A 172,530-nucleotide genomic window follows, 5' to 3' on the forward strand; every position below is an offset into this window, starting at 1 on the left:
CTGGCGGGTGAGTGACCCGTGTCCCTCGACTCGCTGAAGTCCCGCGTCCCGGACTACGCCAAGGACCTCAAGCTCAACCTGGGCTCGGTCATCGGCAACTCCGACCTCCCCGCGCAGCAGCTCTGGGGCACCGTGCTGGCGACCGCGATCGCCTCGCGCTCCCCCATCGTGCTGCGTGAGCTGGAGCCGGACGCGAAGGCCAACCTCTCGCCCGAGGCGTACGACGCGGCCAAGTCCGCCGCCGCGATCATGGCGATGAACAACGTCTTCTACCGCACCCGGCACCTGCTGTCGGACCACGAGTACGGCACCCTGCGCGCCGGGCTGCGGATGAACGTCATCGGCAACCCCGGCGTCGACAAGGTCGACTTCGAGCTGTGGTCCTTCGCGGTCTCCGCGATCAACGGCTGCGGCATGTGCCTCGACTCGCACGAGCAGGTGCTCCGCAAGGCCGGTGTCGAGCGCGAGGTGATCCAGGAGGCGTTCAAGATCGCCTCGGTGATCCAGGCGGTCGGCGTCACCCTTGAGGCCGAGGCCGTCCTGGCCGAGTAGTACCCCCGCCCGAAGGCCCCGCTCACACCTGCTGAGCGGGGCCTTCGGTGGTTTCGCGGGTGTCCTCGGGGGCGGTGCCGACCGGCGCCGTCTCGGCCGGGACGGCGCTCTCGTCCCCGGCCGCCGCGGCCGCCGGGTCCCCGATCTCCGTCGCCGGCCAGTCCTGCTCGGCCGAGTACTTCCGCAGGTACCCCACCACCGTGTTCGTCACCGCCACCAGCGGAACGGCGACCACCGCGCCGCCGATGCCGGCCACCATGCCGCCGGCCGCGACCGTGAGGACCACCGCGAGCGGGTGGACCCGCACCGCCCGGCCCAGGATGAACGGCTGGAGGACATGGCCCTCGATCTGCTGGACCGCGAGCACCACCACCAGCGTCATCAGCGCGGTGAACACACCCTGCGTCACCAGCGCGACCACGATGGCGAGCGCGCCGGAGGCGACCGCGCCGACCAGCGGGATGAACGAGAACAGGAAGATGAAGACCGCCAGCGGCACCGCCATCGGCACATCGAGGAAGTAGATGCCGAGGCCGATGAATATGGCGTCGATCAGCGCGACCAGCACCGTGCCGCGCACATAGGCGGTCAGGGTGTCCCAGGCGCGCGGACCGGCACCGGCCACACCCGGACGGGCGGCGGCGGGCACCAGCTTCAGGAACCACTCCCAGATCCGCCTGCCGTCGTAGAGCAGGAAGAGCGTCGAGAAGAAGACCAGCAGGATGCCGGTCAGCGCCTCGACGACGACCTGGACTCCCTCCAGACCGGCGGACGTTATCTGGTCGGTGTTGGCTCCGACGGCCTCGCGGAGGTTCTTGGCGATCTGGTTGATCTGCTTGTCGGTGACGTGGAACGGGCTCTTCAGCAGCCAGTTGCGCAGATCGTCGATGCCGTTCTGGATCTGGCTGGAGAGGGTGTCGATGTTCTCCATGACCTGCCAGGTCACGAACCAGCCGAGCAGCCCGATGATCACGAAGCCCGATATGGCGGTCAGCGCCGTCGACGGACCGCGCGGCATGCCGTACCGCATCAGCCGGGCCACGGTCGGCTGGAGCAGGGCGGTCACCAGCAGGGCGACCACGAAGGCGAACACCACGAGCTGGACGGCGCTGATGACCCTCATCAGCACCCAGACCGTGCCGGCCAGCACCAGCAGCCGCCAGCCCGCCTCGGCCGCGACCCGCACTCCCCACGGCACGGCGTGCGCGGGGTCGGGGCGCGGGGCGGGCGGGGCCGGACGGGGCGCGGGTACGGACACCGCCTCGGGCGGTCCCTCGGGTCCGGCGTGTTCCTTCTGGACCTCGGCGCGGCGCTCGTCCAGGCGCTCGCTCATCTCGGTCAGTCCGGCACCGAGCCGTCCGAGCCATCCTGGCATTCGCGTCATGTTCCGTACCCTTCCCCCGCGTTACTGGCCCACTCCGGCGCGCTTCGTCACGCGGCGGAGCCGTGCGAGGACGACCGTACATGGCGAAAGCCCCTCACCCCGTGAGGGGGAGGGGCTGCGCGCGGCCGGTGTCAGGACCCGGCTCTAGTACCAGTGGTTGGCCTGCCAGAAGGTCCACGCCTCGCACGGGCTGCCGTAGCGGCTGTCCATGTAGTTGAGGCCCCACTTGATCTGGGTGGCCGGGTTGGTCTGCCAGTCGGCGCCGACCGAGGACATCTTGGAGCCGGGCAGGGCCTGGAAGAGGCCGTAGGCACCGGAGGAGGCGTTCACGGCACGGTAGTTCCAGCTCGACTCGTGGTCGACGATGTTGCTGAAGCACTGGAACTGGCCGGCGCCCACCATCTGACGGGCCATGGCCTGGATCTGGGCGACGGAGTAGCTGCTCTGGGGAGCGAAGCTGGAGGCGTCGCGGACATCGCTGCGGCTGGCGGCGGCGGCCTTGGTCTCGGCACGCTCCTTCGCCAGCTCGGCCGCCTTCTCGGCGTCCTTCTTCTTGGCGATGGCCGTCTCGGCGGCGGCCTTGCGGGCCGCTGCCTCCGCGTCCTTCTTGGCGCTCGCGTCGGCCGCGATGGCCTGCGCGTCCGCCTGCTGCGTCAGGGACGCGGTCTGAACCTGCGCCTGCTGATCCGCGGGGAGCTCAGCGAGGAGCGTGGTGTCGGCAGCCGTCGGCTCGGCGTCATTGTTCTGCGCGACGCTGCCCGAGGCAACTCCGACGACGCTTCCTACGGCGGTGACCGCGGTGGCGGAGGCCACTGCGAATCCCCGGACCGAAATCCGGCTCACACGGTTTCCTTCCAGCATCGCCCGCTTCGGTGACCGTGGCGGACGCAATCGTGCCCCCGACACTGGCCTCCCAACTGAAGGGTCACAGGAGACACGGGCCCGGTGGGAACTCCCGCACGGGGAGCGCCGCGTGATGCTCGGGCGGCATACGACGACGCTATGGAGTTGGCGACTTGCTCCGTGGATCGCGCCTGCCGGGGGGCTGGAACGTGCCTCGGGGTACAGGTGTGTCGTATGCGGGGCCTGACAGGACTGAGACTCTGCCGTAACCCGGCGGCGAGTGGCAATTCCGGGTTGCGTGTGAAAGCTCACACCTCGTTTGGCCCAAGGGAATTCAGGAAATACCCGCGCACGCAGACGCCGCCCGGCTAAGCTCTTCGGCTTCGCCGGGCGGCGCCCGTGGTTGTCCGAGGACGGGTCAGATGTGGCCGTCCTCCAGCATTTCGGTCACCAGCGCCGCGATCTGGGACCTTTCGGACCGGTTCAGCGTGACGTGCGCGAAGAGCGGGTGCCCCTTCAGCTTCTCCACGACGGCCACCACGCCGTCGTAGCGGCCGACACGCAGGTTGTCCCGCTGCGCCACGTCATGGGTGAGCACCACCCGCGAGTTGGCGCCGATCCGGGAGAGCACCGTCAGCAGCACGTTGCGCTCCAGCGACTGCGCCTCGTCCACGATCACGAAGGCGTCGTGCAGCGAACGGCCGCGGATGTGGGTGAGCGGGAGGACCTCCAGCATCCCGCGCGCCGTGATCTCCTCGATGACCTCCCGGCTGGTGACCGCGGAGAGCGTGTCGAAGACCGCCTGGGCCCAGGGGCCCATCTTCTCCGACTCGCTGCCCGGCAGATAGCCGAGTTCCTGCCCGCCGACCGCGTACAGCGGCCGGAAGACCATCACCTTCTGGTGCTGACGGCGCTCCAGGACCGCCTCCAGGCCGGCGCACAGCGCCAGCGCCGATTTGCCGGTGCCCGCGCGGCCGCCCATGGAGAGGATGCCGACGTCCGGATCGAGCAGCAGGTCGAGCGCGATGCGCTGCTCGGCGCTGCGGCCCTTGATGCCGAACGCCTCCCGGTCACCGCGCACCAGCCGGACATTGCCGTCCGGGGTGACCCGGCCGAGTGCCTTGCCGCGCTCGGACTGGATGGTCAGTCCGGTGTGCACGGGCATCCCGGACGCCTCCGGGACGAACACATGGCCCTCTTCGAAGAGGATGTCCACCTGTTCACCGGGGAGCGTCAGCTCGGACATGCCGGTCCAGCCGGAGGAGTCCGTGATGGCGAGTTCGGCGCGGTACTCCTCGGCCAGCAGGCCGACCGAGGACGCCTTGATCCTGAGCGGCAGGTCCTTCGACACGACGGTGACGTCGAACCCCTCGGCCTGGAGATTCCGGGCCACCGCGAGGATGCGGGAGTCGTTGTCCCCCAGGCGGTAGCCGCTGGGCAGCACGCTGGGGTCCGAGTGGTTGAGCTCGACACGGACGGTCCCGCCGAGTTCCCCGATCGGGATGGGGGCGTCGAGTCGGCCGTACCTGACCCGGTAGTCGTCCAGCAGGCGCAGGGCCTGGCGGGCGAAGTAGCCGAGTTCGGGATGGTGCCGCTTGGCCTCCAGCTCGGTGACCACGACGATCGGGAGCACTACCTCGTGCTCCTCGAACCGGGTCACGGCGTTGGGGTCGGCCAGCAGGACGCTGGTGTCGAGAACATAGGTGCGCCGGTCGGGCTTGTGGCGCTTTGTGCTGGTCACCACGGAAGGACGTACCCCCTCGGATGAGGTCGGGGAGCGACGAGGTGGAACTGGACCGGTCTGTGGTCCCCGCGCGCGGCGGGCCGCAGACCGGCCCTCCGCCACTGCTGCCGTGCACGCGAGGCACGGTCGGGCTGGTGCAAAGGACCTCCCGGGCGGGCGACCCCGTGCCGCCCGCTGAGTCCGACGCCCGTGGTTCGGGCGTCGGCCTGAGAGCGTTATGCCCTCGAACGCGGGTGACCATGCAGAAGCGGCCACCGGCAGGCCGGTGAACTCCTTGTTACTTCCGGGCGAGGGCGGGTAGACGTGGCCCCCTCGCCCGGGCTCCGCCGGGCTCCGGTGGGGTCAGCCGCCGTAGCGGCGGTGCCGGGCGGCGTAGTCGCGCAGGGCACGCAGGAAGTCGACCTTGCGGAAGGCCGGCCAGAAGACCTCGCAGAAGTAGTACTCCGAGTGGGCGGTCTGCCAGAGCATGAATCCGGAGAGCCGCTGCTCACCGCTGGTGCGGATCACCAGGTCGGGGTCGGGCTGGGCGCCGGTGTAGAGGTGGCGGCCGATCATGTCGACGTCCACGGACTCGGCCAGCTCGGCCATGCTGACGCCCTTGTCCTGGGCGTCGGCCAGCATGGAGCGCACGGCGTCGGCGATCTCCTGGCGGCCGCCGTAGCCGATGGCGACGTTGACCACTATGCCGTCGACGTGGGCGGTGCTCTCCTGGGCCTGCTTGAGGGTTCGCTGCATCCCGGCGGGCAGCAGGTCGGGGGTGCCGACGTGGTGGACGCGCCAGCGGCCGTCCTCGGCGAGGGTGCGCACGACACCGTCGATGATGTCCAGGAGGGGGCCCAGCTCGTCCTGCGGCCGGTCGAAGTTGTCCGTGGAGAGCAGCCAGAGGGTGACGACCTTGACGTCGGTCTCGTCGCACCAGCCGAGGAACTCCTCGATCTTCTCGGCGCCGGCCCGGTGGCCGTGGACCGTGCTGGAACCCGCGGCCTTCGCCCAGCGGCGGTTGCCGTCCATGATGACGCCGATGTGCTCCGGCACCGACGCGTGGTCCAGGTGACCTTCCACCCGGCGTGCGTAGACCCTGACCAGCAGGCCGCGCAGCTTGTCGCGCAGGTTCACGTGAGAGCCCCTCCAAAACGCCGCGGTTGCGGTTCCCGCGGACGCCGAGCCTACCCGCGCGGCGCGCGCCCAAGAAAAACGGGCCGGTCCGTGGGGGGGGAGACGGACCGGCCCGAGGGGGGGTTTCCACCATAACCCTTCGTGAGGGCAGAAGCGTGCCCCGGCGCGCCACAACTACGCTGCGGAGTCACCCGGCGACGCCGTGGTGAGCGCGGAATGCTTGGTTCAGGGGTATCCGGTGGCCGGTTCACACCGGATTCCCAGGCGATCCGTCCTCTCAGCGAACGATCATCAGGTTTTTACGCCACTTCAGCGACCCCCGCGCGTTCGCTCCAGGGTCCCTCCGACGGACGACCCCGCCGACGAACGGTGACTTGACCATTCCGCTAAGCGACGGCCCTGTCGGCGGCCGGCTTCCGGGTCACGAACAGGTGGCGCGTGCTGTGCGCCACGAACGGCCCGCCCTCCGTGATCTCCGCATGCAGGGCCCGCAGCCGGTCCCTGTACGTCTCCACGGTGAAGCCCGGCACCATCCAGACCACCTTGCGCAGGAAGTGCACGACGGCGGCGATGTCATGGAACTCCATGCGCAGCCGCGCCGTCCGCAGCTCCTCGACCGCCAGCCCGGCCGCCTCGGCCCCCGCGCGCTCCCGCCCGGGGTCCCGGCCCCCGCGCACCGCCTCCGGCTGGGGCCCGAGGAAGTACTCGACCAGCTCGAACGCGCTCGCCGGTCCGACGTGCTGGGCGAAGTAGGTGCCGCCCGGCCGGAGCACCCGGGCGATCTCCGGCCAGTCCGGGGCCACGGGGTGGCGGCTCAGGACCAGATCGAAGGCTGCGTCGGCGAAGGGCAGGGGCGCGGTGTCCGGTGCGGCGACGACCACCGCGCCGTGCGGGGCGAGCAGTGCGGTCGCTCCCGCCACGTTCGGGGGCCAGCCCTCGGTGGCCGCGAGCAGGGCGGGGCGGGCCGGGGCGGCCTGCTTCAGCGCGAAGTCGAGCACCTCGCCGCCGCCGGTCTGGATGTCGAGCGCCGCCCGCGCCCGCGCCAGCCGCTCCCCCGCCGAACGGGCGTAGCCCCACTCCGGCCGCTCCTCGGTGGCCCGGCCCGCGAACCAGGAGAAGTCCCAGCCGTCGGTGGGCACGGCGGCACCCTCGGCCACCAGCTCCTCGAAATCCCTGTCCATGGGGGCATGGTTCTGGAGCGGGTGGCCCGGCGTCACGGGGTTTTCGCGGCCGGGGCGTCGAGGACCAGCAGGACGAACCCCTCCTCGTCGGGCTCCCCCCTCCGCACGAACCCGTGCTTCTCCAGCAGGGCGACCGAGGCGGTGTTGCCGGCGAAGGGGTCGCCGTGCAGGGGGCGTACGGGCTCCTCGGTGAGGAAGAGGCCGAGGGCGCGGCTGCCTGTGCCCCGGCGCCAGTAGCGGCGGCCGAGCCAGTAGCCCACGAAGCGTCTGCCGCCTTGCGTCCAGGAGACGACGTTGCCCGCGACCTCGCCGTCCACGGTGACCGTGCGGACCAGGCAGTCGGGGTCGGGGAGGATGCGGGTGCGCCAGTGGGCGAGGAAGGCGTCACGGGGGCGCGGGGTGAAGCGGGATCTGCGGACGGCTTCCGGGTCGTGTTCGAAGGCGAGGAAGATCTCGAGGTCGTCCTCGGTCACGCCGCGCAGGCGTACGTCTTCTGTCTCGGCGGTCATGGTCCGGAGTGTGGCAGGGGGCACTGACAACCGCGTGCGGCCTGTGGAGGGTGGGTACGGTCCCGGCGGAGGTGGGGCCGGATGGCGCGCTGGCGGGACGGACACGGGACTCTGACGGTCCATCGGCAGGGCGGCGAGGTGTGCGTGCCGCTGGAGCGGGCGGTGTCCTACCGGGCGCGGACCCGGGGGCTGCTCGGGCGGGACGCGGTCGAGGGGGCGCTGCTGCTGTCACCGGCGGCGAGTGTGCACACCTTCGGGATGCGGATGGCCATCGACGTGGCATACCTGGACCGTTCGCTGCGCGTGCTGGCGGTACGCACGATGCCACCGGGCCGGCTGGGACTGCCCCGCCTCCGGTCCCGGCACGTTCTGGAGGCCGGGGCCGGGGTGATGGCCGGGTGGGGGCTGGTGGCGGGGGTGTCGGTTTCGGTGGGGTAAGCCGCTACTGGGCGGTGCGGGGGAAGGAGACCTCCACTCGGCGGTTCTTCTTGCGGCCCGCTTCGGTGGAGTTGTCGGCGATGGGGTACTGCTCGCCGTAGCCGCGTACCTCGAAGGTGACGTCGGGGGCGTTGAGGTCCTGGTCGAGTACGGCCTGTACGGCGTTGGCCCGGCGCTTGGAGAGGACGTCGCCGTGGGCGGAGGAGCCGAGGTTGTCGGTGAAGCCGAAGACGCGTACGCGGGTGGCCTTCTGTTTCTCGATCTCCTCGGCGATGGCGGTGATGCGGGCGCGGGCCTCGGGGCTCAGTTTGGCGCTGTCCTTGCCGAAGAGGACTTCCGCCTGGAGGGCGAAGGTGACGTCGGCGTTCGTGTCCTCGCGGCGTTCCTCGCCGCTCTGGTCCTCGACGACCGACTTGATGTCCAGCACCTTCGCTCCCGCGAGCGTGGCGCCCTCCGGCAGCTTCAGGTCCGGGTCGGTGAGGTCCACTTCCACGGGCGCGGCAGCACTCGGCTCCGTACCGGGCGGTTCACTGGGACCGTCCGCGTGCGCGGGCGCCAGCGGAGTGAGCAGGGCCGCGGCCGCGGTGATGGCCAGGAGGCGGGCGAGACGGGGTGGGGTCACGGGGGGCCTCAGTCGGAGATTTTGAAGGTGGCGGTGGGGAAGGTGGGCAGTTGGAAGGTGATCTCGTCCGTGCCCTCGGGCGGCGCCGGGAACTGCAGGAAGACCGGGACGGTGTCTCCGGCCTTGACGCTCTGCACACCGGCGGTGGTCAGCGGCCTTCCGTCCGTGTCGCGCAGGACGTAATAGCGTTTCCTGCCCTTCGGGTCCACCAGCGTGGCGCCTCCGAACGACTGCCCGTTCTTCATGATCTCGGTTTCATTGCCCGTCAGTTGGGAGGACAGGACCGCATCATGGCTGCCGTCGTTCTTGAGTTCGGCGTTGATCGTCAGAAAGCCGCCCGAGTCGCGCGCGGCCGAGGTGATTTTCAGCGTCAGGCCGTCGGGGCCGCGCAGCTCCGCGAGCGGGTCCGCGGACTGGCCCTCCTGCGGGCTGGGTGCTGAACCTCCCCGGGAAGCGGAGGTGCCGGCTGTCGGCTTCTTGTCGCCGTTTCCGTCACCACCGCAGCCGGCGACACCGAGCATCAATGCCACCGTGACGCCGATGGTGGCGATGCCCGTGCGGGCTTTCGCGTTGGACCCGATGTTCATGCCCGCTTCCTCTTTCCGCTCATCGTCCGCTCGTCAATCCGCCAGATGGACATCGAACAAGTCCTCGGGCTTGGGGAGATCGCCAAGTTTCTTCGGGTCCAGCTTCCAGATCTTGCCGTCGCAATGGAGTGCGGGCAGAGGTGCGGCGCCGGCCCCCTCGTCCGGAGAACCCTCGTCCGGAAGATCGAAATCACAGATCGGCTTGATCACGGCGGTGGCGGACCGAGTGGAACGGATGTCGCTCACCCCCGGAACGACGGAATCGCCCACCCGCTTATTGGTCCTCACCTCCACCTGGACCTCCAGCGCCTGCGATTCGTCGCACTGCTGCACCTGGGCGTCGTTCTGAGCGGCGAGCTCATCAGCCCTCCAGCACGAGGGGGCCACATCCGTGAGGCCGTGCAGGATGTCGTCCCAGGCCGTCGGGTCCGTGAGGTCGGTCAGCCACTTGCCCGCGAGCAGGTCCCGGCGGTCCTGTGCCGCCGCCAGAGCGGCCGCGTCCGCCGCCGTCTGCGCACCGCTCCTGTTCACCGCGGCCTGCCCGACGGCAAGGTAGGCGAACGCAAGAAAGAGCAGGCCCGCCGCCACTGTGATGTAGATGGGGAAGGCCTGCCCGCTGTCGCCACGTCGGCGCCGGAAGATCAGGTGATCTCCGTGATCTTCGACTTGATCTTGTCCAGAATCGTCTTGCCGATATCCGTACCCGTGATCGCCAGCACGATCGCCACCACCACGGCGATGATGCCCAGATACTCGACGGCGGTCTGCCCCTTGTCCCCGGCGCGTCGCTGAACCGCCGCGACCGTCGTGTTCTTCCAGCCGTTCACCAGTACTTTTGTCGCCACGGCCGTCTTCAGCAGCAGATCGCTCACGGAACTCTCCTCCACCGTAGTCATCGAAGCGAGAACCGTAGGGGCGTAAGTACCGCCCTGCGGAGGGCCCGTGGGCCCAGTTCCGGACCCATTGCGTGCGGGTGAACGCCATCTCACGCCACCCCTAACCACTTGGCGGTGGCCTGGGATCTGTTCGTGGTGTGGAGTTTGGCGAAGATGTGGTTGATGTGGTTCTTGACGGTCTTCTCGCTGATGAAGCAGGCGGCGGCGATCTGATGGTTCGTCATGCCGGACGCGATGAGGTCCATGATCTCCGCCTCTCTGGTGCTCAGTTGAAAACTCGACCGGAATGACTGTCCCATAGCCGATTGCATGTGCGAAAGGGTTTTTGCAGACATCCCCCGAGCAGTAGCGGGAAGTTCAGGTTCCGCGTGTGCACTCGCACTCACCCCCATGGCCGGAGGCAACAGCGCGCGCACCGCCCCCGGCGTCACATGCGGACGCCCCTCGCGCACATCCCGCACCGCCCGCACCAACTGTTCCGTGTCGAATTCCCCGTGCACCAGATATCCCCCCGCCCCCAGCCGCAAAGCCTCCCGCACGGTCTCGCTCTCATGGCTGTAGGTCAGCATCATGACGGGCGCCAGCCGGACGAGGTGGGGCAATGCCGAGATTCCGTCGACACCCGGCATCCGGACGTCGAGGAGGACGACGTCCGGCCGGTGGAGCAGCGCGGCCTCGTACGCCTCGCGCCCGTCCGCCGCCTCGGCCACGACGGTGGTGTCCTCGCGGCCGGAGAGGAGCGCGGTGAGGCCGGCGCGGACCACGGGGTTGTCGTCGGCGACTACGAGACGCAGGGGGCCGGTGGGGGGTGGGAACCGCATCGGAGTCTCCTTTCGCGGGTTCAGTCGGGCAGGGGGAGTTCGATGCCGATCTCGGTGCCAAGGGCGTGCTCGCCCCGCCCTATACGGATGCGCGCCCCAGCCGACGCGGCCCGCTCCACCATGCCGAGCAGCCCGAAGTGACCCTCGGCTCGCAGGGTTTGGAGGGTGACGCCCGTCGGTAGGCCCTTGCCGTCGTCGTGGATCGAGAGGTGGAGGTGGCCGTCCCGGACGCCCGCCGTCACGACGACCCGGGTCGCGTTCGCGTGGCGGTGGGCGTTGTCGAGGGCCTCTGCGGTGAGGGCGAGGAGGGCGCGGGTGGTGGCCGGGGGGAGGGGCGGCAGCGGGCCGCCGGTGTGGTGGCAGGTGACGGGGAGGCCGGTGCGGGTCGTGAAGTCGGCCGCTTGCAGGTTGAGTTGCGGCCAGAGCGGGGCCTGCGGGGCCTCCTCGCGGAGGTCCGTGAGCAGTTCGCGGGACTCCGCCGCCGCCCGGCGGGCCGAGCGGGCGACCAGCTCCGCCTCCTGGCGCAGCCGGGCGGGGTCGGGGGTGGCGGCGGAGGCGGTGACGGCGAGGGCGTCGGAGGCGAGGGCCACGCCGTGCAGGGTCTTGGCGAGGGAGTCGTGCATCTCGCGGGCGAGACGGGCGCGTTCGGACTGTACGGCCTCCGCCGCGGCCAACCGGGCGCGTACGGCGGTCAGCGCGTGGGTGGCGGTGCCGAGCCGGAGCATCAGGTTGCGCAGGGTGGAGCCCATCGCGCCGGTGACGACGCACAGGCCGGGCAGCAGCAGGGTCTCCGCGAGGCCGGTGTGCCGTCCGGCGTCCAGGGTGGCGTGGACGAGGAGCAGGATCAGCGACTGGAGCGAGGCGAAGAAGGCCGCACCGCGCCAGCCGTAGAGCAGTCCGGCCAGCAGCGGGGTGCAGACGCTGACGTAGGCGAGGGTGGTGTCGGGACCGGCGGACACCAGGAGCAGGGACCCGAAGAGGGTGTCGGCGGCGAGCAGGCTGGGGTGCCGCAGCAGCAGCGGCCCGAACCGCCCCCAGTCGCGGAACAGCACGTACGACACCATGAACGTGACGACCACGGCCGCTCCCACCAGCCGCGCCCCCAGTCCCGGCGCCGCGTTGAGCAACGCGGCGGGCGCGGCCAGCACGATCATCGCCAGCCGGAACCCGAACACCTGCCGCCCGACGGCCTGCAGAGCCCGAACCTGAAGCCCCTCGGGGGGCACGGCGGGGCCACCACCAGGAAGCCCCCCGGACCCGGCCGACGCCCCCTCCCCACCAGCCCCAGGCGAACGCCCCTCGGCGCCGCCCGCCGGAGCCCCGTCGGCACCGGACACGGAGCGCCCCTCCGCACCGCCCCCGCCCGGCCCCAGGCCGCTCCCCTCGCGTCCTGTCCCGCCCACCGGGTGACCATGCGCGTCGAGCGCCGGCCGATCCTCGGAGGTGCTCCGGGCCGGATCAGGCGAATCCCCCCGGCCGATGCCCTCGGCGACGCCCCCGGACCGCTCACGCCAAGCCCCCCGGCCGGCACCCTCCGCACGACCCCCGACCGGATCACGCGAAACCCCCCGGCCGGCACCCTCGGCGGCGCCCCCGGACCGCTCACGCCAGGCCCCCCGGCCGGCACCCTCCGCACGACCCCCGACCGGATCACGCGAAACCCCCCGGCCGGCGCCCTCGGCGACGCCCCCGGCCGCCCCACCCCGGACACCCGCCCCCGGCACCCCCCGCGCACGCCCCTTCCGCGCCATACCCCACCTCCCCCCAGACTCTTTCCCCCTACTCCCCCGCCAACGACCCGAAGTCCACCCCGGACCCCAGCAGCAGGCCCGCGCCCAGCAGGAGCATCGTCGCCGGGACCATGAAGGTCGTGATCATCAGCGTGGCCTTGGGGACCGCGCGAGCGGCCTTTCGGCGGGCGTTCTGGGCGTCGGTGCGGCGCATGTCCTTGGCCAGGGAGACCAACGTGTCGACGATGGGGGCGCCGAGTTCCTCGCCCTGCTGGAGGGCGGTGACGAACATGGCGACCTGTTCGGAGTCGTTGCGGCGGCGGAGTTCGGTGAAGGCTTGGCGCCGGGTCATGCCGAGGTCCATCTGGCGGAGCGTGATGCGGAGTTCGTCGGCCCAGGGACCTTCGTAGCGGGTGGAGACGCGGCCGAGGGCCTGGCGGAAGCCGAGGCCGGCGCTGACGACGACGGCGAGGACGTCGAGGAAGTCCGGCAGGGTGCGTTCGATGACGTCCCGGCGGACCCGGATCGCGGACCAGATGCCGACCTCGGTCCAGAAGGCGCCGAAGGCGAGCAGCAGCAGGGCGACGAACCACTGGCCGCGCAGCAGGAAGACCAGGAAGCCGAGGGTGCCCAGCGCGCCGTACACCGCGCGGCGGGCGGCGTAGCGGTCGATGGTGAGGCCGCCGGGGTTGCCCGCGAGGTCGATGCGGCGGCGGTAGCGGGCGACCAGGCCGGGGCCCATGAGGCGCAGCACGAGGGGCGCGTACCGCATGCCCATGCGGTCGATGACGGAGCCGACCGCGCCGGTGCGGGTGGCGCCGATCTCCAGGGCGACGGCGAGGTCGCCGGGCAGCTTGGTCTCGGCGCGGTACATGCGGACGCCCGCGAAGGCGCCCCAGACGCCGAGGGCCGCCAGCAGGGCGAGCAGGAGTTCCATCCGGTCCGTCATCCCCTCACACGTCGATCCGGCTCATGCGGCGGATGAGGACGAACCCGACCGCGTACAGGGCGAAGGCGATGATCACGCAGCCCTGGCCGACCGGTGAGCCGGTCAGGCGTTCCAGGGCGCCGTCCTTGACGCCGTTCATCAGGAAGAGCGCGCCGATGCCGAGGGCGGGTACGGCGTACGAGGTCATGGTGACCTGGGAGAGCTGGGTGCGGATCTCGCGCCGGGTCTCCTTGCGCTCCTCCAGCGTCTCGGTGAGGTTGCGCAGCGCGGAGACGACCTGGCCGCCCGCCCGGTTGGACAGCACCAACGTCGTGACCAGGACGACGAGTTCGCGGGAGGGCAGCCGGGCGGCCAGTTCGCCGAGCGCGTCCTCCATGGATTGCCCGATCGCCAACTGGTCCGCCACCTGCGAGAGTTCCTCACCGGCGGGGGCCTCCAGCTCCTCGGCGGCCATGCCGATGGCGGTGCGCAGGGCGAGCCCGGCCTGGGTGGCGTTGGCCAGGATGCGGGCCAGTTCCGGGAGTTGGCTGATGAAGCGCTCGATGCGTTTCTGCCGCTGCCAGTTGAGGAACTGCACGGCCGCCCAGATGCCGAGGAGCCCGGCGATGGGTCCAAAGAAGGGCGCGAGGGTGGCCTGGCCGACGAGCCAGAGCGCGGCGACCGCGGCGAGCATCCCGGCGAAGAACTCGCCGGGGGTGAGGTCGAGTCCGGTGGCGGCGAGCCGGAGTTGCAGCGCGCGGCCCAGCGCGGTGCGGCGCAGTCGGCGGTCCAGCCCGCGGAAGTGCCGCTTGCGGCCGCCTTCCGGCACCTGGCCGGCGTGCGTGAGCCGGTCCTCCAGCGCGGCGCGCCGGGCCCGCCCTGAGGCGTAGGTCTGGACGCCCGCGACGGCGAGGAGACAGGTCAGCAGGGTGATCCCGGTGGTGAGCTGGGCGAGGTGGGACAGTTCCATGGGCCTACCTGGCCTCTCGGGTGGCGAGCTGGTCCGCCGTGTGGGCCACGCCGAACGCCTGGGGCACGGGCTGCCCGGCCATGTAGAGGCGGTCGGCGGTGCGGCGGGGCAGCGGGAAGTACTGGAAGGCGCCGTGGACCTGGCCGTCGGCGGTCATCGGGCGGGCGTCGAAGCGGGCCACGGTCGCCAGCCGGTACGGCTCCCCGCCGTGGCTGTCGAGCAGGGCGACCTCGGTGATCCGGCGGGCGCCGTCCGCGAACCGGGTGAGCTGGACCAGTACGTCGACGGCGCTGTTGATCTGGTCGTGCAGCGCGGCGAAGGGCACCTCCACGTCGGACATGGAGGCGAGGGTCTGGAGCCGGGTGAGGGCGTCCTCCGCGCTGTTGGCGTGCACGGTGGCGAGCGAGCCGTCGTGGCCGGTGGACATGGCCTGGAGCATGTCCAGCGACTCCCCGCCGCGCACCTCGCCGACCACGATGCGGTCGGGCCGCATGCGCAGGGAGTTGCGGACGAGGTCGCGGATGGTGACCTGGCCGCTGCCCTCGACGTTGGGCGGGCGGGACTCCAGGCGTACGACGTGGGTCTGCTGGAGCTGGAGTTCGGCGGAGTCCTCGATGGTGATGATGCGCTCGTGCGCCGGGATCAGCCCGGACAGGGCGTTGAGCAGGGTGGTCTTGCCGGTGCCGGTGGCGCCGGAGACGATCACGTTGAACTTGGCCTGCACCAGCCCGGCGAGCAGCAGCAGCATGTGGTCGTCCAGCGAGCCGAAGCCGATCAGCTCCTTCAGGGTGTAGGAGCGCGGGAAGCGGCGGATGGTGAGGACGGGGCCGCTGAGGGAGAGCGGCGGGATGATGACGTTGACGCGCTCGCCGGACGGCAGCCGGGCGTCGACCATCGGATTGGACTCGTCCACCCGGCGGTTGACGGTGGAGACGATGCGTTCGATGGTCTGCATGAGCTGGTCGGCGGAGGCGAAGCGCAGGGGCAGCCGTTCGACCCGGCCACCGCGCTCCACGAAGATCGAGTCGGGGCCGTTGACCATGATCTCGGTGACGGAGGCGTCCTCCAGGAGGGGTTCCAGGATGCCGAGACCGAGCGCCTCGTCCACCACGCGCCGGATGAGTCCGGCGCGTTCGGCGGTGGAGAGCACCGGGCCCTCGCGGCTGATGATGTGGCCGAGGACGCGTTCGAGCCGGGCCCGGCGCTCGGCGGCGGCCAGCGAACTCATCTCCGCGAGGTCGATCTCCTGAAGCAGCTTGGCCCGGTAGGAGGCGACCAGGTGCCCGTCCTCGCCCCGGCTGCCCTGCTCCTCGGGGGAGTTGATGCGTGCCCGCAGGCTCATGAGACGGCCCTCTCAGTGGTCGAGCGGCATGGTGGCGGACTTGACGGCGGTCCCCAGGTCCCAGCCGGGCACCACGTCGGGGATCTGGACGGTCGCGGTCACGGTGACCGAGTCGCCGCCCCCGCCGCCACCCGAGCAGGACACGCTGAGCCCGCCGCTGACCGCGCTCGCGCACGCCCCCTGCGCGTCCTGGCGCAGCGAGGCGGCACGCGCCCCGGCCCGCGCGGCGGTACCGGCCTGCTCGGCGGCGTAGGCGACGGCGCCGATCTGGATGCCGGCCAGGCCGACGATCAGCAGGACGGGGACGAACCCCAGGTATTCGATGGCTACTTGGCCCCGGTCGCGGGGGCGCGTACGGCGGCGGAGCATCTCAGTCCTTCACCTCCTCCACGGCACCGGCGTGGCCGTGCACCGTGACCGGGAAGTCGATGGAGCCGGGGAAGAGGACGGGGACCTTGAGGTCGACGTCGGCGGTGACGAAGCCGGTGCCTCCGCATCGCACGGACGCCCCGTCCCGCCAGGCCCCGGACAGATGCTTGAGCCCCGCCTCCGAGCACGCCCCGTCCCGCGCCCCCCGAGGAGCCGCCGTGCCCGCCCGTACGCCCTCGTCGGCGGCGTTCCCGGCCAGGGTGAAGGCGTACCCGACCAGCACGCACTGCCACATCAGGACCAGGGTGAGCACGATCAGCGGGGTCATGCCGAGCAGCTCGATCGCCACCTGCCCCCGGTCCTCACGTAACCTGCCGCGGCGCCTCATGCCTACTCCTTCCGCCGCCGGAAACCCACGGCTCCCCGGTCGCCGCCGCGCTGCCGGCCGCCCCGGTGGGCGGGGCCGTCGGCGGCTCTGGCCAGGCCCAGTTCCCCGGCCAGCGCCCACAGGGCCTGGCGTACGGTGCTGCGGGCGTCGAGTTCGTGCACGCGTCCGGCGTCCACCACGCCCTGGAGTTCCTTGAAGGCGGCGGGCACGGTGGTGCGGGCCAGGGCGGTGCCGGTGATGCGCTGGATCAGCGCGGGCTGGATCTCGGTGCCGCGGGTGTGGCGGTTGACCACGACGGTGGTCTCCTCGGCCTTGCGGATCTGGAGCCGGTCCCACATCCGCACGGTCCGCTTGGCGGCGCGCACCGAGACCACGTCGGGCGTGGTGAGCAGCAGCGCGGTGTCGGCGCCCTCCACGGCGGCGGCGGTGGCCCCGGTGAGCTGGGCGCCGCAGTCCAGGACGACGACCTCGTAGCGGGCGCGCAGGGCGTGGATGATCTGGCGGACGGCCCGGTCGGTGACCTCCTCGCCGCGCTCCCCCTCGCCGGGCGCCAGCAGCAGGGCGAGCCCGGTGTCGTGGCGGTAGACGGCGTCGGCCAGGACGCGCGGGGAGATGTCGGTGATGGCGGCGAGGTCGGCGACCGAGCGGCGGAACTGGATGTCCAGGAAGGAGGCCACGTCACCGGTCTGGAGGTCGAGGTCGGCCAGCACGGTGGCCCGGCCCGACGCCTGCGCGGCGAGGGCGAGCTGGAGTGCGGCCGTGGTGGCACCGGTGCCGCCCTTGGCCCCGCTGACCGTGATCACCGTGCCGCCGGGGCCGCTGAGCACATCGGCCCCGCCGTGCCCGAGGTGGCGGCGCACCCCGGTGGACCACTGGGCCACGGCCTGCACCCGGTGCGCGAGGTCCTCGTAGGCCAGCGGCAGCCCGACCAGGCCGCGGGCGCCCGCGTCCATCGCGGCGGCGAACAGGGCGGGCCCGGCGTCGGTGGTGACCAGGATGACGCCCACGGCCGGGAAACGCAGCGCTATCTCCCGGATCAGCTCCAGCGCCGGTACGGGGCCGATGCGTTCATGGACGACGACGACCTCGGGGAGTTCGTCGACCGACTCGGCGGCGAGCCTCGCCAGGGTGTCGATCAGCCGGGTGGAGTCGGTGACCGGCGGGACCGGCTCGGCGTCGGGGAGCTGGCTGAGCAGGGTGGTGAGGGACCGTACGGCGTCCGGGTCCGCGCCGGCCGGCAGAATCCTGGTGGGCATGCGGGCCGCCTCTCACTTGTCCGTCGCTAGTTCGTAGGTGCGCTCGCGGTCCGGTATCTGCGACTCGCCGCCGGGGGCGACCAGGGCGAGCCGGACCCGCTGGGCGAAGGACTCGGCGTAGGTGACGCGCTGGGCGTCCAGGGCGGACAGCGCGAAGGTGATGGGGACGGCCTCGGTGGGCTGACGCTGCTGGTCGCGGTCCCGGTCGGGCTCCAGGTCGCGGATCTTCCCGAGGTCGAGGACGCGGGCATTGGTGACGATGATCTTCGACTGGTCGGGGTCGCCCTCCTTCTTCCCCTCGAAGGTGGCGTAGACATTGACCCGCGCCCCGGGCGTGATCTTGCCGGCGACGCCGGTGGCGGCGTCCACCATGATGGCGACCTCCTGCTCGCCCGGCCGGAGTTCGGGCTGGTCGACGACCATGTCGGTCTGGAGCAGGGAGCCCGCGCGCAGAGTGGTGACGGCGATCTTGCCGCGCAGTTGGGCGAGGTCGGTGACGGCGTTGGCGGACAGCCACCGTCTGGGCATCCGCACCTTCTCGAACTGGTCCGCGCCGAGCGCGGTGTACGGCTGGACCGCGGACTTGACCCGGTACGCGGTGACCTCGGGGCCGACCTTGGAGCGCACGTCGCTGATGACGGACAGCACGCCCGCGAAGGCGCCGAGGGCGCACAGGACGGAGAGGATCAGGAGTATGACGCCGCGGCGCTGACGGGAGTTCATGAACCGTGCAACCTCATTGGGGGAATCGGTCGTGCGGGACGGGAGCGGGGTCCGTATCGGTTCAGGCGGGCGTACGCCCCTGAAGGGCGCGCGGCGGCGGCAAGGGGTGCTCGGGCGGCGAGGCGGAGCAGAAGACGCAGCGGTCGCCGATGACATCGAGCCCGCACCAGTGGCAGCTCGACTGCCGTACCGAGGTGACGAGTTGGTAGAGCACGGAGAGGTCGGCGAGGTAGCCGCAGAACTCGATCATCCGGCCGGTGCCCCACCAGGCGGGTGACTCGGCGGGCAGCGGGGTCTCGCGCAGCCCGTGCGTGCCCCAGTCCTTGGCGAAGCCGGTGATCCAGTCGGACTGCAACTGGCCTCGCGCGATCAGCATCCAGGTGCTGAACTCGGGTCCCTTGAGGGTGGCACCCTGCACGGCCTTGACGAGCTGGGGCTCGGGGTGGGCGACGACGGCGAACTGGGCGCCCGGCACCCAGGACTTGGCGTGCGCCTTGAGCCCGACGGGCACGTGGTCGAGCCGGGCGACCGAGCCGAGTACGGCACCGGCGTGGATGTAGTGGGTGAGCAGCCGCCCGGCGGAAGCGAGCACACCGGGGCTCAGGTCACAGGTCGCGAGCTGCCGTAACTGCCGGGCCAGGACCGCGACGCCGAGCGGCGGCAACTCCGGCCGGAACACGGCGATACGGTCGCTCTCCAGCAGGGAGCGCAGGGTGTGCAGCCGGCGCAGCACGGGCTCCGGGGTGGCGCGTGAGCACAGGACCACCAGATAGCCGAACTGGTCGACCATGGCCTGCACTTCGGTGAGGGTCTGGTCCAGCGGGCGGCTGTCGAGGTCGCGCAGCACGACGGCGGGCATGGTCCGCTCGTCCTGCGCCGGCAGTGCCAGGTCGGCACTGGTCACGGCGATGGCAGTTGGCACGCGCAGCTCCCCGCTCTCACACCCTCCGGCCCACCGGCACGGTTCCCCTCGGGCCATGACGACTTCATTGCGTGACTACGTGAGCACTGTATCCACGCCTGGATCACGGGAGAACAGCGTTTGTGTAGCTCGTGGGGAACTCTCCGGTCACAACTTGCTTCAAAACGGGACAGGTTGCACGACCGGGCCGGGGGTGGTCCGTACGCCACCCCTTGACAGCGGAATTGGTCTGGACCAACTTGTAGGCACACTCCCCGCGAACTCCCCCACCGGAGGCTCCAGTTGGACCTCGTATCTGTCATGCCCGCGCGCGGCGGGCGCGGCCGGGCCCGCGCCTGGTCGGTTGCCGCCGCCCTCGCCCTCGCCGTGGCGGGGCTGGCCGCCGCTCCCGCCTCGGCGGCGGACGTCAACAACGCCAGGAACGCCGGCTTCGAGTCGGGCCTGTCCGACTGGACCTGCTCGGCGGGCAGCGGCACGACCGTCTCGTCCCCGGTGCACGGCGGCTCCGCCGCGCTGAAGGCCACCCCGGCCGGGCAGGACAACGCCCGGTGCACCCAGTCGGTGGCGGTCAAGCCCAACTCCACGTACACGCTGAGCGCCTGGGTGCAGGGCGGGTACGCCTACCTCGGGGCGACCGGCACCGGCACCACCGACGTGTCGACCTGGACCCCCGACAGCCCGTCCTGGAAGCAGCTCTCGACCACGTTCACCACGGGCTCCGCCACCACCTCGGTCACCGTGTACACCCACGGCTGGTACGGGCAGGCCGCGTACTACGCCGACGACGTGCAGGTACAGGGGCCGGACGGCGGCGGGGGCGGTGACCCGGCGCCGACCAGGCCGGCCACGCCGGGCGGCCTCGCGGTGTCCGGCACCACCTCGTCCTCGGTCTCGCTGGCCTGGAACACGGTCTCCGGCGCGACCGGCTACAACGTCTACCGCGACGGCACCAAGGTCACCGCGGTGAGCGGCACCTCGGCCACCGTCACCGGACTCGCCGCCTCGACCTCGTACTCCTTCCAGGTCACGGCGACCAACTCGGCCGGTGAGTCGGCGAAGTCGGCCACCGTGAACGCGACCACCACCTCCGGCGGCACCGTCCCCAGGGGCGACCTGCCCAAGCACGCGGTGACCGGGTACTGGCAGAACTTCAACAACGGCGCGGCCGTGCAGAAGATCTCCGACGTGCCCTCGGCCTACGACATCATCGCGGTGGCCTTCGCGGACGCCACCTCCACGCCGGGCGCGGTGAGCTTCAGCCTGGACTCGGCGGGGCTGAACGGTTACACGGTCGACCAGTTCAAGGCCGACATCAAGGCCAAGCAGGCGGCGGGCAAGAAGGTGATCGTCTCCGTCGGCGGCGAGCGCGGCACGGTCGCGGTCAGCGACGCCGCCTCGGCGAACAACTTCGCGAACTCGGTGTACTCGCTGATGCAGACCTACGGCTTCGACGGGGTCGACATCGACCTGGAGAACGGGCTCAACCCGACGTACATGACACAGGCGCTGCGGTCGCTGTCGTCGAAGGCGGGCTCGTCGCTGATCATCACGATGGCACCGCAGACGATCGACATGCAGTCGACGTCCGGTTCCTACTTCCAGACGGCCCTGAACGTCAAGGACATCCTCACGGTCGTCAACATGCAGTACTACAACAGCGGTTCGATGCTGGGCTGCGACGGCAAGGTGTACAGCCAGGGCTCGGTGGACTTCCTGACCGCGCTGGCCTGCATCCAGTTGGAGGGCGGGCTCGCGCCCTCGCAGGTGGGCATCGGTGTGCCGGCCTCCACGCGGGGCGCGGGCAGCGGCTATGTCGCGCCGAGCGTGGTGAACAGCGCGCTGGACTGCCTGGCCAAGGGCACCGGCTGCGGCTCCTTCAAGCCGGCCCGGACCTACCCGGACCTGCGCGGCGCGATGACCTGGTCGACCAACTGGGACGCGACGGCGGGCAACGCCTGGTCCGGCGCGGTCGGTCCGCACGTGCACGGGATGCCGTAGCGGTACCGGAAACGGGCGGTGCCCCGGTCTCCCTCGGAGGGAGGCCGGGGCACCGCCCGTTGTTCACTCGGTCCCGCTCATTCCGACTCGAAGTAGGCGTCCAGTACCGCGTCCATCGAGGCGTCCCACTCCGCGAACTGCGCGCGGGAGGCGGCCTCGATCTCGATCGGGTACCAGCGGCGGTCCGGGGTGTGCACCGTGACGGTGAAGCGCTTGCCGAACCGGGCCGTCTCCGTCTCCACGGCGGCGATCTCCGGCCAGGTGAACTCGCACTCCTCCGCGTCCAGGCCGAGGCGTACGCCCCGCCGGTCCGCGATGATCCGCGCCCGGCGGTCGGCGGCCTCGAAGACGGGTCCGCCCTCCTCGGCGGGCTCCTCCTCGGACACGACCGCCTCGGCCTCCGGAACGGCGTCCGCGGGCTCCGGACTCCCTTCCGGCCCGGCCGAGTCGGCCGCCTCGGCCGTCGGCTCGGCGTCGTCCGCTTTCCCTTGGGCGGCGGAGCCCGTCAGACCGGGGATGAAGGCCGGGTCGAACCCGGCACCCGTGACGGGCTCGCCCTTCAGGGGCTGGCTGCTCGATCCTATGCGCTGCTCCACGGCGGCAGTATGGACGACTTCCCTGTGCCGGAACCACCCGGCGCTCCATTCCCGCCCGTATCCCGCCCGTATCCCGCCGGTACGTACCCCACCGCCGTGGCCGCAGCAGCCGTCAGACGAACAGGCTCACCACCGCCGCGACCGCGAACCCGGCGACGGACAGGACCGATTCGAGCACCGTCCACGTCTTCAGCGTGTCGCGTTCGGTGATGCCGAAGTACTTGGCGACCATCCAGAACCCGCCGTCGTTGACGTGCGAGGCGAAGATGGAGCCGGCCGAGATGGCCATGATGACCAGGGCCACGAAAGCCTGCGAGTGGTGGCCCTCGGTCAGCAGCGGGGCGACGATGCCCGCCGTCGTCACGATGGCGACCGTGGCCGAGCCCTGGGCGACCCGCAGCACCAGCGAGATCAGGTACGCCAGCACGATCACCGGGAGCCCGACGCCGTTGAAGGTGTCCGAGAGCGCCTGGGCGACCCCGCTGGCCTTGAGGACGGCGCCGAAGACCCCGCCCGCGCCGACCACCAGCAGGATGTTGCCGACCGGCTTCAGGGAGGCGGTGGAGACGTTCTCCAGGGACTTGCGGGACCAGCCGCGCCGGATGCCGAGCAGGTAGTAGGCGAGCACCAGGGCGATGGTGAGGGCGACGAAGGGGTGCCCGAAGAACTCGATGACCGAGCGCACGGTGGACGGGTCCAGCGCGACCGAGGAGAAGGTGGCGGCGAGGATCAGGATCAGCGGCGTACCGATGATGGCGAGGACCGTGCCCAGCGGGACCGGCTTCTCGGCCGGCTCCACGCCCGAGGCGCGCTGCTCGGCGAGGACCGCCTCACGGGCCTCCTCCGCCGCCTCGACCATGTCCTGCGGGACGGGGACGAAGATGCGCCGGCCGATCCACGCGGAGAACGCCCACGCGGCCAGCACCGCCGGGATGCCGCAGACCACGCCCATGAGGACGACCCAGCCGAGCTGGACGTGCAGCAGTCCGGCCGCGGCCACCGGGCCGGGGTGCGGGGGCAGGAAGGCGTGCGTCATGGACAGGCCCGCGAGCAGCGGCAGGCAGTACAGCAGGATCGACTTGCCGCCCCGCTTGGCGGCCGCGTAGACCAGCGGCGCGAGGACGAAGATGCCGACGTCGAAGAAGACCGGGATGCCGAAGATCAGGCCGGTCAGGCCCATCGCGAGCGGGGCCCGCTTCTCGCCGAACAGCCGCAGCAGGCGGCTCGCGAGGACCTCGGCGCCCCCGCTGACCTCCAGGATCGCCCCGAGCATGGTGCCCAGGCCGATGATGATGGCGACGTGGCCGAGGATGCCGCCCATGCCGGACTCGATGGTGGAGACGGCGTCGGAGCGCTGGACGGTGCCGAAGAGTTCGGTGACCGAGAGTCCGGCGAGCAGGCCGACGGTTATGGACACCGTGAGCAGCGCGACGAACGGCTGGAGGCGGACCTTGATGATCAGGAAGAGTAGCAGGGCGATGCCGAGACCGGCGACGGTGAGCAGACCGGGGGTGCCGTCCAGCAGGAGGAGCAGTCCTCCGGTGTGGGGTGGCGCGGCGGGGGCGGGTGCGGCGAGCGGAAGGGACATGAGAGGGCGGTCCTCTGCGTGAGTGAGGTAAGTACATCGGGCTTTCGGGCAGGGTGGAGCGCGGCACGGCACCCGAGGGGGATGCCGTGCCGTGTGCGTCGTGCGGGTGGTGCGGTCTGCTGAGCGCCGGTCAGCCGAGGACGGCGAGCGCGTCGATCTCGATCAGGAGCCCGGCGGGCAGCCCGACGTAGACCGTGGTGCGGGCGGCCGGGGGCTGGGTGAGGCCCTGCTCGCCGAAGTAGGTGTTGTAGATGTCGTTCATCTCGGCGAAGTGGTCCGTGTCGGTGAGGTAGACGCGGATCATCATCACGTCGTCCCAGCTCGCGCCGCCCTCTTCGAGGATCGCCTTGACGTTGGCGAGGGTCTGGAGGGTCTGCTCGCGCAGGGTGGGACCGGCGGGGGTGGGGGCCTTGCCCTCCTCGGCGGGCAGGAAGCCGACCTGGCCGGCGACCTGGAGGATGTTGCCCTTCCTGACGCCGTGCGAGAACTTCGCGGGCGGCACCGTGTGGGTCTTCGGGGTGAGGGCGGTCTTGTCCGTCATGCGGTGGGGTCCTTCACTGGGGTTCTTCCGGAGTACTCGCCGCTGATCGCGTCCGCCGTGCGGCGCACCCGCGGGAGCAGGGTGAGGAGTTCGTCGGCGGTGACGACGACGTTCGGCGCGGACACCGACATCGCGGCGACCACCCGGCCGTCGGCGCCCCGGATGGGGGCCGCGACACAGTTGATGGACTCCTCGTGGCCACCGAGGTCGGTGGCCCAGCCCTGTTCGCGGACCTTGTCCAACTCGCGTAGGAAAGCACCGGCGTTGGGGGTGGAACGGGCCGTGTACAGGGGGTATTCGAGCTTCTCCGCCAGCGCCCGCCGCTCGCCCTCGGGCAGGTCGGCCAGCAGCAGCTTGGCGACGGCGGCGACCGTGATGGCGACCGGCTTGCCGACGCGCGAGTACATGCGCACCGGGTAGCGGCTGTCCACCTTGTCGATGTAGAGCACCTCGTTCTCCTCGTGCACGGCGAGGTGCACGGTGTGCCCGCACGCCTCGTTGAGCTTCACGAGGTGGGGGTGGGCGATCTCCCGGATGTCGAGGTTCTCCATCGCCTCCTGGGCGAGGGCGAAGAGGCGGGCGCCGAGCCGGTAGCGCTGGTCGGACTGGCGGTAGACCAGGCCGTGTTCGTGCAGGGTGCGCAGCAGGCGCAGCGCGGTGGACTTGTGCACGCCGAGCCGTTCGGCGACCTGGCCTAGGTCGGCGGGGCCCTCCGCGAGCAGCGGGAGGATGCTCAGGGCGCGGTCGACGGTCTGGCTCATGCGGTGCTCGTTCCTTCGGTGACCTGTTCGGTCCCGGTCCAGCCGGGGCCGAGTCGCAGTCTCCCCCACGCCTCGTCGTCCAGGGCGGCCAGCCGGTCGGCGTGGTCGCGGGCGGGCGGGTCGGCGAGGTCGCCGGGGACGGTGAGCGCGGCGGCGGCCATGAGGTGGCCGTGCCGCAGCCGGTCGCGTACGGGGAGCCCGCGCAGGGTGGCGGAGAGGAACCCGGCGGCGAAGGCGTCGCCCGCGCCGACGGTGGCCACCACGTCGACGGTGAGGGCGGGCACGCGCACGGTGAACTCACCCGTGGACGTGCGCTCGAACACCGTCGCGCCCAGCGGCCCCTCCTTGACGACCAGCACCCGGGGTTCGGGCAGCAGTCGCCGGACCGCCTCCACCCCGCCCCGCGTGCCCCACGCCGCCTCCGCCTCGTCGGTGCCGACGAACACGATGTCGGCCCGCCGGGCCAGGTCCAGCAGCACCAGCGCGTCGTCCGCCGCGCGCCACAGGCCGGGGCGGTGGTTGACGTCGAAGGACACCACCGGGCGCCCCTCGCGCGGCGCGGTCAGGGTGTGCAGCAGTTCCCGGCACCCCGGCGACAGCGCGGCGGTGATCCCGGACAGGTGCAGCACGCGTCCCGCGTCCAGGGCGGCGAGGTCGGTGTTGTCGGCGGCCATCGCGGAGGCGGCCGATCCGGCGCGGTAGTAGGCGACTTCGTGGGCGTCGGTGGCCCGGTCGGCGGCGGTGCGGAAGTAGACGCCGGTGGGCCGGTCCGGGTCCACGCCGACCGCGCCGGTGTCGACGCCGTAGGAGCCGATCCGCTCGACCAGGTGCCGCCCGAAGCCGTCGGCGCCGACCCTGCTGACCCAGCGGGCCGGGTGCCCGGCGGCGGCGAGGGTGCAGACCACGTTGGACTCCGCGCCCCCGATGCCCCGTCGGAAGGCGGGCACGTCGGCGAGGCGGCCGGGGCGGTCGGGGAGGAAGGTGACCATGGACTCGCCCAGGGCGACGACATCCACGACATCGACGACGTCAGGGGCGTCGGGGGTGGCGCTGGACGGTCCGTCGGCGGTCACGGTGGTGTCGGCTCCTCGTCGGTGCTCCGGGGGTGCTCCGGGGTGACGACTTCGTTGACCCCGTGTTGGCCGAGATGTTAGACAGCATGGAGCGACATACGCAATGGACGTTGCAGGGAATGCAACGACGCTGATCAGGAGGCTCGTATGGCCCGTGCGACCGGTTCCGACGCCCTGGCACAGCTCGCCGGGGAACGGGTCGACCACCGTTTCAAGGGCCTTCCGCCGGACGCCGCCGGGCTGACGGTGGGCGAGCTGGCCGCCGAGCGCCGCAACCTGTTCACCGGCGGCTTCGCCACCCCCGTTCTCGCGCTGTCCGCCGAGCGCCTGGCGCACAACCTCGCGCTGATGGAGTCGTACGCGGCCCGGCACGGCCTCGCCTTCGCCCCGCACGGCAAGACCTCGATGGCGCCGCAGCTCTTCGCCCGGCAGATCGAGCACGGCGCCTGGGGCATCACGGTCGCTGCTCCCCACCAGGTGTGGGTGGCAAGGGAGTTCGGCATCGAGCGGATCTTCCTCGCCAACGAGCTGGTGGACGCGGCCGCGCTGCGCCGTATCGCCGCCGAGCTGGCCGCCGACCCGGACTTCCGCCTGATCACCTACGTCGACTCCGTGCGCGGGGTCGAGCTGATGGACGCGGCCCTCACCGGCGCCGCCCGCCCGCTGGACGTGGTGGTGGAGCTGGCGGCCGGCGAGGGCGCCCGCACCGGTGCCCGCACGGAGGCGGAGTGCGCGGAGGTCGCCGCCGCCGTGGCCGCCACCCGCACCCTGCGCCTGGTCGGTGTGGCGGGCTACGAGGGCGAGGTGCCGAAGGCCGACCCCGAGCGCGTCGCCGCCTATCTGCGTCGCCTCACCGCGCTCGCCGCCGCCCTGGACGCCCAGGGGCGGTTCGGCACGGCGGACGAGATCGTGGTGAGCGCGGGCGGCAGCGCCTGGTTCGACACGGTGGCCGAGGTGTTCGCGGAGGTCCCCGAGCTGTCCCGCCCGGTGCTGAAGCTGCTCCGCTCCGGCGCCTACGTCTCCCACGACGACGGCCACTACCGACGCATCACCCCCTTCAACCGGGTCCCCGAAGAAGGCGCGCTGGAGCCCGCGTTCCGGTTGTGGGCGCAGGTGGTCTCCCGCCCCGAACCCGGCCAGGCGTTCGTCAACGCGGGCAAGCGGGACGCCGCCTACGACCTGGACAAGCCCGAGGCACAGGTGGTGCGCCGGGACGGCGCCGAGCACCCCGCGACCGGCGTCACGGTGACCGCCCTGTCGGACCAGCACATGTGGCTGGCCACCACACCCGAGGCCGATGTCATGGTGGGCGACTGGATCGGCTTCGGCCTGTCCCACCCCTGCACCAGCTTCGACAAGTGGCAGCTCATCCCGGTGGCCGAGGCGGACGGCACGGTCGTGCAGTACGTCCGTACGTTCTTCTAGGAGGGCAGGGCCGTGGAAGAACTCGTCATCCGGGACGCCGACGTGGTCGACGGCAGCGGGGCGCCCGCCTACCGCGCCGATGTGGTGGTCGACCGCGGCCGGATCGTCTCCATCGTCAAGGAGGCCGCGGCGGCGGGCTGTCAGCGCCCGCGCGCGCGGCGCGAGCTGGACGCGGAGGGCCTGGTCCTCTCCCCCGGCTTCATCGACATGCACGCCCACTCCGACCTGGCCCTGCTGCGCGACCCCGACCACAGTGCCAAGGCCGCGCAGGGCGTCACCCTCGAAGTCCTGGGCCAGGACGGCCTGTCGTACGCCCCCGTGGACGACCGCACGCTGGAGGAGGTCCGCCGCGCCATCACCGGCTGGAACGGCTACGGCGACGACCTCGACATGGACTGGCGCTCGGTCGGCGAATACCTGGACCGGCTGGACGAGGGCATCGCGGTCAACGCGGCCTATCTGGTCCCGCAGGGCACGGTCCGCGCGCTGGTCGTCGGCTGGGAGGACCGCCCGGCGACGGCGGCCGAGCTGGACCGGATGCGGCACCTGGTCGCGGAGGGCCTGGAACAGGGCGCGGTCGGCCTCTCCTCCGGCCTCACCTACACCCCCGGCATGTACGCGAGCGACGCCGAACTGACCGAGCTGTGCCGGGTGGTGGCCTCCTACGGCGGCTACTACTGCCCCCACCACCGCTCCTACGGCGCGGGCGCCCTCCAGGCGTACGCCGAGATGGTGGCCCTCACCCGCGAGGCGGGCTGCCCGCTGCACCTGGCCCACGCCACCATGAACTTCGGCGTCAACGAGGGCCGCGCCCCCGAGCTGCTCGCCCTGCTCGACGCGGCCCTGGACGCGGGCGCCGACCTCACCCTGGACACCTATCCCTACACCCCCGGCTCCACCACCCTGGCGGCCCTGCTGCCCAGTTGGGCGAGCGAGGGCGGCCCGGCGGAGATCCTGGCCCGGCTCACCGACCCGGCCACCGCCGAGCGCGTCCGGCACCACCTGGAGGTCACCGGCTCCGACGGCTGCCACGGCGTACCGGCGGAGTGGGAGACGATCGAGATCTCCGGCGTGACCGACCCGGCGCTGGCCGCGTACGTGGGCCGCACGGTGAAGGAGGCGGCCGGGCTGCGCGGCGAGGAGCCGTGGGAGACCGTCCGGCACCTGCTGGTCGAGGACCGGCTCGGCACCACGATCCTCCAGCACGTCGGCCACGAGGAGAACGTCCGCGCGATCATGCGGCACCGCGCGCACACCGGCGGCTCGGACGGCATCCTCCAGGGCACCAAGCCCCATCCGCGCGCCTACGGCACCTTCCCGCGCTACCTCGGCACCTACGTCCGCGAGCTGGGCGTGCTCTCGCTGGAGGAGTGCGTGGCCCGGCTGACCTCGCGGCCCGCGGCCCGGCTGCGGCTGCCGGACCGGGGGCTGGTGCGCGAGGGGTACCGCGCCGACCTGGTGCTGTTCGACCCGGCCACCGTCGCCGCCGGCTCCACCTTCGCGGAGCCGAGGACGCTGCCGGCCGGGATTCCGCACGTCCTGGTGGACGGACGGTTCGTCATCGAGGACGGGCGGCGCACCGACGTGCTGGCGGGCCGGTCGGTGCGCCGTACCCCGGTGTGACGGCCGGGGCCGTCAGGGCTTGGGCAGCGTGCAGCCGGCCGCGCTCAGGTCGAGCTTGTTGCCGGTCGTGAAGCAGGCCGGTATCTGGTAGGTCTCCTGGGCGTAGTTGATGCCCTGGCGGACGGTGACGTTGCCGTTCTGGTCGACCTCGCAGGGGTTGTTCTCGGTGCAGGACTGGCCGTCCTCGTTGCCCGTGTTGTTGACGGCGACGACCTTGCCGGTGGCGGTGTCGATCACCGGGGAGCCGGAGGTGCCGCCGATGGTGTTGCAGGCGGCGGTGTAGCGCAGCGAGTCCTTCCAGGTCCAGCCGCCCTCCTTCAGCCGGTACACGAACCCGTCCGCGTTGCAGGAGTAGATCCGCTTCCAGTAGCCGGAGACGACCTTGATGCTGCTCCCGGCCACCGGGTGGGTGTCGCTCAGCGGCAGCGCGTTGATGCCGTAGGAGCTCCGGATCGCCGCGTAGCTGGTGGTCAGCCGGTACAGGGTGACGTCGGTGTCGGTCATCGTCGAGTAGACGACCTGGTTGGCGCGGAGCGTGGCGACCTTGGTGCCGGCCGAGTTCAGCAGGCCGAAGGTGCGGCTGGAGGACTGGCCGGTGATGACCTGGCCGGGCTGCGGGAAGCCCGTCTCCAGGCAGTGCCCGTTGCTCATCACGAGCGCGGGGTCGGTGTCCGCCGAGTTCGGCAGCCGGACGACGGAGCCGGAGCAGTTGCTGAGCGACACGGTCCCGGCGAAGTCGACGGTCACCGCCTTGGTCTGCGGCGCGGCCAGGGCCGGGGTCGCGCCGAACCCGGCGAGCGCCACGGCGGAGAGCGCGGCCAGGAGAGGCTTGTTCATGTGGGGGTCCTCTCTGCGGAAGCGGACGACCGGAGAGCCTCCGGCCGCCCGTATTGTCATGCGCATTGTTATCGGGTTGCCGGGAGAGGACAAGGAGGCGTCACCCGGAGGACGCCGGGTGACGGCGCGTAAGTTCAGCGGTGCCGGCGCCCCTTGCCCCCACGGGTGGGCGTACCGGTCGAGGCCGGGGTGGGGGAGGACACGGGAACGGTGGCCGTCGTCGCGGGGGCGGTGGACGGCGGGGCCTTCTCGACGGCGGAGGCGCCCGCCGGCACGACCGTCGGCGCGGCCGACGGCGCGGCCGGGGAAGCGGACACCCCCGTGGTGGCCCGCGGCGGAGCGGTCGAGGGCCGGCCGTCGGCGGCGCCCGCGCCCACCGGGGACGTGGTGTCCGGCGCGCCGGGGACGGCCGGCACCCTGGACACGCCGGAGGTGGCCTGCCCCGTGCTCGCCGGGCGGTCGCCACCGGACGGCGACGAGGAGGAGGCCACCAGACCCGTGATCACCGCGGCGGCCCCGACCGTGCCGGCGACCGCCCCGGCCACCACCACCCGGCGGCTCCGCCCGGCCGGCCGCCGCCGGCGCCCGGGCCGCCCGCCGGTCGCACGCGCAACTTCCGTATCACCAGGGCCAGTCGGGCCGGCGGGCGCGGAGAGTTCGGTCAGGGCGGGCAGTTCACGGGTCTCGTCGTAGGCGCTCTGCCAGCCGTGGGCGGCGGCGGGGTCGGCGTACCCCTCGTAGGAGGGGGGCGGGGCGGCCGGGGGGCGGAAGACGATCGGCGGGACCGGCGCAGCACCGACCGCCTCGTGCGCGCCGTGCACCTCCGACCCGCACTCGCGTTCGGTAGACATGATCGTCGAATTGTAGGGAGGCGGACGCGCCCGGAACACCCCTCGGCGAAACCCGGTTAAACCGACGCGTCCCACGTGGTGGAGAACACACGCGCCACCGCACCGGGGGCCGTAAGCTCGCGGGCATGCAGGTGATCCAGTCGACCAAGCTCGCCAACGTCTGTTACGAGATCCGGGGCCCGGTGCTCGAGGAGGCGATGCGACTGGAGGCGGCCGGTCACCGCATCCTGAAGCTCAACACCGGCAACCCGGCCGCCTTCGGCTTCGAGTGCCCCCCGGAGATCCTGGAGGACATCCTCCGCAACGTCTCCACGGCCCACGGCTACGGCGACGCCAAGGGCCTGCTGGCCGCCCGCCGCGCGGTGGTCATGCACAACCAGACCCTCGGCATCGAGACCGACGTCGAGCACGTCTTCATCGGCAACGGCGTCTCCGAGCTGATCGTGATGGCCATGCAGGCCCTGCTCGACGACGGCGACGAGGTCCTCGTGCCCGCCCCGGACTACCCGCTGTGGACGGCGGCCGTCTCGCTGTCCGGCGGCACCGCCGTGCACTACCGGTGCGACGAGCAGGCCGACTGGATGCCCGACCTCGCGGACATCGAGCGCAAGATCACCGACCGCACCAAGGCCCTGGTGATCATCAACCCGAACAACCCCACGGGCGCGGTCTACGACGAGGCGATGCTCAAGGGCCTGACCGACATCGCCCGCCGCCACAACCTGCTGGTCTGCTCCGACGAGATCTACGACAAGATCCTCTACGACGGCGCGGTCCACACCCCCACCGCCAAGGTCGCCCCCGACCTGCTCACCCTCACCTTCAACGGCATGTCGAAGGCGTACCGGGTGGCCGGGTACCGGGTCGGCTGGATGGCCGTCTCCGGCCCGCGCGCGCACGCCGACTCCTACCTGGAGGGCCTGACGATCCTGGCCAACATGCGGCTGTGCGCCAACATGCCGGGCCAGCACGGCGTGGTCGCGGCGCTCTCCGGCCGCCAGTCGATCAAGGACCTGGTGCTGCCGGGCGGCCGGCTGAAGGAGCAGATGGACACGGCGTACGAGCTGCTCACCCAGATCCCCGGCGTGAGCTGCGTACGCCCCAAGGGCGCGCTGTACCTCTTCCCGCGCCTGGACCCGAAGGTCTTCAAGGTCAAGGACGACCGGCAGCTCGTCCTCGATCTGCTGCGCCAGGAGAAGATCATGGTGGTCCAGGGCACCGGCTTCAACTGGCCCGAGCCCGACCACTTCCGGGTCGTCACGCTGCCCAACGCCGCCGACCTGACGGACGCGGTGACCAGGATCGGAACGTTCCTGGACGGCTACGGTCAGCCGTAGTACCGACTCGACTCAACTTTAGACTGAATCCAAGCTAGGATGGTTTCCTGTCAGCGCAGAGGAGGCCGTCCCATGTACGAACCGATCCGCACCAAGTCGGTCCACAGCACCCCGGCGGCCTCGGACTTCCCGCACCGCTCGCGTGACGAGGAGCTGGACATCCAGTTGGCCGGACACCTCGGCGCCCTGCTCGCCGTCACCGACGAGCTGCGCGGCCCGGCCGCCGGACCCGAGCTGGACACGGCCGCCGAACGGCTCTCCGCCGAGGTGGCCCGGCTGCGCGGCGGCCGGCCTCCGGTACGGGCGGTGCCGGGAGCGGCCGCCGATCCGGCGCCGCTGCACCGGCGGGCGCACACCCTCGCGAGCCGCGCCCTGGTCGTCGCCGCCTCCCGCGCGGACACCGCCGCCGCGATCCTGGCCGCCCAGCGGATGGACGCGCACGCGGCGGCGCTGGCCGCGCCGAGGGAACTCAGCGCGGCCCGCTGACCGTGCTTCAGCCGAGGCGCTCGACCAGCGCCCGGTACTGGTCCCACAGCTCCCTGGGCGTGTGATCGCCGAAGGTGTTCAGGTGCTCGGGCACCAGGGACGCCTCCTCGCGCCAGACCTCCTTGTCGACGGTGAGCAGGAAGTCCAGCTCGGCCTCGGTGAGGTCCAGCCCCTCGGTGTCCAGGGAGCCCTTGGCCGGCAGCACGCCGATCGGGGTCTCGACACCCTCGGCGCGGCCGTCGAGGCGGTCCACGATCCACTTCAGGACGCGGCTGTTCTCCCCGAAGCCCGGCCAGACGAACTTGCCCTCGCCGTCCTTGCGGAACCAGTTGACGTAGTAGATCCGGGGCAGCTTCTCCGGGTCCTTGTCCTTGGCCACGTCGATCCAGTGGGTCATGTAGTCGCCCATGTTGTAGCCGCAGAACGGCAGCATGGCGAAGGGGTCGCGGCGCAGCTCACCGACCTTGCCCTCGGCGGCGGCGGTCTTCTCGCTGGCCACGTTGGCGCCGAGGAACACGCCGTGGTTCCAGTCGAAGGACTCGGTCACCAGCGGGACCGCGCTGGCCCGGCGGCCGCCGAAGAGGATCGCGGAGATCGGCACCCCGCGCGGGTCCTCCCACTCGGGCGCGATGATCGGGCACTGGTCGGCGGGGACCGTGAAGCGGGCGTTGGGGTGGGCGGCCGGGGTGCCGGACTCCGGCGTCCAGTCGTTGCCCTTCCAGTCGGTCAGGTGGGCGGGCTGCTCCTCGGTCATGCCCTCCCACCACACGTCGCCGTCGTCGGTGAGGGCGACGTTGGTGAAGACCGCGTTGCCCCACAGCGTCTTCATCGCGTTGGCGTTGGTGTGCTCACCGGTGCCGGGCGCGACGCCGAAGAACCCGGCCTCGGGGTTGATCGCGTAGAGCCGGCCGTCCTCGCCGAAGCGCATCCAGGCGATGTCGTCGCCGATGGTCTCCACGCTCCACCCGGAGACGGTGGGCTCCAGCATGGCGAGGTTGGTCTTGCCGCAGGCGGAGGGGAAGGCGGCGGCGACGTACTTGGCCTCGCCGTGCGGCGGGGTGAGCTTGAGGATGAGCATGTGCTCGGCCAGCCAGCCCTCGTCGCGGGCCATGACGGAGGCGATGCGCAGGGCGTAGCACTTCTTGCCGAGCAGCGCGTTGCCGCCGTAGCCGGAGCCGTAGGACCAGATCTCGCGGGACTCAGGGAAGTGCGAGATGTACTTGGTGGAGTTGCAGGGCCACGGCACGTCCTGCTCGCCCGGCGCCAGCGGGGCGCCCAGGGTGTGCACGGCCTTGACGAACTCGCCGTCCGTGCCCAGCTCCTCCAGCACCGCGCTGCCCATGCGGGTCATGGTGCGCATCGAGGCGGCGACGTAGGCGGAGTCGGTGATCTCCACGCCGAGCGCGGAGAGCGGGGAGCCGAGCGGGCCCATGCAGAAGGGCACGACGTACATCGTGCGGCCGCGCATCGAGCCCCGGAACAGGCCGCCCTCGCCGCCCGACCCCTGGAAGATCTCCCGCATCTCGGCGGGGTCCTTCCAGTGGTTGGTCGGGCCCGCGTCGGCCTCCTTCCGCGAGCAGATGAAGGTCCGGTCCTCGACCCGCGCGACGTCGGTCGGGTCGGAGGCCGCGTGGTACGAGTGCGGACGCTTGACGGGGTCGAGGCGGGTGAAGGTGCCCTTGGCGACGAGCTCCTCGCACAGGCGCTCGTACTCGGCCTCGGAGCCGTCACACCAGACCACGTTGTCCGGCTGCGTCAGTTCGGCGATCTCGTCTACCCACGAGATCAGATCCTGATGGGTGGTCGGGATGACGGTGGGAGCCGCGTTGTCGCGCGCCACGATCGCTCCTAAGTGAGGGTTCATTGCCCTGGGTGAGGGATTTTCTCGGCCCCTTGGGGGCTGCGGCCCGGATGCGCCGCGGCAACCCCGATCGGCCCGATCGGGAGTGCCGCTCATCCGGTACCGACCGCACTCATTTGATCATCCGATGTGAGTGCGCATATGTCCAGAGGGCGTCACAGGTGAGCGAGTACCCCCGAAACGGCGTGTCCCGCGTCCTTCCTGCTGACATGCGCACCTCTTTACGCGCACCTGGCGCACACATGGCGAATTCTTTGCGCGCGGAGCCCCTCGCGGACATGAGACGATGGATCTTGGTGTGGGCATGACCTCGGCCACACACCCAGGGGGACTGATCCGTAACCTACGGTTCCGTAGGTACGATGCGGTTCATGACTGCGTCCGTTTCCGCCGCGCTCAACCTGCCGGAACCCGTCAAGCCCCGGCTCCGTGGCTGGCTGCACCTGGGGATGTTCCCGGCCGCACTCATCGCGGGCCTGGTGCTCACCGCCCTCGCCGACTCCACCCGGGGCCGTATCGCCTGCGGCATCTACGCCCTGACGGCGTGTCTGCTCTTCGGTGTCAGCGCCCTGTACCACCGGGGCAACTGGAGCCCCCGGGCCGACCGCATCCTGCGCCGCCTCGACCACTCCAACATCTTCCTGATCATCGCCGGCACCTACACCCCGCTCACCCTGCTGCTCCTGCCGGGCAGCAAGGGGCGGTGGCTGCTGTGGGGCATCTGGGCCGCCGCCCTCGCGGGCATCGCGTTCCGCGTCTTCTGGGTCGGCGCGCCCCGCTGGCTGTACACCCCGTGCTACATCGCCATGGGCTGGGCCGCCGTCTTCTTCCTGCCCGACTTCATGCGCACCGGCGGCGTCGCCGTCCTGGTCCTGGTGGTCGTCGGCGGCCTGCTGTACAGCGCAGGAGGCGTGGTCTACGGCATCAAGAAGCCGAACCCGTCACCCCGCTGGTTCGGCTTCCACGAGGTCTTCCACTCCCTCACCCTGGCCGCGTTCATCGTGCACTACGTCGGCATCTCGCTGGTCGCCTACCAGCACGCCTGAGGCCGCCCGGGCCGGGTCCGTGCGCCCGTGCCATCCTGACCGGGTGAACGGACCCATGATCCACCTCGAAGTCGCCCCGGACCTGCACCTGTTCGTGCCGCACGCGCACCGCGCGGGCCCCGCCGAACTCGGCACCGACGGCGTCTCCTCGCTGGGCCATGTCGTGGAGTCCCTCGGCATCCCGCTGACCGAGGTCGGCACCCTCACCGTGGACGGCCGGGAAGTCCCCCGCGCCCACGTCCCGGCCGGCGGCGAGGTGGTCCACGTCGGCCCGGTCCCCCGCCCCCAGCCCGTACCCGGCGCCCCCTTGCGCTTCCTGCTCGACGTGCACCTGGGCACGCTGGCCCGCCGCATGCGCCTGCTCGGCGTGGACACGGCCTACGAGTCCACCGACATCGGCGACCCGGCGCTCGCCGCGCGCTCGGCCGCCGAACGCCGGGTCCTGCTCAGCCGGGACCGGGGACTGCTGCGCCGCCGCGAGCTGTGGGCCGGGGCCTACGTGTACAGCACCCGGCCCGAGCAGCAGCTCCGGGACGTGCTGGAGCGGTTCGCCCCGGAGCTGGCCCCCTGGTCCCGCTGCACCGCCTGCAACGGCCCGCTGCGCCCCGCCACCAAGTCCGAGGTGGCCGACCGGCTGGAGGCCGGCACGCGGGACACCTATGACGTGTTCGCCGCGTGCGGGGAGTGCGGGCGGGCGTACTGGAAGGGGGCCCACCATGAGCAGTTGGAGGCGATCGTGGCGGAGGCGGTGCGGTTCCGTTCCGGCCTGGGCTAGTTCTTGGTGCCGTCCACGATGACCGGGGCGCCGCCGGAGCCGCCGCCGCAGGGCACGGCGTACACCGGGTGGGCCTTGGCGGCCTCGCGGTAGGCGTCCAGGCACTGGTTGTAGAGGACCTTGTCGCTGAGGGAGCGTTCCAGGATCTTGTTGGCGCGGGCGGTGCCCTCGGCCTCGATCCGCTTGCGCTCGGCCTCCGCCTTGGCGGTCCGCGCGGCCTCGACGGCGCGCTCGGTGGCCTGCTCCTGCTGGATCTTCTTGTCGATCTGGCCCTGCAACTGCTTCGACGGCCGCACATTGCGCAGGTTGACGGTGGTCACGGCGATCCCGCGGGGCGCCAGCCGCTCCTTCACCTGGGTCTCGATCTCGGCGCTGATCCGCTCGCGGGCGGAGGCGTACCCCTCCTCGCTGGTGTGCTGGGCGAACACATTGCGGATGATCTCGCGGCTGTCCGGCAGCACCAGCCGTTCCTGCACCGCGTCCTCGCTGCCCGCCAGCCGGTACAGCTCGACCGCCTGGCGCGGGACGACGGCCCACTTGATGGTGACGTCGGCGTACAGCACCCCGCCCTGCGAGGAGCGGACCTCCACCCGGTCTTCGCCGCCCAGGTCGAGGTCGACCGGCCGGGTGGAGAAGGAGGTGACGTCGGTGAACGGCGACTTCAGATGTGCTCCGGAGGTCAGCGGGGTGCCGACCCGGCCGAATGTCACCGGGACGCCGACCTCATAGGCGCTCACCACATGAAGACAGGCGAAAAGACCGGCCAGGACCCCACCCAGGGCGCCGATCGCGGCCCCGATCTTCCACCCGGCCTCGGCTCTGCCGCGCCCGACGAAGAAGAGCACGACCGCGGCTATGAGCAGCAATATGGACAGCACGAACACGGGCTTCCCCCCACAGGATGCGCCACCCCGTCGGGCGGCGGGCAGCGCATCGTAACGGGCGCGGGTGTACGGGAAGTAGCCGTGCGGCGTGCCGGGTTCGGTCAGTCGCCGGCCAGCGCCGTGCGCAGCGCGTCGGGGTCGGTGACCGGGGCCTCGCAGGTGAAGTTCCGGCACACGTAGGCGGCGGGGTCACCGTCCACCAGGGGGCGGTGGGCGAGGAGGGGGAACTCCTCGCCGTCCGGGGTGCCCGCCGCGACGACCGCGCCGGGGGCGCCGGTGAGGAGGGCCGTGCGGTGCAGGGCGGCGGTGCGCTCGTCGGTGAGGGACGGGCCGACGACCGCGACCTCGCGGGGACCGTCGAGCTGCGCCTCGGCTGCGGCCAGGCCCCAGCCGACGAACCGGGGCACCCGCGGCCCGAGCGTCTTGACCACGCCGAGGGCCTGCTCGGCTGCGGTGCGATGGGCCTCGGAGCCGGTGTGGGCGGCGTAGGACAGCAGGGCGGCGGCCGCGGCGGACCAGCCGGAGGGGGTCGCGTTGTCGGTCGGGTCCTGCGGGCGGCGGATGAGCTGCTCGGCGTCGGAGGCGGTGTCGTACAGCGCGCCGGTCTCCGGGTCGGTGAAGCGGGTCATGACCTGGTCGAGGAGGAGCCCGGCGAAGTCCAGCCAGACACCCTCGCCGGTGACGGAGGCCAGCGCGAGGAAGCCCTCGGCGACGTCTGCGTAGTCCTCCAGCACCCCGGAGTTGGCCCCGGCGCGGCCGTCGCGGCTGGTCCGGGTGAGGTGGCCGTGCTCGTCGAGGTGGACCCGGACCAGGTGGTCGGCGGCGGCGAGGGCGGCCTCGATCAGGTCGGGGCGGCCGAAGTAGGCGCCGGCCTCGGCGAGCGCGGCGACGGCGAGGCCGTTCCAGGCGGCGACGACCTTGTCGTCCCGGCCGGGCGCGGGGCGCCGGGAGCGCTCGGCGAGCATGCGCTCTTTGATGGAGGCGATCCGTTCGGCGTCGAACACCCGCTCCGCCTGCGGCAGTTGGAGCACGGACTGACCGTGCTCGAAGCTGCCCTCGCCGGTCACGCCGAAGTACTCGGCGGCGAGGTCGCCGTCCTCGTCCCCGAGCAGGGCGCGCAGCTTCTCGGGCGTCCAGACGTAGTACGCGCCCTCGACGTGCCTGCCGGTGCCGTCGTCGCTGTCGGCGTCCAGCGCGGAGGCGAACCCGCCCTCCTCGGTGCGGAGTTCACCGACGAGGAAGTCGGCTGTCTCCAGCGCGATACGGCGGGCGAGGTCGGATCCGGTGGTGCGCCAGAGGTGGGCGTAGACCCGGCAGAGCAGCGCGTTGTCGTAGAGCATCTTCTCGAAGTGCGGCACGACCCAGTCGCGGTCCACGGAGTAGCGGGCGAAGCCGCCGCCGAGCTGGTCGTAGATGCCGCCGCGGGCCATGCGCTCGCAGGTGTCGGCGGCCATCTGGAGGGCGCCCTCGGAGCCGGTGCGGGCGTGGTGGCGCAGCAGGAACTCCAGGGCCATGGAGGGCGGGAACTTGGGCGCGCCGCCGAATCCGCCGCGCTGGGGGTCGTACTCGCGGGTGAGGCCGAGAAGGGCCTGCGCCAGCTCCTCCTCACCGGGGACTCCGGCGGCCTGCCGGACGATCTCCCGCTGGGCGAGGTCCCGCGTGATCTTCGCGGCCACCTCGGTGACCTCGTCCCGCCGGCCCTCCCACGCCTGGTGCACGCCTTCCAGCACCTGCCCGAAGGAGGGCATGCCGTGCCCCGGGCGGGGCGGGAAGTAGGTGCCGAAGTAGAAGGGCTCGGCGTCCGGCGTCAGGAACACGGTCATCGGCCACCCGCCCTGCCCGGTCGCCGCCTGCACCGCCTCCATGTACACCGCGTCGACGTCCGGCCGCTCCTCCCGGTCCACCTTCACACTGACGAAGTTCTCGTTCAGGTAGTCGGCGGTGGCCTGGTCCTCGAAGGACTCGTGCGCCATGACGTGACACCAGTGGCACGCGGAGTACCCGACGCTCAGCAGGATCGGCACATCCCGCCGCCTGGCCTCCTCGAACGCCTCCGGCCCCCAGGGGTACCAGTCGACCGGGTTGTCAGCGTGCTGGAGCAGATACGGCGAGGTCACGTCGGCTAGCCGGTTCATGCGATCCAGCCTCTCACAGGGGCCGGGGGCGGGCAGTGAAGCCCGCGGGCCGCGCAAGGGGTCAGGCGGGACGGGCCGTCAGGCCGGTGAGGTGGTCGTCCAGCAGTTCCGTCTGCCGCTCGGGCGGGAACCGGTCCGGGTCGAGCAGGCTCTGGACCACGAGGCCGAGCACGAAGGACTGGGCGCCGGCCGCGATGCGGTCCGGGTCGCCGGGCGGCAGTTCACCGAGGGCCTGGGCGGCGGCGACGCGTTCGGCCAGGCGGGACCGGCTCTCGGCGTACTTGCGGGCATGGTCGGCACCGATGGCCGGGTCGGCCAGGGCGGTGTCCCAGGAGGCGACCCAGACGCGATTGCTGTCGGTGGCCTCGGGGGTCAGCGGCAGGATGTCGAGCAGCGCGTCCCGCAGCGCCGCGAGCCCCGGCCCGCTGGAACGCCGGGGACGGGCGAGGGTGCGCTGCTCCAGCAGGTCGAGGGCGTACTCGACCAGGGCCCGCTTGGTCGGGAAGTAGTGGGTCAGCAGGCCGGTGGTCGCGCCGAGTTCGGCGGCCACGGCACGCAGCGTCAGCCCCGCGAAGCCGCGTGTCGCCATGACCTGCCAGACCGCCGCGGAGACGTCCCGCCGCCGCGCTTCGTGATCTCCCTTGGTACGTGGCATGCCGCCACGGTACATTTCCATAACACCTGTTACGCAAAGGGGAGGCCCTCATGTTCTCGCTGGCACTGCGCGACGGCGCCCGTCTCGCCCCGCTGGAGTCCTGGCACGCCGAGGAGTTCGCCGGGCATCTGGACCGCGCCCGCGAGCACATCCGTCCCTGGGTCGGCGCCGGGTTCGTCACCGTCGACGTGGCGGGCGCCCGGGCCACCCTCGAGCGGTACGCCACCCGCCAGGCCACCGACGGCGCCCGCCTGTACGGCATCTGGCGGGACGACACCCTGGTGGGCGGCGTGATGTTCACCGCCTTCGACACGGCGTCCGGCTCGTGCGAGGTCGGCTGCTGGCTGGAGCCGGCCGCCGAGGGCCACGGCCTGATCACGGCGGCCTGCGCCGCACTGCTGGACTGGGCGTTCGACACACGGGGCCTGCACCGGGCCGAGTGGCACTGCCGGGCCGACAACGACCGCAGCGCGGCGGTCGCCAAGCGGCTCGGCATGACGCTGGAAGGGGTGCGGCGCGAGGCGTGGCCGTACGGCGGCATACGGCACGACAAGCAGGTGTGGGCGGTGCTCGCCCCGGAGTGGCGCGCTCTCGAACGGTGAGCCGTCCTTCCTGATCCACGCCCCCTCGCGCTCCCCCCTCCCCCGAAGCACACTGGTGCGCAACGGAGTTGGTGGCGGGGAGGGGGAGATATGCGGGAGGCGCACCGGGGTGAGGCGGAGCGGCTTGTGGTGCGGGCCGTGGAGGAGGAGGTGCGGCGGTCGGGTGGGCGGACCGACGGGCAACTGCTGCTCACGCGGGCCCGCGCCGCGCTGGACGCGATGGCCGGGGCGGCGGCGGAGGAGTACGCCGCGTACACCCGCGCGCTCGACGCGTCCGAGGCGGACCGGCTCAGCTTCGGCCGGCGCTACGCCCGCGAGGGCGCCGGTACCCCGCTGCTGGTGGCCGCCGTCGCGGCGGTCGCCGCGGCCGTCGCCGACCTGTCCCTCGGCACCGGTACGGGCACCGCGCTCGGCGCGGGCGTCGTCGCTGGGGTCGCCGGAGCCGCCGCGACGGTGGTGAAGGTGGCCGGTACGCATCTGCCCGCCGCCCATCACCGCAAGGGCGCGGCGAGCCAGCCCGGCGGCCCCGAGCAGTTGCGGCTCCAGTGGCTCACCGCGCTGGAGGTGCGCGGCATCCGCCCCTTCCTGGACCAGCAGCGGATGCTCGCCGCCTCCACCGCCCCGAAGAAGAAGACCGGCCCGGCACTGCGCGGCGCGGACAAGAGCGCGGCGGCCCGGCGCCGGACCGTACTGGAACAGTCCTTCGGCCAACTCCCCGAGCCGGGGGACCTGTTCGCGGGCCGTACGGAGGAGCTGGCGCGGATCGGGCAGTGGGCGCGGGCCGCCCGCGCGGAGTCGGAGACCCGGCCGACCGTGGTCGTCCTGCACGGCGAGCCGGGCTCGGGCCGCACCACGCTCGCCGTCCGCGCGGCGCACGAACTGCGCGACCACTTCCGGGGCGCGGTCGTCGTCGACCTGCGCGGCGACGGCCCGGAGACCCGCCCGCTGCCCACCCGCGACGCCCTGCTGCACCTGCTGAACCGGCTCGGCGCACCCCGCGAGCAGTTGCTGTTCCGTGAGCACTCCTCCCCCGAGCAGCAGCTCAAACGGCTCGGCGAGCTGTACCACCAGCATCTGGCCGGCCTCCCGGTGACCATCGTGCTGGACGACGCCTGCGACCCCGCACAGGTGCGCGCGCTGATCCCCGAGCGCTCCGACAGCCTGGTCCTGGTCACCTCCCGCACCCCGCTGGAGCTGGACGCGGACCTGCCCGCCTGGGTGCACCACCTGCCCGTGAACGCGCTGGACGCGGCCGGTGCCGAGGAACTGCTGACCGCCTCCGCGCAGAACTCCCGCCACCCCCACGACGCCGAATCCACCGCGCGGATCGCCCAGTTGTGCGGCGGACTGCCGCTGGCGCTGCGCTGCGCGGGCTCGGCACTCGGCGCCCGTTCGGCGAGCGGGCTGGCGGCGGACCTCGCCGCGTACGGGCCGGTCGAGCCGGTGGAGCGGGCGCTGTGGCTGCGCTACAACGACCAGCCGGAGCCCGCCCGCCGGCTGCTGCGCCGGCTCGCGCTGGCCGGCCGGGCCTCGCTGGGCGTGGCGGCGGCCGCCGCGCTGCTGGGCACCGGCGAGGAGGAGGCGGGCCGGCACCTGGCCGCGCTGGCCCGCGCCGGGCTGCTGGACCATGTGCGCGGCGACCGGTACCGGCTGCACCACCTGGTCCGCGCCTTCGCGGAGGCACGGCTGCTGGACGAGGAGGAGCAGGTCGAGCGCACGGCCGCGCAGGAACGGCTGATCGTGAACTACGCGGAGCTGGCCGACTCGGTGCTGCGCCTGGTCGACGGCAACATGTCGACGCGGTCGGACCGGTTCGGCTCGCACGGCTTCGTCTCGCTGGAGGAGGCGCTGCGCTGGCTGGACGACGAGACCAGCTTCATCACGGCCACCCTGCGCCAGGCCGAGGGCGTGGACCAGGCGGCGGTGCTGAACCTGCTGGGCGCGCTGTGCGACTACTGCCTGCTGCGCGGCGACCTGTACCGGCTCGGGGAGATCAACGAGCTGGCGCAGGCCGTGGACGAGGGGCTGCTGGTGCGCTCGGTGCAGTGGCGTACCGGTATCGCGGCCCGGCAGCTCGGTGAGCTGGACAAGGCGCGCACCACGCTGGCCTCGGTGGTGGACCTGTACCGGGAGGCGCACCACGACGCGGGCGCCGCGCGCGCCCTGTGCTCCCTCGGCATCACCCTGCACCACCAGGGCAACCTGACCGAGGCGGCGGCCAAGCTCCAGGAGGCGCTGGACCTCCAGGCGCCCCCGCAGCTCGCCACCGACCGCGCCTGGACGATGCACGCGCTGGCCGCCGTACAGCGCGACCGGGCCCGGCTGCCGGAGGCGCTGGACCTGCTCAAGCGCTCACTGGTGCTGCACCGGGCGGGCGGCTCGGTGCACGGCGAGGCGTGGGCCCACTACCAGCTCGGCCAGCTCGCCCTGTGCCTGGGCGACGTACCCCGCGCGGAGGACGAGCTGCGGGCCGCGCTGGAGCGGTACGGGCGGACCCGCGACGCCCGCGGCGAGGCGTGGGCGCTGACCCAGCTCGCGCGGGCCCGGCTGGTCGACGGGGACGCGGCGGCGGCCGTGGAGGGGCTGCGGCAGGCGGCCGTGCGGCACCGGGACAACGAGGACGCGCGCGGTGAGGCGTGGACGCTGTACCACCTGGGGCAGGCGCTGGAGGAGACCGGTGACCTGGACCGGGCGGTGCGGGAGCTGGAGCGCTCGCGCACGATGTTCTCCCGGATGCGGGACGTGTACGGGCTGGCCTGCGCCCGGCACCACTCGGCCCGGGTGACCCGCGACCAGCGCGCGGCGCAGACCGGCTCGCTGCGCAACTCCGGGTTCGCCCGCCAGTTGCTGGTCGACGCCCGCGCCGACTTCCAGCGGGTCGGGGTGCCGCACGGCGAGGCGTGGTCCTGCCTGGAGCTGGCGGTGGTGGACGCGGGCAACGGGCGCACCCAGCAGGCGCTGGCCCTGTGCGACGAGGCGCTCACCCTGTTCACCGCCTACGGCGACCGGCGCGGTGAGGACTGGGCGCGGTTCCTGCGCTGCACCCTGCTGCCGTACGCGGCGCCGGGCGGCAGCGAGGTGGGCACGGCGGTCGCCCAGGAGGAGCTGGCCCGCCTGGTCCGCGCCGAGCACCCGGCCCGCGACGAACGGCTCACCGACTGCGCCCCGGCGTACGCCCTGCTGCTGGAGCGGGGCGTGAGCCTGGAGTCGGGCTGGCAGGCGTGGCGGCTGCGGATGACCCCGGCCCGGCACGCCCGCGATGTGCTGGGGGTGCCGGTACCGAACAAGGGGTGACGAGGGGCGCCAAGGGGCGCCAAGGGGTGCCATGGGGTGAGCGAGGCGCCGGCGGGGCGCGGCCGTCGTTCCGGTCGCGCCCGTCGGTGGGTTCCGCCCGTCGGTGGGTCGGCCCCGGGGGGGGTCAGCCCTGGCGGGACTCGGTCTTCGTGGCGGAGGTCTCGCCCTCGGCGGGCGCCTCCTTGAAGTCGACCTTGCCCATGTGCTTGCTCATCGACTTCATCAGCCCCCAGACGGCCAGGGCCATCACCGCGAACACGATGAAGCCGAGGACACCGGGGGTGACCTTGTTCTCGTCGATCTCCTTGGCGAGAGGGACGAGATGCGTCACTGCGAGGCTCACGCTTGCGCTCATGTCAGGCATTGTCCCGGATGCCCGCGAAGAGGTCGTCCTCGGGGAGGGAGGTGTCCACGAGGGACTTCGCCAGCTCGTACTCCTCGGTGGGCCAGACCTTCTTCTGGAGCTCCATCGGGACCTTGAACCAGCCGCCGTCGGGGTCGATCTGGGTGGCGTGCGCGATCAGCGCCTTGTCCCGGATCTCGAAGAAGTCCGCGCAGGGAACGTGCGTGGTCAGCGTGCGCTCGACCCGCTCGAACTCCTTCCAGCGCTTGAGCCAGTCCCCGTACGGCGACTCCAGCCCGCTGTCCAGCATCGCCTGGTGCAGGGCCTCGGTGCGGGGGCGGTTGAAGCCCTGGTTGTAGTACAGCTTCTGCGGCTGGTAGGCGGGGCCGAACTCGGCCTCCGGGTACTTCTCGGTGTCCGCCGCGCCCTCGAACGCCACCATCGAGATCTTGTGGGTCATGATGTGGTCGGGGTGCGGGTAACCGCCGTTCTCGTCGTAGGTGGTGATCACCTGCGGGCGGAACGCGCGGATCTTGCGGACCAGCTCGCCGGCCGCCTTGTCGACGTCCTCCAGCGCGAAGCAGCCCTCGGGCAGCGGGGGCAGCGGGTCGCCCTCGGGCAGGCCGGAGTCGACGAAGCCGAGCCACTCCTGCTTGACCCCGAGGATCTCGCGGGCCTCGTCCATCTCCTTCTTGCGCACCTCGTGGATGTGCTCCTCGATGTACGCGTCGCCCTGGAGCTTGGGGTTGAGGATGGAACCGCGCTCTCCACCGGTGCAGGTCACCACCAGCACGTCCACCCCGTCGGACACGTACTTCGCCATGGTGGCCGCGCCCTTGCTCGACTCGTCGTCGGGGTGCGCGTGGACGGCCATCAGTCGTAGCTGGTCAGTCAAGACATGTTCCTTGTTGGTCGGCGCCCCGTGGTCTCAGGGGCAGTCAACGGGTGCCGTGCCTGGGGCACGTCGTCCATGGGGCGGCGGTCGGAGGGCGGGCGGCAGGCTTCTATAGTGACCGAATCGGGGGGCGAATAATTCCGCGGAGAGGACGATCATGGCTACGGCGAGCACGCGGCTGCCCGAGGGCCGTTACGGCCGCTCCTCGGACGAGCGTGCCGACCACCGGCTCAAGATCCTCGGCGCGGTCCTGGGCGTGGCCCTGCTCGCGCTGGTCGGCTACTTCGCCTACCACTACGTCGCCAGGAACGAGATCAGCGCCCAGGTCATCACCTTCCAGGCCACCGACCACGAGGTCCGGGCACACCTGGAGGTCCACCGGGACGCCGGCGTCGACGGCTACTGCACGCTGCGCTCCCAGTCGGCCGACGGGACCGAGGTCGGCCGGGCCGACTTCCGCTTCTCCGGGCCGGACACGCGGGTCGACAGGGTCGTCACGCTCCGTACGACCGCCAAGGGCGGCACCGCCGAACTGCTGGGCTGCCACGCAGGCTGAGGCATCACCCGGAATGCGTACGGCGTGACCTGCGTCGATGCGATTCTGATGGCTTATGTCCTCCCCCTTTCGCCCTTGAATTGTTAGGCTCGTGGTTTCGCCCATCCAAGAGAGAACATGCTTCTGGGTAGGGCGATGCTTTGTATCCCCAGTACCGACGAGGAGCACCCTGTGACCCAGACCAGCGAGAACGTCACCTGGCTGACCCAGGAGGCGTACAACAAGCTCAAGGACGAGCTTGAGTACCTTACTGGTCCTGCGCGCACGGAGATCGCGGCCAAGATCGCGGCTGCGCGCGAGGAGGGCGACCTGCGCGAGAACGGCGGGTACCACGCGGCCAAGGAGGAGCAGGGCAAGCAGGAGCTGCGCGTGCGCCAGCTCACCCAGCTCCTGGAGAACGCCCAGGTGGGCGAGGCCCCGACCTCCACCGACGGGACCGTCGCGCCGGGCATGGTCGTCACGATCGCCTTCGACGGCGACGAGGACGACACGATGACCTTCCTGCTCGCCTCCCGCGAGTACGCCAGCTCCGATGTCGAGACGTACTCGCCGCAGTCCCCGCTCGGCTCGGGCGTGATCGGCCACAAGGTCGGCGAGGACGCGGAGTACGAGCTGCCGAACGGCAAGAAGGCCACGGTGAAGATCCTCAAGGCCGAGCCGTACTCGAGCTGACCCCGAATCCTTGTCTTCGACCGGCCCCCGGCGCTCTCGCGGCACCGGGGGCTCCGTCGTGTCGGGCCGAGTGTCGGGCGGGAGGGCGGACGGAGGGTCAGGCGGTGGCCGAGCGGTACTTGCGGACCGCCAGGGTGCGGAAGACCACGATGATGAGTATCGAGTAGATCAGCGAGGCCCACACCGGGTGCTGCATGGGCCAGGCGGTGGACGTGGACGCGCCGGGGTTGGCGAACAGCACCCGGGCCGCCTCGACCGTGGCGCTGAACGGGTTCCAGTCCGCGATGTGCCGCAGCCAGGGGGTCATGTTGCCGGTGTCCACGAACGCGTTGGACAGGAAGGTCACCGGGAACAGCCAGACCAGCCCGCCGGAGGTCGCCGCCTCCGGGGTGCGGACGGAGAGCCCGATGAGGGCGCCGATCCAGGTGAACGCGTAGCCGAGCAGGAGCAGCAGGCCGAAGGCGGCGAGCACCCTGAGGGCGTTGGTGTCGCCGTCGGACCCCACCCGCCAGCCGACCAGGAGGGCGACCGCGGCCAGGACCAGCAGAGTGAGCGCGGTCTGCACCAGGTCGGCCAGGGTGCGCCCGGTCAGTACCGCGCCCCGCGCCATGGGCAGCGAGCGGAAGCGGTCCACCAGGCCCTTGTGCATGTCGTCGGCGATGCCCGCGCCGGCGCCCGCGGTGGCGAAGGTGACGGTCTGGGCGAAGATCCCGGCCATCAGGAAGTTGGTGTACGCGGTGGCGCTGGTGCTGCCGCCGATCTTCATCGAGCCGCCGAAGACGTAGGTGAACAGCACCACGAACATGATCGGCTGGATCAGCCCGAAGATGACCACCTCGGGAATCCGGACCATGCGGATGAGGTTCCGCTGCGCCACGATCAGTGAGTCGCGGACGGCTCTGCTGAAGGCGTTGGCGGGCGCCACGGCCCGCGCGCTCTCGCTGACGGCACTCACTTCACGGCCCCCTCGGTGTCGGTGGTGTCCTCGGCGGCGCCCGCCCGGGCCTCGGCGGTGTGTCCGGTCAGGGACAGGAACACGTCGTCGAGGGTGGGGCGGCGCAGCGCGATGTCGTCCATCTCGATGCCCCGGCTGTCCAGCTCCCGGATGACCTCGGCCAGCAGCTTGGCGCCGCCGGTGACGGGGACGGTGAGCTTGCGGGTGTGCTGCTCGATGGTGGTCTCGCCCTTGCCGAGGGCGCGGAGCACCTCGGCGGCGCCCGCGATCCGGTCCCGCTCGTGCACCACGACCTCGACGCGCTCGCCGCCGGTGCGGGCCTTGAGCTGGTCGGAGGTGCCCTGGGCGATGACCCGGCCGTGGTCGACCACGGCGATGTCGTGGGCGAGGTGGTCGGCCTCCTCCAGGTACTGCGTGGTGAGCAGCAGGGTGGTGCCGCCGGAGACGAGCTGCTGGATGACCTCCCAGAGCTGCTGCCGGTTGCGCGGGTCGAGTCCGGTCGTCGGCTCGTCCATGAACATCACCGGCGGCGAGACCACGAGCGCGGCGGCGAGGTCGAGCCTGCGGCGCATACCGCCGGAGTAGGTCTTGGCGGGGCGGTCGGCGGCGTCGGCGAGGTGGAACTGCTCCAGCAGCTCGTCCGCCCGCTCCTTCGCCGCCTTGCCGCGCATCTGGTAGAGCCGGCCGACCATCTGGAGGTTCTCCCGGCCGGTCAGATACTCGTCGACCGCCGCGAACTGGCCGGAGAGGCCGATGGAGCGGCGGACGGTGTCGGGATGCTTGAGCACGTCCACGCCCGCGACGACCGCCCGGCCGCTGTCGGGGCGCAGCAGGGTGGTCAGACAGCGGACGGTCGTCGTCTTGCCCGCGCCGTTCGGCCCGAGCAGGCCCAGGACCGTCCCCTCGGGCACGTCGAGGTCGACGCCGTCCAATGCTCTTACGTCCCCGAAGGTCTTCACCAGACCCTCGGCATGGATCGCGCCCGGCATGATCTCTCCCCGTCGTCGGTGGTGCACGGCAACTGGCACACGGACCCGGCACCCCCGGCGAGCGAGCGGTGGTCAGATCCCCCACGTCACACACCGTAACGCGATGTATCGCGTCTCTCAACGGGTTTCCGGATTCCTTCCCCGAACGAGTGAACGGCCCCTCGGCCGCCCCCGCCCCGGCCCGCCCGGCACCGCTCAGTCGATGATCACGTAGCCCGACTCCCGCAGCGCGGCGGTGACTTCGGTGCGATGGGTGGGGCCCTGGGTCTCCAGGTGGAGTTCGACCTCCGCCTCGCTGAGACCGAGGCGCGGGTCGGTGCGGATGTGGCTGACGTCGAGCACGTTGGCGTCGGCCGCCGAGAGGACGCCGAGCAGGGTGGCGAGGGCACCGGGGCGGTCGGTGAGCCGCAGCCGGACCGCGAGGTAGCGCCCCTGCGCTGCCATGCCGTGCCGCAGCACCCGCTGCATCAGCACCGGGTCGACATTGCCGCCGGACAGCACCGAGACCACCGGCCCGGAGAAGCCGCCGGGGTCGGCCAGCAGCGCGGCGACCGGGCTGGCGCCCGCCGGTTCCACCACCAGCTTGGCCCGCTCCAGGCACAGCAGCAGCGCGGCCGAGAGCTGGTCCTCGCTGACCGTGCGCACCTCGTCGACCAGCTCCTCGACGAGCCCGAACGGCACGGGACCGGGCGTGCCGACCTTGATCCCGTCGGCCATGGTCGCGGGGTCCGCCACGGTCACCGGGTGCCCGGCGGCCAGCGAGGGCGGGTAGGCGGCGGCGCCCTCGGCCTGCACGCCGATGATCCGCACATCGGGCCGTACCGACTTCACCGCCACCGCGATCCCGGCCGCGAGCCCGCCGCCGCCCATGCCGACGACGATCGTGCCGACCTCCGGGCACTGCTCCAGGATCTCCAGCCCGACCGTGCCCTGGCCCGCGATGATGTCGGGGTGGTCGAAGGGGTGGATGAACACCGCGCCCGTCCTGGCCGCGTACTCCTCGGCCGCCGCGAGCGCCTCGTCCACGACCTGGCCGTGCAGGCGCACCTCGGCGCCGTACTCGCGCGTGGCGCTGACCTTGGGGAGCGGGGCACCGTGTGGCATGAACACGGTGGAGTGCACGCCCAGCAGGGAGGAGGCGAGCGCGACGCCCTGGGCGTGGTTGCCGGCGCTCGCGGCGACCACTCCGGCGGCCCGCTCCTCCGGCAGCAGCCCGGCGATGCGCACATAGGCGCCGCGGAGTTTGAACGATCCGGTCCGCTGAAGGTTCTCGCACTTCAGGTGCACCGGCGCGCCCACCGTGCGGGAGAGGTGCCTGCTGCTCTCCAGGGCGGTCGTGCGGGCCACCCCCGAGAGCATCTTCTGTGCTCCGCGCACGTCGTCGAGGGTCACGGAGCGCAAGGGGTGGGCCGTGCGGTAGCTCATGTCCCAAGTCTCGCAGTTCGCGCCCGTGCACGGCGTCGGCGCGGGACCCGAGGACCGGTTTCCCCAGCGCCCGTACGGACCGCCGCCGGGCCGCGTACCCTGTCCCCCAACCCAGCAGCCCCTTCATGAAGCGAGCCTCCGGCCATGCCCACAACACCTGATATGTCGATGGACATGACAACCGTCGGTGACAGCGGTCTGCTCGACACGCTCCAGCACGAGGTGGCGGTGTTCGCGCGCCGCGCCGAACAGACGCGGCTCGGCGGGGTCGGGCAGGTGCGCAACTCCATGGACCGCGCCGCCTATCTGCTGCTCAACCGCCTCGACAACGAGGGCCCGATGGGCGTCAAGGCGCTCGCCGCGAGCATGGGCATCGACTCCTCCACGGTGACCCGGCAGGTGGCCCCGCTGGTGGACGCGGGCCTGGTCAAGCGCACCTCGCACCCCGAGGACGGGCGCGCGGTGGTGCTCCAGCTCTCCCCGCGCGGGGGCACGCGACTGGCGGAAGTACGGGCCTCCAGACGCCAGTTGATGGCCGAGCTGACCGAGGAGTGGACGCCGGCCGAGCGCGAGAGCTTCTGCGATCTGCTCAGCCGTTTCAACACCGCGCTGTCCGCGCGCATGACCGTCCAGCCGCAGCCGCCCGCCGGCTCCTGATGCGGTCCCGTCGCGGCTCTTGACCCCTGGGCCGCTCCGGGCCTCATATGAGACCGGGTCTCGCGTGTCCGGGTCCCACGGGTTCTTCTCGCGCCGCAGGGTGCGCTGGGGGGAGGCGGGGTGCGCGATCGGCGGGGCGTGCGGGACGCCCGCAGGGCACAGGAGTTCGGAGGGTTCGTCGCGGGCGCGGCGGGCCGGCTGCTGCACACGGCCACGCTGCTCACCGCCGAGCCGCCGGACGCCAACCCGCGCGCGCGGCGCCTGCTGATCCGGGCGCTCGCCCACACCTACGCCCACTGGGACCACCCGCCCGGTGAGGACCCCTACGACCGCGCCCGAGGGCACCTGGCGACCCACTACGCGCACACGGCCTGGCACCGCTCCCCCGCGCACGGCCCGCTCGCCGCGCTGAGTCCGCGCGAACGGCTGATCCTGGTGCTGCGCCTGTACGAGGGGCTGGCCGACGAACAGACGGCGGCCTTGCTGGGACTGCCGGTCGACCGGGTGCGCGCTCTCTGCGACCGGGCGACGGCCACGGTGCTGCATCCCCCGCCCGGAGCCCTCCCGCGCGCGGGAGGCACCCTCGTGAGACGGCTCCAGCCGTGATCCGGCCCGAGCGCGAGGCCGCGGTCCGGCGGCTGATGGAGGCGGTGCCGGTGGGCGTGCCGCCCGAGCTGCCCGGCGACGCGGTACGCCGGGGGGCCAGGCTGCTGCGGGTACGGCGGGCCGGGCGGCGGCTGCTGTGGCTGGTGCTGTGCGCGGCGGCGGCCGCCTTCCTCACCTGGGCCGCGCTGACCAGGCCGTGGGCGGAGCCGCCGTCGCTGACGACCCCGCCCGTGTCCGGCTGGTAGGCCGGGCTGTCCTGCCCGCTTCTCGGGCGTGCCTACTTGTCGAGCGCCTGCTTGAGGTCCTCGATCAGGTCGTCCGCGTTCTCGATGCCGACGGAGAGGCGGACCAGGTCGGAGGGGACCTCCAGCAGCGAACCGGCGACGGAGGCGTGCGTCATCCGGCCGGGGTGCTCGATCAGGGACTCGACGCCGCCCAGGGACTCGCCGAGGGTGAAGATCCGGGTGCGGTCGCACACCGCGACGGCCGCCTCCTCGCCGTCGGTGACCCGGAAGGAGATCATGCCGCCGAACGCCCGCATCTGCTTGGCGGCGACCTCGTGGCCGGGGTGCTCGGGCAGGCCCGGGTAGAGCACGCTGCTCACGCGCGGGTGCCGGGACAGCATGTCGGCGACCTTGGTGGCGTTCTCGCTGTGCCGGTCCATACGCACCGCGAGGGTCTTGGTGCCGCGCAGCACCAGCCAGGAGTCGAACGGCCCGGCGACGCCGCCCATCGAGTTCTGGTGGAAGCCGATCTCCTCGCCCAGCTCCTCGTCGGCGACGATCAGCGCACCGCCGACCACGTCGGAGTGGCCGCCCATGTACTTGGTCAGCGAGTGCACGACGACGTCGGCACCGAGCGCCAGCGGCTGCTGGAGGTAGGGGGTGGCGAAGGTGTTGTCGACGACCAGCTTCGCCCCGCCGGCGTGCGCGATCTGGGCCACGGCGGCGATGTCCGTGATGCCGAGCAGCGGGTTGGAGGGGGTCTCCACCCAGACGGCCTTGGTGCGCGGGGTCATCGCGGCGCGCACGGCGGCCGGGTCGCTGGTGTCGGCGACGGACCACTCGACGCCCCAGCGGGCCGCGACCTTGGCGAAGAGCCGGAAGGTGCCGCCGTAGGCGTCGTTCGGGATGACCACGTGGTCGCCGGGGCTGAGCAGCGTACGCAGCAGGGTGTCCTCGGCGGCGAGGCCGGAGGCGAACGCGAAGCCGCGCCGGCCGCCCTCCAGCGCCGCGAGGTTCTCCTCCAGCGCCGTCCTTGTCGGGTTGGCGCTGCGGCTGTACTCGTAGCCGCCGCGCAGTCCGCCCACGCCGTCCTGCTTGTAGGTCGAGACCTGGTAGATGGGCGGGACGACCGCGCCGGTGAGGGGATCGGCGGTGTTGCCCGCGTGGATCGCCACAGTCTCGAAGTGCTCGCTGATGTGCCTGTCGCTCATGTGCACCGAGCGTAGTGCGCTCGCGGGGATGATGGCGGACACCTGGCACAGGCGCGGACCGGGGGCGGGAGCCGACGGCGGGGCCGGCCGGGGTTTTCCACAGGCCGGCGGCGGGGTTGGCCAAGTGTCGGCGGTATCTGGTTCGCTTGACGCATGGCGACTCTCTGGCTGCTCCTGGCGCTGGCCCTGCTGGCCTTCGCGCTGCTCCCGCTGATCCGGCGCGGACGCGGCGGGATCGAGCGTGTCCATCCGGGCCACCCGGACGCCGCCGACCCCGAGCGGTACGGCTTCGTGCGCCAGGAGGAGCTGGACGTGCGGATGCCGGGCCCGGACCAGGATCTGCTGGACGTGCTGGACGTGGTCGCCCGCACCGGTGACTACCGTGCCGCGGCCCAGCTCCTCGCGGGCACGGAGGCGGAGGGCGAGACGCGCTGGCAGCGGGTGCAGGCGTTCGCCGGCGCGGCCTCGCTGGAGTTGCGCGAGCGGCCGGGCGGTATACATCAGACGCCGGGCGGCCAGTGGCTGCGGGTGTGGCGGGCCGAGCAGCCGGGGGACGCGGGCGGCGCGGCGGTGCACGCCGAGTTCCTGGCGCAGCAGGCGTGGCGGACCTCGGTGCCGGGCACGGACGACTTCCGGATCATCATGGAGGAGGCGCGCGACGCCTGTGAGCGGGCCGCGTCGGCCGCCCCCGGCGATCCGGTGCCGCATCTGGTGATGCTGTCCGTGGCGCGCGGACTCGGCTGGTCCCGGCCGGAGTTCGACGAGCTGTGGGCGAAGATCCTCGGCCTCGCCCCGCACCACATGGGCGCCCACCTCGCCGCGCTGCACTACACCTGCGAGAAGTGGCACGGCTCGCGCGAGGAGGCGTACGCCTTCGCCGAGGCCGCCGCCGCCCGCGCGCCCAAGGGGTCGCTGCTGGCCGCGCTGCCGCTGTTCGCGGTCTTCGAGCACCTCCCCGAGGTGAACCTGGTCGCCGGGTTCTACCGCAGCGAGGTCGTGGTCCGGGCGATACACGGCGCGCTGCACGCGGTGCACTCCGCCCGGCCCGACGACCCGATGCTGGCGCATGTGCGGCACCTGCTGGTGTTCTTCCTGGTGCGGGCCGAGCGCTGGGCGGAGGCCATGGACCAACTGGTGCACGTGGACGGCCATGTGGGCGCCCTGCCCTGGAGCCTCTCCGAGGACCCGGCCGAGGAGTTCGCCGTCTACCGGGCCCTGGCGGTCGCGGGCTACGAGGCCAACGGCGGCAACCCGGCGACCCTGCCGGGCTGACCCCCGGACCCGAAGAAGCCGCCCGAGGAACCCGAGGAATCGGTATTGCCCCGCTGACCTGCGGTAGGGCATACTCCGCTTGCCCTGGGCTCTGCCCCTGCTTTGCCCGGGCCCGAGTCCCCCCACACTCAGGCGGCGGCACCGTACGGCGGTGTGCGCCTCGTTCGTCTTGCTCCGGCTCGCCCGGTTTCCTGTGGGGGGATCTTTTCCGATGGGCGCAACTCTGCGCGCGCTGCGCGCCCTCGTCCTGCTGTCCGGCTTCTATCTGATCAGCCTCGTCCTGCTGGCAGCGCTCGCCGGGGTCGACGTCGCCCTGTTCCACTGGGGGCTGCACGGCCTCGCGGCCCTCAAGCTCGTCATCGTCACGGTGCTGCTCGCCGTCCCCGTCGTACGCGGACTGTTCATGCTGCGCATCCCCGCGGCCGAGGACCCGGCCGCCGTGGAGGTCGGCGAGGGCGACGAGCCCCGGCTGTGGGCGCTGGTGCGCGAGGTGGCCGAGGCGAGCGGCACCCACGCCCCCGCCCGCATCCTGCTCACCCCGGACGTGAACGCCTCCGTGCGCGAGGACGCCAAGCTGCTCGGCCTGCGCCCCGGCCCGCGCACCCTCACCCTCGGCGTACCGCTGCTGACCGGGCTGAGCGAGGCCCAACTGCGGGCCGTCCTCGGCCACGAGTACGGGCACTTCACGGCGGGCGACACCCGGCTGTCCGCGATCGTGGTGCGCGGCCGGGCCCAGATCGGCCGGGTCGTCGAGCAGTTCCACGCGACCGCCGACGGCAAGGTGGCCGACGAGCGCGAACGCCAGGAGCGGACCGCCGCCAAGCGGATCGCCAAGGGCAAGAAGGCCCGTGAGGTGGACACCCGGCACACCGGCGCGCTCTACCGGGGCATGGCGCGGCTCTACACCTGGTACGCGAGGCTCTATCTGCGCGCCTCGCTGAGCACCGCGCGCGGCCAGGAGTTCGCCGCCGACCTGGCCGCCGCCCGGCTCGCCGGACGTGACGCCACCGCCTCCGCGCTGCGCGAGATCCCGGTCCTCTCGGCCGCCCACGGCTTCTACCTCGACTCGTACGCGACCCTCGGCCTGCCCGCCCGGACGCTGCCGCCGCGCGGTCAGTTCTTCGGCGGCTTCGGCCGGATGCTGACGGCCCGCGCGGCGGACCTGGAAGAGCTGCGCGCCGGGCTGCCCGAGGAGCCGGAGTCCCGGTACGACTCGCATCCGCCGATGGCCGAGCGGGTGTGCCGTATCGAGGCACTGCCCGCCGACGGACGCGGCACCGAGGGCGACGGCCCCGCGCTGGCACTGCTCACCGACCCCGAGCGCACCCAGACGGCGCTGGAGGAGGCCGTGCTGACCGCCGAGGCGCTGGGCTTCCGGCGCACCGCCGACTGGCCGGAGCTGCTGAACGCCGCCATGGCCGAGGGCGTCACCACCGCGCGGACCCCGCTGCACCGCGCGCTGACCGCGTACACCGGGCGCCCCGCGACCCTCACCGACGTGCTCGACGCCATCGACGAGGGCCGGCTGTGGCGGGTGGCCGAGCGGCTGCCGCTGTCCGAGGAGGCGGCCGCGGCGAAGGGGCGGGCGTTCCGCCAGTTCGTGCGCCCGGCGCTGCGCGGTTCGCTGCGCACGATGGTGCTGGCCGAGTTCAGCGCGCGTTCGCTGCTGAGCTGGGAGTTCTCCTGGTCCCGCCCGGCGGCCGTACGGCTGCCCGGCACGGCAGACGGCACCGGGGCGAGCCCCGAGGACACGCTGGACGCGGCCCTGGACGCGGCTCTGGCCGACGTGCCCGACACCGCCCCGCTGCGCGCCCTGCTCCCGCCGACGGTCGTCCAGCCCGCCTGAGCGGCCGACCCCGCACACCCCCGATCCGAACGGACCCCGCCCGCAATGACCGTCCTGCTCTGGATACTCGCCGCCCTGGCACTCCCCTTCGTGCTCTTCGCGGCCTGGCTGGCCAAGGTGTTCCTGAAGGAGTTCTTCTCCGGGAACGCGGAGGCCGCCATCGAGGCCGAGGAGGCCGCCGCGACCGCCGCCGGGAAGGCCGCCGCCTCGGCCGCGCTCGGCCTGCTGCCCGCCGAGCGGCAGAACACCGGCTCGGCCGGTCCGCTCACCCCCGAGACCGCCGCCGCGCTCGCCGCCGTCCGGGGCGGCGACTGGCGCCCCGCCGCCGATCTGATGGCCGCCGTCGGCCGGGACTGGGAAAACCGGTCCCTGCTCACGTTCCGGCTGGCCGACAAGGCGGCCGACGACGACGCCTGGCTGCTGGCCTGGGAGACCGAGCGCCCCGAGGACCCGGACGCGGCCGTGGTCCGGGCCCGCAGCGCGGTGATCCTGGCCTGGCGGGTGCGGGGCGGACAGCGGGCGCAGCACACCACGCGCGAGCAGTTCGAGGGGTTCCACCGCACGCTGGTCGAGGCCCGCGAGGAAGTCGCGCGGGCGGCGGCGCTGAACCCGGACGACCCGACGCCGTACATCGCGGAGATCTGGCTGGCCCTCGGCCTCGGTTACCCGAACGCCAGGATGGACGACCTGTGGACCGAGATCACGGCCCGCGCCCCGCACCACTACGAGGCACACTTCTCGGCCCTGCAGTACTGGTGCGCCAAGTGGCGCGGCTCAGAGCGGCTGGCGACCGAGTTCGCCGAGCGGGCCGCCGCCGGGGCGCCCGCCGGGAGCCTGCTGACGGCACTCCCGCTGATCGCGCACTTCGAGCACGACGAATCCGACGACACCGCCGCCGACAACACCCCGGAGATGGTGGCGCGGGTGGAGGCGGCCCTGAAGGACGCGGCCGCCGCCGACCCGGCGCACCCGCGCCTGCCGGAGCTGCGCCACCTGCTCGCCTACTACCTGCACCTCCAGGGCCGCAACGAGGCCGCGGTGGAGCACTTCCGGCTGGTCGACGGCCATGTGGACGCGCTGCCGTGGCGGTACCGGAACGACAAGGCGGCGTACTTCTGCCAGGTCCGCGACACCGCAGTGCAGGAGGCCGGAGCGGCCGCCTGAACCGGAATGCCGGAGGCGTGCGCGTCGTTGTACGCAGTGCCCGTCCGCACCGAGACCGACCAGGGAGACCCCATGCTGTTCGGCCGCACACCGCAGCTCCCCACCCCCGAGCAGGCGCTCGCGGGCCGGGACGTGCCCGCCTTCGAGGTCCCCGCCCGGCACACCGTCCTCGGCAACCCGCTCGACGGCCCCTACCCCGAGGGCCTTGAGATCGCCGATTTCGGGCTGGGCTGCTTCTGGGGCGCGGAGCGCAAGTTCTGGCAGCTCCCCGCGGGGATCTACACCACGCTGGTGGGCTACCAGGGCGGCTACACCGAGAACCCCACCTACGAGGAAGCCTGCTCGGGCCTGACCGGCCACACCGAGGCGGTCCGCGTGGTCTACGACCCGAAGGTCATCTCGTACGAGCAGTTGCTCAAGACCTTCTGGGAGTCCCACGACCCGACGCAGGGCTTCCGCCAGGGCAACGACGTGGGCACCCAGTACCGCTCCGCGATCTACACCCACACCCCCGAGCAGGCGGCCGCCGCCGAGGCGTCCCGTGCCGCGTACCAGAAGGTGCTCACCGGCTCGGGGCACGGCACGATCACCACGGAGATCCTCCCGGCCGAGGGCCGGCCCTTCTACCCGGCCGAGCCCTACCACCAGCAGTACCTGGACAAGAACCCCGCCGGGTACTGCGGCATCGGCGGCACGGGCGTCTCCTGCCCGATCGGCGTCGCGCCCGCGCAGGGCTGATCACGCACAGGAACGGGCCGCCCGGCCGGAGCCGGGCGGCCCTTCCTCGTGCCCGACGCGGCAGAGCGTCAGGGCGTCATGGCGTCAGGCACGGGAGGGTCAGATCGTCGCCGTGTCGATCACGAACCGGTACCGCACGTCGCTGGCGGTCACCCGCTCGTACGCGTCGTTGATCTCGCCCGCGCCGATCAGCTCGATCTCGGCGCCCACCCCGTGCTCCGCGCAGAAGTCCAACATCTCCTGGGTCTCGGCGATGCCGCCGATGCCGGAGCTGGAGATGCTGCGGCGCTGGCCGAACACCGACTGGAGGGTGATCTGCACCGGCTCCTCGGGCAGGCCCACGTTGACCAGGGTGCCGTCGGTGCGCAGCAGGGACACGTACTCGGCGAAGTCGAGCGGGGCCGAGACGGTGTTCAGGATGACGTCGAAGGTGCCCGCCAGCTCCTCGAAGGTCTTCGGGTCGCTGGTGGCGTAGTAGTGGTCGGCGCCGAGCCGCAGCCCGTCGTCCTTCTTGCGCAGGGACTGCGAGAGCACGGTGACCTCGGCGCCCAGCGCGTGAGCGATCTTCACGCCGACGTGCCCGAGCCCGCCGAGGCCGACCACGGCGACCTTCTTGCCGGGGCCCACGCCCCAGTGCTTGAGCGGGGAGTACGTGGTGATGCCCGCGCACAGCAGCGGCGCGGCCACGTCCAGCTCCAGCCCGTCGGGGATGCGGACGACGAAGTCCTCGTTCACGACGACGTTCTCGGAGTAGCCGCCGTAGGTGGGCTCGCCCTGCTTGTCGGTGTCGTTGTAGGTGAAGGTGGGGCCGCCGCCGGTGCAGTACTGCTCCAGTCCGGCCTTGCAGTTGTCGCACTCGCGGCAGGAGTCGACCATGCAGCCGACGCCCACCCGGTCGCCCACCGAGAACTTGGTGACCTCGGGGCCGACCTCGGTGACCACACCGGCGATCTCGTGGCCGGGGACCATCGGGAAGATGCCCTCGCTCCAGCCGTCGCGGGCCTGGTGGATGTCGGAGTGGCAGATCCCCGCGAACTTGATGTCGATCAGGACGTCATGGGCGCCGACCGGCCGCCGCTCGATCGTGGTCCGCTCCAGGGGGGCCTTCGGGGCGGGCGCGGCGTACGCAGCAACAGTGGTCATGCCGGGGTTCTCCTAAGCTTCGCCATGGCCCGGACACGGTCTCGACCGGGCGCACTCTCCCAGGGTGCCCCCGTCGCCCGCTCCCACCCAGGTCACAGCTTTGCGTACGACCACTGTGCCTACCACTGCCGGGGACAGGCTCCGGGGCGTACGATCCGTCGCCGCCCTCGATACTGGAAGGCATGGACGAACAGCCGGAGGCGGCCGCGAGCCGCCCGCTGGACCGGCGGGCCGAGCTGAGCGAGTTCCTGCGCAGCCGCCGGGCCCGGCTCAAGCCGGAGGACGTGGGCCTGCCCGAGTTCGGCAGGCGCCGCCGGGTGCCGGGGCTGCGCCGGGAGGAGCTGGCGCAGTTGGCCGGGGTCTCGGTGGCGTACTACACGCGGCTGGAGCAGGGCAACGGGCGCAATGTGTCGGCGGAGGTGCTGGACTCCATCGCCCGCGCCCTGCGCCTGACCGACGCCGAGCACGCGCACCTGACCCACCTGGCCAAGCCGGCCCCGCACAAGAAGCGCCCCCCGGCCCGCCGGCCGCAGGTGCGGACCGCGCTCCAGCACCTGCTGGCCTCGATGGACGCGGTCCCGGCGTACATCACGGGGCGCCGCACGGAGATCCTGGCCTGGAACCGGATGGCGACCGCGCTGTTCGGCGACTGGGGCGGGCTGGCGCCCGAGGACCGCACCTGGGCCCGGCTGGTGTTCCTCTGCCCGGAGTACCGCGAGCTGTTCATCGACTGGGAGCAGAAGGCGATCGACATCGTCTGCGGGCTGCGCATGGACGCCGGACGCTTCCCGGACGACGCCCGGCTGGCCGCGCTGGTCGGCGAACTCTCCGTCAAGAGCGAGGAGTTCCGCCGCCTGTGGGCCACGCACGACGTGAAGGAGCAGTTCTACGGCGTGAAGCGGCTGCGGCATCCGCTGGTCGGTGAACTCGCCCTGGGCTTCGAGGGGTTGCGGGTGACCGGCGACGCGGACCTCAACCTGATCGTCTACCACGCCGAACCGGACTCCGCCTCGGCCGAGTCGCTGCGCCTGCTGGCCAGTTGGGGCGCGGCGGCGGTGCCGACGCTCTGAGACGGAAAAGCGAGTGCCGCCCCTCACCAGGAGGGGCGGCACTCGCGCGCTCAGGGGTTTTGGCGGGGGATCAGACGGCCGAACCGGCCTTCCACTGCGCCCAGTCCATGTTCCAGCCGTTCAGGCCGTTGTCCGGGGCGACGGTCTTGTCACCGGTGTTCTTGATGACCACCACGTCACCGACGAGGGAGTGGTTGAACACCCAGGCGGCCGGGGTGTTCGGGTCCTTGGCGCCCTTGGTGTCGGAGAGGCCCACACAGCCGTGGCTGGTGTTCTCGTTGCCGAAGATGGACTTCGCGCCCCAGTAGTTGCCGTGCAGGAAGGTGCCGGAGCCGGTGAGGCGGATGGCGTGCGGCACGTCCTTGATGTCGTACTCGCCCTTGCCGTCGTCGTCGGTGAAGCCGACGGTCGCGCCGTTCATCCGGGTCTGCTCGAACTTCTCGGACATGACCATGGTGCCGGCGTAGGTCTTGTTCTCCGGGGAGCCGGCGGAGATCGGGATCTGCTTGACGACCTTGCCGTCCTGCGTGACCTTCATCTGCTTGGTCTTGGCGTCGATGTAGGAGACCTGGTTGCGGCCGATGCGGAAGGTGACCGTCTTCTGCTGGACGCCGTAGACGCCGTCGGCGCCCTCGACACCGTCGAGGGCCAGCTTCAGCGTGACGGTGGAGCCGGCCTTCCAGTACGTCTCCGGGCGGAAGTCGATCCGGTTGGCGTTGAACCAGTGGCCGACGACCTCCTGGCCGCTGGAGGAGGAGACGGTGATCCCCTTCTGCACGGCGGCCTTGTTCGTGATCGCCTTGTCGAAGTTGATCGACACGGGCATGCCCACCCCGACGGTGCTGCCGTTGTCCGGGGTGAAGTTGCCTATGAAGCTGTTGGACGGGGAGACCGTCGTGAAGGACGCGTTCTCGTGGGCCACGCGGCCCTCGGAGTCCTTGGCCTCGGCGGCGAGCTTGTAGGTGGTCGACCGCTCGAGCTGGGTGGTCGGCTTCCAGCTCAGCTTGTCGGCGGAGAGCGCGCCCTCGACCGGCTTGCCGTCCGCGGTGGTCATGCTCACGCCGGTCAGGGTGCCCTTGGCGACCTTGACCGCGGCCGAGTTGTTGATGGAGGCGTTGTTCGAGCCGTCCTTCGGCGTGATCGTGATCTGAGCCTCGGAGGACTTCTGCGCCGCCGCCTCGTCGGCCTTCGCCTGCGAGCTCTCACCGCCGTCGGACGCGCTGGCGTCACCGCCGCCGGAACAGCCCGTGAGCACGAGCACACCACCGAGCAGTGCGGACGCGACCGTCAGGCCCTTGCGCCGCTTACTGTCCGTCATCACACGCTTCTCCATCGTTGCCGAATCCGCCAGAACCCCGAGAATCCCCGTTGAACTCTCTCAACGTCACGGCCGCGCCTTCCCGTTCCCCGGACCGGGGTTCTGTGGGGAACACCACGTGCCGCCCTGGGGGAGGGTGGTGCGCGGGCCTCCGTGCGCCACTTGTGAGACGAGAAAACCCGGACGGCGGTTGCCGTCCGGGTCATCCGTGCCCCGAATCCCGCGGCCGATGCCGCCGGGCCGCCTACCGCTCGTTCCGGCCGTCCGCGTCGTCGGCCGTTTCGTCGTCGTCCTCATCATCCTCGCCGAGGTCCCACTCGGGCGAATCCGCGTCGTAGTCGGAGTGCTCGCTGGACCAGGACGCCTGCGCGAGTTCCACGCCGGGCACCTCGCTGACCAGGTCGAACGGATCGACGAGATAGGCCAGCGCCTCGGCGGTGTCTTCTGTCACAGCACCCTCGGCATGGGTCCGCTCCGCGTCCGGCAGCTCCGGATCGGCGGCGATGCGGCGCAGCGCGGCCTTGGTCAGCTCGTCGTCGTCGAGCACCTCGAGGACCAGCTCGACTCGAAGGCGTACAAAACGTGATGTCTCTTCAGCGTCCATACCCGGAGCCTAGAACCGAAACCTGTCGTGACTTTCCTGTGACCCGCGATTTTCACTAACATCGCTCCACACGGCCAATTCGCCAGCGTCACAAGGGGATCGATATTCCGTGGCATCCGCTCGCCGTCCGCTGCTGACCGCCACCGCCGCGGGCACGCTGCTCTGCGCCCTGTGGTTCGTCCCGTCCGCCAACGCCTCGCAGGAGGGCCCCTCGACGGGCATCTCGGCCGCCGGTACGGCCGTCTCCGGGCCGGCGGACACCGGGAATCCGGAGTCGGGGCTCACCGAGCAGGTCACCACGGTGTCCGGCCTGGCCGGCCAGACCGCGTCAGACCCGACCCGGTTGGCCGACACGGGAAGCTTCGACACCACGCCGTACGTGGTCTCCGGCACCCTGTTCCTCGCCGTGGGGGCGGGCTTCGTGGTGTATTCGGTGCGCCGGGAACGGCTGCAGTTTTAAGCCCGTTTGACGATTCGTTGACCTGCGCATGGGGCCCCGCCCGTGGGCGAGGCCCCCTCGCCGTGCCTAGCGCAGCGGTCCGGTGACCGTCTCGGCGGCGGCGACGAGCCCGCCCCCGCGCACGAAGGCGTCGGCGGCGGCCAGGTCGGGCGCCAGGAACCGGTCCGGACCCGGACCGCCCACCCCGGCGGCCCGCGCGGCCTCGATCACCGCGCGCGAGGCGGGCGCCGGCTCCAGCCCCTCCCGCAGCTCGACGGCGCGCGCGGCCGCGTACAGCTCGACCGCGATCACCCGCGTCAGGTTGTCCACGGCGGTACGCAGCTTGCGCGCGGCCGACCAGCCCATGGAGACGTGGTCCTCCTGCATCGCGGAGGACGGGATGGAGTCGGCGGAGGCCGGTACGGCGAGCCGCTTCAGCTCGCTGACCAGCGCGGCCTGCGTGTACTGGGCGATCATCAGGCCGGAGTCCACGCCCGCGTCGTCCGCGAGGAACGGCGGCAGGCCGTGGCTGCGGTTCTTGTCCAGCAGCCGGTCGGTACGGCGCTCGGCGATGGAGCCGAGGTCGGCGACGGCGATGGCCAGGAAGTCCAGGACGTAGGCGACCGGGGCGCCGTGGAAGTTGCCGTTGGACTCGACCCTGCCGTCGGGCAGCACCACCGGGTTGTCGACGGCGGCGGCCAGCTCGCGCTCGGCGACCAGGCGGGCGTGTGCCAGGGTGTCGCGTCCGGCACCGGCGACCTGCGGGGCGCAGCGCACCGAGTAGGCGTCCTGGACGCGCGGGGCGTCGTCCTGGTGGTGGCCGGTGAGCTGGGAGCCCTTGAGCACCGCGAGCATGTTGGCGGCGGAGGCGGCCTGGCCGGGGTGCGGGCGGATGGCGTGCAGCTCGGGCGCGAGGACCCTGTCCGTGCCGAGCAGGCCCTCCAGGCTGAGGGCGGCGGTGATGTCGGCCGACTTGTAGAGGGAGTCGAGGTCCGCGAGGGCCATGATCAGCATGCCGAGCATGCCGTCGGTGCCGTTGAGGAGGGCCAGGCCCTCCTTCTCCCGCAGCTCGACCGGCTCGATGCCGTGCTCGCGCAGCAGCTCGCCGGCCGGGCGTACGGTCCCGTCGGGGCCCTCGGCGTCACCCTCGCCCATCAGGGTCAGGGCACAGTGCGAGAGCGGGGCGAGGTCGCCGGAGCAGCCGAGGGAGCCGTACTCGTGCACGACCGGGGTGATCCCGGCGTTGAGCACGTCCGCCATGGTCTGTGCGACCTCGGGGCGTACGCCGGTGTGCCCGGAGCAGACCGTCTTCAGCCGCAGGAACATCAGCGCCCGCACGACCTCGCGCTCGACGCGCGGGCCCATGCCGGCGGCGTGCGAGCGGACGATGTTGCGCTGGAGCTGCGCCCGCAGCTCGGGGCTGATGTGCCGGGTCGCGAGCGCGCCGAAGCCGGTGGAGACGCCGTAGACCGGATCGGGTTTGGCGGCCAGCGCGTCCACGATCTCGCGGGCCGCGGCCAGCGCGGCCACGGCCTCCTCCGACAGTTCCACGCGGGCACCGGCGCGCGCGACGGCGAGGACGTCGTGCGCGGTGACACCGGTGGTCCCCACCACCACAGAGTGCATATCCATATTCAGGAGCGTACGCATTGAATGCGGCGGTGTCACTAGTGGATTGCGTCCGCGCCCCTTACCGATCCCTGGCGCGACGGCCCCGGAAGCGGCGCCGCTCGTTCTTCGCGGGCGGCGGCGTCTCGTCCGCGAGCCGCACCACCGGGTCGTCCGGGCCCTCCCGCCCGGCCACCACGGGCAGGTCGGCCCGCTCGGCCTTCGCCCGGTACTGCGCGGCGTCGGCCAGCCGGAACAGCCGCCGGGCGTCGTGCACCGGCCCGATGTCGTGCCCGGTGGACGCGACCCCGCAGGCCACGCCCTCGCCCAGCTCCAGCGCGCCCGCCCGGCGGCACAGCTCCACGGCCGCCCCGACCACGTCCTCGGCCGACGGCCCGAGCGCCAGCAGACAGAACTCGTCCCCGCCGAGCCGCGCCGCCAGCGCGCCCGGCAGCATCGCGCCGCACAGCGACAGCACCGACCCGAACCGCTCCAGCAGCCGGTCCCCCACCTCGTGCCCCTGGGTGTCGTTGACCTTCTTCAGCCCGTTCAGGTCGCAGACGACCAGGCTGACCACCGCCCCGTCCGCCCGGTGCCGCTCCACCGCCTCCTCCAGGCGTACGTCCACCGCGCGGCGGTTGGCCAGGCCGGTGAGGGCGTCGGTGAAGGCCAGGCGGCGGGCCTCCTCCAGCCGCTCGGTCTGCGCGAGCCCGGCCGCGACGACCGCCGCGAGTACGGTCGCGAAGTCGGCGTCGCCCCGGTCGAAGACCGGTGTGCCGGTCGCGCGGGCCACGTACAGCTCGCCCCACGCCCGGCCGTGCAGCACCACGGGCGCGACCACGCAGCAGCCCCGCCCCCGGCGGCGCAGCGCGGCGACCCGCTGGTGGATGTAGCCGGGGGTGCCGGCGGCCGGGCCCTGCGCGGTCTCCACCCAGGCGTTGGGGCCGCCGCCCCCGGCCCAGCGCTCGTGCAGGAACTCGGTGATCTCCGGGAACTGGTGGACCGGGTACGCCTCGGCCTCCGGGAACTCCTCCTCGTCCTCGGCGCGCCTGCCGACGTTCACCAGGACCCGCAGGCGGCCCCGCTCGCGCTCCCACACCGAGAGCGCGGCGAAGTTCCCGGCCAGCGCCCGGCAGGCACCGAGCGCCGCCGCACGCCAGGACTCCGGCGCGGTGTGCGCGGCCGCCATGCCCTGCGCCAGCCCCACCACAGCAGCGAGCCGATCATCCTCTCCCATCACCCCAGATTAGGGACGAACGGGCACATCAGGGGCATCGGCGCGGGCGATCAGGTGGTCACCGGGGGCTCACTCGCCCGGCCACTCGGGGGCGCGCTTCTCGTTGAAGGCGGCGACGCCCTCGGCACGGTCGCCGGAGAAGGCGGTGGCCCGCCAGGCCGCGTCCTCGACCTCCAGACCGGCCCGCAGGTCCAGGCCCTGGCCCAGGCGGAGCGCCCGCTTGGCGGAGCGCAGGCCCACCGGGGAGTTCTTGGCGATCCTCGCGGCCAGCGCGAGCGCCTCCTCGCGGTCCCGGCCCGCCTCGGTGAGCTGGTCGACCAGGCCGAGGGCCGCCGCCTCCGGCGCGTCGAGGCGACGCGCGGTGAAGATCAGCTCGGCCGCGCGGGCCGCGCCGACCCGCCTGGGCAGCAACTGCGTACCGCCGCCGCCGGGGATCACGCCCACGGACACCTCGGGCAGCCCCACCACGGCCGTCTCGTCCGCCACGATCAGGTCGCACGCCAGCGCCAGTTCGAAGCCACCGCCGAGCGCGAAGCCGTGCACCGCCGCGATGACCGGCACGGGCAGCTCCAGCACGCCGGTGTACGCCCCGCGCGCGACCGGGCGCTGCCGGACGAGGTCCGCGTCGCTGAACGAGTTCCGCTCCTTCAGGTCCGCACCGACACAGAACGCGCGTTCGCTTGAGGACGTCAGTACGACCACCCGGGCGTCCCGGTCCGCACCCAGCGCCGTGCAGGCGGCTGCGAGCGAACGGGCCATCTCCGTCGACACGGCGTTCATGGCCTTCGGCCGGTCCAGCACCAGCTCGGCCACGTGCCCGTGCCTTCGCACCAGCACGAACTCCCCGTACCGCTCCTCGCCCATGACGCCCTCCGGTTAACGCGGGTTAACTTCCTTCGCCCCTGATCATCCCAGCAGACCCACTCCCCGGAAAAGCCCCGCCTCCACCCGTTCGGGTGACCCCCCACCCGACTCCGCCCCCACCACCCACACGAGCGCCTAACGTCCCCCACGGCTGACACGCCCAGCGCGCACCGGGAAGGAGCGGAGTGATGCCACCGGAAAACCGGCCCCCGCTGCCTTCCCCTGCGGAATCGGTTCCCCTGAGCTCAGCGGCACGTATTCCGACCGACCCGACCAAGCCCCCGGGGATGTCGTTCCGGGTCCGGACGGGGATGGGACGGCCGCAGGCGGGCGAGGCCGGGCGGGACAAGGGGGACGCTCCGCCGCAGGCGCCGGGTGCGGGGCCGGGCAGGCAAGACGCTCGGCCGCAGGCGCCGGACGCGGGGGCGAAGGGTGCCCGGGCCATCAGCCGGGCACAGGCTCCGGCGAGCGAGGGTGCCGGGACGAGGCCGCCCTCGCGGGCGGGAGCGAGCGGGGCGGCGCGGGCAACGCCTCCGAGGCCGCCCCGGCCAGGGGCTGAGCGCACCACGGCCGGCGGTCCGGCGCAGGCTCCGGCGAGCGAAAGGACCGGGCAGGACCAGAAGAGCCGTCAGCCGCAGGCGGGGATGCGAAGCCCCGACGCGGGTCAGCGGCAGGCGAGGGCAGCGCAGACCTCGGCGAGCGGGGATGACGGGACGAGCCGTCCCCCGCAGGCGCGAGTCGGCGCGCCCGCGAACCCGCCCCGGCCGGGGGCGAAGCGAACGGGCGCGGCTTCGGGGGCGAAGGCGGTCGGCGATGCGGGCCGGCCGCAGGCGGGCGCGGGTCAGGTGGAGCCCGCTCCCGTCGCCGTTCGGCCGAAGAAGGCCGTAACCCCGGCCGCTGCGGAACCACCCCCGGCCTCCCGCACCCGGCGCGCCCTGGCCACCCTGCGGCACGGTCGGCATCGGCGCGGCCGGACCCGGCTCGTGCTGCTCCTCGGGATGGCGGCCGCCCTCGCCCTGGCCGTACTGAGTCTCGTGCGGGTCGCTCCCGATTCCGGGCCCGATACGGCCGAGGCCGAGCCCCGGCATCCGTCCGCGCTCACGGTCGAGCCCTCGGCCGGGGTATCCGCGACCGTGGTCGCCGTACCGTCGGCCGCCAAGGCCCCGGCCTCCGCCCCACCCTCCACGCGGCGCTCGCCCAGCACGGCGGCCGGCGGTCCCAGCAGCCCCGGCAGCCCCGGCGTCGAAGCGAGCCCTACGCCCACCGCGCGGCCCGGCGACACCCCGCGAGCCGCCGTGCGGCAGCCCCCCGCCGCACCCGAAGCCCCTGCGACCACCACACCGGCGTCCGCACCGACACCCGCACCGACGCCGACCCCCACGCCGACCGCGAGCGCGACGACACCCCCGCCGGACGACAAGGGCCTCTGCGTGCCCGTGCTCGGCGTGTGTCTGAAACTCCGGTAGGAGCGCGCTCAGCCCGTCTCGCCGCGCCGCGCCAGCAGCCACGGTTCGACCATGCCCAGGCCGCGCACCGAGCGCTGCCACATGGGCTGGAGGGCGAAGCGGTAGTCGGGAGGGGCTTCGCCCTCCTTCTCCGCCGTCGCGGCGGCCTCGGCCGCTTCGGCCTCGGAGGCGGGGGCGACGCCCGTACGGACGAGTTCCTCCGCGAAGGCGCTGTCGACGAGGACGGCGTCGCGGGGAGCGATCGAGGTGAGCCGGGAGGCGAGGTTGACGGTCGTGCCGAAGACGTCGCCCATGCGCGTGGTGACCGTGCCGAAGGCCATGCCGACCCGCAGTTCGGGCATCGTCTCGTCGTGCGAGAGCGTCTCGACCAGGCGGAGGGCGATGTCCGCGGCGGTGGCCGCGTCGTCGGCGACGTAGAGGACCTCGTCGCCCAGGGTCTTGATGAGCCGGCCCCCGCGCGCGGCCACGAGGTCGGCGGCGGTGGTCTCGAACGCCTCGACCAGCTCGCCCAGTTCCTCCTCCTCCATCCGGCGGGTGAGCCGTGTGAAGCCGACGAGGTCGGCGAAGGCGACGGCGAGCCGGCGGTCGACCATCTCGGCGTCGTCCACGTTCTGCACCACCCGCCCCGCGGACGCGGCGAGCTGGCGGCGCCAGACGTAGACGAGGAACTCCTCCAGTTCGGGCAGGAGCAGCTCGATGATCGGGTACGTGACCTCGGTGCGGGTCATGCCCGGCTCGGGGGGCTCGGTCAGCCCCTCCAGGAAGGAATCGATCTGCCATTCGGCCAACCGGGCGGTGGTCTGCCCGGTGGAGCGCGCCACCTGCACCGCCATGGCCTCACTCAGCAGTCCCGCCTCGACCAGACCGGCCAGCCGCCGCAGGGCGAGTACGTCCGCCTCCGTGAGCGCCTTGGCCTGGCCTATGTCGGCGAAGCCCATCGCCCGCCAGAAACGGGACGCCAGCTCCATGGAGACACCGGCGCTGCGGGCGGCCTGGAAAGGGGTGTAGCGGCGCTCGGCGCCGAGGATGAGCTGTTCGAGGCGGAGGGCGAGCGGGTCGTCGCCGGGGTCGGGGGCATCGGGGTCCACCCGGCCCTCCGCGCCCGCGCCGGAGCCCGTGTCGTCGACGCTCACGCCTGCTGCCCTTCCGATCTGCCGCGGTCAGGTCCGACCGGCCTCAACTCTACGGCAGGTGTGCGCCAGCTCACTCCGCCGGGACCGCCCGCCCGGACGCACCCTTCACCCCCCGGAAGCACCGCCCGGCGCGCACCGCGCACGGTGGGGCGCGGCCGGGTGTCCCCACGCCCCTCTGCCCACTTTCGCCGTCCGGGAACGCCCGTTTTGCCGACCCTGTGAGGGCTCAGGCGGGGCGCAGGTGCACGATGTCCCCCGCCCCCACGGCCTCCCGCGCCCCCTCCGCCGTGGCGATGACCAGCCGTCCGTCACCGTCGATCGCGACCGCCTCCCCCACCAGCGCCCGGTCGCCGGGCAGCTCCGCGCGGACCTGGCGGCCGAGGGTGGCGCAGCCCGCCGCGTAGGTCTCCTGGAGGGTGCTGGTGACGGGGTCGCCCCCGGCCGAGCGCCAGCGGTCGTACCAGGTCTCCAGGGAGCGGAGCACCGAGCGGAGCAGGGTGTCGCGGTCGGTGGACACCGCGTCGGCCAGCGCCAGCGAACCCGCCTGCGGGACGGGGAGTTCCTCGGCGCGCAGGGTGACGTTGAGGCCGACACCGACGACCACGCCGTCCTCGCCCGCGCGCTCGGCCAGGATGCCGCCCGCCTTGCGCTCCTCGCCGCCGACGGTGACCAGCAGGTCGTTGGGCCACTTCAGGGCGGTGTCGACCCCGGCCGCGCGGGACAGCCCGGTGGCCACGGCGACGCCGGTCAGCAGCGGGAGCCAGCCCCAGCGCTCCAGCGGGACCTCGGCGGGGCGCAGCAGGACGGAGAAGAAGAGGCCCGAGCGCGGCGGAGCCGTCCAGCGCCGGTCCAGCCGCCCGCGCCCGGCCGTCTGCTCCTCCGCGACGAGCACGGCGCCTTCCCCGGCAGCACCCGAGCCCGCGCGGGCGACGAGGTCGGAGTTGGTGGAGCCGGTGCGCTGGACCACGTCGACCGAGGTCCACAGCCCGCTGTCGTGGAGGAGCCCGCGGCGCAGCGCGGTCGCGTTGAGCGGCGGACGTTCCAGGTCGGACCAGCGGCTGGGACCTGAGGCATTGTGCGGCGTCATGCAAGTAACCCTAGGTGTGGGAAAGACCGCACTCCTGAGAGGTGGGCCCCGCACTACGCTACGGATGAGTAATCGTCCCCCCTTTTGAGCAGGCAGGGAGCCGCATCCCGATGTCCGAGCCGGAAGAGCGTCACGACACCGACATCCACACGACCGCCGGGAAGCTCGCGGATCTCCGGCGGCGCATCCACGAGGCGACGCACGCCGGCTCGGAACGCGCGGTGGAGAAGCAGCACGCGAAGGGCAAACTGACGGCCCGTGAGCGCATCGAACTCCTCCTGGACGAGGATTCGTTCGTCGAGCTGGACGAATTCGCCCGCCACCGTTCCACCAACTTCGGCCTGGAGTCGAACCGCCCGTACGGCGACGGCGTCGTCACCGGGTACGGCACGGTGGACGGCCGTCCGGTGGCCGTCTTCTCCCAGGACTTCACCGTCTTCGGCGGCGCCCTCGGCGAGGTGTACGGCCAGAAGATCGTCAAGGTCATGGACTTCGCGCTGAAGACCGGCTGCCCGGTCATCGGCATCAACGACTCCGGCGGTGCCCGCATCCAGGAGGGCGTCGCCTCGCTGGGCGCGTACGGCGAGATCTTCCGCCGCAACACCCACGCCTCCGGGGTGATCCCGCAGATCAGCCTGGTCGTCGGCCCGTGCGCGGGCGGTGCGGTGTACTCCCCGGCGATCACCGACTTCACGGTGATGGTCGACCAGACCTCGCACATGTTCATCACCGGCCCCGACGTGATCAAGACGGTCACCGGTGAGGACGTCGGCTTCGAGGAGCTTGGCGGCGCCCGCACCCACAACACCAACTCCGGTGTGGCCCACCACATGGCGGGCGACGAGAAGGACGCGATCGAGTACGTCAAGCAGTTGCTGTCGTACCTGCCGTCCAACAACCTCAGCGAGGCCCCGGTCTACCCGGAGGAGGCGGACCTCGGCCTGAGCGACGAGGACCGCGAGCTGGACACCCTCGTGCCGGACAGCGCGAACCAGCCGTACGACATGCACACCGTGCTCGAACACGTCCTGGACGACGGGGAGTTCTTCGAGACGCAGGCCCTGTTCGCGCCGAACATCCTCACCGGGTTCGGCCGGGTCGAGGGGCACCCGGTGGGTCTGGTCGCCAACCAGCCGATGCAGTTCGCGGGGTGCCTGGACATCAAGGCGTCCGAGAAGGCCGCCCGGTTCGTGCGCACCTGCGACGCGTTCAACATCCCGGTGCTGACCTTCGTGGACGTGCCCGGCTTCCTGCCCGGCGTGGACCAGGAACTCGACGGCATCATCCGGCGCGGCGCCAAGCTGATCTACGCCTACGCCGAGGCCACCGTCCCGCTGATCACCGTCATCACCCGCAAGGCGTTCGGCGGCGCGTACGACGTCATGGGCTCCAAGCACCTGGGCGCCGACCTCAACCTGGCCTGGCCGACCGCGCAGATCGCGGTGATGGGCGCGCAGGGCGCGGTCAACATCCTGCACCGCCGCACCATCGCCGAGGCGGAGGCCTCCGGCGCGGGCGAGGAGACACGGGCGCGGCTGGTGCAGGAGTACGAGGACGCGCTGCTCAACCCGTACGTGGCGGCCGAGCGCGGCTACGTGGACGCGGTGATCATGCCGTCGGACACCCGCGCGCACATCGTCCGGGGGCTGCGTCAGCTCCGTACGAAGCGGGAATCCCTCCCTCCGAAGAAGCACGGCAACATCCCCCTGTAGGACAGCGCCGACGGGAGCCGTCATGAACATCAAGGTCGTACGAGGCAACCCGACCCCGGAGGAGCTGGCCGCCGCCCTGGCGGTGGTCCGCGCCCGCGCCGCGGCGGCGGCCGAGCCGTCGTCCGGCGCGGAGGGGCCGCGCGACGCGTGGTCGGACCCGGCCCGCATCGCCGGCCGGCGCCTGCCCGCGCCGGGCCCGGTGTCCTGGTCCCGGACCTACTGGCCGGGGGGCTGAGCCGGAACCTGAGTACGGGTACTCAGGCGCGCGGGCCGGGCCGCGCCCCACGCTGGAGCCATGCTGTGGTCAGACCCCGAGGACGAGCCGCCCGAGGAACTCCGTCACATGGAGGAGAAGCTCAGGCGGCTCGGCCTCTTCATGGCCCTGGCCATGGTGCTGGCGATGATCGTCATCGGGCTGAGGTGAGGGCCCAGGTGAGGGCTCGGGCGAGGGCCCAGGTGAGGGCTCGGGCGAGGCGAGGTCCGGCGCTAGGCTGATCGCATGACAGACCAGCGGCGCCGCCTTGTTCTCGCCTCCCAGTCCCCCGCCCGTCTGGGTCTGCTGCGGCAGGCCGGGCTGGCGCCCGAGGTGATCGTCAGCGGGTTCGACGAGGACGCCGTCACCGCTCCCACCCCGGCCGAGCTGGCGCTCGCCCTCGCCGAGGCGAAGGCGTCCGTGGTGGCGGCCCGGCCCGAGGTGCAGGGCGCGCTGGTGATCGGCTGCGACTCGGTGCTGGAGCTGGACGGCCAGGCGCTCGGCAAGCCCGCCGACGCCGAGGAGGCCACCGCCCGCTGGAAGGCGATGCGCGGCCGCGCCGGGGTCCTCCAGACCGGCCACTGCGTCTGGGACACCGCCGCCAAGCGGTACGTCTCCGCGACCGCCTCCACCGTGGTCCGCTTCGGCGAGCCCACGGACGAGGAGATCGCCCGCTACGTCGCCTCCGGCGAGCCCCTCCACGTCGCCGGGGCCTTCACCCTGGACGGCCGCTCGGCGCCCTTCATCGAGGGCATCGAGGGCGACCACGGCAACGTGATCGGCATCAGCCTCCCCCTGGTCCGCAAGCTGCTGCGCGAACTGGGTGTCGGGATCACGGAGTTGTGGGCGCCGTCCGAGTGATGTTCCCGGTGTCGGCCGTACGGCCCTGAGGGTCACCCGTAGGGGTGGACATGGGCTTCGGTTCGGGGGCGGCCTCCGGGGCGCCTCCCGCGCCGGGCGTGTCACCGGCCGGGCGGGAGCCCGTCTCGCGCGGACGGTCGTACGACACCAGCAGCAGCACCAGCAGCGCCAGGACCACCATCATCGCCAGGAACGCCCCCGTGCCCACCAGGCCCCACGCGACCGCGCCCAGCAGGCCGTTCACCACGGCGGCGCTGATCAGCAGGACCCGGCCGAGGCCGGCCGGGGCGCGGTCGCGCACCGCTACCAGCAGGGCCACCAGGGCGCAGAAGGCGAAGTAGAGCCCGAAGACCACGGCCCCCACCTTCGAGGACGTCGCCATCACGTCGGGGTCGAGCCCGGCCAGGGACATCCGCTGGTTGTCCACCACCACGCCGAGCAGCCAGTTCACCGCCGCGACGCCGGCCGCCTCGGCCAGCAGCACGACCGTCACGATCCAAGCCACCGGTCTGCGCACCACCGGCCCCACCCCACCTTCGCCGCCGCCCCCGCGCGGATTCGCCCGTTACCGGCAGTACGCCGGATCAGCGCGAACGCTACTCATGGGTAGGACGGGGGACAAGACCTCGGTCGGCGGCAAAGAATCATTGGGCCATTCGTAGGGACTCCACAAAGAAACCGCGTGGCCCGCAGCACGCTCTCACAGAGACCTTGGCCACATGGCGGGGCTAGGGTTTTCCGGTGGAGTCCTGCGTACCGAGGTGCGACAAGGGCTTTCACGGGTCGAGCGGGCCACGCATCACGCTCCGTGTGGGCAAGCTCACCATTGGGGACGGGTCGATGTGCCGTGTCGGCTGTCCCTAAACTCGGCTTGTTTCAAGGAGGGAGCCTCAATCGTGCACAAGGTGCTCATCGCCAACCGTGGCGAAATCGCTGTCCGTGTGGCGCGGGCCTGCCGGGACGCAGGCATTGCGAGCGTGGCCGTGTACGCCGACCCGGATCGGGACGCTCTGCACGTCCGGGCCGCGGATGAGGCGTTCGCCCTGGGCGGTGACACCCCGGCCACCAGCTACCTGGACATCGAGAAGGTCCTGAACGCGGCGCGGGAGTCCGGCGCGGACGCGATCCACCCCGGCTACGGCTTCCTCTCGGAGAACGCCGAGTTCGCCCAGGCCGTGCTGGACGCGGGTCTGACTTGGATCGGCCCGCCGCCGCAGGCGATCCGGGACCTCGGTGACAAGGTCGCCGCCCGGCACATCGCGCAGCGCGCGGGTGCCCCGCTGGTCGCCGGCACGCCGGACCCGGTCTCCGGCGCGGACGAGGTCGTGGCCTTCGCCAAGGAGCACGGCCTGCCGATCGCGATCAAGGCCGCCTTCGGCGGTGGCGGTCGCGGTCTGAAGGTCGCCCGCACCCTCGAAGAGGTGCCGGAGCTGTACGACTCGGCGGTCCGCGAGGCCGTCGCCGCCTTCGGGCGGGGCGAGTGCTTCGTGGAGCGCTACCTCGACCGTCCGCGGCACGTGGAGACCCAGTGCCTGGCCGACAAGCACGGCAACGTGGTCGTCGTCTCCACCCGTGACTGCTCGCTCCAGCGCCGCCACCAGAAGCTGGTGGAGGAGGCCCCGGCGCCGTTCCTGTCCGAGGCCCAGGTCGAGGAGCTGTACCGCGCGTCCAAGGCCATCCTCAAGGAGGCGGGCTACGAGGGCGCCGGCACCTGTGAGTTCCTGGTCGGCCAGGACGGCACGATCTCCTTCCTGGAGGTCAACACCCGCCTCCAGGTCGAGCACCCCGTGACCGAGGAGGTCGCCGGGATCGACCTGGTCCGCGAGATGTTCCGTATCGCGGACGGCGAGGAACTGGGCTACGGCGACCCCGAGCTGCGTGGGCACTCCTTCGAGTTCCGCATCAACGGCGAGGACCCGGGCCGGGGCTTCCTGCCCGCCCCCGGTACGGTCACCCGCTTCGACCCGCCGGCCGGCCCCGGTGTCCGCCTGGACGCGGGCGTGGAGTCCGGCTCGGTCATCGGCCCGGCGTGGGACTCCCTGCTGGCCAAGCTGGTCGTGACCGGCCGCACCCGCAAGGAGGCGCTGGAGCGCGCCGCGCGGGCGCTGGACGAGTTCCAGGTCGAGGGCATGGCCACGGCCATCCCGTTCCACCGCGTGGTGGTCCGGGACGCGGCCTTCGCCCCGGAGCTGACCGGCTCCAAGGACCCCTTCACGGTCCACACCCGCTGGATCGAGACCGAGTTCGTCAACGAGATCAAGCCCTTCACCGCCCCCGCCGACGCGGACGCGGACGAGGAGCTGGGCCGTGAGACGGTCGTGGTCGAGGTCGGCGGCAAGCGCCTGGAGGTCTCCCTGCCCTCCTCGCTCGGCATGTCCCTGGCCCGCACCGGCCTCGCGGCGGGCGCCAAGCCCAAGCGCCGCGCGGCCAAGAAGTCCGGCCCCGTGGCCTCCGGCGACACCCTCGCCTCCCCGATGCAGGGCACCATCGTCAAGGTGGCCGTCGAAGAGGGCCAGACCGTCCAGGAAGGCGACCTCATCGTGGTCCTGGAGGCCATGAAGATGGAACAGCCCCTCAACGCCCACCGAGCCGGCACCGTCAAGGGCCTCCTCGCCGAGGTAGGCGCCTCCCTCACCTCGGGCGCCCCGATCTGCGAGATCAAGGACTGACAAGCTCAGCCGCATCATGGTGAACGCCCGGCCCCGAGCCGGGCGTTCGTCATTTCCCGGTACGCATCTCCCGGTGCCGTTCCTCCGCCACCTCCAGCAGCAGCGCGCGCAGCCGTTCACGGGAGCGGCCACGGGTCTTGACGGCGTGACAGTTGGGGCAGAGGGCGACCATCTGGCTCGGGTGGTCGCGGCCGCCCAGGGCCAGCTCCCGTACGTGGTCGACCTCCAGCAGCGGCAGCCCCCGGTCGGTCCGCTCGGCGGGGTGCCCGGCGCACTCCGGGTTCTCGCAGCGGCCCTCGCTGCGCCCCAGCACCAGCAGCCTGGCCGCCGGGGAACGCACCGGCCGGCCACCGCCGGCGGAGGAGGACCGCTTGCCGTGCCGCCGCTCCTCCGTCAGCTCCAGCAGACGGCAGCCCTGTTCGTACTCGGCGGCGGTGACGAGCCAGGGCTCGGGGTCGCCGGGGCGGGCCTCGGGCCACTGGAGATCCAGCGGGTCCGGCCCGGGCTCCGGCTTGGCGGCCGGCTCCCCGGGCCCGGCGTACGGCAGCCCGAGCCGGGCGAGCAGCGGCGCCGGGTCGTGGTCGGTGAAGTACAGCTCCAGCAACTGTTCCTGCACGGCGAGCCGGGCCACGGCGGAGTCCCGGAAGAGGGCGTACACCTCCTCGGTGGGGCCGCCCAGCGGTTGCCGCGCGGTGAACCAGCCGCGCGGGTCGCCATGGGCGGTGGGCACGTCCTCCTGGTCGGGCAGGGACCACAGCCCGTCCTGGCGGAGGGACGCCACCGGGTAGTGCGGGCGCTGGGGCGCTCCCGCGGCCGCCAGGGCCCCGCTCAGCTCCCGCTCCGTCTCGGACCAGGACAGCAGCCGCTCCGCCCCGCGCCGGGCCCGCCCCATGGCCCACAGCAACGTCACCGGCTTGTACAGCGCCGGTGCGCCGGAGGAACGGTTCACCCGGAGGTGGGTGAGGCGGTGCAGCAGATCCTCCGGGGCCGTACGTGTGGGGTGCGCCTGAGTCATGCCCGGAACCCTACGCAGGGTGTGCGGTCACGGCGTACCCCGTGCGGCCGCTACCTGCGGCGCAGGTCCGCCACTCGGGGGCGGTCGGTGGGCTGGTCGTTGAGGACTCCGCGGAGGGGGGCGCCCGGGACCTGGCCCCGGCGGGGGCCGGGGAGTTGGGAGGAGCGCTGGCCGCGGGGGGTCTGGGGCTGGTCCGGGGCCGGGGCGCCGGCCGCTCCGGCCACCGTGATCTGCACGCCCTGGTCGGCCAGGGCCTGGAGTTCGGTGGCGGCGCGGTCGTCGTGGGCCGGTGGCTCGTCGGTGACCAGGCGGGTGATCGCCTCGGTGGGCACCGTACGGAACATGGTGTCCGTGCCCAGCTTGGTGTGGTCGGCGAGGACCACGACCTCGGAGGCGGCCTGGACCAAGGCCCGGTCCACGGAGGCCGACAGCATGTTGGACGTGGACAGCCCGCGCTCGGCGGTCAGGCCGCTCCCGGAGAGGAACGCCTTGGAGACGCGCAGACCTTGGAGGGACTGCTCGGCGCCGGAGCCCACCAGGGCGTAGTTGGAGCCCCTCAGGGTGCCGCCGGTCATGACGACCTCCACCCGGTTGGCATGGGCCAGCGCCTGCGCCACCAGCAGGGAGTTGGTGACCACCGTCAGACCCGGTACCCGGGCCAGTCTGCGGGCCAGCTCCTGGGTGGTCGTTCCGGCGCCGACCACGATGGCCTCGCCCTCTTCGACCAGCCCTGCGGCGACGTCGGCGATGGCCGTCTTCTCCGCGGTCGCGAGATGGGATTTCTGCGGAAAGCCGGATTCTCGCGTGAATCCACCCGGCAGTACCGCACCGCCATGCCGGCGGTCGAGGAGTCCTTCTGCCTCCAGCGCGCGCACGTCCCGCCGTACGGTCACTTCGGAGGTCTGGACGACGCGGGCGAGTTCACGGAGCGACACGGCCCCGTTCGCTCGCACCATTTCGAGGATCAGTTGACGACGTTCTGCAGCGAACACGAAACTGACAGTAACCCCAACGACCGTCTGCTTTCAGCAGTTTGCGCCGAATAGCAGAAGTTGTTCGCAACCGGACCCTGGAAGTGATATAGGGACCTACCGGCCGACTATGCCGCCCGCATGGGCCGCGCGGCCCCCGCCGGTCAGCCCGCCCCACCCGTCTTGCGGGTCTGCAACTGCCGGGCCACCTCGGCGATCGAGCCGGACAGCGAGGGGTAGACCGTGAACGCCTTGGCGATCTGCTCGACCGTCAGGTTGTTGTCGACCGCGATCGAGATGGGGTGGATGAGTTCCGAGGCGCGCGGCGCGACGACCACACCGCCGACCACGATCCCGGTCCCCGGCCGGCAGAAGATCTTGACGAAGCCGTCCCGGATGCCCTGCATCTTCGCGCGCGGGTTGCGCAGCAGCGGCAGCTTCACCACACGGGCGTCGATCTTGCCCGCGTCCACGTCCGCCTGGCTGTAGCCGACGGTGGCGATCTCGGGGTCGGTGAAGACGTTGGAGGAGACCGTCTTGAGGTCGAGGGGGGCCACCGCGTCGCCGAGGAAGTGGTAGACCGCGATCCGGCCCTGCATCGCCGCGACGGAGGCCAGCGCGAAGACACCGGTCACGTCACCGGCCGCGTACACGCCGGGCGCGCTGGTGCGGGAGACCCGGTCGGTCCAGATGTGCCCGGAGTCGCGCAGCTTGACCCCGGCCTCCTCCAGGCCGAGCCCGGCGCTGTTCGGGATCGCGCCGACCGCCATCAGACAGTGCGTACCGGTGATCACGCGGCCGTCGGCGAGGGTGACCTCGACCCGGTCGCCGACCCGCTTGGCGGACTGGGCGCGGGAGCGGGCCATCACGTTCATGCCACGGCGGCGGAAGACGTCCTCCAGCACGGCGGCGGCGTCCGGGTCCTCGCCGGGCAGCACGCGGTCGCGCGAGGAGACCAGGGTGACCTTGGAGCCGAGCGCCTGATAGGCACCGGCGAACTCGGCGCCGGTGACGCCGGAGCCGACCACGATCAGCTCTTCGGGCAGCTCGGTGAGGTCGTAGACCTGGGTCCAGTTCAGGATGCGCTCGCCGTCCGGCTGGGCGTCGGGCAGCTCGCGCGGGTGGCCGCCGGTGGCGATGAGCACGGCGTCGGCGGTGAGGGTCTCCTCGGTGCCGTCGGCGGCGGTGACGACGACCTTGCGGGAGCCGTCGAGAGCCTGCATGCCCTCCAGCCGGCCCCGGCCGCGCATGACACGGGCCCCGGCGCGGGTCACGGAGGCGGTGATGTCGTGGGACTGGGCGAGCGCGAGCCGCTTCACCCGACGGTTGACCTTGCCGAGGTCGACGCCGACCACGCGGGCCGCCTGCTCGATGTGCGGGGTGTCGTCGGCGACGATGATGCCCAGCTCCTCGTAGGAGGAGTCGAAGGTGGTCATCACCTCGGCCGTGGCGATGAGGGTCTTCGACGGCACGCAGTCGGTCAGCACCGACGCCCCGCCCAGACCGTCGCAGTCCACGACGGTCACCTCCGCGCCGAGCTGGGCGGCCGTCAGCGCCGCCTCGTATCCGCCGGGTCCGCCACCGATGATCACGATCCGAGTCACGTACCCCATTGTCCCGCACCCGGCGGGAAGCGGGTGCGGCGGGTCCTTACTGGCACCGCACTGGTCCCCCGCGGGCTCCTGCGCAGCCGTTTTGCCCAGCCTTTGTCGAAATCTGCATGACAACGATCGCATTGCCATGGGCTCTGTCATCTACGCGCGTAGGAGAACACCGGCTACCCTCGTCCGCGTGAACGCATCTCTCCTTCCGGACGACCGCCAGGGCGACCCGCACGCCGCCGCCGACGCCGCCGCCGCGCGCCTGCGCGAACTCACCGGCGCCGAGACCCACGACGTCGCCCTCGTGATGGGCTCCGGCTGGGCCCCGGCCGTGGACGCCCTGGGCGAGCCCGACGCCGAGTTCCAGGTCACCGAACTGCCCGGCTTCCCGCCGCCGGCCGTCGAGGGCCACGGCGGCAAGATCCGCTCGTACACCTTCGGCGACAAGCGCGCCCTGGTCTTCCTCGGCCGCACCCACTACTACGAGGGCCGTGGCGTCGCCGCCGTCGCGCACGGGGTCCGTACCGCCGTCGCCGCCGGCTGCAAGACCGTCGTGCTGACCAACGGCTGCGGCGGCCTGCGCGAGGGCATGCGCCCCGGCCAGCCGGTGCTGATCAGCGACCACCTGAACCTGACGGCCACCTCCCCGATCGTCGGCGCCAACTTCGTCGACCTCACCGACCTGTACTCGCCGCGCCTGCGCGCCCTGTGCAAGGAGATCGACCCCTCCCTGGAGGAGGGCGTCTACGCGCAGTTCCCCGGCCCGCACTACGAGACCCCGGCCGAGATCCGCATGGCCCGCGTGATCGGCGCGGACCTGGTCGGCATGTCCACGGTGCTGGAGGCCATCGCCGCGCGCGAGGCCGGTGCCGAGGTGCTGGGCATCTCCCTGGTCACCAACCTCGCCGCCGGCATGACGGGCGAGCCGCTGAACCACGAGGAGGTCCTCCAGGCGGGCCGCGACTCGGCGGCGCGCATGGGCGAGCTGCTCGGCCAGGTGCTGAACCGCCTGTAGCCCGACGGGCACCTGGCAGGCATCTGACGGAATCGAGAGAGAGGTTCACCCGAGGTGCAGGACGAAGTGATCGCGCGGGCCCAGGCGTGGCTGGCCGAGGACCCCGACCCGGAGACCCGCGAGGAGCTGGCGAAGCTCATCGACGCCGGGGACACGGCGGAGCTGACCGCGCGCTTCAGCGGCACGCTCCAGTTCGGCACCGCCGGGCTGCGAGGCGAGCTTGGCGCGGGCCCGATGCGGATGAACCGCGCCGTCGTCATCCGTGCCGCCGCCGGTCTCGCCGCGTACCTGAAGGCCAAGGGCGAGACGGGCGGCCTGGTGGTCGTCGGCTACGACGCCCGGCACAAGTCGGCCGACTTCGCGCGGGACACCGCCGCCGTGATCACCGGGGCCGGACTGCGCGCCGCCGTGCTGCCGCGCCCGCTGCCGACCCCGGTCCTCGCCTACGCCATACGGCACCTGGGCGCGGTGGCGGGTGTGGAGGTCACGGCCAGCCACAACCCGCCGCGCGACAACGGCTACAAGGTGTACCTCGGCGACGGTTCCCAGATCGTGCCGCCCGCCGACGCGGAGATCGCCGCCGAGATCGACGCGGTACGCGCGCTCGCCGACGTGCCCCGGCCGGAGTCCGGCTGGGAGGTGCTGGGCGACGAGGTGCTTCAGGCGTATCTGGCGCGTACGGACGCGGTGCTGGCCGAGGGGTCGGCCCGCACGGCCCGTACCGTCTACACGGCGATGCACGGCGTCGGCAAGGACGTGCTGCTCGCGGCGTTCGCGCGGGCCGGGTTCCCGGAGCCGGTGCTGGTGGCCGAACAGGCCGAGCCCGACCCGGACTTCCCGACCGTGGCCTTCCCCAACCCGGAGGAGCCCGGCGCGATGGACCTCGCCTTCGAGCGGGCGACCGTCACCGAGCCGGACCTCGTGATCGCCAACGACCCGGATGCGGACCGCTGCGCGGTGGCCGTACGCGACGGCGGCGACTGGCGGATGCTGCGCGGCGACGAGGTGGGCGCGCTGCTCGCCGCGCACCTGGTGGGCCGGGGCGTCACGGGCACCTTCGCGGAGTCCATCGTCTCCTCCTCCCTGCTGGGCCGGATCGCGGAGAAGGCCGGGCTCGGCCACGAGGAGACCCTGACGGGCTTCAAGTGGATCGCCCGCGCCGAGGGCCTGCGGTACGGGTACGAGGAGGCGCTCGGCTACTGCGTCGACCCCGAGGGCGTGCGGGACAAGGACGGCATCACCGCCGCGCTGCTCATCACCGAGCTGGCGTCGGAGCTGAAGGAGTCGGGCCGGACCCTGCTCGACCTCCTCGACGACCTCGCGCTGGAGCACGGTCTGCACGCCACGGACCAGCTCTCGGTACGGGTGGAGGACCTCTCCCTCATCGCCGACGCGATGCGCCGCCTGCGCGAGCACCCGCCGACCTCCCTGGCGGGCCTCCCGGTCACCTCGGCGGAGGACCTCACCCGCGGCACGGCCACCCTCCCGCCCACGGACGGCCTGCGCTACACCCTCACCGGCGCCCGCGTCATCGTCCGCCCGAGCGGCACGGAACCCAAGCTGAAGTGCTACCTGGAGGTCGTGGTCCCGGTCTCGGACCGTGCCTCCCTCCCGGCTTCGCGTGCGCGGGCGGCCGAGCTGCTGACGGCGATCAAGCGGGATCTGTCGGGGGCGGCGGGGATCTGACAGGGGGTTTCTCCGGGGCGGCACCGGCCGGGCTGATCAGCGCGAGCCGCCGCTCCGGCAGGGACCGCGAAAAAGCGCGCGCCACAGAAATCGGCGGCGGTTCGGAGTGACTCCGTCCGCCGCCGACTTCTGTGGCCGGGGTTCAGCCCGTGATCAGCAGGACCGCCAGGAGTACGGCGCCCGCCAGGGCCGGGATGAGGATCTCGTAGGCCCAGCGGATCGTGATCTCGCCCTGGGCGTGCTCCGCCTCGCCGTGGCGTTCGTGGAGGTCACGGAGGTCGTCCATGACCTTGTCGGTCTCGGCGCGGGCCGCGGCGGCCGAGACGTCGGGGGTGGACGCGTCCCCGCCGAACATGCCGAAGCGGGGGCCGGCGAAGGGGCCACTTCCGCCGCGCGCCGCCTGCGCCGCCGCCTTCGCCCGCTTGTTCGCCGCGCGCTTGCGGGCGCGCAGGGAGACCGGGATCGCCCAGAGCTGGAACTTGGTGCCGGAGGCGGCGAGCGCCTCGTTGGAGTAGCCCGAGCGCAGGGTGGCCAGTTCGCCCCAGGGCAGGACGATCACGCGGAAGGGGTTGCGGACCCGGAGGCGTTCCTGGTTGGCGAAGACAGCGGGGCGCAGGGTGAACGCCGTCACCAGCGGCACGGCCAGGATCATCACGGCCAGCGCGAGCCACGGCACCCGGCCGTGGCCGCGGAACAGCGCGTCGCAGCCGAGCCAGACGACGAGGGCCAGCACGAGCACACCGCCCACGAGTCCCATCGGCGAACGGTAGATCCGGTCCCTGGCGGCGGGCATCACCGGCCGGGACGCGGGTGACTGGTGGTCCGGGGTCGTCATGGCCCCGATTGTGCACGAAGGGGACGCGACCACCACCACCTGGCCCGATAGAGGAACGCATCCGTGACCTGCGGCGGTGTGACCCCGCACAACCCCGCCCCCGGGGCTATACAGCCGCTACGCGCGTAGATATGCTCGTCTGGTGACCATGCCCACCACCACATCCCCCGCCAGCGCTTTCGCCGACGTCACCGCGTCCGACAGCACGCTGCGCCGCTATCTTCACGGGCTGCCCGGCGTCGACGCGGTCGGCCTGGAGGCGCGTGCCGCGTCGCTCGGCACCCGTTCGATCAAGACCACCGCGAAGGCGTACGCCATCGACCTCGCCATCTCGATGGTCGACCTGACCACACTGGAAGGCGCGGACACCCCCGGCAAGGTCCGGGCGCTCGGCGTCAAGGCGGTGCACCCGGACCCCACGGACCGGACGACCCCGACGACCGCGGCCGTCTGCGTCTACCCCGACATGGTGGCCGTCGCCAAGGAGGCCGTCGCCGGTTCCGGCGTCAAGGTCGCCTCGGTCGCCACTGCCTTCCCGGCCGGCCGTGCCGCGCTGGAAGTGAAGCTGGGCGACGTGCGCGAGGCCGTCGCCGCGGGCGCCGACGAGATCGACATGGTCATCGACCGGGGCGCGTTCCTCGCGGGCAAGTACCTCAAGGTCTACGACGAGATCACCGCCGTGAAGGAAGCCTGCGGGGCGGACGCCCGGCTGAAGGTCATCTTCGAGACCGGCGAGCTGTCGACGTACGACAACATCCGCCGTGCGAGCTGGCTGGGCATGATGGCGGGCGCGGACTTCATCAAGACGTCCACCGGCAAGGTCGCGGTCAACGCCACCCCCGCCAACACCCTGCTGATGCTGGAGGCGGTGCGCGACTTCCGCGACCGGACCGGCGTGCAGGTCGGCGTGAAGCCCGCGGGCGGCATCCGCACCACCAAGGACGCGCTCAAGTTCCTGGTGCTGGTCAACGAGACCGCGGGCCAGGACTGGCTGGACAACCACTGGTTCCGCTTCGGCGCCTCCTCGCTGCTGAACGACCTGCTGATGCAGCGTCAGAAACTGGCCACCGGCCGCTACTCCGGCCCCGACTACGTGACGGTGGACTGATCACCATGGCATCCGCATTCGAGTACGCTCCGGCGCCCGAGTCCCGCTCGGTCGTCGACATCGCGCCGTCCTACGGCCTGTTCATCGACGGTGAGTTCACCGAGGCCGCCGACGGCAAGGTCTTCAAGACCGTCTCCCCCGCCACCGAGGAGGTCCTCTCCGAGGTCGCCCAGGCCGGCGAGGCGGACGTGGACCGCGCGGTCAGGGCCGCCCGCAAGGCGTTCACCACGTGGTCGGCGCTGCCCGGCGCCGAGCGCGCCAAGTACCTGTTCCGCATCGCCCGCATCATCCAGGAGCGCAGCCGCGAGCTGGCCGTGCTGGAGACGCTGGACAACGGCAAGCCGATCAAGGAGACCCGCGACGCGGACCTCCCCCTGGTCGCCGCCCACTTCTTCTACTACGCGGGCTGGGCCGACAAGCTCGACCACGCCGGGTTCGGCGCGAACCCGAAGCCGCTGGGCGTCGCGGGCCAGGTCATCCCCTGGAACTTCCCCCTGCTCATGCTGGCGTGGAAGATCGCCCCGGCGCTGGCCACCGGCAACACGGTCGTCCTCAAGCCCGCCGAGACCACCCCGCTGTCCGCCCTGTTCTTCGCGGACATCTGCCGCCAGGCGGGCCTGCCCAAGGGTGTCGTCAACATCCTGCCGGGCTACGGCGACGCGGGCGCGGCACTGGTCGCGCACCCGGGCGTCAACAAGGTCGCCTTCACCGGCTCCACGGCCGTCGGCAAGGAGATCGCGCGCACGGTCGCGGGCACGGACAAGAAGCTCACGCTGGAGCTGGGCGGCAAGGGCGCCAACATCGTCTTCGACGACGCCCCGATCGACCAGGCCGTCGAGGGCATCGTCACCGGCATCTTCTTCAACCAGGGCCAGGTCTGCTGCGCGGGCTCGCGCCTGCTGGTCCAGGAGTCGATCCAGGACGAGCTGCTGGACGCCCTCAAGCGCCGCCTGTCCACGCTGCGCCTCGGCGATCCGCTGGACAAGAACACCGACATCGGCGCGATCAACTCCGCCGAGCAGTTGGCCCGGATCACCGCGCTGGCGGAGCGGGGCGAGGCGGAGGGCGCCGAACGCTGGTCCCCGGCGTGCGAACTCCCCTCGTCCGGCTACTGGTTCGCCCCGACGCTGTTCACGAACGTCACCCAGGCGCACACCATCGCCCGCGACGAGATCTTCGGCCCGGTGCTGTCGGTCCTGTCCTTCCGTACCCCGGACGAGGCCGTCGCCAAGGCCAACAACACCCAGTACGGGCTGTCGGCGGGCATCTGGACCGAGAAGGGCTCCCGCATCCTGGCCGTGGCGAACAAGCTGCGCGCCGGGGTCGTCTGGTCCAACACGTTCAACAAGTTCGACCCGACCTCGCCCTTCGGCGGCTACAAGGAGTCGGGCTTCGGCCGCGAGGGCGGCCGCCACGGCCTGGAGGCGTACCTCGATGTCTGAGAAGTCCGAAGCAAGGCTCAGTGTCTTCAAGACCTACAAGCTGTACGTCGGGGGTAAGTTCCCCCGCTCCGAGAGCGGCCGGGTGTACGAGGTGAGCGACTCCAAGGGCAACTGGCTGGCGAACGCGCCCCTTTCCTCCCGCAAGGACGCCCGTGACGCGGTCGTCGCCGCGCGCAAGGCGTTCGGCGGCTGGTCCGGCGCGACCGCGTACAACCGCGGTCAGGTGCTGTACCGGGTGGCCGAGATGCTGGAGGGCCGCAAGGACCAGTTCGTCCGCGAGGTCGCGGAGGCCGAGGGCCTGTCCAAGGGGAAGGCCGCCGCCGTCGTGGACGCGGCGATCGACCGCTGGGTCTGGTACGCGGGCTGGACCGACAAGATCGCCCAGGTGGTGGGCGGCGCCAACCCGGTCGCGGGCCCGTACTTCAACCTCTCCTCGCCCGAGCCGACCGGTGTGGTCGCGGTGCTGGCCCCGCAGGAGTCGTCCTTCCTGGGCCTGGTCTCGGTGCTCGCCCCGGTGATCGCCACCGGCAACACCGCGGTCGTCGTCGCCTCCGCGGAGGCCCCGCTGCCCGCCCTGTCCCTCGGTGAGGTGCTGGCCACCTCCGACGTGCCGGGCGGTGTCGTCAACATCCTGTCGGGCAGCACGGCCGAGCTGGGCGCGCCGCTCGCCGCGCACCAGGACGTCAACGCGATCGACCTCGCGGGCGCGGACGCCGAACTGGCCAAGGAGCTGGAGATCGCGGCGGCGGACAACCTCAAGCGCGTCCTTCGTCCACAGCCTGTGGACTACACCGTGACTCCCGGCATCGACCGCCTGACGGCGTTCCTGGAGACCAAGACGGTCTGGCACCCCACGGGTGCGCTGGGCGCGTCGGGCTCGTCGTACTGAGCAGCACACGGAAGCCGCGCCGTCCCTTCACCTTCTGAGGGGCGGCGCGGCTTTTCGCTGGTCAGCCCTTGGGGGTGAGCAGCTCCAGCGTCTGGCCGACGACCGGGACCGCGCCGAAGGACGGGGCCTGGGCGATCGGGGCGGTCAGCGCCAGGGTGTTGAGCGGCTTGAAGTCGGCGATCGTGGTGCCGATGCCGTTGTTCAGTGGGTCGGTGCCGGTGCCGGCCAGCGGGTTGGGCTTGAGGCCGGCGATGGTGCCGGTGGCGTAACCGACCGACGTGGTCAGCGCGTTCACCCCGGACTGCGGGTTGATGTCGCCGATGTCGGCGGAGCGCAGCGGCGGCACGTCCACCAGCGGCGCGGCCGTCTCGGCGTGGGCCGCGCTCGCGCCCGCCGCCAGGGCGGCTCCGGCCGACGCGAGGGCGATCAGGGCGCGCCGTGCGGCGGGCCGGCGGGGAGACCGGGGTGCGGAATGTCGGGCCATCGGTGGTGCCGCCTTCTGGTGCGCAGGGTAATACGGTCGACACGTAGGGTAGTTGAGATGTGACGCGCGCTCCAATGCGGACCCGCGGGGTCGGCAGGACGGCCACCATGCGTCAAACTGGTGTTCCGTGAGCATCCATCCCCCGTCCCCCGCCCGTGTGGTGCTGTTGTGCGGCCCCTCCGGTTCGGGCAAGTCACTCGTCGCCGCCCTCTCCGGGCTGCCCGTGCTGCGCCTCGACGACTTCTACAAGGAGGGCGACGACCCCACCCTGCCCCTGGTGGACGGAAGCTCGGACATCGACTGGGACCATCCCGAGTCCTGGGACGCCGACGTGGCCCTGGCGGCGATCGCCCGCCTGTGCGCGTCCGGCGTGACCCCGGTGCCGGTGTACGACATCTCGCTGAGCGCCCGTACCGGCGAGGACACGCTGAGCATCGGCCGTACCCCGCTGTTCATCGCCGAGGGCATCTTCGCGGCGGAGATCGTCGAGCGCTGCCGTGAACTGGGCGTGCTGGCGGACGCGCTGTGTCTGACCCGGGGTCCGGTCACCACCTTCCGGCGCCGCTTCCTGCGCGATCTGAAGGAGGGGCGCAAGTCGGTGCCGTTCCTGCTGCGCCGGGGCTGGCGGCTGCTGCGCGCGGAACGCTCGATCGTGTCCCGCCAGGTGGCCCTGGGTGCCCACGCCTGCGGCCGGGACGAGGCGCTGAGCCGGATGGCGGCGGCCGCGGCGGGCCGGCAGACACGGCAGCAGACGGCGGCGTAACCGGGCTCGGACGTGAAGAAGCGGGACTGTACGGCCCCCCAGCCGTCCAGCCCCGCTTCCGGGTGTTCCCCCGTTTTCCCCCGTGTTTCCCCTTACGGGTTCTCGCGCGGACCCTCCCCCCGGTGGGCCCCCGCGATTCCCCGTTTCCCCTCGGGCCGAGCCCTGACGGCTCGTTCCCCCCGTTCCCCCGTGGGTCCGTCCCCCGACGGACCCGTCCTTCAGGCCACCAGCTCGCCGAAGGCGTCCTCGTGGTCCCGGCCGAAGCTCAGGACCTCGTCCTCGCGCAGGCGCCGCAGCGAGCGCCAGATGCTGGACTTCACCGTGCCGACGCTGATGCCGAGTATGTCGGCGATCTCCGGGTCGGTACGGCCCTCGTAGTACCGCAGCACCAGCATGGTGCGCTGCGGCTCGGGCAGCCGGGCGAGCGCCTGCCACAGGACGGCGCGCAGCTCGGTGCCGCGCATCGCGTCCGTACCGGCGGGCGTCTCCGGCAGTTCCTCGGTCGGGTACTCGTTCAGCTTGCGGCGGCGCCACGCGCTGATGTGCAGGTTGGTCATGGTGCGGCGGAGGTACCCGCCGACCGCGGCCTTGTCGCTGATCCGCTCCCACGCCCGGTAGGTCGAGAACAGCGCGCTCTGCAGCAGGTCCTCGGCCTCGAAGCGGTCGCCGGTCAGGTGATAGGCGGTCGCGTACAGGGAGGCGCGGCGCTCCTGGACGTAGGCGGTGAACTCCGCCTCCGTCAGCGAGCGACGCTCCCCCGGTTCCTCCCCGTACGCGCTTCCCCCGTGCCCCTCCCCCGTGCGGGCGTCGACCACCGCCATGCAGCCGGTGTGCTGACGCCCGGTGCCGCGGGCGCACCCCCGTACTCCCTGGGACTCGCGGCCGCGAGGCGACAGCGTGGTCCCGGCACCGGACTTCCCGGAATTCCCGGAGTCCACAGCGCCCCGGTGCGCGTCGTGCAGACGCGTGACCACTGCGCTGGTGCTCATGCCGTGTGGCGTGTTCATCTCGCGCTCCCCGTCGTGGACTTCCGGTGCTCGGCGTGGCCGGTGGTGCTCTCCCGCCTGCCGAAAAGCTTGCCGATCGTCCTTCATGGCCGTGTCCGCCGACTGTCACAGACCTGTCACAGGGGCCGGAGCGGGCGGGTCGTACCGGGTCCGCGCGGCCGGGAGGTGGCAAGGGCCCGGTTTGGTACGCGGTGCCCGGCTCGCGTCCGCCATGCAAGAACCCGGGGCGGCACGGGTCGTACGACGGGCGGTGCATGGGCCAGAATGAGCCCGTGCCTTCCCTGTTGCTGATCGAGGACGACGACGCCATCCGTACGGCCCTTGAGCTGTCCCTGACGCGCCAGGGGCACCGGGTCGCCACCGCCGCGAGCGGCGAGGACGGCCTGAAGCTGCTGCGTGAGCAGCGCCCCGACCTGATCGTGCTGGACGTGATGCTGCCCGGCATCGACGGATTCGAGGTGTGCCGCCGTATCCGGCGCACCGACCAGTTGCCGATCATCCTGCTGACGGCGCGGAACGACGACATCGACGTGGTGGTCGGGCTGGAGTCCGGCGCCGACGACTACGTGGTGAAGCCGGTGCAGGGCCGTGTGCTGGACGCCCGTATCCGGGCCGTGCTGCGGCGCGGGGAGCGCGAGTCCAGCGACTCGGCGACCTTCGGCAGCGTCGTCATCGACCGTTCCGCGATGACCGTGACCAAGAACGGCGAGGACCTCCAGCTCACCCCGACCGAGCTGCGGCTGCTGCTGGAGCTGAGCCGCCGGCCGGGCCAGGCGCTGTCCCGGCAGCAGTTGCTGCGGCTGGTGTGGGAGCACGACTACCTGGGCGACTCGCGCCTGGTGGACGCGTGCGTGCAGCGACTGCGGGCGAAGGTCGAGGACGTGCCGTCCTCCCCGACCCTGATCCGTACGGTCCGTGGTGTCGGCTACCGCCTGGACGCCCCTCAGTGAGCGAGCGCGGGGGATTCGGCCGCTGGACGGCCGAACGGGGGAGGAAGCTGGCCGGACTGCGGTTCACCAGCCTGCGGCTGCGGCTGGTGCTGGTCTTCGGGCTGGTCGCGCTGACGGCAGCGGTGTCCGCGTCGGGCATCGCGTACTGGCTCAACCGGGAGGCGGTGCTCACCCGCGCCCAGGACGCGGTGCTGCGCGACTTCCGGCAGGAGATGCAGAACCGGGTGGGCGCGCTGCCCGCGCGTCCCACGCAGGACGAACTCCAGCATGCCGCCGGGCAGATGGCGGGCAGCAGCCAGCGCTTCAGCGTGCTGCTGGTCGCCCAGGACCCGGACGGCCGCACGGTGTACGGCGGTTCGGGCGGCCTGAGCGGCTTCTCGCTGAAGGACGTTCCCCCCTCGCTGCGCAAGGCGGTGAACAAGCGGCAGAAGACCTCCGGCTCCAACAAGTCGCCGTACCATCTGTACTGGCAGCGGGTCACCGAGCGCGGCACGCCCTTCCTGGTGGCCGGGACCAAGGTGGTCGACGGCGGTTCGACCGGCTACATGGCGAAGTCGCTGGAGCCGGAGGCCAAGGACCTCAACTCCCTTGCCTGGTCGCTGGGGATCGCCACCGGTCTCGCCCTGATCGGCTCGGCGCTGCTCGCGCAGGCCGCCGCGACGACGGTGCTGAAACCCGTGCACCGGCTGGGAGTCGCCGCGCGCAGGCTCGGCGAGGGCCGGCTCGACACCCGGCTGCGGGTTACCGGCACGGACGAACTTGCCGACCTGTCAAGGACGTTCAACAAGGCGGCCGAGGCGCTGGAGAAGCGGGTCGCGGACATGGCCGCCCGCGACGAGTCCTCCCGCCGCTTCGTCGCCGACATGTCGCACGAGCTGCGCACCCCGCTGACCGCCATCACCGCGGTGACGGAAGTGCTGGAGGACGAGCTGGAGTTCGAGGGCGGCGGCATCGACCCGATGATCGAGCCCGCGGTGCGTCTGGTGGTCAGCGAGACCAAGCGGCTGAACGACCTGGTCGAGAACCTGATGGAGGTCACCCGCTTCGACGCGGGCACCGCCCGGCTGGTCCTGGACGACGTCGACCTCGCGGACCAGATCACCGCCTGCATCGACGCCCGGGCCTGGCTGGACGCGGTCGAGCTGGACGCCGAGCGCGGCATCCACTCCCGGCTCGACCCGCGCCGCCTGGACGTCATCCTCGCCAACCTGATCGGCAACGCCCTCAAGCACGGCGGCTCCCCGGTGCGGGTCTCGGTCCGCATCGACGGCGACGACCTGCTGATCGCGGTGCGCGACCACGGTCCCGGCATCCCCGAGGAGGTGCTGCCGCACGTCTTCGACCGCTTCTACAAGGCCAGCGCCTCCCGGCCGCGTTCGGAGGGCAGCGGCCTCGGCCTCTCCATCGCGCTGGAGAACGCCCATATCCACGGCGGCGAGATCACGGCCGCCAACTCCCCTGACGGCGGCGCTGTGTTCACGCTCCGGCTGCCGCGCGACGCCTCCCGCCTGACCGAGGAGGACGAGAAGGACCCGTCGGTTGAGGGCGACCAGGGAGCGACCACGTGAGCGGGCGGGCGGTACGAGGGCTGCTGGCGCTGCCCCTGCTGGGCGCGCTGCTCGCCGGGTGCGGCATCCGGCCGACGGAGGTGCCGACCGACTTCGGCGGGGCGCCCTCGCGGGTGCCGTGTTCGCCGGCCGGGTCCGGGCGGGCCACCGAGTCGCCGGAGGGGGTGCCGGTGCAGGTGTTCCTGCTGTGCGGGGCCTCGCTGGTGACCGTGGACCGCACGGTGCGGGTGCCGGAGGGCACGCCGGACGCGCGGCGCCGGGTCATGGTCGCGCAGGGCCTGCTGGACCTGCTCGCCTCGGCGCCGTCCGCCGGGGAGCGTGCCGCGGGCTACCAGACACGGGTGCCGGGAGGCATCACCGTCGCCGGTCCGGGGCGCGAGGCGCCGGAGGAGGCGCTGCGGCTGAGCACCGCCCCGGACCGGCTGGGCTCCCCCGCGCTCGCCCAGGTGGTGTGCACCTTCTCCGACTCGGCCGCGGCGGAGGGCGACGGCTCGGTGATCCTGGCGGGTCCGGCCCCGGCCGCGCCGCGCCGGTACGAGTGCACGGAGGACGTGCGCGACCATCCAAGCCGGGTCCGACCCCCGTCCGGGGCCGTCGCGTTGAACTGAGGCGGGCCCCTGCCCGGTGCGTGTGGCGCACGCCTCACCGGGGCGCGGGGAGCCGAAGCGGAACCGATCGAGCGCGGCGCGGCGTCTTGGGGGACGTGCAGCGTCAAGGCTCCATCGGCGGCAGCGCCGCGAACCGCATCCGAGTGACCGGGGCAATCCTCCTCGTCGCGCATCTCGCGCTCGTCGCCTGGCTGACGCTGCGGCCCCTGGACGTGCCCTGGGTGCGCCCCGCGAACCTCCGCCCACTGGCCGGGCTCCACGCCGACCTGGCACTGGGCTGGCCGGAGGCGGGCCTCCGCATCGGCGAGGGCCTGGCCCTGCTGGCCCCACTGGGCGTCCTGCTGCCGATGGCGGACGGCCGGCTCAGCGCGTCTCCTCTCGCCTCCCTGTTCCGTACGGCTGCCGCCGGTGCCCTCATCTCCCTGGGCATCGCCCTGTTGCAGACGGGGGTGCCGGGGCGGGTGGTGGACGTGGACGTGCTGCTGCTCAACACCGCGGGTGTGCTGCTGGCCCATCTGGCGGTGGTCCCGGCGGGGCGGGCCTGGCTGCGGAGGCGGCTGGGCCGGGGCGAGGCGCCGGAGGAGGAGTACGGGCAGCGGGGCGGGCGCGGCGGACTCGGGGGCGTCCCCGAGGGCATCTCAGGGGGCATCTCCGGGGGCATCTCCGGGGGCGTGGCCGGGGGTTGCGCCGGGTACCCGGCCGGGGAGGCGCGCTGGGCGGACCGGATCGGCGGGGCCGGCTTCGCTGGTCCGGCCGGTGACGCGGTGAGCGTGCGCGGGGAGCTTTCTCAGGGGCGGACCCCGACGATTCCCAGGGTCGGTATCGCCCCTTAGAGTGATGCTTCTCCCGCTTCGTCTCCGTACCGTTGGGCATACGACGACAGACGGGGGCGTGGCACTCGGCCCGCCCCGGCAGCCGGCCCGGTCGCGGGCCGACGACGACGGAGGAGCCCGCCATGACCGCCCTTGCCCGCCCCACCAACGGCCGCATGATCGGCGGCGTGTGCGCCGCGCTGGCCCGGCGTTTCGGTATGTCGGCGGGGACGATGCGGGTGATCTTCCTGGTGTCCTGCCTGCTCCCCGGCCCGCAGTTCCTGCTCTACATAGCCCTGTGGATACTGCTGCCCTCCGAGGACAAGGCCCGCACCACCGCCTGGTGAGCGCGCGCCACCCGGCCGGATTCCGCGTACTTCCCGCGTACGCGAAACGCCGCCGAGGTCGTCCCGGAGAGCACCGGACGGCCTCGGCGGCGTCGTGTGTGGGGCCTCGCGCGTGGGGAGCGCCGCGCGGGGCGAGGGGTCAGCCGAGCGGGATGCCGTTGAGGCCCAGGCCGTGGGTGGGCAGCCCCTGCACCGGCAGGCCGCCGAGCAGTCCGGCGACGGGCGCGGTCGGCCCGTTGGCCAGCACCTTCTGCACGGCGGGGCGCGCGGTGTTCAGCCCGCCGCCGATCACACCCTGCCCCTGGGAGACGGCCTCGGCGGCACCGGGCAGCGCCTGGGTGACGTTCGCGGCCGGCAGCGTGTGGGCGACGGAACCCACGAGGGGGAGGGCGTCCGGGGCGAGCGGGGCCGCGTCGGCCGCGCCCGCACCGGCGGCGGCGAAAGCGGCACCGAGGGCGGCGACACCGAGGGTCTTGGCAGCAGACTGCTTCATGGTGAATGCGTCCTTGAATGCGGAGACATGGATCACGGATGATCCGAGCGGTCCATGACCGTAAACATCACGGACCGCCCACCGCAATCACCGAAATGCGGACGGACGGTGAATGCCTGTACGTATTCTCCAGCCGCGCCATTAGTCATACAGCCATTCTCTTTCCGTATTCGCGCTGGTGACAGCGGCGTGCGGGAACGGCCGTTCGGGCGGCGCCCCTTCACATCCGGGGTGGGTGAAGTCCCGGCCCCGCGTGGACCGTTCATCGAAAGGAATGAACCTTGATTTCATCGCATTGACTTCAGAACCGGCGCCGGAGATCGAGCACAGGGCCGAACTCCTCGACAGGATGCTCGTATTCCGGCCGTTCACACAGTGGCGCGATCCGTACCCCGTGCGCGTCGATACGCAATGGTGACCGCCGGGAAGGGTTTCGTACACCGCGCCTTCTGACAGTGTTCTGCCATGGGACAGCAAGCGACGACGCCGGTCCGGACGGCCAGGCTGGGAAAGGCGGTCGGCCCCGTGCCGGGCGCGGTCAGCGGAGCGGTGCTGCTGCTCCCCGGCGGGGACGAGGTCTCCACCCGCCGTCCCTCCCCGCTCCTGCCCGGCACCTTCGTCCGCGCGCTGGCCCGCAGCCTGGCCCGCGCCGGCCGGGAGGAAGGGCTCGCCGTCCACCCGGTCCACTACCGCTACCGCGGCTGGAACGGCACCGAGGCCCACCTAGCGGCGGACGCCGGCTGGGCCGCGGACGAGGTGGTGCGGCGGTACGGGGACGTGCCGGTGTGCCTGGTCGGGCTGGACATGGGCGGCCGGGCCGCGCTGGGCGCCGGGGGGCACGAGGCGGTCAACTCCGTGGTGGCCATCGCGCCCTGGCTGCCCGGGGAGGGCGCGGACGCCGAGGAGCCGGTCAAGCAGTTGGTGGGGCGCCGGGTGCTGATCGCGCACGGCACGAACGACGAACGGTGCGATCCGGAGCTGTCGTTCCGGCTGGCGGCCCGCGCGAAGAAGGTGAACCGGGAGGTGTGCCGGTTCGAGGTGCACTCCGACGGGCACGGGCTGCACCAGCACCGGGACGAAGTGCTCGCGCTGACCGTGGACTTCGCCCTGGGCGCCCTGTTCGGCAGCCCGCTGTCCCGCCCGGTGGAGGACGCGCTCGCGGCGCCGCCGCCGATAGGGCTGCGGATGCCGCTGGCGTCGGGGTTCGGGAAGTCGCTGCGGAAGTAGGCGGGTCAGCAGCGGTTCAGGACGGGAGCAGGCTGCCCCGCCTGGAGAGCAGGAACTTCTTGAAGGCGGCCACCGGCGGGGTGTCCGGGCGGTCGGCCAGCCAGGCGACGCCGATCTCGCGGACCGCCCTCGGCGCGGTCACCGTCAGCTCCACCACGCCCGGCCGGGGCACGGTGGGCGGCGGCAGCAGGGCGACCCCGAGCCCGGCGGCCACCAGCCCGCGCAGGGTCTCCGTCTCCTCGCCCTCGAAGGCGACCCTCGGCCGGAACCCGGCCTCACGGCACAGGTCGTCGGTGATGCGGCGCAGCCCGTAGCCGGGTTCCAGGGTCACGAAGGTCTCGTCGGCCGCCTCGGCGAGCCGGATGCGGCGGCGGCCGGCCAGCCGGTGGTCGGCCGGGACGACCAGGCGGAGCTTCTGCTCGTCCAGCCGCCGGGCGACCAGGTCGGGCGCGTCCGGCACCGGCGAGGTGAGACAGAGGTCCAGTTCGCCCGCCCGGAGCCGCCCCAGCATGGCCTCGCCGTAGTTCTGCACCAGGCTGAAGCGGACCCGCGGATGGTCGGCGCGGAAGGCGTGCAGCAGGCCGGGTACGGTCTCGGGGCCCATGGTGTGCAGGAAGCCGAAGGCGACCTTCCCGGTGGCGGGGTCGGCGTCCGCGCGGACCTCCTCGGCGGCCCGCTCGACCTCGGCGAGGGCCCGCTCCACCGAGCCGAGGAAGGTACGGCCGGCCGGAGTGAGGGAGACGGTGCGGCCGTGCCGGGCGAACAGGTCCACCCCGAGGTCCTGTTCGAGGCGGACCATCGCACGGGAGAGGGTGGACTGCGGGACGTTCATCTCCTGCGCGGCGCGGGTGACGTGCTCGGTGCGGGCCACCCCGGCGAAGTAGGCGAGGCGGGGCGCGAGCAGCAGCGCCATGTCTTCTGTGTCACCGGACGGTGACAGCCGCGGTCGTGACCTCTGCTGATGCTCCATGGGAACGATTATGGCGATTCCATGCATTGGACGGATGAGTGGACGCGTCCTTAGGTTCGAGGCATGTCTCCCGCCAGTACCGGGGCGTCCATCAGCGTGGACGCCCGCACGCCCGTCCCCACCTTCGAGACCCCCGCTGTTCCGGCCCCGGCCGACTCGCGGCTGACGCCCGGCGGGCCCGGTTACCGCCGGATGAGCTTCGCCCTCTTCCTCGCGGGCGTGGCGACCTTCGCGCTGCTGTACTCCACCCAGGCCCTGCTGCCGCTGATCTCCGACGACTACGGAGTGGCGGCCGGCGAGGCGAGCTGGACCGTGGCGGCGGCGACCGGCGGGCTGGCGCTGTTCGTGCTGCCGATGAGCGCGCTGTCGGAGCGGTTCGGCCGCCGGACCGTGATGACGGTGTCCCTGATGGTCGCGGTGGCCGTCGGCCTGCTGGTGCCGTTCGCGCCGTCCATCGGCGCGCTGGTCGCGCTGCGGGCCGTGCAGGGCGCCGCGCTGGCCGGACTGCCCGCCTCCGCGACGGCGTACCTGGCCGAGGAGGTCCGGCCGAAGGCGCTGGTCACGGCGATCGGTCTGTTCGTCGCGGGCAACAGCGTGGGCGGCATGAGCGGCCGGGTCATCACCGGCTGGGTCGCGCAGGAGTGGGGCTGGCGGGTCGCCGTCGGCGTGATCGGCGTGGTCGCGGTGGGCTGCGCGGTGGCGTTCCGGCTGCTGCTGCCCGCGCCGAAGCACTTCGAGGCCGGCTCGCTGCGCCCCCGTGTGCTGGCCCGCGCGGTCCGCGACCACCTCTCCTCACCGCTGCTGCGCCGCCTGTACGCGATCGGCGCGCTGTTCATGACGGTGTTCGGCGGGGTGTACACGGTGATCGGCTACCGGCTGACCGAGGCGCCGTTCTCCCTGCCGCAGGGCATCATCGGCTCGATCTTCCTGGTGTACCTGGTCGGCACGGTCTCCGCGTCGTCGGCGGGCCGGCTGGTGGGCCGCCTCGGCCGCCGCGGCGCGCTGTACACGGCGGGCGGTACGACGGCCGCGGGCCTGCTGCTGTCGCTGGTGCCGTCCCTGCCGCTGGTCCTGCTGGGCCTGGTGCTGATCACGGCCGGGTTCTTCGCGGGCCACGCGGTCGCCTCCTCGGCGGTCGGCAGGACGGCCACCCACGGCCGCGCCCAGGCGACCGCCCTGTATCAGTCGTCGTACTACATCGGCTCCAGCGCGGGCAGCACCGTCGGCGCGCTCGCCTTCCACTCCGGCGGCTGGACGGCCACGGTCGGCGTCGGTCTGCTCGCGGTCGCGGGGGTCGTCGCCCTCACCGCGCTGGGCACCCTGGCGGCCCGTACCGCAGCGCGCCGGGAGGCCGTACCGGCGCACTGACCCGGTGCGCGCGCCCGCCCGATCTGCGGGTTCTCCAACTCCGGGGGCCATTGTCAGTGGGCTGCGGTAGCTTCCGGAGTACTGGGGCGCGACGGCGCGCGTACGGGACGGCCACAGGGGTGGGTGGACGATGAGCAACGGCACGGCGACGGCGGACCTCGATGCCGCGATGGAGAAGCACCGGACCGAACTGACCGGGTACTGCTACCGGATGCTCGGCTCGTCCTTCGAGGCCGAGGACGCGGTGCAGGACACGCTGGTGCGGGCCTGGCGGAGCTACGACAAGTTCGAGGGCCGGTCCAGCCTGCGGTCCTGGCTGTACCGGATCGCCACCAACGTCTGCCTGGACATGCTGGCCGCGGGCAACAAGCGGGCCCGCCCGATGGACCTCACCGCGCCGACCCCGCTGGCGCAGGCCGCGCTCTCCCCGCGCCCGGACCACACCTGGCTGGAGCCGGTGCCGGACGCGCGGGTCCTGCCCGCGGTGACCGACCCGGCGGAGGCGGCGGTGGCCCGCGAGTCGATCCGGCTGGCGTTCATGGCGGCGCTCCAGCAGTTGCCGCCCAAGCAGCGGGCGGTGCTGATCCTGCGCGAGGTGCTGGCCTGGCGGGCCAGTGAGGTGGCAGAGCTGCTGGGCACCACGGTCGCCTCGGTCAACAGCGCCCTCCAGCGGGCCCGCGCCACCCTCGCCGAGCGCGCCGACACCGGCGCCGACGCGGCGGTCTCCGACCCGCTGGACGAGGAGCAGAAACAGCTCCTGGAGCGCTATGTGAAGGCGTTCGAGGGGTACGACATGACGGCGCTGACCGCCCTGCTCCACGAGGACGCGGTGATGACGATGCCGCCGTTCGACCTGTGGCTGCTCGGCCCCGCCGACATCACCGGCTTCATGTCCACCATCGGCGCCTCCTGCGCGGGCTCCCGCCTCGTCCCGGTCGAGGTCAACGGCCTGCCGGGCTTCGCCCACTACAAGCCGGACCCGGAGAAGGGCGGCTTCTCCCCCTGGGCGGTCCAGATCCTGGAGATCTCAGGAGGCCGCATCACCGGTTTCCACTGCTTCCTCGACACCCCCCGCTGGTTCCCCCTCTTCGACCTCCCCCTCCACCTGGAGCCGGAGTCCGACAAGCCCGAGCAGAGCGCGTAGCGCGGGCTCCGCTCCGCGCAGCGATATCCGCCCGCCTCCCCGGCGGGCGGCCAGCTCCAGCCGGGCGAGCAGTTCGACATGCGCGAGCCCCGGCGGCCCGAGCCCGGCCACGTCGCACACGACAACCCCGCTGCTGGTCATCAGCCCCCGCACGACATCGGACAGCCCCGCCACCTCATCCCGGGTGACGGGGCCACGCAGCACGAGCACGGGGTCGGTCCTGGGGTCCACGTGGGGTAGACCGGGCGGACTCCCACAACTCATCGCAGGGCGATCAGTCCACGGGGAACTCGCTGGTGTCGATCGCCACGTCGAACGGCTTGGGCAGATGGATGGTGTCGCCGAACTTCACCGCGCTGAGCACCCGGTAGACGTCGTCCTTCGGCTCACCGTAGAGCGTGACGGTGGGGCCACCGGGGGCCCATGGGTCCACGAGCAGATAGAGCGGGATGCCCGCCGTGGCGTACGCGGCCGGCTTGCTGATCCGGTCGTGCCGAGCGTTGGACGGCGAGGTCACCTCGACGACGAGTTCGGCGAGGGCTGCCGGGATGTGCGACTCCGCCTCGGACGGCTGTAGCGGCGCGACGACCAGATCGGGGATGAACATGCCCAGGCGGGAGGGCACGGCGATGGACAGTGTCTGGAAGATCTCCCAGTCCTCGGGGATCACGGAGTACAGGCGACGCTGGATGCGCGCCGCCATCACGTTGTGGCGGTACGCGGGAGCGGGCGACACGATGACGATCCCCTCGATGATCTCCACCCTGCTGCCCTCGGGCCAGTCCGACTCGTCCCAGAACCGGACGAGGTCGTCCCAGGTGCGGTCGGGGTCCTGGCTCACGGTGAGTGCGCTCATGGCGGTCTCCAATCAGTGCGTCACCGATCCCAGCATGACGAACACGACCGGCGGAGGTCCACCGATCCCGTTCACCCGAACGAAGAAGTCCCCTGATCAGGCGATACGTTCCGGCGCCCCCGGCGGATCTTCCGCCCGCCTCAGCCACCCCCGGACGACCCCACGGCCAGCTCCAGTACCCGGCGTACGGCCGGGTCCGGGTCCGGGCGGTGGGTGTAGGTGACGGTGCTCTCCAGGCGGCCGGCCGCTCCGCGCAGGGGGACGTAGGTGATGCCGGGGACCGGGAGGTCGAGGAGGGCTTCTGTGAGGAGGCTGACGCAGAGGCCCGCGGCGACGTAGCTGAGCAGGCCGGTGAGGTCGTCGGCGGAGGCGCGGACGGCCGGGGTGAATCCGGCCGCCTCGCAGACGAGGTGGATCTGGGACCGCAGGGTCGGCAGCGCGCTCTCGGTCGGCAGCACGAACGCTTCGTCGCGCAGGTCGGCCAGGTCCAGGGCGTCGGCGGTGGCGAGGGGGTGGCCGGAGGGAAGGGCGGCCATGACGCGTTCGCGGGCGAACACGCCGGTCACCAGTTCCGCCGGGACGACGCCGGCGTCCCGGACGAAGCCCAGGTCGAGCGAGCCCGCCCGGACCATCTCGGCCACCACGGCGGACGAGTCCTGGTGCAGCCGGATGCGCAGTCCGGGCAGCTCCCGGGCCGCCGCGTTCAGCAGGCCGGGCAGGTAGTGCAGGCTCAGCAGGCTGACGTACCCGAGGCGGAGGTCGCCCTCCAGGCCGTGTCCCACGCGGCGCGCCCGGTCCAGGGCCGCCGTCTCGGCGGCGAGCAGCCGGGCCGCGTCGGCCGCGAGGACCTCCCCGGCCGGGGTGAGACGCACACCGCCGGGCCCGCGGTCGAAGAGCCGTACGCCCACGCGGCGCTCCAGCCGCTGGATGGCCTGGCTGAGCGGCGGCTGGCGCATCGAGAGGCGTTCGGCCGCCCGCCCGAAGTGCCGCTCCTCGGCCACGACGAGGAATTGTTCGAGCAACCGGCTGGACACATCCATATCTCCGAGAATATGGGATGCCACCCGATTGATATTGGACGGTTTTTCGCGGTCGGCGTGTACTGGAGGGCATCCCCCCCCGCGCACGAAAGGCATTCCCCCATGTCCGACACCCTCGCAGGCACCCGCAACGCCACCGTCATCGGCGCCGGCGTCATCGGCATCTCGTGGACCGCGCTCTTCCTCGCCCACGGTCTGCACGTCACCGTCACCGACCCGCGCCCCGAGGCGGAGCAGCAGGTGCGGGCCGGCGTCGAGGAGATCGCCCCGACCCTGGCCGCGCTCGGCCTGCCCACCGACGGGCTGACCGACCGGCTGCGTTTCGAGAGCGACCTCGCCACCGCCGTCGCGGACGCCGACCTCGTGCAGGAGAACGGCCCCGAACGGCTGGAGGTGAAGCGGGAGATCTGGCGCACCGTCGAGCAGGCCGCGCCCGCGCACGCCCTGTTCGCCACCTCCACCTCGGGTGTGCCCGCGACCGCCATCGCCGAGGCGCTGGAGCAGCCCGAACGCCTCGTCGTGGGGCACCCGTTCAACCCGCCGCACCTGGTGCCGCTGGTCGAGATCGTGCCCGGCGAGCGGACTTCGCCCGAGACCGTGGAGCGGGCCCGCGCCCTCTACACCGCCCTCGGCAAGAAGCCGCAGGTCCTGCGCAAGGAGATCCCCGGCTTCGTCGCCAACCGCCTGCAGTCCGCGCTCTTCCGCGAGGCGGTGCACCTGGTCGCGGAGGGCGTGGTGACCGAGGCGGAGCTGGACGCGGTCGTCACCGACTCGATCGGCATGCGCTGGGCCGTCGCGGGCCCGTTCCGCACCTTCCACCTCGGTGGCGGCCCCGGCGGGCTGCCGCACTTCCTCACCCACCTGGGTACGGCGATGGAGGCCGGCTGGCCCGCCCTCGGACAGCCCGCCCTCGACGAGCCCACCGTGGCCCTGCTCGCCCGCCAGGCCGAGGACGCCTTCGGCGCCGAGCCGGTCGCCGAACTGGCCGCCCGCCGCGACCGCGCCCAGCTTGCCCTGATGACGGCGCTCGACGAGGCACGATGACCCGACCCATCACCCCGGCCCCGACAGGACGAACAAGGAGCACCATGGCCCCCGTACCGCCCCCCTTCGACCCCGAACTCGCCGTCGCGCTGCGGGCGATCAACCAGGTCGTGCCGCCCGGCCTGACCCCCGATCAGATCGTCCCGGCCCGGCAGAGCCCGGCCATGCGGGGCATGACCGACGCCGAACTCACCATGGACGGCGCCTTCGAGACGGAGGAGCGTACGGTTCCGGGCCCCGAGGGCGCCCCCGACATCTCGCTGCTGATCTGCCGGCCTACCGCCCCGGAGCCCGGCCCCCGCCCCGTCCTCTACTACACCCACGGCGGCGGCATGGTCGTCGGCAACAACCGGATCGGCGTGGAACTCCCCCTGGCCTGGGCGAAGGAGCTGGGCGCGGTCGTGGTGTCGGTGGAGTACCGGCTGGCCCCGGAGCACCCGCACCCCGCGCCGGTCGAGGACGTGTACGCGGGCCTGCTGTGGACGGTGGCGCACGCCGGGGAGCTGGGCGGCGACCCCGAGCGGATCGTCACGGCGGGTACGAGTGCCGGCGGCGCCCTGACGGCCGCGCTGGGCCTCCTCCTGCGGGACCGCGAGGGCCCGCGCCCGGCCGGGCAGATGCTGCTGTGCGCGATGCTCGACGACCGCAACGACACGCCTTCCACCCACCAGATGGCGGGCCTCGGCGTGTTCGACCGTACGTTCAACGAGACGGGCTGGACGGCCCTGCTCGGCGAGCGCCGCGGCGGCCCCGACGTCTCGCCCTACGCCGCCCCCGCCCGCGCCGAGGACCTCACCGGCCTCCCGCCGACCTTCATGGACGTCGGCTCCGCGGACACCCTGCGCGACGAGGTCGTCGCCTTCGCCTCCCGCATCTGGCAGTCCGGCGGCGACGCCGAACTCCACGTCTGGCCCGGCGGCTTCCACAGCTTCCCCGGCCTCGCGCCCGGCGCGACGCTGTCCCGGTCGGCCCGGGTGACCCAGGTGGACTGGCTCCGCCGGCTCCTGGCGCGGTAAGAGCCGGCGGACGGCCTTCAGCCCGCCAGGTAGTCGTGCACCGGGACGGCGGGCGCGAGCGTGAGGTCGGTCAGGATGTGACTGGCCGACACGACCTCGCGTACGGGCAGGTCGGCGAGCGGCGCCATCACATGGGCGAACAGCTCCAGGCGGGCGGGCCCGCGCCAGGCACCCTTGACGGTGACGTCGGTGATCTCGGCGCGGGCCAGCACGCAGACCATGTCCGGGATGATCTTCACACCGTAGGTGGGCACGGTGATCTGCGCGCGGGCCTCGTCCAGGTCCATGGGCTCCCACTTGTAGGCCATGGACGCGGTGGCGACGCGCTGGGTGCCGTAGTCGAGGGTGCCGACCAGGGCGCCGTTGTCGGGGAACAGCGCGGGGCTGCCGACGGTCTTCGGGTACGCGCTCAGCTCGCGGCCGGCCGCGGTGGCGGCGAAGTTGTCCAGGTGCATGGCGTGCAGGTACTCGCCGTGCTCGGCGCCGTGGCGCACCGGGATCACCTGGCCGCACTCCAGGTAGGGGCCGTAGCCCTCGACGTCGCCCATCTTCATGATCTCGAAGCGGACCAGCGGCTCGTCGATCTCCAGCGGCTCCGGGACGACGGCGCGCAGGGCCTCGGGGTCGGTGCGGTAGACGACGTTGAGGTACTCGCGGTCGGTGAACCGGGTGGCCCGCGGCGGGTACACGGGGGTGGTCAGCGGGGTGCTGATGTGGCGGCGGACCTCTTCGGCGCGCATGGTGCCTCTTCTCCTCGAACGGCGGGCGGGACTGCCTCCGTTTGCATACACGGTGTATCGGATACATAGTGAATCCGATGGCTCGTCGTCGCAAGCCGGCGGCCCGCACCCCCCGCACGACAGGAAGTACCGCCATGACCTTCACCCTCCCCACCGGCCTCGACTCCCGCCCCGTCGCCGTCCTCGGCGCCGGCACGCTCGGCCGCCGTATCGCCCTGATGTTCGCCACCCGCGGCGGCGAGGTACGGATCTACGACCCCTCCGCCGAGGCCGGGAAGCAGGCGTGCGCCTACGTCGAGCAGCAAGTGTCGGAGGTCGCGGCCCGCGTCGAGGGAGGCACGCCCGGTTCCGTGACCGCCACCACCGACCTGGCCGAAGCGCTCGCCGGCGCGTGGCTGGTCGTCGAGGCCGTCCCGGAGCGGCTGGAGCTCAAGCGGCAGGTCTTCGCCGACCTCGACCGGCTCGCCGAGCCGGACGCCATCCTGGCCAGCAACTCCTCGTCGTACCCGACCAGCCGATTCATCGACGGCGTCACCACCCCCGAGCGGGTGGTCAACATGCACTTCTACATGCCGCCGGCGCAGGCGGCGGTCGACCTGATGTCCAGCGGCCACACCGGCCGGGCCGTCCTGGACCTGCTGCTGGAGGTGCTGCCCCGCTACGGCGTCTTCCCCTTCGAGGCGCACCGCGAGAGCACCGGTTTCATCTTCAACCGCATCTGGGCGGCCATCAAGCGCGAGGCGCTGTCCGTGGTGGCCGACGGCGTGTCCACCCCGGAGGACGTCGACAGGATGTGGATGATCAACACCGGCCTCAAGGGCGGTCCGTTCCGCATGATGGACCAGGTCGGCCTGGATGTGGTCCTGGACATCGAGAACCACTACGCCGCCGAGAACCCGGCCCTGCCCTCCGGACCGCGCGAGCTGCTCCAGCGCTATGTCGACGCCGGTCACCTGGGCGTGAAGACCGGGCGCGGCTTCTACGAGTACGGTGCCCGCGACTGAGCGCGGGGCCCGGAGCGGGACGGCATAGCCTGGTCTGCCGACCCGGTCCGGCGGGCCGGTACCGCAGAGAGGTCCATCCATGCCGAAGTCGCCCACCAAGCGCCGCCCGATCACCCGGAGCGCCCTGACCGAGAGCGCCTGGGCGCTGTTCACGGAGAAGGGCTTCCACTCCACGTCGATCAGCGACATCGTCGAGCGCGCCGGGCTGACCCGCGGGGCCTTCTACTCCAACTACCGCGACAAGGAAGAGATCTTCCTCGCCCTCTACGACTCGCACGCCGACCATGTGCTGGCCGAGCTGCGGGAGGCCGCCGCCCAGGTGGTGCCGGGTGACAACCCCATCGTCGGCATCCAGAGCCGGATGGTCGGCCGCACCGAGGAGGAGCGCCGGTGGTTCCTGGTGTCCATGGAGTTCACCCTGCACGCCGCCCGGCACCCCGAGCTGGCCCGGCAGCTCGCCGTCCACGAGAACCGGCTGCACCAGGGCCTGACCGAGGTCCTCGGCGAGGCCCTCGCCGGCGCGGGTCTCAGGCCCACCATCCCCGTCGAGGACCTGGCCCGCCTGCTGATCGCCCTCTTCGAGGGCCTCACCGCCCAGGAACTCACCGGCGGCCCCGACTACGACGGCCGCCACCTGACCCCCCATGTCATCAGCGCGCTCACCGAGCCCCTGCCGGGGTGAGCGCCCGCCGGACGAGGAGTACACCGTGTCCCTGGCCATGAATCTGACCCGTACGCTGCTGCGCGCGCGGCCGAACGTGTTCCGCACCGAGCGGACCCTGCGCGAGGCCCTGCGCCACCCCCGCCCCGACGCCCCGCTCCCGGCGTCCCTGCGGCGGAGCTGCACCGTCGGTCGCCGGACCGTGGACGGCCACGAGGTCATCACCCTCACCCCGAAGCGGGGCGCCACGGGCACCGAGGTGATCTACCTGCACGGCGGTGCGTACGTTCGCCCGCTGGTCGCCGCGCACTGGCGCATCGTCGCGGACCTGATCCGCCGCACCGGCGCCACGGTGACCGTCCCCCTGTACGGCCTCGCGCCCCGCTGGACCGCCGACGACGCGTACCGCTTCCTCGACACCGTGTACCGGGCGGTGCTCGCGCGGGCCGGAGACCACCCGGTCTTCCTCGCGGGCGACTCCTGCGGCGCGGGCCTCGCCGTCGGCCAGGCGATCCGCTGCCGCGACGAGGGTCTCCGCCCGCCCGCCGGCCTGATCCTCTTCTCCCCCTGGCTCGACGTCACCATGACCAACCCCGGCATCGCCCGCCTGACGCCCCACGACCCCATGCTCGCCCCGGACGGCCTCGCCGCCGCCGGCCGCGACTGGGCCGGCCCCCGCCCGGTCACCGACTCCCTGATCAGCCCCCTCCACGACACCCTGCGCGACCTCCCACCCATCTGGATCTACCAGGGCGGCCACGACATCTTCCTCCCGGACGCGGAGACCTTCACCACCAAGGCGAACACCGCCGGCACCCCCACCACCCTCCACGTCTGGCCCTCCGCCTTCCACGTCTTCGTGGGGGCGGGGTGGACGCCGGAGGCACGTCGGGCGTTGGACGAGGCGGGGGGTTGGATCAGGTCGGGCGGGCGGAACTGATCCGTGCTCGACGGATGGCCGGTGGCGCCGGGCCAGAAGTCGCCGGGCGGCTCGTCGAGACCGGGGGCGCCGTCTTCCCTCAGAGCTTCAGTGCGCCGAGGACGAATCGCGCGAGTTCTCGGGCATGGGTGGTGTGCTCCGCCTCGGGTAGGGCCACGACATCGGGGGCGGACCGAATGCGCGACGACCGGCTCGTACGGCCAGAGTGGCGAGGGCGGCGTTGGCGCCGCCGCCGATCACGGCACCGATGCCGAACGGTGCCACGCGGCCGAGGACGATGATGCCCTGCTTGGTCCCGTACTTGGTGACGAAGTTCTTCCCCAGGATGCCGTTGACCTGGCGCAGTGTCTCGACGGGCACCTTGGCGACGACCTGACGTCCCCAGTGCTGCCCCGTGCGCTGGGCAACCTTGGTGATGGTCTCGGAGCCCTTCCCGCCGAGCAGGATTCCCATCACGATCGTCCGGCGACGCTCTATCTCGTCGAGGGGAATTCCGTGCACTTCGGCGAGGGAGAGCGCGAAGAGGGTGCTCAGTTCGAGGGATGAGAGAGCCTCGCCCGCCGACAGTGCCAGCGCGACTCCCGTGCCGACTCCGGGCGCGGCCGCGGTTCCGCCCACTGCGGCACCCGTCCCGGCCAGGGCGCTGACGTACATCCGCTCCAGATTGCGGATCACCTGTGCCGGAGTCGCCTGCGGGTTCCGCTGGCGGGCCCGGGCTATGTTCTTGCGCACCAGCGGGCTTTGGGCGTCGAGTGCCTTGTCCAGGAGAGCGAGGGCTCGGTGCCCAGGTGCGGCTGCTGCCGGGTCAGGCTCGTCGGGGGCACCTGTTGACATACCTTGGACTCCATAGGTCGTTACGTCCCAACTGGACCTCGTATCCAACCAGTTGATCGATCGCCACGCCAGATGTAAGCCGACCCGGACACCGGAGACACGCCAAGGGCCTGACCCCCGGTGAGGATCAGGCCCTTGACGTCATGTCACCGCTCAGTCCACCCGCCCCAGCACCACCGGCGAAGCCGTGAACGCCGTGCCCGTGGGGGCGATGTCGAAGGAGCCCTCCGTCGCCTCCAGGGCGTACTCGAAGCGCTCCGGGGTGTCCGTGTGCAGGGTCAGCAGGGGCTGGCCCGCGACCACCGGGTCGCCCGGCTTCGCGTGGAGTTCCACGCCCGCGCCCGCCTGGACCGGGTCCTCCTTGCGGGCGCGGCCCGCGCCGAGGCGCCAGGCGGCGATGCCGATGTCGTAGGCGTCGAGGCGGGTGAGGGTGCCCGAGGCGGGGGCCACGACCACGTGCTGCTCGCGGGCCACCGGCAGGGTCGCGTCCGGGTCGCCGCCCTGGGCGGTGATCATGCGGCGCCAGACGTCCATGGCGGAGCCGTCGGCCAGGGCCTTGGCGGGGTCGGCGTCCTTGAGGCCGGCCGCGTCGAGCATCTCGCGGGCCAGGGCGAGGGTCAGCTCGACCACGTCCGCCGGGCCGCCGCCCGCGAGGACCTCCACGGACTCGCGGACCTCCAGCGCGTTGCCCGCGGTGAGGCCGAGGGGGGTGGACATGTCGGTGAGCAGGGCGACCGTCTTCACGCCGTGGTCGGTGCCGAGGCCCACCATGGTGGAGGCCAGCTCACGCGCGTCCTCGATGTTCTTCATGAAGGCGCCGGAGCCGACCTTCACGTCCAGGACCAGGGAACCGGTGCCCTCGGCGATCTTCTTGGACATGATGGACGAGGCGATCAGCGGGATCGCCTCCACCGTGCCGGTCACATCGCGCAGCGCGTACAGCTTCTTGTCGGCGGGGGCCAGGCCGTCGCCCGCCGCGCAGATCACCGCGCCGGTGGTGTCCAGTACGGAGAGCATCTCCTCGTTGGAGAGCAGCGCGCGCCAGCCGGGAATGGACTCCAGCTTGTCCAGGGTGCCGCCGGTGTGGCCGAGGCCGCGCCCGGAGAGCTGCGGGACGGCAGCGCCGCAGGCGGCCACGAGGGGCGCGAGCGGCAGCGTGATCTTGTCGCCGACGCCGCCCGTGGAGTGCTTGTCGGCGGTCGGGCGGGACAGCGAGGAGAAGTCCATGCGCTCGCCGGAGGCGATCATCGCCGCGGTCCAGCGGGCGATCTCCCGGCGGTCCATCCCGTTGAGCAGGATCGCCATGTTGAGGGCGGCCATCTGGTAGTCGGCGACCTCGCCGCGGGTGTACGCGTCGATGACCCAGTCGATCTGCTCGTCGGTCAGCGCGGCGCGGTCCCGCTTGGTGCGGATGACGGAGATGGCGTCCATGGCCAGGGAGTTCCTTCCGGGAGGTGCAGATGTACGGCCCCCCTGCTCGTAAGGCGAGCAGAGGGGCCGCACGGACTTACTTGGTGAGATGGTCCGGGCCGAAGGCCTGCGGAAGCATCTCGGAGAGCGGGAGGACGCCCTCGGGGGTGTCCAGCAGCAGCGAGGGCCCGCCGAACTCGTACAGGAGCTGGCGGCAGCGTCCGCACGGCACGAGGAGGGCGCCGGTGCCGTCCACACAGGTGAAGTGTGTCAGGCGGCCGCCGCCGGTGCGCTGGAGGTGCGAGACCAGCCCGCACTCGGCGCACAGCCCGAGCCCGTACGAGGCGTTCTCCACGTTGCAGCCGGTGACCGTGCGGCCGTCGTCGACGCGCGCGGCCACGCCGACCGGGTAGCCCGAGTAGGGGGCGTAGGCATACGCCATGGCCTCGCGGGCCTCGGCGCGCAGCGCCTCCCAGTCGAACCCGTCGGACGACCCGGTCGCGGTGGTCACTTGCCCTGCCCCTTCCGGTACCGCATGCCGTCGGCCTTCGGCATCCGCAGCCGCTGCGCGGACAGCGACAGCACCAGCAGCGTGACGACGTACGGGGTGGCGCCGACGAAGTCGCTGGGGACCTCGTCGGTGAACAGGTACCAGGCCAGGACCAGTACGGCCATGACCGCGCTGATCACGCCCTGCCAGAGCGCCTTGCGGTACAGCTTCCAGCCCGCGAGGGCGGCGAGCAGCACGACCAGCAGAAGCAGCAGGGCGTGCACGGTGACACCGCCGTTGCGGAGCTGGAGGGCGTCGGAGTAGCCGAACAGGCCCGCGCCCATGGCGAGACCGCCGGGACGCCAGTTGCCGAAGATCATCGCGGCGAGACCGATGTAGCCGCGGCCGCCGGTCTGGCCCTCCAGGTACGTGTGCGAGGTGACCAGCGCGAGGAAGGCGCCACCGAGCCCGGCGAGACCGCCGGAGACGGCGACCGCCGCGTACTTGTACTGGTACACGTTCACGCCGAGCGACTCCGCCGCGACCGGGTTCTCGCCGCAGGAGCGCAGGCGCAGGCCGAACGAGGTCCGCCACAGCACCCACCAACTGCCCACGAAGAGCAGTACGGCGAGGATCGTGACCACGGACACGTCGGTGACGATACCGCCGAGAATGCCCGCGATGTCGGAGATGAGGAACCAGTGGTGTTGCTCGACCGAGTGCAGCGCGTCGGAGAGTCCGGGAACCGTGACGTCACCGAGCGAGTTCACCGGCGGCGACTGCTTGGGGTTGCCGCCCGCCTCGGCGGCCGTGCCCTCGGCGAAGAACAGCTTGGCCAGGTACTGGGTGGCGCCCAGCGCGAGCAGGTTGATCGCCACACCGGAGACGATGTGGTCGACCCCGAAGGTCACCGTGGCGACCGCGTGCACCAGACCGCCGAGGACGCCGAAGCCGACGCCGCACAGCAGGCCGAGCCAGGGGCTGGACTGCCAGCCGATCCAGCCGGCGCCGAAGGTGCCGAGGATCATCATGCCCTCGAGGCCGATGTTGACCACACCGGCCCGCTCGGACCACAGGCCCGCCAGGCCCGCGAGCCCGATCGGCACCGCGAGCCCGAGGGCCGCGCTGACCTGGCCCTCGGAGGTGAGCTGGTTGGCCCCGGTGATGACCCGGACCACGGCCACGAGCAGCAGCGCGCCGCCGACGATCAGAAGAATCTTCGCGAGCGAACGGCCCGCCGGGGCGGCGGCGTTGTCCGCCTTGGGCGCCGCGGGCGGCGGCGCGTCCGTCATCGTGGCGGTCATCACGCCACCTCCTGCATCTCGGTCGGGGCGGCGGCGCGGGCGGCCAGCTCGGCGCCGACCCGCTGCTGCTGGCGCTTGAGGCCGTAGCGGCGCACGACCTCGTAGGCGATCACGACGCACAGGACGATGACGCCCTGGATCACGCCGAGGATCTCCTTGTCGTAGCCCTGGAACTCCAGGTGGTTGGTGGTGCGCTCCAGGAAGCCCCACAGGAGGGCGCCCAGCGCGATGCCGATCGGGTTGTTGCGGCCCAGCAGCGCGATGGCGATGCCGGTGAAGCCGATGCCCGCCGGGAAGTCGTTGCTGAACTGGTGGCTGTCGTTGAGCAGGGTCGGCATGCCGATGAGACCGGCGACCGCACCCGAGATGATCATGCTGGTGGCGATCATCTTCTTCACGCCCACACCGCTCGCGGCGGCGGCCGTCTCGGACTGGCCGACCGTGCGCAGGTCGAAGCCGAACCGGGTGCGGCCGAGCACGAACCAGTAGCCGATGCCGACGATCACCGCGACGACGATGAAGCCCCACAGGACGCCCGCCGGGCCGGTGTCGATCTGGAAGAACCAGGAGGACTCCGGCAGCGGCTTGGTGGAGACCAGCGTGCCGGCCTTGTCGAGCTGGCCGAGCTGGCTGGGCTGGAGCAGGTAGCCGATGATCGCGGTGGCGATCGAGTTCAGCATGATCGTGGCGATGACCTCGCTGACCCCGCGGGTCACCTTGAGGATGCCGGCGATGGCCGCCCACAGGGCGCCGGTCACCATGGCGGCCAGGATGATCAGCGGGATGGCGAGCCAGCCGGGCACGGTCAGCGCGCCGCCGAGGACGGCGGCCACGAACGCGGCGAGCCGGTACTGGCCGTCGACACCGATGTTGAACAGGTTCATCCGGAAGCCGATGGCCACCGCGACGCCCGCGAGGTAGTACGTCGTCGCCTTGTTCAGGATGTAGACCTGGCTGTCGGAGGCGAAGCCGTACGTCACCATGTCGCTGAACGCGGCGCCGGGGCTCTTGCCGGTGGCCAGGATCACCAGGGCGGTGACCAGGAGGGCCGCGACGATGGCCAGCAGCGGTGCCGCGATGCCGAGGAGCAGCCGCTCCTTGTCGATCCGTGAGGTCAGCTTGTTCATCGCGCGTCGTCCTCTGTGTGCTCCAGGTGGCCGGAGGCCGCTCCCGTCATGGCGGAGCCCAGCTCCTCGGGCGTGATGGTGGCGGGGTCGGCGTCGGCGACCAGGCGGCCGCGGTACATCACCCGCAGGGTGTCGGAGAGGCCGATCAGCTCGTCCAGGTCGGCGGAGATCAGCAGGACCGCGAGTCCGTCGCGGCGGGCCGCGCGGATGTAGTCCCAGATCGCGGCCTGTGCGCCGACGTCCACACCGCGGGTGGGGTGGGCGGCGATGAGCAGCTTGGGGCTGTGGCTCATCTCGCGGCCGACGATCAGCTTCTGCTGGTTGCCGCCGGACAGCGAGGCCGCGGTGACGTCGATGCCGGGGGTGCGCACGTCGTAGTCGGCGACGATGCGCTCGGTGTCGGCGCGGGCGGCCTTCGGGTCCAGCAGGCCCCGGCGGGAGTTGGGGCGCTCGGTGACATGGCCGAGGATGCGGTTCTCCCACAGCGGCGCTTCCAGCAGCAGGCCGTGGCGGTGGCGGTCCTCGGGGATGTAGCCGATGCCGGCCTCGCGGCGGCGGCGGGTGGGGACGTGGCTGACGTCGGCGCCGTCGAGGGTGACCGTGCCGGCGTCCGGGTCGCGCATGCCCATGATCGCCTCGACCAGCTCGGACTGGCCGTTGCCCTCCACACCGGCGATGCCCAGGACCTCGCCCTTGTGGATGGTGAAGGAGATCTCGTCCAGGATGACGCGCTCGATGCCGTCCAGGTCGGTCTGGGCCAGGTGCAGCCCGGCGACCTCGAGGAGCGCGACGTCGGTGACGGTGGACTCCTCCGTCTCCGGCGTGGGCAGTTCGCTGCCGACCATCAGCTCGGCGAGCTGCTTGGGCGTGGTGGTGCGGGGCTCGGCCGTGCCGACCGTGGTGCCGCGCCGGATGACGGTGATCTCGTCGGCGACCGACAGCACCTCGCCCAGCTTGTGCGAGATGAAGATGACGGTGAGGCCCTCGGCCTTCAGCTCCCGCAGGTTGTCGAAGAGGGCGTCGACCTCCTGGGGCACCAGTACGGCCGTCGGCTCGTCCAGGATCAGGGTCTTGGCGCCGCGGTAGAGGACCTTGAGGATCTCCACGCGCTGGCGGTCGGCGACGCCGAGGCGCTCCACGAGCACGTCGGGGCGGACGCCCAGGCCGTACGCGTCGGATATCTCCCGGATCTTCGTACGGGCCTTGGCGCCGATGCCGTGCAGCTTCTCCGCGCCGAGGACGACGTTCTCCAGCACGGTGAGGTTGTCGGCCAGCATGAAGTGCTGGTGCACCATGCCGATGCCGCGCGCGATGGCGTCACCGGGGTTGGAGAAGGTGACCTGCTCGCCGTGGATGGTGATGGTGCCCTCGTCCGGCTGCTGCATGCCGTAGAGGATCTTCATCAGGGTGGACTTGCCGGCGCCGTTCTCGCCGCACAGGGCGTGGACGGTGCCCGGGCGGACGGTGATGTCGATGTCGCGGTTGGCGACGACGCCGGGGAAACGCTTGGTGATGCCGCGCAGTTCGACGGCAGCGGGAGGGCTGGACGCGTTGATGGCGCACTCTCCTCGGGGAAGGGGGATGCGGGGATACAGAGGGAGAGGGGGCAGGCGTCGGCGACGCTAGCGCGACAACATGGGCCAACTCAGTACTACACGCGTAGAGTTGACACATTGTTATGGCCCGGCGGGGAGCGCTGTGAAGGCGCCCCCACGCCGAGCCGGGGTCCTGCCAGGACCCGTCAGGTCACGGGGTGGTCTTGACCTTGATCGAGCCGTCGACGATCTTCTTCTTCGCGGCGTCCAGCTTGGCCTGGATGTCGTCGATGAAGCCGCCGCTGGTGGACAGCGAGACGCCGTCCTTGGCGAGGGAGTAGCTGTTGACGCCGGCCAGCGCCTTGCCGTCGTGGACGGTCTTCACGAAGTCGTAGACGCCGAGGTCGACGTTCTTGACCATCGAGGTGAGGATCGAGCTCTTGTACTTGGCGAGACCCGGGATGTTGTACTGGTCCGAGTCGACGCCGATCGCCCAGGCGCCCTTCTTGCCGTTGACGGCCTCGATCGCACCGTTGCCGGAGGAGCCGGCGGCGGTGTAGATCACGTCGGCGCCGTTGTCCAGCATGCCCTGCGCGGCTTCCTTGCCCTTGTCGGGGCTGGCGAAGCCGGAGGTGTCCGAGCCGTGGCTCAGGTACTGGGTGTCGACCTTGATCTTGGAGTTGGTGTCCTTGACGCCCTGGACGAAGCCCGCCTCGAACTTCTTGATCAGGGGGACGTCCACACCGCCGATGAAGCCGACGTGCGACTTCTTCGTCTTCAGCGCGGCGGCGACGCCGGCCAGGTAGGAGCCCTGCTCCTCGGTGAAGGTGATGCTGTCGACGTTGGGCGCGTCCACGACCGAGTCGACGATGCCGAAGCTGGTCTTGGGGTACTTCTTGGCGACCTTGCCCATGGACTGCGCGTACGCGTAGCCGACACCGATGATCGGGTTGTAGCCCGCGTCGGCCAGGTCGGAGAGGCGCTGCTCGCGGTCGGCCTCGGTGTCGGTGGTCTTGGCGGTCAGCTCCTTGACGGAGCCGCCGAACTCGTCCTTCGCCTTATCGGCACCGCGCGCGGCGGAGTCGTTGAAGGAACGGTCACCACGGCCGCCGACGTCGAAGGCGAGACCGATCTTGACGCCCTTGCCGTCACCGGAGGAGGACGACTTGTCGTTCTCGGAGGAGGTGCTGCCACAGGCCGTGGCAGAAAGGGCGAGAGCTGCGGTGGCTATACACGCAGCGGAAAGCTTGGCTACCCGGCGCACGGGAAGGCTCCTTCACCTGACCTGAGCGCCACCATGGCGCTTGGTGGAAGCGTCTGACGACGCCCCGGCCGAGACGCCCCGTCGGCGTCGGCTTCGCGGCATCGTAACGCGCGTAGATGTCAGAAAAACACCTCTCGGGCAGCCGTTATCGAACCGAGGCAAACGGCACTTGAACTCGATCTACCGAGCCTCGGGCCGCCATGTTTCGGGGCGGATACGAATGGCCTGCGGATGTGTTGCGCGAACGGCCCCCGCGTGCCACGCGGGGGCCGTCGGGGTCGGGGGGCGCCGGTCAGACCTCGGGGGACTCCATCAGCGCGGCCGCGGTGAAGAGTTCGACACCGACCGTGATCGCGTTCTCGTCGGCGTCGAAGTCGCCCTGGTGCAGATCGCGTACGGTCCGCTCGCCGGGGCGGCGGACGCCGAGGCGGGCCATGGCGCCGGGGACGTGCTCCAGGTACCAGGAGAAGTCCTCGCCGCCGAGGCTCTGCTCGGTGCTCTCCACCGAGTCCAGCCCGCAGCGGGCGACCATCGCGCGGCGCAGCAGCTCGGCGGACTCCCGGTCGTTGACCACCGGCGGCACCCCGCGCACGTAGGTGATCTCGGACTTGGCGCCGTGCAGGGTGGCGACCTCGTCGATGGCGGCGTGCACGATGTCGGGCGCGTCCCGCCAGGCGTCCAGTTCCAGGCAGCGGACGGTGCCGGAGAGTTCGGCGTGCTGCGGGATGACGTTGGCGGCGTGGCCCGACTCGATACGGCCCCAGGTCAGGGCGAGTCCGCTGCGGGTGTCGACGCGGCGGGCGATCAGCGCGGGCACGTCGGTGGCGACGCGGGCGGCGGCGGTGACCAGGTCGGTGGTCAGGTGCGGCCGGGCGGTGTGGCCGCCGGGGCCGTCCAGGGTCACGTCCAGCCGGTCGCAGGCGCTGGTGATCGGGCCGTGCCTGAGGCCGATCCGGCCGCACTCCACCTTGGGGTCGCAGTGCAGGGCGAGGATGCGGCCGACGCCCTCCAGCGCGCCGTCGGCGATGGCGGTCAGGGCGCCGCCGGGGAGCTGCTCCTCGGCGGGCTGGAAGATCAGCCGCACCGGCCGGGACAGCAGGCCCTGCGCGTGCAGCGCGGCGAGGACCAGGCCGGCGCCGAGCACCACGGTGGTGTGCACGTCGTGGCCGCAGGCGTGGGCGCGGTCGGGCACGGTGGACCGGTACGCGCAGTCCTTGGTGTCCGGGATGGGCAGCGCGTCGATGTCCGCGCGCAGAGCCAGCAGCGGTACCCCGGAGCGCTCGCCCTCGGTGTGCCCGATGTCGCAGATGAGCCCGGTTCCGGTGACCAGGACGCGGGGCTCGAGGCCCGCCCGCTCCAGCCGCTCCTTGATGGCGGCGGTGGTACGGAACTCCTGGTTGCCCAGCTCGGGGTGCATGTGCAGGTCGCGGCGGAAGGCTACGAGTTCGGCGTGCAGTGACTCGCTGAGCGCGCCGGGGAGCACAGCACCGGGGAGGTCGGCCACGGTCTCTCGGGTCATCAATCGGTTCACCCTCTGAAGGGTAGGACGCCCGGTCGGTCAACTGACCCTCGATCAACAAAAGTTCAGCCCGTTGGGGGGAAGAAAACTTGACCGGCGGACGCATGGCGGTGGACTGGGTTGGGTAAAACCTTTCTTTCTCCCTCCACGGATACCACGCCCGCCGTCCCGGCGCTCGGTTTGTCCATGGACCGGACCCGCGCGGCGGAGCGGCGCCGGTAGGGTGCGGCGGCGTGACCGACAGCACCGCGGACTTCCTGCACACCACCCGCTCGTCCTACGACGCGATCGCCAAGGAGTACGCCGAGCGGTTCCCCTCGGGCCTCCCCCACCCCCTGGACCGCTCCCTGATCAGCGCCTTCGCCGAGCTGGTGCGGGAGAACGGCCCGGCCCCGGTGGCCGACCTGGGCAGCGGGCCGGGGTTCGTCACCGCGCTGCTGGACAGCCTGGGCGTGCCGGTGTTCGGGGTGGACCTCTCACCCGCAATGGTGGCCCTGGCCCGGGAGGCCCACCCGCACCTGCGCTTCCACGTCGGCTCGATGACCGCGCTGGACCTCCCGGACGCCACCCTCGGCGGCATCCTCGCCCTCTACTCCACGATCCACGTCCCGGACGAGGCCCTCCCCCGCGCCTTCGCCGAGTTCCACCGCACCCTGCGCCCCGGCGCCCCCGTCCTGCTGGCCTTCCAGACCGGCGAGGCCGACCACATGCACCTGACGGAACGCTTCGGGTACGAGATCGACCTGGACTACTGGATGCGCTCCCCGGCCGCGATCGCCGCCGGCCTCACGGAGGCGGGCCTGACCCTGGTGGCCTCGGTGGTCCGCGAGCCACAGGGCGAGGAGGCGCGGGCGCGGGGGTTCGTACTGGCGCGGAAGGACTGAACCCTCAGGTCCCCGGCACCACCGTAGTGAGCCGGTGCGTGTCCCTGGCCGTCCCCGTCACCCCCGACAGGAAGCCCTGTGCGCGCGGGGAGGCGCCGGCGGTGAGCCACGCGGGGTCTATGTCGCAGACCGCCACACGGACGCCGGTGCCCTTGAGCGCGAGGGGGAGGGTGTGGACGACCGTGGAGGGGAAGCTCAGCACGGTGCCGCCGATCGGGCCCCGGCGGGCGATCAGTTCCAGGGGAAGGTCGGGGCGGACGATCTCCAGGCCGGTCTCGGTGGCCAGCCGGTGCAGCTTGGGGGTGCTCTCGCGGCGGTGGGCGAAGTAGCGGGTGGCGCCGTGGGTCCTGGCCAGGGACTGGACGGCCGCGAGGTAGCGGTCGGCGTCGACCACGCCGGTCTCCACCAGCGAGGTGCCGACCAGGTCGGCGCTCTTCGTCACGCGCGGCGGGCCGAAGCGGGCGCGGGTCCAGGCGAACTCGTTGGCGGTGACCGTGACGCCGTCGGGGGTCTCGGTCACCGGCATCGCGGAGAAGACCTCCACCCGCCGGCCGCCGCTCGGGGTGAGCCGGCGCCGGGCGGTGGCGGAGACCGGGGCGAAGAGCAGGTCGCGGGGTCCGGGCGGGCCGCCCTTGCGGTGCCAGCGCACCAGGCGCTCGCCGCGGGCCAACTGGGCGACGAACTCCATGGTGGCGGTGCCGTCGTCCACCACCACCAGCTCGGGCGCGCGGGTAATGGTGAGCAGGAGCTGCACGTAGCGGGAGAACGGGTCGCCCATGACGATCCGGCCGGCCCGCCGCAGCGCCCCGGCCAGCGCGCCGACCGTCTGGAACGGGGCACCGGCCCCGCCCCGCGCCTCCTCCCAGCGCACCTCGTACCCCTCGTCGCGGGCGAGGTCGGCCATGCGGCGCAGTTGGCCCCGGGTCATGGGGTCGGTGGGGGCGAGCACGACGAGGGTCAGCTCCGCCCCGGCCCCCTCGCGCGCGGGCACCCCGCCCGCGTGGGCCCACTCCAGTACGTTCAGCAGTTGCACCGGGCTCTCCACGAAGGCGAGCGTGCGGGCAGCGGGGCCGGGGTGTCCGGCGCGAGGGCTCATGGCGGGTTGTGACCGTCCCGTCGTAGTGCGGTCGGGCTAGGAAAGGGTCAGACCGTGACCGGCTCGCCCGCGGCGGCGGCGATCTCCGCCTCGGCGACCACACCGGAGACCCGGCGCAGCTTCTTCATCGGGCCCAGCTCGGAGTCGTAGACCTTCTTGACGCCGTCGCCGAGGGACGCCTCGATGGCGCGGATGTCGCGGACCAGGCGGATCAGGCCCTGCGGCTCGACGGAGGCGGCCTGGTCCGAGCCCCACATGGCGCGGTCCAGGGTGATGTGGCGCTCGACGAACACGGCGCCGAGGGCGACGGCGGCCAGCGTGGTCTGCAGGCCCGTCTCGTGGCCGGAGTAGCCGATCGGGACGTTCGGGAACTCCTTCTCCAGCGTGTTGATCACGCGGAGGTTCAGTTCCTCGGCCTTGGCCGGGTAGGTGGAGGTGGCGTGGCAGAGCAGGATGTTCTCCGAGCCGAGCACCTCGACCGCGTGGCGGATCTGCTTCGGGGTGGACATGCCGGTGGAGAGGATCACCGTGCGGCCGGTGGCGCGCAGGGCGCGCAGCAGCTCGTCGTCGGTGAGGGAGGCGGAGGCCACCTTGTGGGCGGGGACGTCGAACTTCTCCAGGAAGGCGACGGCCTCGGTGTCCCACGGGGAGGCGAACCAGTCGATCCCCTTCTCCTTGCAGTACGCGTCGATCTGGCGGTACTCGTCCTCGCCGAACTCCACGCGGTGGCGGTAGTCGATGTAGGTCATCCGGCCCCAGGGGGTGTCGCGCTCGATGTCCCACTGGTCGCGCGGGGTGCAGATCTCCGGGGTGCGCTTCTGGAACTTCACGGCGTCGCAGCCGGCCTCGGCGGCGGCGTCGATCAGCTTGAAGGCGTTCTCCAGCTCACCGTTGTGGTTGATGCCGATCTCGCCGGTGACGTAGACCGGGCGGCCGGGGCCGGCCTCGCGGGAACCGAAGCTGCGCAGGCGGGAGTTGGTGCTCATCAGGGTGTTCCTTACTTGCTGTGGGACATGGGGACGGGGTGGGGAAGGGTGTCGAGGGAGGGCCCGAGGAGCCAGCCCGCGATCTCCCGGACTGCGCCGAAGCCACCGGGGACGGTGGTGACGGCGCGGGCGGCGGCGCGTACGGCGTCGTGGGCGTCGGCGACCGCGACGGGCCAGCCCACCAGGGCGAGGCAGGGCAGGTCGTTGACGTCGTTGCCGGCGTAGAGCACCCGCTCGGGGGCGATGCCCTGCTCCTCGCACCACTGCTTGAGGGCGAGGTCCTTGCGGTCGATGCCGTGCAGCACCGGCAGCCGGAGCTTGCGGGCGCGGGCGGCGACGACGGGGTTCTGCTCGGTGGACAGGATCAGCACCGGCACCCCGGCGCGGCGCAGCGCGGCGATGCCGAGCCCGTCGCCCCGGTGCACGGAGACGAACTCCCGTCCGTCGGTGTCGATCAGCACCCGGTCGTCGGTCTGGGTGCCGTCGAAGTCGAGGATCACGGCGTCGATGTCGTCGCGGGTGGGCAGGGCGCCCGCCGGGACGGTGTCGAGCAGCGGGGCCAGCGCGCGGGCGCGGGCCAGGTCGTGCGGGTCGTCGATCTCCAGCACGCGGGCCGGGTCGGTGCGGACCAGTTCGGTGCGGCCGAAGAAGCGGTGTCCGTGGGCGCGGAAGCCGGCGGTGTCCATCGCGTAGGCGGCGCCGGTCTCCAGCAGGTCCTGCGGGCGGTCCTGGCGGCGGGGGCGTACGGCCTTGTCGTGGTTGACGCCGAAGCCGCCGGGCTCGTCCGCGGTGCCGGGGGCGCCGTCGCGCCAGACGAAGCCGTGGAAGGGGGCGACGGTGACGGCGGTGTCGGCGCCGTCCCGGACGACCGCCTCCGCGACCCGGCCGATCTCCTCGGCGAGCAGGAAGGGGCTGGTGCACTGCACGAGCAGCACCACGTCAACGGCTGTACCGGCCCGCTCCTCGAAGGCGTCCAGGGCGTGCAGGACGGCGGCCTCGGAGGTGGCGGTGTCCCCGGCGATGGCGGCGGGCCGGGTGACGACCTCGGCGCCGGCCGCGCGGGCGGCGGCGGCCACGGCCGCGTCGTCGGTGGAGACGACGACGTCGGTGACGGCGGGGGCGGCCAGGCAGGCGCGCACCGCGCGGGCCACCAGCGGGACGCCGCCCACGGGGGCGAGGTTCTTGGCGGGCACCCCCTTGGAGCCGCCGCGCGCCGGGATCACGGCGAGCACCCGGCGCGGCGGGTCGCCCGGATCGGCGGGCCAGTGGGTCATGGGGTCAGCTCCTCGAAAGGCTTCGGAAAGTTGGGAGTTCGGGGTGTTCACGGTGTTCGGGGTGTTCACAGCTCGCCCATCCGCCGGATCACCGGGGCGACCCGCTGGACCCCGTGCCGGTACGCGCCGCGGGCGGCCCGGCGCACGATCTGCCGGACGGGTCCGGCCTCCGCGCGGACGGCGGGGCTGCCGGGCAGCGGAGCCCCGTCGGGGCCGAGGTGGTGGCGGGCGAGGATGCCGGGCAGATAGCCGGGCGCGGTCTCGGTCGTGTAGTAGGGATCGAGCGGCGGCAGCGCCCCGGACCGCTCCAGCAGGGCGGCGATCCGGGCGCGGGCCGCGTCGAAGGCGCCCGCGTACGAGCCGTCACCGGCGGCGACCCCCTGCCGGGCCAGCCACTCCGGGTCGGCCTCCGGACGGTGCCCGGCGTCCAGCCGGTCCCAGGAGGTGAGGCACCCGGAGCCGAGGAAGTGGTGGTTGCCCAGCGCCTCCCGCACCCCGAGGTCGGTCAGCACGGCCGTCGGGACGCGCCGGTGCAGGGACTCCAGGGCGGCGGTGGAGCTGACGGTGACCAGCAGGTCGGTCCGGTCCAGCACCTCGCCCATGTGCCCGTACACCAGACGGAGGTTGGCCGGCAGCTCCCGCCCCCGGGCCAGCTTCTGGTACGGCAACTCCTCGATGTGCGTGGTGTGTTCACCGGGCTTGGAGCGCAGCTTGAGCAGCACCTCGCGCTCGGGGTGCCGCCGGGCGTGGGCGATGAGCCGCTCCAGCAGGTAGGTCCGGTCGGCGCGGTTCTCCGGTACGGAGGGCTGCGCGGCGAACGTCACCGTGTACGGCGCCCGTTCACCCGCGTACGCCTCTCCGCCGAGGAACGGCAGCGCGACCTCGGTGACCGCCCCGGCGTCCGCGCCGACCCCCTCGTACACGGCGCGGAACCGGTCCGCGTCCTGGGCCGAGTTGGCGAGGACGAGGTCGGCGCCGTGCCGCAGCAGCAGGCCGTCGGCGAGCTTCTCGTAGACGACACCGACGTAACCGGTGACGACGACGGGGCGCGGGCCGCTCCCCCAGGCGTGCCTCAGGCCGTGCAGCATGGCCTGCACACCGCCGCCGACCAGCGCGAGGACCAGGATGTCGTAGGACTCCTGGGTCATGGCGCGCAGGAACTCCGCGCCGGTGACCTCGCGGAGCGAGTCGGCGGTGGCGCCGGTCTCCGCGAGCTGGCGGGGTGTCGGGGTGGCCCGGCCCCGCAGGAGGTAGCCGTCGAGCCGTCCGGCAGCGGCGGGAGCGACACGGCGCGCGGTGAGCGCGCCCCACTTCCACCGGGTGTCGGAATCGGCGAGGACGGCGATCCGCGGGGACTTCGTTGCACTGGCTGGCACACCGAGGACGCTAGGAAGCGTTTCGTAGCCCCGGCCCAACCCGAACTCAACAAACGGTTAACAGCACATCGACGAATGGGGATTCGGGCCCCGATCGGCCCTCAAGAAAACCCGGTTCACGGCTTCGCCACGCGTCGTTCACCCGGTATCCAGACGAGCGTCGACCCGAATGCCGGGCCCCGCCCTAACGTCCTCGGCGTGGTCAAGCTCTCGGTCATCGTGCCGTTCTACAACGTGCAGCAATACGCGCCGGACACATTGAGGAGTCTTCGTGCGAACGCGCGGGACGATTACGAGTTCATTCTCGTGGACGACTGTTCCCGCGACGGGACGCCGGGCATTCTCGAGCGCGCCGAGCGTGAACTGCCGGGCGCCGTCGTGGTCCGGCACGAGCGCAACGGCGGTCTGGCGACCGCCCGCAACACCGGTCTGGACCGGGCACGCGGCGAGTACCTGACGTTCCTCGACGGCGACGACTGGCTCGCCCCCGGCTACTACGACCAACTGGTCGCGCACATGGACGACTTGGGGTGCGACTTTCTGCGCACCGACCATGTCCAGTGCACCGCGCGGGCCCGGTCCGTGCACCGGGTGCCGCACGGCCGGCGCGGGGTCGTCATGGACCCGAGGGCGGCCATCCTGCCCGCGGACCGGTCGACCTCGGTGGACTACGCGTACGCCTGGGCCGGGATCTACCACCGGCGGCTCGCGGACCGGGGGCTGCTGCACTTCACGGACGGGCTGCGCACGGCGGAGGACCGGCCGTGGATCTGGCGGCTGCACCGGGAGGCTGAGTCGTTCGCCGTGGTGGGGCTGCTCGGCGTCTTCTACCGGCGCGGGGTCGCCTCCTCGCTGACCCAGATCGGCGATGTCCGCCAGCTCGATTTCCTGCGCGCGTTCGACCAGGTCATAGCGGAGACGGCCGCCGACCGGAACGCGGAGGAATTGCTGCCGAAGGCCGTGCGCACCTATTGCGCGATCATTTCCCACCATCTGGGAAGCATCGAAAGGTTCGAGCCCCCGGTGGCGAGAAAACTGAAATCCCTGAGCGCGGCCGCGCTGCGGCGCATGCCGCAGGACGTGCTGAACGAGGCGCTGGACTCGATGGACCTCGCCCGCGCCACCCGGCTGCGCCGCCTGCGCCGCCGCCCCTCCCCCGCCGGGGCCGCCGCGTGACCACCCAGATCTTCCAGGCGTCCACGCTGTACGGCGTGGCCACGCTGGCCGCCGCCCTGGACTCCGGCTGCTTCGACCCCGCCGACCGGCGCCTGCTGCTGGTCTGCAACAACGCGGCGACCCCGGAGACCACGCCCCCGCTGGACGAGATGCCGGGCTTCGAGCGGCTGCGGGACCGGTTCGACGACGTGCTCTCCTACAACGAGACCATCCACCCCTTCCACCCCGGCGGCTGGCTGCCCCGCGTGGACGACATGCCGCTGTGGCAGCGGTACTTCCGCCACGAGTGGGAACTGGGGGACGAGCCGGTCGAGTTGGCGGTGGAGTCGATCCAGGTCAACCCGTCGCTGGCGCTCGCGCAGATCTTCACCGGCGCCCCGGTCACGGTCTACGCCGACGGCCTGATGAGCTACGGCCCCACCCGCAACAAGATCGATCCGCTGGTCGGCACCCGCGTGAACCGGCTGCTCCACCTCGACCTGGTGCCGGGCCTTCAGCCGCTGCTGCTCACCGAGTTCGGGGTGCCGGCCGAGATCGTGCCGACTGCCGCCTTCACCAAGGTGCTGGCCGAACTCGCGGGTACCGGAGACGAGTTGCCCGCGATCGAGGAACCCGCTCTGCTGCTGGGCCAGTATCTCTCCGCGCTGGACATCCTCACCCCGGACGAGGAGGAGGCGCTGCACGTCAGCATGCTGCGCGGCGCCGTCCGGCTGGGCCACAACCGCGTGGTGTTCAAGCCGCACCCCACCGCACCGGCCCGCTACGCCCGCACCCTGGAGGAGGAGGCAGAGCGGCTCGGGGCGGACCTCACGGTGCTGGACACCCCGGTGCTGGCCGAGGTGCTGTACCAGCGGATGCGCCCGGCGCTGGTCGTCGGCTGCTTCTCCACCGCCCTGCTGACCGCCGCCACGCTGTACGGCCTGCCCGTGGCGCGGGTCGGCACCGGCACCCTGCTGGAGCGGCTCGCCCCGTACGAGAACAGCAACCGGATACCGGTCACCGTGGTCGACGCGCTGCTGCCCGAGCTGGGCGACCGGGCGGCCGTCGCCGAGGGGCGGCGCGGCATGGAGGTCGCCGAACTGGGCGCGCTGGTGCGCGCGGTGGGCTTCGCCATGCAGCCGAAGATCCTGCCGAAGCTGCGCGCCGAGGTGGAGGGCTTCCTCGCCCGGCACCTGGACCCGGCCACCCTGCGCTACTTCAAGCGCCGCCGGCTGACCGTGCTGGGACTGCCCGGCGGGGTGCCCGCGCAGCTCGCGTTCATCCCGCGCAACGCCACCGTCCGCCGGGTGGCCCGCCGGGCGCGCGGCCTGCGCCGGACCGCGCGCGGCTGAACGCCCCTGTAGCCGACCGAACTCACGCCAAGGACTCCACAGATGACCGCCACGTCGCCGCTCGCCCCGGCCCCGCCCGCCGGCCTCTCCCAGCCGGTCGCCACCGGGGCACGGGGGCGGCTGCTCGCCCTGGACGGCCTCAGGCTCGTGGCCGCGCTGATGGTGTGCATGTACCACTACACCGGGCGCGGCGGGACGATCTCGGAGTCCTGGCACCAGAGCCCGTCCGAGGTCTTCCCCCGGCTCTCCCAGATCACCCCCTACGGCTGTCTGGGCGTGCAGTTCTTCTTCGTGATCAGCGGCTTCGTGATCTGCATGAGCGGCTGGGGCCGCACCCTGGGCGACTTCTTCCGCTCCCGCGTGGCCCGCCTCTACCCCGCGTACTGGGTGGCGCTGGTGCTGGTCACCGGGGCGGCCTTCGTGCTGCCGGTGGTGGTGCACCCGGTGCGGGCGGACGAGTTCCTGGTCAACCTGACCATGCTCCAGCAGCCGATGGGCGCCCACCGCATACTCGGGGTGTGCTGGACGCTCTGGGTGGAGGTCCGGTTCTACGCGCTGTTCGCCCTGTTCGTGGTCTGGCGCGGGGCGACCTACCGGCGCGTGGTGCTGTTCGCCTGCGTCTGGACGCTGGCCGCCGCGATCTCCACCACCGCGGGCAACGCCCTCACCGACGCACTGGTCATGCCGGAGTACGCGCCCTTCTTCATCGGCGGACTCGCGCTGTACCTGATCCACCGCTTCGGGAGCAGCCCGTTGCTGTGGGGCCTGGTGGCGATGTCCTGGCTGCTCGGGCAGAGCGCGGCCGTGCGCGGGCTGTGGCATCCGGGGGCGCACGGTGACTTCACCCGGCACCCGGTGGTGATCGTCGCCGTGGTCACGCTGGCCTTCGCCTCGGTGGCGGCCGTCGCGCTGGGCTGGACCCGGTGGGCGTCCTGGCCGTGGCTGGTGACGGCGGGCGCGCTGACCTACCCGTTCTACCTGGTGCACGAGCACCTGGGCTGGTTCGCGGTACGGGTGCTGCACCGGGGGCTGGGGCTCGGGGCATGGCCGACACTGGGGCTGACGGTGGCGGGGATGCTGGTGCTGGCGTGGCTGCTGCACCGGTTCGTGGAGAAGCCGTTCGGGCCCCGGCTGCGCCGGGCGCTCAAGAGCTGACCTCAGCGGATGCCGTACGCGGTCTCGATGCCGGCCACGATCAGCTTCAGGCCGTCCTCGAACTGCTCGTCGTAGCCGTCGAAGAGCAGCTTCCCGGCCTCGGCCGCGAGCGGGAACTCGGCCATCCTGCGCGCCCGTTCCTCCACGTCGTACCCTTCGCGCCGCTCGCCGGGAAGCGGCCGTACGCCCTGTTCCTCGGTGACGAAGCCGATGGTGTACATGTTCGCCGTGCGCATCGCCCGCACGGCCTGGGCCAGGGTGAAGCCCGCGCCGGTGAAGACGCGCAGGTGGGACTCCATCGCGGGGGCGTGCTCGGTGCCGGTGAAGCGGGAGCCGCTGAAGACCTTGGCGCCGTCGCGGTAGCCGGTGAGCGCGGCGCGCAGACCCCGGCAGGCCGCCAGCAGCCGCTCCTGCCAGGTGTCGGCGGGGTCGAGCACCGCACCGGCGGTCATCCGCCGGTACATCTCCGTCGCCATCTCGTCGAGCAGCGCCTGCTTGTCCTTGAAGTGCCAGTACAGCGCGGGTGCCTTGACGTCCAGCTCGCGGGCGATGGCGCGCAGGGTCAGCCCGTCCAGGCCGGTCTCGTTCAGCAGCCGCAGCGCGGTGTCGGCGACCTTGCGGCGGTCCAGGGGGGCGCGTCGTTCCGTACTCACGCTTGACAGCTTAACAACGTTAAGGGCACGCTCGTGAGCGACGGCACTTAACCGCGTTAAGGAGTTCTGCGATGTATGCCCCGATGGATGTGGATGTGCTGGTGGTGGGGGCCGGTCCGACCGGGCTGACCCTCGGGGTGGACCTCGCCCGGCGCGGGGTGGACGCGCTGGTGGTGGAGCGGGCGGACACGCTGTTCCCCGGCTCGCGCGGCAAGGGCATCCAGCCGCGCACCCAGGAGGTCTTCGACGACCTCGGCGTGCTGGACGCGATCCGCGCGGCCGGTGGCCCGTACCCGCCCCGGATGATCTGGCGGGACGGCCGGCAGGCCGGCGTACGGCCGATGTTCGAGCCGGTGGAGGCGACCGAGGGCGCCCCGTACACCGATCCGCTGATGGTCGCCCAGTGGCGCACCCAGGAGGTGCTGCACGCCCGGCTGACCGAACTGGGCGGCCGGGTCGCCTTCGGCCGCGAGCTGACCGGGCTGGACCAGGACCCCGAGGGCGTGACCGCGCACTTCGCGGACGGTACGACGGTCCGCGCCCGGTACGTGGTCGCGGCCGACGGCGGCCGCTCGGCGGTGCGGCGCGCGGTGGGGATCGGCATGACCGGGGAGACGGTGGACCCGAGCCCGTTCCTGGTCGCGGACGTCCGGGTGCGCGGGCTGGACCGGGAGCACTGGCACGCCTTCCCCGGTGAGGACGGCACCGGTCTGATGTTGTGCCCGCTGGCCGGTACGGAGGACTTCCAGTTGGCCGCGCGGCTGCCCGGCGGCGAGACGCCCGACCTGTCCCTGGAGGGTCTGCGCAAACTGGTCGGCGCCGGTACGCATCTCGACCCCGAGGAACTCACCGAGGTGCGCTGGGCCTCGGAGTTCCGGCCGCGCGCGGCACTCGCGGACCGGTTCCGGGCGGGCCGGGTGTTCCTCGCGGGCGACGCGGCCCATGTCCACTCCCCGGCGGGCGGGCAGGGGCTGAACACCAGCGTGCAGGACGCCTACAACCTGGGCTGGAAGCTGGGCGCGGTCCTGCGCGACGGCGCCCCGGACGCCCTGCTCGACACCTACGAGGAGGAGCGCCGCGCCAACGCCGCCGCCATGCTCGACCTCTCCACGGGGGTGCACCGGGGCGAGGTCCAGCGGGGGAAGGCGACGGTCCAACTCGGCCTGGGGTACCGGAAGTCGTCCCTCAGCGAGGACACCCGGCCGGAGCCGACGGAGATACGCGCGGGCGACCGCGCCCCGGACGGCACGGTGGACGGCGTCCGCCTCTTCGACGCCTTCCGGGGCCCGCACTGGACCCTGCTCGGCGCCGAACTCCCCGGCGTACGCTCCCTGCCGGCCGCGTACGGCCCCGGCGTCTTCCTGATCCGCCCCGACGGTTACGTCGGCTGGGCGGGCGACTCGGCCGAGGGGCTGGGCGCCTACCTGGCCCGCGTCGGCCTGGCCTGACCTATCCCGCGGCCAGCGACAGCTTCACCGCGAACCCGAGGAAGAGCACCCCGGCCGCCGAAGTGGCCGTAGCCGACAGCCGCCTGCGGCGGCGGAACGCGGCGGCCAGCCTGGTGCCGCTGAAGATCAGGGCGCTGAGGTAGAGGAAGCTCGCGAGCTGGGCGAAGGCGCCGAGCACGACGAAGGACAGCGCGGGATAGGCGTACGCCGGATCCACGAACTGCACGAAGAACGCCACGAAGAACAGGATCGCCTTCGGGTTGAACAGGCTGACCACCAGCGCCCGCCGGAACGGCCGCTCCGCCTCCGTCCCCTCCTCGGCGACGGCCTCCGCCACCATCGGCGCCCGCCGGGTCCGCCACATCTGCCAGGCGGCCCGCAGCATCCCGATCGCCAGCCAGGTCAGATAACCGGCCCCGGCGTACTTCACGATCCCGAACAGCACCGCGTTGGCCTGCAACAGCGAGGCCACCCCGGCGGCGGACAACGTCATCAGCACGGTGTCCCCGCACCACACCCCGGCAGCCGCCGTATACCCCGGCCTGACCCCCTTCCGCGCCGCGACCGACAGCACATACAGCGAGTTGGGCCCCGGAAGCAGAATGATGACCAGCAGCCCGGCCAGGTAGGCGGGAAGATCGATGACACCGAACATGCAAGCGAGTGTCGCACGACGTCACGGGCAGCTCAGCGGGCGTCCGGTGGCTGATACACCCCCCACACCGACCGCAGCGTGTCGCAGACCTCGCCCAGGGTGGCGTGGGCGCGGAGGGCGCGCTTCATGGGTGGGAGGACGTTGGCCGTGCCGTCGGCGGCCTCGCGGAGGTCGAGGAGGGCCGCGTCAGTGATGCGGGCGTCGCGGTGGGCGCGCAGGCGGGCGAGGCGTTCGCGCTGGCGGGTCTCCAGGGCGGGGTCCACACGGAGGGGGGTGTAGGGCTCCTCGGTGTCGAGGCGGAAGCGGTTCACGCCGACCACCACCCGCTCCCCCGCCTCCGTCTCGCGCGCGATCCGGTACGCGTTCCGCTCGATCTCGCCCTTCTGGTAGCCGAGTTCGATGGCCGCCTCCGCCCCGCCCAGCTCCTCCACCCGGCGCAGCAGCCCCAGCGCGGTCCGCTCCACGTCGTCGGTGAGCCGTTCCACCGCGTACGACCCGGCGAAGGGGTCGACCGTCGCGGTCACGTCGGTCTCGTGGGCGAGGATCTGCTGGGTGCGCAGGGCGAGGCGGGCGCTCTTGTCGGTGGGCAGCGCGAGGGCCTCGTCGAAGGCGTTGGTGTGCAGGGACTGGGTGCCGCCGAGGACCGCCGCGAGCGCCTGCACGGCGACCCGGACGAGGTTGGCCTCCGGCTGCTGCGCGGTGAGCTGGACCCCGGCCGTCTGGGTGTGGAAGCGCAGCATCCACGACCTCGGGTCCCGCGCCCCGAACTCCTCCCGCATGATCCGGGCCCACATCCGGCGCGCGGCACGGAACTTGGCGACCTCCTCCAGCAGGGTCGTACGCGCCACGAAGAAGAAGGACAGGCGGGGCGCGAAGTCGTCCACCTCCATGCCGGCGGCGAGGGCGGCGCGGACGTAGGCGACCGCGTCCGCCAGCGTGAACGCGATCTCCTGCGCGGGCGAGGCTCCGGCCTCGGCCATGTGGTAGCCGGAGATGGAGATGGTGTTCCACCTCGGCAGCGCGGCGGCGCAGTACGCGAAGAGGTCGGCGGTCAGCCGGAGGGAGGGGCGGGGCGGGAAGATGTAGGTGCCGCGCGCGATGTACTCCTTGAGGATGTCGTTCTGGACGGTGCCGGTCAGCCGGTCGCCCGGTATCCCCCGCTCCTCCGCCACCAGCTCGTACAGGAGCAGCAGCACGGCCGCCGGGGCGTTGATCGTCATCGAGGTGGAGACCCGGTCCAGCGGAATCTGGTCGAACAGCTCCCGCATGTCCTCGATCGAGTCCACCGCCACCCCGACCCGGCCGACCTCGCCGCGCACGAGGGGCGCGTCGGAGTCGTACCCCATCTGGGTCGGCAGGTCGAAGGCGACCGAGAGGCCGGTGACGCCGTGGGCGATCAGGTCCCGGTAGCGGGCGCCCGACTCGGCGGCGGTGCCGAACCCGGCGTACTGGCGCATGGTCCAGGGGCGGCCGGTGTACATGGTCGGGTACACGCCACGGGTGTAAGGGTAGGCCCCCGGTTCGCCCAGCTCGGTGGCGGGGTCCCAGCCGGTGAGCGCGCCGGGACCGTAGACCGGCTCGATCGGCGTGCCCGACTCCGACTCTCGCGCCATGGCTGCCTCCGGAATCCGGGGGGCGCTCCCCTTCCACGATGCCTCGTTGTTCGGCGGCGGGCGCGCGGGGGAAGCATTCCGGGCATGAGGACTCCGGGGAGAACCGTCGCCCTGTTCGCCTCGGCCGCCGCCCTCGCCGTGGCGCTCGGGGGGTGCAAGCCGCCGCCTCAGGGGGCGGACGGGAAGCCCCGGTACCCGGTCCGCTTCGACACGCCCTCGGCCCGGCCGCACACCACCGCCCGGGCCCTGTTCGCGCGCGGGGACAGCGGGACGGGCGTACGGGAGCTGCAGGCCCGGCTCCGTCAGGTGCAGTGGCTGAACGACGGGCCGACCGGGGAGTACGACGACCTCACCGAGCAGGCGGTCAGCGGCTTCCAGGGCAAGCGCGGGCTGCCCCGTACGGGCCGCGTGGACGACGTCACCTGGCAGCGGCTGCTCGCGATGACGCACCGGCCGGGCCAGTGGGAGCTGTATCTGATGGGCGGCCAGCCCGCCGCCCCGCCCGACCCGCGCTGTCTGACCGGGCGGGTGCTGTGCGTGAGCAAGACCAGCCGGACCCTGCGCTGGATGATCGACGGCCGCACCCTCACCACGATCTCGGTCCGCTTCGGCTCGCAGTACACCCCGACCCGCGAGGGTGTGTTCAGCATCTACTGGAAGTCCCGGCACCATGTGTCGACGCTCTACGACTCCCCGATGCCGTACGCCATGTTCTTCAGCGGCGGCCAGGCGATCCACTACTCCTACGACTTCGCGGCGCACGGGTACGCGGGCGGTTCGCACGGCTGCGTGAACGTCCGGGACGAGGGGGCGATCGCGTCGCTCTTCGCACAGGTGCAACGCGGGGACCGGGTGGTGGTGTACCGGTGAAGTGGGGGCGCGGGCGGGACCGGGGGAACGTGTCCCGCCCGCGCCAGTGCACGAGCCGTGGGGTACGGGGGGAACCCCGGCTCAGTGCGACGGCCGATGACCAGTCGGCTCACTCACTACTGCGCCGTCGCGTCCAGAAACGTCACACCTTTCCGAAACAAATTTTCGGAAGTGGCAAAGCCGCAGGTCAGAGGGGGTTTGGCGAGTCGCCGGAAGGTTGAGTTGGAGGCGCGGACGGGGGGTGCGGGGAGCGTCGTCGCTCCGGTCGCCGTCGCCCTGGTCGCCGTCGCCGGGGTTGCCGTCCTGGCTGCCGTCGCCGTTGTCCGTATCGCCCCTGCCGTCCGGGCCCCGGCGGTCGTGGGTGCGGCCGTCGATCTCGGCGGCGAGGAGGGCGCGGCAGTAGACCTTGACCCGCGCCGGGCCGCCCGCGAGGCCCTCCAGGGTCCGCTTGTTCCCGGCCTCCGGCTCCCGGCTCTCCCGCAGGTCGCGGCAGGCCGTGGTGGCGGCCCACCAGCGGGCGCCGGGGCGGTGCGAGGGCGCGCCGGAGGAAGGACGGCCGGTGGGCTCGCCGGTGCTCGCGGGCTCGTCGTCCGCCGTGCCGGGTGCCGGTGCGCGGGGGGTGGCGTCCGGGGTGCCCGAGGTGCCGGGTGAGGGGGCCGGGGACGCCGGGTCACTGGGCCGGGCGGGGGTCGCGGCGGCGGAGACGGAGGCGCCGGGGCGGGGGGCGTCGTGCCGGAACGGTCCCGGCAGCACCCCGCTGCCCGCGGCCACCGCGACCCCGCCCAGCGTGCCGGCGGCCAGCGCGGCGGCGAGGCCGAACCGGACGGGCCGGCCCCAGCGGGAGCGGCGGGTACGGGGGGCGGGGGCGCCGATGCGGACGAGGCCGGCGTCGCCGTAGCCGTACGCGGTCTCGGCGGGCACGGTCGTGCGCGCGTCCCGGAAAGCGGCCAACGCGGCCTTCTCACCCGGAAGTTCCCCGAACGCGGGGGCGCCGTGGGCGGCCAGGGCGCCGAGCAGTCCGGCGAGGCGGTCGGCGGGGACGCGGGCGTCGGCGTCGACGGCTTCCAACGGCTCACCGCGCAGCAGACGTTCCGACGTCTCACCGTCCAGCCACTTGTCGTGCTCGTCGGCCATCACATGTCCTTCTGCGTCCGCGTACGCGGATGCGTCACACTCGCGGACCGCACCGCGCCACCGCGCGGCGTTCGCTGGGGCGGGAGCGCGTCGAGCCCTCCCGTCGATTCCGGATCGGCGCCGAGGAGTTCGGCCAGCCGCTTCAGCCCCCGGTGCGCGGCGGTACGGACGGCGCCCGCGCGCTTGCCGAGCGTCTCGGCGGCGGTCCTGGCGTCGAGTCCGACCACCACGCGCAGCACGACGGCCTCGGCCTGGTCCTGGGGGAGGCGGGCGATGAGGGAGAGGGTGCCGTCGGTGGTCAGCGCCTCGATGGCCTCACCGGCGGTGTCCGAATCGGCCGCGTGGCCGGTCAGTTCGGTCTCGTCGCCGCCTATCAGGGGGCGGCGGCCGCGCATCCGTATGTGGTCCAGGGCGCGGTTGCGGGCTATTCGCGCGGCCCAGCCCCGGAAGCGGTCGGCGTCTCCGCTGAACCGGTCGAGGTCGCGGGCGATCTGGAGCCACGCCTCGGACGTGACGTCCTCCGCGTCCAAATCGCCGACCAGCGTGCGCACATAGCCGAGCAGCCGTGGATGCACCGCGCGGTACACCGTACGGAACGCGGTCTCGTCCCCCGCCTGAGCCGCGCGCACCGCGGCCGTCAACTCCGCGTCGTCCCCCTGCACCGCACTCCCTTTAACGCCCGTCCTCGGTCGGCGCGAAAGGCACGTTACGGCCTGAAACCGCTGCTCGTCCACGCCTGTGGAAGATGCAACTGACTCGTGACACGGGCTGGGTGTGACACATGACGCAGTCAAGACGCAGAACAACATACGGACCGCCCCGCGGTCCGCACCACGCGACGGCCGGGGTCTCTCCTGTGGGGGGTGGCGGCCCCGGCCGCCGCTCCGACCCCTCACCGCGCCTCCGCCCCACGACGCCTCACGATCGGGTGCTCAGGCACACCTGCCGAGATTCCCCGTCCAGCATGAGTACCCGTACTCACGGCTGAGCGCTCCCTCCAGGCCATCGTTCAGATCACCGATCCGGACGACTTGAAGGAACACGCATGCTGAACCCCTCCGCGCGGCGGGGAGCCGACACGACGCGGCCCACGAGTTCGCGTATCCACCGGATGCGGGCCCTGCTCGCGCCCGCGGTGGACAACTGGCTCGCACGTGCCTATCTCGCCGTGGTCGCGGTGGCGTTGGCGTTCTTCATCGGTGTCACCTGGGTGGGGCCGGATTCGGGGTACTCCGCGGCCTACCCGTTCATCACCACGGCGCCGCTCAGCATCCTCGTCTTCGTGGTGGCGCTACCCACGGAGTTCTACCCCGTCGCCTGGGTGCACCCCCTGGTGTTCTCCACCGGAACGATCCTGGCCGGGCTGTTCAACGCCGTAGTCATCGGCCGGTTCGCACGGCGCCGGGACCGTTGCGGGGTGGACAGGGGCTGATGTGGGGGTGGGGGGTGCGGGAGAGTGACGGCCCGCTCGGTTGCGTGGGCATCCGCTGGTTCGGCGAGCCGCCCGCTCAGCGGCCCCCCGTCGCCTCCCGGCACAAGCCCCGCAGGGAGCCCTCCCCCGTGAACGCCAGGCGGGCCTCTGAGAGGGGGTCCCAGAGGCGGCCGTCGGGGGTGCGGAGCCAGTGGGTGTCGGCGGTGGCGTGCCATTCCGCGCCCGTCTCGCGGGCGATGACCTCGCCGGCGTACGCGCCGAAGCCGCGGAGGGCGTGGGCCACGGCCTCGTACGGCGGGTGGTCGTGGCGGAGTTCCTCTATGACCCGGTCCAGGCGCCACAGGCTCTGGGGGGAGTAGTCGAGGCGGAGGCGGGCGCCCTCGCGCAGGGTGGCGACCGTGTCCGCGGCCCATCGCGCGGGGCGGTAGTCCGTCTGCGTCGTTGTTGCGTACTGGGTAGTCACATAGGGGTCAGCGGTCCCGGCCGGCCGCGCGTTGCATGATTTCCGCACTCTTTCGGCAACCGGCGCAGGACCGCCCCAACCTGCCGACAGGACGGACACAGAACCCACCCCGAGTTCAGGTTTAAGCCCGAGCCCGTGCCCTCCGCGACACCACCGCCCGCAATACCCGCCGCCCCTCCCCCGAGACGTCCAGAGCCCGCCGCAGCCCCTGCGACCCGTGCTCCGCGAGGAGTTGGAGGACGACCGTCTGCCGCCCCAGCTCGGCCTCGACCAGCGGCAGCGCCTCCTCGGCGGAGCCATGAGCCGGGTCCAGCAGCCGGTGCACCCGCAGCGAAGCCGCCGAGCACGCCTCCGCCCACTCCCGCAGCGCCTCCCCGTCCCGCTCGGCCGGAGCCGACAGCAGCATCCCCCGCGCCACCTCCGCCGCCTCGGAGCCAGGCTCCATCGCCCCTACCGCCGCCCGCACCTTCTGAAGGCTCTCGGACCAGTCGGAGTCGTCCACCAGATGCGCCCACAACGGACGCAGCAACTCGTCGTCCTCGACGACCAGGGACACACACCGATCCGAACAAGCCAGCCCACTCGCGGCCAGCCCCCGCGTGTCGGCCTGCGCGATCAGTTCCTCCAGGCTCATGGAATGCCTCCCTCGCCTGGGCACCGCCTGTACGGAGCCCGCATTTCCCCTTACTGCGTGCGACGGGCCCGGAGTGTCACAGTCACCGCTTTTCAGCCAAGCGCACCGGACGGCAGCGAGGGTCCCTGGTGGGCCTTCTCGTTCTGCATCCGGGTCAGCCGGTGGACCACCACGGCGGCCAGCACGGCGGCGACGAGATCGACCCCGTCGACCACTGCGAGCATCGCCGCCCCGGACTCCACCCGCAGCAGCCGGTCGGCGACCAGCCCGGCCACCCAGGCCGTCCACCACAGGTCGACCAGACCGTGCCCGGCCGGCCGGCCCTGCGGCGCGCTGGCGTCCCACGCGTCCAGGACGATCCGGCGCGGGAACCAGAAGTTCACGAACGGGATGAACCAGCCCCCGATCGTCCACCACCGCGCCTTGCTCTGCGAACTCGCGTCGAACACCTCGGCGTTGACCCGCACCCGCCACAGCCAGCACAGGTACACGACCGCCGCGGCGAGCAGCAGGGCCCCCTGCGTGACGTCCAGGACCGACCCGGTCAGAAGGGACGGCCGCGCCAAGTCGGCCCAGATCGCCACCGCGTCACCGGCACCGACGAGCCCGAGCAGGATCACCGTCGCCCGCCCCAGCCCCACCGGCGACCGCAGCGGCGGCCCCGGTGGCACGAAGGGCGCGAAGGACTCGGCCGGCGCGCAGCGGGCGCACCGCGTCTCCCCGGTGACGGCCTCGGTGCTGTGGCAACTGGCGCAGATCATGAAGGAGTTCCCCCCGGTAAGGCTGAGACGGCGTACGCGGCCCTCCCCAGAGCCGCGTACACACGAGCGAACACGGAAACTTACGTGCTACGCCGACATTCCGTCCACTCACCCCAGCTTGTTCGCCAGCTCCTTGAACTGCGGCCAGGACAGCGCCGGCTGTCCCGGGTCCCAGAGCTTCTGCACGGTGGCCCGCAGCGGCATCCGGATGCCGGACGCGACCTGGCTCTCGGTCTGGGCGTTGGCGAAGTCGCACCACACGGCGAAGGAACCGCCGAGGATCTGACCGTCGTACCGCGCCGGGACGGCACTCGTGCCCCGGATCACGCGCGGGGTCCACTCCTGGTAGATCCGCTGCCCGGTCGGGTACGTGAAGTCGTTCGGCTCGCCGAGGACGTAGTACAGGTACTCGTCGTTGTAGTTGTAGACCTCGCGGCCCGCGCTCAGATAGTCCACCGGGGGCCGGGCGCCGATCTCCTTGCCGGTCCAGTAGGCGACCTGGATGTCCTTGGCGGGCTGGATCGTGGAGTCCCGCAGGAAGCCGTCGTTCCACGCCCGCATGGTGCGGTCGTGGTTCCGGACGGTGTCCGCGCGGCCGTTCAGCCAGCCGGTGGTGAGGTCGGCGACGTTGCCCTTGGCGCCGTAGGCGTCACGGGCGGCTGCGGCGAGCTGCGGATAGGACGCCTCGGGGTCGGGCACGACCAGCGCCTGGTACTCGTCGCCGCCCAGGTTCCACTTGCCGCCCGGGAACAGGTCCGCGTACTCGTCGAGCAGATCGTCGACGATCTTCGCGGACTCGGGCTTGGAGATGTCGATCGCGCCGCGCGTGGCCTTGCCGTTGACGTTGCGGAGCTGGAGATCGGGGTGGGCGGCGATGACGGCGCCCAGGTGCCCCGGCGAGTCGATCTCGGGCACGATCTGGATGTGCCGGGCGGCCGCCAGGTCGACGATCTTCTTGACCTGCGCCTTGGTGAGATGGTCCCTGGAGACGATCTCGGGGTGGCTGGTGGACTGGATGCGGAACGCCTGGTCGTCCGAGAAGTGCAGTCCCAGCTCGTTGTACTTCAGGTCGCCCAGCTCGCGTATCCGGTCCTCGATCCAGGTCTCCGAGAACGGCTTGCGCGCGATGTCGAGCATGAAGCCGCGCGCGGGCTTGGCGGGCTCGTCCTTGACGACGCCCTCGGGCGCGGTGCCGCCGCCGTGGACCTCCTGCTTGAGGGTCCGGGTCCCGTAGAAGACGCCCGCGTCGGCGGGCCCCTGGATGTCCACCCGGCCGTCGCGCACGGTCATGGTGTACGACTCCGGGTTGCCGCTCCCGCCGAGGCCGAGGCGGACGTCGCCAGCCTTGGAGTCGTTCTTCTCGCCGCCGTAGTCGAGGCCCAGCTCACCGGCTATGAGCTTGCCCTCGTCGGCCAGCGCCGGATCGGTGACCACCACCCGGCCGCCGTCCTGCGGCTTCCAGCCCGGCCCGCGCGCCGCGGTGTGCTCGCGCACCGCCGGGATGGTCTGCGGCGCCTTCGACATCGGGTACGAGCGGCTGGGCGAGGGGGTCGGCGGGTCGGCCTGCCGGGAGGCGCCGACCGCGCCCGCGTCCGGGCCTCCACCGGAACCACCCCCTCCGGATGACGCCCACACTCCGACGCCCACCCCGACCACCACGGTCCCGGCGACCGCGGCGGCGGTGATGGCCCGCTTCCGATTGAGCTGCCGTGCCGAAGCACGATGTCTGTGCTGGCTCACCCTCCCAACGTACGACCGATCCGCGGTTCACCCGTCACCGAGGCGTTCCGAAACTCTCCCGTCCGAGTGAAATTCGGGCATCAGCCGGACACACAGTGACCACTCTCGATAACGTGTCGGCACATCCTTCACAGGTCCCCCTGTCGTCCCGTGCCGCCACGGCACACTCCTGTCCCCCCTCCCATGAGGACCCACGCTGCCTGCGCACCGTTCGCCGTATCTCCCGACCCCGCTCGACGCCTTCAACCTGGCGCCGGCCGAGGAGGCCCGCGCGCTGCTCCTGCGCTGCCTGCGCAACGCCCGCTGGGCGCACCGGCTCACCGAGCACCGCCCGTATCCCGACCTGGCCGCCCTGCTGGCGGCGGCGGACGAGGCGGCCTACGACCTGCGGGCCGTCGACCTGGCCGACGCCCTCGCGGGCGAGTCCCTGCCCGAGCTGCCCGAGGACACCTACTCGGCCGCCCACACGGCGCTGAGCGCGGCGCACGCCGCCTACGAGGCCCGCTTCGGCCATGTCTTCGTGATCGCGCCGGGCGGCGCCTCCCCCGAGGAGGCGCTGGACCGGGTCCTGGAGGGCATCCGGTCACGATTGGCGAACGATCCCGAGGACGAGCGGGTGGTGGCCGCCGAAGAGCTGCGAGGTCTGGCCCGGCACCGGCTCACCGCCCATCTGGGCACCCCCGCCACCCGTACGACCAGCCACTACGCACCCCGGCCGGGCGTATAGCGGCTCAAGCGGGGCGGATCGCGGACCAAACGGAACGGATGCGCACGAGCCGGGACGCCACAACCGGCCGGATCACCCGAAACAGGCCCACCGTCAGCCGCACCGCGCCTCATGGATACGATGCTGAGGGCCGGTGGACCGTACCCGGCCGGGCCCGACCGACAGTGAAGCCGGCGCGGCCCTAGTCCCCGCATCCGGAGGGTTCTTCCGTGCCGGCTGGAACGCTGTACCGCGGCCGGGAAGGTATGTGGTCCTGGGTGGCTCATCGAGTCACCGGCGTCCTCATCTTCTTCTTCCTGTTCGTTCACGTGCTGGACACCGCTCTCGTGCGTGTCTCCCCCGAGGACTACGACAAGGTCGTAGCCACGTACAAGACCCCGATCGTCGCGCTGCTGGAGTACGGCCTCGTGGCCGCCATCCTCTTCCACGCGCTCAACGGTCTGCGCGTCATCGCCGTCGACTTCTGGTCGAAGGGCCCGCGCTACCAGAAGCAGATGCTGTGGAGCGTCCTCGGCGTCTGGATCATCCTGATGGCCGGCGCCCTGTACCCGGTCCTCGGCCACGCCGCTCGTGTCCTGTTCGGGAGCTGACGCCGATGTCCACCTCTGAGATCAACCTGACGGGCTCCTCCGCGGACGCCGCCGAGGACGCCTACGCGCTCTCCCTCGACGCGCCGCGCTCGCGCACCCGTACCAAGAAGACCCCGAAGTCCACGCGGGGCAACTTCGAGATGGCCGCCTGGCTCTTCATGCGCCTGTCCGGCATCGTGCTGGTCGTGCTGGTCCTCGGCCACCTGCTGATCCAGCTCGTGCTGGACGGCGGCGTCTCCAAGATCGGCTTCGCCTTCGTGGCCGGCCGCTGGGCGTCCCCGTTCTGGCAGGTCTGGGACCTGCTGATGCTGTGGCTGGCGATGCTGCACGGCGCCAACGGCCTGCGCACGGTCATCAACGACTACGCGGAGCGCGTGAACACCCGCCTGTGGCTCAAGGGCCTGCTCTACACGGCCACGGTGTTCACCATCCTGCTGGGCACGCTGGTGATCTTCACCTTCGACCCGAACATCCGCTAGGCACGGGGCTGCGAGAATCATGAAGATCCACAAGTACGACACCGTCATCGTCGGCGCCGGTGGCGCGGGCATGCGCGCGGCCATCGAGTCCACGAAGCGCAGCCGCACCGCCGTGCTGACCAAGCTCTACCCCACCCGCTCCCACACGGGCGCCGCGCAGGGCGGCATGGCCGCGGCGCTGGCCAACGTGGAGGAGGACAACTGGGAGTGGCACACCTTCGACACGGTCAAGGGCGGTGACTACCTGGTCGACCAGGACGCCGCCGAGATCCTGGCGAAGGAGGCCATCGACGCGGTCCTCGACCTGGAGAAGATGGGCCTGCCGTTCAACCGGACGCCCGACGGGACGATCGACCAGCGCCGCTTCGGCGGTCACTCCCGCAACCACGGCGAGGCCCCGGTCCGCCGGTCCTGCTACGCGGCCGACCGCACCGGCCACATGATCCTCCAGACGCTGTACCAGAACTGCGTCAAGGAGGGCGTGGAGTTCTTCAACGAGTTCTACGTGCTGGACCAGCTCATCACCGAGGTCGACGGCGTCAAGACGTCCTCCGGCGTGGTGGCGTACGAGCTGGCCACCGGCGAGATCCACGTCTTCCAGGCGAAGTCCGTGATCTACGCGTCCGGCGGCACCGGCAAGTTCTTCAAGGTGACGTCCAACGCGCACACCCTGACCGGTGACGGCCAGGCCGCGTGCTTCCGCCGGGGCATCCCGCTGGAGGACATGGAGTTCTTCCAGTTCCACCCGACCGGCATCTGGCGCATGGGCATCCTGCTGACGGAGGGCGCCCGCGGTGAGGGCGGCATCCTGCGCAACAAGGACGGCGAGCGCTTCATGGAGAAGTACGCGCCGGTCATGAAGGACCTCGCGTCCCGTGACGTCGTCTCGCGCTCGATCTACACCGAGATCCGTGAGGGCCGGGGCTGCGGTCCCGAGGGAGACCACGTCTACCTCGACCTCACCCACCTGCCGCCGGAGCAGCTCGACGCGAAGCTCCCGGACATCACCGAGTTCGCGCGCACCTACCTGGGCATCGAGCCGTACACGGACCCGATCCCGATCCAGCCCACCGCGCACTACGCGATGGGCGGCATCCCGACCAACGTCGAGGGTGAGGTCCTCGCGGACAACACCACCGTCGTGCCGGGTCTGTACGCGGCCGGCGAGGTCGCCTGTGTCTCCGTGCACGGCGCCAACCGCCTGGGCACCAACTCGCTGCTGGACATCAACGTGTTCGGCCGCCGCGCGGGCATCGCCGCCGCCGACTACGCCCACACCGTGGACTTCGTCGAGCTGCCGGAGAACCCGGCCGCGACGGTCGTCGCGCAGATCGAGCGGCTGCGGGACGCCACGGGCACCGAGCGGGTGGCCGACATCCGCCGGGAGCTGCAGGAGACCATGGACGCCAACGTGATGGTGTTCCGCACCGAGCAGACGATCAAGACGGCGGTCGAGAAGATCGCCGAGCTGCGCGAGCGGTACCTGAACGTGTCCATCCAGGACAAGGGCAAGCGGTTCAACACCGACCTGCTGGAGGCCATCGAGCTGGGCAACCTGCTGGAGCTGGCCGAGGTCATGGCGGTCTCCGCGCTGGCCCGCAAGGAGTCCCGCGGCGGTCACTACCGCGAGGACTACCCGAACCGCGACGACGTCAACTTCATGCGTCACACGATGGCGTACCGCGAGGTGGGCGACGACGGCTCGGAGACCGTGCGTCTCGACTACAAGCCGGTCGTCCAGACCCGCTACCAGCCGATGGAGCGTAAGTACTGATGGCTACCCCTGTTCTGGACAAGGTGGAGGCGGACTCCGCGGCGTCCCCCTACATCACGGTCACCCTCCGCATCCGCCGGTTCAACCCGGAGATCGCGGCGGAGCCCCACTGGGAAGACTTCCAGTTGGAGATGGACCCCAAGGAGCGCGTCCTCGACGGGCTCAACAAGATCAAGTGGGACCTCGACGGCACGCTGACCTTCCGGCGTTCCTGTGCCCACGGGATCTGCGGGTCCGACGCGATGCGGATCAACGGCAAGAACCGTCTGGCCTGCAAGACGCTGATCAAGGACGTCAACCCGGGGAAGCCGATCACGGTCGAGCCCATCAAGGGCCTGACCGCGCTCAAGGACCTCGTGGTCGACATGGAGCCGTTCTTCCAGGCGTACCGGGACGTCATGCCGTTCCTGGTCACCACCGACACGAACGAGCCGACCCGTGAGCGGCTGCAGTCCGCCGAGGACCGCGAGCGGTTCGACGACACCACGAAGTGCATCCTGTGCGCCGCGTGCACCTCGTCGTGCCCGGTGTTCTGGAACGACGGGCAGTACTTCGGCCCGGCCGCGATCGTGAACGCCCACCGCTTCATCTTCGACTCGCGCGACGACGCGGGCGAGCAGCGCCTGGAGATCCTCAACGACCGCGACGGCGTCTGGCGCTGCCGCACGACCTTCAACTGCACGGACGCCTGCCCGCGCGGCATCGAGGTCACGAAGGCGATCCAGGAAGTGAAGCGCGCGCTGATCACCCGCCGCTTCTGAGACTCGTCTCCGACGGTCCCCAAGGGCCCCGTTCCGGTTTCCGGAACGGGGCCCTTTCGGCGTCGAAATCATCGGGGGCCACCTCTTGGTGACGCCGGTACCGGACGCGCCCCACGCCTGCGTGCTGACCGACATCATGGTGCTGCTGTTCAGGGGCGAGCTGCACCGGCGCGAGACCCTGGTGGCGCAGAAGATCGCCATCCGGCTACCCACAGGCCCGGAGGACTACGCTGTCCTCGAAGTGACCTCCGAGAACTGGAAGGACGACCTGGGAACGAAGGTCAACGCCTACGCCCAGGCCGGAGTCCCGGTCTACGTCGTCGTGGACCGCACCCACCGACGCCTCCACCTCTTCACCGACCCCACCGAGGGCCAGTACGCCCACCACCGCGCCCACGCCCCCGGCGAACTCGTCGCCCTCCCCGACTCCATCGGGGCGAAGGTCACCCTGGACGTGGCGGCGATCATCGAGGCGGGACGCCCTCGTCGCTAGCCTGACGGGATGTCAGACGACGAAGCGCATGAGTTGCTGGGGTTCGACAACGTTGTACTGCCCGTGGGGGATGTCGGGGAGGCGGTCGCGTTCTACGAGCGGGCCGGATTCACCGTGGGGTTCCGGTTCGACGAGGGCGGTATCGCGCTCCTGAGGGTCGGCGGGGAGACGCCCGGCATTCTGCTGCGGCTGGAGGACGGGCTCGGGCACCGGCCGCCCTCCTGGCCCGCGTCCCGGCTCTGGCTGGAGGTGCCGGACGCCCGCGCGGCGGCGCGACGGCTGGCGGCGGTGGGGATCGAGCCGGTGGACGAGGCGATGTCGACGGCCACCGGGCGGACCGTGGAGTTCGCGGACCCGTGGGGGAACGTCTTCGGGTTCACCGACTACACCAAGCGCCCCGAACTCGCCCGCAGGGCTTGAGACTCAGACCTCACCCCGCTTGGTTGAACACGTTCAAAAACAGGTCTACAGTCATCCCTGTCAGCGTTTTGAACGCGTTCAAGAAGGGGTGGGGCATGGACCGCACCGTCATCGCCTACGTGATCTACCTGGCCGTCAGCATCGGGCTGACCGTCTGGGTGGCCCGCACGCTCAGCCGCAACGGCCGGGTCTTCCTGTCGGACGTGCTGCACGGCAACGAGAAGCTCGCCGACGCCGTCAACCACCTCCTGGTGGTCGGCTTCTACCTGGTCAACCTCGGTTTCGTGACGCTCTACCTGAGCGACGACGGCACGATCGAGGACACGAGGGGCGTCTTCGAGGCCCTGTCGGCCAAGCTCGGCGTCGTGCTGCTCGTCCTCGGCGTGATGCACCTGGGCAACGTCTTCGTACTCAACAAGATCCGCCGCCGGGGCCTGATGGAGCGCGAGTCGCAGCCGCCGGTCCCCCCGCAGGGCTGGGTCGCGCCGACGGCCGGCGCATGAGCGGGACCGTGGACCGGGGTGTCACGAGCGCCCCGGTCCGGGGGCTGACGGTCCTCTACGACGCCGAGTGCGGCCTCTGCGCCCACGTGCGCGACTGGCTCGGCAGGCAGCCGCAGTTGGTCCCCCTGGAGCTGGTTCCCGCCGGCTCGGCCGAGGCCCGGACCCGGTTCCCCGGTGTGGACCCCGCCGCGACGCTGGAGGAGGTCACCGTGATCGGGGACTCCGGCCAGGTGTACCGGGGTACGGCGGCCTGGATCGTGGTGCTGTGGGCCCTGCGCGAGCACCGCCCGCTGGCCCACCGGCTCAGCACCCCGGCCGGCTCCCTGGTGGCGCGGAGCGCGGTGCTGGCGGCGGCGAAGTACCGGGGCGCGCAGTGGAGCAGGCAGCGCGGCGGCCGATGGGGCGGGCAGAGCACGTACAGCCGCGCGGACGGCTGGCGGTACGTCCCCGACCAGGGCTGGGTCCACGACCCCCCGGCCTGCGCCGACGGCACCTGCCCCACTGGTTAGGCTCCCTACGTGCCCGCGAAGAACGACGGCCCCGAGGCCGGACCCCAGAGCAAGTCGGAACACACCCGCGCGCTGATCCTCGAGACCGCGATGCGGCTGTTCCAGGAGAACGGCTACGACAAGACCACGATGCGGGCCATCGCCAAGGAGGCCGGCGTCTCGGTCGGCAACGCCTACTACTACTTCGCGGGCAAGGAGCACCTGATCCAGGGCTTCTACGACCGGATCGCCACCGAGCACCAGGTGGCGGTCCGGTCGGTGCTGGCGAAGGAGACCGACCTGGAGGCACGGCTCGCGGGCGTGCTCACCGCGTGGCTGGACATCGCCGAGCCGTACCACGAGTTCGCCGTGCAGTTCTTCAAGAACGCGGCCGACCCGGACAGTCCGCTCAGCCCCTTCTCGGCGGAGAGCGAGCACGCCCGCGAGCAGGCGATCAGCGTGCACCGGGAGGTCCTGGCGGGCTCCAAGTCCAAGGTCTCCCCCGAGCTGCGGGACGCCCTGCCCGAGCTGATGTGGCTCTCCCAGATGGGCCTGGTCCTCTACTGGGTCTTCGACCGTACGGAGAACCGCGAGCGCAGCTACCGCCTGGCCCGGCGCGGCGCCCGCCTCACCGCGCGGGGCGTGGCCCTGTCCCGCTTCCGGGTGCTGCGGCCGCTGGTCCTGGAGGTCCACGAACTCTTCAACGACTTCCTGCCGGGCATGACGAAGGCCCTCCCGGCGCCGCGAAGCCGGAGCTGATCCGGCCCGCGCGGCGAGTCATCCCCGCGCGCGGCGGGGGTACACGGTGAGCACCCGATACTCCGCATGCCCCGCATGCCACGCACGAGAGTGGTGCCCCTCATGGCCGAGACCCAGGACGTCGTCGAACTCATCCTCCAGGACCACCGCCGCATGGAGGACCTCTTCCGGCTGATGCGCAGCGTCGAGGCGGACCGCGCGACGGCGCTCAAGGAGTTCGCCGATCTGCTGGTCGCGCACGCGCTGGCGGAGGAGGCGGAGGTCTATCCGGCCCTGAAGCGGTACCGGAACATCGACAGCGAAGAGGTCGAGCACGGCGAGCACGAGCACGACGAGGGGAACGAGGCTCTGCTGCACCTGCTGGAGGTGAAGGAGGTCGGCTCCGAGGAGTGGGACTCCAAGCTGGAGGAGCTGGTGGAGGCGATCACCCACCACACCGACGAGGAGGAGCGCACCATCCTCAACGGCGCCCGCGAGAACGTGGCGATGTCGCGCCGCGAGGAGCTGGGCGCGGCGTTCCTGGAGGACCGCGCCCGCCGCCTCAAGGACGAGCCCGGCTCGGTCGAGAACCTGCGCCGGATCGTCGGCTCCTCGGACTGAGTCAGCCGTGCGGGAGGTCTCGCATCTCCCAGGAGTGACCGGGCTCGTGCCCGCCGAAGAGGGTGCACACGTCGCCGTCCTCGGCGGGGGCCTCGCAGTTGGTCGGGCGGACAAACTCGTAGTGGCCGCCGCCCCACTGGACCCAGAGCTGGGTGTCGCGGTCGATCTCGCCGAGGTGGTCGGCGTGGGGGCCGTCGTGGGCGGCGTCCAACTCGCAGGCGAGGTAGGTCAGTTCGTGCGGAGGTAACTCGGCGGGGTCCTCGGGGGTGGCTTTCAGGTGCCGGATCAGCTCTTCGCGGGGCGGGTGACCGGGCTGGTTGCAGTGCCTTCTGGGGTGATGAGCCGGCGATGGGAGTCCTGCAATCCCTGCGGCAACTCGTCCGGGTCGAACCACCGGGCCTCCAAAATCTCGAAGTCGTCGATCTTCAGGGTTCCTCCGGTGTGCAGGGCCTCGTAGGCGACCTCCACCCGGAGTCGGTATCCGCTGGTCAGACGGACGAGACGGCCGGGCGTCACGTCGAGCCCCGTCTCTTCCTTGACCTCGCGGACGACGGTGAGCGGGAACTCCTCGCCCCTCTTCGCGAACCCGGTCGGCAGCCCCCACGGGCGCCGCTCCGGCCACATCCGGTGCTTGAGGAGGAGCACCTGACCGGCGTCGTTACGGACGACCCCGGTCACCCCCACCATGAACTTGGCGTTCGCCAGCCACAGGACCCGCCACTGCACGGACCCCCGCATCGCGTGCCACAACCGGGCGACAACTCGCTTCATGACCAAGCCTTTCGCTTCGCGGAATCGCGGTTCTCGGTCATTAGAACGTCCGGCGCGGCTCACAGGTACTCGCCCCTGCTGCGGGCGTTCGCGCGGGCGGTCAGGGCGCGTAATCGTTCCTCGGGGGTGGCGTAGCGAGCGTCCTCCGGGCGGACGGTCCATTCCGTCCCACCGGTGGCGGGGCGCAGCGACCAGAGGCCGGCCCATTCCCCCCGGAATTCCCCCACGCGTTCGTGCGCGTCCACCAAGAGGGTTCCGATGGGCGGGGGTTGAGGGGGTTCGTCCAGCACTGGGCACTCCTCTGCGTAGCGAATCCACTACCAAGGGGAATCAGAGTGACCTAGAGTTTGAGACCACTCAACTTGGCGTCAGTGGACGGAAAGTCGGTGATCGCGCCTTGAACATCAAGGAGTTGAACCCGGACAGCTCACCTCAAGCGGCCTTCGGCGCACATCTGCGCACCTGCCGGGAGGAGAGGGGGTGGAAGCAGGAGGATCTCGCCGGCGAGATGGAATATTCCAGCACGCATATTTCGTCGGTCGAAACTGGTCGCAAGATGCCGACCTTGCGGTTTTCGCGGAGCGCCGACCGGGCCCTGGGAACGGGCGACCAGTTCGAGCGGCGGTGGCGCGAGCTGAGGCACGGCGTGCTGCTGGAGGGGTTCCCGGAGTACGCGGGGCTGGAGGGGCGGGCCGTGGAAATCCGGCTCTACGAGATCGGGATCATCCCCGGTCTGCTCCAGACGCCAGAGTACGCGCGAGTCCTCGCAGAGAGCGCCGTGGAGCGCGGCGCGATCACAGCCGAACAGGCCACCGAGCGCGTCGCGTTCCTAGCAGCACGTCAAGCCGCGCTGGAGCGACCCCGGCCGCCCATGGTGTTTCTCGTTATGGACGAGAGCTGCATCCGCCGGACCGTCGGCAGTCCCGAGGTCATGGACGCACAGCTCAATCGACTGATTGAGTGGGCCGCTCGCCCCAACACCGTGCTACAGATCGCACCGTTCGACATAGGCGAGCGCCGCCCGTTCGACCTACCGGTGAACCTGCTGACGCTGGCCGACCGATCGCTACTCGGCTACGCGGAGTCCCAGACCCAGGGGCGCCTAGACCGCGAATCGACCTCGGTGCTGCCCTTGCTGACGGCCTACCATCAGCTACAGGCCGAATCTCTCTCCCAGGCGCTGTCTGTGGGCGTGATCGAACAGCTTCGAAAGGGCACCTCGTGACGACCAACGACTCTCCCCGCTGGTTCAAGTCTTCTTACAGCAACAACGGCGGCAACTGCATCGAGGTCGCCACCAACCTGCTCCCCGCCCACGGCGTCGTCCCCGTCCGCGACTCCAAGGTCCCCGCAGGCTCGGTGCTGGAACTCCCCGCCGCCGCCTTCGCCTCCTTCGTGACCGGTGTCAAGAACGGTCAGTTCGGCACCGTCTGAAAATCCCCGCCCGCCTCGCTGTCCTCTGCCTACGTAGGGACAGCGAGGCTACGCTGCTGCCCCATGACCAAAACCCCGAACTGGTTCAAGTCCTCGTACAGCGGCATCATCCCCGTACGCGACTCCAAGCACCGCACGGGCGCCGTACTGGAACTCCGCGCCGCGACCTTCGCCTCCTTCGTGACCGGCGTCAACAACGGTCACTTCCGCGCCCGTTGAACCCGGCGCGCACGGTCGAGTACCGGGCCGACGGTCTGACGATGACCGGCCACCTCGCGCTCCCGGCCGGTACTGGCCGTCGGCCCGCCGTGCTGCTCGGCCCGGAGGGCATGGGGCTCAGTGATGTCGAGCGCCGCCGGGCCGACGCCCTCGCCGAACTGGGTTACGTATCGCTCGCCTTCGACCTCCACGGTGGGCGCTACCTGAGCAACCCCGAGGAAATGCTGGCCCGTTGCCTGCCGCTGCTCGCCGACCCCGAGCGGATGCGGAACCTCGGCCACGCGGCACTGGACGTACTGCGCGCCGAACCGAGGGTCGACCCCGATCGGATCGCCGCCGTCGGCTACGGCACCGGCGGCGCGATCGCGCTGGAACTCGGGCGCGACGGCGTCGACCTGCGCGCGATCGGGACGGTCAACGGACTGACCACCGGACGGCCGGGCGAAGCGGCCCGCATCCGCTGCCCGGTGTGGGCCGGAGTGGGGTCGGAGGACCCGATCATGCCGCCCGCGCAACGGGACGCGTTCGCGGCCGAGATGCAGGCCGCGGGCGTCGACTGGCGCATCGTGGTCTACGGCGGCGCCCTGCACGCCTTCCACCACCCGCCGGTGGACCATCCCACGGTCCCCGGAGTCGGCCACCACCCCCGGCACGCCGAACGCGCCTGGCGCGACGTCGTCGACCTGCTCGCCGAGTGCCTGCCCGTGACGGGGTGAGCCGGTCAGTCCACCCTCCTCCACGCGCTGAGAGGCAAGCGGCGTGTCGGCCGGGCAGGACCGTACCGGAGCGAAAGGGTGTCTCCCCGGACAACACCACCAGGGAGAGCGAACGATGCCCGAAGTCACCACCCCGTACGCGACCGGCACCCCCTGCTGGGTCGATCTGATGGCGCAGGACCAGCAGGCCGCGCTGGACTTCTACCGGGACCTGTTGGGCTGGCAGGGCACGCCGGGGCCGGCCGAGTTCGGCGGGTACGCGGTGTGCGAGCTGCGCGACAGGCCGGTGGCCGGGATCGGCCCTTCGATGGCGCCCGAGGGCATGCCGGAGCCGCCCACCGTCTGGACCAGCTACCTCGCCACCACGGACGCGGTGGCCACCCAGGACCAGATCGTCGCCGCGGGCGGCACGCTGCTCGCGCCCGCGATGGACGTCGGCAGCCTCGGCCGGATGCTGATCGCCGCCGACCCGCAGGGCGCGGTGTTCGGGGTGTGGCAGCCCGGCGACTTCTTCGGCGCGGGCGTGGTCAACGAGCCCGGCGCGCTCACCTGGAACGAGCTGCACACCAGCGACATCGAGGCCGCCACCGCCTTCTACGGCGAGGCGTTCGGCATCGAGATCATGCCGATGGAGGGCCACGACTCCTACTGGGTGCTGCGCGTGGGCGACCGTACGGTCGGCGGCGCCACCCTCCTCGCCAACGACCCGCCCGGCGCCCCGGCCAACTGGCTGACGTACTTCGCGGTGGACGACGTCGACTCCACGGTGGACGCCCTGGTCCGCGGCGGCGGCAACGTCCTGGCCCCGCCCTTCGACATGGCGGCGGGCCGCATGGCCGTGGTCACCGACCCGCAGGGCGCGCCGTTCGCGATGATCAGGTCGGCCGGTTCCTGAGCCGGTGCTCCGGGGCCCGGTGCCGTGTCGCATGATGACCGGCATGAACACGGAAACCTGCGATCCGGCCGAGTCGGCCGCCCTCCGCGAGATCTTCGCGTCGCGTCCCGTGGCGGTGCCGCCGGCCGGGTGGGCGGCGGTGCGGGCCTTCGAGGCGCGGCACGGCATCGTGCTCCCGGAGCCGTACCGCACGTTCGTGGCGGAGATATGCGACGGGCTGCGCGCGGGGCCGCCGTATTACGGTCTGCTGCCCCTCGCGCAGACGCCCTCCGACTGGAGTCCGCACCACGCCGGGCGCCTGCTCGCCGAGCCCTTCCCGCTCACGGAGGCGTGGCTGTGGGAGGAGGAAGAGGAGGCAGGGCCGACGCAGGAGCTTCACGTCTGGATGATCGACGAGAACGGGGCGATACCGTTCGGCAGCTCCCTGATGCCGGGCACGCCCGGATTCACCGGGTGGGCGAGCCACTGGGCGGAGGGCCGCTCCTGGTTCGGGGACGCCTAGGCGGACGATCGGGCGCGTCGGGAACAGGCGGCGCGGTCGGCGCGGTTGTGGCGACCGGGGTCGTGCCGCGACCTCCTACCCAGACGTGTCCCGCAGGAGGACCTCCATGACTGACCGGCCGTTGACGCTGATGGCAGTGCACGCCCACCCCGACGACGAGGCGACCGGGACCGGGGGCGTCCTCGCGCGGTATGCGGCGGAAGGCATCCGTACGGTGCTGGTGACCTGTACCGACGGCGGCTGCGGTGACGGGCCGGGAGGTGTGAAGCCGGGCGAGCCGGGACACGACCCGGCCGCGGTCGCGCGGATGCGCCGTCAGGAGCTGGAGGCGAGCTGCGAGGTCCTGAAGATCAGTGACCTGGAGATGCTGGACTACGCCGACTCCGGGATGACGGGGTGGGCGAGCAACGACGCCCCCGACTCCTTCTGGCAGACCCCGGTGGAGGAGGGCGCGGCCCGCCTCGCGGAGCTGATGCGGCACTACCGCCCCGATGTGGTCGTCACCTATGACGAGAACGGTTTCTATGGCCACCCCGACCACATTCAGGCCCACCGCATCACGATGGCCGCGCTGGAGCTGACCGACCTGACCCCCAAGGTCTACTGGACCACGGCCCCCCGCTCGCAGATGGCCCGCTTCGGCGAGGTCATGCGCGAGTTCGGCGGCGACATGCCGGAACCCGACCCCGCCGAGGCCGCCGCCCTCGCCGAGATCGGCCTCCCCGACGACGAGATCACCACCTGGGTCGACACCACCCCCTACAGCGACCAGAAGTACGACGCCCTCGCCGCCCACGCCAGCCAGGGCGAGAACATCTTCTTCCTCCGCATGGGCAAGGACCGCTTCGCCGAACTGATGGGCACGGAAACCTTCCTCCGCGTCCACGACACCACGAACACCCCGACCCCGGAGACCGACTTGTTCGCCGGCCTGCGCTGACCCTCTCAGCCGGCCGGTCCGGCTCGGCGCAAATCGCGGAACACTTCCGGGGTCGTCCAACCCCGGAGTGCGGCCCGGATCGTCGAGCCGAACGCGGCCTCCGCCATGGCCGTGTCCAGGGAGCCGGACAGTTCCAGGGTCACCAGGCCGTGCAGGGTGGCCCACACGGACAACGCGATCGCGGTGGCGTCACCGGTGAGGACGGATGCCGTCAGGGCGCGGTCGATCGCGGCCAGCAGCGGACCGACGGGGTCGGCCGCGCCCACCTCCCCCGACGGGTCGAAGGACTGCACACCGCCGAACAGCACCGCGTACAGGTGGCTGTGGCCGCGCCCCCAACGGCGGTAGGCGACGGCGAGCGCGTAGAGGTCGGCGAGCGGGTCCTCGGAGTCCGGCACCGCCGACAGTTCCGCGTACAGGCCGGAGACGGCTCTGTCGCGCACCGCGCCGATCAGGCCGTCCTTGCCGCCGAACAAGGAGTACACCGCTGTCGTCGATGCCTCGGCGGCGGCCGCCACGGCGCGGACCGTCACCGACTCCCGCGGCCCGGTGGCCAGCATCTCGGTCGCACACGCCACGAGCCGCTCTTTGACGGCCTGGTCGTTCGTTCTCGGCCTACCCACGCCGGGCAGCCTACGATAACGTCGTTTTGAAACAGCGTTCTGAAACTGTCGGGGGTCCGCCATGCCTGCATTCGCCGTGCGTCTCGTCCGCTTACTGCCGGCCTTGGCCGCCGTCGTCGCCCTGGTCGTCGTCTTCCTCGGACTGATCGTCCTCACGGACGGGACGGGTTCGGGGTTCCCCGCGTGGGCGACGACCCTCGGAATCGGGGTGGCGCTCGCCATCCGGCGCGGACGGCACCGCACTTGGCCGCGCCGGCTCGTACCGTTCCTGCCGGTGATCGTCGCGGCGGCGCTGACGGCCACGGTCTGCGTCCCGACCGTGCCGACGGCCCGGCGTCATCCGTCGGCGCTGCCGTACGTGACCACGCAGCACTGGCGGCTGGCCACGGGCAGCCGGGTCGCGGTCTACCACTACCCGCCCGCGAAGTCCGGGCCCCGGCGTCCCGTCCCGTTCGTGTATCTCAACGGGGGTCCGGTGCGCGGGATTTCAGAACTCGACCACCGGTTCCTGCGCCTCCTGGCAGGCCGTGGCTACGACGTCTACGCCTACGAACAGGCCGGTGGCGGACGGAGCGACCTGCTGCCCATGAGCCAGTACTCGATCTCCAGGTCGGTCCGCGACCTCGGCGCCTTCGTCGACCGCCTGGGCGAGGGCAAGGTCGACATCCTCGGGTTCTCCTCGGGAGCCACCGTGCTCACCCGAGCCCTGGCCGAGCCGAGCGTCGCCGCCCGCCTGCACCGGGCGGTCATCGCCGAGCCCGGCCCCATGGACGGCCCGACCACGCGCCTCGCCGGGCACAGGGGGCGGGCATCCGCACGCGGTCTCGCACCCGCCACGACCGGCCCGCGTTCCACGCGACTTCCCCGGTACGCCGTGGCGTTCGGCCTCATGCGCCTCGGACTCCTCACCCCCGGCACCGGGCTGATCGGACAGGCGGAAGGCGACAACGCGTTCACGGCGGCGGACCTCGGCAGCGACACCGCGTCCGCCTACTGCGCCCGCGACGCGTACCGCATCCCCGCCGAGGACACCCGGCAGAACTTCTCCTTCAGTCCGGCCGCCAGCCTCCGCGTCCAGCAGACGGTGAAGGACTCACCCTCCCTCGCCTCCCGGCTCAGGCGTTCCCGCACCCCCGCGATGCTGATGATCGCCGAGTGCTCCTCCCAGGTGCGCCAGTGGGAGACCGCCGTCCTGGCCAACGACCCCGCCGTCCAGCGCACGCAGTACATGCCCCGCGTCGGACACCACATGTGGAACGGCCTCGACGACAACAACGACCGGGCCGCCGCCGTCATCACCGCGTTCCTCGATAACGCCCCGGCTCCCCTCCCGAACCACCCGACCCGCGAGGAGATCCCCGCCTTCCTGCACGACCGCGCCTAGCGGCGTCCGCGTCACGCCTCGCGTGAGGCCAGTTCGATCACGGTGATGTCCGAGGGGGCCCCTACGCGCGTGGGTGGGCCCCAGGCGCCGGCTCCTCGGCTTACGTAGAGCTGGGTGTCGCCGTAGCGGTCGAGGCCGGCGACCGTGGGGTTGGCGGCCTGGGCGATGAGGTTGCCGGGCCAGAGCTGGCCGCCGTGGGTGTGGCCGGAGAGCTGGAGGTCCACGGAGTGGTGGACGGCCTCGTGGATCTGGACCGGCTGGTGGGCCATGAGGACGCAGGTGCGGGTGGGGTCGCGGTCGGCCAGGGCCTTGGCGAAGTCCGGGCCGTGGCCCTCCCTCTCGCCCTGGAGGTCGTTCACGCCCGCCAGGTCGAAGTACGGGAGTTCCGTGCGGGCGTTCTCCAGAGGGCGCATGCCCAGGGTGCGGACCTCGTCCAGCCATTGGGCGGCGCCGGAGAAGTACTCGTGGTTGCCGGTGACGAAGTAGGTGCCCAGGCGGGACTCCAGCCCCGCCAAGGGTGCCGCCGCCGGGCCCAGGTTCTTCACGCTGCCGTCCACCAGGTCACCCACCACCGCGATCAGGTCCGGCTGGGTCGAGTTGATCGTGTCGACCACCGTCTGGGCGAAGTTCCGGCCCAGGACCGGGCCCAGGTGGATGTCGCTGACCACCGCGATCCGGAAGCCGTGCGCCGAGCGCGGGAGCTTGGCCAGGGGGACCGTCAGCCGCTTCACGCGCGGGCCGCGCAGCACCCCGTACGTGCCCCAGCCGGTCGTGCCCAGCGCCACCGCGGCCGCCGTACCCCCGGCTACGCGGGAGACGAAGACGCGGCGGGAGAGGGCGGAGGCGGCCAGGGCGGAAGCCTGCGAGTCCTCGGCGGAGGGTGTGCCGTCAGCTTCTGCGGACGGTTCTGCCGAGGCCGAGGCCGAGGCCGAGGCCGGGGACGCGGACGTCTCGTCAGCCACCCCAGCCCGCTCCGCCGACGGCACCGGCACCCCGCCCAGCCCCGCCGGCACCGCCTTCCGTGTCGCCCGCCGCGCCCGCCGGCCCGCCCACACCCGCACCGGCTCGGTGGCGACCGTCGCCAGCAGCAGGTAGAGCGCGAGGGCCATCCAGAGGAACCCCGGCCAGGCCAGGGCGCGTTGGAGCCAGAAGGGCGCGCCGGAGCGTTCCGCGACCAGGGCGGCGATCATCAGCACCGGGGCCGCGACGAAGAGCACCGTGCCCGCACGGCGGGCGGCCCCGCGCGGGCGGGTGGTGTCGCGGATCAGGCGGGACCAGACGTACCAGTGCAGGCCCGCCACGAGGGCCAGTACGGCCAGGGCGACGAGCGCGAAGACGATGACCACCCGGCGTGTCCCCTATGACGTCCGACGCAGTGCGCGCAGTCCGCGCAACCCGATGACCCCGACGACCGTCCCCAGTACGAAGGACACGACCGCCAGCGTCAGGTGCACCCAGAAGTAGGCCGTGGGATGCCCGTCGTCGAAGGCGAGACCGCTGCCGTCCGCAATCAAATTTTTGACGAAAGTGACCCAGATGACCCAGCTCCACACCCCGAAGGCGAGCAGGAACCAGGAGACCGGGCGGCTGAGCTTCATGAGTCCAGTATCGCCGCCCGCGATCCGGCTCCATGGCCGGGGTGGAGCGGGAGGCGGGACTTCACAGCCCGTGGCAGGTACGTTCTCGATCGTGTCCGCACCGAAGAAGATCGCCCAGCGATCCCTGTTGATCACATCCGCCGCATTGCTGACCGTCTCCGGCCTCGCCCCGTCAGCCTTCGCCGCACCCAAGCCGTCGGGAAGCCCCACCGCCGCACCCCCCGCCCGCATGTCGCAGGTCGGCGGCGCCCGCCTCGGCGTGCCCGGCACCCAGGTGAACCTCGCCGCAGGCGTTCCCGTGCTGCCGGGGGGCCTCACCGCCCGCTCCTGGATCGTCACCGACGCCGAGAGCGGCGACGTGCTCGCCTCGCACAACGCGCACTGGCGGCTCCCCCCGGCGAGCACCCTGAAGATGCTCTTCGCGGACACCGTGCTGCCCCGCTTCCCGAGGGACCAGCGCCACCAGGTGGTGCCCGCCGACCTCGCCGGGATCGGCGCCGGTTCCAGCATGGTCGGGATAAAGGAGAACGAGACCTACACCGTCCACGACCTGTGGCTCGGTGTCTTCCTGCGCTCCGGCAACGACGCCGTCCACGTGCTCTCCGCGATGAACGGCGGCGTCGCGCAGACCGTCAAGGACATGCAGGCCCACGCCGACGCCCTCCAGGCCGGCGACACCCACGTCGTCAGCCCCGACGGCTACGACGCCCCGCGGCAGTACTCCTCGGCGTACGACCTCACCCTGTTCGCCCGCTCCGGACTCCAGAAGAAGGACTTCCGGGAGTACTGCTCCACCGTGCGCGCCAAGTTCCCCGGCGCGACCACGCGGAAGGGCAAGAGCAAGCCCACCCGCGAGACCTTCGAGATCCAGAACACCAACCGGCTGCTGAGCGGCGACGCGGACACCGCCGTCTATCCCGGCATCGCCGGGGTCAAGAACGGCAACACCACCAACGCGGGCGCCACCTTCACCGGGGTCGCCGAGCGCGGCGGCAAGGTGCTGCTGGTCACCGTGATGAACCCGGAGAAGCACGAGCACGACGAGGTCTACAAGGAGACCGCCAAGCTCTTCGACTGGGGCTTCAAGGCGGCCGGCAAGGTCCAGCCGGTCGGTGTGCTCGTCCCGCCGCTGAACGCCACCCCGAGCACCCGGCCGAGCGGGGCGCCCAGCGCGAACGTCACCGGCGCCCCGCAGGGCACCGCGGGCGCCGGGTCCGAGCCGGTGAAGGGCGCCGCCGCGCAGAGCGGCGGCTCACGCGGCGCCGGTACCGCGCTGGCCGTCGCCGCCGGGCTGCTGGTGCTGCTCGGCGGCGGGGCCTTCCTGGTCAACCGCCGCTGGCCGCTGCCTGATCTGATGCGTCGACGGCAGCGTCCGTGACCTTCCCCTCGTCGCTGCGGGTCGCCGTCCAGGCGGCGCAGTAAAGGATCAGCTTCGAGGTGAAGTTGATCCACAGCAGCAGGGCGACGGGGACGCCGAAGGCGCCGTACACGCTCTTCGCGGCGACCCCCTGGATGTAGCCGCTCAGGAGCAGTTTGAGGAGTTCGAAGCCGACCGCGCCGAGCAGGGCCGCCATCACCAGGCGGCGGCGCGGCGGTTCGACACCCGGCAGCAGGCTCAGCACGTACAGCAGGACCAGGAAGTCGGCGAGCACGGCGACGGCGAACGCGGCGATCCGCAGCAGGACGATGCCCCAACTGTGCTCGTCCAGACCGATCGACGACGCCAGCCGGCCGATCGCGGCCGAGGCGAGGGTGGAGGCGGCCAGGGTCACCAGCAGGGCGCCGCCGAGCCCGATCAGCACCCCGGCGTCCTTCAGCTTCAGCACGATCGGGTTGCCGTCCCGCTCGGGCAGCTCCCACACCGCGCGCAGGCAGTCCCGGATCTGGCCGACCCAGCCGATACCGGTGAACAGCAGGGCAGCGCCGGCGATCAGCCCGACCGTGCCCGCGTTCTGCACCAGCCCGTTCAGGTCGAGCTGGTCGGCGAGGCCGGGGAACTGGGCGGCGATGTTCTTCTCGACCGTCTTCTGCCGGGCCGGGTCGAGGGTGGCCGCAGCGACCGCCGCGGCGACGGTCAGCAGCGGGAACAGGGCGATGAAGCTGACGAACGTCATGGCGGCGGCGAGCCACGTCCAGTTCACCCGGTCCAGGCGCGCGTACGAGCGCCAGGCGTGCGTGGTCATCAGCCAGGTCACGATCGGCCCGATGCCGGGCAGCTTCTTCAGCCAGTCCATGATCCGCCTCTGCCCTTTTCGGGCGAACTCCATGTGCCGATACCCCGGATGGCACCAGCCCCCTCGGCCGTCCCCCGGCGCGTCGCACTAATCACCCATTGCGGGGAGCCCGGTGCCGCCGTGCGGCCACCCTGCCATATGCGGACGATACGGTCACCCGCATGTCTGCTGTCTGCGGTCCTCCCCAGTCCCTGCTCGTCCTCGGCGGCACGTCGGAGATCGCGCTGGCCACCGCGCGCCGCCTCATCGCCCGCCGCACCCGCACCGTGTGGCTCGCGGGCCGCCCCGGCCCGGCGCTCGACCGCGCGGCCGGCCGCCTGGCCGCGCTCGGCGCCGACGTCCGTACGGTCGCCTTCGACGCGCTGGACCCGGAGTCCCACGAGACGGTGCTCGGCAAGGTGTTCGCCGAGGGCAGCGTCGACATGGTGCTGCTCGCCTTCGGGGTCCTCGGGGACCAGGCGCGGGACGAGCGGGAGCCGCTGCGCGCGGTCCGGGTCGCCGCCACCAACTACACCGGCGCGGTCTCCGCCGGGCTGGTCGCCGCCCGCGCCCTCCAGGACCAGGGCCACGGCTCGCTGGTGGTCCTCTCCTCGGTGGCCGCCGAACGCGCCCGCCGCTCGGACTTCATCTACGGCTCCAGCAAGGCCGGCCTGGACACCTTCGCTCAGGGGCTCGGCGACGCGCTGTACGGGACGGGCGTGCAGGTGATGGTCGTACGCCCCGGCTTCGTGCGCACCGGCAAGACCGCGCATCTGGCGCCGGGGCCGCTCTCCACCACCCCGGAACAGGTGGCCGCCGCCGTCGAACTCGGCCTGCGCCGGGGCTCGGAGACGGTGTGGGTGCCCGGCGCGCTGCGCCCGGTGATGTCGCTCCTGCGGCACGCGCCGCGCACGCTGTTCCGCAGGCTCCCGGTCTGAGGCAGGGGTGCTCAGCGGCTGGCGATGGGGTCGCGCTCGGCGGGGCCGCCCTGGCTGGGCACGACGTTGGCGCCGAAGGGGTAGTCGCGCAGCTTGCGCCACACCCCGTCCCCGCCCTGCTCGTACAGCGCGAACCCGGAGCACGGCCAGGCCGCCTCGAACCCGGCCAGCTCCTCGAAGGCGCGGTCCATCGCCGCCTCCTCGATGCCGTGCGCCACGGTGACGTGCGGGTGGTACGGGAACTGCAGCTCGCGCGGCACCGGCCCGGAGGCGTCCCGCACCTGCTGCTGGAGTTCCGTGCACTCCTCGGCGCCCTGCTCGACCCGGACGTAGACCACGGGCGAAAGGGGGCGGAAGGTGCCGGTGCCGGAAAGACGCATCGGGAACGGACGGCCGGCCGCCGCGACCTGCGCGAGGTGCGCGTCGATGGCGGCGAGGTCCGCCTCCTCGACCTCGGTCGGCGGCAGCAGGGTGATGTGCGTGGGGATGCTGAGCGCGGCGGGGTCACCGAAGCCCGCGCGCCGCTCCTGGAGCTGGCTGCCGTGAGGCTCCGGGACCGCGATCGACACGCCGATCGTTACGATCCCCACGTCGTCTCCTGTCGTCGCGTTTCTGTTCTGTGGGCCGTCCTCGCGTACGGCCTTCGGCTATCGACTGTACGGCCACGGGTGTCCCCAGGGCAGGCGCAACGGAAGTGATGTACGGCGCTCTGCCCCACCGGACACGCGTGCGGGTCGCACGTCCGGGGGCCGCTGTGCGCCCCCGGACGCCCGGTCAGTGCTTCGCCGGCAGGAACCCGACCCGGTCGTACGCCAGTGCCAGGGTCTCGGCGGCCACCGCGCGGGCCTTCTCGGCGCCCTTGGCGAGGATCGAGTCCAGCGTCTCGGTGTCCTCCAGGTACTGCTGGGTGCGCTCCCGGAAGGGGGTGACGAAGGCGACCATGATCTCGGCGAGGTCGGTCTTGAGCGCGCCGTACATCTTGCCCTCGTACTCCCGCTCCAGGTCCGCGACCGGCGTGCCGGTGAGGGTGGAGTGGATGGTGAGGAGGTTGCTCACGCCGGGCTTGTTCTCCCGGTCGAAGCGGATCACCGTGTCGGTGTCGGTGACCGCGCTCTTCACCTTCTTCGCCGTGGTCTTCGGGTCGTCCAGCAGGTTGATGAGGCCCTTCGGCGTGGACGCCGACTTGCTCATCTTGACCGCCGGGTCCTGGAGGTCGTAGATCTTCGCCGTCTCCTTGAGGATGTACGGCTTCGGGCTCACGAAGGTCTCGCCGAAGCGGCCGTTGAAGCGGTCCGCGAGGTCGCGGGTCAGCTCGACGTGCTGGCGCTGGTCCTCTCCGACCGGCACCTCGTCGGCGTGGTACAGCAGGATGTCCGCGACCTGGAGGATCGGGTACGTGAAGAGGCCGACGCTGGCCCGGTCGGCGCCCTGCTTGGCGGCCTTGTCCTTGAACTGGGTCATGCGGGACGCCTCGCCGAAGCCGGTGAGGCAGTTCATGACCCAGGCGAGCTGGGCGTGCTCGGGGACGTGGCTCTGCACGAAGAGGGTGCAGCGCTCGGGGTCCAGCCCGGCCGCGAGGAGCTGGGCCGCGGCCAGGCGGGTGTTGGCGCGGAGGTCCTTCGGGTCCTGCGGGAGCGTGATCGCGTGCAGGTCGACGACCATGTAGAACGCGTCGTGCGTCTCCTGGAGGGCCACCCACTGGCGGACGGCACCGAGGTAGTTGCCGAGGTGGAACGAGCCCGCGGTGGGCTGGATTCCGGAGAGGACGCGGGGCTTCTTTTCAGCGGTGGGCTTTTCAGCGGGGGCCATGGTGCCCATTCTTCCAGAGGTGGAAGTGGGTCCAGTGCCTGGTGCCGCGTCCGCAGGAGAAGGACAGCGGCGGAAGGACGGCTCAGGAGGCGGCAGGCTCGGTCTCCCCCGCGAAGACGATGACCTGGTCGATGAGGCTCCGCCGCAGATGGACGACGTCCGTTCCGGCCAGGCGGGGGCCTCCGTCGGGCGTGGTGAAGACCCATTGGTACCGGGCCCACTCGTCAGGCATGTCCACCGCCGAGCAGCGCACCATCGTGCCGGTCCCCGCCGGGTGGCGCCGGATGTCCAGCACGAACTGCTCGACCGCCGCGATTCCCTCGCTGCGGCCCAGCGGTCCCCAGAAGACCACGTCCGAGGTCAGGGCCTGGGAGAGCAGGGCCGTCACAGAGGTGTCGTCCGAGGCGTTGAACGCGGAGATGAACGTGTCGATCGCGGAGCGTGCGTCTCTTCCTGCATGCCCCAGTAATACCAGCCGTTTCGCCCTGGGTGGGCGGGTTGTTCGGGGCGCGGGTGACCGCGGCGACGTCGTGGCCTGTCGCGCGGTTCCCCGCGCCCCTCAAGCGCTCAGCCGAGGTCGATCTCCGGGTAGAGGGGGAAGCCTGCCACCAGGTCCGTTGCTCGCTTCGCGATCTCGTCCGCTGTCTTCTGGTCCAGGATGTGCTGGGCCTTCGAGGGGGCGCCGGACTTTGTGGTGCCCGGTTCCGTGGTGGTGAGGACTCGGTCGATCAGGGACGCCACCTCGTCCATCTCGGCCGTGCCCAGGCCGCGGGTGGTCAGGGCGGGGGTGCCGATGCGGATGCCGGAGGTGTACCAGGCGCCGTTGGGGTCGGCGGGGATGGCGTTGCGGTTGGTGACGATGCCGGAGTCGAGGAGGGCGGCCTCGGCCTGGCGGCCGGTGAGGCCGTAGGAGGCGGCGACGTCGATCAGGTTGAGGTGGTTGTCGGTACCGCCGGTGACCAGGGTGGCGCCGCGCTTCATCAGGCCCTCGGCGAGCGCGCGGGAGTTGTCGACGACACGCTGGGCGTAGTCCTGGAAGGACGGCTGCCGTGCCTCGGCCAGAGCGACCGCCTTGGCGGCCATGACGTGCGGGAGCGGACCGCCCAGCACCATCGGGCAGCCCCGGTCGACCTGGTCCTTGAGGGAGTCGTCGCACAGGACCATGCCGCCGCGCGGGCCGCGCAGCGACTTGTGCGTGGTGGTGGTGACGATCTGAGCGTGCGGGACGGGGTCGAAGTCGCCGGTGAGCACCTTGCCCGCGACCAGACCGGCGAAGTGCGCCATGTCGACCATGAGGGTCGCGCCGACCTCGTCCGCGATCTCCCGCATGATCCGGAAGTTCACCAGGCGCGGGTAGGCGGAGTACCCGGCGACCAGGATCAGCGGGCGGAACTCGCGGGCCTGGGCGCGCAGCGCCTCGTAGTCGATCAGGCCGGTGGCCGGGTCGGTGCCGTAGGAGCGCTGGTCGAACATCTTGCCGCTGATGTTGGGGCGGAAGCCGTGGGTGAGGTGGCCGCCCGCGTCCAGGGACATGCCGAGCATGCGCTGGTTGCCGAACGCCTGGCGCAGCTCGGCCCAGTCGGCCTCGGACAGCTCGTTGATCTGGCGGGCGCCGGTCTTCTCCAGGAACGGCACCTCGACGCGGTCGGCGAGGACGGCCCAGAAGGCGACCAGGTTGGCGTCGATGCCGGAGTGCGGCTGGACGTAGGCGTGCCGGGCGCCGAAGAGTTCGCGGGCGTGCTCGGCGGCGAGGGACTCGACGGTGTCGACGTTGCGGCAGCCGGCGTAGAAGCGGCGGCCTACGGTGCCCTCGGCGTACTTGTCGCTGAACCAGTTGCCCATCGCCAGCAGGGTGGCCGGGGAGGCGTAGTTCTCGGAGGCGATCAGCTTGAGCATGTCGCGCTGGTCGTGGACCTCCTGGCCGATCGCGTCGGCGACGCGGGGCTCGACCGCGCGGATGACGTCGAGCGCGGCGCGGTAGGCGGTGGTCTCGGCGGAGCCGGACGGGGTGGGGTTCTCGGGCATGCGGGCCTCCGGACAGGGCGTCGGTGTGTCGTCGCGTTCGGTTCGGCCCAGGCGCACGGCACTGACTCCCGGGCCGCTCCCCGATGGTCCATCCCATCCCAGCGCGCCAGTCACGGCCCACGACCAGGGTACCGGCCATGCCGGAGGGAGTGCGCGGCGTCCTGAAGGATCACGTTGCGCGGTGTCTTAAAGGATCACGTGCGGCAGGAAGCGGGCGTAGGAGTCGGTGACCGGCCCGGACGACTCGCGGATGCCGAGGCCGGCCGCCTCGTCGCCGACGACCCAGGCGCCCAGGACGACGTGGTTGCCGTCGAAGACGGGGAGCGGGGCGAGGGCCTGGTAGCAGCAGGTCTCCTCGGGGGTGGCGGGGGGCGGGCTGCCGGGCGGGTGCAGGGTGACGCCGTCGCCCTCGCGGCCGAGCAGCGGCTTGGCGGCGTAGCCGGTGGTGGCGGCCAGCTCGCGGGGGCCGTCCAGGTGGGCCGGGAGCAGGTTGGGGTGGCCGGGGTACAGCTCCCAGAGGACGGCCAGCAGGGCCTTGTTGCTGAGCAGCATCTTCCAGGCGGGCTCGATCCACAGGGTGCTGCCGGTGCCGCCGCCGTTGTCCAGGGTGTCCAGGACGTGCCCGGCGAACTCGTCGGTGGTGAGCCATTCCCACGGGTACAGCTTGAAGATCGCGCGGATGAACTTCAGCCGGTTGTCCACGAAGCGGCCGGAGAGCGTGTCCCAGCCGATCTCCTCCATGGAGAGCCAGTCGGTGTCGAGTCCGGCCTGCTCGGCGGTCTCCTTGAGGTAGGCGACCGTCATCAGGTCCTCGCCGAGTTCGTCCGCCGAGGAGTGCGCGAAGTGCAGCGGGCCGGGCGGGAGGAGCTTCGCCTGCCTGCGCCAGGTGTCGACCAGCCGCTCGTGCAGCGAGTTCCACTGGTCGGCGCCGGGGAAGCGCTCCTCCATCCAGAACCACTGCGCGGACGCGGCCTCGACCAGCGAGGTAGGGGTGTCCGCGTTGTACTCCAGCATCTTCGCCGGGCCGGTGCCGTCGTAGTGCAGGTCGAACCTGCCGTAGACGGACGGCAGTTCGGCACGCCGGTGCCAGGACTCGGTGACGGCGGCGGCCACGCGCGGGTCGGTGATGCCGAGGTCGGCGAGCCGGCCGTGCTCCACCAGGTGCCCGGCGGCGGCCAGGCACATGGTGTGCAGTTCCCCGACGGTCTCCTCCAGCGCCTCCACCTCGGGCAGCGAGAAGACGTAGTACGCGCTCTCGTCCCAGTAGGGGCGCAGGGAGCCGTCGGGGTGGCGGGTGAGCGGGTAGACGATCCCCTGTTCCTCGACGGTGCGCTGCCAGTCGGGGCGGGGCGTGATCGTACGGCGTTCCATGGGTGCGGCCCGGCCCGGTCAGCCGCCGGAGCTGCCGTGGCCGCTGCCGAAGCCGCCCCGGTGCACGCTGTGACCGTCGTCGTCGCCGGACCGGCCCGAGCCGCTGCCGGACTTGCGGGGCGGGGTGAAGGAGCCGCCGCGGACCCAGGAGCCCTTCTTCTTGCCGCCGTAGTAGTAGGCGCCGCCACTGGAGCCCGGCTTGCAGTTCTTGTCGGAGACGACGTGGTAGCCCTTGGCCGCGTTGTAGCTGTCGCGGTCCACACAGCGCTTGTCCGGGTGGGACGAGGAACACGCGGTGAGGGCGGCGGCGAGCAGTCCCATACCGCCCAGGACGACTGTGGTGGAGCGCAGTTGTGCGCGGGTGTCGGCCATGTTCTCTTCTCCCCCGTCGGTGATGCGTTCGGCAGTCAGCTTAGAGATCGGTGTGAGTTTCCGGCAGGGCGGCCCCGCGCACTCCTGTTCCCCTACAGTCGCTTTGTGCTTTTTGGAATGATGTGCGCGCTCGGCGCGGCGGTCTGCTTCGGTACGGCCACGGTCCTTCAGGCGGTGGCCGCGCGGGCGGCCGGAGAACAGGGCGGCGGGGAGGCGGCGTTGCTGCTGCGGGCGGTGCGGCAGTGGCGGTACGCGGCGGGGCTCGCGCTGGACGGGCTCGGCTTCGTGTTCCAGATCCTCGCGCTGCGCTCGGTGCCGATCTACGCGGTGGGCGCCGCGCTGGCCGCGAGCCTGGCGGTGACGGCGGTGGTCGCGGCGCGGCTGCTGCGGGTGCGGCTGAGCGGGGCGGAGTGGGCGGCGGTCGGCGTGGTGTGCGCGGGGCTCGCGCTGCTCGGGCTGGCCTCGGGCGCGGAGGGCGACCGCGGCGGCCCGGCCTGGCTGCCGTACGCGCTGCTCGCGACGGCGGCGGGCGTGCTGCTGCTCGGCGCGGTCGGCGGCCGGCTCTCGGGGCGGCCGCGCGCGCTGCTCCTCGGCCTCGGCGCGGGGTTCGGCTTCGGGGTGGTGGAGGTCGCGGTACGCCTGGTGAACTCCCTTCACCCGTACGCCCTGTTGACCGACCCGGCCCTCTACGCCCTCCTCCTCGGCGGCGGCGCCGCCTTCCTGCTGCTGACCTCGGCGCTGCAACGCGGCTCGGTCACCACGGCGACGGCCGGAATGGTGCTCGGCGAGACCCTGGGCCCGGCGGCGGTGGGCGTGCTCTGGCTGGGCGACCGCACGAGGGCGGGGCTCGGTCCGCTCGCGGTGCTGGGGTTCGTCGTGGCGGTGGCGGGAGCGCTGGCGCTGGCGCGGTTCGGGGAGGCACCGGGGTCGGAGGCGGAAGCGAGGCCGGAGGCGGTGGCTGCGCGCTGACGCGTGCGCTCATCGTCCGCCTGCCCGGAAGGGCTACGGCAGTGCCCGGCACAGGGCCTCCAGAACGGTGTGCCAGGTGCTGTCGGGCGGGGTGCCGTAGCCGACGACGAGCGCCTCCAGCGGTTCGGCGACGGCGAGCCGGTGCCGGTAGAAGGCGAGGCCGTGCAGGGCGAGTCCCTGCCAGTGGGCGGCCTGCACGACCGCCTGTTCGGTGCCGGGCGGCAGCCGCAGCACCGCGTGCAGCCCGGCCGCGATCCCGGTGACCGTCACCTCCGGCGCCCGGTCGGCCACGGCGGCGGCGAGTTGGTCCCGGCGGCGCCGGTAGCGCTGCCGGGCGGCGCGCACATGGCGGTCGTACGCGCCGGAGGCGATGAACTCGGCCAGCGTCAACTGGTCCAGCACGCCGACGGTGTCGCTGTGCCCCTTGGCCGTGACCAGCTCCGGCAGCAGCGCCGGGGGGACTACCATCCAGCCCAGGCGGAGTCCAGGTGCGAGGGACTTGCTGGCGGTGCCGAGGTGGACCACATGGTCGGGGTCGAGGCCCTGGAGTGCGCCGACGGGCTGGCGGTCGTAGCGGAACTCGCCGTCGTAGTCGTCCTCCAGCACCAGCCCGCCGGTCCGCCGCGCCCAGTCGACGACGGCCGCGCGCCGGTCGGGGTGCAGCGGGGTGCCCATGGGGAACTGGTGGGCGGGGGTGAGGAGTACGGCGCCCTCGCGACTCAACGGCCTTGTATCGGTGCCGAGTTCGTCGTAGGGCAGCGCGGTGGTCGTCAGGCCCGAACCGGTGAGCAGGTCGTGGTGCACGTAGAGGCCGTACGACTCGACGGCGACCGTGCGGGCGCCCCGGCCGCGCAGCACCGTGCCGAGGAGGCGCAGGGCGTGCGAGAAACCCGCCGTGATCAGCACCGAGCCGGGATCGGTGCGGACGCCCCGGACGCGGGCGAGGTATTCGGCGACGGCGGCGCGCAGTTCGGGGCGGCCGCGCGGATCGCCGTACCCCAGCGCGTCGTTGGGGGCGCGGGTGAGGGCGCGGCGGGCCGCCTTCAGCCACTCGGTGCGCGGGAAGGCGGCGAGGTCGGGGGTGCCGGGGACCAGGCTGTGCGCGGGGCGGCCCGGTGTGCGGCGCCGGACGGGTGCGCCCACCGCTCCGGCCGGGGGTACGGCACGCTCCGCGACGCGGGTGCCGGAGCCCTGGCGGGCGGTGAGCCAGCCCTCGGCGACCAGGTCGGCGTACGCCTCGGCGACGGTGTTGCGGGCGATGCCGAGGTCCGCCGCCAGCGTGCGCGAGGACGGCAGCCGGGTGCCGGGGGCGAGCCGGCCGGTGCGTACGGCGTCCCGCAGCGCGTCGGTGAGACCCCGGCGCAGGCCGCTGCTGCCGGCCGGTTCGAGGTGGAGGTCGATCCCCAGATTGGCCCATGAATCCGCCATGGGAATGGACCATACTCCTGGGCTGCTTCCCTCCTAGGCTTCCAGCATGGAGACCACGGAGAAGACCACCGAGTACGCCCCCGAACACCCCGCCCGCCTGTCCTGGACCGAGCATGTCCCCGAGGTCTACAAGGCGATGGTCCGCCTCGACGCCGCCGCCCGTAAGGGTGTCGACCCGACGCTGCTGGAGCTGGTGAAGATCCGCGCCTCCCAGCTCAACCACTGCGCGTACTGCCTGGACATGCACACCAAGGACGCGCTCGCGGCCGGGGAGAGCGTGGAGCGGATCGTCCAGCTCAGCGCCTGGGACGAGTCCCGCCATTTCTACACCGAGCGGGAGCTGGCGGCCCTGGAGCTGACCGAGGCGGTCACCGTCCTCACCGACGGCTTCGTACCGGACGACGTGTACGAGCGCGCCGCCAAGCAGTTCGAGGAGGCGGAACTGGCCCAGCTCATCGCCGCCATCACGGTGATCAACGCCTGGAACCGCTTCGCGGTGTCGACACGGATGGTGCCGGGGCACTACACGCCGGGGCAGCACGCGTAAGTACGGGTGCCGACGGGCGGCTCTGCGGGTGAGCCATAGCATCCGCCCATGATCGAAGACATCAGGACCGCCGGCGACGAGCCCGACGCGGAGCTTCTGCACGGCTGGCGGTCCGACCCGGCGGGCACCCACCACATGGGCTCGCACTAAGCCAAGCAGTACAAGGTCCCGATCGAGTACGTGAAGACCAAGAGCCAGACTGGTTACGACTCCAGCCACCGGCGGAGGATCACTGTCGGGACCAAGCACGGCAAGCACTGGATTTGGGGCAGGAATGGCAGCGTCAGCAGCGGCAAGGCCGGGGTCTTCCACTCCAAGTAGAAGCCGGACGCTCCTCGTGCTCCTGGTCGCGGCTGCCGCGCTGGCCGGCCTCGCTGTATGGCAGTTCCGGCCCGCAGACCACCCGAACGGCTACACGCTCGGTACCGCGCTGTCGGACGACACGGTGGGCGGCGAGGTGGAAGACCTTCACATGCAGGTAGGCAAGGAGTACTGGGTCGCTTTGCCCCGGGCGGAGAACATTTCCGACCGGCCACTCGCGCTCCTCGGGGGTGAGATCACTCATGTTCCGCAGGGCCTGAAGATCACGGAGTATCGGGCTTTCAGTCACGAGGAGACCGAAGGTCATCCGCTGGGAGCCTCGCCGGTTGGGGGGTCACCCGGCATACCGGCCCTCACTCCAACGCACGACCACTCCGGACCCTCCCAGATCCAGGCTCGCGCCTCCGGCGATATCTACTGGGCAGCGCGAGTACGCGTGACAGGCAAGATCACTCACGCCTTGACCGGGTGTCGCTACTTCTACCAGCAGGGCAACATCAAATACCAGCAGGACTTGTACTGCGTCAGCCAGTTCCGCATCGGACCACCACTCAAAATTGAATAGGTGAAGCAGCGGCCTGGCGGGGATCAAGGCGGGCCGGATCGGCGCCGTCTGAGCTCGTGCGGACAAGTGCCGGGCGACGGATGATGAGAGTCCGCCGCCCGGCGCCGTCACGTCAGGGAAGCCAGCGCTTCCACTGTTCCGGGTGCGCGTCGACCCACTTCTTCGCGGCCTCCTCAGGGCTGAGCTTCTGCTCGGCGATCATGAGGGAGACCTCGTTCTGGTCCTCCGTCGTCCACTGGAACTTCTTCAGGAACGCGGCGCCCTCGCCGCCGGAGCGGGCGAAGTCGGCGTTGAGGAACTTGCGCAGCGGGGTCTTCGGGTACGCGCAGGTGATCTTCGCGGTGTCGGTGTCGCAGCCCTCCTTGTACGGCGGGAGCTTCACCTCCGTCATGGGGACCTTCTTGAAGAGCCACTGCGGGGTGTACCAGTAGCTCAGGAAGGGCTTCTTCTCCTTGGCGAACTGCTTGATCTGGGTGATCTGCGCGGCCTCGGACCCGGCGAAGACGACCTGGTAGTTCAGCTTCAGGTTCTTCACCAGCGCCTTGTCATGGGTGACGTAGGCCGGGGAGCCGTCCATGATCTGGCCCTTGCCGCCGGACTCGGCGGTGCGGAACTGGGAGGCGTACTTGTTGAGGTTCTTCCAGTTCGTGATGTCCGGGTGCTGCTTGGCGAAGTACGTCGGCACGAACCAGCCGATGTGCCCGGTGACCCCGAGCCCGCCCGCGTAGGAGACGGTCTTCTTGTCGTGGACGTACCGCTTCTCCTGCTCGGGGTGGCTCCAGTCCTCCAGCAGGGCGTCGACGCGGCCCTGGCTGAGCGCGTCCCAGGCGGGGATCTCGTCGACCTGGACGGTGTCGACGCGGTAGCCCAGCTTGTGCTCCAGCAGGTACTTGGCGACCGCCACGTTGGACTGCGCGCCCACCCAGGACTGCACGGACAGGGTCATGCTCTTGGCGCCGCCCGCGTTGGCGAACGGGCTGGCCTGCTTGGTCATGTCGGCCGCGCCGCAGCCGGTGAGCAGGGCGAGCGCGGACGCGGCGGCGACGCTCACCGAGAGGGTCGTACGGAGTCGCATGTCACGCTCCCTTCTTCGCGCGGCGGCCGGTGGGCTGGGTGACCCGGTCGAGCATCAGGCCGAGGCAGACGATCGCGGCGCCGGCGACCAGGCCGGTGGCGAGGTCGCCCTGGGCGAGGCCGAAGGCGACGTCGTAACCGAGGGCGCCCGCGCCGACCAGACCGCCGATGATGACGACGGCGAGGACCAGCACCACGCCCTGGTTCACGGCGAGCAGCAGCGAGCGCCGGGCCAGCGGGAGCTGGACCTGCCAGAGCTGCTGGCGGCCGGTGGCGCCCAGCGAGCGGGCGGACTCCAGCGCGGCCGGGTCGACCTGGCGCAGACCCTGCGCGGTGATCCGGACGACGGCCGGGAGCGCGTAGACCACGGCGGCGACGACGGCGGGGGCGCGGCCCACGCCGAACAGGGCGACGACCGGGATCAGGTACACGAACTGCGGCATGGTCTGGAACACGTCCAGCACCGGGCGCAGCATCCGGTCCACCCGTTCGCTGCGGGCGGCCGCGATACCGGTGGCGATGCCGAGGACCAGGGTGACGGCGACGGCGGCCAGCACCTGGGAGAGGGTGTCCAGGGAGGAGTCCCACACGCCCAGCACGCCGATCGCGGCCATGGCGAGGGTGGCGGTCAGCGCGGTGCGCCAGGTGCCGATCAGCCAGGCCAGCGCGGCGACGATCAGCAGCACCGACCACCAGGGCAGCGCGCGCAGGCCGTCGCGCAGCGGGTCCAGCATCCAGGTGGTGAAGTGCGCGGCCCAGTCGGCGGTGCCGCCGATGACGGGGACGCCGGAGTAGAGGTGCGCGGTCATCCAGTTGACGGCGTGGTTGACCGGCTCCGCGATGTTCAGGGTGGCGCCCGAGGGCCACTCGGCGCGGCCGAGCAGCCGGGCGGCGACCGCCGCGACGGCGGTGCCGGCGAGCGCGAGCAGCCACACGGTGCGGCGGGACTCGCCCGCGCTGTCGGCGGCGCGGCCGGCGGCGCCGGTCACCCGGTCCAGCACGATCGCGAGCAGCACGATCGGGATGCCGGCCGCGAGGGCGGCGCCCACGTCGACGGAGGCGAGCGCCTGGTAGACGCGGTCGCCGAGGCCACCGGCGCCGATGACGGAGGCGATGACGGCCATGGACAGCGCCATCATGATCGTCTGGTTGAGGCCGAGCAGGAGTTCCTTGCGGGCCAGCGGGAGGCGGGCGGTCAGCAGCCGCTGGCGCGGGGTGGCGCCGAGCGAGCGTACGGCCTCCAGCACCTCGGGGTCGGCGCCGCGCAGGCCGAGCGCGGTGAGCCGCGCCATCGGCGGGGCGGCGTAGACCACGGTGGCGAGGACGGCGGCGGGGACGCCGATGCCGAAGACCAGCACCACGGGCAGCAGGTAGGCGAAGGCCGGGAGCACCTGCATGGTGTCGAGCACCGGGCGCAGGGCACGGTCCAGCCGGTCGGAGAGCCCGGCGGCGAGGCCGAGCAGGACGCCGACGGCGACGGACGCGAGCACGGCCGCCACCATGAGCGCGAGCGTCTGCATGGTGGGCAGCCACATACCGAGCGCACCGCAGGCGAGGAACGCCACGGCCGTACCGGCGGCCAGCTTCACCCCGGCCACCCGCCAGGCGACCAGCGCGCCGAGCGCGGTGACGCCGACCCAGCCCATGGCGAGCAGGGCGAGGTAGACACCGCGTACGCAGAGCACGACCGCGTTGCTGATGTGGCCGAAGAAGTACAGGAAGAGCGGGTGGGTGTCCCGGTTGTTCATCACCCAGTCGCTGGCGTCGCCGAGCGGGCCGGTGAGGCTCACGGTCAGCGCGTGCGGCCAGTGTCCGCTGCCCCACCGGCTGTCGAGCAGTGGCACGAGGATGACGGCGGCAACGGCGAGCGTGAGCAGCTTGGCCGCCGGGCGGGACTTGAGCAGGCCGGGCAGGGCGCGCCGGGCCGTGGGGGCGGTGATCGTAGCCATCAGACCGCCTTGGGCTCGGGGGCGGCGGACACGAGGGTGGGCTCGGCCTCCCGCTCGGCGGGGGCGGCCGTGCCGGTGCCCGCGACCACGTTGAGCAGGGCGTCGGAGTCGACGACGCCCATGCAGGTGCCGTCGTCCATCACGCGGGCCGGTTCACCGGCGCGGGCGACGGCCTCGATGGCCTCGGCGACCGGGGCCTCGGGGCGTACGGCGGGGCCGCTGCCGGCCTCCTCCAGGGAGGCGGGGCGCATGGCGGTACGGCAGGTGACGACCTGCTCGCGGGGCACGTCCCGGACGAACTCGCGGACGTAGTCGTCGGCCGGGGAGTTGACGATCTCCTCGGGGGTGCCGAGCTGGACCACGCGGCCGTCGCGCATCAGGGCGATGCGGTCGCCGAGCTTGAGCGCCTCGGTGAGGTCGTGGGTGATGAACACCATCGTGCGGCCCTCCTCCTCGTGCAGGCGGGCCACCTCGTCCTGCATGTCGCGCCGGATCAGCGGGTCGAGCGCGCTGAACGGCTCGTCGAAGAGCAGGACTTCGGGGTCGACGGCCAGGGCGCGGGCGAGTCCGACGCGCTGGCGCTGGCCACCGGAGAGCTGGCCGGGACGGCGCTTCTCCATGCCGGCCAGGCCGACCTTGGCGACGACCTCGGCGGCCTTCTCGCGGCGCTCGGCGCGGCCCATGCCCTGGATCTCCAGGCCGTAGGCGACGTTGTCGAGGACCGTGCGGTGCGGCAGCAGGCCGAAGTGCTGGAAGACCATCGCGGCGCGGTGGCGGCGCAGCTCGCGCAGCCGGCCGCGGTCCATGGCGCGTACGTCCTCGCCGTCGATGGCGATGGTGCCCGCGGTGGGCTCGATCAGCCGGGTCAGACAGCGCACCAGGGTGGACTTGCCGGAGCCGGACAGGCCCATGACGACGAAGACCTCGCCCTTGCGGACCTCGAAGGACACGTCCCGCACGGCGGCCGTGCAGCCGGTCTCGGCGCGCAGTTCGGCGGGGCTCAGCGCGGCCAGCGCCGGGTCGGCGGGGACACGCTCGGGCTTGGGGCCGAACACCTTCCACAGTCCGTCGACGGCGAAGACCGGCGCGTCGGACCCTTCGGCGGAGGTGGGCGGCTTACGGGTGGGAACGGTGAGCGTCATCGCGCGTCACCACCGATCAGTTCGACGGCCTTCTCCCCGACCATGAGCACTCCGATCATCGGGTTCACCGCGGTCATCGTCGGGAAGACGGACGCGTCGGCTATGCGGATGCCGCTGAGGCCCCGGACACGCAACTCGGGGTCCACCACGGCCAGTTCGTCATCGGCGGCGCCCATCTTGCAGGTGCCCGCCGGGTGGTACACGGTGTGCGCGACCTTGCGCGCGTACTCGCTCAGCTCCTCGTCGCCCTGGACCTCGGGTCCGGGGCAGACCTCGCGCTTGAGCCAGTGGGCCAGCGGCTCCGACTTGGCCACCTCGCGGGCGATGCGGATGCCGTCGACCAGGGTCTTGGCGTCGTAGTCGTCCTCGTCGGTGAAGTACCGGAAGTCCAGCGCGGGCTTGACCTCGGGGTCGGCGCTGGTGAGGTAAAGACGGCCGCGGCTCTTGGGCTTGGGGATGTTCGGGGTCATGGAGACGCCGAACTCGGGCCGCTCGTAACCCAGTCGCTCCGGGTTGTCCGTGAACGGGATCTGGTAGAAGTGGAACATTAGGTCCGGGCCCGCGTGTTCGGGGTCGCGGCGGACGAACAGGCCCGCGTCGGAGTCCATCGCGGAGTTCTCCGGGATGGGTCCGTGGGTCTCCCAGACGATGACCGACTCCGGGTGGTCGAGCAGGTTCTCGCCGACGCCGGGCAGGTCCAGCACGACCGGGATGCCGAGGGCCTCCAGGTCGGCGCGCGGGCCGATTCCCGAGTGCATCAGCAGACGCGGGGTGTCGACGGCCCCGGCGCAGAGGACCACCTCGTTGCGCGCCTTGACCAGCAGTTCCCGCCCGTCCTTGGTGCGGACGTGGACGCCCTCGGCGCGGGTGCCGTCCAGCTCCAGCTTGTACGCCCAGGTCTCCAGGAAGAGGTGGAGGTTCGGGCGCTCGTCCATCACCGGGTGGAGGTAGGCGACGGACGCGGAGGAGCGCTTGTTGTTCTCGGGGTGGTAGGCAAGGTCGAAGAAGCCGACGCCGTCGGTGAACGGCTTCTTGTTGAACCCCTCCACCCGCGGCACGCCGAGCGTGGACTGCGCGGCGTCCACGAAGTCCCGCGCGATGGCGTTCCGGTCCTTCTCGTCCACCGGGACGATGTTGTTCTTCAGCCGGGCGAAGTACGCCTCCATCGGCACGGCACCCCAGCCGGTGGCCCCGGCCTGCTCCCACTCGTCCCAGTCGGAGGGGAGCGGCTTGAACGAGATCAGGGTGTTGTGCGAGGAGCAGCCGCCGAGCACGCGGGCCCGGCTGTGCCGGATGTGGGAGTTGCCGCGCGGCTGCTCGGTGGTCGGGTAGTCGTAGTCGAGGTCGCCGCCGAGCAGGCCCATCCAGCGGCGCAGGGTGAGCACGTCGTCGCGGTCGACATCGCTCGGGCCGCCCTCGATGACGGCGACGGTGACGTCCGGGTTCTCGGTCAGGCGGGAGGCGATGACGGAGCCCGCCGTGCCGCCGCCGACGACGACGTAGTCGTACTCGTGGGTGTGTTCGGGCATGGGGTGTCTGACTCCTGGGGGCGGGGAGGTTCTACGAAGGTCTGGGGGGCTTCAGCCGGCGAACCAGCGCACCGGGCTCGGGGCGAGGTTCTGGTACACGTGCTTGGTCTCGCGGTACTCGGCGAGGCCGGCGGGGCCCAGTTCGCGGCCGGTGCCGCTCTTGCCGAAGCCGCCCCACTCCGCCTGCGGCAGGTAGGGGTGGAAGTCGTTGATCCACACGGTGCCGTGCCGCAGCCTGGCGGCGACGCGCCGGGCGCGGCCGGGGTCTGCGGTCCAGACGGCGCCCGCGAGGCCGTACTCGGTGTCGTTGGCGAGGGTGACCGCCTCGTCCTCGGTGCGGAAGGTCTCGACGGTGAGGACGGGTCCGAAGACCTCCTCCCGCACGACGCGCATCTCGCGGTGGCAGTGGTCGAGGACGGTCGGCTCGTAGAAGTAGCCGGACTCGGGGCGGTCGGCGGTGGGCTCGGGGCGCTTGCCGCCGCAGACCAGCGTGGCACCCTCGGCGAGCGCGGAGGCGACGAAGTCCTCGGTCCTGGCGCGCTGCTGCTCGGAGACGAGCGGGCCGCACTCGACGCCGGGTACGGTGCCGCGGCCGAGCCTGATCTTCCGGGCGCGGCTCGCGAGTTCGGCGACGAAGCGGTCCCGCACGGACTCCTCGATGATCAGCCGTCCGCCGGCCGAGCAGACCTGGCCGCTGTGGATGAACGCGGCGTTGAGGGCCTGGTCGACGGCGGTGTCGAAGCCCTCCTCGGTGGCGCAGGCGTCGGCGAAGACCACGTTGGGGTTCTTGCCGCCGAGTTCCAGGGCGACCTTCTTGACGCTCGGCGCGGCGGCCTGGGCCACCTTGACGCCGCTGACCAGGCCGCCGGTGAAGGAGACCAGGTCGACGTCGGGGTGGTCGGACAGGCGGGCGCCGACGGTGTGGCCGGGGCCGGTGACCAGGCCCGCGACGCCCTCGGGGAGTCCGGCCTCCACCAGCAGCTCGATGAGCGCGATGGTGGTCATCGGGGTGATCTCGCTGGGCTTGATCACGAAGGTGTTGCCCGCGGCGAGCGCCGGGGCGATCTTCCAGCTCGCCTGGAGCAGCGGATAGTTCCACGGGGTGATCAGCGAGCAGACACCGACCGGCTCGTGCACGACGACGCTGTGGATGTCGGGCGAGCCCGCGTCGACGACCCGGCCGGGGGCCTCGGCGGCGACCAGGTCCGCGAAGTAGCGGAAGGCGTCGGCGACGCAGTCGATGTCGACGCGGCCCTCCTCCACGGTCTTGCCCGCGTCCCTGCTCTCCAGCAGGCCCAGCTCCTCGCGGTCGCGGACCAGGAGGTCGGCGACGCGGCGCAGCAGGGCGGCGCGCTCGGCGACCGGGGTGTGCGGCCAGGGGCCCTCGTCGAACGCGCGGCGGGCGGCGGCCACCGCGCGGTCCACGTCCTCGGTACCGCCCTCGGCGACGACGGCGAAGGGCCTGCCGTCCGCGGGGTCGAGGATCTCGCGGGTCTCACCGGAGTCGGCTTCCAGCCACTCGCCTCCCGCGTGAATGGTGGCCTCGGCCGGTCGTTCCGTTCTGTCCGCCATGATCGGTTTTGCCTTCCGTTCCTGTTCAGACGCCCTGCGTGACCAGAGCTGCCACGTCCGGGCGGATGACCGCATGCCCTCGGCCGGGGAAGCGCATGCGCATTCGGTGGCCGAAAGTGTGCTGGGTCACGGAAATTGCGGGAGAAAGGCGGAGGAATCGGGCGTTCGAGGGTGGCGTGGATCACGACGGCGGTACGCACATGTGCGAACCGGGTCGATTCGATCAGTCCAGCGCCGCGTTCCCGGCCGGGTCGCAGTTCATGCCGGGCGGGCAGAACCAGGCGAGCGCGGTGGTGAGGAGTTCCAGCTCGTCCTCGCGTCCGTCGGCGTCCGGGCCGTACGCCGCGAGGGCGTAGATCTTGCCGTCGGCGGCCACGAAACGCTCGTCGTAGACGTGCCAGGTGCCGACCTCGGGCTCGTTCCGGATCGTGTCCGCGAGGTACTCCAGCCGGGAGCCGGTGAAGTCCCCCTCGTCCAGGTCGGTCAGCGCCAGCTTCTCGAATCCGCGTGGCTTGGCCGTCCGGTCGGACAGATACAGCTCGAGCGACGCTTCCGGACTGGCCTCCGACACCTCGTACACCTGAAGCCTCCGCTCCTGGTCGGGGCTGCGGAAGTTCACCACCGCCATCCCGTACTCGGACGGCACCGTGGCCCGCGTCCACCCCTCGGGCACGGCCACCTGGAACCCCTCCTCGTCGGCGTGCAGCTCGTACCCGGCGGGCGGCGCGCTGGGCGAGGGGCCGGCCGTGGGCGAACTGCTGACCGGGCTGGGGCTACGAGTCACGGGCGCGGAGGAGGTGTGCCCCTGCCCCTTCTGGCTCCGCTCATCGCCGTCGCCCTTCTGCACCACAAGAGCCAGCACAAGGCTCACAGCAATCCCGGCCGCCGCCGCCCCCACGATGACGGACCAGAGAACCCGCCGACTGGGCCCACTACGAGGCGGCGCCGGCTCGGCGGGAGGCCAGGGGGCGACCACGGGGAAGACCGAGGCCGGAGGGACGGGGGGCCAGGCGGCCTGGGAATCGGGGGGCCAGGTGGAGGTCGGCTCAGCCGGGGGCCAGGCGGAGGTCGGCCCGGCCGGGGGCCACGAGGCGGTCGGCGGCTCCGCCTGCGCGGAGGACTCGGCCACCGGCCAGGCGGCGGCAGGCGGCTCCCCATCCGCAGAGGGCCAGGAGGGAGGGGGCATCCGCCGATCTGCTGGCGGCCAGGCGGGAGCCGAGGGGTCGGCGGCGGGATCGGCAGTCGCCGAAGGCTCAGCCGAGGACCGGGCACCGGTCGCCGTATCCCCAGGCGCGTAGCCCTCGGCGGACGCCGGAAGCTCGCCCGAGGACCGGGCACCGGTCAAGCCCCCAGAGGCGGAGGGGGCGGCGGAGGCCGGGAACCCCGCACCGGCGGAGACCGACGGGTCGGCAGACCCCGACGACTCAGCCGAGGAATCGGCACCGGTCGCAGTCTCCCCCGGCGCGTAGCCCTCGGCGGACGCCGGAAGCTCGCCCGAGGACCGGGCACCGGTCAAGCCCCCAGAGGCGGAGGGGGCGGCGGAGGCCGGGAACCCC

The 172,530-nt window shown here is 72.0% G+C and carries 175 protein-coding genes, 3 pseudogenes and 1 riboswitch (1 of these 179 cut by a window edge); of the genes and pseudogenes, 79 read left to right on the plus strand and 99 right to left on the minus strand.

Annotated elements, in window-relative coordinates; all coding sequences use genetic code 11:
* Nucleotides 1–15, plus strand: partial view of a peroxiredoxin gene (locus ACZ3HQ_RS02815; protein ID WP_030806994.1) — the 3' end only. The gene continues 540 nt to the left of window position 1, outside the view; 15 of the gene's 555 nt are visible here — the last part of the coding sequence; the start codon falls outside the window, past its left edge; the stop codon is at nt 13–15.
* A gap of 3 nt (nt 16–18) precedes the next feature.
* Entirely contained in the window at nt 19–552 is a 534-nt protein-coding gene (locus tag ACZ3HQ_RS02820; protein ID WP_467507378.1) for an alkyl hydroperoxide reductase, read from the plus strand.
* A gap of 22 nt (nt 553–574) precedes the next feature.
* On the opposite strand, the gene ACZ3HQ_RS02825 is transcribed toward ACZ3HQ_RS02820, so the two are convergent.
* From ACZ3HQ_RS02825 to ACZ3HQ_RS02850, 6 genes are all read right to left on the minus strand, one after another.
* On the minus strand, nt 575–1,927 hold the full coding sequence (locus ACZ3HQ_RS02825; protein WP_467507971.1) for an AI-2E family transporter: 1,353 nt from the start codon (nt 1,925–1,927) through the stop codon (nt 575–577).
* 153 nt (nt 1,928–2,080) lie between these two features.
* On the minus strand, nt 2,081–2,797 hold the full coding sequence (locus tag ACZ3HQ_RS02830; RefSeq protein WP_135783927.1) for an aggregation-promoting factor C-terminal-like domain-containing protein: 717 nt from the start codon (nt 2,795–2,797) through the stop codon (nt 2,081–2,083).
* 400 nt (nt 2,798–3,197) lie between these two features.
* Nucleotides 3,198–4,523 carry a PhoH family protein gene (locus ACZ3HQ_RS02835; RefSeq protein WP_467507380.1) on the minus strand — a complete coding sequence of 442 codons (1,326 nt, stop codon included), beginning with the start codon at nt 4,521–4,523 and terminating at the stop codon, nt 3,198–3,200.
* Nucleotides 4,524–4,865: 342 nt separating this feature from the next.
* Entirely contained in the window at nt 4,866–5,639 is a 774-nt protein-coding gene (locus ACZ3HQ_RS02840) for an isoprenyl transferase (protein ID WP_467507382.1), read from the minus strand.
* Between the two features lie 386 nt (nt 5,640–6,025).
* Nucleotides 6,026–6,820 (minus strand): methyltransferase domain-containing protein, encoded by a 795-nt coding sequence (locus ACZ3HQ_RS02845; RefSeq protein ID WP_467507384.1) that lies wholly within the window; start codon nt 6,818–6,820, stop codon nt 6,026–6,028.
* 32 nt (nt 6,821–6,852) lie between these two features.
* On the minus strand, nt 6,853–7,329 hold the full coding sequence (locus tag ACZ3HQ_RS02850; protein ID WP_467507386.1) for a GNAT family N-acetyltransferase: 477 nt from the start codon (nt 7,327–7,329) through the stop codon (nt 6,853–6,855).
* Nucleotides 7,330–7,410: 81 nt separating this feature from the next.
* Here ACZ3HQ_RS02850 and ACZ3HQ_RS02855 point away from each other — a divergent pair, with 81 nt between their 5' ends.
* The gene (locus ACZ3HQ_RS02855) at nt 7,411–7,767 is read left to right on the plus strand and encodes a DUF192 domain-containing protein (RefSeq protein ID WP_467507388.1); all 357 of its coding nucleotides are present in this window, start codon (nt 7,411–7,413) and stop codon (nt 7,765–7,767) included.
* 4 nt (nt 7,768–7,771) lie between these two features.
* On the opposite strand, the gene ACZ3HQ_RS02860 is transcribed toward ACZ3HQ_RS02855, so the two are convergent.
* The 14 genes from ACZ3HQ_RS02860 to ACZ3HQ_RS02925 all read right to left on the minus strand — a co-directional run bounded on the left by ACZ3HQ_RS02860 (nt 7,772) and on the right by ACZ3HQ_RS02925 (nt 19,378).
* Nucleotides 7,772–8,389, minus strand: coding sequence for an OmpA family protein (locus tag ACZ3HQ_RS02860; protein WP_467507390.1), 618 nt, complete (start codon nt 8,387–8,389; stop codon nt 7,772–7,774).
* Nucleotides 8,390–8,397: 8 nt separating this feature from the next.
* Complete coding sequence (locus tag ACZ3HQ_RS02865; protein ID WP_467507392.1) at nt 8,398–8,976, minus strand: hypothetical protein; 579 nt, start codon at nt 8,974–8,976, stop codon at nt 8,398–8,400.
* A gap of 33 nt (nt 8,977–9,009) precedes the next feature.
* Entirely contained in the window at nt 9,010–9,621 is a 612-nt protein-coding gene (locus ACZ3HQ_RS02870) for a pilus assembly protein TadG-related protein (RefSeq protein WP_467507972.1), read from the minus strand.
* Nucleotides 9,618–9,848 carry a hypothetical protein gene (locus ACZ3HQ_RS02875; RefSeq protein ID WP_135790104.1) on the minus strand — a complete coding sequence of 77 codons (231 nt, stop codon included), beginning with the start codon at nt 9,846–9,848 and terminating at the stop codon, nt 9,618–9,620. The genes ACZ3HQ_RS02870 and ACZ3HQ_RS02875 overlap by 4 nt, the downstream gene beginning before the upstream one ends.
* Before the next feature lie 113 nt (nt 9,849–9,961).
* A complete protein-coding gene (locus ACZ3HQ_RS02880) occupies nt 9,962–10,693 on the minus strand; it encodes a response regulator (protein ID WP_467507394.1) in 732 nt (243 codons plus the stop codon).
* 20 nt (nt 10,694–10,713) lie between these two features.
* Entirely contained in the window at nt 10,714–12,096 is a 1,383-nt protein-coding gene (locus tag ACZ3HQ_RS02885; protein WP_467507396.1) for a sensor histidine kinase, read from the minus strand.
* Nucleotides 12,097–12,472: 376 nt separating this feature from the next.
* Complete coding sequence (locus tag ACZ3HQ_RS02890; RefSeq protein ID WP_467507974.1) at nt 12,473–13,360, minus strand: DUF5936 domain-containing protein; 888 nt, start codon at nt 13,358–13,360, stop codon at nt 12,473–12,475.
* 16 nt (nt 13,361–13,376) lie between these two features.
* Nucleotides 13,377–14,321: a type II secretion system F family protein gene (locus ACZ3HQ_RS02895; protein WP_467507398.1), complete on the minus strand. Its 945-nt coding sequence runs from the start codon at nt 14,319–14,321 to the stop codon at nt 13,377–13,379.
* Between the two features lie 4 nt (nt 14,322–14,325).
* Complete coding sequence (locus ACZ3HQ_RS02900) at nt 14,326–15,663, minus strand: CpaF family protein (RefSeq protein ID WP_350898653.1); 1,338 nt, start codon at nt 15,661–15,663, stop codon at nt 14,326–14,328.
* A gap of 12 nt (nt 15,664–15,675) precedes the next feature.
* On the minus strand, nt 15,676–16,032 hold the full coding sequence (locus ACZ3HQ_RS02905) for a TadE/TadG family type IV pilus assembly protein (protein ID WP_467507400.1): 357 nt from the start codon (nt 16,030–16,032) through the stop codon (nt 15,676–15,678).
* Nucleotide 16,033: 1 nt separating this feature from the next.
* Nucleotides 16,034–16,420, minus strand: a complete 387-nt coding sequence (locus tag ACZ3HQ_RS02910) for a TadE/TadG family type IV pilus assembly protein (RefSeq protein ID WP_467507402.1) — start codon at nt 16,418–16,420, stop codon at nt 16,034–16,036.
* A 2-nt stretch (nt 16,421–16,422) separates the two neighbouring features.
* Complete coding sequence (locus ACZ3HQ_RS02915; RefSeq protein WP_467507404.1) at nt 16,423–17,676, minus strand: AAA family ATPase; 1,254 nt, start codon at nt 17,674–17,676, stop codon at nt 16,423–16,425.
* Between the two features lie 12 nt (nt 17,677–17,688).
* A complete protein-coding gene (gene cpaB, locus ACZ3HQ_RS02920) occupies nt 17,689–18,399 on the minus strand; it encodes a Flp pilus assembly protein CpaB (RefSeq protein WP_467507406.1) in 711 nt (236 codons plus the stop codon).
* Between the two features lie 61 nt (nt 18,400–18,460).
* Entirely contained in the window at nt 18,461–19,378 is a 918-nt protein-coding gene (locus tag ACZ3HQ_RS02925; RefSeq protein WP_467507408.1) for a hypothetical protein, read from the minus strand.
* 243 nt (nt 19,379–19,621) lie between these two features.
* Between ACZ3HQ_RS02925 and ACZ3HQ_RS02930 the strand changes: the two genes are divergently transcribed.
* Complete coding sequence (locus ACZ3HQ_RS02930) at nt 19,622–21,319, plus strand: chitinase (protein WP_467507976.1); 1,698 nt, start codon at nt 19,622–19,624, stop codon at nt 21,317–21,319.
* A 77-nt stretch (nt 21,320–21,396) separates the two neighbouring features.
* On the opposite strand, the gene ACZ3HQ_RS02935 is transcribed toward ACZ3HQ_RS02930, so the two are convergent.
* From ACZ3HQ_RS02935 to ACZ3HQ_RS02955, 5 genes are all read right to left on the minus strand, one after another.
* Entirely contained in the window at nt 21,397–21,915 is a 519-nt protein-coding gene (locus ACZ3HQ_RS02935) for a hypothetical protein (protein WP_467507410.1), read from the minus strand.
* A 112-nt stretch (nt 21,916–22,027) separates the two neighbouring features.
* Nucleotides 22,028–23,503 (minus strand): GntP family permease, encoded by a 1,476-nt coding sequence (locus ACZ3HQ_RS02940; protein ID WP_467507412.1) that lies wholly within the window; start codon nt 23,501–23,503, stop codon nt 22,028–22,030.
* 130 nt (nt 23,504–23,633) lie between these two features.
* Entirely contained in the window at nt 23,634–24,044 is a 411-nt protein-coding gene (locus ACZ3HQ_RS02945; RefSeq protein WP_161188057.1) for a RidA family protein, read from the minus strand.
* Entirely contained in the window at nt 24,041–24,805 is a 765-nt protein-coding gene (locus tag ACZ3HQ_RS02950) for an IclR family transcriptional regulator (protein WP_467507415.1), read from the minus strand. Before ACZ3HQ_RS02950 ends, ACZ3HQ_RS02945 begins: the two co-directional genes overlap by 4 nt.
* The gene (locus ACZ3HQ_RS02955) at nt 24,802–25,878 is read right to left on the minus strand and encodes a sugar kinase (RefSeq protein ID WP_467507418.1); all 1,077 of its coding nucleotides are present in this window, start codon (nt 25,876–25,878) and stop codon (nt 24,802–24,804) included. The genes ACZ3HQ_RS02950 and ACZ3HQ_RS02955 overlap by 4 nt, the downstream gene beginning before the upstream one ends.
* Before the next feature lie 147 nt (nt 25,879–26,025).
* Here ACZ3HQ_RS02955 and ACZ3HQ_RS02960 point away from each other — a divergent pair, with 147 nt between their 5' ends.
* The gene (locus tag ACZ3HQ_RS02960; RefSeq protein ID WP_467507420.1) at nt 26,026–27,303 is read left to right on the plus strand and encodes an alanine racemase; all 1,278 of its coding nucleotides are present in this window, start codon (nt 26,026–26,028) and stop codon (nt 27,301–27,303) included.
* Between the two features lie 12 nt (nt 27,304–27,315).
* Complete coding sequence (locus tag ACZ3HQ_RS02965; protein WP_467507422.1) at nt 27,316–28,926, plus strand: N-acyl-D-amino-acid deacylase family protein; 1,611 nt, start codon at nt 27,316–27,318, stop codon at nt 28,924–28,926.
* A 12-nt stretch (nt 28,927–28,938) separates the two neighbouring features.
* On the opposite strand, the gene ACZ3HQ_RS02970 is transcribed toward ACZ3HQ_RS02965, so the two are convergent.
* Nucleotides 28,939–29,763 carry a trypsin-like serine peptidase gene (locus ACZ3HQ_RS02970; protein WP_467507424.1) on the minus strand — a complete coding sequence of 275 codons (825 nt, stop codon included), beginning with the start codon at nt 29,761–29,763 and terminating at the stop codon, nt 28,939–28,941.
* Between the two features lie 134 nt (nt 29,764–29,897).
* Nucleotides 29,898–30,614, minus strand: a complete 717-nt coding sequence (locus ACZ3HQ_RS02975) for a hypothetical protein (RefSeq protein WP_467507426.1) — start codon at nt 30,612–30,614, stop codon at nt 29,898–29,900.
* Nucleotides 30,615–30,739: 125 nt separating this feature from the next.
* Between ACZ3HQ_RS02975 and ACZ3HQ_RS02980 the strand changes: the two genes are divergently transcribed.
* Both ACZ3HQ_RS02980 and ACZ3HQ_RS02985 read left to right on the plus strand, forming a co-directional pair.
* Nucleotides 30,740–31,951: a pyridoxal phosphate-dependent aminotransferase gene (locus ACZ3HQ_RS02980; protein ID WP_467507428.1), complete on the plus strand. Its 1,212-nt coding sequence runs from the start codon at nt 30,740–30,742 to the stop codon at nt 31,949–31,951.
* A 72-nt stretch (nt 31,952–32,023) separates the two neighbouring features.
* Nucleotides 32,024–32,437 (plus strand): SCO4983 family protein, encoded by a 414-nt coding sequence (locus tag ACZ3HQ_RS02985; RefSeq protein WP_467507430.1) that lies wholly within the window; start codon nt 32,024–32,026, stop codon nt 32,435–32,437.
* A 7-nt stretch (nt 32,438–32,444) separates the two neighbouring features.
* On the opposite strand, the gene ACZ3HQ_RS02990 is transcribed toward ACZ3HQ_RS02985, so the two are convergent.
* Nucleotides 32,445–34,277 (minus strand): phosphoenolpyruvate carboxykinase (GTP), encoded by a 1,833-nt coding sequence (locus ACZ3HQ_RS02990; RefSeq protein WP_467507432.1) that lies wholly within the window; start codon nt 34,275–34,277, stop codon nt 32,445–32,447.
* A gap of 383 nt (nt 34,278–34,660) precedes the next feature.
* On the opposite strand from ACZ3HQ_RS02990, the gene trhA reads away from it, so the two are divergent.
* Nucleotides 34,661–35,344 (plus strand): PAQR family membrane homeostasis protein TrhA, encoded by a 684-nt coding sequence (gene trhA, locus ACZ3HQ_RS02995; RefSeq protein WP_467507434.1) that lies wholly within the window; start codon nt 34,661–34,663, stop codon nt 35,342–35,344.
* A gap of 43 nt (nt 35,345–35,387) precedes the next feature.
* Complete coding sequence (locus ACZ3HQ_RS03000) at nt 35,388–36,119, plus strand: Mut7-C RNAse domain-containing protein (RefSeq protein ID WP_467507436.1); 732 nt, start codon at nt 35,388–35,390, stop codon at nt 36,117–36,119.
* On the opposite strand, the gene ACZ3HQ_RS03005 is transcribed toward ACZ3HQ_RS03000, so the two are convergent.
* The 3 genes from ACZ3HQ_RS03005 to ACZ3HQ_RS03015 all read right to left on the minus strand — a co-directional run bounded on the left by ACZ3HQ_RS03005 (nt 36,116) and on the right by ACZ3HQ_RS03015 (nt 39,793).
* Nucleotides 36,116–36,997: a prohibitin family protein gene (locus ACZ3HQ_RS03005; protein ID WP_467507438.1), complete on the minus strand. Its 882-nt coding sequence runs from the start codon at nt 36,995–36,997 to the stop codon at nt 36,116–36,118. The genes ACZ3HQ_RS03000 and ACZ3HQ_RS03005 overlap by 4 nt on opposite strands.
* Before the next feature lie 107 nt (nt 36,998–37,104).
* On the minus strand, nt 37,105–39,138 hold the full coding sequence (locus tag ACZ3HQ_RS03010) for a thioredoxin domain-containing protein (protein WP_467507440.1): 2,034 nt from the start codon (nt 39,136–39,138) through the stop codon (nt 37,105–37,107).
* Nucleotides 39,139–39,199: 61 nt separating this feature from the next.
* Entirely contained in the window at nt 39,200–39,793 is a 594-nt protein-coding gene (locus ACZ3HQ_RS03015; protein ID WP_467507442.1) for a TetR/AcrR family transcriptional regulator, read from the minus strand.
* A 50-nt stretch (nt 39,794–39,843) separates the two neighbouring features.
* Between ACZ3HQ_RS03015 and ACZ3HQ_RS03020 the strand changes: the two genes are divergently transcribed.
* Nucleotides 39,844–40,395 carry a GNAT family N-acetyltransferase gene (locus ACZ3HQ_RS03020; RefSeq protein WP_467507444.1) on the plus strand — a complete coding sequence of 184 codons (552 nt, stop codon included), beginning with the start codon at nt 39,844–39,846 and terminating at the stop codon, nt 40,393–40,395.
* Between the two features lie 90 nt (nt 40,396–40,485).
* Nucleotides 40,486–43,689, plus strand: a complete 3,204-nt coding sequence (locus ACZ3HQ_RS03025) for a tetratricopeptide repeat protein (protein WP_467507446.1) — start codon at nt 40,486–40,488, stop codon at nt 43,687–43,689.
* A gap of 124 nt (nt 43,690–43,813) precedes the next feature.
* Here the strand turns inward: ACZ3HQ_RS03025 and ACZ3HQ_RS03030 are convergent, their stop codons facing one another.
* Both ACZ3HQ_RS03030 and mca read right to left on the minus strand, forming a co-directional pair.
* Nucleotides 43,814–44,053 carry a hypothetical protein gene (locus tag ACZ3HQ_RS03030; protein WP_078873247.1) on the minus strand — a complete coding sequence of 80 codons (240 nt, stop codon included), beginning with the start codon at nt 44,051–44,053 and terminating at the stop codon, nt 43,814–43,816.
* Nucleotides 44,046–44,927: a mycothiol conjugate amidase Mca gene (gene mca, locus ACZ3HQ_RS03035; protein ID WP_037854939.1), complete on the minus strand. Its 882-nt coding sequence runs from the start codon at nt 44,925–44,927 to the stop codon at nt 44,046–44,048. The genes ACZ3HQ_RS03030 and mca overlap by 8 nt, the downstream gene beginning before the upstream one ends.
* A gap of 157 nt (nt 44,928–45,084) precedes the next feature.
* Here mca and ACZ3HQ_RS03040 point away from each other — a divergent pair, with 157 nt between their 5' ends.
* On the plus strand, nt 45,085–45,483 hold the full coding sequence (locus ACZ3HQ_RS03040; RefSeq protein ID WP_467507449.1) for a DUF4307 domain-containing protein: 399 nt from the start codon (nt 45,085–45,087) through the stop codon (nt 45,481–45,483).
* 171 nt (nt 45,484–45,654) lie between these two features.
* Entirely contained in the window at nt 45,655–46,155 is a 501-nt protein-coding gene (gene greA / locus ACZ3HQ_RS03045) for a transcription elongation factor GreA (protein ID WP_467507451.1), read from the plus strand.
* Between the two features lie 97 nt (nt 46,156–46,252).
* Here the strand turns inward: greA and ACZ3HQ_RS03050 are convergent, their stop codons facing one another.
* From ACZ3HQ_RS03050 to ilvA, 3 genes are all read right to left on the minus strand, one after another.
* Entirely contained in the window at nt 46,253–47,110 is an 858-nt protein-coding gene (locus ACZ3HQ_RS03050; RefSeq protein WP_467507453.1) for an ABC transporter permease, read from the minus strand.
* On the minus strand, nt 47,107–48,099 hold the full coding sequence (locus tag ACZ3HQ_RS03055) for an ATP-binding cassette domain-containing protein (protein WP_467507455.1): 993 nt from the start codon (nt 48,097–48,099) through the stop codon (nt 47,107–47,109). The genes ACZ3HQ_RS03050 and ACZ3HQ_RS03055 overlap by 4 nt, the downstream gene beginning before the upstream one ends.
* 195 nt (nt 48,100–48,294) lie before the next feature.
* Nucleotides 48,295–49,524, minus strand: a complete 1,230-nt coding sequence (ilvA, locus tag ACZ3HQ_RS03060; protein ID WP_467507457.1) for a threonine ammonia-lyase — start codon at nt 49,522–49,524, stop codon at nt 48,295–48,297.
* 162 nt (nt 49,525–49,686) lie between these two features.
* Between ilvA and ACZ3HQ_RS03065 the strand changes: the two genes are divergently transcribed.
* The 3 genes from ACZ3HQ_RS03065 to ACZ3HQ_RS03075 all read left to right on the plus strand — a co-directional run bounded on the left by ACZ3HQ_RS03065 (nt 49,687) and on the right by ACZ3HQ_RS03075 (nt 51,032).
* A complete protein-coding gene (locus tag ACZ3HQ_RS03065; RefSeq protein WP_202448534.1) occupies nt 49,687–50,181 on the plus strand; it encodes a MarR family winged helix-turn-helix transcriptional regulator in 495 nt (164 codons plus the stop codon).
* A gap of 120 nt (nt 50,182–50,301) precedes the next feature.
* Nucleotides 50,302–50,787: a sigma factor-like helix-turn-helix DNA-binding protein gene (locus tag ACZ3HQ_RS03070; RefSeq protein WP_467507459.1), complete on the plus strand. Its 486-nt coding sequence runs from the start codon at nt 50,302–50,304 to the stop codon at nt 50,785–50,787.
* The gene (locus tag ACZ3HQ_RS03075; RefSeq protein ID WP_467507462.1) at nt 50,784–51,032 is read left to right on the plus strand and encodes a hypothetical protein; all 249 of its coding nucleotides are present in this window, start codon (nt 50,784–50,786) and stop codon (nt 51,030–51,032) included. Before ACZ3HQ_RS03070 ends, ACZ3HQ_RS03075 begins: the two co-directional genes overlap by 4 nt.
* A 32-nt stretch (nt 51,033–51,064) precedes the next feature.
* Here ACZ3HQ_RS03075 and ACZ3HQ_RS03080 read toward each other — a convergent pair whose 3' ends face one another.
* Nucleotides 51,065–52,222, minus strand: coding sequence for a cystathionine gamma-synthase (locus ACZ3HQ_RS03080; RefSeq protein WP_467507464.1), 1,158 nt, complete (start codon nt 52,220–52,222; stop codon nt 51,065–51,067).
* 153 nt (nt 52,223–52,375) lie between these two features.
* On the opposite strand from ACZ3HQ_RS03080, the gene ACZ3HQ_RS03085 reads away from it, so the two are divergent.
* The 4 genes from ACZ3HQ_RS03085 to msrA all read left to right on the plus strand — a co-directional run bounded on the left by ACZ3HQ_RS03085 (nt 52,376) and on the right by msrA (nt 57,242).
* Complete coding sequence (locus ACZ3HQ_RS03085) at nt 52,376–53,494, plus strand: hypothetical protein (protein ID WP_467507466.1); 1,119 nt, start codon at nt 52,376–52,378, stop codon at nt 53,492–53,494.
* A 211-nt stretch (nt 53,495–53,705) separates the two neighbouring features.
* Nucleotides 53,706–55,340 carry a M48 family metallopeptidase gene (locus ACZ3HQ_RS03090; RefSeq protein ID WP_467507468.1) on the plus strand — a complete coding sequence of 545 codons (1,635 nt, stop codon included), beginning with the start codon at nt 53,706–53,708 and terminating at the stop codon, nt 55,338–55,340.
* A gap of 45 nt (nt 55,341–55,385) precedes the next feature.
* Entirely contained in the window at nt 55,386–56,504 is a 1,119-nt protein-coding gene (locus ACZ3HQ_RS03095; protein WP_467507470.1) for a hypothetical protein, read from the plus strand.
* A gap of 72 nt (nt 56,505–56,576) precedes the next feature.
* Nucleotides 56,577–57,242 carry a peptide-methionine (S)-S-oxide reductase MsrA gene (msrA, locus tag ACZ3HQ_RS03100; protein WP_467507978.1) on the plus strand — a complete coding sequence of 222 codons (666 nt, stop codon included), beginning with the start codon at nt 56,577–56,579 and terminating at the stop codon, nt 57,240–57,242.
* Between the two features lie 99 nt (nt 57,243–57,341).
* Here the strand turns inward: msrA and ACZ3HQ_RS03105 are convergent, their stop codons facing one another.
* Nucleotides 57,342–58,385: an NAD(P)-dependent alcohol dehydrogenase gene (locus ACZ3HQ_RS03105; protein WP_467507472.1), complete on the minus strand. Its 1,044-nt coding sequence runs from the start codon at nt 58,383–58,385 to the stop codon at nt 57,342–57,344.
* 182 nt (nt 58,386–58,567) lie between these two features.
* Here ACZ3HQ_RS03105 and ACZ3HQ_RS03110 point away from each other — a divergent pair, with 182 nt between their 5' ends.
* A complete protein-coding gene (locus tag ACZ3HQ_RS03110) occupies nt 58,568–59,455 on the plus strand; it encodes a helix-turn-helix domain-containing protein (protein WP_467507474.1) in 888 nt (295 codons plus the stop codon).
* A 70-nt stretch (nt 59,456–59,525) separates the two neighbouring features.
* Here the strand turns inward: ACZ3HQ_RS03110 and ACZ3HQ_RS03115 are convergent, their stop codons facing one another.
* Together ACZ3HQ_RS03115 and ACZ3HQ_RS03120 are read right to left on the minus strand one after the other, a co-directional pair.
* Complete coding sequence (locus ACZ3HQ_RS03115; protein ID WP_467507476.1) at nt 59,526–60,788, minus strand: L,D-transpeptidase; 1,263 nt, start codon at nt 60,786–60,788, stop codon at nt 59,526–59,528.
* A 229-nt stretch (nt 60,789–61,017) separates the two neighbouring features.
* The gene (locus tag ACZ3HQ_RS03120; RefSeq protein WP_467507478.1) at nt 61,018–61,377 is read right to left on the minus strand and encodes a hypothetical protein; all 360 of its coding nucleotides are present in this window, start codon (nt 61,375–61,377) and stop codon (nt 61,018–61,020) included.
* A gap of 109 nt (nt 61,378–61,486) precedes the next feature.
* On the opposite strand from ACZ3HQ_RS03120, the gene ACZ3HQ_RS03125 reads away from it, so the two are divergent.
* Complete coding sequence (locus tag ACZ3HQ_RS03125; RefSeq protein ID WP_467507480.1) at nt 61,487–61,837, plus strand: hypothetical protein; 351 nt, start codon at nt 61,487–61,489, stop codon at nt 61,835–61,837.
* Nucleotides 61,838–61,903: 66 nt separating this feature from the next.
* Here the strand turns inward: ACZ3HQ_RS03125 and hutH are convergent, their stop codons facing one another.
* The 3 genes from hutH to ACZ3HQ_RS03140 form a co-directional block, all read right to left on the minus strand.
* Nucleotides 61,904–63,442 carry a histidine ammonia-lyase gene (gene hutH, locus ACZ3HQ_RS03130; protein WP_467507980.1) on the minus strand — a complete coding sequence of 513 codons (1,539 nt, stop codon included), beginning with the start codon at nt 63,440–63,442 and terminating at the stop codon, nt 61,904–61,906.
* A gap of 64 nt (nt 63,443–63,506) precedes the next feature.
* Nucleotides 63,507–64,661: a GGDEF domain-containing protein gene (locus ACZ3HQ_RS03135; RefSeq protein ID WP_467507482.1), complete on the minus strand. Its 1,155-nt coding sequence runs from the start codon at nt 64,659–64,661 to the stop codon at nt 63,507–63,509.
* A gap of 69 nt (nt 64,662–64,730) precedes the next feature.
* Nucleotides 64,731–65,525 (minus strand): enoyl-CoA hydratase/isomerase family protein, encoded by a 795-nt coding sequence (locus ACZ3HQ_RS03140; protein ID WP_467507484.1) that lies wholly within the window; start codon nt 65,523–65,525, stop codon nt 64,731–64,733.
* Between the two features lie 845 nt (nt 65,526–66,370).
* Here ACZ3HQ_RS03140 and ACZ3HQ_RS03145 point away from each other — a divergent pair.
* Nucleotides 66,371–66,991: a hypothetical protein gene (locus ACZ3HQ_RS03145; RefSeq protein WP_467507486.1), complete on the plus strand. Its 621-nt coding sequence runs from the start codon at nt 66,371–66,373 to the stop codon at nt 66,989–66,991.
* 8 nt (nt 66,992–66,999) lie between these two features.
* On the opposite strand, the gene ACZ3HQ_RS03150 is transcribed toward ACZ3HQ_RS03145, so the two are convergent.
* Together ACZ3HQ_RS03150 and ACZ3HQ_RS03155 are read right to left on the minus strand one after the other, a co-directional pair.
* Nucleotides 67,000–68,124, minus strand: coding sequence for an adenylate/guanylate cyclase domain-containing protein (locus ACZ3HQ_RS03150; protein WP_467507488.1), 1,125 nt, complete (start codon nt 68,122–68,124; stop codon nt 67,000–67,002).
* 226 nt (nt 68,125–68,350) lie between these two features.
* The gene (locus ACZ3HQ_RS03155; RefSeq protein ID WP_467507490.1) at nt 68,351–69,211 is read right to left on the minus strand and encodes a biotin--[acetyl-CoA-carboxylase] ligase; all 861 of its coding nucleotides are present in this window, start codon (nt 69,209–69,211) and stop codon (nt 68,351–68,353) included.
* A 110-nt stretch (nt 69,212–69,321) separates the two neighbouring features.
* Here ACZ3HQ_RS03155 and ACZ3HQ_RS03160 point away from each other — a divergent pair, with 110 nt between their 5' ends.
* The 4 genes from ACZ3HQ_RS03160 (at nt 69,322) to ACZ3HQ_RS03175 (ending at nt 72,037) form a co-directional block, all read left to right on the plus strand.
* Nucleotides 69,322–70,923 (plus strand): acyl-CoA carboxylase subunit beta, encoded by a 1,602-nt coding sequence (locus tag ACZ3HQ_RS03160; RefSeq protein ID WP_467507492.1) that lies wholly within the window; start codon nt 69,322–69,324, stop codon nt 70,921–70,923.
* Between the two features lie 22 nt (nt 70,924–70,945).
* A complete protein-coding gene (locus ACZ3HQ_RS03165; RefSeq protein WP_467507494.1) occupies nt 70,946–71,158 on the plus strand; it encodes an acyl-CoA carboxylase subunit epsilon in 213 nt (70 codons plus the stop codon).
* A 60-nt stretch (nt 71,159–71,218) separates the two neighbouring features.
* Entirely contained in the window at nt 71,219–71,347 is a 129-nt protein-coding gene (mmpB, locus tag ACZ3HQ_RS03170; protein ID WP_267881259.1) for a morphogenic membrane protein MmpB, read from the plus strand.
* Nucleotides 71,348–71,422: 75 nt separating this feature from the next.
* Nucleotides 71,423–72,037, plus strand: a complete 615-nt coding sequence (locus ACZ3HQ_RS03175; RefSeq protein WP_135783870.1) for a Maf family protein — start codon at nt 71,423–71,425, stop codon at nt 72,035–72,037.
* Here ACZ3HQ_RS03175 and ACZ3HQ_RS03180 read toward each other — a convergent pair.
* Nucleotides 72,009–72,557 carry a hypothetical protein gene (locus ACZ3HQ_RS03180; protein WP_467507498.1) on the minus strand — a complete coding sequence of 183 codons (549 nt, stop codon included), beginning with the start codon at nt 72,555–72,557 and terminating at the stop codon, nt 72,009–72,011. The genes ACZ3HQ_RS03175 and ACZ3HQ_RS03180 overlap by 29 nt on opposite strands.
* A gap of 376 nt (nt 72,558–72,933) precedes the next feature.
* Between ACZ3HQ_RS03180 and ACZ3HQ_RS03185 the strand changes: the two genes are divergently transcribed.
* On the plus strand, nt 72,934–74,706 hold the full coding sequence (locus tag ACZ3HQ_RS03185) for an acetyl/propionyl/methylcrotonyl-CoA carboxylase subunit alpha (RefSeq protein ID WP_467507500.1): 1,773 nt from the start codon (nt 72,934–72,936) through the stop codon (nt 74,704–74,706).
* Between the two features lie 49 nt (nt 74,707–74,755).
* Here ACZ3HQ_RS03185 and ACZ3HQ_RS03190 read toward each other — a convergent pair whose 3' ends face one another.
* The 3 genes from ACZ3HQ_RS03190 to ACZ3HQ_RS03200 all read right to left on the minus strand — a co-directional run bounded on the left by ACZ3HQ_RS03190 (nt 74,756) and on the right by ACZ3HQ_RS03200 (nt 78,305).
* Nucleotides 74,756–75,721: an HNH endonuclease signature motif containing protein gene (locus ACZ3HQ_RS03190; protein WP_467507503.1), complete on the minus strand. Its 966-nt coding sequence runs from the start codon at nt 75,719–75,721 to the stop codon at nt 74,756–74,758.
* Nucleotides 75,722–75,771: 50 nt separating this feature from the next.
* Nucleotides 75,772–76,677 carry a DeoR/GlpR family DNA-binding transcription regulator gene (locus ACZ3HQ_RS03195; RefSeq protein ID WP_467507982.1) on the minus strand — a complete coding sequence of 302 codons (906 nt, stop codon included), beginning with the start codon at nt 76,675–76,677 and terminating at the stop codon, nt 75,772–75,774.
* A 179-nt stretch (nt 76,678–76,856) separates the two neighbouring features.
* On the minus strand, nt 76,857–78,305 hold the full coding sequence (locus tag ACZ3HQ_RS03200) for an NAD(P)H-quinone dehydrogenase (protein ID WP_467507506.1): 1,449 nt from the start codon (nt 78,303–78,305) through the stop codon (nt 76,857–76,859).
* A gap of 178 nt (nt 78,306–78,483) precedes the next feature.
* Here ACZ3HQ_RS03200 and ACZ3HQ_RS03205 point away from each other — a divergent pair, with 178 nt between their 5' ends.
* Both ACZ3HQ_RS03205 and ACZ3HQ_RS03210 read left to right on the plus strand, forming a co-directional pair.
* Nucleotides 78,484–79,308, plus strand: coding sequence for a purine-nucleoside phosphorylase (locus ACZ3HQ_RS03205; protein ID WP_467507508.1), 825 nt, complete (start codon nt 78,484–78,486; stop codon nt 79,306–79,308).
* Nucleotides 79,309–79,362: 54 nt separating this feature from the next.
* Nucleotides 79,363–80,994 (plus strand): phospho-sugar mutase, encoded by a 1,632-nt coding sequence (locus ACZ3HQ_RS03210; protein ID WP_467507510.1) that lies wholly within the window; start codon nt 79,363–79,365, stop codon nt 80,992–80,994.
* A gap of 142 nt (nt 80,995–81,136) precedes the next feature.
* Here ACZ3HQ_RS03210 and ACZ3HQ_RS03215 read toward each other — a convergent pair whose 3' ends face one another.
* Nucleotides 81,137–81,829 carry a PH domain-containing protein gene (locus ACZ3HQ_RS03215; RefSeq protein WP_467507512.1) on the minus strand — a complete coding sequence of 231 codons (693 nt, stop codon included), beginning with the start codon at nt 81,827–81,829 and terminating at the stop codon, nt 81,137–81,139.
* Between the two features lie 142 nt (nt 81,830–81,971).
* On the opposite strand from ACZ3HQ_RS03215, the gene deoC reads away from it, so the two are divergent.
* The 3 genes from deoC to ACZ3HQ_RS03230 are packed head-to-tail and all read left to right on the plus strand — an operon-like array spanning nt 81,972 to nt 85,268.
* Nucleotides 81,972–82,937, plus strand: a complete 966-nt coding sequence (deoC, locus tag ACZ3HQ_RS03220; protein ID WP_467507514.1) for a deoxyribose-phosphate aldolase — start codon at nt 81,972–81,974, stop codon at nt 82,935–82,937.
* Nucleotides 82,938–82,942: 5 nt separating this feature from the next.
* On the plus strand, nt 82,943–84,379 hold the full coding sequence (locus tag ACZ3HQ_RS03225) for an aldehyde dehydrogenase family protein (RefSeq protein WP_467507516.1): 1,437 nt from the start codon (nt 82,943–82,945) through the stop codon (nt 84,377–84,379).
* Nucleotides 84,372–85,268: an aldehyde dehydrogenase family protein gene (locus tag ACZ3HQ_RS03230; RefSeq protein WP_467507518.1), complete on the plus strand. Its 897-nt coding sequence runs from the start codon at nt 84,372–84,374 to the stop codon at nt 85,266–85,268. Before ACZ3HQ_RS03225 ends, ACZ3HQ_RS03230 begins: the two co-directional genes overlap by 8 nt.
* Nucleotides 85,269–85,329: 61 nt before the next feature.
* Here the strand turns inward: ACZ3HQ_RS03230 and ACZ3HQ_RS03235 are convergent, their stop codons facing one another.
* Nucleotides 85,330–85,752, minus strand: a complete 423-nt coding sequence (locus ACZ3HQ_RS03235) for a hypothetical protein (RefSeq protein WP_467507520.1) — start codon at nt 85,750–85,752, stop codon at nt 85,330–85,332.
* Nucleotides 85,753–85,879: 127 nt separating this feature from the next.
* On the opposite strand from ACZ3HQ_RS03235, the gene ACZ3HQ_RS03240 reads away from it, so the two are divergent.
* The gene (locus ACZ3HQ_RS03240; protein WP_467507521.1) at nt 85,880–86,515 is read left to right on the plus strand and encodes a uridine kinase family protein; all 636 of its coding nucleotides are present in this window, start codon (nt 85,880–85,882) and stop codon (nt 86,513–86,515) included.
* Between the two features lie 218 nt (nt 86,516–86,733).
* Here ACZ3HQ_RS03240 and ACZ3HQ_RS03245 read toward each other — a convergent pair whose 3' ends face one another.
* A complete protein-coding gene (locus ACZ3HQ_RS03245) occupies nt 86,734–87,522 on the minus strand; it encodes a SigE family RNA polymerase sigma factor (protein WP_467507523.1) in 789 nt (262 codons plus the stop codon).
* 272 nt (nt 87,523–87,794) lie between these two features.
* On the opposite strand from ACZ3HQ_RS03245, the gene afsQ1 reads away from it, so the two are divergent.
* From afsQ1 to ACZ3HQ_RS03270, 5 genes and pseudogenes are all read left to right on the plus strand, one after another.
* Nucleotides 87,795–88,472 carry a two-component system response regulator AfsQ1 gene (afsQ1, locus tag ACZ3HQ_RS03250; RefSeq protein ID WP_158707462.1) on the plus strand — a complete coding sequence of 226 codons (678 nt, stop codon included), beginning with the start codon at nt 87,795–87,797 and terminating at the stop codon, nt 88,470–88,472.
* Nucleotides 88,370–90,040 (plus strand): ATP-binding protein, encoded by a 1,671-nt coding sequence (locus ACZ3HQ_RS03255; protein WP_467507525.1) that lies wholly within the window; start codon nt 88,370–88,372, stop codon nt 90,038–90,040. Before afsQ1 ends, ACZ3HQ_RS03255 begins: the two co-directional genes overlap by 103 nt.
* Entirely contained in the window at nt 90,037–90,648 is a 612-nt protein-coding gene (locus tag ACZ3HQ_RS03260) for a hypothetical protein (RefSeq protein ID WP_467507526.1), read from the plus strand. The genes ACZ3HQ_RS03255 and ACZ3HQ_RS03260 overlap by 4 nt, the downstream gene beginning before the upstream one ends.
* Nucleotides 90,649–90,743: 95 nt before the next feature.
* Nucleotides 90,744–91,229 (plus strand): annotated as a pseudogene (locus ACZ3HQ_RS03265) (VanZ family protein); the annotation flags it as partial.
* 374 nt (nt 91,230–91,603) lie between these two features.
* Nucleotides 91,604–91,807, plus strand: a complete 204-nt coding sequence (locus ACZ3HQ_RS03270) for a PspC domain-containing protein (protein WP_030806720.1) — start codon at nt 91,604–91,606, stop codon at nt 91,805–91,807.
* A 139-nt stretch (nt 91,808–91,946) separates the two neighbouring features.
* On the opposite strand, the gene ACZ3HQ_RS03275 is transcribed toward ACZ3HQ_RS03270, so the two are convergent.
* Nucleotides 91,947–92,300 (minus strand): ATP-binding protein, encoded by a 354-nt coding sequence (locus ACZ3HQ_RS03275; protein ID WP_467507528.1) that lies wholly within the window; start codon nt 92,298–92,300, stop codon nt 91,947–91,949.
* Between the two features lie 465 nt (nt 92,301–92,765).
* Between ACZ3HQ_RS03275 and ACZ3HQ_RS03280 the strand changes: the two genes are divergently transcribed.
* A complete protein-coding gene (locus ACZ3HQ_RS03280; protein WP_467507530.1) occupies nt 92,766–93,527 on the plus strand; it encodes an alpha/beta hydrolase in 762 nt (253 codons plus the stop codon).
* Nucleotides 93,528–93,543: 16 nt separating this feature from the next.
* Here the strand turns inward: ACZ3HQ_RS03280 and ACZ3HQ_RS03285 are convergent, their stop codons facing one another.
* On the minus strand, nt 93,544–94,497 hold the full coding sequence (locus tag ACZ3HQ_RS03285; RefSeq protein WP_467507532.1) for a LysR family transcriptional regulator: 954 nt from the start codon (nt 94,495–94,497) through the stop codon (nt 93,544–93,546).
* A gap of 63 nt (nt 94,498–94,560) precedes the next feature.
* On the opposite strand from ACZ3HQ_RS03285, the gene ACZ3HQ_RS03290 reads away from it, so the two are divergent.
* Both ACZ3HQ_RS03290 and ACZ3HQ_RS03295 read left to right on the plus strand, forming a co-directional pair.
* Complete coding sequence (locus ACZ3HQ_RS03290) at nt 94,561–95,865, plus strand: MFS transporter (protein WP_467507534.1); 1,305 nt, start codon at nt 94,561–94,563, stop codon at nt 95,863–95,865.
* Between the two features lie 130 nt (nt 95,866–95,995).
* On the plus strand, nt 95,996–97,009 hold the full coding sequence (locus ACZ3HQ_RS03295; RefSeq protein WP_467507536.1) for a sigma-70 family RNA polymerase sigma factor: 1,014 nt from the start codon (nt 95,996–95,998) through the stop codon (nt 97,007–97,009).
* Here the strand turns inward: ACZ3HQ_RS03295 and ACZ3HQ_RS03300 are convergent.
* From ACZ3HQ_RS03300 to ACZ3HQ_RS03310, 3 genes are all read right to left on the minus strand, one after another.
* Nucleotides 96,893–97,273, minus strand: a complete 381-nt coding sequence (locus ACZ3HQ_RS03300; protein ID WP_467507538.1) for an STAS domain-containing protein — start codon at nt 97,271–97,273, stop codon at nt 96,893–96,895. The genes ACZ3HQ_RS03295 and ACZ3HQ_RS03300 overlap by 117 nt on opposite strands.
* 10 nt (nt 97,274–97,283) lie before the next feature.
* Nucleotides 97,284–97,865 carry a Uma2 family endonuclease gene (locus ACZ3HQ_RS03305; protein ID WP_467507540.1) on the minus strand — a complete coding sequence of 194 codons (582 nt, stop codon included), beginning with the start codon at nt 97,863–97,865 and terminating at the stop codon, nt 97,284–97,286.
* Between the two features lie 140 nt (nt 97,866–98,005).
* The gene (locus ACZ3HQ_RS03310; protein ID WP_467507542.1) at nt 98,006–98,905 is read right to left on the minus strand and encodes a LysR family transcriptional regulator; all 900 of its coding nucleotides are present in this window, start codon (nt 98,903–98,905) and stop codon (nt 98,006–98,008) included.
* Nucleotides 98,906–99,007: 102 nt separating this feature from the next.
* Between ACZ3HQ_RS03310 and ACZ3HQ_RS03315 the strand changes: the two genes are divergently transcribed.
* Together ACZ3HQ_RS03315 and ACZ3HQ_RS03320 are read left to right on the plus strand one after the other, a co-directional pair.
* Nucleotides 99,008–99,949 carry a 3-hydroxyacyl-CoA dehydrogenase family protein gene (locus tag ACZ3HQ_RS03315; protein ID WP_467507545.1) on the plus strand — a complete coding sequence of 314 codons (942 nt, stop codon included), beginning with the start codon at nt 99,008–99,010 and terminating at the stop codon, nt 99,947–99,949.
* A gap of 44 nt (nt 99,950–99,993) precedes the next feature.
* Nucleotides 99,994–100,965 (plus strand): alpha/beta hydrolase, encoded by a 972-nt coding sequence (locus tag ACZ3HQ_RS03320; protein ID WP_467507547.1) that lies wholly within the window; start codon nt 99,994–99,996, stop codon nt 100,963–100,965.
* Nucleotides 100,966–100,982: 17 nt separating this feature from the next.
* On the opposite strand, the gene ACZ3HQ_RS03325 is transcribed toward ACZ3HQ_RS03320, so the two are convergent.
* Entirely contained in the window at nt 100,983–101,705 is a 723-nt protein-coding gene (locus ACZ3HQ_RS03325; protein WP_467507548.1) for an acetoacetate decarboxylase, read from the minus strand.
* 134 nt (nt 101,706–101,839) lie between these two features.
* On the opposite strand from ACZ3HQ_RS03325, the gene ACZ3HQ_RS03330 reads away from it, so the two are divergent.
* The 3 genes from ACZ3HQ_RS03330 to ACZ3HQ_RS03340 all read left to right on the plus strand — a co-directional run bounded on the left by ACZ3HQ_RS03330 (nt 101,840) and on the right by ACZ3HQ_RS03340 (nt 104,310).
* Nucleotides 101,840–102,709: a 3-hydroxyacyl-CoA dehydrogenase family protein gene (locus ACZ3HQ_RS03330; protein WP_467507551.1), complete on the plus strand. Its 870-nt coding sequence runs from the start codon at nt 101,840–101,842 to the stop codon at nt 102,707–102,709.
* Between the two features lie 79 nt (nt 102,710–102,788).
* Nucleotides 102,789–103,391 (plus strand): TetR/AcrR family transcriptional regulator, encoded by a 603-nt coding sequence (locus ACZ3HQ_RS03335; RefSeq protein WP_467507553.1) that lies wholly within the window; start codon nt 102,789–102,791, stop codon nt 103,389–103,391.
* 25 nt (nt 103,392–103,416) lie between these two features.
* Nucleotides 103,417–104,310: an alpha/beta hydrolase gene (locus tag ACZ3HQ_RS03340; RefSeq protein ID WP_467507556.1), complete on the plus strand. Its 894-nt coding sequence runs from the start codon at nt 103,417–103,419 to the stop codon at nt 104,308–104,310.
* 87 nt (nt 104,311–104,397) lie between these two features.
* Here ACZ3HQ_RS03340 and ACZ3HQ_RS03345 read toward each other — a convergent pair whose 3' ends face one another.
* The 8 genes from ACZ3HQ_RS03345 to ACZ3HQ_RS03380 form a co-directional block, all read right to left on the minus strand.
* Complete coding sequence (locus ACZ3HQ_RS03345; RefSeq protein ID WP_467507558.1) at nt 104,398–105,042, minus strand: hypothetical protein; 645 nt, start codon at nt 105,040–105,042, stop codon at nt 104,398–104,400.
* A gap of 255 nt (nt 105,043–105,297) precedes the next feature.
* Nucleotides 105,298–106,581: a thymidine phosphorylase gene (locus tag ACZ3HQ_RS03350; RefSeq protein WP_467507984.1), complete on the minus strand. Its 1,284-nt coding sequence runs from the start codon at nt 106,579–106,581 to the stop codon at nt 105,298–105,300.
* 70 nt (nt 106,582–106,651) lie between these two features.
* Nucleotides 106,652–107,065 (minus strand): cytidine deaminase, encoded by a 414-nt coding sequence (locus tag ACZ3HQ_RS03355; RefSeq protein WP_467507560.1) that lies wholly within the window; start codon nt 107,063–107,065, stop codon nt 106,652–106,654.
* Entirely contained in the window at nt 107,062–108,348 is a 1,287-nt protein-coding gene (locus tag ACZ3HQ_RS03360) for an ABC transporter permease (RefSeq protein WP_467507563.1), read from the minus strand. Before ACZ3HQ_RS03360 ends, ACZ3HQ_RS03355 begins: the two co-directional genes overlap by 4 nt.
* Nucleotides 108,348–109,475 (minus strand): ABC transporter permease, encoded by a 1,128-nt coding sequence (locus ACZ3HQ_RS03365; RefSeq protein WP_467507565.1) that lies wholly within the window; start codon nt 109,473–109,475, stop codon nt 108,348–108,350. Before ACZ3HQ_RS03365 ends, ACZ3HQ_RS03360 begins: the two co-directional genes overlap by 1 nt.
* The gene (locus tag ACZ3HQ_RS03370; RefSeq protein WP_467507986.1) at nt 109,472–111,058 is read right to left on the minus strand and encodes an ABC transporter ATP-binding protein; all 1,587 of its coding nucleotides are present in this window, start codon (nt 111,056–111,058) and stop codon (nt 109,472–109,474) included. The genes ACZ3HQ_RS03365 and ACZ3HQ_RS03370 overlap by 4 nt, the downstream gene beginning before the upstream one ends.
* A 163-nt stretch (nt 111,059–111,221) precedes the next feature.
* A complete protein-coding gene (locus ACZ3HQ_RS03375; RefSeq protein ID WP_467507567.1) occupies nt 111,222–112,274 on the minus strand; it encodes a BMP family lipoprotein in 1,053 nt (350 codons plus the stop codon).
* A gap of 292 nt (nt 112,275–112,566) precedes the next feature.
* Nucleotides 112,567–113,793: a M20 family metallopeptidase gene (locus ACZ3HQ_RS03380; protein ID WP_467507569.1), complete on the minus strand. Its 1,227-nt coding sequence runs from the start codon at nt 113,791–113,793 to the stop codon at nt 112,567–112,569.
* A 233-nt stretch (nt 113,794–114,026) separates the two neighbouring features.
* On the opposite strand from ACZ3HQ_RS03380, the gene ACZ3HQ_RS03385 reads away from it, so the two are divergent.
* Nucleotides 114,027–114,677 (plus strand): class I SAM-dependent DNA methyltransferase, encoded by a 651-nt coding sequence (locus ACZ3HQ_RS03385; protein WP_467507571.1) that lies wholly within the window; start codon nt 114,027–114,029, stop codon nt 114,675–114,677.
* Nucleotides 114,678–114,681: 4 nt separating this feature from the next.
* Here the strand turns inward: ACZ3HQ_RS03385 and ACZ3HQ_RS03390 are convergent, their stop codons facing one another.
* The 4 genes from ACZ3HQ_RS03390 to ACZ3HQ_RS03405 form a co-directional block, all read right to left on the minus strand.
* The gene (locus ACZ3HQ_RS03390) at nt 114,682–115,773 is read right to left on the minus strand and encodes a hypothetical protein (protein ID WP_467507573.1); all 1,092 of its coding nucleotides are present in this window, start codon (nt 115,771–115,773) and stop codon (nt 114,682–114,684) included.
* Between the two features lie 47 nt (nt 115,774–115,820).
* Complete coding sequence (locus ACZ3HQ_RS03395; protein WP_161190415.1) at nt 115,821–116,759, minus strand: N-acetylneuraminate synthase family protein; 939 nt, start codon at nt 116,757–116,759, stop codon at nt 115,821–115,823.
* An 11-nt stretch (nt 116,760–116,770) separates the two neighbouring features.
* Nucleotides 116,771–118,033: a cytidylyltransferase domain-containing protein gene (locus tag ACZ3HQ_RS03400; RefSeq protein ID WP_467507576.1), complete on the minus strand. Its 1,263-nt coding sequence runs from the start codon at nt 118,031–118,033 to the stop codon at nt 116,771–116,773.
* Between the two features lie 65 nt (nt 118,034–118,098).
* Complete coding sequence (locus ACZ3HQ_RS03405) at nt 118,099–119,409, minus strand: DUF6716 putative glycosyltransferase (RefSeq protein ID WP_467507578.1); 1,311 nt, start codon at nt 119,407–119,409, stop codon at nt 118,099–118,101.
* Nucleotides 119,410–119,607: 198 nt separating this feature from the next.
* Here ACZ3HQ_RS03405 and ACZ3HQ_RS03410 point away from each other — a divergent pair, with 198 nt between their 5' ends.
* From ACZ3HQ_RS03410 to ACZ3HQ_RS03420, 3 genes are read left to right on the plus strand one after another with little or no spacing between them, the layout of a single operon-like run.
* Nucleotides 119,608–120,585, plus strand: coding sequence for a glycosyltransferase family 2 protein (locus ACZ3HQ_RS03410; protein WP_467507581.1), 978 nt, complete (start codon nt 119,608–119,610; stop codon nt 120,583–120,585).
* The gene (locus ACZ3HQ_RS03415; protein ID WP_467507583.1) at nt 120,582–121,916 is read left to right on the plus strand and encodes an alpha-2,8-polysialyltransferase family protein; all 1,335 of its coding nucleotides are present in this window, start codon (nt 120,582–120,584) and stop codon (nt 121,914–121,916) included. The genes ACZ3HQ_RS03410 and ACZ3HQ_RS03415 overlap by 4 nt, the downstream gene beginning before the upstream one ends.
* A 42-nt stretch (nt 121,917–121,958) precedes the next feature.
* A complete protein-coding gene (locus ACZ3HQ_RS03420) occupies nt 121,959–123,071 on the plus strand; it encodes an acyltransferase family protein (RefSeq protein WP_467507585.1) in 1,113 nt (370 codons plus the stop codon).
* Nucleotides 123,072–123,073: 2 nt separating this feature from the next.
* On the opposite strand, the gene ACZ3HQ_RS03425 is transcribed toward ACZ3HQ_RS03420, so the two are convergent.
* A complete protein-coding gene (locus tag ACZ3HQ_RS03425; protein WP_467507586.1) occupies nt 123,074–123,724 on the minus strand; it encodes a TetR/AcrR family transcriptional regulator C-terminal domain-containing protein in 651 nt (216 codons plus the stop codon).
* Nucleotides 123,725–123,807: 83 nt separating this feature from the next.
* Between ACZ3HQ_RS03425 and ACZ3HQ_RS03430 the strand changes: the two genes are divergently transcribed.
* Entirely contained in the window at nt 123,808–125,172 is a 1,365-nt protein-coding gene (locus ACZ3HQ_RS03430) for an FAD-dependent oxidoreductase (RefSeq protein WP_467507988.1), read from the plus strand.
* A 1-nt stretch (nt 125,173) separates the two neighbouring features.
* Here ACZ3HQ_RS03430 and leuE read toward each other — a convergent pair whose 3' ends face one another.
* Complete coding sequence (gene leuE / locus ACZ3HQ_RS03435; protein ID WP_467507589.1) at nt 125,174–125,827, minus strand: leucine efflux protein LeuE; 654 nt, start codon at nt 125,825–125,827, stop codon at nt 125,174–125,176.
* A 32-nt stretch (nt 125,828–125,859) separates the two neighbouring features.
* Nucleotides 125,860–127,440 carry an acyl-CoA mutase large subunit family protein gene (locus ACZ3HQ_RS03440; RefSeq protein WP_467507591.1) on the minus strand — a complete coding sequence of 527 codons (1,581 nt, stop codon included), beginning with the start codon at nt 127,438–127,440 and terminating at the stop codon, nt 125,860–125,862.
* 84 nt (nt 127,441–127,524) lie between these two features.
* Between ACZ3HQ_RS03440 and ACZ3HQ_RS03445 the strand changes: the two genes are divergently transcribed.
* A complete protein-coding gene (locus ACZ3HQ_RS03445) occupies nt 127,525–128,310 on the plus strand; it encodes a L,D-transpeptidase family protein (RefSeq protein WP_467507593.1) in 786 nt (261 codons plus the stop codon).
* A gap of 81 nt (nt 128,311–128,391) precedes the next feature.
* Here the strand turns inward: ACZ3HQ_RS03445 and ACZ3HQ_RS03450 are convergent, their stop codons facing one another.
* Nucleotides 128,392–129,444, minus strand: coding sequence for a hypothetical protein (locus ACZ3HQ_RS03450; RefSeq protein ID WP_467507595.1), 1,053 nt, complete (start codon nt 129,442–129,444; stop codon nt 128,392–128,394).
* Nucleotides 129,444–130,106: an RNA polymerase sigma factor gene (locus tag ACZ3HQ_RS03455; RefSeq protein WP_467507596.1), complete on the minus strand. Its 663-nt coding sequence runs from the start codon at nt 130,104–130,106 to the stop codon at nt 129,444–129,446. Before ACZ3HQ_RS03455 ends, ACZ3HQ_RS03450 begins: the two co-directional genes overlap by 1 nt.
* A gap of 383 nt (nt 130,107–130,489) precedes the next feature.
* Between ACZ3HQ_RS03455 and ACZ3HQ_RS03460 the strand changes: the two genes are divergently transcribed.
* Nucleotides 130,490–130,876: an SCO4225 family membrane protein gene (locus tag ACZ3HQ_RS03460; RefSeq protein WP_467507598.1), complete on the plus strand. Its 387-nt coding sequence runs from the start codon at nt 130,490–130,492 to the stop codon at nt 130,874–130,876.
* 76 nt (nt 130,877–130,952) lie between these two features.
* Here the strand turns inward: ACZ3HQ_RS03460 and ACZ3HQ_RS03465 are convergent, their stop codons facing one another.
* The 4 genes from ACZ3HQ_RS03465 to ACZ3HQ_RS03480 form a co-directional block, all read right to left on the minus strand.
* The gene (locus ACZ3HQ_RS03465; RefSeq protein ID WP_467507600.1) at nt 130,953–131,339 is read right to left on the minus strand and encodes a hypothetical protein; all 387 of its coding nucleotides are present in this window, start codon (nt 131,337–131,339) and stop codon (nt 130,953–130,955) included.
* Between the two features lie 121 nt (nt 131,340–131,460).
* Nucleotides 131,461–131,973 (minus strand): hypothetical protein, encoded by a 513-nt coding sequence (locus ACZ3HQ_RS03470; RefSeq protein ID WP_467507602.1) that lies wholly within the window; start codon nt 131,971–131,973, stop codon nt 131,461–131,463.
* Between the two features lie 92 nt (nt 131,974–132,065).
* A complete protein-coding gene (locus ACZ3HQ_RS03475) occupies nt 132,066–132,734 on the minus strand; it encodes a DUF4328 domain-containing protein (protein ID WP_467507604.1) in 669 nt (222 codons plus the stop codon).
* Between the two features lie 108 nt (nt 132,735–132,842).
* On the minus strand, nt 132,843–134,474 hold the full coding sequence (locus tag ACZ3HQ_RS03480; protein WP_467507605.1) for a beta-N-acetylhexosaminidase: 1,632 nt from the start codon (nt 134,472–134,474) through the stop codon (nt 132,843–132,845).
* Between the two features lie 196 nt (nt 134,475–134,670).
* On the opposite strand from ACZ3HQ_RS03480, the gene ACZ3HQ_RS03485 reads away from it, so the two are divergent.
* The 11 genes and pseudogenes from ACZ3HQ_RS03485 (at nt 134,671) to ACZ3HQ_RS03535 (ending at nt 142,068) form a co-directional block, all read left to right on the plus strand.
* Nucleotides 134,671–135,201: a 2-oxo-4-hydroxy-4-carboxy-5-ureidoimidazoline decarboxylase gene (locus ACZ3HQ_RS03485; protein WP_467507990.1), complete on the plus strand. Its 531-nt coding sequence runs from the start codon at nt 134,671–134,673 to the stop codon at nt 135,199–135,201.
* Nucleotides 135,202–135,410: 209 nt separating this feature from the next.
* Nucleotides 135,411–135,791, plus strand: coding sequence for a succinate dehydrogenase, cytochrome b556 subunit (sdhC, locus tag ACZ3HQ_RS03490; protein WP_037774792.1), 381 nt, complete (start codon nt 135,411–135,413; stop codon nt 135,789–135,791).
* A gap of 5 nt (nt 135,792–135,796) precedes the next feature.
* A complete protein-coding gene (locus ACZ3HQ_RS03495) occupies nt 135,797–136,270 on the plus strand; it encodes a succinate dehydrogenase hydrophobic membrane anchor subunit (protein WP_030806556.1) in 474 nt (157 codons plus the stop codon).
* A gap of 19 nt (nt 136,271–136,289) precedes the next feature.
* Complete coding sequence (gene sdhA, locus ACZ3HQ_RS03500; RefSeq protein WP_467507607.1) at nt 136,290–138,044, plus strand: succinate dehydrogenase flavoprotein subunit; 1,755 nt, start codon at nt 136,290–136,292, stop codon at nt 138,042–138,044.
* Nucleotides 138,044–138,805: a succinate dehydrogenase iron-sulfur subunit gene (locus tag ACZ3HQ_RS03505; protein ID WP_467507609.1), complete on the plus strand. Its 762-nt coding sequence runs from the start codon at nt 138,044–138,046 to the stop codon at nt 138,803–138,805. The genes sdhA and ACZ3HQ_RS03505 overlap by 1 nt, the downstream gene beginning before the upstream one ends.
* Before the next feature lie 34 nt (nt 138,806–138,839).
* Nucleotides 138,840–139,298: pseudogene (locus tag ACZ3HQ_RS03510) on the plus strand (Uma2 family endonuclease); the annotation flags it as partial.
* Between the two features lie 9 nt (nt 139,299–139,307).
* Nucleotides 139,308–139,718 (plus strand): VOC family protein, encoded by a 411-nt coding sequence (locus ACZ3HQ_RS03515; RefSeq protein ID WP_467507611.1) that lies wholly within the window; start codon nt 139,308–139,310, stop codon nt 139,716–139,718.
* A 95-nt stretch (nt 139,719–139,813) separates the two neighbouring features.
* Nucleotides 139,814–140,221 (plus strand): hypothetical protein, encoded by a 408-nt coding sequence (locus ACZ3HQ_RS03520; protein WP_467507612.1) that lies wholly within the window; start codon nt 139,814–139,816, stop codon nt 140,219–140,221.
* Nucleotides 140,218–140,730, plus strand: a complete 513-nt coding sequence (locus ACZ3HQ_RS03525; protein ID WP_467507614.1) for a thiol-disulfide oxidoreductase DCC family protein — start codon at nt 140,218–140,220, stop codon at nt 140,728–140,730. The genes ACZ3HQ_RS03520 and ACZ3HQ_RS03525 overlap by 4 nt, the downstream gene beginning before the upstream one ends.
* Before the next feature lie 9 nt (nt 140,731–140,739).
* On the plus strand, nt 140,740–141,468 hold the full coding sequence (locus ACZ3HQ_RS03530) for a TetR/AcrR family transcriptional regulator (protein ID WP_467507616.1): 729 nt from the start codon (nt 140,740–140,742) through the stop codon (nt 141,466–141,468).
* A gap of 102 nt (nt 141,469–141,570) precedes the next feature.
* The gene (locus ACZ3HQ_RS03535) at nt 141,571–142,068 is read left to right on the plus strand and encodes a hemerythrin domain-containing protein (RefSeq protein ID WP_467507617.1); all 498 of its coding nucleotides are present in this window, start codon (nt 141,571–141,573) and stop codon (nt 142,066–142,068) included.
* A 1-nt stretch (nt 142,069) separates the two neighbouring features.
* On the opposite strand, the gene ACZ3HQ_RS03540 is transcribed toward ACZ3HQ_RS03535, so the two are convergent.
* The 3 genes from ACZ3HQ_RS03540 to ACZ3HQ_RS03550 all read right to left on the minus strand — a co-directional run bounded on the left by ACZ3HQ_RS03540 (nt 142,070) and on the right by ACZ3HQ_RS03550 (nt 143,129).
* Nucleotides 142,070–142,279 (minus strand): hypothetical protein, encoded by a 210-nt coding sequence (locus ACZ3HQ_RS03540; RefSeq protein WP_467507620.1) that lies wholly within the window; start codon nt 142,277–142,279, stop codon nt 142,070–142,072.
* Between the two features lie 74 nt (nt 142,280–142,353).
* Complete coding sequence (locus ACZ3HQ_RS03545) at nt 142,354–142,839, minus strand: NUDIX domain-containing protein (protein WP_467507623.1); 486 nt, start codon at nt 142,837–142,839, stop codon at nt 142,354–142,356.
* Between the two features lie 59 nt (nt 142,840–142,898).
* Entirely contained in the window at nt 142,899–143,129 is a 231-nt protein-coding gene (locus ACZ3HQ_RS03550) for a hypothetical protein (RefSeq protein WP_467507624.1), read from the minus strand.
* Nucleotides 143,130–143,236: 107 nt separating this feature from the next.
* Between ACZ3HQ_RS03550 and ACZ3HQ_RS03555 the strand changes: the two genes are divergently transcribed.
* From ACZ3HQ_RS03555 to ACZ3HQ_RS03585, 7 genes are all read left to right on the plus strand, one after another.
* Nucleotides 143,237–144,064, plus strand: a complete 828-nt coding sequence (locus ACZ3HQ_RS03555; protein WP_467507626.1) for a helix-turn-helix domain-containing protein — start codon at nt 143,237–143,239, stop codon at nt 144,062–144,064.
* On the plus strand, nt 144,061–144,273 hold the full coding sequence (locus ACZ3HQ_RS03560) for a DUF397 domain-containing protein (protein WP_467507628.1): 213 nt from the start codon (nt 144,061–144,063) through the stop codon (nt 144,271–144,273). The genes ACZ3HQ_RS03555 and ACZ3HQ_RS03560 overlap by 4 nt, the downstream gene beginning before the upstream one ends.
* 63 nt (nt 144,274–144,336) lie before the next feature.
* Nucleotides 144,337–144,492, plus strand: coding sequence for a DUF397 domain-containing protein (locus tag ACZ3HQ_RS03565; protein WP_467507629.1), 156 nt, complete (start codon nt 144,337–144,339; stop codon nt 144,490–144,492).
* Between the two features lie 41 nt (nt 144,493–144,533).
* Complete coding sequence (locus ACZ3HQ_RS03570; RefSeq protein WP_467507630.1) at nt 144,534–145,208, plus strand: dienelactone hydrolase family protein; 675 nt, start codon at nt 144,534–144,536, stop codon at nt 145,206–145,208.
* 115 nt (nt 145,209–145,323) lie between these two features.
* Complete coding sequence (locus tag ACZ3HQ_RS03575; protein ID WP_467507632.1) at nt 145,324–146,103, plus strand: VOC family protein; 780 nt, start codon at nt 145,324–145,326, stop codon at nt 146,101–146,103.
* 31 nt (nt 146,104–146,134) lie between these two features.
* Nucleotides 146,135–146,605 (plus strand): SMI1/KNR4 family protein, encoded by a 471-nt coding sequence (locus tag ACZ3HQ_RS03580; protein WP_467507635.1) that lies wholly within the window; start codon nt 146,135–146,137, stop codon nt 146,603–146,605.
* Between the two features lie 106 nt (nt 146,606–146,711).
* A complete protein-coding gene (locus ACZ3HQ_RS03585; protein ID WP_467507637.1) occupies nt 146,712–147,545 on the plus strand; it encodes a PIG-L family deacetylase in 834 nt (277 codons plus the stop codon).
* Between the two features lie 5 nt (nt 147,546–147,550).
* On the opposite strand, the gene ACZ3HQ_RS03590 is transcribed toward ACZ3HQ_RS03585, so the two are convergent.
* Nucleotides 147,551–148,168 carry a TetR/AcrR family transcriptional regulator gene (locus tag ACZ3HQ_RS03590; RefSeq protein ID WP_467507638.1) on the minus strand — a complete coding sequence of 206 codons (618 nt, stop codon included), beginning with the start codon at nt 148,166–148,168 and terminating at the stop codon, nt 147,551–147,553.
* A gap of 61 nt (nt 148,169–148,229) precedes the next feature.
* On the opposite strand from ACZ3HQ_RS03590, the gene ACZ3HQ_RS03595 reads away from it, so the two are divergent.
* Complete coding sequence (locus ACZ3HQ_RS03595) at nt 148,230–149,552, plus strand: alpha/beta fold hydrolase (RefSeq protein WP_467507640.1); 1,323 nt, start codon at nt 148,230–148,232, stop codon at nt 149,550–149,552.
* 11 nt (nt 149,553–149,563) lie between these two features.
* Here ACZ3HQ_RS03595 and ACZ3HQ_RS03600 read toward each other — a convergent pair whose 3' ends face one another.
* Nucleotides 149,564–150,898, minus strand: coding sequence for a metallophosphoesterase (locus ACZ3HQ_RS03600; RefSeq protein ID WP_467507643.1), 1,335 nt, complete (start codon nt 150,896–150,898; stop codon nt 149,564–149,566).
* Between the two features lie 12 nt (nt 150,899–150,910).
* A complete protein-coding gene (locus tag ACZ3HQ_RS03605) occupies nt 150,911–151,150 on the minus strand; it encodes an SCO4848 family membrane protein (RefSeq protein ID WP_130331623.1) in 240 nt (79 codons plus the stop codon).
* A gap of 91 nt (nt 151,151–151,241) precedes the next feature.
* Here ACZ3HQ_RS03605 and ACZ3HQ_RS03610 point away from each other — a divergent pair, with 91 nt between their 5' ends.
* Nucleotides 151,242–152,528: a D-alanyl-D-alanine carboxypeptidase family protein gene (locus ACZ3HQ_RS03610; protein WP_467507645.1), complete on the plus strand. Its 1,287-nt coding sequence runs from the start codon at nt 151,242–151,244 to the stop codon at nt 152,526–152,528.
* On the opposite strand, the gene ACZ3HQ_RS03615 is transcribed toward ACZ3HQ_RS03610, so the two are convergent.
* On the minus strand, nt 152,476–153,384 hold the full coding sequence (locus tag ACZ3HQ_RS03615) for a YihY/virulence factor BrkB family protein (RefSeq protein ID WP_467507647.1): 909 nt from the start codon (nt 153,382–153,384) through the stop codon (nt 152,476–152,478). The genes ACZ3HQ_RS03610 and ACZ3HQ_RS03615 overlap by 53 nt on opposite strands.
* A 161-nt stretch (nt 153,385–153,545) precedes the next feature.
* Between ACZ3HQ_RS03615 and ACZ3HQ_RS03620 the strand changes: the two genes are divergently transcribed.
* On the plus strand, nt 153,546–154,301 hold the full coding sequence (locus tag ACZ3HQ_RS03620) for a decaprenylphospho-beta-D-erythro-pentofuranosid-2-ulose 2-reductase (protein ID WP_467507649.1): 756 nt from the start codon (nt 153,546–153,548) through the stop codon (nt 154,299–154,301).
* Between the two features lie 11 nt (nt 154,302–154,312).
* Here ACZ3HQ_RS03620 and ACZ3HQ_RS03625 read toward each other — a convergent pair whose 3' ends face one another.
* The 6 genes and pseudogenes from ACZ3HQ_RS03625 to ACZ3HQ_RS03650 all read right to left on the minus strand — a co-directional run bounded on the left by ACZ3HQ_RS03625 (nt 154,313) and on the right by ACZ3HQ_RS03650 (nt 159,878).
* A complete protein-coding gene (locus ACZ3HQ_RS03625; RefSeq protein WP_467507651.1) occupies nt 154,313–154,891 on the minus strand; it encodes a 2'-5' RNA ligase family protein in 579 nt (192 codons plus the stop codon).
* Between the two features lie 184 nt (nt 154,892–155,075).
* Nucleotides 155,076–156,110 carry a tryptophan--tRNA ligase gene (gene trpS, locus ACZ3HQ_RS03630; RefSeq protein WP_467507652.1) on the minus strand — a complete coding sequence of 345 codons (1,035 nt, stop codon included), beginning with the start codon at nt 156,108–156,110 and terminating at the stop codon, nt 155,076–155,078.
* An 82-nt stretch (nt 156,111–156,192) separates the two neighbouring features.
* Nucleotides 156,193–156,569 (minus strand): annotated as a pseudogene (locus ACZ3HQ_RS03635) (nuclear transport factor 2 family protein).
* 108 nt (nt 156,570–156,677) lie between these two features.
* Nucleotides 156,678–158,135: a glycine hydroxymethyltransferase gene (locus tag ACZ3HQ_RS03640; protein ID WP_467507655.1), complete on the minus strand. Its 1,458-nt coding sequence runs from the start codon at nt 158,133–158,135 to the stop codon at nt 156,678–156,680.
* 38 nt (nt 158,136–158,173) lie between these two features.
* Nucleotides 158,174–158,259: riboswitch (ZMP/ZTP riboswitch) on the minus strand.
* A gap of 62 nt (nt 158,260–158,321) precedes the next feature.
* On the minus strand, nt 158,322–159,506 hold the full coding sequence (locus ACZ3HQ_RS03645; protein WP_467507657.1) for a glutathionylspermidine synthase family protein: 1,185 nt from the start codon (nt 159,504–159,506) through the stop codon (nt 158,322–158,324).
* Between the two features lie 18 nt (nt 159,507–159,524).
* Nucleotides 159,525–159,878: a hypothetical protein gene (locus ACZ3HQ_RS03650; RefSeq protein ID WP_467507659.1), complete on the minus strand. Its 354-nt coding sequence runs from the start codon at nt 159,876–159,878 to the stop codon at nt 159,525–159,527.
* A 117-nt stretch (nt 159,879–159,995) separates the two neighbouring features.
* Here ACZ3HQ_RS03650 and ACZ3HQ_RS03655 point away from each other — a divergent pair, with 117 nt between their 5' ends.
* Nucleotides 159,996–160,847, plus strand: coding sequence for a DMT family transporter (locus tag ACZ3HQ_RS03655; protein ID WP_467507992.1), 852 nt, complete (start codon nt 159,996–159,998; stop codon nt 160,845–160,847).
* Between the two features lie 33 nt (nt 160,848–160,880).
* Here ACZ3HQ_RS03655 and pdxR read toward each other — a convergent pair whose 3' ends face one another.
* Nucleotides 160,881–162,275, minus strand: a complete 1,395-nt coding sequence (gene pdxR / locus ACZ3HQ_RS03660) for a MocR-like pyridoxine biosynthesis transcription factor PdxR (protein ID WP_467507661.1) — start codon at nt 162,273–162,275, stop codon at nt 160,881–160,883.
* Between the two features lie 46 nt (nt 162,276–162,321).
* Between pdxR and ACZ3HQ_RS03665 the strand changes: the two genes are divergently transcribed.
* Both ACZ3HQ_RS03665 and ACZ3HQ_RS03670 read left to right on the plus strand, forming a co-directional pair.
* Nucleotides 162,322–162,822 (plus strand): carboxymuconolactone decarboxylase family protein, encoded by a 501-nt coding sequence (locus ACZ3HQ_RS03665; protein ID WP_467507663.1) that lies wholly within the window; start codon nt 162,322–162,324, stop codon nt 162,820–162,822.
* A 337-nt stretch (nt 162,823–163,159) separates the two neighbouring features.
* The gene (locus ACZ3HQ_RS03670) at nt 163,160–163,708 is read left to right on the plus strand and encodes a hypothetical protein (protein ID WP_467507665.1); all 549 of its coding nucleotides are present in this window, start codon (nt 163,160–163,162) and stop codon (nt 163,706–163,708) included.
* Between the two features lie 112 nt (nt 163,709–163,820).
* Here ACZ3HQ_RS03670 and ACZ3HQ_RS03675 read toward each other — a convergent pair whose 3' ends face one another.
* The 6 genes from ACZ3HQ_RS03675 to ACZ3HQ_RS03700 form a co-directional block, all read right to left on the minus strand.
* A complete protein-coding gene (locus tag ACZ3HQ_RS03675) occupies nt 163,821–164,783 on the minus strand; it encodes an ABC transporter substrate-binding protein (RefSeq protein ID WP_467507667.1) in 963 nt (320 codons plus the stop codon).
* A gap of 1 nt (nt 164,784) precedes the next feature.
* Entirely contained in the window at nt 164,785–166,731 is a 1,947-nt protein-coding gene (locus ACZ3HQ_RS03680) for an ABC transporter permease (protein ID WP_467507668.1), read from the minus strand.
* Nucleotides 166,731–167,873 (minus strand): quaternary amine ABC transporter ATP-binding protein, encoded by a 1,143-nt coding sequence (locus ACZ3HQ_RS03685; RefSeq protein ID WP_467507670.1) that lies wholly within the window; start codon nt 167,871–167,873, stop codon nt 166,731–166,733. The genes ACZ3HQ_RS03680 and ACZ3HQ_RS03685 overlap by 1 nt, the downstream gene beginning before the upstream one ends.
* On the minus strand, nt 167,870–169,402 hold the full coding sequence (locus ACZ3HQ_RS03690) for a GMC family oxidoreductase (RefSeq protein WP_467507671.1): 1,533 nt from the start codon (nt 169,400–169,402) through the stop codon (nt 167,870–167,872). The genes ACZ3HQ_RS03685 and ACZ3HQ_RS03690 overlap by 4 nt, the downstream gene beginning before the upstream one ends.
* Nucleotides 169,403–169,453: 51 nt before the next feature.
* Nucleotides 169,454–170,974 (minus strand): aldehyde dehydrogenase family protein, encoded by a 1,521-nt coding sequence (locus ACZ3HQ_RS03695; protein ID WP_467507673.1) that lies wholly within the window; start codon nt 170,972–170,974, stop codon nt 169,454–169,456.
* Between the two features lie 223 nt (nt 170,975–171,197).
* Complete coding sequence (locus ACZ3HQ_RS03700; protein WP_467507676.1) at nt 171,198–171,845, minus strand: hypothetical protein; 648 nt, start codon at nt 171,843–171,845, stop codon at nt 171,198–171,200.
* Nucleotides 171,846–172,530: the final 685 nt, after the last annotated feature.

Source organism: Streptomyces sp. NPDC018263, assembly GCF_055562575.1.

Bases quoted from the DNA above. Each gene is read 5' to 3' on its own strand.
- ACZ3HQ_RS02825 (WP_467507971.1), bottom strand. From the start codon at position 1,927: ATGCCAGGATGGCTCGGACGGCTCGGTGCCGGACTGACCGAGATGAGC.
- ACZ3HQ_RS02830 (WP_135783927.1), bottom strand. From the start codon at position 2,797: ATGCTGGAAGGAAACCGTGTGAGCCGGATTTCGGTCCGGGGATTCGCA.
- ACZ3HQ_RS02845 (WP_467507384.1), bottom strand. From the start codon at position 6,820: ATGGACAGGGATTTCGAGGAGCTGGTGGCCGAGGGTGCCGCCGTGCCC.
- ACZ3HQ_RS02850 (WP_467507386.1), bottom strand. From the start codon at position 7,329: ATGACCGCCGAGACAGAAGACGTACGCCTGCGCGGCGTGACCGAGGAC.
- ACZ3HQ_RS02855 (WP_467507388.1), top strand. From the start codon at position 7,411: ATGGCGCGCTGGCGGGACGGACACGGGACTCTGACGGTCCATCGGCAG.
- ACZ3HQ_RS02865 (WP_467507392.1), bottom strand. From the start codon at position 8,976: ATGAACATCGGGTCCAACGCGAAAGCCCGCACGGGCATCGCCACCATC.
- ACZ3HQ_RS02880 (WP_467507394.1), bottom strand. From the start codon at position 10,693: ATGCGGTTCCCACCCCCCACCGGCCCCCTGCGTCTCGTAGTCGCCGAC.
- ACZ3HQ_RS02890 (WP_467507974.1), bottom strand. From the start codon at position 13,360: ATGGAACTCCTGCTCGCCCTGCTGGCGGCCCTCGGCGTCTGGGGCGCC.
- ACZ3HQ_RS02895 (WP_467507398.1), bottom strand. From the start codon at position 14,321: ATGGAACTGTCCCACCTCGCCCAGCTCACCACCGGGATCACCCTGCTG.
- ACZ3HQ_RS02900 (WP_350898653.1), bottom strand. From the start codon at position 15,663: ATGAGCCTGCGGGCACGCATCAACTCCCCCGAGGAGCAGGGCAGCCGG.
- ACZ3HQ_RS02905 (WP_467507400.1), bottom strand. From the start codon at position 16,032: ATGCTCCGCCGCCGTACGCGCCCCCGCGACCGGGGCCAAGTAGCCATC.
- ACZ3HQ_RS02910 (WP_467507402.1), bottom strand. From the start codon at position 16,420: ATGAGGCGCCGCGGCAGGTTACGTGAGGACCGGGGGCAGGTGGCGATC.
- ACZ3HQ_RS02915 (WP_467507404.1), bottom strand. From the start codon at position 17,676: ATGCCCACCAGGATTCTGCCGGCCGGCGCGGACCCGGACGCCGTACGG.
- cpaB (WP_467507406.1), bottom strand. From the start codon at position 18,399: ATGAACTCCCGTCAGCGCCGCGGCGTCATACTCCTGATCCTCTCCGTC.
- ACZ3HQ_RS02925 (WP_467507408.1), bottom strand. From the start codon at position 19,378: ATGGCCCGAGGGGAACCGTGCCGGTGGGCCGGAGGGTGTGAGAGCGGG.
- ACZ3HQ_RS02930 (WP_467507976.1), top strand. From the start codon at position 19,622: ATGCCCGCGCGCGGCGGGCGCGGCCGGGCCCGCGCCTGGTCGGTTGCC.
- ACZ3HQ_RS02940 (WP_467507412.1), bottom strand. From the start codon at position 23,503: ATGTCCCTTCCGCTCGCCGCACCCGCCCCCGCCGCGCCACCCCACACC.
- ACZ3HQ_RS02945 (WP_161188057.1), bottom strand. From the start codon at position 24,044: ATGACGGACAAGACCGCCCTCACCCCGAAGACCCACACGGTGCCGCCC.
- ACZ3HQ_RS02950 (WP_467507415.1), bottom strand. From the start codon at position 24,805: ATGAGCCAGACCGTCGACCGCGCCCTGAGCATCCTCCCGCTGCTCGCG.
- ACZ3HQ_RS02960 (WP_467507420.1), top strand. From the start codon at position 26,026: ATGGCCCGTGCGACCGGTTCCGACGCCCTGGCACAGCTCGCCGGGGAA.
- ACZ3HQ_RS02970 (WP_467507424.1), bottom strand. From the start codon at position 29,763: ATGAACAAGCCTCTCCTGGCCGCGCTCTCCGCCGTGGCGCTCGCCGGG.
- ACZ3HQ_RS02975 (WP_467507426.1), bottom strand. From the start codon at position 30,614: ATGTCTACCGAACGCGAGTGCGGGTCGGAGGTGCACGGCGCGCACGAG.
- ACZ3HQ_RS02980 (WP_467507428.1), top strand. From the start codon at position 30,740: ATGCAGGTGATCCAGTCGACCAAGCTCGCCAACGTCTGTTACGAGATC.
- ACZ3HQ_RS02985 (WP_467507430.1), top strand. From the start codon at position 32,024: ATGTACGAACCGATCCGCACCAAGTCGGTCCACAGCACCCCGGCGGCC.
- trhA (WP_467507434.1), top strand. From the start codon at position 34,661: ATGCGGTTCATGACTGCGTCCGTTTCCGCCGCGCTCAACCTGCCGGAA.
- ACZ3HQ_RS03010 (WP_467507440.1), bottom strand. From the start codon at position 39,138: ATGAACCGGCTAGCCGACGTGACCTCGCCGTATCTGCTCCAGCACGCT.
- ACZ3HQ_RS03015 (WP_467507442.1), bottom strand. From the start codon at position 39,793: ATGCCACGTACCAAGGGAGATCACGAAGCGCGGCGGCGGGACGTCTCC.
- ACZ3HQ_RS03020 (WP_467507444.1), top strand. From the start codon at position 39,844: ATGTTCTCGCTGGCACTGCGCGACGGCGCCCGTCTCGCCCCGCTGGAG.
- ACZ3HQ_RS03025 (WP_467507446.1), top strand. From the start codon at position 40,486: ATGCGGGAGGCGCACCGGGGTGAGGCGGAGCGGCTTGTGGTGCGGGCC.
- ACZ3HQ_RS03030 (WP_078873247.1), bottom strand. From the start codon at position 44,053: ATGCCTGACATGAGCGCAAGCGTGAGCCTCGCAGTGACGCATCTCGTC.
- ACZ3HQ_RS03040 (WP_467507449.1), top strand. From the start codon at position 45,085: ATGGCTACGGCGAGCACGCGGCTGCCCGAGGGCCGTTACGGCCGCTCC.
- ACZ3HQ_RS03055 (WP_467507455.1), bottom strand. From the start codon at position 48,099: ATGCCGGGCGCGATCCATGCCGAGGGTCTGGTGAAGACCTTCGGGGAC.
- ilvA (WP_467507457.1), bottom strand. From the start codon at position 49,524: ATGAGCTACCGCACGGCCCACCCCTTGCGCTCCGTGACCCTCGACGAC.
- ACZ3HQ_RS03065 (WP_202448534.1), top strand. From the start codon at position 49,687: ATGTCGATGGACATGACAACCGTCGGTGACAGCGGTCTGCTCGACACG.
- ACZ3HQ_RS03080 (WP_467507464.1), bottom strand. From the start codon at position 52,222: ATGAGCGACAGGCACATCAGCGAGCACTTCGAGACTGTGGCGATCCAC.
- ACZ3HQ_RS03085 (WP_467507466.1), top strand. From the start codon at position 52,376: ATGGCGACTCTCTGGCTGCTCCTGGCGCTGGCCCTGCTGGCCTTCGCG.
- ACZ3HQ_RS03090 (WP_467507468.1), top strand. From the start codon at position 53,706: ATGGGCGCAACTCTGCGCGCGCTGCGCGCCCTCGTCCTGCTGTCCGGC.
- ACZ3HQ_RS03095 (WP_467507470.1), top strand. From the start codon at position 55,386: ATGACCGTCCTGCTCTGGATACTCGCCGCCCTGGCACTCCCCTTCGTG.
- msrA (WP_467507978.1), top strand. From the start codon at position 56,577: ATGCTGTTCGGCCGCACACCGCAGCTCCCCACCCCCGAGCAGGCGCTC.
- ACZ3HQ_RS03105 (WP_467507472.1), bottom strand. From the start codon at position 58,385: ATGACCACTGTTGCTGCGTACGCCGCGCCCGCCCCGAAGGCCCCCCTG.
- ACZ3HQ_RS03110 (WP_467507474.1), top strand. From the start codon at position 58,568: ATGGACGAACAGCCGGAGGCGGCCGCGAGCCGCCCGCTGGACCGGCGG.
- ACZ3HQ_RS03115 (WP_467507476.1), bottom strand. From the start codon at position 60,788: ATGGAGAAGCGTGTGATGACGGACAGTAAGCGGCGCAAGGGCCTGACG.
- ACZ3HQ_RS03120 (WP_467507478.1), bottom strand. From the start codon at position 61,377: ATGGACGCTGAAGAGACATCACGTTTTGTACGCCTTCGAGTCGAGCTG.
- hutH (WP_467507980.1), bottom strand. From the start codon at position 63,442: ATGCACTCTGTGGTGGTGGGGACCACCGGTGTCACCGCGCACGACGTC.
- ACZ3HQ_RS03135 (WP_467507482.1), bottom strand. From the start codon at position 64,661: ATGGGAGAGGATGATCGGCTCGCTGCTGTGGTGGGGCTGGCGCAGGGC.
- ACZ3HQ_RS03140 (WP_467507484.1), bottom strand. From the start codon at position 65,525: ATGGGCGAGGAGCGGTACGGGGAGTTCGTGCTGGTGCGAAGGCACGGG.
- ACZ3HQ_RS03155 (WP_467507490.1), bottom strand. From the start codon at position 69,211: ATGACGCCGCACAATGCCTCAGGTCCCAGCCGCTGGTCCGACCTGGAA.
- ACZ3HQ_RS03160 (WP_467507492.1), top strand. From the start codon at position 69,322: ATGTCCGAGCCGGAAGAGCGTCACGACACCGACATCCACACGACCGCC.
- ACZ3HQ_RS03165 (WP_467507494.1), top strand. From the start codon at position 70,946: ATGAACATCAAGGTCGTACGAGGCAACCCGACCCCGGAGGAGCTGGCC.
- mmpB (WP_267881259.1), top strand. From the start codon at position 71,219: ATGCTGTGGTCAGACCCCGAGGACGAGCCGCCCGAGGAACTCCGTCAC.
- ACZ3HQ_RS03175 (WP_135783870.1), top strand. From the start codon at position 71,423: ATGACAGACCAGCGGCGCCGCCTTGTTCTCGCCTCCCAGTCCCCCGCC.
- ACZ3HQ_RS03190 (WP_467507503.1), bottom strand. From the start codon at position 75,721: ATGACTCAGGCGCACCCCACACGTACGGCCCCGGAGGATCTGCTGCAC.
- ACZ3HQ_RS03195 (WP_467507982.1), bottom strand. From the start codon at position 76,677: ATGGTGCGAGCGAACGGGGCCGTGTCGCTCCGTGAACTCGCCCGCGTC.
- ACZ3HQ_RS03200 (WP_467507506.1), bottom strand. From the start codon at position 78,305: ATGGGGTACGTGACTCGGATCGTGATCATCGGTGGCGGACCCGGCGGA.
- ACZ3HQ_RS03215 (WP_467507512.1), bottom strand. From the start codon at position 81,829: ATGACGACCCCGGACCACCAGTCACCCGCGTCCCGGCCGGTGATGCCC.
- ACZ3HQ_RS03225 (WP_467507516.1), top strand. From the start codon at position 82,943: ATGGCATCCGCATTCGAGTACGCTCCGGCGCCCGAGTCCCGCTCGGTC.
- ACZ3HQ_RS03230 (WP_467507518.1), top strand. From the start codon at position 84,372: ATGTCTGAGAAGTCCGAAGCAAGGCTCAGTGTCTTCAAGACCTACAAG.
- ACZ3HQ_RS03235 (WP_467507520.1), bottom strand. From the start codon at position 85,752: ATGGCCCGACATTCCGCACCCCGGTCTCCCCGCCGGCCCGCCGCACGG.
- ACZ3HQ_RS03245 (WP_467507523.1), bottom strand. From the start codon at position 87,522: ATGAACACGCCACACGGCATGAGCACCAGCGCAGTGGTCACGCGTCTG.
- ACZ3HQ_RS03270 (WP_030806720.1), top strand. From the start codon at position 91,604: ATGACCGCCCTTGCCCGCCCCACCAACGGCCGCATGATCGGCGGCGTG.
- ACZ3HQ_RS03275 (WP_467507528.1), bottom strand. From the start codon at position 92,300: ATGAAGCAGTCTGCTGCCAAGACCCTCGGTGTCGCCGCCCTCGGTGCC.
- ACZ3HQ_RS03280 (WP_467507530.1), top strand. From the start codon at position 92,766: ATGGGACAGCAAGCGACGACGCCGGTCCGGACGGCCAGGCTGGGAAAG.
- ACZ3HQ_RS03285 (WP_467507532.1), bottom strand. From the start codon at position 94,497: ATGGAGCATCAGCAGAGGTCACGACCGCGGCTGTCACCGTCCGGTGAC.
- ACZ3HQ_RS03290 (WP_467507534.1), top strand. From the start codon at position 94,561: ATGTCTCCCGCCAGTACCGGGGCGTCCATCAGCGTGGACGCCCGCACG.
- ACZ3HQ_RS03295 (WP_467507536.1), top strand. From the start codon at position 95,996: ATGAGCAACGGCACGGCGACGGCGGACCTCGATGCCGCGATGGAGAAG.
- ACZ3HQ_RS03300 (WP_467507538.1), bottom strand. From the start codon at position 97,273: ATGAGTTGTGGGAGTCCGCCCGGTCTACCCCACGTGGACCCCAGGACC.
- ACZ3HQ_RS03305 (WP_467507540.1), bottom strand. From the start codon at position 97,865: ATGAGCGCACTCACCGTGAGCCAGGACCCCGACCGCACCTGGGACGAC.
- ACZ3HQ_RS03310 (WP_467507542.1), bottom strand. From the start codon at position 98,905: ATGGATGTGTCCAGCCGGTTGCTCGAACAATTCCTCGTCGTGGCCGAG.
- ACZ3HQ_RS03315 (WP_467507545.1), top strand. From the start codon at position 99,008: ATGTCCGACACCCTCGCAGGCACCCGCAACGCCACCGTCATCGGCGCC.
- ACZ3HQ_RS03320 (WP_467507547.1), top strand. From the start codon at position 99,994: ATGGCCCCCGTACCGCCCCCCTTCGACCCCGAACTCGCCGTCGCGCTG.
- ACZ3HQ_RS03325 (WP_467507548.1), bottom strand. From the start codon at position 101,705: ATGCGCGCCGAAGAGGTCCGCCGCCACATCAGCACCCCGCTGACCACC.
- ACZ3HQ_RS03330 (WP_467507551.1), top strand. From the start codon at position 101,840: ATGACCTTCACCCTCCCCACCGGCCTCGACTCCCGCCCCGTCGCCGTC.
- ACZ3HQ_RS03335 (WP_467507553.1), top strand. From the start codon at position 102,789: ATGCCGAAGTCGCCCACCAAGCGCCGCCCGATCACCCGGAGCGCCCTG.
- ACZ3HQ_RS03360 (WP_467507563.1), bottom strand. From the start codon at position 108,348: ATGACCGCCACGATGACGGACGCGCCGCCGCCCGCGGCGCCCAAGGCG.
- ACZ3HQ_RS03365 (WP_467507565.1), bottom strand. From the start codon at position 109,475: ATGAACAAGCTGACCTCACGGATCGACAAGGAGCGGCTGCTCCTCGGC.
- ACZ3HQ_RS03380 (WP_467507569.1), bottom strand. From the start codon at position 113,793: ATGACCCGAGAGACCGTGGCCGACCTCCCCGGTGCTGTGCTCCCCGGC.
- ACZ3HQ_RS03390 (WP_467507573.1), bottom strand. From the start codon at position 115,773: ATGAGCCCTCGCGCCGGACACCCCGGCCCCGCTGCCCGCACGCTCGCC.
- ACZ3HQ_RS03395 (WP_161190415.1), bottom strand. From the start codon at position 116,759: ATGAGCACCAACTCCCGCCTGCGCAGCTTCGGTTCCCGCGAGGCCGGC.
- ACZ3HQ_RS03400 (WP_467507576.1), bottom strand. From the start codon at position 118,033: ATGACCCACTGGCCCGCCGATCCGGGCGACCCGCCGCGCCGGGTGCTC.
- ACZ3HQ_RS03420 (WP_467507585.1), top strand. From the start codon at position 121,959: ATGACCGCCACGTCGCCGCTCGCCCCGGCCCCGCCCGCCGGCCTCTCC.
- ACZ3HQ_RS03430 (WP_467507988.1), top strand. From the start codon at position 123,808: ATGGATGTGGATGTGCTGGTGGTGGGGGCCGGTCCGACCGGGCTGACC.
- leuE (WP_467507589.1), bottom strand. From the start codon at position 125,827: ATGTTCGGTGTCATCGATCTTCCCGCCTACCTGGCCGGGCTGCTGGTC.
- ACZ3HQ_RS03440 (WP_467507591.1), bottom strand. From the start codon at position 127,440: ATGGCGCGAGAGTCGGAGTCGGGCACGCCGATCGAGCCGGTCTACGGT.
- ACZ3HQ_RS03445 (WP_467507593.1), top strand. From the start codon at position 127,525: ATGAGGACTCCGGGGAGAACCGTCGCCCTGTTCGCCTCGGCCGCCGCC.
- ACZ3HQ_RS03450 (WP_467507595.1), bottom strand. From the start codon at position 129,444: ATGGCCGACGAGCACGACAAGTGGCTGGACGGTGAGACGTCGGAACGT.
- ACZ3HQ_RS03460 (WP_467507598.1), top strand. From the start codon at position 130,490: ATGCTGAACCCCTCCGCGCGGCGGGGAGCCGACACGACGCGGCCCACG.
- ACZ3HQ_RS03470 (WP_467507602.1), bottom strand. From the start codon at position 131,973: ATGAGCCTGGAGGAACTGATCGCGCAGGCCGACACGCGGGGGCTGGCC.
- ACZ3HQ_RS03475 (WP_467507604.1), bottom strand. From the start codon at position 132,734: ATGATCTGCGCCAGTTGCCACAGCACCGAGGCCGTCACCGGGGAGACG.
- ACZ3HQ_RS03495 (WP_030806556.1), top strand. From the start codon at position 135,797: ATGTCCACCTCTGAGATCAACCTGACGGGCTCCTCCGCGGACGCCGCC.
- sdhA (WP_467507607.1), top strand. From the start codon at position 136,290: ATGAAGATCCACAAGTACGACACCGTCATCGTCGGCGCCGGTGGCGCG.
- ACZ3HQ_RS03505 (WP_467507609.1), top strand. From the start codon at position 138,044: ATGGCTACCCCTGTTCTGGACAAGGTGGAGGCGGACTCCGCGGCGTCC.
- ACZ3HQ_RS03515 (WP_467507611.1), top strand. From the start codon at position 139,308: ATGTCAGACGACGAAGCGCATGAGTTGCTGGGGTTCGACAACGTTGTA.
- ACZ3HQ_RS03520 (WP_467507612.1), top strand. From the start codon at position 139,814: ATGGACCGCACCGTCATCGCCTACGTGATCTACCTGGCCGTCAGCATC.
- ACZ3HQ_RS03525 (WP_467507614.1), top strand. From the start codon at position 140,218: ATGAGCGGGACCGTGGACCGGGGTGTCACGAGCGCCCCGGTCCGGGGG.
- ACZ3HQ_RS03535 (WP_467507617.1), top strand. From the start codon at position 141,571: ATGGCCGAGACCCAGGACGTCGTCGAACTCATCCTCCAGGACCACCGC.
- ACZ3HQ_RS03545 (WP_467507623.1), bottom strand. From the start codon at position 142,839: ATGAAGCGAGTTGTCGCCCGGTTGTGGCACGCGATGCGGGGGTCCGTG.
- ACZ3HQ_RS03565 (WP_467507629.1), top strand. From the start codon at position 144,337: ATGACCAAAACCCCGAACTGGTTCAAGTCCTCGTACAGCGGCATCATC.
- ACZ3HQ_RS03570 (WP_467507630.1), top strand. From the start codon at position 144,534: ATGACCGGCCACCTCGCGCTCCCGGCCGGTACTGGCCGTCGGCCCGCC.
- ACZ3HQ_RS03575 (WP_467507632.1), top strand. From the start codon at position 145,324: ATGCCCGAAGTCACCACCCCGTACGCGACCGGCACCCCCTGCTGGGTC.
- ACZ3HQ_RS03580 (WP_467507635.1), top strand. From the start codon at position 146,135: ATGATGACCGGCATGAACACGGAAACCTGCGATCCGGCCGAGTCGGCC.
- ACZ3HQ_RS03585 (WP_467507637.1), top strand. From the start codon at position 146,712: ATGACTGACCGGCCGTTGACGCTGATGGCAGTGCACGCCCACCCCGAC.
- ACZ3HQ_RS03595 (WP_467507640.1), top strand. From the start codon at position 148,230: ATGCCTGCATTCGCCGTGCGTCTCGTCCGCTTACTGCCGGCCTTGGCC.
- ACZ3HQ_RS03605 (WP_130331623.1), bottom strand. From the start codon at position 151,150: ATGAAGCTCAGCCGCCCGGTCTCCTGGTTCCTGCTCGCCTTCGGGGTG.
- ACZ3HQ_RS03615 (WP_467507647.1), bottom strand. From the start codon at position 153,384: ATGGACTGGCTGAAGAAGCTGCCCGGCATCGGGCCGATCGTGACCTGG.
- ACZ3HQ_RS03620 (WP_467507649.1), top strand. From the start codon at position 153,546: ATGTCTGCTGTCTGCGGTCCTCCCCAGTCCCTGCTCGTCCTCGGCGGC.
- trpS (WP_467507652.1), bottom strand. From the start codon at position 156,110: ATGGCCCCCGCTGAAAAGCCCACCGCTGAAAAGAAGCCCCGCGTCCTC.
- ACZ3HQ_RS03640 (WP_467507655.1), bottom strand. From the start codon at position 158,135: ATGCCCGAGAACCCCACCCCGTCCGGCTCCGCCGAGACCACCGCCTAC.
- ACZ3HQ_RS03645 (WP_467507657.1), bottom strand. From the start codon at position 159,506: ATGGAACGCCGTACGATCACGCCCCGCCCCGACTGGCAGCGCACCGTC.
- ACZ3HQ_RS03650 (WP_467507659.1), bottom strand. From the start codon at position 159,878: ATGGCCGACACCCGCGCACAACTGCGCTCCACCACAGTCGTCCTGGGC.
- ACZ3HQ_RS03655 (WP_467507992.1), top strand. From the start codon at position 159,996: ATGATGTGCGCGCTCGGCGCGGCGGTCTGCTTCGGTACGGCCACGGTC.
- pdxR (WP_467507661.1), bottom strand. From the start codon at position 162,275: ATGGCGGATTCATGGGCCAATCTGGGGATCGACCTCCACCTCGAACCG.
- ACZ3HQ_RS03665 (WP_467507663.1), top strand. From the start codon at position 162,322: ATGGAGACCACGGAGAAGACCACCGAGTACGCCCCCGAACACCCCGCC.
- ACZ3HQ_RS03675 (WP_467507667.1), bottom strand. From the start codon at position 164,783: ATGCGACTCCGTACGACCCTCTCGGTGAGCGTCGCCGCCGCGTCCGCG.
- ACZ3HQ_RS03680 (WP_467507668.1), bottom strand. From the start codon at position 166,731: ATGGCTACGATCACCGCCCCCACGGCCCGGCGCGCCCTGCCCGGCCTG.
- ACZ3HQ_RS03685 (WP_467507670.1), bottom strand. From the start codon at position 167,873: ATGACGCTCACCGTTCCCACCCGTAAGCCGCCCACCTCCGCCGAAGGG.
- ACZ3HQ_RS03690 (WP_467507671.1), bottom strand. From the start codon at position 169,402: ATGCCCGAACACACCCACGAGTACGACTACGTCGTCGTCGGCGGCGGC.
- ACZ3HQ_RS03695 (WP_467507673.1), bottom strand. From the start codon at position 170,974: ATGGCGGACAGAACGGAACGACCGGCCGAGGCCACCATTCACGCGGGA.